Origin of the sequence: Curtobacterium phyllosphaerae (assembly GCF_049341865.1) — a bacterium.
GTDB classification, from domain to species: Bacteria; Actinomycetota; Actinomycetes; order Actinomycetales; family Microbacteriaceae; genus Curtobacterium; species Curtobacterium phyllosphaerae.
The window spans coordinates 222747-448633 of record NZ_JBMPIU010000002.1 but is presented as its reverse complement, the minus strand read 5'-3'; the positions used below and the strand labels follow the sequence as shown (position 1 = coordinate 448633).

Genomic DNA, 225887 nt, shown 5'->3' with positions numbered 1-225887 from the left:
CTCGTCGTCGAGCAGCCAGGTCGTCGAGGAGTAGTTCAGGTACGGCAGGCCGTCGTGGCTGAAGCTCACGCGCTGGCCGAACTCGTGGTCGCGGACGTCGTCGTCCCCGACGGGGTAGTGGACGACGCCGGTGCCTTCCCAGATCCCGATGAGCCAGGAGAGCGGCACGAGTTCCGCCGGGAGGTCCGTGGGGATGTCGATCATCGCAGGACCCCGATCAACGCTGGCCCTTGAACAGCTTGACGATCACGACGACCGAGATGAAGGCGATGGCGAGCGACGCGAGGCCGAGCAGCCCCACGTAGAAGAGCTCGAGCGGCAGCAGCGAATCCATGCGACGAGTCTACGCGGGACGCCCGACGGTGGCAGGCAGCGCGCGGACGCCCGGCGGGGAGCGCTCGGACGCCCGGTGGGGAGCGCTCGGACGCTCAGCGGACGACGAGCAGGACGACGGTCGTGACGAGCACCACGACGAAGGCCCCGCTCGACGCGACACTGATCCGCTCGACGAGCCCGTCCTTGGTCTGGGTGGCGAGCTGCAGCGCGAAGCTCACGAGCACGCAGGCCACGAAGACGAGCAGCAGCCAGGCGAACGGGCTCTGGTCCGCCAGGACGGTCACGAGCACGGCGCCGACCACGGCCAGCAGCCAGACCGGCAGCACGGACGACAGTCTCAGGCTCCGCTGCGTCCTCGGCTCGCTCATCCCCCCATCATCCACCACCACGACCGAGCGCCATCCACCACCACGACCGAGCGCGGGACGGGCATCGGTAGGATGGACGGAACGCCGACCCGTCTGGAGGTTCCGTGGCCCAGCTCCTGGTTCTCACCTCGGCCGCGCCCGGAGACGTCCTCCCTGCCCTCGGTCTGCTGAGCCACCGGGTCCGACACGTCCCCGCCGAGCCCGCGCAGCTGGTCAACGCCCCGTCGTCCGACCTCATCTTCGTGGACGCCCGGACGGACCTGGCGAGTGCGAAGGCGCTCTGCAAGATCCTGTCGACGACCGGGTCGACCACCCCAGTGGTCCTCGTCGTGACCGAGGGCGGCCTGACCGCGGTGAACAGCGAGTGGAACATCGACGACGTCGCGCTCGAGTCCGCCGGCCCCGCCGAGGTCGACGCCCGCATCCGGCTCGTCGCGGGCCGGACCCCGCACGCGCAGTCCGGGACGAAGATCCAGGCGTCCGGTGTCGTCATCGACGAGGCCAGCTACTCCGCCAAGGTCCGCGGTCGGCCGCTCGACCTGACCTTCAAGGAGTTCGAGCTCCTGCGCTTCTTCGCGACCCACCCGTCCCGCGTGTTCACGCGCGAGCAGCTCCTCAGCGAGGTCTGGGGCTACGATTACTTCGGGGGCACGCGCACCGTCGACGTCCACGTCCGTCGCCTGCGGGCGAAGCTCGGCGACCTCGAGTCACTCATCGGCACGGTGCGGAACGTCGGGTACCGCTTCAACGTCTACGACGACGAGGACCGGACGGCACCGGAGCGTGCCTGACCTGCCGGACGTCGTCACCCGGTTGGTCACGGCGAGCGCCGCCGCCGGCGAGGCACCACCGTTCTCCGACCAGACCCTGGTCGACCTCCGCGCCGGACGCGCGGTGGCCGTGGTGGCACCGGACGACGCCGGGGTCGCGGTGGTCCACGACGGCGAGCTCGAACTGGTCGTCGGTCTGGAGGCCCGCGGCCGCGGCATCGGGACCGCGCTCGTCCGGCGGGTGCTCGCGTCCGACGGCATGTCCGGCCCCGCCCCGACGCGCGCCTGGGCGCACGGCGACGCCCCGGCTGCCCGCGCCCTCGCGGAGGCCGTCGGCTGGTCGGCCACGAGGAGGCTGCTGCAGCTCCGGGCACCGATCCCCGAGGACGCACCGGAGGCGCGCCTCCCGGCCGACTCGACCTTCGTCCCGTTCGTGACCGGCGCCGGCGCGGCGACGACGACGGAGGCGGCGTGGCTCGCGCTGAACGCGATCGCGTTCGCGCACCACCCCGAGCAGGGCCGGATGTCCCTCGACGACCTCCGCGAGCGCGAGTCCGAGCAGTGGTTCGACCCGGCCGACGTGCTGCTGCTCGCGGACGGGTCCGGGTCCGTCGTCGGGTCGTGCTGGCTCAAGGTGGAACCCCCGCCACGAGGCACGATCGGCGAGTTCTACGCCGTCGCGGTGCACCCGTCGCGGCAGGGCCAGGGGGTCGGCGGGGTCCTCATGCGCGCCGGGTTCGCACGGCTCGCGGGCCGGGGGCTCGAGGCCGCGGCGCTCTACGTCGAGGGCGACAACACCGCGGCGCTCGCGCTGTACCGGCGCACCGGGTTCGTCGACCACGCGGTCGACGTCCAGTACGCCGCACCCTGAACCGCGACGGCACGGCCGCTCCCCGGCACTGCCGAGCCGTTCATCGTGGATGTCCACAGCGTCCACGTCCCGTCCACCGTTGGTTCCGGTGCGATGGCAGGATGGGGCCATGGATGCCGAACCGCAGCTCGACGGGGAATCCGTCGCCCCCGACCTGGACGACTTCGACGAGATCGTCGCGGTCGAGCACGAGTCGCTGCCGACGGACCGGTACTTCGACCGCGAGCTCAGCTGGTTGCGGTTCAACCAGCGCGTGCTCGAGCTCGGCGAGGACCGCAGCGTCCCCCTGCTCGAGCGAGCGAACTTCCTGGCGATCTTCGCGTCGAACCTCGACGAGTTCTTCATGGTCCGGATCGCCGGGCTCAAGCGCCGCATCGACACCGGCATCGCCGTCCCGACGAACGTGGGCCGCGCGCCGCTCGACATCCTCGCCGAGATCGCGAACAAGGCGCACGAGCTGCAGGACCGCCACGCCCTCGCGTTCCGTGACTCGCTGAAGCCCGACCTCGACGCCGCGGGCATCCACGTGGAGCACTGGTCCGACCTGGTCGAGGCGGACCGCATCCGGATGCGCGAGGTCTTCGCCGCGCAGATCTTCCCCGTGCTCATGCCGCTCGCGGTCGACCCGGCGCACCCGTTCCCGTACATCTCCGGACTGTCGCTGAACCTCGCCGTCCGGGTGCGGAACCCCAAGAGCGGCCGGCAGGAGTTCGCCCGACTCAAGGTGCCGCAGAACTTCCCACGCTTCGTGCAGCTCCCGGACGACGACTCCGGGCGGCTCCGGTTCATCCCGCTCGAAGACCTCATCGCGAACCACCTCGGCGACCTGTTCCCGGGCATGGAGGTCCTCGAGCACCACGTGTTCCGCGTGACCCGCAACGAGGACGTCGAGATCGAGGAGGACGAGGCCGAGAACCTGCTGCAGGCGCTCGAGCGCGAACTCCTCCGCCGGCGCTTCGGGCCGCCGATCCGCCTCGAGATCACCGAGGACATGGACCCGGTGACCCTCGAACTCCTGACGAGCGAGCTCGACGTCACGGAACAGGAGGTCTACCGGCTCCCGTCCCCACTCGACCTCGTCGGGCTGTTCGAGATCGCCAAGATCAACCGGCCCGAGCTCCACTACCCGAAGCACGTCCCGACGACCGCGGTGCAGCTCCGCCCGAACGAGCCGAACCTCAAGCCCGACCTGTTCCGGGCGATCGCGCGGGACGACGTCCTCGTGCACCACCCGTACGAGTCCTTCGCCACGAGCGTCCAGGCGTTCCTCGAACAGGCCGCCGCGGACCCGAACGTGCTCGCGATCAAGCAGACGCTCTACCGGACGTCCGGGGACAGCCCCATCGTCGAGGCCCTCATCGACGCCGCGGAGGCCGGCAAGCAGGTCCTCGCCCTCGTCGAGATCAAGGCCCGGTTCGACGAGCAGAACAACATCACCTGGGCCCGGAAGCTCGAGAAGGCCGGCGTGCACGTCGTTTACGGCCTCGTCGGCCTGAAGACCCACTGCAAGATCGCGCTCGTCATCCGGCAGGAAGGCAACGGCCTCAGGCACTACACGCACATCGGGACGGGCAACTACAACCCGAAGACGAGCCGCATCTACGAGGACATGGGCCTGTTCACCGCGGACGACCAGGTCGGCAAGGACGTCACCCGCCTGTTCAACGAGCTGTCCGGGTACGCCATCGAGAAGAAGTTCAAGCGGCTCCTCGTCGCTCCGCTGCACCTCCGGAAGGGCCTGCTCAAGCGGATCCAGGTCGAGACCGACAACGCCCTCGCCGGCAAGCCGTCCGGCATCCGGATCAAAGTCAACTCGATGGTCGACGAGCAGGTCATCGACGCGCTCTACCTCGCGAGCCAGGCCGGCGTCCCGATCGACATCTGGGTCCGCGGCATCTGCGCGCTGAAGCCCGCGATGGAGGGCTACAGCGAGACCATCCGCGTCCGGTCGATCGTCGGCCGCTACCTCGAGCACTCCCGGATCTTCTCGTTCCACAACGACGGCGACCCGCAGGTGTTCATCGGCAGCGCCGACATGATGCACCGGAACCTCGACCGTCGGGTGGAGGCCCTGGTCCGTCTGACGTCCCCGGCGCACCTCCTGGAACTCGACGGCCTGTTCGACCTCGCGATGGCGGAGACCACGAGTTCGTGGCACCTGGAGTCGGACGGCGAGTGGACACGGCACTCCGTGGGCGACGACGACGAACCGCTCGAGGACATGCAGAACAGCCTGATGCGCCAGATCTCCGCACGGAAGCGCACGCCCCGGTGAGCTCGCCGCAGGGTCCGGTCGTCGCAGCCGGCGCGATCTGCTGGCGTACCCGACGCGGTGTCGTGGAGGTGTTGCTCATCCACCGCGGGCGGGACAAGGACGTCTCGTTCCCGAAGGGCAAGGTGGATCCCGGCGAGTCCGTGCTGCAGACGGCCGTGCGCGAGATCGACGAGGAGACCGGCTACCGTGTCCACCTCGGGGCCCCGATCGGCACGGCGGAGTACGTCCTGCCGAGCGGTCGCGACAAGATCGTGCACTACTGGGTCGCCGAGGTGACCGGCAAGGAGCTCGACCGCGCTGGCGACTTCACCCCGAACACCGAGGTCGCCGCGATCGAGTGGGTGCCCGTGGCCGACGCCGCCCGGATGCTCACCTACGCCCGCGACGTCGAACTGCTCGAACAGTTCGCCGAACGGGTGTCCGCGGGACGGCACGACACGTTCGCGCTCATCGCGCTCCGGCATGCCAAGACCGTCCCCGGGTCGGACTGGAACGGCCCCGACGCCACCCGTCCGCTCCTGCCGGTCGGCCGCGCGCAGGCCAAGCGCGTCGCACCGTCGATCGCGGCCTACGGACCGCGGAAGATCGTGAGCAGCACCGCCGCGCGCTGCCTCGCGACCGTGGAACCGCTGTCCACGACCACCAAGGTGGGGGTGTCGAGCACGGCGGACATCAGCCAGGACGCCCACGAGCACGGGCGGAGCGACGTCAAGGCCGTCGTCCGCAAACGTCTGGCGAAGGGCCGGACCGCCGTGCTGTGCTCACATGGACCGGTACTGCCCGACATCATCGCGCGGATCGCCTCGGACACCACCGACGACCCGGGGCGCTTCGGACTGCGCCGCGCCGCGATGCTCGCCACCGGGGACTTCGCCGTGCTGCACATCGCCGGCGAGCAGCTGGTCGCGGTGGAGACCCACTCGTCGGGCGTCCACGAGTAGCGCACACCTCCCCCAGTAGTTACTCCCGTTCAGGCCCCGACCGAAGCAGGTCGGGGCCTGGTTCGTCTGCCGTTCACCTCCTGTTCACCCGGGAGCGCCGAACAGGCCATCTCGCGTGCTTACTGTCGCTCGCAGGTCGGCACACAGCGCCGCCCGAAACCGGCACCGCAGCAGCACCGCCGGTCCCCTGCACGAGACACCCCCCGAAGGGACCCCTGTGAACATCAAGCGAATCGGCTCGGTCGCGGCGATCGCGATCGCCGGCGCGATCGTCCTCTCCTCCTGCGCAGCGAACGAGGACGCCCCGGCGACGAGCTCGTCCGCCTCTGCGTCGTCGGGCACGGACTACTCGAGCCTCTCCGGCACCCTGAACGGTGTCGGATCGAGCGCTCAGGGCACCGCGGAGACGACCTGGATCTCCGGCTTCCAGCAGAAGGCCTCCGGCGTCACGGTGAACTACAACCCGCAGGGCTCCGGCGCGGGCCGCTCGAGCTTCATCTCCGGTGCCGCGGACTTCGCCGGCTCGGACGCAGCGCTGAAGGACACCGAGCTCGCGAGCGACTTCAAGGCGTGCAAGGCCGGCACCAAGGGCATCGACCTCCCCGTCTACATCTCCCCGATCGCCATCGCCTACAAGGTCGACGGCGTCAAGAGCCTCACCCTCGACGCCGACACGATCGCCGGCATCTTCAAGGGCACGATCACCAAGTGGAACGACTCGGCCATCGCCAAGCTCAACTCCGGTGTCGACCTGCCCTCGGCGAACATCACCGTCGTGCACCGCTCGGACGACTCCGGCACCACGCAGAACTTCACCGACTACCTCGCGCAGAACGCGCCGAGCGTCTGGACCGCCCCGTCGAGCCAGACCTTCCCGTACCAGGTCGGTGACGGTGCGCAGCTCACCTCCGGCGTCGCGAGCGCCATGGCGAGCGCCAGCAACTCGATCACCTACATCGACGACTCCGGCGCGGGCAGCCTCTCGAAGGCCAAGCTGATGGTCGGCGACACCGCCACCACCATCAGCGCGAAGGGTGCGGCCCAGGTCGTCGCCGACTCCGACGTCGCCACCGGTCGTGCGGACAACGACCTCGCGATCTCGATCAACCGCAAGGACACCGCCAAGGGCGCATGGCCGCTCGTGCTGGTCTCCTACGCGATCGCGTGCCAGACCTACCAGGACAGCGCCAAGGCCGACCTCGTCAAGGCGTACCTGACCTACGCCGCGAGCTCGGAGGGCCAGAGCGCCGCCGCGACGCAGGCGAAGTCCGCCGCGCTGACCGACGAGCTGTCCGCCAAGGTCACCAAGGCCATCGCCACCATCAAGTAACACCCGCGGCCCAGGTGCCCGGCCATCCCCGGCCGGGCACCTGGGCCGGACCCCGTTCGGTCGGGAGGGGCGGTGCCAGCCCGCACCGTCCCTCCCGGCCGAACCGCGCGGTACCCGCCGCATCCGACGTCCGCACCCGGCGTCCCCACCCGACGAGGAGTCCCGAAGGACATGACGACCGAAGCTCCTGCACCGCAGGCCCCCGAGGTCCCGGCCGTGACACCCGCACGGCTCAAGGCGCCCGTCCGGATCGGCGACCGGGTGTTCTCCACCGCCACGGTCCTCGCCGGCGGACTGATCCTCGTCGTCCTCGCACTCGTCGCTGCGTTCCTGATCTGGCAGAGCATCCCGGCGTTCTCGGCCAGGGCCGGCGACCTGCCGAACGACGCCACCGGGTTCTGGGACTACGTCGGCCCGCTCGTCTTCGGCACCGTCTGGGCGGCGATCCTCGCGCTCATCATGGCGACGCCGGTCGCGATCGGCATCGCCCTCTTCATCTCGCACTACGCGCCGCGGCGGATGGCTGCCGTCCTCGGGTACGTCATCGACCTGCTCGCGGCCGTCCCGAGCGTCGTGTTCGGACTCTGGGGCGTCGTCGTCCTGGCCCGCTTCGTGACGCCCTTCTACGCGTTCCTCAACGAGTACTTCGGCTGGTTCCCGCTCTTCTCCGGACAGGTGTCCGGGACCGGGCGCACGATCCTCACCGCGGCCATCGTCCTCGCGGTGATGACGATCCCGATCATGACCGCCGTGATGCGGGAGATCTTCCTGCAGGCACCGCGGCTCAACGAGGAGGCCGCACTGGCCCTCGGTGCGACGCGCTGGGAGATGATCCGACTGTCGGTGTTCCCGTTCGCCCGCTCCGGCATGGTGTCCGCGATCATGCTCGGGCTCGGCCGCGCCCTCGGCGAGACCCTCGCGGTCGCGATCGTCCTGTCGGTCTCGACGAACATCTCGTTCCGGGTCCTCACCTCGCTGAACCCGTCGACGATCGCCGCGAACATCGCACTCCAGTTCGCGGAGGCGTCCGGGGTCCGCCTCAACGCGCTCATCGCGTCCGGGCTGATCCTCTTCGTGATCACGCTCGCCATCAACATCTTCGCCCGCTTCATCGTGCGCAAGCGCGTGGGCTGACGGGAAGGCACCCGATGTCACTCGCTCTCCGTCCGAACGCCGGCGCCGGCAACGTCTACGCGTCCGGCAAGCTCCCGAAGCCGTTCCCGTGGCTGCTGCTCCTCGCGAGCTGGGTCCTCTTCGGGCTCGTGTTCCTGCTGCTGAACGCCGGCGGCTCCGTGAAGAACTTCAACATCGTCGCCGTGGTGTTCCTCGGCACGGTGCTGTTCGACGTGCTCATCGTCGTCATCTCGCGCATCGTCGAGGGCGGGCGCAAGGCGATCGACCGGCTCGTCACCTCGCTCGTCGCGACCGCGTTCATCCTCGCCGTCCTGCCGCTCATCTCGCTGCTCTGGACGGTCATCGCCAACGGCCTCGCCCGGCTCGACGGCCAGTTCTTCTCGTACTCGATGCGCAACGTGATCACCGACGGCGGCGGCGCACTGCACGCGATCGTCGGCACCGTCGAGATCACGCTCCTCGCGACGCTCATCAGCGTGCCGGTCGGGCTCCTGACGAGCGTCTACCTCGTCGAGTACGGCCGGGGCTGGCTCGCCCGCTCGATCACGTTCTTCGTCGACGTGATGACGGGCATCCCGTCCATCGTCGCCGGGCTCTTCGCCTACTCGCTCTTCTCGCTGCTCATCGGGCCGGGCACCCGGAACGGTCTCGTCGCGTCGATCGCCCTCGCCGTGCTGATGATCCCGATCGTCGTGCGCGCCACCGAGGAGGTCCTCAAGATCGTCCCGATGGATCTCCGCGAAGCGTCGTACGCCCTCGGCGTCCCGAAGTGGCTCACCATCGTGAAGATCGTGCTCCCCACGAGCCTCGCCGGGATCACGACGGGCGTCATGCTCGCGATCGCCCGTGTCATCGGCGAGACGGCACCGCTCCTCGTGACCGCCGGGTTCACGACGAGCATGAACTACGACGTCGTCAAGAACCCGATCATGACGCTCCCGGTGTTCGCCTACACGCAGTACTCGCAGCAGGGCGCCAACCCGGTGCCGTTCGTGGACCGGGCATGGACCGCCGCGCTCGTGCTGATCCTGATCGTGATGGCCCTGAACCTGCTGGCGCGACTGATCGCGCGCGTGTTCGCCCCCAAGCTCGGCCGCTGACACAGCGTCCCCACTCACCCCGAAGTTAGGATCCCCGCGTGTCCAAGCGCATCGAGGTCGACGGCCTCAACGTCTACTACTCCAAGTTCAAGGCGGTCGAGAACGTCTCCATGACGATCGAGCCCCGCACCGTGACGGCGTTCATCGGCCCGTCCGGCTGTGGCAAGTCGACGTTCCTCCGCACCCTCAACCGCATGCACGAGGTGATCCCGGGCGCATGGGTCGAGGGCGAGGTCAAGATCGACGGCGACGACCTCTACGCCCCGGGCGTCGACCCGGTCCTCGTCCGGCGCCAGGTCGGCATGGTGTTCCAGCGTGCGAACCCGTTCCCGACGATGTCGATCAAGGACAACGTGCTCGCCGGCGTCAAGCTCAACAACAAGCGGATCAGCCGCTCCGAGGCCGACGACATCACCGAGCGCTCGCTCCAGGGCGCCAACCTCTGGAACGAGGTCAAGGACCGCCTCGACAAGCCGGGGATGGGGCTCTCCGGTGGTCAGCAGCAGCGGCTCTGCATCGCCCGCGCCATCGCCGTGCAGCCCGACGTCCTGCTCATGGACGAGCCGTGCTCGGCGCTCGATCCGATCTCGACGCTGGCGATCGAGGACCTCATCGAGGAGCTGAAGAAGGACTACACGATCGTCATCGTGACGCACAACATGCAGCAGGCGTCGCGGGTGTCGGACAAGACGGCGTTCTTCAACATCGCCGGGACCGGGCAGCCGGGGAACCTCATCGAGTTCGGTGACACCGCGACCATCTTCTCGAACCCGACCGTGCAGGCGACCGAGGACTACGTCAGCGGCCGGTTCGGTTGATCCCCCGGGGCGCGGTCGCGACCGTGTGACGGACTGGAGGTGCGGTGCCGGCCGGCGCCGCACCTCCAGTCCGTGGGGCCGGTGCGTCCGCGGTCTGCCGATACGCGCATGTCCCGACAGTCCCCCGCCGTGCACGACGAAGGGCCCCTCCGGAGAGGGGCCCTTCGTTCGTCCTCCGCCTGGGTCGAGCGCTCGTCCTCCGCCTGGGTCGAGCGCTCGTCCTCCGCCGGGGTCGAGCGTTCGTCCTCCGCCTGGGTCGAGCGTTCGTCCTACGCCTGGGTCGAGACCGCCGCGATCGGTTCCGTCGTCGGCTGCTTCGAGCCGCCAGCGGGCTCGATCGTGATGCCGACGGTGTCGCCGGTCCGCTTCGTGCCCTCGAGCACCGCCGAGGTCGTCCCGTCGACGTGGTCGACGAGCCCGGCCGGGGTGATCGTCGACCCGATGTACCAGAGCTCGTACGTCTTGCCGGCCGGAGCAGCCTGCACACCCTTCAGGATGACCGCCGACTTCCCGAGCTTGTTCGACCACACCACGGTCGCCGTCCCACCCGTCGACACCGGGGTCGTCGAGCGCTCGAAGTCCGACGCCGCGGTGATCTTGCCGATCGCGGACGCCTGCGTCGAGGTACCGGGCGTCGTCGGCTGCACGAGCGCGTTCACGCCGAGCGTGCCACCGGTGATGATCGCCACGGCAGCCGCGGCCGACAGGATGACCCGCCCGGGGCGCTGGAACCACCGGGCGCGTGCGGTGGACGAGGCCGTGCCGGAGGTCGAGACAGCGACGTCCGCCACCGGGGCGATGTGCTCGACCGGCTTCGGGACGGACGGGGTCTCCGTCGCCGTGTCACTGTGTCGTGCCGTCTGTGCCGGCCGCTGCGGGGTCGTGGCGATCTTCGCCATCAGCGAGGCCTTGAGGTCCGCCGGCGGTTCGATCGTCTCGGCCGCGTAGGCCAGGAGCAGTGCTGTCTGACGGAGCGAGTCCGCCTCTGCGCGCATCTCGTCCGAGGTGGCGAGAGCGGCCTCGATGGCCTGACGCTCTTCGTCCGTCACGGCGTCGAGCGCGTAGGAACCCGTCATGAGGCCCAGGTCGTCGGGTCGGCTGGTCATGACGTCACCCCCATCTCGTCGCGAAGTCTGATCATCCCGTCACGGAGACGGGTCTTGACGGTGCCGATCGGGACACCGAGGAGGCTGGCCATCTCGCTGTGCGAGTAGCCGCCGTAGTACGCCATGGTCACGGCCTGCCGCTGGAACTCCGTCAGGCGGGCGAGAGCGCGGCTGACACGTTCGTGTTCGATGCGGATCTCGACCGATTCGGTGACGGAGTCGAAGTCCGTCTCGAAGTCGCGGATGCCGACCTTTGTGTCTCGGTCGCGCGACGCCTGAGCGGCACGGATCCGGTCGACCGCGCGGCGGTGGGCCATGGTGAGGATCCAGCTCGGAGCGGATCCGCGGGTGGTGTCGAAGCGGGTGGCGTTCTGCCAGACCTCGAGGAACACCTCCTGCGTGACCTCTTCGGACTGGGCGTGGTCCTTCAGCAGCCGGGTGATGAGTCCGAGGACCCGTCCGGAGAGCTGGTCGTACAGCGCACTGAAGGCCTGCTGGTCGCCGCCGGCGACCTTGGTGAGGAGCTCGTCGGCCGACACCACGGGCGAAGTCGCCTCATAGCCTTCGGTATCACGAGTCACGAGTGTCAGCATTGCAGGTTTTCCTCCTCCCCGTGCCTTCCGCCAGCAGTGCTGTGGAATCGTGCGAAGACCGAGACGTGGTTCGGATCGGCCGATCAGGGAGGAGCGTTCGTGCCACCGGACCCCGTGCGGCCCGCAGGGAATTGGCCCGAGGGCCCGGGTCGCACGGGGGGTCTTGCATCCGGTGTGCACGGCCGTCCCGCCGTCACACAGAGCATTCGGGGCGGTGTGCTGATCGGTTTGGGGGACTTCACCGGCGCACTCCGGCGGCTGTCCGGCGGCTCTCCGGCCGCCGTCGAGCGTCCGCCTGCTCACGGGCGGGCATCTGCTGACGGCCTGGAGGCGCGGGGCTGGGGACGCGCCCGGCCGGTGGTCGGGGAAGTGGCCGGGTGGGGGCGCTCGGCCGGCGAGGGCGCCCCGGGCGGACATGGCCGGAGGTGATCCCGAGAGCAGAGCGCGGCTCGGACCACGCCGGATCGCAACGAAGAGGAACCGGACCGCAGGAACGCCTCTCGGCGCGAGACCGCTCGAAGCGGCTGAATTTGGAGCCCGGGGTTACTGCGGCCCGGCTCTGACGACTCTACAGAGGTCCGACTCCGAGTCCGCGCCGTGTTCTCTCTCGGTGGACACGTCTGCGGTCCGGCCGTGCACGGGCAGCGGTGTCTCCCACAAGCACGCGGCGATCGATGTGTCCTCGCGACACGAGCGTGCGTCGGACACGTTGGACGAGGTCAGTCGAGGCTGTCCCGGCGCCAGAGTGCGGCCGCTGAACCGAGGTCCTGCGCCAGCTCCGTGAGTCGGAGCGCCCGCCGCGTCAGCTCGGTCGCACGTTCATCCGCCGTGGCGTCGGAGTCGTCCGCGACACTCGTGGCACCTGCGGCGGCGAGCCGACAGAACGCGGCGCCCCGGTCGAGCGCGACCGCGAAGTCCCCCGTGTAGAGCCCGCGGAGGATCTGGTCGGCGAGCGCGACGATCTCCGCGGGGCCGGTGGGTTGTTCCGCCCCGGCCACGGCCTGGTCGATGGTGGACACCGCGATCGTGCCGCGTTCGAAGAAGTACGCGGTCTCCTCCGGGTTCTGTCGGATGAGCGTCCGGACGAGGTACACACGCCAGAGCGCCCCGGGCAGTGTGTGCGGGCCGACCGTCGCCCAGAGCTCTGCGAGCGCGTCGATGCCGTGGGTGTCCGTGTAGGTGACGAGTCGGTCGACGACGGCGGGATCGGGGTCGGTGCGGACGCGGTGCACGAGGGCCGTGGCGGTCTCGTGCGCGACACGGTTGATCAGTGCGGGGTCGGTGCCGCCCTCCAGCGACTCGAACTCGGCGTCGGTGAACTGCACGGGGCGGTGGTGGTCGCGAGGCATCCCGGTCAGTGTAAGCCGCACCCCGGACAGCGGTCGCGGCGCCGGGTACGGTCGCTCTGCAGGAGAAGCTCCCGGTCCGAAACTCGCCACGAGCTCGTGGACCCCCGGAGAGCGAACAAGGAGAACCTCATGAACGCATTGCTGATCGTCCTGGCCGTGATCGCCGTCATCCTGCTGTTCGTCGGCGGGTTCGTCGCCAGCGTCAAGTTCCTGCTCTGGGTGGGCATCGTCCTGCTCGTGATCGCAGTGATCGCTTGGCTCCTGCGGACGCTCACCGGCCGCCGCAGCTGACCCCGGACCCGGATCCGGACGCTCGTCGGCCCTCGGGGCGGCGAGCGTTCGTCGTACCGAGGCGCGTCACGCGGCACGATATCCTCGGGTCGAGGGCCTCTAGCTCAGTTGGTAGAGCACCGGACTTTTAATCCGAGGGTCGTGGGTTCGAGCCCCACGGGGCCCACACTCCAGGTGCCGCCGGGGTCGACGGGGGTCAGCGCGCTGTCCGCGCGGCGAACGTCCGACGAACTCGGCCACCAATTTGCGGATGTATGGCGCATTCCGACGCCCGATGCCGTAGCGTGTCCCAGACCAGTCGATGCGCAGAACAGACGCGTACCGCAACACATCACATCAAGGAAACAACGCAGTCATGGCAACAGGCATCGTCAAGTGGTTCAACGCTGAGAAGGGCTTCGGCTTCATCGCGGCCGACGACGGCAGCGGAGATCTCTTCGCTCACTACTCCGCCATCCAGACGGGCGGCTACCGCTCGCTCGAGGAGAACCAGCGCGTCGAGTTCGACGTCGCGACCAGCCCGAAGGGGCTCCAGGCGGAGAACATCCGCATCGTCTGATCTTCAGATACACATCGGGCCCTCGAGGGTTCCGTTCCGGAGCGCGGGTCCCCACAGGGCCCGCGCTTCGTCGTCCCACCGGGACGGAACTCCCACGGAGGGTTCCGTTCCGGAGCGCGGGTCCCCACAGGGCCCGCGCTTCGTCGTCCCGCCGGGACGGACCTCCCACAGAAGGTTCCGTTCCGAGTAGCCTGAGCCGATGCTCGTCGCCGCTGCCCACCTCGATGTCCTCGAGGGTCAGGGCCCGGTCCAGATCGGCGAACTCCTGCTCGCGTTCGCGCTCTCCTCGCTCATCGGGCTGGAACGTCAGATCCGTGGCAAGAGTGCAGGGCTCCGCACCCAGGCGATCGTGGGGACGACCGCTGCGCTCATGCTCATCGTCAGCAAGTACGGGTTCTTCGACGTCATCCGAGACGGTGTCTCGTTCGACCCGTCCCGGGTCGCGGCGCAGATCGTGTCCGGTGTGGGCTTCCTCGGCGCCGGGCTCATCCTCACCCGCCAGGGTGCCGTCCGCGGGTTGACGACCGCCGCAGCGGTCTGGGAGACCGCCGCGATCGGCATGGCCGCCGGTGCCGGACTCTGGCTCCTCGCGCTCGTCGTGACGGCACTGCACTTCCTGATCACCTACGGCTACACCGCCGTCACCCGTCGGCTGCCCGGCGGTCACGACTCAGCAGTGCAGATGCGGATCACCTACCGCGACGGTGGCGGGCACCTCCGGTCGATCCTCGACTCGCTGACCTCGGGCGGCTGGCGCGTCTCCCGTGTCCGGACGGCGGACGAGCTCCGCCCTGATGAGTCGGCACCCGCCGACGGTGTGCGGCTCGCGACCGTCCTCGTCAGCATGAACGGCGGTGAGACCGTCCCTGCGCTGCTCGCCCGGGTCGGAGCCCTGGACGGTGTGACGGAGGTCGCACCCGTCGACGACGACGAGCTCGACTGACACGTCGACGGCTCCCGTCCGGCCGATTCGGGGTACGCACCCTCCACAGCGGAATCACCGCAGAAGCGGAGATCTCCTCGCTCACTACTCCGCCATCCAGGCGGACGGCTACCGCTCGCTCGAGGAGAACCAGCGCGTCGAGTTGGACGTCGCGACCAGCCCGAAGGGGCTCCCGGCGGAGAACATCCGCATCGTCTGATCTCCAGATACACATCGGGCCCTCGAGGATCCCGTTCCGGAGCGCGGGTCCCCACGGGGCCCGCGCTTCGTCGTCCCAACGGGACGGAAAGGGTCCATCTCGGCCGCCGCGATGGTCTACCGCGCGTCGGGGCTTGGGCGCTCCATGATCCTGCATCGAGCGACATTCCCCAGGCTCAGCGACGTCGCTTTTCGGGAGTGATGTCGCATCATGCTCCCGCACGGTGCGCACGCTCCCGCACGGCACGCGGGTGCACCGGGCTCGAACGCTGCTCGCCCGGGTCGGAGCGCTCGACCGTGTGTCGGAGGTCACCCCCGTCGACGACGACGAGCTCGACTGACACGTCGGCGGCTCCCGTCCGGCCGATTCGGGGTACGCACCTTCCACAGCGGAATCACTGCAGATCTTGTCCACAGCCCAGGCTCCTGTTCAGATGTTCGCCGGGTTCTGCTCGATAGTGTCGTTCTCGGATCCGCTCCTCGGGTCCTCCAGCTCCACCGCACGACACCATGATCGGGGTACACCGTGACCGAACCTCTCGCCGCACCTGCAGCCAGCTCCACCAGCGACGCGCTCCGGATGATTGACATCGCCACCGCGGTGTCGAGCGGGGTCGCGCCACACGGGCTCGGCGCGCGGGTCGCGACGATGACCGACGACATGCTGCTCGACGAGCTCCGCCGGAACGCTCGGGTCGCGACCCGCCAGATCCGTCCGGACTTCGCGGAGGTGCACACGCCGACCAAAGTCCTCGGCTACGTCCGTCGACTGCGCAAGACCTTCATCGCGCTCCGGGGCGACGACCCGGCCTGGGCCGAGGAGATCGGGAGTTACCCGAGCGAGTCCCTCGCGGTCGAGGCACTTCGCATGCGCCGCGCCTGATCGGTGGGACCTCTCCGACCGGAGGGACGTCCGTGATGGGTCGAGCGTCCCCGACCGTCGGACGTCCGTGGCCGTCGGACGTCCGTGGACGTCGAGCGTCCCCCCGGCCCCGGCTCAGGACCCGATGCGCCGGATCCCCCAGCTGCCGGTCCAGGACTCGTCCGGCTCCAGCCAACGGAGCCCCTCGCCCGAGTTCAGTGCGTCCGCCGGCGCCGTCATGGGCTCGACGGCGAGTGCGAGCCCGAGGCCGTCACCGCGCGGGAACACGCGTGACGTGAACACCTGCGCGTACGGGAACGACTCGTCCTGCCAGAGCTCGACGCCGTCGCCGTCCGGGGCGTGCACGGTGGTGCGCCGGATCCCCGCGGCGTCGGGAGTGATGTCCGTGTAGGCGGTGTCAAGATCGCTCTCACCCACGATGCGCCCGGCCCGCAGGTCGAACGGGGTTCCCTCGACCGGTTGCGAGCCGTTCGGGATCTTCTTCTCGTCGGTGGTGAACGACGTTGCGGCCTCGAGCCGGACGGAGAGCTCCTCGACCGCAGCGTCACCGGCGCGCAGGTACGGGTGGTTCCCGACGGCGAAGGGCGCACGGACGTCGGACCGGTTCACGATCTCGTGCGTGACGCGGATCCCGTCGTCGGTGAGCTCATGGTGCACTCGCGTCTCGAGCAGGAACGGCCATCCGTGCTGCGGGTACACGGTCGCCTCCTGCACGAGGGCCGACTCGGTCTGCGACACGACGTGGTAGGGGGCGTACCGGAGCAGCCCGTGTGTCGCGTTGCCGTACTTCGGCTCGGAGATGTCGAGCTGCTGGGGAGCGCCGTCGTGGTGCCACAGGCCACCCGCGACCCGGTTCGGCCAGGGCACGAGCACGATGCCGCACGCGCCCGCCGGCATCTCGTCGGCGCTGAACGACTCGGTCAGGGCGAACCCGTTGACGCTGAGCTGTCGGATGCCGGCGGCGACCTGCGTGATGACGGCCTCGACGACCCCGTCTGCTCCGGCGTGCCGGAGGTGGTACTGCCCGCCCGTGGGTGATGCGCTCATCCGTGCTGCTCCGTTCGTTGGTCTGTGCCGTCGGTGCCGTGCCCCGCATCGTCGGCGACGACGACCCGGAGGCCGGTCGCACGGAGCGGCAGGAGGTCTGCGGCGTCGGCAGCGGCCGTCACGAGGACGTCCACGGTGTCGAGTGCGCCGACGACACCGATGTGGGACCGACCGAGCTTCGCCCCGTCGGCGACCACCACGGTACGCCGAGCGGAGGCGGCGAGGAGCCGCTTCACCTCGGCCTCCGGCAGGTTGACGTTCGTGACGCCGTGCTCGACGGAGACGCCGGAGCAGCCGATGACCGCGATGTCCGCCGCGATCATGGGCAGCACCGTGCCGACGAACGGCGCGACGAGCGAGTGCTGCAACGGTCGGAGTGTGCCGCCGGTGACGACGACCGTGAACCGCGGGACGGCACGTTCCAGGAGGAGCGCGTTCGTCAACGAGTTCGTCACGACCGTCACGTCCGCGAGGTCGTCCCGGGCGACGAGCGCCGAGGCGACCGCAGCGGTGGTGGTGCCGACGTCGAGCACGACGCACTCGCCCGACCGGACGAGCGCCGCCGTCGCACGACCGATCGCCGCCTTGGCCTCAGCCTGCTCGACGGCGGTCTCCTCGAACGGTCGTTCCTCACGGAGGACGGTCCCGATCCGTACCGCACCGCCGTGCACGCGGCGGATCCGACCGGCGTGGTCGAGCGCGGCGAGGTCGCCGCGGACCGTGACCTCGCTCGTGCCGAGGGCGGCCGCGAGCGCCGTGGTCCGGACGAGTCCCGGGGCGGCGTCGAGGATCGACACGATGCGGTCCTGCCGGAGGGGCGCGGGCAGGACACCGCCCCGCAGGAACGACAGGGCGTCGGAATCGGGGGTGGAGGACATCGCTCCAGTTTCGTCTGCTTCCGTTCGCTTTCGCAATCCTTCGTGTCGGGAGTATGGTGCTCCGGTGAGCACGATCACCAAGCGCCCGACGAAGCTCGCCGACGGCCGCGACCTCATCTACTTCGACGACGCCGACACGGCGCTCCCGCCCGAGCGGCGGATCGACGAGCGCATCCTCGACCCCCGGCCGACGACGGCGCACATGCGGCAGGACGTCCTGACCGGGGAGTGGATCTCGATCGCGGCCGCGCGGCAGAACCGTGCGTTCCTGCCGCCGGCGGACCAGGACCCGCTCGCACCGCAGACGCCGGCGAACCCGTCGGAGATCCCGGACACCTACGACGTCGCAGTCTTCGAGAACAAGTCGCCGTCGTTCGGTCCGGATCTGCAGGCGGACGACGCCCCGCCGTCGCTCGACGCCCTGGCCGAGGTCGGCATCGGCCGGGAGTTCCGGTCGGTCGGCCGGTGCGAGGTCGTGTGCTTCTCCCCGGAGACGGCCGGGTCGTTCGCGTCGATCTCCGAGTCGCGGGCCCGCACCGTGGTCGAGGCCTGGGCGGACCGGACCGCCGCGCTCTCCGCGATGCCCGGCATCCACCAGGTGTTCCCGTTCGAGAACCGCGGCGAGGCGATCGGCGTCACCCTGCACCACCCCCACGGGCAGATCTACGCCTACCCGTACGTGACACCGCGGACGCAGCGGCTCCTCGCATCGATCGAGCGCTTCGGGCCGGACCTGTTCGCCGAGGTCCTCGAGTCCGAGCGGCAGTCCGATCGCGTCGTCCTGACCGGCGAGCACTTCACGGCGTTCGTGCCGTTCGCTGCGCACTGGCCGCTCGAGATCCACCTGCTCCCGCACCGGCACGTCGCGGACTTCGCCGGGCTGACCGAGCCGGAGAAGGACGAGCTCGCACACATGCACCTGCGGTTGACCCGCAGCATGGACCAGCTCTACGACACCCCCACCCCGTACATCGCCGCATGGCACCAGGCCCCGGTGCACGTCGGACGCGACACCATCCGACTCATGCTGCAGATCACCTCGCCGCGACGCGCGGCGACGAAGCTCAAGTTCCTCGCGGGCAGCGAGTCCGCGATGGGTGCCTGGATCGGTGACGTCGTCCCCGAACAACAGGCCGAGTTCATCCGGAAGGGGATCGAACGCGCATGACCACCTTCTCCGAGGTCTTCGGGTACGAGCCGACGGTCCGCTACTCCGCACCCGGCCGGGTCAACCTGATCGGCGAGCACACCGACTACAACGACGGCTTCGTGCTCCCCTTCGCCATCGACCGCCGCACCACCGCCGACATCGCCGTCCGGACGGACCGGCTGCTCCGGGTCGCGTCCGCGTTCGACCCGGACGGGGGCGTCCAGGAGATCTCACTCGACGCGCTCTCGGTCGACGCGATGCAGGGCTGGTCGGCGTACGTGTTCGGGATCGCCTGGGCACTGCAGGACCGCGGCGTCGACCTGTCGAACGCGTCCGGGCTCGACGTCTTCATCGATTCGGACGTCCCGGTCGGTGCCGGGCTGTCGTCGAGTGCGGCGATCGAGTGCGGCGCCGCGCTCGCGTTCGACGAGCTGTGGGAGCTCGGCCTCGACCGCGCCGAGCTGGCACGGGTCGGCCAGTGGTCCGAGAACAAGGCCGTCGGCGCTCCGACCGGGATCATGGACCAGTCGGCGTCCCTCCTCGGCGAGCAGGACTCCGCGGTGTTCCTGGACTGCCGCTCACTCGAGGCGACCGTCGTCGACCTCGGGCTCGAGGCGGCCGGGCTCGAGGTGCTCGTGATGGACACGAAGGTCGAGCACGCGCACGCCACCGGTGGCTACGCGGCGCGTCGGGCGTCCTGTGAGCGCGGTGCTGCAGCACTCGGCGTGACGGCCCTCCGCGACGTCGCGGTGTCCGACCTCCCCCGGGCCGAAGCGCTGCTCGACGACGAGACGTTCCGACGTGTCCGCCACATCGTCACCGAGGACCAGCGCGTCCTCGACACCGTCCGTACCCTGCGCGAGCACGGCCCGCGGGCGATCGGCGACCTGCTCCTCGCGTCGCACGCGTCGATGCGCGACGACTTCGAGATCTCCGTCCCGCAGCTCGACCTGGCCGTGGAGACCGCGATGCGCGAAGGTGCCGTCGGTGCACGGATGACCGGTGGCGGGTTCGGCGGTGCGGCGATCGCGCTCGTCGACACCGCCGACCGGGAGCGGATCGGTGCGGCGGTGACGGCGGCCTTCGCCGGGGCCGGCTACACAGCACCGACGGTGTTCGTCGTGCACGCGGCGCAGGGCGCGCGCCGCGACTGACGTGCGGTCCGGGGCGGAGCCGCCCGGCCCAGCCCGGCTCCGCTCCGCCCCGCTACTGCAGGCGCCGCTCCGCCGCCTCGACGACGTTCTTCATCAGCATCGCCCGGGTCATCGGGCCGACGCCGCCCGGCACCGGTGACAGGAACCCCGCCACGCTCGCCACCGCCGGGTCGACGTCGCCCCGGAGCTTCGCCGCGCCCGTCTCCGGGTCCACCACGCGCGTGATGCCGACATCGACGACGGCCGCACCCGGCGCGACCCAGTCCGGCCGCACGAGTCCCGCGACGCCGGCCGCCGCGACGACGATGTCGGCGCGCCGGGTCTCCGCCGCGACGTCCTCGGTCAGGGAGTGCGTGAGGGTGGCGGTCGCCTCGAGCCGGGTGAGGAGCAGCCCGAGGGGCCGCCCGACGGTCAGACCCTGACCGATGATCGTCACGTGTCTCCCACGGATCGGGACGTCGTAGGCGCTGAGCATCTCGACGATCCCGCGGGGCGTGCACGGCAGCGGCGCGTCGATCGTGCCGGCACCGCCCGGGACCGCGAGGACGAGCTCGCCGAGGTTCGTCGGGTGCAGGCCGTCGGCGTCCTTCGCGGGGTCCATCAGCTCGAGCATCGGGGTGGGGTCGATGCCGACCGGGAGCGGGAGCTGGACGATGAACGCGGTCACCGCGGGGTCGTCGTTCATCTGCAGGATCGCGGCGCGGATGTCCGCGGCGGACGCCGTGTCCGGGAGATCGATGCGCACCGACTCGATGCCGATCTCCGCGGAGTCGCGGTGCTTGCCCGCGACGTAGGACAGCGAACCGGGGTTCGCGCCGACGAGGATCGTCCCGAGCCCGGTCCGGACACCGTGCTCGTGGAGCCGCGTGACCCGACCGGCCAGCTCGGAGCGGACCCGAGCCGCGAGTGCGGTGCCGTCCATCCGGATCGCGGTGGAGTCGTCACCGAACCGGGTGCGCGGGAGGACGCCGGGCGCGCTGGCGGAACCGGCCGGCACGGCTGCTGCCGCACCGCCGGGGACGCCGTCGCTCACGCGTAGAGCGGGAACGCGTCGGTGAGCGCCTTGACCCGGGCGGCGAGTGCCTCGATGTCCGGGTTCGGCATGAGTGCGCTGGCGATGATGTCCGCGACCTCGGTGAACTCGGTGTCGCCGAACCCCCGGGTCGCGAGTGCCGGGGTGCCGATGCGGACGCCGGACGTCACCATCGGCGGACGCGGGTCGAACGGCACGGCGTTGCGGTTCACGGTGATGCCGACCTGGTGCAGGAGGTCCTCGGCCTGCTTGCCGTCGACCTCCGACTCGCGGAGGTCCACGAGCACGAGATGCACGTCCGTCCCGCCGGTCAGCACGTCGATGCCGGCCGCACGCGCGTCGGGCTCGGTCAGTCGTGACGCGAGGAGCTTGGCACCACGGATCGTCCGCTCCTGGCGGTCCTTGAACTCCGGCTCGGCCGCGAGCTTGAACGCGGTGGCCTTCGCCGCGATCACGTGCATGAGCGGGCCGCCCTGCTGCCCCGGGAACACCGCGGAGTTGAGCTTCTTGAAGAGCGACTCGTCGTTCGACAGGATCAGGCCGGAGCGCGGACCGGCGAGGGTCTTGTGCACCGTGGTGGACACGACGTGCGCGTGCGGGACCGGCGACGGGTGGAGCCCGGCGGCGACGAGACCGGCGAAGTGCGCCATGTCGACCCAGAGCTTCGCGCCGACCTCGTCCGCGATGGCGCGGAACTTCGCGAAGTCGAGCTGCCGCGGGTAGGCGCTCCACCCGGCGATGAGGACGGTCGGCTGGTGCTCGATCGCCTTGGCGCGGATGTCGTCGTAGTCGACCTCGAACGTCTCCGGGTCGACGCCGTAGGACACCGCGTTGTAGATGCGGCCGGAGAAGTTGAGCTTCATGCCGTGCGTCAGGTGCCCGCCGTGGGCCAGCTCGAGACCGAGGATGGTGTCGCCGGCCGTCGCGATGGCGTGCAGGACGGCGGCGTTCGCGGTCGCCCCGGAGTGCGGCTGGACGTTCGCGTAGTCGGCACCGAACAGCGCCTTGGCACGGTCGATGGCGAGCTGCTCGGCGATGTCGACGAACTCGCAGCCGCCGTAGTAGCGCTTGCCCGGGTAGCCCTCGGCGTACTTGTTCGTGAGCACCGACCCCTGCGACTCGAGGACGGCGCGCGGCACGAAGTTCTCCGACGCGATCATCTCGAGGAAGTCGCGCTGACGACCGAGCTCGAGCTCGAGCACACGTGCGATCTCGGGGTCGATCTCGGACAGGGGGGCGTTGAAGGTGGAGGGCAGACTGGACGTTGCCGTCGTGGGTGTGGACACGGGGACTCCTCGGGGTCGCTCGGATGCGTCGGTGTCGACGCGTCGGTTCTCTCGTCGTGGCCCAGGCGTACGGCCACGCACCGTGTCTGTGTGCCGCTCCCCGATGGTGACCCATCCGACGCCAGTCGCGACGCTGGAAATCGTAGCAAGCGGAGCGCATCGCGCGCGAGGTCGGTCCCCACGCGGGCAGGTCGGGTGAGAACGTGCGAACCTGGACCACATGACTCTCGTGGACCCGGACCTGCACGTCCGGGAGCGCACGCGCGCGGACGTCCCGTGGGTCACGGTGGTCTGGGACGACCCGGTGAACCTCATGTCCTACGTCACGTACGTGTTCCAGTCGTACTTCGGCTTCTCACGGACCCGCGCCGAGCGGCTGATGCGGATGGTGAACGACGACGGCCGGGCGGTCGTCGCGAGCGGCCATCGGGAGGAGATGGAGCGGCACGTCGAAGCGATGCACGGCTACGGCCTCCAGGCGACCGTCGACCGGAGCGGCGAGTGACGCGCGCGACCCGGACCGCCGGGTGATCCCGTTCGTGCGGCGCCGGGACGGCATCCACCTGACGCTGTCCCCCGGCGAGCGCAGCGTGCTCGCGAGCCTGACCGCGCAGTTGCTCGAGATCCTGGGCGGCGACGTGGCGGCGGACCCGGTGTCCGTCCGCCTGTTCCCCTCGGCGTACCCGGACGACGCAGAGGCCGCCGCGGAGTTCCGCCGGTTCACGATGGACGACCTCCTCGCCCGCAAGACCGAGAACGCCCGCGTCGTGCACGACTGGCTCACGGGTGCCGAGTCCGGAGCCCTCGACCGGGAGGCCGAACAGGCGTGGCTCCGCTGTCTCACCGACCTGCGACTGACCGTCGCAGAGCGACTCGGGATCCACGACGTGGACCCGTGGGACCAGGGGACCGACCTCGCCGAGGACCCGGCAGGGACCGGACTCCGGGACGTGTACGACTGGCTCGGGTCCGTCCAGGAACACCTCGTGATCACGATGAGCGATCACGGCTAGAAGGCAAACTTGCAAGGTCACCTTGCAAGGCGTACTGTCGATCGGGTGACGGAGACCCGCATCGACCGCGACCGCGACCGCGACCGAGAGCTCGACCGCGGCCTCGACCTCGACCTCGCCGAGGAGCTCATCGCGCTCCACGGTCGATTCCGTCGAGCACTCCTCGCTGCCAAGACCGACGAGATCACCCCCACCCAGTCGGCAGTCCTCGGGCGGCTCGTCCGCGACGGCACGCAGAGCACCGCCGACCTCGCCCGTGCCGAGGGCGTCCGACCGCAGTCCATGGGGCAGACGGTCGCCGGGCTCGTCGAACAGGGACTCGTCGTGCGCGAGTCCGACCCGGACGACGGCCGCCGTGCGGTCGTCCGCCTGACGGACGCCGGTCGTCGGACGCGCGAGGGTTCGCGCGCGACCAGGGCGAGGCTCATCGCGGAACGGTTGTCGGCCCTCCCGTCCGAGGACCGCGCCGTCCTGGAGCGCGCGCTCGCCGTCATCGACGACCTCGTCGGTCCCTGACCCCGGTCGGCCACCCCCACCATCGTTCCCCATCCCCGGAAGCCGCTGCTCACGTCCACGTCCACCAACCCCGTCCCGACCACCACAGCGTCCACCGCCGCCGCGTCCGAGGGGTCCGGGTTCGGCCCCAAGCTCCTCGTCCCGGTGCTCGTCGGGCCGCTCCTCAACCCGATCAACACGACGATGGTGTCGGTCGCGCTCGCCCCGATCTCGCGCGACCTCGGCATCGGGTCGGCGCAGGCGATCTGGCTCGTCGCCGCCCTCTACCTCGCGAGCGCGATCGCGCAGCCGACGATGGGCAAGCTCGCCGACCGGTTCGGGCCGAAGAAGGTGTTCATGGCCGGGCTCGTCGTCGTCGGGATCGCCGGGGTCGTGCCCGAGTTCCTGCCGGGGTTCGGCGGTGCGGTCTCGGCTCGGGTGCTCATCGGGATCGGGACGTCCTCCGCCTACCCGGCGGCGCTCACCACGCTCCGCCAGCACTCGGAACGGATCGGGAAGCCGACCCCGCCCCTCGTCCTCGGTGCGCTGTCGATCACCTCGCTCGTCTCGGCGGCGGCCGGTCCCCCGCTCGGCGGAGCGCTCATCACCGCGTTCGGATGGCACGCGATCTTCCTCGTCAACGTCCCGCTCGCCGTGTTCGGACTCGTCGTCGCGGGGATGTGGCTGCCATCGGACCGCGACCGTGCCGTGCACGACGCCGGCGTCCCCGTGCTCACCGCCCTCGACCCGGTCGGCATGCTGCTCATGACCGGCACCGTCTCGGCGCTGCTGGTGTTCCTGCTCGACCTGGCGGCCGGGTGGTGGTGGCTCCTCGGGGTGGCCGTCGCACTGCTCGTCGCCCTGGTCCGCTGGGAGCTGCGCGCCGCGAAGCCGTTCATCGACGTCCGGATGCTCGCCCGGAACGGCGCCCTGTCGCGGACGTACGTCCGGCTGTTCCTCATCTACCTGATCGCGTACACGATGACCTACGGGTTCTCGCAGTGGGTGCAGGACGTCGCCGGGTTCTCGAGCGGCGTCGCCGGCTCCCTCCAGCTGCCGGCGGCGATCCTGGCCGGGGTGGTGTCCTTCCTCGTCGCCCGGCGGACCCGCGTCCGCGCACCGCTCGTCATCGCGGCCGCCGTGCCGATCGTCGGCGGGCTGCTCCTCGTCGTGCTGCACGCGGACGCCCCGGTGTGGCTCATCGCACTCGTGCCGACGATGTTCGGGATCCCACAGGGCCTCGCGTCCGTGTCGAACCAGGCCGCGCTGTACGCACAGGTGCCGTCTGGGTCCATCGGCACCGCCGCGGGGCTCTCCCGCACGAGCGTCTACATCGGGGCGATCGCGGCGTCGTCATTGATCGGCGGGGTCTTCGGGGAACGCCCGACGACGCCGGACCTGCACCTGCTCGGGGCGGTGATCGTCGGTGTCGCGGTGCTGCTCACCGCGCTGACGGTGTCCGACCGCGCACTACGACGCCCGCGGGCCACCTGAGCCCGGTGGACCCCGCGCGGACCCCGCGTGGGAGGGTCGCACTGCCCGCGAAGCGTCAGGCGGGGAGCGTTGACTGGGGCCATGATCGCCAAGAGCAAGATCCACCGCGTCGAGAACGCGACCGTGCGGGACAGCGACGGCGCTTCCGTCGGCAAGGTGACCCAGGTGTTCCCGTCCGACGAGGACGGGACCGCGGCGTTCCTCGTCGTCGCGACGGGGTTGCTGAGCGGCCATGAGACCCTCGTCCCCGCCCACGACGCCACGTTCGACGGCATGGACGTCCACGTCGGGTTCACGAAGGACGACATCAAGGACGCGCCGACGCTCGGCACCGGCCGGACGCTGTCCCCGGCCGAGGCCGACGACGTCCGCGAGCACTACGGGCTGCCGACGTCCGGACCCGCCACCGGGGACATGGGCGACGCGGACGAGAACCTCGACCAGGCCGGGACCGGTCCGGCTGGTGCCGACGACACCGAGGGTGCCGGCACGACCCCGCCCGCCTAGCGGTCGGGGTGTCCGGGCCCACTCGGTAGGCTGGCGACCGTGACCCACGCGACCCACTGGACCCTGACGCTCGTCTGCCAGGACCGCCCCGGGATCGTGCACGCCATCTCCGGCGCCGTCGTCGCCGCGAACGGCAACATCACCGAGTCGCAGCAGTTCAGCTCCGCGGACACCGACACGTTCTTCATGCGACTCCAGGTGCTCGCCCCCGTGACACGCATCGAGTTCGAGGACGCCCTCGCCCCCGTCGTCGAGCGGTACGGCATGGCGGTGCACCTCGACGAGGTGGGCCGCCCGCTCCGGACGCTCGTGCTCGTGTCGAAGGCGGGGCACTGCCTCAACGACCTGCTGTACCGGCAGCGCGGCGGCCAGCTCCCGATCGAGGTCCCACTCGTCCTCTCGAACCACCGCGACCTCGCGGAGCTCGCGTCGTTCTACTCGGTGCCGTTCGAGACCCGTCCGGTCCGGTCCGACGCGGACAAGGTCGCGATGGAGAACCGCATCCTCGAGGCGGTGGAGGAGCACGACATCGAACTCGTCGTCCTCGCGCGCTACATGCAGATCCTCTCCCCCGACCTCTGCGCGGCGCTCGCCGGTCGCGCGGTCAACATCCACCACTCGTTCCTGCCCGGGTTCAAGGGCGCGAACCCGTACCGGCAGGCGCACGCGCGCGGCGTCAAGCTCATCGGTGCGACAGCGCACTTCGTGACGAGCGACCTCGACGAAGGGCCGATCATCGAACAGAACGTCGTCCGCGTCGACCACTCGCGGTCCCCCGAGCAACTCGTGTCGATCGGCCAGGACGAGGAGTCCCGCACCCTGACCCAGGCGGTCCGGTGGATCGCCGAGGACCGCGTGCTCCTCGACGGCGCCCGGACGATCATCTTCCGCTGAGGGCTCCCACCGCATGACGAACGCACCGCAGTCCCCCGTCGACTGGGACGACACCCCCGCTCCGGCCCCCGCCGCCGCACCGTCCCGCCGACGGGCCGACTTCTGGGGCGCCCTCCGCGTCGTGGTCATGGTGGTCGGGCTGCTGTCGCTCGCCGCGTGGGGGTACTACTCCTGGCGTCCGCCGACGCAGTACGTGTTCGCCGTGGGCGCACCGGTGTTCGCCGCCGTCGTGTGGTTCCTCTTCCGGTCGCCGAGGTCGCCGATCCGGACCGACACGGTCGGCAAGGTGATCGTCGAGACGGCGCTCGTCGTCGCCGCGGGTGCCGCGTGGGTGTCGATCGGGTACCCGCTCGTGGGGCTCGTGTTCGTGGTTGTCGCCGCGCTGACGGGCGTCGTCGCGTTCCGCCGGGAGACCCCGGCTTGACGGACCCGGGCGTCGGGAACCCGGTCGGGTCCGGCGCGGCGGTCGGGTCCGGTCCGGAGGGGCGGCGCACCCTCCTGACGAACGCGTGCGCCGTCGACGCGGCCGGTCTGGTCGACGACGCGTGGGTGCTGTTCGCCGGGGACACGATCCGGGCGACCGGCTCCGGAGCGGACGTCCCCCCGGCGGACGACGTCGTCGACCTCGGGGGCGCGACGATCACCCCGGGCTTCGTCGACCTGCACACGCACGGCGGTGGCGGCAGCTCGTTCGACGACGACGCGGCGTCGATGACGACCGCGCTGGCCGTCCACCGCACCCACGGCACCACCCGGTCGCTGCTGTCCCTGGTGGCGAACCCGATCCCGGCGCTCGTGTCCTCGCTGGACACCGTCCGCACACTCATGGCGTCGGACCCGCTCGTCCTCGGCGCGCACCTCGAGGGGCCGTTCCTGTCGCCGTCGAACAAGGGTGCACACAACCCCGCGTTCCTCGTCCCGCCGACCATCGCCGCCGTCGACGACCTGCTCGCGGCCGGAGAGGGTGTCCTCCGACAGATCACGATCGCGCCCGAGCTCCCCGGCGCCCTCGACGCCGTCGCCCATGTGGTCGGTGCGGGCGTCGTCGCCGCGGTCGGCCACACCGTCGCGGACTTCGACACCGCCCGACGCGCGTTCGACGCCGGGGCGACGATGCTGACGCACGCGTTCAACGCCATGCCGGGCATCCACCACCGCGATCCGGGCCCGATCATGGCAGCGGTCGCCGACGACCGGGTGACGCTCGAGCTCATCCTGGACGGCGTGCACGTCGCACCGATCGTCGCGCAGACCCTGCTCCGTGCGGCTCCCGGTCGGGTCGCACTCGTCACGGACGCGATGGCCGCTGCCGGCTCCCCGGACGGCTCCTACACGCTCGGATCGCTCGAGGTCACGGTCACGGACGGCATCGCGCACGTGGCCGGCACCGACACCATCGCGGGCTCGACCCTCACCCAGGACGTCGCGCTGCGGATCGCCGTGCAGCAGGCGGGTGCGTCGTTGCCCGACGCGGTGGCGGCCCTGACGAGCATCCCGGCGCGGGCGATCGGCGTCGGGGACCGGTTCGGTCGGCTCGCCCCGGGCTTCGCCGCCGACGTGGTCGTTCTCGGCCCGGACCTGTCCGTCCGCCGCGTCTGGGCAGCCGGCCGGCCGGTCTGACCCGGTCTGACCCCGTCCCCGACCCCGTCCGACCCCGTCCGACCCCGTCGAGAATGCACGATCTCGGAGTGGGCAGGGCCCCGCACCCCGCAATCGCGCATTCTCGACCAGGGAGTCGGTCAGCCGGCGACGAGGGACCGCACCCGCGACGCCGCCCCGAGCGCCACCGCGTCGGAGCCGAGCCGCGCCCGCTCCACCCGGATCGCGGCTCCGCTGACCGGCGGCTCCCGGTCCAGCCACCGCCGGATCCGGGGCTCGAGCAGATCCCACCCCCGGGTCACCCCGCCGCCGATCACGACGGTCGTCACGTCGAGGACCCCCGCCGTGACGAGGATCGCCCGGGCGAGCCCCCACCCGGCGGCGTCGAACACGGCGAGCGCGTCGCCGTCCCCGGCGGAGGCGGCAGCGGCGACCTCGTGCGCGTGCAGGACCCGCCCGGTGCGTTCGGCGTAGCGGGCGGCGATGCCCCGCGCGGCGGCGAGGGTCTCGAGGTGGCCGGTCTGCCCACACGTGCACCGCGCATCACCGAACCCGGGGACGTGTCCGATCTCGCCGGCCGCACCTCGAGGGCCGTCGAACAGGACGCCACCGAGCAGCAGCGCGCCGCCGACCCCGGTGCCGAGGGTCATCCCGAGCACGTCGGACTCCCCCACGACCGCCCCGGTGGACACCTCACCGCGGAGGAACGCGTTGACGTCGTTGTCGAGGGTCGCCGGGACGCCGAGTGCCGCCTCGATCGCGGCCGCGACGGCGAACCCCGCCCACCCGGTGAACGAGTCGCCGGTCACGAGCACGGTCCCCGTCCGCGCGTCGACCACGCCGGCCGCGCCGACGCCGACCCCGACGAGCACGCCGTCCACCCGCGCGAGCAGGGTGCGCACCGCTCCGACGGCACGCGCCACGATCGCGGCGCCACCCTCGTGCGACGGCGTCGGCACGTCGGTCCGGTCGAGCACCACGAGGTCCTCGGTCGCGACGAGCACCTTCGTGTTCGTCCCGCCGACGTCGATCCCCGCGAGCAGCCGACGACGACCGGCCTGGAGGCCGGGGCCGGCGACCTCGGTCCGGCTCACGACCGCGCTCCGTCGGCGGGTGCCGCGCCGTCCGCCTCGGCGTCCGTCCGGCCGGCGGCGAGCGCGACCTGTCGGTCGGTCCGGCGCTGCCGCTGGAGGACCGGGTCCGGCACCGGCACCGCGGCGAGCAGCCGACGCGTGTAGTCGGTCTCGGGGTGCAGGAGGGTGGTCGCGGTCGGACCCTGCTCCTCGATGCGGCCCTGGCGCATCACGACGACGCGTTCGGCGAACTGCTGCACGACGGCGAGGTCGTGTGAGACGAACAGACACGCGAAGCCGAGGTCGTCCTGGAGTTCGGCGATGACCTCGAGGACGGTCTCCTGCACGCTGACGTCGAGCGCACTGGTCGGCTCGTCGGCCACGAGGAGCCGGGGCTCGAGGACCAGCGCGCGGGCGAGGCTGACCCGCTGCCGCTGACCGCCGGAGAGCTCCCGCGGCGCCCGGCCGGCGAGGTTCCTCGGCAGGCGGACCGCGTCGAGCACCTCGGCGATCCGCTGCTCCCGTTCGGCGGTCCCGATGCCTCGGCGGTGCACCCGCAGCGGTTCCGCGATGCACTCGCCGACGTTCATCCGGGCATCGAGCGAGGCGACCGGGTCCTGCAGCACGACGCCGATGCCGGCCTGGAGCGTCCGGCGTGCGCGACCCCTGGTCCGTCGGAGGTCCTGGCCGAACAGGGACGCGGTGCCCGTGGTCGGCGCGATGAGCCCGAGCGCGACACGGGCCGCGGTCGACTTGCCGGAGCCGGACTCCCCGACGAGCCCGACGGTCTCGCCCGCGTGCACCGCGATGTCGACGTCGGCGAGGGCGTGCACGGCACGGCGCCCCCTGCCGAACGTGACCCCGACGCCACGGAGGTCGACCACCGGGGTCTCCCCGGGCCTCCCGTCCGACGCGTCCGCACCGACGCGGTCGGTGACCTGCGGGGCGGGCGGGACGGCTCCGGGTACTGCGACGTCGAGTCGCGGCACCGCGGCGAGCAGCCGCTGCGTGTACGCGTGCCGGGGGCGGAGGAGGACCTCCTCGACCGGGCCGGTCTCGACGATCTCGCCCTGCAGCATGACGGCGACCCGGTCGGCGAAGTCCGCGACGACGCCCATGTTGTGCGTCACGAGGAGCACGCCGGTCCCGGTGTCGACCGCCAGCCGACGGAGGAGTTCGAGGATCTCCGCCTGGACCGTGACGTCGAGTGCGGTCGTCGGCTCGTCGGCGATGAGCAGTCGCGGCTCGTTCGCGATCGCCATCGCGATGACCACTCGCTGCCGCTGCCCGCCGGACAGCTGGAACGGGAACGCCGACGCGCGCTGCGCCGGGTCGGGGATGCCGACACGGCGGAGGAGGTCGACGGCCTCGGCCGCTGCGGTCCGCGCCGACACCTGCCGGTGGTTCCGGATGACCTCGGCGATCTGCGCGCCGATCCTGGTCAACGGGTCGAGTGCCGTCGCGGGCTCCTGGAACACCATCGACACGGTCCGACCTCGGAGACCGGCGAGGGTCTGCTCGGACGCGGCGACGACGTCCGTGCCGTCGATCGAGGCACGACCGCTCGGGACCGCGTTCGGGGAGAGCAGCCCCATGGCCGCGAGGGCGATCGTCGACTTGCCGGACCCGGACTCCCCCACGAGGGCCAGGGTCTCCCCCGGGCGGACGTGGAGCGACACGCCGCGCACGGCCGGGACGTCCCCGGTCTCGGTGCGGAACGTGACGCCGAGGTCCTGCACGTCGAGGATCGGCGCGACCGACGTCGGGTCGGGCATGGTGCTGGAGGTCATGGCTGCTCCGGTCTCGTCCCGGCCGGTCATCCGCGGCCCCGCACGTCGAAGGCGTCGCGGAGGCCGTCACCGATGGCGTTGAAGGCGCACACGACGAGGATCACGGCGAGACCGGGCGGCAGGATGAGCCACCACCGCCCGGAGTACGCGGCGGTGAGGCCCGCCGAGAGCATCCCACCCCAGTCCGTCGCGGGCGGCTGCACCCCGAGCCCGAGGTACGACACGTACGCGACGAGGAGGATCGCGTCCGCGACCTGGAACGTCGCCGCGACGACGATCGTCGACACCGAGTTCGGCAGGACGTGGCGCATCACCGCGCGTGCGTGCGAGCCGCCGATCGCGCGGAGGGTCAGGACGTAGTCGCGGTTCTTGAGCGTCAGGGTCTCGGCTCGGATCAGCCTCGACGGCACGAGCCAGCTGACGAAGCCGAGGATGACGATGAGTCCCCAGACGTCCGGTGTCGAGATGGCCGAGATGACGAGCAGGATGAACAGCGCCGGGATCGCGATGCCGGCGTCCACCACGCGCATCATGACGGCGTCGACCCATCCGCCCGCGTAGCCGGCGATCGCGCCCCAGAGCGTGCCGATCACCGTCGCGAGGAGCCCGGCGGCGAGCCCGACGAGCAACGACACCGTGCCGCCGTACATGAGGCGGCCGAACTCGTCGTGCCCGACGGCGTCGGTGCCGAGCAGGTGGCCCGCACCCGGGGCCAGGTTCGCGCTCGCGAGGTCGGTGTGCGTCTGGTCCGTCGGGAACAGGAACGGACCGACGAAGCAGAACAGGACGAAGAGGACGACCACCACGAGTCCGACGACCGCGAGCCGGTTCCGGAGGAAGCGTCGGAGGGCGACGTTCCCGGGCGGTGCGCCGACCACGTCGACGACGGGCCCGTGGGCGTCGGGTGTCTCGGGCGCGATCTGGACGGCGCTCATGCCTGGCCTGCCTTGACTCGGGGGTCGACGATCGTCTGGACCACGTCGGCGAGGAGCGTGCCGACGACCGTCGCGATCGAGATGACGAGCACGCAGCCGAGCAGGACCGGGTAGTCCGACGACTGTGCGGCACTCCAGAACAGGAGCCCCATGCCCGGGTAGTTGAACAGCTGCTCGACGACCAGTGCGCCGCCGAACAGGACCGGCACGTAGTAGCCGAGCATCGCGACCACGGGGGTGAGCGAGTTCCGGAAGACGTGCCGGCGGAGGATCGCGCCTCGGCGCGCACCACCCGCGCGGGCCGTGCGGACGTAGTCCTCCTGGAGGTTCTCCAGGGTCGCGCTCCGCATGTACCGGCTGAACACGGCGATCATCGCGGCGGCGCCCGTGACGACCGGGAGGACGAGACCGGCGGGGTCGGCGAACACCTCGGCGAGCGTCGTGCCGGACGGCGCCTGCGAGGGGAACCAGGGCAGCACCTGGCTGAACACGATGATGATGACGAGCCCGAGGAAGAACACCGGGGTCGAGTAGGCGACGAACGCGAGGGTGGTGACGACGTAGTCGACCGGCTTGTTCCGGCGGACCGCCTGCCACATCCCGAGCGGGATCGCGATGACGAGCGCCACGATGGCGGACAGGATCGTCAGCACGAGGGTCTTCGGGAGCCGCTCGACGATGAGCTGCGTGACCGGTTCGTTGAGCGAGTAGCTCGTGCCGAGGTCGCCCCGGAACAGGGTCCCGAGGTAGTAGAAGTACTGGACCACCAGCGGCTTGTCGAGACCCTGCTCGCGGTTGAACGCCGCGAGCTGCTGGGCGGTGGCCTGCGCCCCGAGGATCCCGCGTGCGGGACCCCCGGGGAGCGAGTGCAGCAGGGCGAAGACGACGACCGTGACGATGAGGATCACGACGACGGCCTGCAGCACTCGCCTGCCGAGGTGGAGCGCAGTCGTCACTTGCTCCACTTCCACTGCGCGGGGTGGAAGTTCGCCAGGGAGTCCTGGTCGAACGTGCCGCCCGTGAGGCCGGTCTTGACGACCGAGATCTGGTAGTCCGGGCTCGGCAGCCAGATCACCGGCAGGTCCTTCGCCACCGCGGCGGAGTAGTCCTGCACGGCCGTCGAGTCGGTGCTCGTGGTGGTGGCGCTGATGAGCGCGTCGACGTCGGGGTTCGAGTAGTTGCCGAAGTTCGACCCGCCCTTCGTCTGGAACAGCGAGTCACCCGTCGGGTACGCCGCGAAGTACCAGCTGCCGGCGGTGCCGAAGAACGACAGCTGCCACTTGCAGATGTCCTGGTCCGCGGTGCACTGCGGAGTCTGCGACAACACCGAGTTGACCGGCGCGGTCTTGATCGAGAAGTCGATGCCGGTCTTGGCGAGCGACGACTGGATCGCGCTCATCATGTTGTCGGTCACGGTCGAGCCGGACTGCGACAGCACCTGCATCTGGAACTTCGTGCCCTGGTCGACCCCCTCGCCGCACTGGTCGCTCCCGGAGCCGGGGTCGGTGCAGACCATCGTGCCGCCCTGCTCGGTCCAGCCGTGGCCGGTCAGCAGGTCCTTGGCCTTCGACGTCGAGAACGGGTACGGGTTGTCCTTCTGCGTCTCGGAGACGAAGTCCGACGCCTGCGCCTGCGGCACCGGACCGTAGCCGGGGACGGCGGTGCCGTTGAAGACGACCTTGGACAGCGCGGTCTGGTCGATCGACATCTGAACGGCCTGGCGGGCGTACAGCTGCTTGTAGACGGCGCCCATGGTGGGGTTGTTGAAGTTGTACGGCATGTACGTGATGGACCAGCCGGACCACGGCTCGACCGCGTAGCCCTTCGACGTGAACGAGCTCTTCTGGTCGATGTCCGAGGCGCTGATGTAGCCGTAGTCGACCGATCCGGAGCGGAGCGCGTTGGTCTCGGCGTCCGCGGTGGTGAACGGGAGCAGGTTGACCGTCGCGATCGCGGGCTTCTCGTTGCCGTCGTACTTCTTGTTCGCGGTGAGGACGACCTTGCCGGCGGTCGAGAACGAGTCGATGCCGTACGGGCCGCTGATGGTCTTCCACAGCGGGTTCGACGCGTACCCGGAGATGTCCTTCGCCGCGGTGTTGAGGTACTTCCACACCTGCTTGGCGCCGGCGGTGGTCTCGTCCGCGTTGCCGACCGATCCGCTCGCCGAGGTCTTGTCCCAGGCGTGCTGGGGCAGCGGCGTGATGAGGCTCAGCTCGTTCGCGAGCATCCAGTCGTCGTTGTACGTCTTGTCGAACGTCAGCGTGAAGTGCGTGCTGTCGACGGCGGTGAAGGACGTCCAGTTGTCTGGCGCCTTGCCCTCGTTGTAACTCGCCCACTGCGCCTTGTTCGCCCTGATGAGGTTGAACCAGAACTCGACGTCGCGGGAGGTGATCGGCTTCCCGTCGCTCCACGTCCGGTCGCCGAGCGTGACGGTGACGCTCTTGCCGTCGGCGGCGAAGTCGGCCGCGGTCGCGATCGAGCCGGCCTTGTTCCAGGCGATCTTGCCGGTCGACCCGTCGTACGCCACGAGGGGCTCCCAGAGCGACGCTGCGATGGAGCCGTTGTTCGTGTTGAGGTGGGCGGCGGTGCCGATCGGGAGGATCCAGTTCGGGGTGAAGTTGGCGGGGAGCGCGTAGTTGATCTCGTCGGAGTTCGACGAGGACGACGCGTTCGACCCGCCGGCGCATCCGGCGAGCAGGGCGCTCGCGGCGAGGGCGACGCCGGCGACGAGCGCCGAACGGCGGAACTTCGGCATGGGTTCTCCTTGGGAAGGCGGGTGTGTGCCCACAGTCAATGTCCGTCGGGTCTGGAATAACAAACCCCCGCCCGTAAAAAGTATGTTTCTGCCGTTCTGTCGAAAGCGGCGGGACGATCGACCGCCTCTAGAGTCGTGGTGCCACCTCTCGACTGCAGTTAGTTTCCCCATGTCTGAATTAAGTGCCCGTGTCCTGGAGCTCATCGCCTCGGGGCAGGCGACGAGTCGTACCGAGATCGCGGTCGTCCTCGGCGCAGCGCCCTCGACCGTGTCCCTCACCGTCGGTCAGCTCATCGAGCGTGGCATCGTCGCGGAGGAGGGCACCACCGCCTCGACCGGCGGACGGCCCCGCAAGGCGCTCCGACTCGGCGGCGTCGACGAGTTCGCGGTCGCGGCGGACCTCGGAGGCGGCCACGCCCGGATCGGGATCGTGCTGCCGGGCGGCGGGGTCTCGGACGTGTCGAACGTGCCGTTCTCGATGGACGACGGGCCGGTCGCCGGGCTGTCGCGCCTCGCGGTCCTGCTCGAGGACCTCGTCGACCAGCGCGGCCGTGCGGGCTTCCGGGGCGTCGGCGTGAGCCTCCCCGGCCCGGTCGACGTCGAGGCCGGCGTGGTCGACCTGCCGAGCCGCATGCCCGGGTGGAACGGGTTCCCGGTCGCCGCGTGGCTCACGGACCGGTTCGGCGTGCCGGCGGCGATCGACAACGACGCGAACTGCATGGCGGTCGGCGAGCACGCGGTGCAGCCCGCCGATCGTCGGCAAGCGATCATGGTCAAGGCGGGGTCGGCGATCGGCGCCGGCATCATCGCGGACGGTCGGCTGTACCGCGGGGCGACCGGTGCGGCCGGCGACATCACGCACGTCCGCATCGACGCCGCCGGGGACACGCCGTGCTCGTGTGGGAACACCGGGTGCCTGGAGACCGTGGCCTCGGGCGCCGCACTCGTCCGGATCCTGCGGGACGCCGGCGTGACCGTGCCGGACGGGCCCGTGCCGGACGGGACCGTGCCGGACGGGACGGCGTCGGGTGGGACGGCGCCCGGTGGGACTGGCGAGGCCGACCGGGGTCGGCGCCTCGTCGAGACCACGCACGACGTCGTGCGGCTCGCGACGGACGCCCACCCGGAGGCGACCCGTGCCGTGCGTCGCGCCGGCAAGTACCTCGGCGAGGTCCTGTCGGCGAACGTCAACTTCTTCAACCCCGACGCGGTGTACCTCGGCGGCATCCTCTCGACCCTCGAGCCGTTCGTCGCGGCCGTGCGGAGTCAGCTCTACGAGGGCTGTCACCCGCTCGTCACGCAGTCCCTCGTCATCGAGCGGGCGACGCTCGGTGCCGACGCCGGACTCGTCGGCGCCGGCCAGTTCGCCCTGCAGCGTGCCCTCGCCGTCGCGCTCGACGCCGTCACCACCACCCAGTCCGCCCCCACCACCCGGAGGAACCGTGTCCACTGACACCGCGCCCACTGACACCAGCACCGACACCGGGAGCCACCGCCCGGTCATCGCGATCGCAGGGCTCGGCATCGAGTCGTCGACGTTCTCCCCCGCCCGGACGGAGGCGGCCGCGTTCCACCCGCTCCGCGGGGACGAGGTCATCGAGCGCTACCCGTTCACGCAGCCGGGGTCGGAACTCCGTGCGGCGGCGGACTGGCGTGGCGCCCTGGTCGGGAAGTCCCTGCCGGGCGGCATCGTCACCCGGGCCGCGTTCGAGGAGCTCACCGGCGAACTCCTCGAACGGCTCGCGGCGATCGTGGACGCCGGCCCGGTCGACGCGCTCTGGTACGACATCCACGGCGCGATGACGGTCGACGGCCTCGAGGACGCCGAGGCCGTCGTGCTGGCGCGCATCCGCGACGTCATCGGGCCGGACGTGCTCGTGTCGACGACGATGGACCTGCACGGCAACGTCTCGCGCGAGCTCGCCCACATGTCGGACCTCATCACGTGCTACCGGATGGCGCCGCACGAGGACGCCTGGGACACCAAGGAGCGCGGGGTGCGGAACCTGCTGGCGCTCCTGGCGGAGCAGCCGGGAGGCACGGGAGACCCCGACTCGTCGGTCCCGTCCCGCCGGCGGCCGGTCAAGGCGTGGATCCCCGTCCCCGTGCTGCTGCCCGGCGAGCAGACCTCGACGCGCATCGAGCCCGCGAAGCACGTCTACGCCGAGGTCCCGGAGGTCGAGGCCACCGACGGGGTCGTCGACGCCGCGATCTGGGTCGGGTACGCCTGGGCGGACGAGGCCCGGAACCGCGCCGTCGTCGTCGTCACCGGGTGGGACGAGTCCGCTGTCGCCGCGGGTGCGGAACGCCTCGCGCGGTCCTTCTGGGACGCCCGCGAGGACTTCGCGTTCGTCGCGCCGACGGGGTCCTTCGCCGAGTGCCTCGACGCCGCGCTGGCCTCGGACGCGCATCCGTTCTTCATCTCGGACTCCGGCGACAACCCGACCGCCGGTGGCGCCGGGGACATGACGTGGGGCCTCACCGAGCTCCTCGCCCGCCCGGAGTTCCAGACCGCGGACGGTCCGACGGTCATCTACGCCAGCGTCCCCGGTCCGGCCGCCGTGGCCAAGGCCGTCGCGGCGGGTGTCGGTGCGACCGTCACCGTGACCGCCGGCGCCGAGGTCGACGACCGCCACGCCGGACCGCTGACGATGACCGGGCGGGTGCACGCGATCCGGCACGGGGACCACGATGCCGTCACCGAGGTCGTCCTCCAGGTCGGCAGTGTCTTCGCGATCCTCACGGAGCTCCGGAAGCCGTACCACCACGAGCACGACTTCACCGACCTCGACCTCGACCCGCGCTCGGCGGACGTCGTCGTCGTGAAGATCGGGTACCTCGAGCCGGAGCTGTTCGCCATGTCCGAGGACTGGATGCTCGGGCTCACCCCCGGCGGCGTCGACCAGGACCTCGCGCGCCTCGGGCACCGGCGCATCCGGCGGCCGATGTTCCCGTTCGACCGGCAGTTCGACCGTGAGCCGGACCTGTCCGCACGGATCATCCCGGCGTCCGACCAGCCCCTCGGAGGAGTCGACGAATGAGCACGCCCGACACCACACCACCATCCGCACACGACTCCGATCCCGAGGAGGATGCCGTGGCGGGAGCGCGGTGTCTCGCGCTCGAGATCGCCGTCGTGTCCGCTGCCGGGGCGATCGTCGCGCGGGACGGCGGGGCCGACCGGGTCGAGCTCTGTACCGCACTCGAGCTCGGCGGCGTGACCCCGTCGCAGGGGCTCGTCGAGGCCGCGGTGGCGACGGGCATCCCCGTCCACGCACTCGTCCGCTCCCGGCCAGGCGACTTCGTGTACGACGACGACGAGCTCGCGACGATGCTCCGGGAGGTCCGGCTCATCGCCGCCGCCGGTGTCGCCGGTGTCGTGGTCGGCGCGCTCGACGCTGCGGGCCTGCTCGACGCGACGGTGATCGCCCGGTTCGCGGACGCCGCCCGGACGGTCGCGCCCGACGTCGAGGTGACAGTGCACCGGGCGATCGACCACACCCCGGACCCGATCGCGGCGGCGGGGTCGCTCCCCCGGCTCGGTGTCACCCGCGTCCTGACGTCGGGTGGTGCTCCGGGTGCGCCGCAGGGCATCGACACGCTCCGCGGCATGGTCGGTGCGGCCGGTCCGGTCCAGGTCCAGGCCGGCGGCGGGGTCTCCCCTCCGGACATCGACGCGCTGGCCGCGACCGGGATCGCCGCGGTGCACATGTCCGCGAAACGACGAGCGACGACGGCCCCAGCATCGAGCGGGGCCGTCCGCATGGGCGTCCTCCCGGCGGACCGGCACTTCGTCACCGACCCGGCCGTCGTCGGTGCGGCACGGCGCGCGGTGGACGCGGCGCGTCAGGCCGCGGACGCGGCGCGTCATGCGGTGGACGAGCGCGGAAGCACCAGCCAGGATTGACGGCATGAGCGTCATGGTCTCCCCGTTCGATGCCCGTTCCGACCGCACGAGCGTGAAGTTCACCGAGTTCCCGGCCGACGTCCTGCCGATGTTCGTCGCCGAGATCGACTGCACCCTCGCCGAACCGGTCCGGGACGCCCTCGTCCACGCGGTCCAGGCGAGCGACACCGGCTACCTCGGATCGACGCGGGAGCTGCCCGACGCGTTCGCCGACTTCGCCGAGCGGCGGTGGGGCTGGCAGCTCGAGCCCGACCTCGTCCGGACGACCACGGACGTCTCGGTGGCGATCGTCGAGGTGTTCCGTCAGGTGACCTCGCCCGGCGACGCCGTGGTCATCATGCCGCCGGTGTACGCGCCGTTCTGGGACCTCGTGCTCGAGGCCGGTTGCACCCCGCAGGAGGTCCCGCTGCTGCCGCCGTCCACCGAGGCGGACCTGTCGTCGACCACGGCGGACTGGGCCATCGACCTCGACGGGGTCCGCGCCGCGTTCGAGTCGGGCACCCGCACGGTCCTCCTCTGCAACCCGCACAACCCCCTCGGCCTCGTGCACTCCCGTGCGTCGCTCCAGGCCCTCGCCACGCTGGCCGACGAGTTCGACGCGGTCGTCGTGAGCGACGAGATCCACGGGCCCCTCGTGCACGCGGACGCCGTGTTCACCCCGTTCCTGTCGGCCTCGGACGCCGCCGCGCGGGTCGGGGTGACGGTCACCGCGGCGAGCAAGGGCTGGAACATCGCCGGCACCAAATGCGCACTCATGGTCGGTGGGACCGGACGCGCCGCCGGCTGGTTCGACGCGATGTCGCACGAGGTCGTCGCCCGCACGAGCATCCTCGGGTACATCGCGAGCGTCGCCGCCTTCCGCGAGGGCGAACCGTGGCTGGAGCGCCTCCTCGGGGAGCTCACGGCGAACCGCCGGACCATCGCGGAGCTCGTCCCGGAGGTGCTGCCCGGCGCGGTCCACCGTCAGCCGCAGGCCTCGTACCTGGCGTGGCTCGACCTCCGCGCACTGCCGTGGGGCGACGATCCAGCCGGTCCGATCCTCGACCGGGCACGGGTCGCGCTCGGCCACGGCCCGGACTTCGGCACGCAGGGCGTCGGACACGTCCGGCTCAACTTCGGGTGTTCCGACGAGACGCTGCGCGAGGCGTTCGACCGTCTCGGGACCGCACTCACCCCGCGCTGAGCCGCTCGCGTCGCAGTTCGCGCCACGCCCACCACGCGCCGGTCGCCCAGAGCGCCCACACCACGAGCACCGGCTGGAACACGAGCCGCACGGCGCGTGCCGTGTCGGTGCTCAGGCCGAACGCGCTGCGGTGGTCGACGAGCTGCGCGACGTTCCCGGGGAAGATCGCGACGAAGAAGAGTGCGACGACCCACCCGACGCCCGACCGCCACGGGCGTCGCCAGACGAGCACGAGCGCGAGACCGAGGACGAGTTCCGCGATCCCGGAGAGCACCACGACGGTGTCGACGGGCAGCGGCACCCAGGTCGGCACCTGCGCGCGGAACGACTCGCGGCCGACGGTCAGGTGCACCGTCCCGGTGAACAGCAGGACCGCGCCGAGCACGGCCTGGGCCACGACGCGGAGGACGGGGAACCGGGGCAGGGCGTTCGCGGGCTCCGCGGCGGGCATGGCATCTCGAGGCACCTGTGCACCGTACCCGGAGGACGGCTGAACGCTCGGACTGTCGAGTTGTGCACAACTGGATCGTGTGCAACTGTTGTCTCATGGCAGCCGCGAACCCCGTCGACGAGATGGTCTGCTTCTCGCTCTACGCAGCCTCCCGCGCGACAACACAGGCCTACCGGGCCCTGCTCGCGCCGTGGGGGCTGACGTACCCGCAGTACCTCGTGCTGGTGCTGCTGTGGTCCGACGGTCCGCTCACCGTCGGCACCCTGGGCGACCGGCTCGACCTCGACTCCGGCACGCTCTCGCCGCTCCTCAAGCGGATGGCGGACGCCGGCGTCGTCGTCCGGACGCGCAGCCGCGACGACGAACGTGTCGTCACCGTCGACCTCACCGACCGCGGACGCGCACTCCGCGAGGACCTCGCCCACGTGCCCGCGTGCATCGCCGGCGGGACCCAGCTCGGGTCGCTCGACCAGGCACGCGAGCTCATCGACACCCTGCACCGCCTCACGGCGGGGATGCAGGCGACCACCGCAGACGCACGGTAGCCGCGCCTCCCGTCCGGACCCCGGAGCCGGGAGGCACGAGCGCACCACCGTCATGCGACGCGCGGACCGCAGGTCCGCACCACGAAAGGAACCCCGGATGGACGTCCTCTACACCGCAGAAGCACTCTCGACCGGCGAGGGCCGGAACGGCCACGTCGCCACCAGCGACGGCACGCTCGACCTCGACATGGCGGTCCCGAAGGAGATGGGCGGCTCCGGCAACGGCGCGAACCCGGAGCTCCTGTTCGCCGCCGGGTACGCGGCGTGCTTCCACTCCGCACTGCAGGGCGTCGCCCGGTCGCAGAAGGTCAAGGTCACCGACTCGTCCGTCGGCGGCCGCGTCCAGATCGGCCCGAACGGCCAGGGCGGGTTCCAGCTCGCCGTACTGCTCGAGGTCGTCATCCCGGGCATGGAGCACGACCAGGCGCAGGCCCTCGCGGACGCGGCGCACCAGGTCTGCCCGTACTCGAACGCGACCCGCGGCAACATCGAGGTCACGGTGACGGTCTCCGAGGACTGACCCCTCCCCTTCCGCGGAGGGAACGCGGCTACTCGAACCGCTGCCAGTCCGGCTTGTTGTCGTAGGTCCAGCGGTAGTAGTCCCCGAGCGTGAGACGGCTCGCGGCGGCCTCGTCGACCACGACCGTGGCGTGTTCGTGCAGCTGCAGTGCCGACCCCGGGAGCATCGCGCTGAGCGGCCCCTCGACCGCGCCGGCGATCGCTGCCGCCTTGGCCTCGCCCTGCGCCACGAGGACCAGGCTGCCGGCCTCCAGGATCGTGCCGAGCCCCTGGGTCATGCAGTGCGTCGGGACCTGGTCGACCGAGTCGAAGAACCGTGCGTTGGCCTCCCGGGTGGCGGGTGCCAGGGTCTTGATCCGGGTGCGGGAGGCGAAGGACGACGTCGGCTCGTTGAAGCCGATGTGTCCGTTCGCGCCGATGCCGAGGATCTGGACGTCGATCCCGCCCGCGGCTCGGATGGCGGCGTCGTACTCCTTGGCCGCGAACTCGATGTCGGTGGCTCGCCCGTCCGGCACGCGGACGCGCGAAGGATCGAACCCGAGCGGCTCGACGACGTCGCGCTGGATGACGCTCGCGTAGCTCTCCGGATGGTCGAGCGGGATGCCGACGTACTCGTCGAGCGCGAACCCGCGCGCCGCCGCGAACGAGATCTCCCCCGCACGGACCCGGCGTCCGAGATCGGTGTAGATGCCCTGGGGACTCGATCCGGTGGCGAGACCGATCACGGCGCTCGGCTTCTCGGCGACGATCGAGGCGATCTTGGCGGCGGCGACGCGGCCGACCTCGGCAGGCGTGGGCAGGATGATGATCTCCATGGCGATCCCTACTCTAGGGCCGATCCGCCGGACTGGTCATGACCGGTCCGGCCGGTCTGCAACGCTGACGAGGGGCGCGGCGGCTCCCGCTGGTCGATACCGTGGACGCATGCCCACCCCCGACTTCGTCCTGTCCCTCCGCGAGAAGATCGGGCACGACCTGCTCTGGCTGTCCGGGGTGACGGCGGTCGTCACCCGGGGTGCCGGCGACGACCTCGAGCTGCTCGTCGTCCGTCGTGCCGACGACGCGGCCTGGACGCCCGTCACCGGCATCGTCGATCCCGGCGAGCAGCCGGCCGTCGCCGCCGAGCGCGAGGTCCTCGAGGAGGCCGGGGTCGTCGCCGTCGCGGAACGCCTCGCCTGGGTGCAGACGATCCCGCCGCTGCGGTACCCGAACGGCGACCAGGCCCAGTACATGGACCACGTGTTCCGTTGCCGGTGGGTCAGCGGTGACCCGCACCCGGCCGACGGCGAGAACACGGACGCCGAGTGGCGGAGCCTCGCGAGCCTCCCGGACATGTCCGAGAACATGCGGCGGCGCGTCGAGGCTGCGCTCAGCGACGACCCTGCGGCTCGCTTCGAGCGCTGAGCACCCACCCGTCCGCCGTCCGCTCGACGGCACCGGCGGCTGCGAACGCATCGAGCCACCCGCCCATCGGCCACTCCCCCCAGCGTGCGGCGAAGCGGGCGCCGTTGCGCAGGATGTCGTGCAGGTGCTGCCACGGCGGGGACGACGTCGGGTGGTGCTGGTGGTACGCGTCCGCTCCGCCGACCCACACGAGCGGCACGCCGAGCTCCCGGGCGGTGAACGCGAAGTCCGTGTCCTCGCCGCCGTAGCCCTCGTACGCGTCGTCGAACCCGCCGAGCCGCGTCCAGGTGTCGGCCGAGACGGCGAACGACAACGACCAGAAGAGCGGGTACTCGTCGCGTCCGCCGACGACCGTCGTGTCCGCCGGCGGTGCCGGACGCGCAGGGTGGGGCGCGGTCGCCGCTGCGAGCGACGCACCGTCGCCGAGCTCGAACCCGGCCTGGAGGTACGTCACCGGTCCCACGAGCAGGGCACCCGGGTGGGCGGTCACCGCGCGCGCGTACCGGGGCACGAGGTCCGGGCCCGGGACGCAGTCGGCATCGAGGAACACGAGCGTCCGCCCGCCGAGGTCGAGCGCCCGAGCAGCGCCGGCGTTGCGGCCGGCGGCGAGACGGAGACCGTCGGGGCCGGGGGGCGTCCGGACGACGGTCGCGGCCGGGAACTCCGGCGGCACGGTGTCGTCGAGCCAGACGACGACCCGACCGACCCCGGGAGCCCACCGGGTGAGCAGGCGCTGCTGTTCACGGACGTGGTCGATGCGCGCCGCCGAGCACAGGGTGACGACGACGGTCCCGGCCTCGGGTGCGACCGGTGTCACGACACGACCTCCATGACGGCGTCCGCGGCCCGACGCGCCGCACCGCGCGTGCCCCACCGCTCCCACGCCGGCTCGAGCGCGCGGGCCCGGTCGAGGAGCGCCGGCCAGGCGTCCTCCGCCGGCCACGCGTCGACGACCACCGCGAGGTCGTGCTGGCGGAGCGCCCGACCCGTCGCGACCTGCTCGCCGAACGGTCTCGGCTGCGGGACCACGACCGCGCGGGCACCGATCGCGGCGAGGTCGGCGACGCTGTTCTGGCCCGCGGCGGACACGACGACGTCGGCGTGCCGCAGGATCTCCCACGGGTCGTCGTGCCATGTCTCGGCCGACGACCCGAGGACGGTCCACCCGGTGCTGACGGCGCCGGCCCGGACGTGACCCGTCGGCGGCGGTGCGCCGACGGAGCCGAGCACCACGATCCTCCCGGCCGGGCCGCGGTCGTCGGCCGTGTCGGCGACCGCGCGTCCGTCGAACCGGGAGATGCCCCCCACGTACCGGACGCGGTCGTCGACGCGCGCGAGCGCGTCCGAGACGTGCAGCCCCGCTCGCCAGGGGGCGATGACGCGGTCCGCCGCGTCGTAGGCGAGCCGGTGCGGCAGATCGGAACGGTCGCCCGGCTGGGTCATCACGACCGTCGGGACGCCGAGCAGCCGGACGAGGAGCGTGACCTCGACCGAGACGTCCACCACGAACGCGGCGACGTCGTGCTCGGTCACGAGTGCGGCGATCGCGGTCAGGCGGCTGCGGTGTCCGGGGTGGTCGAGGGGCGCCCAGTGCAGCAGCCCGTGCACCGTCGGCGAGGCGTGCTCGGGACGCCGGACACTGCCGTCCGCCTGGGGGACCGGCTCGTCGTCACGGGCGAGCTGCACCCACGTGGTCCGGGGCGGCAGGGTCCGCGGGGCGGGGAGCGAGCTGGCGACGACCACGTCGGCGTCGAGGTGCTCGCGGACGGCGAGGAACCGGGTCAGGTGGCCGGCACCGTGGTGGTGCACGTACCAGCCGATGGTCGTCATGCCGGTGCCGGGACGGTCGTCGCGCCCATCCGCGTGGCGGGGTCGCGCACCAGGCGACGTCGGCGTCGGTGCTGGACGATGAGTCCGGCGTAGATCCGCTCGAGACGGGCGCTCCGCTGGTGCAGGGAGAACCGGTCGACCGCGTCCTGCCGGATGCTCACCCGCCGCCACGGCTCGGCCTGGACCCGATCGGCGAGTGCGCCGGCCACCGACGCCATCGTCGCCGCGTCGCCGATGGGGACGAGTGCGGCACCGTCCGACGCCCCGACGACCTCGGGCACGCCGCCGATGTCGAAGCTCACGACGGGGGTGCCGGTCGCGAGGGCCTCGGCGATGACGAGTCCGAACGGCTCCTCCCACACCGGGGTCACGAGCGCACAGGCACTCCGCCCGACGAGGTCCGCGAGCGCCCGCTGCCCGAGGACGCCGACGTACTCGGCGTCGGGCCCGAGGTGCGGTGCGACCTGGTCGGCGAAGTAGTCCGCGTCACCGATCCGACCGGCGACGACGATCCGTCGGCCGGCCAGGCGCGCGGCTTCGAGCGCGAGGTGCACGCCCTTCTCGGGGACGATCCGCCCGGTCCACACCAGGTCGGGTCCACCCGGCCCGAGCGCCCAGGCGTCGGTGTCGATGCCGTTCGGGACGACGGTGGAGTCGATGCCCTCGCGCTGCCACTCCGCGGCGGTGTGCGCACCGACCGACAGGAACGCACTCCGCGGCTCACCGGTGGAACGGTGCGCGTCGAGCATGGACGGGAGGGTCGGGGTGTGCAGCGTCGACACCATCGGCACGCCGAGGCGGTCGGCCCACCCGAGCGGGAGGCCGTGCAGGCAGTGGTTGTCGACGATGTCGAACCGGTCCGCGTGGTCCCGGATGTACGCGAGCGCCCGGTCGAGTGCCGGGAACGCCCGGTCGAGGTAGCCCGCCGGGTACGTCGTGTCGGTCGCCTCGGACGGGTCGTCCCACACGAGACCGGGGATCGTGAACTCGGCCGGACCGCCGTCGAGGAAGTCCGAGCCCTCCGTCGCGCAGAGGAGGACGTGGTGGCCGCGTGCGCGGAGCGTCCGGACCTGGTTCCAGACCGACGACTCGAGACCGCCGGCGTGCGGCTGGCTGATGGGGTAGCGGATCGGTGCGATGACGGCGATCCGGAGGGGTCGTGCGGTCATGCGCCGACCGTCGCGACCGGTGTCGTCGTCGCTGCCGTTGTCGTCGCGGCCGTTGCCGTCTCGTACACGGCCCGGTGCGCCCGGTCGATCGCGGTCCGCTGCTCCCGCCGCATCGCACGACGGCGGGCGATCCGGGCGACACGCTCCGGCGACCCGGGCCGCGCCGCGTCCACCTGCACGGTGTCGGCGAACGCTGCCGCGAGGGACTCAGCCGAGCCGCGGTCGAACGCGCGGAACGCCTCGGGGTGCTGCTCCCCCGCGTGGCCGACGTGCGGGCCGACGACCGGGACACCGAGGTCGAAGCAGAGCTCGACCCAGCCCGAGTGCGTGCCGTGCCGGTAGGGCAGCACCGCGACGTCGAGGTCGGCGATCGAGGCCGCGAGGTCGGCGTCGGACAGCCGCGGGACCTGGACGAGCTCGACGCCGGACCCGCCGACGACCACCGCGACGACGCGGTCCCTGGTCGCTTCGTCGCGGACCCGGTCGTTCACGTGGATGCGGCCGACGACGTCGAGGCCGCGGTCGCGGAGACGGCCCACTGCAGCGACGAGCGTCTCCGTCGCCGTCACCGCGTCGATGTTCGGGCGGAGGTCGCGGAGGTGCATCCCGACCACGAACGGTCCCGACGCTGCACCGATCGGGGCGTCGTCGTCGAGCGGGAACACGTTCGGGTGCGGGATCGTGACCGGACGACGACCCCAGCGGGACGCGACCGCTGCCGCCGCGCCGTCCGTCAGGGTGATGAGCGCGTCCGCGGCGGGGACGATGACGTCGAGCTGCGCGAGGTGCGGCGCCTGGTCGACGAGCTGCGGGTTCGTCAGGTCGTGCACGGTGTGGACGAAGGGCTTGTGGAGCGCACGCAGGGCGGCGACGACGGCTTCGACGTGCGCGATCGAGAACGACTCGACGCCGAAGTGCAGGTGGAACAGGTCGAACGACGACGCGTGTCCGTGGATCCAGGCGGCGTCGAACACGACCGGCGGCCACCACTGTCCGGGCGCGGCGCCCGCCGGTGGGAAGTCCGGCAGCCGGACGACGCCGTCACGCGCCGCACGGCTCTGCGCGTCGGCCCGCGGCGCGGACAGGTGCTGCACGTACGGGTGGCCGGACGGGACGGAGACGACCCGGAGCTGCGCGGGGGCGTCCGGGAGCGGGGTCACGTGCACAGGAGGCCTCCTCGGCGGGGTGTTGTGAGCCGGGGCGACTCGACGGGCTCTGGGGACGGGCGACGTCGGCTGGGAGCGGGGACGGCCCTGACGCGGCCACTCCGGACACTAGACCTCAGCACCGACATCGGTTCCGGGGACATCCGCGACCCGCATCGCCCACCGCGGCGGGAACGGCCACCTCCGGGCGGCCATGATGGAACCGTCGAGGAGAGGATCCATGCACACCAACGACGTCGCGACCCCGCGCACCCGGCACTACGGTCAGTTCTACGGCCTCGACCCGCTGCCTGCGACCGGCGAGCTGGCCCTGGTGGCGGGGAACTGCCAGGCCGAGTCGATCCGGATCGTGCTCGACGGTGCCGACCTGCCGACGGTCCGGGTGCCTGCCGTCCACGAGCTCACGGCGGCGGACCTGCCGCACCTCGACCGGCTGCTCGGGCGGGCGACCGTGCTCGTCACGCAACCGATCCGCGACGACTACCACGACCTCCCGCTCGGGTCGCGCCAGCTCACCGCGCGGATGCGGCACGGCGCGCGCACCGTGACCGTCCCGGTGATCCGGTTCGCCGGCCTGTACCCGGCGCACGCACTCGTGCGACTGCCGGACGCCCCCGGTCTCGAACCCCCCGTCGTGGCCTACCACGACCTGCGCACCCTGGCCGAGGCCGCCGACCTGCTCGCCGGCCGGCCGGTGCGACGCCGACGTCGGATCGACGTGCACCGGGTGCGCGCCGTCGGGGAACTCTCGCTCGGCGAACTCCGCCGCCGCGAGTCCGCCGCCGGCACGACCGGCGTGTCCGATCTGTTCGCGCGGCCGACGTTCGACCAGATGCGGACTATCAACCACCCGGGCAACCCGGTGTGGTCGGCGGTCGCGGCCCGCGTCCGGGAACGACTCGGGATCGACCCGAGCGTCCAGGACCCCGGCCGGCCGCTGCTGGACAGCGTCCACGCACCTCGCGAGGAGACGGTGGCGGAGGCGTGGGACCTCGACGGCACGCCGAACGACGACTGGATCGTCGAGGGTGTCCGCATCCCCGACGACGAGGTCCGCGACGCCCACCTCGGCTGGTACGCGGCACACCCCGAGGTGGTCGCGGCGGGGATGCGCCGCCACCGGGACACCCTCGACGCCCTGGGGCTGCAGTGATGCCGGGCACCCCGCCGGCCCTCGTCGTCATGCCGGACACGCACCACGGGGTCGCGGTCCTCGCCCGCCAGGTCGCCGCTGCCGTGACCCGGGTCGTCGGTGCGGACGTCTCCGTGCCGCTCGCCGCGCTCGAGGGACCGAACCCGCCCCCGCGAGCACACCTGCACTTCACCGACCGGCTCTGGGCCGGCTCCCCGGAGGAGGCCGCCGACCGCATCGAGGCCGTCGCGCGACGGACCGCCGTCACCGTGACCCTGCACGACCTGCCGCAGCCGTCCGACGGCGCGCGGAACCTCCCGCGCCGGGCGGACTGCTACGCGCGGGTCGTCGCGGCCGCGGACGGCGTCGTGGTGAACAGCCGGCACGAGGCTGCGCTCCTCGTCGAGCACACCGTGCCGGACCACGCTTCCGACGTCGGGGTGATCCCGCTGCCGGTGTCGCCAGCTCCCCGGACCGGACACCGACCCCGGCCGAGGGCGGACGTCGCGGTCCTCGGGTTCTTCTACCCGGGCAAGGGCCACGCCGAGGTCGTCGACGCCGTCGTGTCGCTCCGCGCAGCCGTGGCCGACGACCGGGACGGGCTCGGCGTCACGGTGCTCGGTCGACCGTCCGCCGGCCACGAGGACGAACTCGCCGCCCTCGTGACCGATGCCGCCCGACGCGGTGTCGCCGTCGAGGTCACGGGGTGGCTCGACGACGACGACCTCATCGCACGGGCCCGGCACGTCGGGGTCCCGGCGGCGACCCACCGGCACGTCTCGGCGTCCGGCTCGATCGCGACCTGGGTCGAGGCCGGCCGGCGCCCCCTCGTGCCCACGACGCGGTACTCGACCGAGATGGCGGCCCTGCGTCCCGGCACGCTGACCCTCGTCGAGGACGGCGACCTCGCTCCGGCGATCGCGCGCGCACTCGAGGACCCTGCGTCGACGTGGATCGCCGACGATGCCGTCACACGACCGGACCTCCGGGACACGGCGCTCGCGTACCTCGACTGGTTCACGGGACGGTCGGCATGACGCCGCCGTTCGGCCGCGCCGTCCCGGGGAACCGGTGGGACCTCCTCGACGGCCGGTGGGCCGCCACGCCGCCGACGGTGTCGGTGATCGTCCCGTACTACCGCCAGCAGGCCGAGCTCGACCGGACCCTCGCGGCCCTCGCCCGGCAGACCCACCCCTCCGAGCTGCTCGAGGTCGTGGTGGTCGACGACGGTTCCCCCGAGGCGCCGACGGTGCCGGAGGGCGTCGTCGTCGTCCGGCAGGACGACCTCGGTTTCCGGCTCGCGGCGGCCCGGAACCTCGGCGTCCGCTCCTCGCACGGCGACGTCCTGTGCTTCCTCGACGCCGACACGGCTCCCGAGCCGGACTACGTCGCGCGACTCACCCGGCTCCCGGCGCTCGTCCCGGAGGCGGTCACGGTGGGGTCCCGTCGGCACGCGGACTTCCGCGGCGTGCCGACGGATGATCCCGTCGAGGTCGCCGGCCCGGCCAGAGCGCTCGACGATCCGAGCTGGCTCCGGGACGCCTACGACCGGTCGGGGAACCTCCTGGACGCCGACGACCGGTCCTACCGGTACCTGATCGGCGCGGTGACGGCGTGCACCCGGTGGTTCCTCGACGAGGTCGGCGGGTACGACGAGGGGTTCCGGACCTACGGCGGCGAGGACTGGGAGTGGGCGCACCGGGCGTGGATCGGCGGTGCGGTGTTCGCGCACGTCCCGGACGCCGTCGCCTGGCACGACGGACCCGAGTGGGCCGGCCGCGCCGAGGACGACGCCGCACGGCGGGTCACCAAGAACGCGGAGACGCTGGTGCTCGCCGATGCGATCCCGGTCCGGGAGTCGCGCGGGCTCGCGATCCGGAGCCGGTCCGCCGACGTGCTCGTCCGGCTGCGCGACGCCGGTTCCGCGGCGCGGGCGTTCGTCTGCGTCGACACCGTCCTCGCCGCGCTACCGGAGGCTCGTGTCGCGGTGCCGGACGAGGTCGCCACGGTGTTCGACGCCGACCAGCGGGTGGTCCGCGACGCCGATGCGGTCGACGGACTCCCACCTCGGGTCATCGTGTCGCTCACCGCCCCGGTGCGCGTCGACGACGCCGAACCGCTGGTCCGCGCGGTCAGAGCGGTCGGGCTCGGCGATCTCGGCACCGTCCACTTCGAGGACCCGAGCGGCCGCCTGCTCGTGACCGTCGAGTCCCGGCGGGCGGTCCTCCGGCACCAGCGCTGGCCGGACGAGACACTGTTCCGCACCGACCGCCAGGTGGTCGCCTGGCGCGCACTCGACGACGAGCCGGGGCTCGCCGCGTACCTCGGCGGGTGGGGCTGACCCGCCGGACGGGAGGCGCGGTGCGTCCGCGTCCCGCGCCTCCCGTCCGGGCGGACCGCGACTCTCCGTCCGGACAGTGACTCAGGCGACCGACGCGACCGCCACCGGTGTGCCGAGCAGCCGCACATGGACGGCGTCGCCGGCCACCGGCCGGTACGCCACGTCATGCTGCACCGCGACGATCGTGTCGTCGTCGAGGCGGACGGTCGTGCGGCGGACCGAACCGAGGAAGCTCGAGGCGACCACCGTCGCGTCGAGACCGCCCTCCTCGGAGAACGCCAGGTCCTCGGGCCGGACGTAGGCGAGCACCGGACCGTCCGGCAGCGACGTGTCGAGGGCCGGGAGCCGGAACCCGTACGCGAACACGTCGCCGTCGCGCAGGTCGCCGTTCAGCCGGTTCGACTGCCCGACGAAGTCCGCGGTGAACGGGGTGGCCGGCCGCAGGTACAGCGATTCCGGCGACCCGATCTGCTCGATGCCGCCACCGTGCATCACCGCGACGCGGTCGGAGACGGCGAGCGCCTCCTCCTGGTCGTGGGTGACGAACACGGTCGTGATGCCGAGCTCGGTCTGGATGCGGCGGATCTCGTCGCGGAGGGTCACGCGCACCTTGGCGTCGAGCGCGGACAACGGCTCGTCGAGCAGGAGCACGCGCGGCCGGGTGACGAGCGCCCGGGCGAGGGCGACCCGCTGCTGCTGTCCGCCGGACAGCTGGTGCGGATACCGGTCGGCGAAGTCGCCGAGGTGCACCATGTCGAGCGCCTCGACCACGCGGGTCCCCCGTTCCGCAGCGGGGACCCGGCGCATCTCGAGCCCGAAGGCGACGTTCTGCCGGACCGACATGTGCGGGAACAGCGAGTACTGCTGGAACACCATCCCGATGTCGCGCTTGTCGACCGGGACGGAGCCGACGTCCTCGCCGTCGATCCGGATCGCACCGGCGTCGATCCGTTCGAGGCCCGCGAGCGCCCGGAGCGCCGTGGTCTTGCCGCAGCCGGAGGGGCCGAGGAGCGAGACGAACTCGCCCGCCTCGATCCGGAGCGAGAGGCCGTCGAGCGCGCGGTGCGTGCCGCCGTAGGACTTGACGACGCCGTCGAGTTCGACGACGGCACCGCCGGTGGCGAGGGACGACGGGGCGTGCGGGGCGACGACGGTCATGCGGATTCCTTCGATGGGACTCGGACGGGAGGCGCGGCGACCGCCGTCGGGGCGAGGGTGCGTGCGCGGGCGGTCGCCCTGGTGCGGGCGGCTCCGCCGGAGGGTCCGGCACCGCCGGTGCGGCCGGCAGCGCCCGGACCGCGGGCCGCGCGGCCCCGCCGGCCCGTCCCCACCGACCCGATGCGGCCGATGACGACGAGCAGCACGAACCCGAACACGAGTGCGGCGACCGAGAAGATCGCAGCGACGTAGGGGTCGGTCTGCTGGACGAGGACGAGGGCGGTCTGGAACGTGGTCCGCGACAGGAACGACGCGAGCGTGTACTCGCCGAGCACCACGGTGACGGTGAGGAAGCACGCGGACAGGATGCCGCGGCGGAGGTTCGGCAGCAGCACCCGCAGCACGACGGTCCCCCATCCGGCACCGAGCGACCGGGCCGCCTCGGTGAGGAGCACCACGTCCACGGCGGCGATGGCCGCGGCGATCGGCCGGAACGCGAACGGCAGGGCGATGATCCCGACGGCGAACGCCAGGGTCCAGGCACCGCTGCCGAACACCTGCGCGACGACGCCGTACACCGGGACGAACCCGACGACGAGCACCACGGTGGGGATCGTGATCGGCAGGATGCAGACGAACTCGACGACCCGGCGGAGTCGCGGGTACCGGAGCGCGGTGAGCAGCTGCGTCGGGAGGAGGACGAGCAGCACGATGGCCACCGTGATGAGCGCGATGAGGAGCGAGTTCCGGAGGCCCGTGAAGAGCGGCTCGTACGTGGCCTGGTCCACCGGGTCGGCGAGCGAGGCGTAGTGCACGAACGAGAGCGCCCCCGTGGTCCCGTCCCGGAACGAGAACTGCACGAGCGCGAGGACCGGGACGGCGAACACGATGCCGACGACCACCAGCACGACGGTGCTCGCGGTGCGGGAGGGTGTGGCACCGACGCGTTGCGACGCCCCGGCGCTCATCGCTGCCACCGCGATGCGCGACGCTGCAGGGCCGAGTAGGCGACCATCACGACGGCCATCACCACGACCATGCCGAGCGCGAGCACACCGGCGACGTTCTGCACGCCGACGACCGTCTCGCTGGTGAGCTGCTGCCGGATGGTCAGCGGCACGATGCCACCCTGCGCGATCAGTGCCGCGGCGGTCGCGAACGACGAGAACGCGTTCGCGAAGAGCAGCAGGAGCGACCCCCAGAACGCCGGCGCGAGCACGGGCATGGCGATGCGGCGCCAGTAGACCCCGCGGGACGCCCCGAGCGTCGCGGCGGCCTCGCCCCACTGGACCTTGAGCCCCTCGAGTGCCGGCATGAACGTCAGCACCATGAGCGGCACCTGGAAGTACAGGTACGGGATGACGAGCCCGGGCACCTGGTAGAGGATCGGCCCCCCGGCGTTGAGGTCCCAGCCGAGCGCGTCCCGGAGCCAGACGCTCACGAGGCCCTGGATGCCGATCGTCGCGATGAACGCGAACGCGAGCATGACCCCGCCGAACTGCGCGAGGACGCTCGACGCCGCGTCGATCATCGAGCGGACCAGGCCGTCGGGGCGCAGGGCGAGCAGGGCGACGCAGACCACCGCGCCGATCGCGGCGCCGAGCACCGCGGACACGGCGGACAGCCCGAACGAGCCGCCGAACGCGCTGAGGACCTCCGGGTTCCCGAAGGCCGCGAGGTTCGCGAGGGTGGGGGTGCCGGCGTCGGTGAAGAACCCGCTCGCGACGGCGATCACCGCGGGGATGCCGAGGAACAGCAGGACGTACACGGCGAACGGGGTCAGACCCACCCACGCGACGCCGCGGCGCCGGGGTCGTCCCCCGGCACCGCGGCCCGTGGCGGCGGTCAGGCCCCGCACGCCGCGACGGTCGGCGGCACCCCGGCGGGGCGGCGCGACGGTCACGGGTGCGGATGCCATCTCGGTCAGCCGACCGTCGAGGCCCACTTGCTGGAGAGGACCGTCGCGGCCTTGGCGGCCTGGTCCTCCGTCAGCTCGACGAAGTCGCTCGGTGCGGCGCCGACCTTCGCCAGGACGCTCTTGTCGACCGTGCCGGCCTTCTGCATCGCCGTGAGGGTCGCCGGGTAGGCGCCGGAGGCCAGGTAGAGGTTCTGCACGTCGGCGCTGTAGATCCACTCCTCCCAGAGGCGTGCGGCGGCCGGGTGCGGCGCGTCGACGTTGATCGCCTGGTTGTAGTAGCTGCCGAGCGCGGTGCCCTTCGGGACGACCGTCTTCCAGTTCTTGTTCCCGGCCGACCCGGCGGACGGGCCCCAGGCGAGGTTGTTGTAGGACCACTGGACGACGACGGGGGTCTCACCGGAGTTCACGGTCGCCTGCGTCGGGAGCACGTTCAGCATGTTGCCGGCGGACTTGAGCTTGCCGAAGTAGTCGATGCCGGGCTCGACGTCGTTCGCCGATCCACCGTTCTCGAGCGCGGCCAGGTAGACGGCGCTCGCGGCCTCGTTCGCCTGCGTCGGGTCGCCCTTGATCGCGACCTTGCCCTTGTACTCCGACCCGAGCAGGTCCTTGAGGTTCTTCGGCGCGGTCTTGATGACGGAGGAGTCGTACCCGATCGACATCAGGCCGGTGTAGTCGTAGTACCACTTGCCGCTGGAGTCCTTGAAGTCCGTGGGGATGTCCGACCAGTTCGCGACCTTGTACGGCGCGAGCAGGTCCTCGTTCTGCGAGCGGACCGCGGTGCCGAGGTCGAACACGTCGGGGGCGGTCGACTGCCCCTTCTGGGACTTGGCCGCGGAGACCTCGTCGGCGCTCGAGCCGTTCGGGTTCGCGGAGTTGATCGTGATCCCCGGGTACTTCGCCTCGAAGCCCGAGATGATCTTCCCGTAGTTCGCCCACGACGGCGGCAGGGTGATGACGTTGAGCTGGCCCTCGGCCTTCGCGGCCTTGACGAGGGCGTCCATCCCACCGGCCGACTCGGCGCTGGTGGCGGTCTTCCAGTCCGCCGAGCCGGTGGCCGAGGAGGTCGCGGCGTTGCTCGTGGTCGAGCAGCCGGCGAGGGCGGCGACGGCCGCGGCCGCCAGCGCGATGCCGGCGAGAGAGCGCTTGTGGAGCACGGGTGTTCCCTTTCCTGGGGGCGTTCGGCGGGGGTCACCGATCGCGGGGTCGTCGGCAATGGTGACGACGACGGGTGTCCCCCGCGTGCCGCGGACGTGAATGCCGGCCGAACTCCTGGTGCGTGCGACGTCCGCTCCGATCCGGGCCCACGGGACGGTACGGTTGCGTCGTGCGGCCCGCGTCCGGCGCGCCGCCCTCGGACTGGAAGCACGGATGCGGTTCACGACGACGGTCCTGCAGGCGCGGAAGACGGCGACCGGACTCCCGGTGCCGGAGTCCGTGCTCGACGAACTCGGCGCCGGTCGCCGACCCGCCGTGGTCGTGACGCTCGACGGCGGCTACACCTACCGGTCGACGGTCGGGGCGATGAACGGCCAGTCCCTCGTCCCGCTGTCGGCCGAGCACCGGTCGGCGTCCGGGATCGCGGCCGGCGACACCGTCGAGGTCACGCTCGAGCTCGACACGCTCCCGCGCGAGCTGCCGGTGCCCGACGACCTCGCGGCGGCGTTCACGGCCGCCGGGGTCCGTGCGGCGTTCGACACGCTGTCCCATTCCCGGAAGCGCGCGCTCGTCGACCCGGTCGAGCAGGCCAAGGCACCGGAGACCCGGCAGCGGCGCATCGACAAGGCCGTCGAGACCCTCCGCGCCGCGACCGCCTGACTGTCCGCGCGCCTGACAGGCCGAGCGCCTGACGGGGCCGCGCCTGACAGGCCGACCGCCTGACGGGCCGCGCCCGCCCGGCTGACGGAGGCCGCGCCTCCCGTCCGTCCGGTCAGGCGGGCTGCACCGACGCGTCCAACGCGCCCCAGGTGCGGGCGGCGAGCCCGTGCGAGATCGTCATGCCGACGCCGCTCGTCACGCTGACGACCGTCAGCCCGGGCGCCGGGTGCGCGACCAGGTACGGCTCGGGGGCCGTCGCGTAGACACCCATCCACCGCTGTCGGACCCGGAGCCCCGGGACCCCGAGCAGCTCGGCGACGGCGGCGAGCAGGACGTCGCTGACGCCCTCGTCGAGGAACGGGTCGAGGGTGAGGTCGACCGTGTGGCTGTCCCCGACGACGAGCGAGCCGTCCGGGCGCTGCGTCAGCATGACGTTCGCGTCGATGGCGACGAGGTCCGGTCGGTCGGCGGTGATCCTCGCCCGGAGCGCCGGGGACGCGGCCGTCTCGACGAACGCCGGGTAGCGGAGCATGCTCGTCCCGGTCAGCACGGCCGGCTCGATGCGGAGACCGTCGGGGGCCTCGACGAGCGCCATCTGCAGGCCGCATCGCCGCACGCCGTGCGACGCCGCGAGGTCGGGGAACAGCTGGTCGACGTCGTGGCCGACGCAGACGATCGTCCGTGCTGCCCGGACGTCGCCGCGGGACGTCCGGACGACGCCGTCCTCCCAGCCGAGGTACGCGGTGCCCCAGTGGATCGTCGCTCCCCGGGTCTCGAGCAGTGCGGCGAGTCCGGCCACGGCCTGCCGCGGGTCCACGCGGACGTCGTCGCGGAGGAACGCGCCGCCGGTGATCCGGTCATCGCCCGCCCCGCCGATGCGTGCTCGCGTGTCGCCAGCGGTGAGCATCCGGACCTGCCCGGGCTCGCGGCTCGCGGAGAGCTCCTCGAGCACCGACTGCTCCTCGTCGCTCCTGGCCACCGCGACGGCCCCGGAGGCGACGGCGGAGAACCCGCCGTCGTCGGCGTACCGGAGCCACCGCTCCCGGGACACCATCGCGAAGTCGAGCAGCTCCCCGGACTGCGCCGTGACGCACGCGTGGCCGAAGTTCCGGACGGACGCCCCGGTGGCACGGTGGTCGCGCTCGACGACGACGACGGTGAGGCCGCGGTCGAGGGCCTCGGCGGCGTGGGCGAGGCCGACGACGCCGGCACCGACCACGAGGACGTCTGCGGTGGTGTTCACCCGTCGATCCTCACCGGCCGGGAGCGGGGAGCACGGCCGGACCACGGGAGGTTCACCCGCGGTTCACGTCCGTGCCGATCCGTTCCCCGGTCGTTCAGACGGGGGTCCCCGACCGGCCCGTGCGCTGCCCTACCGTGGCGGGGTGATCGAGTTGACGGTGTTCGACATGGCAGGCACGACGATCGACGACGGCGGTGCCGTGTACGCGGCGCTCCGGTCGTCCGTGGAGTCGTCGGGGGCGCCGGTGTCCGACGAGGACCTGCAGACGTGGATGGGCACGGACAAGGAGACCGCGATCGCCGCGCTCCTGGCCGCCGGCGGGGTCGAGCCGACCGACGCACGGGTCGCCGCGACGTTCGCCGAGTTCCGTCGTGTGCTCGCCGAGGCCTACGTCACCGACCCGCCCCGGCCGATGCCCGGGGTGGAGGACGCGCTCCGGACCCTCCGCGACCGGGGCGTGTCGGTCGCGCTGACCACCGGGTTCGACGACGAGGTGGTGGAGCCGCTGCTCGAGTCCCTCGGGTGGCAGGTGGGCTGGTCCCCGGAGCACCTGGTCAACGCGGTGGTGACCACCTCGGACGTGGCCGCCGGTCGACCCGCACCGTACATGATCCACCGGGCGATGGAGCGGACCGGCGTGGTCGACGTGCGGCGGGTGCTCGCGGCGGGCGACACCGTCGTGGACGTCCGGGCAGCCCGGAACGCGGGCGTCGTCGCGGTCGGGGTGTGCACGGGGGCGCTCAGCCGGGTGGAGCTGGCGGCCGAACCGCACGACCACGTCCTCGACGGCGTGCGTGACGTCCCCGCCCTCCTGGAGTCCCTGGCCTGAGCGCCCGCGCACCCGCGTGCCGCTCGGCGAGCGTGCAGTTGCGCCCCGTCTCCGCCGGGACGACAGGTCGGAACTGCACGCTCAGGGCGTCCCGGCCTGTCCTACGCCCGGGCCACCCGCAGCGTCACGATCTCGAACGGGCGGAGGGTCAGGGAGCCGTCCCACTCCTGCCCCGGCAGCTCGCGTTCCAGGAGGTCGGTGCGGGTCACCCCGGCCACCGCGAACCCGAAGTCGACCCGCACGTCGGTCGCCCGTCCGCCCCGCGCCTCGTACAGGCGCACGACGACGTCGCCGGACCGGTCCTCGGCGAGCTTGACCGCCTCGACGAACACCGCCGGGTCGGACACCGTCACGATCGGCGCGACCGCGGTCGACCCCGCGACCGCCCGCACCGGCAGGTTCGCCCGGTAGCCCGAGTCCGCCGCCTCCAGCACCGTCGGCGCGATCCGGAGCACGGTGTGGAACACGTGTCGGCCCTGGTCGGCGTCCGGGTCCGGGAACTGCGGCCCGCGGACGAGCGACTCCCGGACGAGCGTCGTCGTGCCGCCGTCGGCCCGGGTCGAGCGGGTGATGTCGTGCCCGTACGTCGAGTCGTTCGCGATCGCGACCCCGAACCCGGCCTCGGCGACGTGCACCCACCGGTGCGCGGAGGTCTCGAACCGGGCGTGGTCCCACGAGGTGTTCTGGTGCGTCGCACGGTCGATGTGGCCGAACTGGATCTCGCTCGAGGCCGTGTTCGCGAGGACGTCGACCGGGAACCCGAGCTTCAGGAGCTTGCCGTGCTCGTGCCAGTCCACGTCGGTCTCGATGACGAGCTCCGACGATCCGGTCACCGCCGAGTACCGCGTCGTGATCGTCGAGTCGTGGAAGGACCGCTCGACCTCGAGCGACTGCCCGTCCGCGGAGACGCCGACGGACGACGCCTCGTCGAGCGGCGTCGCGTTCCGCCGGTACGCCTGGTCGATGTCCCACGCGTCCCACTGGTTCGGCTTGTCGCGGAACACGGTGTACAGCGCCCCGCGGGCGTCCGGTGCGATCGCGTCGCGACCGCTCGCCGCGTCGACGAACGACGACACGAGGCCGTCCGCGTCGATGGTCGCGCGCACCGCCCCGGTGTCGAACACCCACGTGTCGCCGGACCGGACGGGAGGCACGGCTTCCGCCGCCGGGACCAGGTCGCCACCCAGGGCGGTCACCCCGCCGGAGGGCACGGGGGCGGCGTTGAACCGCACCACACCGCCGGACCCGGCCGTGTCGCCGGACCCGCCCGTGTCGGCACCGGCGGCCGACGGGTCGGTGGTTCCCGTGCCTCCCGGCCGTGCGTCGGGACCGGCGAGCGCCGTCGTCGACGCGTCGATGAGCGTCTCGAGCCGCGATGCGACCTCGGCGTAGTTCTGCTCGGCGACCTCGTACACCCAGGCGATCGAGGACCCGGGCAGGATGTCGTGGAACTGCTGGAGGAGCACGGTGTGCCAGACGTCCTCGAGCTCGTCGTACGGGTACTCGACCCCGAGCCGGACCGCTGCCGTCGTCGCCCAGAGCTCGGCCTCGCGGAGCAGGTGCTCGCTCCGACGGTTGCCCTGCTTCGTGCGGATCTGCGACGTGTAGGTCCCGCGGTGGAACTCGAGGTACATCTCGCCCGACCACACCGCCGGCGTCGGGAGCTCCCGCTCGAGCGCCTCGAACACGTCGACCGGCGACCCGAGCTCGACCCGGGGCGCGCCCTCGAGCGACGCGTTCCGATGTGCCGCACCGAGCATCTCGCGGGTGGGTCCACCGCCGCCGTCGCCGAAGCCGAACAGCAGCATCGACGTGTTCGCGGTGCCCTTCTCCTTGTTGTTCCGCTCGCTCCGGGCCAGGTCGGCCGCCGAGACGTCGGAGTTGTACGTGTCGGCCGGCGGGAAGTGCGTCAGCACCTGCGAGCCGTCGATGCCCTCCCACAGGAACGACGTGTGCGGCATGACGTTCGTCTCGTTCCACGACGGCTTCTGTGTCAGGAACCACTTCGAGCCCGCGGCCTTGACGATCTGCGGCATCGCCCCGGTGTAGCCGAAGGAGTCCGGGAGCCAGACCTCCGGGGTCTCGTAGCCGAACTCCTCGAGGAAGAACCGCTTGCCGGCGACGAGCTGCCGGGCGAGCGCCTCCCCGCCCGGCAGGTTGGTGTCGGACTCCACCCACATGCCGCCGACCGGGATCCACCGGCCCTCGGCGACGCGTTCCCGGATGCGGGCGAAGACCTCCGGGTAGTGGTCCCGCATCCACGCGTACTGCTGCGCGGACGAACACGAGAACGTGAGGGTCGGGTCCTGGTCCATGAGCTCGAGCACGTTCGAGAACGTCCTCGCGCACTTGCGGATCGTCTCACGGACCGGCCAGAGCCACGCGGAGTCGATGTGGGCGTGGCCCGTGGCGATGATCCGCTGCGCGGACGCACTCGCGGGGGCGGCCAGCACGTCCGCGAGGGCGGCCCGGGCGGCGGCGGCGGTGCCGGGGACGTCGTCGGGTTCGAGCGCGTCCGCCGCCCGCTCGTACGCGCGGCGGATGTCGGCGACGCGGGTGCTGTCCGCCGGCAGCTCGAGTGCGAGCCCGCGGAGGGTCCACATGTCCCGCTGGAGCTCCCACACGGTGACGTCGCGCTCGGCGATCTCGAGCTGGCGGAGCGTGTAGATCGGGCGCTCGCCGGCGGTGTGCTTCGACCCGAGCTTCGTCGAGTCGTAGTTGTGGTGGCCGCCGACGTCCGGGTTCGCCGCCGCCTCGACGTAGACGTCGATCCGGCCCTGCTGCCCGATGCTCGACAGCGGCACGTACGCGTTGAGCGGCTCGAGGCCCTTGACCGTCGACCCGTCCGGCCGCCAGACGAGTCCCTCGGCCTGGAACCCGGCCTGCCGCTTCGAGAAGCCGAGGTCGACGAGCAGCTCGACGTCGGTGCCGTCATCGGTGCCGAAGTCCGCGGGGACCTCGCCGGTCACGTGGAACCAGGTGGTGCCCCAGGGCTTCCCGCCCCACCGACTGCCGATCGCGAACGGCTCGTACGACTGCCCGACCGCCTCGGCGAACGGCACGGGCTCGTCCGGCACCTGCCAGGCCTCGATCGTCACGGGGACGCTCCGGCGGTGGACGTACGGATCGATGCGGTCGTGGACGAGCCGGGCGATCCGGGCCTCGACGAGGCGATCGTCGTCGTGCATGGGTGGTTACCTCCGGTGGGGATGTTGGGAGAGATGGGCAGAGCTCCGCCGGGGAGGGGTGCCGCGACGGCGCGGAGGCTAGCCCTTGATGCCGCCGGCGAGGGCGTTCGCACCACCGAGGCCGCGCGACACGACCACGTAGAGCACGATCACCGGCACCGAGTACAGCAGCGAGAAGGCGGCGAGCTGGCCGTACGCGACCGACCCGTACTGGCCGAAGAAGTTGAAGATGCTGACCGCCGCGGGGAGCTTCTGCGGGGAGAGCAACAGGATGAACGGGACGAAGAAGTTCCCCCACGCCTGGATGAACACGAAGATGAACACGACCGCGATCCCGGGGCGCATGAGCGGTACGACGATGCTCCAGAGCGTCCGGAGCATCGAGGCGCCGTCCGTCCAGGCGGCCTCCTCGAGCTGGATCGGCACCGAGTCCATGAAGTTCTTCGCCATCCAGATCGCCATCGGCAGACTCGTCGCGGCGAGGAAGAAGATCACGCCCGCCGGGTTGTCGATGAGGTTCAGCGAGACGAACAAGCTGTAGACCGGCACCATCATCGCGGTGATCGGCAGCCCGGTCCCGAACAGGATCGCGTAGAGGAACGGCTTGTTCACGCGCATCTTGTACCGGGAGAGCGGGTACGCGGCGAGGATCGCGACGATCACCGTCACGATCGCGCACCCGCCGGACAGGACCAACGAGTTGAACAGCGGGACGAAGGCCAGGTCGGGTGTCAGCACCTTCTGGAAGTTCTCCAGGGTGAACTGCGACGGGATCTTGACGGACAGGGTGGCACTCGCGTCGAACGCGGCGAGCACGAGCCACACGAGCGGCACGGCGAAGCAGATCGCGATGACGACGAGGACGACGTTCGCGACCCAGCGCATGGTGCGGTGTCCGGGACTCGTCATGCCGAGGGCGCCCGCCCCCTCCTTCGCACGGCGGCGGGGCGTGCTGGCGGCGGTGGGCTGGTCGATGGTGATCGCCATGGTCAGTCGACCTCCGGCTTGAGGGCTCGGATGTAGATGATGGAGAACACCGCTCCGACGACGAGCAGGATCGTGGCGATCGCCGTCCCGAACCCGAGCTGGCTGAACTTGAACGCCTCCTGGTACGCCAGGATCGGCAGCGTCGACGAGTTCGTCCCCGGGCCACCGCCCGTCATCACGTAGATGAGCGTGAACACCGACAGCGTCTGCAGCGTCGTGAGCATGAGGTTCGTCGAGATCGATCGACGGATGACCGGCAGCGTGATGAAGATCAATCGTTGCCAGCCGGACGCGCCATCGACCTCGGCGGACTCGTTGATGTCGTCCGGCACCTCCTGGACGGCGGCGGAGTACACGAGCATCGAGAACGCGGTGCCGCGCCAGATGTTCGCGAGGACGATCGCGACCATCGGGAACGTGTAGAGCCAGTTCGCCCCGGTGATGCCGACGCCGGCGAGGAACGTGTTGAGCGTGCCCTTGTCGTTGAAGAACGCGTAGGCGGCGAACGCGGCGACGATCTCCGGCAGCACCCACGCCGCGACGACGAACGTGCCGACGATCGCCCTTATCACCCGGTTCGCCTGCCGCATGAGGAGCGCGAGACCCAGGCCGAGCACGTTCTGCCCGATCACGGCGGAGCCGATCAGGAGGATGAGGGTGAGGAGGACGGACTTCGGGAAGTCCTTGTCCTGGAACAGGTCGGTGTAGTTCTTCAGCCCGACGAACTGCTGGCTCTGTGCGGCGGCGCCGGTCAGCGCCGAGTTCGTGAACGACCCGTAGAACGAGGTCAGGATCGGCCCGATGAGGAAGATCACGAGCAGCACCATCGCGGGGACCAGCGGTGTCGCCCGCACGGTCGTCCGCAGGGCCTTGCCGCGGTTCCGGCCGCGCACGGGTGGATCGGTCTTCGGGGGTCGTGCCGCCGGGATCGGCGCTGCGAGTTGTGTGGTCATCGGGTACCGCCTCTGCGCTGAGGGAATCGGATGCGGTGCTGGTGTGGCGGCGTGCGCCGCCGTCGGACGGGAGGGGCGGTGCCCGCTGGCACCGATCCTCCCGTCCGTCAGGTGGTTGCTACTTGACGCTCACCGTGTGGTCCTTGCCGACCACGCCGATGACCGACTGGTCGTAGGTCGCGGCCGCCTGCTTCGGCGTCTGCTGCCCGGTCATCACCGACTCCATCGCGACCTGGATCGCGTTGGAGATCTGGCTGTAGTCGCTCGTCGCCGGTCGGAAGTTCGTGTGCTCCACGAGGCCGGAGAAGAACTTGAAGGTCGGGTTCGACGCGTCGTACGTCGGGTCCTCGGCCACGTCGCTACGGACCGCGATCTGGCTGTTCTGGATGTCGTACTTGAGCGACCCCTCCTTGTTCAACGCCATCGTGATGAAGTTGAACGCGGCCTGCGGGTTCCTGCTCTTGGCACCGACCGCGAGGGTCCATCCGCCGGACATGCTGTTGTACCCGGGCGCCTGGCCGTTCTGGGTCGGCATCGGGGCCTGTCCCATCACGGTCGACCAGTCCGACCACGGTGCGGTTCCGGTCTTCAGCCACGTGCCGGACTGCCACGAGCCGTCCAGGTCGATCGCGAGCTGGCCCTTCGGGAGCCAGGTGTCCGCGACGGTCGTGCCGACGTTCGGGTCGAGCTCCTGTTGCGGTGTCGGGCCGAGGCCACCCTGGTAGACGTCCTTGACGAACTGGAGCGAGTCGACGAACTGCTGGGAGCCGATCACCCACTTCTTGTCTTTGTACAGCGTGTCACCGGCGCCGTCCGCCCCGTAGAGCAGCATCTCGAAGCCCTGCATGGTCGAGGCCTCGCCCTGCGGCTTGCCCGAGTACATGTGGAACGGGATGACGCTCGGGTCCTTGTCCTTGATCGTCTTGGCGGCGTCGAGGACGTCCTGCCAGGTCTTCGGCTCCCACGGCACGGGGAGTCCGACCTTCTTGAAGATGTCCTTGTTGTACCAGAGGGCACGGGTGTCGGTGCCCATCGGGACGCCGTAGGTCTTGCCGTCGACGCCCTGGCCGGCCTTCTTGGCGTTGTCGTAGAACTTGCTCCAGTCCGACCACTTCGCCGTGTACTTGTCGAGGGGCAGGAGGTACCCGGCCTGGGCGTCGGCCTTGACGAGGAACGTGTCCTCGTACATGACGTCGGGGGCGGTCGCGGGCGCCTTGTTCATGAGCGCGAGCTTGGTGTAGTAGTCGTTCTCCTGCGCCTGGATGGGCACGAGGTCGACCGTGATGTTCGGGTACTTCTTCTCGAACTGCTTCTTGACGTCCTTCATGTGGGCGTCGAGCTGCTGGAAGCTGCCGAACTTCTGGTAGGCGATCTTGATCGTGTTGCTGGTGGCCGAGCCGGAGCTGCTGCACCCGGAGAGGGCGAGGGCGGCGACGGCAGCTGCGGCGGCGATGGTGATCAGGCGGGTGCGCTTCATGGTGCTCCTTTGCTCCACAGGACGCTCGGGCTCCCTTGCCCGGTGCCGGATTAGTCCACCGTATGTACTTAATGGTTGTCAAGTGGTTTCCGCGGCGTTTCGGTAACGAGTTGTGCGGCGGGTGGTTCGTGGGGTGATGGCGGGGCTGGTGTGCTGGCCGGCCTGGCCGGGGTGCCGGCGGGTCCGCGGGTGGGGTGCGGGCGGGGTGGGGGCGGGGTGGGGCGCGCCGGGGCTCTCGGTCCGTCGGGGGCGGTTCGGGGCGGGGCGGGCGTGCCATGGCTCTCGGTCGCTTCGGGGCCGCTTCATGCACCCGCATGGAGCGACATCCCCGCGGATGAGCGACAGCGCTTTCCGGGCGAGATGTCGCCCCATGCGCGCGCACCCGATGCGCCGGCATCGAGCGACATTCCCGGGCAGGAACGACAGCGCTTTCCGGGCGAGATGTCGCTCCATGCGCGCGCACCAACCCCGCACGCGCACCCACCCCCTGCACCCTGCACCCGCACCCGCACCCGCGCCCGCACCCGCATCGGATGCGTCGGCATCGAGCGACATTCCCGGGCAGGAACGACAGCGCTTTCCGGGCGGGATGTCGCTCCATGCATCCGCACACCGAGGCGCGAGCAGCGGTGCAGCGGGTGGCGAGCAGCGACCGGGGCGGCAGTTGCTGGCAGGGAGCGGTGTCAGCGCTCGGGGGCTGTCCGGAGACGGTGCCGGTCGAGCATGATCCCGCCGACCAGCACCGGGATGACCAGACTCGACGCCTGCCACAGCGCGCTGTCCGGGAACGTGGGCACGAGCAGGCCGATCAGTGCGAGGACGCCGATCGCAACCGCCACGACGGCGGAAGTCGTCATCCGCGCGAGCAGGTCGAAACGGAGGAGCGGCACGGCGCCGAGGTACCTGATGACGAACAGGCCCGGGAAGATGCTCGCCGTGACGACCCCGGGGGCGGCGACACCGAGCAGCACGAGGACCGTCACGAGAACGCATCCGACCACCACGCCGTTCGTGTGCAGCCGCCAGGAGGCACCGATCTCCTGGGCGTCGTAGGCCCGGCGTGCCGCGACTCCGTACACGACCGCCCCGGCGACGGTGAGGGCCGCCGCGGTGATCCCGGCGACACGCGGGGCCCCCGACGCGTCGAACTGCACCGACAGGACGCCGAGCGCGATCCCGGCGATCAGCATGAAGAGGGCCCGCGCCCACCACTCGTACGCTCGCACCGGGGTCCGGAGCACCCACGACGGCGGCACTGGTTCGTCCGCGTCGGTCATCCGCCCAGCATGCTCCTTCGTCCGTGTCGGCGGGCCGCTTCATGCATCCGTACGAAGCGACATCCCTGCGCACGAACGACAGCGCTTCCCGGGCGAGATGTCGCTCCATGCGGGCGCACCCGATGCGTGGGCATCGAGCGACATTTCCAGGCACGAACGACAGCGCTTTCCGGGCGAGATGTCGCTCCATGCGCACGCTTCGACCCCCACACGCGCCCCCACCCCCGGCCCCCGCCCCCCGCACCAGGCACCCGCGCCAGGCACCAGGGCGAGCACTCAGCGGCGGATGAGCAGGCTGGACGCCCTCGGGGACAGGGCAGCATCGAGCACGAGACACCCGGCGCCGACCGCGGCCACGTCCGACCCCATGTCGCTCTCCACCACGGCCACGGCGTGCTTCGCCACGAGCACCGCGGACCCGACGATCGCCTCGGTCGCAGCGGGCAGCGCGAACTCGGCGATGCGCGACCAGAACGGCCCCCCGAACACCACCCGGTCGACGTCGAGCAGGTTCACGATGACGACCACGGCTCGGCCCATCACGGCACCGGCCTCGGCCGAGATCGACCTCGCAAGCGGATCGCCGGCGGACGCGCGCGACGACATCACCGTGAACGCCCGGTCCACCGCCTCGATGTCCGCCGTGCCGGCCGTGCCGGTGTCGACGTCCGGCAGCGGCATCCCCGCCGCTCCCGCGAAGGCGACCAACCGGTCGGGCGCGACGGTCCCGCCGACCTCGCCACGACCCTCCCGGCTGTCCGCAGTCCCGGCGAGCGCGCCCTGGTCGACGATGATGTGGCCAGCGTCGCCCGCGTTCGCACCGACCCCGCGGATCGGTTCGTGGTCGACGACGAGCCCGACGCCGAACCCGGTGCCGTAGTACACGAACGCGAAGTTCCGGGGCGACGACTCCCCCGCGAGCCACATCTCGCCGACGGCCGCGGCGGTGACGTCCTTCTCGAGGAGCACCGGGAACCCGGTCGCGACGGCGAGCGCGTCGCGCAGGGGGACGTCCCGCCACCGCGGCAGGAACGGCGGATCGACGACGACGCCCGCCACGAGGTCGATCGGCCCCGGGGACGCGACGCCGACGCCGAGGACCGCCGCCGCATCCACCCCGGCGGAGCCCACCAGTTCGGCGACGGCCCGCGCCATGACCTCGACGACCTGCTCCGGGTTCGCCGCGGACGGCGTCGACGTGGTGGCGTCGGCGATCACCCGCCCGGCCAGGTCGAGCAGCACGTACGTGACGACGGCCGGGTCGACGTGCACCCCGACGGCGAACCGACTCGACGGGTCGAGCTGCAGGATCGTCCGCGGTTTGCCGCGTCCGGCGACGACGGTCCCGGACTCGACGATCATCCCGATCTCGAGCAGGTGCCGTGTGACGTTCGACACCGTCTGCGGACTGAGCCCCGTACGGTCGGCGAGCTCGACTCGGCTGAGACCGTCGTCGCTCCGCCGGACGGCGTCGAGCACGACGGTCCGGTTGAAGCCCCCGATCGCCGGGAGGTTGGCGCCACGACGATGTTCGACCACGGCTCCTCCGTTCGTGCTGCGCCCGACCCTATCGTCCCGGCTCGGCCCGTCGCGATGCGGATGCATGGATCACTGGTCCCGTACCGCTCGCACCGGTACCCTGACCGGCATGACGGACCTCCGCCTCGAACCACTCTCTGCCACGACGGCCCTCGCGGCGAACTCGCTCACGCTCAAGCCCGGGCAGGAGCAGTACGCCCAACCGGTGTCGCACGCGATGGCGGAGTCGACCGTCACGCCGTCGACGAGCTGGCCGCGCGTGGTCCTCGACGGCGACGAGGTCGTCGGGTTCATCGTCGGCAACTTCGACGCCGAGAACGACCAGGAGCAGTTCCGGAGCTGCATCTGGCGCCTCAACGTGTCCGCCACCGCGCAGGGTCGGGGTGTCGGCCGGTTCGCGGTGCACGCCCTGGCCGCCGAGGCCCGGACCCGCGGGTTCGACCGGCTCACCGTGGTGTTCGAGCCCGGCGACGACGGCCCCGAGCCGTTCTTCACGGCGATCGGGTTCCGGGTGGTGGGCGAGACCCCGTACGGCGAGCACGTCACCGCCCTCGCGCTCTGACCGACCCGCAGGACACGTCGTGGGGCAGGACGATCGCGCGCCCGAGGACTTCGGGGCGGCGGTCGCCGAGGTGGTGCGTGCGATCCCGTCCGGTCGGGTGATGACCTACGGGGGCGTCGCCGGCGTACTGGGGTCGCGAGCGTCGCGCCAGGTCGGCAAGGTGATGGCGCACGAGGGCTCCGGCCTGCCGTGGTGGCGCGTCGTCCGCGCCGGCGGCCTCCCGCCCGCGGACCACGAGGCTCGTGCGCTCGAGATGTACCGGGTCGAGGGAACCCCGATCGTGCAGGGCCGGACGGCCTGGAGGGTCGACCTCGGTCGTGCGGTCTGGTCACCTGATGCGGATGCCCGGTTCGGCGACGACGCCGACCCGTTCTGAGCGTGGCCGGATGACCCCGACCGCTACCAGCGCGGGCGGTCGAACCGCGCGCCGGCGGGGTTCGACGGGAAGCAGCAGAGCACCGACGGGACGACGCCGAGGAACGGCACGAGCACCAGGAGCAGCCAGTTCCGGTTGAACCCGGCGTCCTGGAGGCGCCGCGCGGACAGCCCCAGCGCGGGCAGCAGCATCCCGAGGAACCACACCAGGCGCAGGGCGACGGTGGCGAGCACGATCGGGCCGCGAGCGTCGCCGCCGAGTGCGGCGCTCCCGACGGACGTGGCGACGGTGAGGAGCCACAGACCGACCGAGACGCTTGCGAGGAACAGGACGCCGAACCAGTACTCGCTCTGGCTCGCACGCCCGCTGTAGTCCCGGTACTTCCGGAACAACCGGCCGACGGCCTGCCCGAACGTCGCGCCGTACAGCGGGTCGCGGAGCGTGGGGACGGCGGGACCGGCCCACTGGTCCTCGGTCCAGTGCGGTGGGCGCTGCTGCGGCGGCGCCGACTGGTGCTGCTGCGGCTGCGCGTACAACGGCTGCTGCGGCGTCGCGGACAGCGGCTGCCGGGGCGCCGCGTACAGCGGCTGCTGGGGTGCCGCCGAGTGCTGCGGCTGCTGGGGCGAGGCGTACCGGGGCTGCTGCGGCTGTGCGTACTGCGGCTGCGACTGGCCCCATTGCGGCGCGGCCGACGGGGCCGGCTGCCACGGGACACTGAACTCGGGTGCGCGGCGTTCGTTCTGGTTCGGGTTGGTCATCCGGTCGCTGCTCCTGCGCTCAGGTGAGCGCCCCCTGCGCTCAGCTCCCGTCAAGGTTCGCGCATCGGGCCCCGCCGCACAGCCCCACGTTCGGGTGGTGCGGTCCGCGCCGGGGCCGAGCGGGGCCTCCCGTCCGGCGCTGACCACGCTCTCGGGCGGCCGGGGCACCCGGTTCTTGACGTCGTGTGACGCGCTCCGGCCGCGCCGCCGAACCGGCGTCGTACGCTCCGATGCACCCGGTCTCCGCCGGAGCACCGCCCGGGCCTCCCACCCGGTCTCGACTCGCCACGAGGAGCACACCATGCCCGAACAGACGATCGCCGCGCAGGTCGCCGACTTCACCACCGGCTTCACCGCGCAGATCGGCCCGACGCTCAGCTCCGTCTTCGCCGGCGAGCAACGGGACCTCGTCGCGGACGGCGTCCCCGCCGGCGCGATCGCCGTCGGGAGCAGACTCCCGGACGCGTCACTCCGCACCCCGGAGGACGAGCGTGTCACGCTCGCCGAGGTCCTCGGTGGCATCCCGACCGTCGTGGTGCTGTACCGCGGCGCATGGTGCCCGTACTGCAACCTCACGCTCAAGCACTACCAGGAGACACTGCTGCCCGAACTCACCGCGGTCGGCGCGCAGCTCGTCGCGATCAGCCCGCAGACGCCCGAGGCCTCCGAGCAGTCGGTGGCGAACGGCGGCCTCGAGTACGCGGTCCTGACGGATCCGGCGAACGTCCTCGCGGCGGAGCTCGGGCTCGTCACAGCCCCCAGTGCCGCGGCCCAGGCGGCCCACACCGAGCTCGGGTTCGCCGTCGCCGACAGCAATGCGGACGGGACGGCAGCCATCCCGTTCCCGACGGTGCTCGTCGTCGACGCGGACGGTGTCGTCCGCTTCGTGGACGTGCACGTCGACTACACGACGAGGACCGAGGTGCCGACGATCCTCGACGCCGTGGAGCCGCTCGTCCGCTGAGCGCGGGGCCACGCTCGACGCGCCACTGAACGGGGACCGCCCCGGTCGGAGCGTCACCGGTCGAAGCGCGTGCCCTTCGGGTTCGCCGGCAGGAGTGCGAGGACGAACACGACGAGCGACCCGATGCCCGGGAGCACGTGGAGCAGCTGCCACCAGCCGGAGAGGTTCGCATCGTGCAGGCGCCGGGCACCGACCGCGAGGTTGCCGACGAGGGTGAACAGCCACCAGAGCACGATGAGCACCGACTCGAGCGCTCCTTCGCCCACCGATGCGTTCCCTCGGGTCAGCTCGCCGATCATGACGAGCACGAGCAGCAGCGCGAACCCGGTCAGCCACCACCACCAGAACTCCGAGCGGCTCGCTCGCCCGCTGAACACCACGTACTTCCGCACGTAGCGTCGCATCGCTTCGCCGATCGGGGCGTTGTACAACGGGCGGTCGAGCGGGACGCCACCGAGCGGCGGGAGTTCGGTGTCGGTGTTCGGTCGGGTCACGGTGTCCTCCAGGAGTTCTGCTCCAGCCAACCAGGTGCGGCCGGGAGTTCGTACCGCTGCGGCCGCACTCCACGACACGATCCGCGGCACTCCACGACGCGATCCGCTCCGCACCGCGTGTTGACGTCGTGCGGAGCGGATCAGGTCGTGCGGAGGACGGGCACGCCGCCCGGTCTCAGACCAACGAGTCCCGCCACGCCGCGTGCAGCTGCGCGAACCGGCCGGTCCCCGAGATGAGGTCCGCCGGCGTCCCGTCCTCGACGATCCGCCCGTGCTCCATGACGAGCACCCGGTGCGCGATCGCCACGGTGGAGAGGCGGTGCGCGATGATCACCGCCGTGCGGTCGGCGAGCAGGGTCTCGAGGCCCTCCTGCACCAGCCGCTCGGACGGGATGTCGAGCGACGCCGTCGCCTCGTCGAGGATGAGCACCCGCGGGTCCGCCAGGAACGCCCGCGCGAACGAGAGCAACTGCCGCTGCCCGGCCGAGACCCGACCGCCGCGCTTGTTGACGTCGGTGTCGTAGCCGTCCGGCAGCGCCATGATGAACTCGTGGGCACCGACCGCCCTGGACGCCCGCTCGATCTCCTCACGAGTCGCACCCGGCTTGCCGAGCGCGATGTTGTCCGACACCGACCCGGAGAACAGGTACGCCTCCTGCGTCACCATCACGATGGCGCGGCGCATGTCCTTCGTGTCGAGGTCGCGGAGGTCGACGCCGTCCAGCCGGACGGAACCGCGCGTCGGGTCGTAGAAGCGCGCCATCAGCTTGGCGAGCGTCGACTTGCCGGCACCCGTCGACCCCACGAGCGCGATCGTCTGCCCCGCGGGCACGTGCAGGTCGAACTCCGGCAGCACGACGGCGTTCCGGTTGTACGCGAACTCGACGTCGTCGAAGTCGACCTTGCCCGTCGCCTGCTGGATGTGGACCGGCTTGGCAGGGTCCGGCACGCTCGGCTCCTCCTCGAGCACCCCGGAGATCTTCTCCATCGCGGCCGAGGCGGACTGGTACCCGTTGTAGAACATCGCGAGTTCCTGCGCGGGGTCGAAGAACCGCTTGGCGTACAGCGCGACCGCGAGCAGCGCACCGATCTCGAGCGTCCCGTCGGCCGCACGGATGCCGCCGACGATGACGACCGCGGCGAGCGTCAGGTTGCCGATGAGCACGAGCGCGGGGTCGAAGGTCCCGAACAGGTTGAACACCTTCGTGTTGGCCTCGCGGTAGTCCTCGACGTACTGGCCGTACTCGTCGCGGTTGCGACGTTCCTTGCGGAACGCCTGCACGGCTCGGATACCCGTCATGGTCTCGACGAAGTGCACGATCACACGGGCACTCGCGACGCGGGTGGCGCGGAACCGCTGCTGCGAGTTCTTCTGGAACCAGCGCACCAGGACCCAGAGCGGGACGAGCGCGACGGCGAGCACGATGCCCGAGGTCGGGTCGAGCGAGACGAGCGCGATCGCCGTGAACACCATGTACAGCACACCCTGGATGAGCTGGTTCAGGCCGGAGTCCAGGAGCTCGCGGATCGAGTCGAGGTCGCTCGTCTGACGGGAGATGATCCGGCCGGACGTGTAGGTCTCGTGGAACTCGAGGCTGAGGCGCTGGGTGTGCAGGAACACGCGCTTGCGGAGGTCGAACAGGATCGCCTGGCTGATCCGCGCCGCGAGCACGGTGTACCAGGCCGTCAGGACCGCACCGGCGATGGCGACCGCGACGTAGCCGCCGACCGTCCAGAACGCGGCGGACCAGTCCTGGTCCCGGAGCACGTCGGGCAGGGCGTTGTCGATCCCGTACGCGATCAGCGCCGGACCCGCGACCTGGCCGCCGGTCGAGACGACGACGACGACCGCGATGAGCCACAACCGGGCCTTCAGTGGGCTCATCAGCGACCCGAGGAGCGCCACCGACCGCTTGCGCAGTCGACGGCTCTCGGCCTTGGTGAAGTCCTCGCGCTCCTCGCCCCGGACACCGTGCACGGTGATGGACGCGGTCGGCGGGTCCGCGACCTCCGCACCCGCATCGGTGCCGAGCGTGGCGGCGTCGGGTTGGGCCTCCTGTTCGAACTCGGTCTGGAACTCGTCAGCCGGCTCGCCGGGGACGGTGGGCCTGGCCGTGGTCTTCTCGCGATCGCTCACGCCAGTGCCTCCTCTCGGTCGTTCGCGTCGTCCTCGTCGAGCGACGAGATGACGTAGCGGTAGTGCTCGTTGGTGGCCATCAGGTCGTGGTGCGTCCCGACGGCGGTGATCCGACCGTTCTCCATGAGCGCCACCCGGTCGGCGAGCGTCACGGTCGACGGCCGGTGGGCGACGATGAGCGACGTCGTCTCGGCGAGGACGCGGCGGAGCCCGGCCTCGACCCGTGCCTCGGTGTCGACGTCGAGCGCCGACAGCGGGTCGTCGAGCACGAGCACGGCGGGCCGCGCCGCGATCGCCCTGGCGAGCGCCAGCCGCTGACGCTGACCGCCGGAGAGCGACAGGCCCTCCTCGCCGACGCGGGTGTCGGCACCGTCGGGCAGCTCGGCGACGAACTCTGCCTGGGCGATGTCGAGCGCCTCGCGCATCAGGTCGTCGGCCTCCTGTCCGGTGACGTCCGGCCGCCCGAGCAGCACGTTGTCGCGAACGCTCGCACTGAACAGCGTCGCGTCCTCGAACGCGACCCCCACCACGCGGCGGAGTTCCTCGCGCGTCATGTCGCGGACGTCGACGCCGTCGATGGTGATCGAGCCCCCGGTGACGTCGTACAGGCGCGGCACGAGGGACAGCAGCGTCGTCTTGCCGGAGCCGGTCAGGCCGACGAGCGCCATCGTCTCGCCGGGCTCGAGGTGCAGGTCCACTCCGTTGACGAGGTCGGGGTACTGCGCCCCGGCGTCCTGGTAGCGGAAGTGCGCCTGGTTGAACGAGAGCGCGCCGTGCGGCTCGCCGATGGTCCTCGGCGAAGCGGGGTCCTCGATCGTGTTCTCGGCGTCCATCACCTCGAAGTACCGGTCGACCGCGGTGCGGGTGTCGTAGGTCATCGAGAGGAGGAAGCCGATCGACTCGATCGGGAACCGCAGGACGGTGGCCGCCGCGAAGAACGCGAACAGCGCGCCGACGGTGATCTGCTGCTCGGACGCGAGCCAGATGCCGACGAGCAGGCACAGCGCGAACGCCACGTCCGGCACGAGCAACAGCCAGAGCCACAGCGACGCGATCGCCTTGGCCTTCTGGATCTCGGTCCCACGGAGCGCCTCGGCCTGCTCGGAGAACTCCTCGAGCTTGGTGCGACCGCGCCCGAAGGCCTTGAGCACGCGGATGCCGTGCACCGACTGCTCGACGCTCGTGGCGAGGTCGCCGACCTGATCCTGGCTGCGCCGGGCCACGATCGAGTACTTGCGCTCGAACAGGATCGAGCAGATCCAGATCGGGATCGAGGCGACGAGGAACAGCAGGCCGAGCTGCCACCCGAAGGTGAACAGCACGCCGAAGCCGACGATGATCGTGATGATGTTCACGATGAGCAGCACGACGCCGAACGCCAGCCAGCGGCGGATCAGGCTGAGGTCGCTCACCGACCGGGACAGCAGCTGCCCGGACTGCCAGCGGTCGTGGAACGCCACGGGCAGCTCCTGCAGCTTGGCGTAGAGGGCGTTCCGCATGCTCGCCTCGATCTTCGTCGAGGGACGCATCACGAGCTGTCGGCGGGACAGCACGAACCCGGCCTCGAGCACGCCGAGGGCGAGCACGACGAGCCCGGCAGGCCAGACCTGGCTGGCGTCGCCCGAGGACAGCGGTCCGTCGACGAGCCGCTGGAGCACCAGCGGGATGGCGAGCGCCACCAGCGAGGCACCCATCGCGACGAGCATGCCGCCGATGATGCGCCCCTGGTGGGGCTTCACGTAGGGGTGGATCCGCATGATGGCGCGGACGGTGGACGGGCGCGCCTGGGAAGGCGTCTTCGACATGGGAGAGTCCTCATGGTCGAGCCGGACGGGAGGCCCGGTGTGCGTGTTCGAAGGAGAGCATCCGTCCGGTGATGCGGAGCCGGTTGGCCGACTCCGTCCATCCGGAGGGAGGTCACGGGACACAGTGGTCCCGCGCGAGGTGCGGTACGGCGAGACGTCCGGGCTGATCGAGCCCTAGCGCGTCGGGTACGAGACGGACGGGACGAGCCCACGACCTGCCCGCGCGTCCACTGCCGCGATCCCAGTCGTCGAGTTCATCGTCACTCCAGTCGTCGTCGTCATCACCGTCGTCCGCTGCGGTGCCACACATCGCTGCGTGTCGACCGGCCTGGCGGAGCCTTACAGGATATTCAGAGCAGATCACAGCGCGCAACCAGGTGCGGCGTGTCGCGGAGATCGGGTCCGCTGCCCCGGGCCGCGCTCAGTGGAAGAAGTGCCGCTCGCCCGTCAGGTACATCGTCACGCCGGCGGCCTGTGCGGCCTCGACGACCTCGGCGTCCCGCATGCTGCCGCCCGGTTGCGCGACCGCGCGGACCCCGGCGTCGAGCAGCACCTGCAGCCCGTCGGCGAACGGGAAGAACGCGTCCGAGGCGGCGACCGACCCCGAGGCCCGCTCCCCCGCGCGCGTCACGGCGAGGTGGCACGAGTCGACCCGGTTGACCTGCCCCATGCCGACGCCGACGCTCGCGCCGTCGTTCGCGAGGAGGATCGCGTTCGACTTGACGGCCCGGCAGGCCTTCCACGCGAACGCGAGGTCGGCCAGGGTCGCCTCGTCCGCGGGCTCACCGGACACGAGAGTCCACGTGGACTGGTCGAACGACGTGAACCGGTCCGAGTCCTGCACGAGGAACCCGCCCGAGATCTGCTTGACCTCCCGCGGCGCCAGCGCGAAGTCCGTCGGCAGCGTCAGGAGCCGGATGTTCTTCTTGGCGGCGAGGATCTCGAGCGCCTCGGGGTCGAACGCGGGTGCGATCACGACCTCGGTGAAGATGTCCTTGACCGTCTCGGCCATCCCCCGCGTCACCGGACGGTTCGCCGCGATGACGCCCCCGAAGGCGGAGAGGGGGTCGCACGCGTGTGCCCGGGCGTGGGCGTCGGCGATCGGGTCGGCGGCGTCGTGCGTCGCGACCGCGATGCCGCAGGGGTTCGCGTGCTTGATGACCGCGACGGCCGGCTCGTCGAAGTCGTAGGCGGCACGGAGTGCGGCATCGGCGTCGACGTAGTTGTTGTAGGACATCTCCTTGCCGTGCAGCTGCGTCGCCTGCGCGATCCCGGTGCCACCGACGCTCGTGTAGAGCGCCGCGGCCTGGTGCGCGTTCTCGCCGTAGCGGAGGGTCGTGGTGCGGACACCGGCGAGCGTCACGGTGTCCTCGAACGCCCCCGGCGTCGCGCGGTCGATCGATGCCTCCGGTGCGGTGACGTCCGCCGCCCCGTCCTGGTCGGCCGCATCCGGATCGGCCTCACCGGCGACGTGTGTCGCGAAGTACGCCGCCACCGCCGTGTCGTAGGCCGCCGTGTGCGCGAACGCAGCGGAGGCGAGCCGCTGGCGGAGCGCCAGGTCCGTGCCTCCGCTCCGGATCGCCTCGACCACCTCGGCGTACGAGGCGGGCGCGACCACGATCGCGACGTTCGCGTGGTTCTTGGCGGACGCGCGGACCATCGCCGGTCCGCCGATGTCGACGTTCTCGACCACCGTCGGGGCGTCCGCACCGGAGGCGACGGTCTCGACGAACGGGTACAGGTTCACGACGACGAGCTCGAACGGCGCGATGCCGAGGTCCGCGAGCTGTTGCTCGTGCGACGCCAGCCGCAGGTCGGCGAGGAGTCCGGCGTGCACCACGGGGTGCAGCGTCTTGACGCGGCCGTCGAGCGACTCCGGGAACCCGGTGATGGTCGCGACCTCGGTGACCGGGATGCCCGCCGCCGCGATCGTCGATGCCGTCGAGCCGGTCGACACGATCTCGATCCCGGCGGCGTCGAGCGCGCCGGCGAGTTCGAGCAGTCCGGACTTGTCGCTCACCGAGATGAGGGCACGGCGCACGGGGACGACGTCCCGCTCGCGGTGGAGGCTGGGGTCGGCGGCGTGCACGCTCATGCGCGGGTGGCTTCCTTCAGGTCGACGGTTCCGTTGGCGATGTCGAGGACGGTCTGGATCAGCAGGCGCCGTTCGACGTGTTTGATGCGGTCGTGCAGGGTGGACTCGGAGTCGTGCGGTTCCACCGGGATCCGCTCCTGCACCAGGATCGGACCGCTGTCGACGCCGTCGTCGACGACGATGACGCTCGCGCCGGTCTCGGTGACACCGGCGGCGATCGCGTCGCGGACGGCGTGCGCCCCGGGGAACTCCGGCAGGTACGCGGGGTGGGTGTTGATGATGTGCGGGCCGAACTCGGCGACGACGTCGTGCGGGAGCAGGCGCATGAACCCGGAGAGCACGAGGAGGTCCGGTGTCCAGGGGCGGATCTGGTCGGCGAGCGCGGCTCCCCAGCTGGCCCGGCCGGCGAAGTTGCCGTACGAGACCTGGAACGTCGGGATGCTGAACTCCTCGCCGAGGGCGAGGCCCTCCGCGTCGCGGTCAGCGCCGATGGCGACGACCCGCGCGGGGTACTCGGCGTCCTGGGCGGCGCGGAGGAGGGCCCGGAGGTTCGATCCGGCACCGGAGATCAGGACCACCAATTCGAGCACGGAACCAGCCTACTGGCTCCGATCCGGTGCGGACCCGGGTGCCGCCGGTGCCGCCGGTGCGTCGAGAATGCAGGATCCCGCAGTGCCGGCCGAGGTGTACTGCGGGATCATGCATCCTCGACGGCGGCCGGGGCGGGCGGGGCGGGGCGGGGCGGGGACCGGTCAGGCGTCGGGCTTGGGGCGGCGCCACCACGGGAGTTCGTGCTCCGGGACCTCGTCGGTCTCCCACGATTCGGGCTCCGGGGTCGGGCTCGGGGTCGGGGTCGGGGTCGGGCTCGACCGCGTGGGACCCGTCGGTTGCGGGGAGCTCGTCGGCTCCCGGAAGCCCGTCGGCCGCCGCGGCGACACCCCCTCGGCCTGCTCGCGGTCGCCGAGCGCCGCCCCCGGCCACGCGGTCGGGACGTCGGCGGTCGCCTCGGGTCGCGACACGTCGGCGTTCGGCTGGTCGAGACGGCGCGGCCTCGGACGGGAGGCACGGCCCGACTCCGGCACCGACGACCGGTCCGGCGCATGCCCCCGTCCGGCACGGCGGTTGCGCAGGGCGGTGGAGAGCATCGTCGAGACGCGGTCCCGCGCGCCCGACGCGAGGTCGGCTGCACCCCCGACGATCCCGGCGGCGTCGTGCGCGATCCTGCCGCGAGCGGTCTCCGGCACTGCAGCGTGCGGCTCGGCGTGCGCGTCGTCGTGGGGCACGGCGCGTACGTCGTCGTGGGGCACGGCGTCCACGTCCTCGTGCGAGGACGCCGCGGCCCGAGCGCCGTCGAGGTCGTCCCCGGCGAACGACTGCGTCACGGCGTCGGCGTCCGAGTCGGCATCGCCGTCGGCAGTGTCCTCGCCCCCGCGCGTCCCACCACCCCCGCTCACGCCTGCACCTGCACCTGCACCTGCACCTGCACCTGCACCTGCCACGGTCGGCGCTGCGCTCGCGTCGTGCACGACGTGCCGCCGGTGCTCGTTCGTCTCGCCCGCCCCCGCGCGGCCGAGGGCGCCGATGAACCCGCCGTCGTCCTCGTGCGTCAGCGTGTCCATCCGCACCGGGGCCTCCGCGCGACGGTCCGCCGCACCGGCCTCGTCACTGTGCCACCGTTCGCGGGACGGCAACCACGAGTCACGCTCCGGCAGCCGCACGAGGTCACTGCCGACCGCGAGGGCGACGACCGCCGGCACGCCGACCTCGAGCGCCGCGAACAGGCCGACGAGCCAGGGGTCCGCGCCGACCGACGCGAGCCGGCCGGGTCCGAACGCACCGGCGGAGACCGCGGCCACGAACCACATCACGACCCCCGCGACGACACCCATGCCCGCACCCGCGATCGCCCGGCGTCCTGCGGTGTTCTCCCGGGCGAGCGCACGGACGAGCCGCGGACGGAGGAACGCCGCCACGAGGAACGCGCCCACGACCGGGACGAGGATCCAGAGCAGCCCGAACGAGTGCCCGCTCGCCGGCAGGGCTCCGAACAGCGGGATGCCGGGGATCGGACCGAGGGTGGTGGCGATCGGCGAGACGGTCGACCCGGTACCGATCGCGAAGCCGGGACCGATGATCCACGACGCCGCCCACGCGAGGACGTCCGGGAGGAACGCGAGCTGACCCACGGTGATCGCGAGGCCGCCGACGACGCCGGCATGCGACTGTTCGTAGAGCGTGATGACCTCGGCGTAGGAACCGAGGACGAGGAACCCGACGAGCATCCCCGCGACCGCGACGACGACGGCCGACACGGCGACACCACCACGGACCGAGACACCGATGACGCTCCGCCACAGCTCCGGGACCCGGTCGACGAGGTCGAGCACGCGGGCCGTCACCGGATCGGGGGCGGCCGAACGACGACGGCGGGCGATCTCGGCGGCGACGAGCAACGGCACGCCGTACCAGAGCGCCGGCAGGACGATGGACTGCCAGAGCGACGGCCGGGTGGCGATGCTGATCGACGACAGTGCGATGCCGACCGAGAGCAGTGCGACGACCGCGATGCCGGCGATGCTGCCCGTCACACGGTGCTCCGTCTCGGCGAGACGCCGACCGGCCCGCGCGCCGAGCCACGCCGTCACGACCGCGAACCCGAGCGCGGCGATGGTCACCACGATCGGGGCCGACGCCCCGGGGATCCCGGTCGCCGACGCGGTCGCGGCGTCGAGCACGAACGTGACGTCGACGCCGTGTCCGAGCAGCCAGATGCTCGCCGCGGCGCGCCAGAACACGACCCACGGGATCTGCAGGCCGTACTCGGTGCCCCACAGCAGCGTCAACGGGACGAGGGCGACGCCGATGCCGACGGCGACCGCGACGACCGCCTCGACGGCGGCGAACAGAGCGGTGGCTGGGCGGTTCATCGTGGCGAGGATACGGGAGCCGGGGTTCGTGACCGGGTCGCCCCTCCGCGAAACACCACCTTGGCAGCATCGCGCAGAGACATGACTCTGCGCGTCGCGGTCAAGGTGGCGTTTCGCGGTCGGGAGGAGAAGCGGACGGGAGGCACGGTGCCAGCTGGCACCGTGCCTCCCGTGCGTCGCTGCGCGTCTACAGCGCCGCGTAGGCCTCGCGCAGCAGTGCCGCCGTCTCGGACGGCGTCTTGCCGACGCGCACGCCAGCCGCCTCGAGCGCGGTCTTCTTGCCCTCGGCCGTGCCGGCCGAGCCGGACACGATCGCACCGGCGTGGCCCATGGTCTTGCCCTCGGGAGCGGTGAAGCCCGCGACGTAGCCGACGACCGGCTTCGTGACGTTGGCCTTGATGAAGTCGGCGGCACGCTCCTCGGCGTCGCCGCCGATCTCGCCGATCATCACGATCGCCTTGGTCTCGGGGTCGGCCTCGAAGGCGGCGAGCGCATCGATGTGCGTCGTGCCGATGACCGGGTCGCCGCCGATGCCGATCGCCGTCGAGAACCCGAGGTCGCGGAGCTCGAACATCATCTGGTAGGTCAGCGTGCCCGACTTCGACACGAGGCCGATCGGACCCTTGCCGGTGATCGTGGCCGGGGTGATCCCGACGAGCGACTCACCGGGCGTGATGATGCCGGGGCAGTTCGGGCCGATGATGCGCGTGGCACCACCGAGCTCCTTGGCGTGCGCCCAGAACTCCGCGGCGTCCTGCACCGGGATGCCCTCGGTGATCACGACGACGAGCGGGATCGAGGCGTCGATGGCCTCCATCACGGCGTCCTTCGCGAAGGCCGGCGGCACGAAAACGATGGAGACGTCGGCCCCGGTCTCGGTGATCGCCTCGGCCACCGTGCCGAACACCGGCAGGGTGGTCTCGCCGTGCGTGACGGTGGTGCCGGCCTTGCGGGCGTTGACCCCGCCGACGACCTGCGTGCCCGCCTTGAGCATGAGCGCGGTGTGCTTCGTGCCCTCGCCGCCGGTGATGCCCTGGACGATGACCTTCGAGTCCTTGTTGAGGAAGATCGACATTGGTTCGGTCCCTTTCCTACGCCGCGGCCGCAGCGAGCTCGGCGGCCTTCTCGGCCGCGTCGTCCATGGTCGCCACGACGGTGACGAGCGGGTGGTTCCTCTCGGCGAGGATGCGTCGACCCTCGTCGACGTTGTTGCCGTCGAGGCGGACGACGAGCGGCTTCGAGGCCGCGTCGCCGAGGATCTCGAGCGCGGCGACGATGCCGTTGGCGACGGCGTCGCAGGCGGTGATGCCCCCGAAGACGTTGACGAACACGCTCTTGACCTGCTCGTCGCCGAGGATGACGTCGAGGCCGTTCGCCATGACCTCGGCCGACGCGCCGCCGCCGATGTCGAGGAAGTTGGCGGGCTTGACCCCGCCGTGGCGCTCACCGGCGTACGCGACGACGTCGAGCGTGGACATGACGAGCCCCGCGCCGTTGCCGATGATGCCGACCTGGCCGTCGAGCTTGACGTAGTTGAGGCCGTGCTCCTTGGCCTTCGCCTCCAGCGGGTCCGCGCTGGCGGTGTCCTCGAGCTCGGCGTGGGCTGCGTGGCGGAACTCGGCGTTGTCGTCGAGCGTGACCTTGCCGTCGAGCGCCAGGATCTGGCCGTCCTCGGTGCGGACGAGCGGGTTGACCTCGACGAGGGTCGCGTCCTCGCCCTCGTAGACGTCGTAGAGCTTGACGAACGCGGCCGCGACCTGGTCGACGAGCTCCGGGGCGAACCCGGCCGCCGTGGCGAGTTCGTGGGCCTTCGCGTCGTCGATGCCGACCGTCGGGTCGACCTCGACCCGGGCGAGTGCCTCGGGGCGTTCGACGGCGAGCTCCTCGATCTCCATGCCGCCCTCGACGCTGACGAGCGACAGGTACGAGCGGTTGGCGCGGTCGAGCAGGACGGAGAAGTAGAACTCCTCGGCGATCTGGGCACCCTGGGCGACCATCACGCGGTGCACGACGTGGCCCTTGATGTCGAGCCCGAGGATCGCCTTTGCGGCCTCGAACGCCTCGTCCGGGGTCTTCGCGACCTTGACGCCACCGGCCTTGCCGCGGCCGCCGACCTTGACCTGGGCCTTCACCACGACGACCCCGCCGATCTTCTCGGCGGCCGCACGAGCGTCCTCCGGGGTGTCGGCGATGATCCCCTGCAGGACCGGGACGCCGTAGGACTCGAAGAGGTCCCTGGCCTGATACTCGAAAAGATCCACGCTGTTCTTCCTCACCGCGTCGTGTGTCGTGTCGCTGTCATCGGCAGTGCGCATGCGGTCGGCACGCAGCCCTGCCGCGGTCGGAGGTCTCGGCGAGAGGTCGCTCGATGTCGAGACAACGGCCGTCGAGCAGCCTAGCGCGCACGCCTGTCCCGAATCCGCCACGGCGTCCCCCGACCCTCGGGGTCCTCCCGGGAACGGACGGCCACCGTCCATGGGATGACGACCATCACGCAGCGGGCCGAGAGCGCCGCGAGGGACCACTTCGGGTGGGGACAGCTCCACGACGCGCAGCTCGCCGGGATCGAGTCGGTCGTGCGCGGCCGGGACACCGTCGTCGTGATGCCCACCGGGTACGGCAAGTCCGCGGTCTACCAGGTCGCGGCACTGCTGCTCGACGGCCCCACGGTCGTGGTCTCCCCACTGATCGCACTGCAGGAGGACCAGGTCGCCGGGCTCGCGGCACGGCAGGGCGGCCGGACGCGGAGCGGGACCGAGGCGCGCGCGGTCGCCCTCAACTCGTCGAGGTCGGCGTCCGACGCCGACGCGGCCTGGGACGCCCTGGAACGCGGAGCCGCGACCTACCTGTTCCTGGCACCGGAGCAGCTCGCGAAGGACGACGTGGTCGACCGTCTCGTCCGCCTCGGCGTCGCGCTCTTCGTCGTCGACGAGGCGCACTGCGTGTCCTCGTGGGGCCACGACTTCCGCCCGGACTACCTCGCACTCGGCGAGGTCGTCGACCGGCTCGGGCACCCGCCGGTCCTCGCGATGACCGCGACGGGCTCCGGTCCGGTGCGCCGCGACGTCGTCGACCGGCTCGGCATGCGCGAGCCACTCGTCCTCGCGTCCGGGTTCGACCGGCCGAACCTCCGGCTCGAGGTGGTCCGCCACGAGGACGACGACGCGAAACGGGACGCCGTCGCCGACCAGGTCGCGGCCCTCCCGGTGCCCGGTCTCGTCTACGTCGCGACCCGCAAGGACACGCTCGTGTACGCCGATGCGCTCGGCGACCGGGGTCGGCGGGCGCGGGCCTACCACGCCGGCCTCCGCGCCTCGGAGCGCGAGTCCGTGCACCGGGCGTTCCTCGACGGCGAGGTCGACGTCGTCGTCGCGACGAGCGCGTTCGGCATGGGCATCGACAAGCCCGACGTCCGGTTCGTGGTCCACGCCGACGTCCCCGAGTCGATCGACGCCTACTACCAGGAGATCGGCCGCGCCGGCCGGGACGGCGAACCGGCCGTGGCGACGCTGCACTACCGCCAGGAGGACCTCGGCCTGCGCCGGTTCTTCAGCGCCGGGCTCCCCGCCCGCTCGGACCTCCGAGCGGTCCACCGTGCGGTGCCCGTCGATCGTCCGATCCGCCGCTCCGACCTCGCACGGAGCATCGACCGGCCGGCCCGGTCGGTCGGCCGCGTCGTGAACGCCCTCATCGCGGCGGGTGCGCTCGAGGAGTCGTCGCGCGGGCTCCGTCGGAGCGACGCGGCCATGAGCGACCGGGCCGCCGCCGACGCGGCCGTGGCGTCGGCGGAGGACCGCGAGCGGGTGGACGGCTCGCGCATCGCGATGATGCAGGAGTTCGCCGAGACGTCGACCTGCCGCCGTCAGTTCCTCCTCGGGTACTTCGGCGACGAGCTGGCGGAGCCGTGCGGCAGCTGCGACACCTGCAGCGACGGATCGGCCGTGGAGGCCGTTCACGCGGCGGACGGGTCGAGCGACACCGCGTTCCCACCGGACACCGCCGTCGAGCACGCGGCGTGGGGGCACGGCACGGTGATGAGCACCGAGGAGGACCGCATCACGGTGTTCTTCGAGTCCATGGGCTACCGGACGTTGGCGCTCGCCGACGTCCGCGACCGCGAGCTGCTGCACCGGGTCTGAGCGGTCCGGGCCCGGCGCGTCCTGTCCCCCGGTGTCTGGACATCCGCACCGGACGAGGGGGTAGCCATGAAGCCATGACCAAGGACATCAACGTGCAGGCGCAGCAGCGACTCGGCGAGATCATCGAGGCCCGGGCATTCGACCGGTTCGGGGAGGTGTGGGCGGAGGACGTCATCGACCACGACCCGGCCCCGGACCAGGCCCCCGGCATCGAGGGCATCGTCGCCTTCTGGAAGCAGTTCACCTCGGCGTTCCCGGACCTGGCGCTCGAGCCCCAGATCCTCACCGCCGACGACGACTCCGTCTCCGCCGTCTTCCGGATCACCGGCACGCACACCGGCGACTTCCAGGGGCACGGTCCGACGGGCAACACCTTCGAGGTCCGCGGCATCCAGGTCGCGAAGTTCCGCGACGGCAAGATCGCCGAGCGCTGGGGATCGACCGACGAGAAGGGCCTCGCCGAGCAGCTGAAGCTGACCGGCGGCGAAGCCCATTTCGTCACGGCGTGAGGACCCGACGATGAGCGACGTGTACCCGGACCCCGACGAGTCCCTCGAGACGGTGACGAACGACGCCGTCGCCGGCGAGACCGTCCTGCCGCAGGCGGGCGACGGCACCGACGACGGGCCCACGGGCGGAGCACCCCGCGAGGGCACGCCCGACGACTGGGAGCACGACGGAGAATACGAGAGCATCGACCTCGGGACGGACGAGAACACCCCGCTGTGAGCGGGCGCGGGGACGCGTGACGCGTCCCGACCAGGATCGGACGGGAGGCACGGTGTCGGACACGCACCGTGCCTCCCGTCCGTCACGCGGTGACGTCCGGCGGTTCGCGGCCGACGCGTCACTCGTGCTCGGGGGCGGCCGAGCCATCCTGCTCCAGATCGCGGACCCGGTCGTCGGGGCCGGGGTCGCACGCCACAGCGACTTCGCACGCCGGCCGCAGCAGCGGCTCGTGCACACGCTGATGTACGTCTACGCGGTGGTGCTCGGGACGCCTGCGGACGCGGCGATCGCGGCGCGGTTCGTCGAGCACGCGCACCGTCCGGTCGCCGGCGCCGACGACCCGGACCGACAGCGGTGGGTCGCGGCGACGCTGTACGACTCGGCGATCCGGATGCACGAGCTCCTCCGCGGACCGGTCCCGCCACCGCTCGCCGCGGCGGTCCTACGGGCGTACGAGCCGCTCGGTGGTGCGCTCCGCGTCCCGGTGGGGTCATGGCCCTCGTCGCCGAGCGCGTTCCGGGCGTACTGGTCGGGTGCGCTCGACCGGCTCGACGTCACCGACGACGCCCGTGCCGTGGTCCGCGACCTCCTGCACCCGCGGTCCGCCCCGGCATGGATCCGGGCCGCGATGCCGCTCGTGCGGATCGTGACCGTCGGCACGCTGCCGACGTCGGTCCGGGAGCGGTTCGGGTTCCCCTGGGGCGTCCGGGAGCAGCGTCGGTTCGACCGGATGGTCGGCGTCGTCCGGGTCGTCGTCGCGATCGTCCCCGCGCCGGTCCGCCGTCTGCCGTCCCGGTTCCTGCTCCGCGCACTCCGCCGCGCAGCGTCCCGCCACGACTGACACGTCCCTGGGCGCGAGGCGCGAGCCCCGGCGGACCGGGTGGTTGGTTGGGGACGTGAGCCCCTCCCCCTCCCTCTCCGCTGACGACGGCCCGGACCTGCCCGAGTTCGACACCCCACCACCGGCGCCGATGCCGCTCGCCCGACAGTGGCTCGCCGCCGCCACCGACCACGACGTGGCCGAGCCGCTGTCGATGACGCTCGCCACGGCCACGCCCGCGGGGGTCGTCAGCGCCCGGACGGTCGACGTGAAGTCGTTCGACGACGACGGCCTGCTCTTCGGGACGTCGACGACGTCGCCCAAGGGCCGCGCGATCACCGCGAACCCGAACGGCGCGCTGCAGGTGTACTGGCGCGAGACGATGCAGCAGCTCCGCTTCGAGGGGCGCGTGGTGCAGCTCGCCGACCACGAGTCCGACGAGCTGTTCGCCGCCCGCTCCCCGAAGTCGCGCGCGGCCACCGCTGCGGCCGACCAGTCCGCCCCGTTCACCGACGGGCCGGAGGCGACGATCGCCGACCTCATCACCGCCGCGAACGCACTGCTCGATGAGCACGGCGACGACGTCCCGCGCCCGGCAGGGTGGACCGCGTACCGCCTCGTCCCCGACATGGTCGAGTTCTGGCACGGCAGTCGCGACCGCATGTACCGCCGGATCCGCTACCTCCGCGTCGAGGGCGGCTGGCAGGTCGACCGCCTCCAGCCCTAGGCTCCGCCCATGGGGGAGTTCACGATCCGCCCCGCGATCCTCGACGACGCCGCGGCCATCGCCCGCGTCCATGCGACGTCGTGGCGGGAGACCTACGGTCGGTTCGTCGAGGACCCGGACGCGAGTCCGTGGTTCGACGTCGACCGGCGCATCGCGATGTGGCAGGAGAACCTGGAGGGGGACACGCACGCGACGAGTGTCGCCGTGCACGACGGGGCGATCGTCGGGTTCGCAGCCGTCGAGTCGACGTCGGGCCCGGATGCGGTCCGTGCCGAGGAGCTGACGATGCTCTACCTGCTCGCCGGGTCGCACGGGTCCGGAGCGGGCCAGGCCCTGCTCGACGCGGCGCTCGCCGACCGCCCCGCGTCGCTGTGGGTCGCCGAGGACAACCCGCGCGCGCAGGCGTTCTACCGACGCAACGGGTTCCGTCCGGACGGCACCACCGGCACGTTCGGACCGATCCCGACGACGGTGCGGATGGTGCGCTGACCAGCGCTGTCACGCGCCGATCTGGACGCGCGGCTACAGCTTCTCGATGGGGGCGATCTTGATGAGGAGCTTCTTGCGGCCCGCGGTGTCGAAGAGGATCTCGGCGATCCGCTTCGCGCCGAGGCCCGTGACGCTCGTCACGCGGCCCTCGCCGAAGTCGACGTGCGAGATGCGGTCGCCCGCCTCGAGCTCCATGTCGCCGTTGTCGCGGACCTGCCCGGTGACCCGGTTCGCCCACTCGGTCTTCGGTCGGGTCTTCGACGCCGCGGTCGCCCGGTCGTAGGACCCGCCACCGAAGCCGCCCGCCGCGCGAGGTCCGCGCCAGCCGGCGCCACCGCCCTCACCGACACCGCCCTCGCGCCGGGCGTTGAGCGCGCGGGGCTGCGTGCCGCCGCGACTGTTCGCCATCCCCGGGGACTGCTTCCAGTCGATGAGCCCCTCGGGGATCTCCTGGAGGAACCGCGACGGCATCGCCACGTTGACGTCGCCGAACTGCGCGCGGGTCATCGCGAGCGACAGGAACAGGTGCTTCCGTGCCCGGGTGATGCCGACGTAGAAGAGCCGGCGCTCCTCGGCGGGACCGCCCGGCTCCCCGGCGGACATCCGGTGCGGCAGGAGGTCTTCCTCGACCCCGGTCAGGAACACCGCCTCGTACTCCAGGCCCTTCGCCGTGTGCAGGGTCATCAGGGACACGGTGCCCGAAGAGTCGTCGAGCTCGTCGGCCGCCGCCACGAGGGAGACCTCGGTCAGGAAGTCCGACAGGGTGCCGTCGGGGTTGTTCTTCTGGAACTCCCGGGTGACCGCCACGAGCTCGTCGACGTTGTCGGCCCGGGCCGCGTCCTGGGCGTCCGGCGAGGCGCGCAGCACCTCGAGCAGGTGCGATCCCTCGAGCAGCTGCGTGAGCGTGTCGACCACGGGCTGCGTCGCCGCACGGGTCGCGACGTCGTCGAGCAGCGCGGCGAACTCGGTGATCGCCGTCCGCACCTTCGGCCCGAAGCCGAGCTCGTCGGCGTGGCGCAGTGCGTCGCGGAGTGTGGTGTCGTGCTGGTCGGCGAACCGCTGCAGGGCCGTCTCCGTGACGGCGCCGATCCCTCGTTTCGGCGTGTTGAGGATGCGCCGGAGCGAGAGCGGGTCAGCCGGGTTCGCGACCGTGATCAGGTACGCCATGGCGTCCTTGATCTCGGCACGCTCGTAGAACTTGGTCCCGCCGAGCACCCGGTACGGGATCGCCGAGCGGATGAAGATCTCCTCGAGCGCCCGGGTCTGCGAGTTCGTCCGGTAGAACACCGCCATGTCGCGGTAGTTCATCGACTCCTCGTCGTGGAGCCGCTGGACCTCGTCCGCGACGAACTGCGCCTCGTCGTGGCCGGTGTACCCGGTGAACCCGGTGATCTTGTCGCCGGCCCCGACGTCGGTGAACAGGTTCTTCGCCTGGCGGTCGAAGTTGTTCGCGATGACGGCGTTCGCGGCGTCGAGGATGGTCTGCGTCGAGCGGTAGTTCTGCTCGAGGAGGATCACCTTGCTCCGCGGGTAGTCCCGCTCGAACTCGACGATGTTGCGGATGTCGGCGCCGCGGAACGCGTAGATCGACTGGTCGGAGTCGCCGACGACGGTGAGCGACGCAGGCGCGATCGACCCGTCCGGCTCGCGCATCCGGGCCACGTGCTGCCCCGTGTCCTCGAGGCGGTCAACCTGCTCCGGTGCGACCGGACGGGTCAGCTCGCGGATGAGCGAGTACTGCGCGTGGTTCGTGTCCTGGTACTCGTCGACCAGGACATGGCGGAACCGGCGCTGGTAGAGCGCGGCGACCTCGGGGAACGCCCGGAACAGGAACACCGTCTGGCCGATGAGGTCGTCGAAGTCGAACGCGTTCGCTCGTCGGAGGTCCTGCGAGTACCGCCGGAACACCTCGAGGAACATGACCTCTTGCGGGTCGCCCGAGTTCATGTCGCGCGCGTAGGACTCGACGTCCTGCAGCTCGTTCTTGGCCTTGGAGATCTTGTTCGCGACCGCCCCGACCGTGAGCCCGAGCGAGTCCGCCTCGAGCTCCTTGAGGATCCGCTTGAGCAGCGCCCGGGAGTCCGCCGAGTCGTAGATCGTGAACGACGACGTGAACCCGAAGCGCTCGGACTCGCGACGGAGGATCCGGACGCACGCGGAGTGGAACGTGGAGATCCACATGCCCTCGGCAGCTCCGCCGACCAGGGCCTCGACGCGCTCGCGCATCTCTGCGGCGGCCTTGTTCGTGAAGGTGATCGCGAGGATCTGGCTCGGCCAGGCCTCCCGGTTCGCGAGCAGCAGGGCGATCCGCCGGGTCAGCACGCTCGTCTTGCCGGATCCGGCTCCGGCCACGATGAGCAGCGATTCGCCGCGGTACTCGACGGCCTCTCGCTGCTGGGGGTTCAGGCCCGCGGTGAACGGGTCGTCGGCGGCAGCACCCGGTGCGCCCTGGCCGTGTGCACGGTCGGGCGCCGAGTCGAATCCATCGAGCACGATCGTCATGTCCGAGACAGTTTAGGCGCGACCACCGACGCCCGAGAGCCCGGCCCGCGCGGCGATCGCGAGGTCCGGGTGGTCGGCGAACACCCCGTCGACTCCCGTGCGCATCACCGACCCGAACCACCGCTCCCAGTCGCCGTGCGCCGCGACCTCGCCGCCGCGCCGGAGCGGTCCGGGCAGGAACCGGTTCTCCGGTCGGAGGGTCCACGTGTACACGAGGAGCCCCACCGCGTGCGCCCGTTCGACGATGTCGCTCCGCAGCGGTCCGACGGTGTCCGGCGCGACCGAGTCGACGCCGGCCATGACGGTCCGCACCGCGAGGCTGATCCCGTCGAAGGACGACGCGAGCGCCGCCAGGGACGCCTCCGTCCGTTCGGCCGCGTAGGTCGGAGCGGCTCCGCCGTGCACCGCGACCTCGTCGGCGGCCGCCCCGCGCGCCTCCATCAGGTACACGGACCGCCCGCCCGTCCCACGGGCCACCAGGTCCCGGAGCACCTGCTTCTCGAAGGACTCGAACGTCAGGCGCGGGTCGCCCCGCCAGCCGTGCTCGCCGAGGACGCCGTCGACGAGGTCGTCGAGCGGGAACCCGGCGCGGTCGAAGTACGTCGCGTGCTTGATCTCGGCGACGAGTCCGACCGGCCGCGGCGCCGCGTCGAGCACGCCCAACAGGTCCCCGAGCCGCATGATCGGCTGCTCGCCGTCGTGCGCCGCGCTGCCCGGTCGGAGTCCCGGCAGCCGTTCGCGGACCCGGAGCGTCGCGAGTTCGGACCAGGTGAAGTCCTCGGTGAACCACCCGGTGAGCGTCTGCGCCTCGATGGTCTTCGTGGTCCGCAGGTGCGCGAACTCGGGATGCGCGGCGACGTCGGTCGTCCCGGAGATCTCGTTCTCGTGCCGGAGCACCAGGACGCCGTCCCGGGTCGGCACGATGTCCGGCTCGATGGCGTCCGCACCGAGCGCGACCGCGAGCTCGTACGCAGCGCGCGAATGCTCCGGCCGGAGGCCGCTCGCCCCGCGGTGCGCGATCACGGACGGGAGGCCCGGCGCACCACCGACACGATCGTCTCGCGGGTGGACTGTCGCGTCCGGCAGATCGGCCATCCCAGCACTGTACGACGGTCAGCGCTCCGCTCGGTGACAGCCGCATGACTGCCGGACGACGAGCGCACCCTCGAAGAGCTCGTGTCCCGCGGCACGGAGCTTGCCGGCGAGCACCCGTTCGACCGCGCTCTCCGCCATCCGCTCGATCGGCTGCCGGAACGAGGTCAGTCCGGGCCAGGCGTACTCGCCCTCCCAGGAGCCGTCGAACGCGACGAGGGCGACGTCGTCCGGCACGTCGACGTCGTGCTCGTGCAGGGACCGGAGCACGCCGACCGCGGTCCGGTCCGAGGCGACGAAGTACGCGGGGGCGCGGTCGGGGTCGGCTGCGATGCGGTCGCCGGCATCGTGGCCACCGGGACGCGTGATGGCGGTCTGGACGTGCGGGCCGGCTGCGACCCCCGCTGCGGCACAGGCTTCGAGCCAGCCGATGTACCGCGGCTCGACCGGGTCCAGTTCACCGATGAACCCGACGCGGCGGTGTCCGTGCTCGAGGAGGTGCGTGGTGGCCACGAACGCACCCTCCCGGAGGTCCGCGCTGAGGCTCTGCCCGCCGTTCGTCGGCACCACGGCGTTGAGCTCGATCCAGGGCAGCCCGACGCGGTCGAGAGCCGCGCGGTCGAGTTGCGCGTCGCCCTGGAGCACGAGGACGCCGTCCACCTGGCGTGCCGCGAACTCGCGGAACCGTCCGATCACGACGTCGGGCAGCATCGACGACGCCGTCGTGTAGAGCGCGTAGCCGCGTTCTCGTGCGGCCCCCTCGATCACACTCGCGTACTCGCTGAAGAACGGGTTCGCGAAGATCGGGTCGGACCCGTCCGGGACGACGAGCACGAGCGTGCGCGCCGACCCGGACCGGAGTGCCCTGGCCGCCTGGTTCGGGCTGTACCCGAGTTCCTCGACGGCATCCCGGACGCGCTGCGCCGTCGCGGCGGCGACCGGGGCGCCGCCGTTCAGGGTGTAGCTGACGACGGCGTCACTGACCCCGGCTCGACGGGCGACGTCGCGACGGGTCGCCTTGCGTGGCGGCGTGGACATCGACTGCGTCACGGGTGGTCCTTCCTCGGCTGCCTCCACCCTACGGCGGCGGCCGCCGGGGCCGGCCCCGTGCCGGCCGCGGGGGGCCGGGGGTCGGGACACGGGCCTCCGCTCCGGCTCAGGCGTCCGCGTGCGCCGACGCCAGGGTCGCTCCGACCGGCACCGGCGCATCGCCGAAGTCGGGGATCGGCAACCGTGCACCGTCCTGCAGTGCCGACTCGTGCGCGACGAGGCCGGGCAGCGTGTAGCGCGCCGCCTGCCATGCGTTCACCGGGGGCAGCGTGCCGCCCTCGACCGCCCGGACGAAGTCGTCGACGAGGAACTGGTGGCTGCCTTCGTGGCCGTTCGGCGCGACCGCGAACGTGTCGGGGAGCCGGCCGGACTCGGCGTCGTGGACCGGGGCGTGCCCGGAGACGAACGCGCTCCGGAGCGACGGAGCGACGTTCGCGAGGGACGGGTCGTCCTCGCTGAGCGTCGGGCGGGTCGCGATCTGGTCGGAGACGTCCTCGGCGCCGTGCTTGTCCTGCCACAGCGAGGTCGTCGCGAGCTGCTCGAAGCTGCCTTCGGTCCCGAACCAGCGGAACCGCGACTCGCGGAGCGGCGACGGGTACCCGACCCGACGGAACTCGTTGATGCGCATCGATCCACCGCCGGCGAGGGCGAACAGCGCGGTGGCGTTCGAGAAGTCGTTGCCGAACATGCTGACCTCGGTGTCGAAGACGCCGTCGGCGCGGTCGTCGTGCACCCCGATGCAGCTGACGCTCGTGGCGTACGTGGGGATGGCGCCGAGGACGCCGCCGATCGCGTGCGTCGGGTACCACATGGGCGGGTAGCTCGCCGTGGCCTTCCAGCCGTCGCCGCCGCTGTACCGGTAGGCGTCGTAGAACCCGAGGTCCATGTCGTGCAGGTAGTCGCCCTCGGCGTAGACCACTCGACCGAACGCGCCGTCGGCGAGCTTCTGCCGGGCAAACACGGTGGCGGGGTTGTACTGGCTCGTCTCGCCCATCATGTAGGTGAGACCGGTCTCGCGCACCGCGTCGATGATCGCGCCGATCTGGTCCTGCGCGACGGCCATCGGCACCGCGGAGTAGACGTGCTTGCCGGCTCGCAGGGCCTTCAGCACGAGCGGACCGTGCGTCCACCGCTGCGTGAAGATCGCGACTGCGTCGATCGTCGGGTCGTCGAGCATGGCGTCGAAGTCCGGCCGCGTCCCGGCGAGGCCGAGGTCCGTGACGAGCTGCTCGGCGCGGTCCGGGATCGTGTCGGTGGCGTACACCGCGTCGATGCCGGGGTGCAGATCGAACAGGGACGCGAAGTGGGCGGAGAACTGGCCGGCGCCGACCATTCCGAGGGTGAAGCTCATGTCGAGGGTCCTTCTGTACGACGTTGCGGAGGCCGGACCACGCGGATCCGGTCGGAGGATGTCGGCCAGTGTGCCATCCGTGTTTACTCGCGTCAACCTCGCGGATGTCCTGCTTCGTGGGCGCTTGCGGTCCCCGGTTTACTCGGGTAATGTCCCGCCGCAACGAGCATCGCAGCTCGTCCGACACCCACCGGAGGTCCGACGATGAAGTCACCCACCAGCACGATGTCCAGCAGCCGCTCGGTCGGCCGCACGCACCCGGCCAGACGACTCGTCGCCCTGGCCGTCACCGCCGTCGCCGTCGCCGCGACCCTCTCGTCCTGCAGCGCCTCCGGATCCGCCGCCGGCACGACGACGCTCGAGTTCCAGACCGCGCAGTCGGCGGACTCCCCGCTGCTCGCCGCCCTCACGACCGCGACCAAGCGCTTCGAGCAGGCCAACCCGACGATCAAGGTCGACCTGAAGACCGGTGGCAACGACTACGAGTCCCAGATCAAGGTCCGGCTCGCGGCCCACAACCCGCCGGACATCTGGGCGACGCACGGATGGTCGCTCGACCGCTACAGCTCGTTCCTCGCGCCACTGCAGGACGAGTCGTGGGCCAAGCACTTCAACAAGGTCCTCGACCCCGCGATGAAGAACGCGAAGGGCCAGTTCTTCGCCTTGCCGGTCGACACCGCGGTCTCGGGGCTGATCGTCAACGAGACGGTCCTCGAGAAGGCCGGCGTCGCACCCGACTCGATCACCGACTGGGACTCGTTCGTCTCGGCCGCGGGCAAGGTGGCCGCCGCCGGGGACGTCCCGCTGACCCTCGCCGGCTCGAAGGACGGATCCGCGGGCAACGTGGTCGACTGGATCGCACCGGGCGCCTTCGACTCGAGCCAGCTCACCGCGTTCTCCAAGGGGTCGTTCCCGAAGCCCGCGTACCAGAAGATCCTCGACATGCTCGAGCAGTTCCGGACGAAGGGCTGGATCAACCCGGACTACTCCTCGGCGACCGGTGACGACATGGCCCGCGCGCTCGCGGAGAACCGGGCCGCGTTCGCGCTCAGCAGCAACTCGCTCGTCACACAGGCCCAGCAGTACGCCCCGGACGCCAAGCTCCAGTTCGTCCCGGTGCCGGCGATGAACGGGTCGAAGTCCTACCTGATCGGTGGCGAGAACACCGCGTTCGGCGCGGCGAAGGACGGCGCGCACCTGAGCGACGCCAAGAAGTACCTCGCGTTCCTCGCCACCCCTGCCGTCGACGAGAAGCTCGCCGAGTCGACCGGCAGCCTGCCCGGGCTGACGAACGTCAAGGCCGACCTCGGCTCGCTCGCCCCGAGCTACGAGCGCTGGGTGACGCCCGGGAACGTCCCGCTGCGCCCCTACTTCGACCGGGTGTACCTGCCGAACGGCATGTGGAACACCGTCGTCACCACCGCGGACAGCGTCGTCGCCGGGCAGTCCTCGCCGGCCGCCAGCACCAGCAAGGTCGCCGACGACTTCTCCACCCTCTACAAGAAGTCCAACTGACACCGCGCCGGCCGGTCCGTTCGGACGGACCGGCCGGCGCCCGGGAGGCTCCCATGACCGCAGCACCGACCGCAGCACCCACCCGCCCGGCACGGCCCGGACCGGCGACGCCACCACGAGTCCGCCGCACCGGACGGTTCGCCGGCGCCGGCGTCAACCTGCTCTACGTGCCAGCGCTCGCGCTGTTCGCCGTGTTCACCATCTACCCGCTGATCAGCGGCGTCCGGCTCTCGTTCACCGACTGGGACGGCTACACGCCGGACTTCTCCTGGATCGGATGGGCCAACTACGCGCGGTTGTTCACGGACGACACGTTCCGGTCCGTCCTCGTCACGACGTTCGTCTACGGCATCGGCAGCACAGCGATCCAACAGGTCCTCGGCCTCGGCCTCGCGCTGGCCCTCGACAGCAGGTTGCGCGGTCGGAACGTCGCCAAGGCGATCATCTACCTGCCGGTGCTCGTGTCGCCGATCGTGATGGGCACGTTCTACTACCTGCTCTTCCAGTACGACAACGGCACGCTGAACGACATCGTCGTCGCCCTCGGCGGACACCGGCACGCTTGGCTGAGCAGCGCGGCGAGCGGCGTCACGGCGATCGTCGTCGTCAACTCGATCCAGTTCGTCGGGACGTCGATGATCATCTACCTGGCCGGTCTCCAGTCGATCTCACCGGAGTACACCGAGGCCGCGATGCTCGACGGCGCCAACGCCTGGCAACGGTTCTGGTCGGTCACCCTGCCGCTCCTCCAGCCGGCCTTCGCGACGAGCATCATCCTCAACCTGATCGGCGGCCTCAAGCTGTTCGACGTCATCCAGGTGCTCACCGGCGGCGGCCCGGGCACGGCGACGAGCTCGGTCTCGACCCTCATCGGGACGACCTACTTCGCCAACCAGGCGGCCGGCTACTCCTCCGCGATGGGCGTTGCGCTCTTCGTCATCATCGCGATCCTCACCGTCGTGGCGAACGCCGCGCTGAACCGCCGACGTCTGGACCAGTCATGAGCAGCGACACCGTCACCGACACCACCACCGCACCGCGCGGCCGCGCCGGTCGGACCGAACCCACCAGCCAGGCCGGCCGTCCGGCGCGCGGGACGGACGCGACCCCGCCGCGGAGGACCGCCGGGACACCTCCGCGGTCGACGGCCTGGCTGCCGAACTCGCTCGTCAGCGTCTTCGTGCTCGTCGTCGTCGTGCTGCAGCTCGTCCCGTTCTACGTCGCGCTCACGACCTCGCTCAAGGCCAAGACCGACCTCAGCCCCCAGCTGGCCTTCCCGGTCGCGAACCTGACCCTGGACAACTTCGTCCAGGCGGTGTCCCAGGGCGGCATCTTCCGCGCGATGCTCAACAGCGTGCTCGTGGCCGGCGTCTCGACGCTCCTGGTCTGCTTGCTCGGGGCCCTCGCGGCGTACCCGCTGGCCCGTCGTCGTACGCGCTTCAACAAGGCGGTGCTGAGCCTCAACGTCGGCCTGATGATGGTGCCCGCGCTGAGCATCCTGGTCCCGCTGTACTCGCTGCTGTCCACGATGCACGCCCTCAACACCTACTGGGGTGTCATCCTCGTGATGGTCACCACGGGGCTGCCGCTGGCGATCTTCCTGTACAGCTCGTTCATGCAGACCCTGCCGGTGTCGGTCGAGGAGGCCGCACGCATCGACGGCGCGAACCTCTTCCAGACGCTCTTCTACGTCGTCATCCCGATGCTGAAGCCCGTCACCGCGACCGTCGGCATCATCACCGGGGTCGGCGTCTGGAACGAGTACGCCCTCTCCGGCTACATCCTGACGACCCCGGAGACCAGGACGATCGCCCCGGCCATCGCGTCGTTCTTCTCGATCCAGTCGAGCAACCTGCCGACCGCGGCGGCGGCGGCGCTGATCGCCGTGATCCCGATCGTCGTCGCGTACCTCTTCCTGCAGAAGTACTTCGTGCGGGGACTCGTCGGCGCGGAGAAGGGCTGACGCCGCCGCGGGAACCGCGTCCCGACGGGGGCGGTCCGCGACGATCGTGACCGCGTCCATCCGCGTTCAGCATCACCCGGGCCGTCTTCCGGCGGATGAGCAGCGACGCGACCTACGCTGACGGGGAGCGTGCTGACCGGGCACTCTGCACCCCAGCGCACCCGCAGTCCGCTCAACGCGAATCCTCAGCCTTCGAGCCATCTCGAACCTTAGTCTGAGAAAGCACGGATGTTCGTACCCGTCAGGCCGATCCGGCACACGCCGGCACCGCCCCGAGCAGCAGAGGAATCCTGAGGACCCCATGGCCTTCAAGCCCGGTTTCGACCAGTCTCCCGCCTTCAACAACGCGGGTCGCAACGCCTTCAACGGCTCGCTGAACGGCGCGCCGTACGGTCAGCAGCCCGCTGCCGGCCAGCAGTACGGCGCGCCCTACGGCCAGCAGGCGCCGAACGGTCGAGCGCCGTACGGTTCGCAGCCGATCTCGCCGGACCACCTCGAGAACATGTACGACCGCCCTGCGGCCGGCCCGGTCGAGACCGAGCGCATGACCTACGAAGACACGATCGTCAAGACGCTCATCGCGTTCGGCGTGCTCGTGGTCGGCGCCGTCATCGCGTGGAACATCCCGGCGCTCGCGCTCGTCGGCGGCATCGTCGGGTTCGTGCTGGCGCTCGTCAACACCTTCAAGAAGAAGCCCTCGCCGACGCTGGTGCTGCTCTACGCCGGCATGGAAGGCCTGTTCGTCGGCGGCATCTCCGCGATCTTCAACCGCATGCCGCAGCTCGAGGGCATCGTCGGCCAGGCGGTCTTCGGGACGCTCGGCGTCTTCGCGGTGACCCTCATCCTGTTCTGCTTCGGCAAGGTCCGTGCGTCGGCTCGAGCGACCAAGATCTTCATCGTGGCGCTGATCGGCTACGCGGCGTTCTCGCTCGTCAACCTGGTCCTCATGTGGACCGGCGTCACGCAGAGCGCCTACGGCCTCCGCAGCGTCGAGATCTTCGGCATCCCGCTCGGGGTGATCCTCGGCATCCTCGTCGTGATCATGGCGGCGTACTCGCTGGTGCTCGACTTCGACCGGATCAAGACCGGCGTGCAGCGCGGCGCTCCCCGCATCTACGCGTGGACGGCGGCGTTCGGGCTCATCGTGACGCTCGTCTGGCTGTACCTCGAGGTCTTGCGCCTCCTCGCGATCCTCCGCGGGAACAACTGACCCGTCTCGCGGAACACCAACAAGGCCGCATCTCGCAGAGGTATTTTCCTGCGCGATGCGGCCCTGTTGGTGTTCAGCGGGAGGCGCGGGGGCTACTCCCACTCGATCGTGCCCGGCGGCTTGCTCGTGACGTCGAGCACGACGCGGTTCACGTCGGCGACCTCGTTCGTGATGCGGTTCGAGATCTTCGCGAGGACGTCGTAGGGCAGACGCGTCCAGTCCGCCGTCATCGCGTCCTCGGAGCTCACCGGCCGGAGCACGATGGGGTGACCGTAGGTGCGGCCGTCGCCCTGGACACCGACGGAACGGACGTCGGCGAGGAGCACCACCGGGCACTGCCAGATCTCCTGGTCGAGCCCCGCGGCGGTGAGCTCCTGCCGCACGATCGCGTCCGCCGAACGGAGGAGGTCGAGCCGGTCCTTCGTGACCTCGCCGACGATCCGGATGCCGAGCCCCGGGCCGGGGAACGGCTGACGGCCGACGATGCCCTCGGGGAGTCCGAGTTCGCGACCGACGGCACGGACCTCGTCCTTGAAGAGCGCCCGGAGCGGTTCGACGAGCTCGAACGTCATGTCGTCGGGAAGGCCCCCGACGTTGTGGTGGCTCTTGATGTTCGCGGTGCCGGACCCGCCACCGGACTCGACGACGTCCGGGTAGAGCGTGCCCTGCACGAGGAACTTCACCGCGGCGTCGGAGGAGGACGCCTGCGCCTCGAGCACCAGGGCCTCGGCGGCGGCCTCGAACGAGCGGATGAACTCCCGGCCGATGATCTTGCGCTTCTGCTCGGGGTCGCTGACGCCGGCGAGGGCGTCGAGGAACTGCGACTCAGCGTCGATCGTCACGAGCCGGACACCGGTGGAGGCGACGAAGTCCTCCTCCACCTGACGACGCTCGTCCGCGCGGAGGAGTCCGTGGTCGACGAAGATGCAGGTCAGTTGGTCGCCGACGGCTTTCTGCACGATGGCGGCGGCGACGGCGGAGTCGACCCCGCCCGAGAGCCCGCAGATGACCCGGGCGTCGCCGACCTGCGCCTGGATCCGGGCGACCTGCTCGGTGATGACACTGTCCGAGTTCCAGTCGCCGGGCAGGCCCGCCGCATCGTGCAGGAAGGCCTCGATGACCCGCTGCCCCTCGGCGGAGTGCTTGACCTCCGGGTGCCACTGGACGCCGTACAGCTTCCGCTCGTCCGACGCGAACGCCGCGACGGGGGTGGACGAGCTCGTCGCGAGGACGTCGAAGCCGGCGGGCGCGGTCCGCACCGAATCGCCGTGGCTCATCCAGGCGACCTGGGCGGCCGGCTGCCCACCGAGGAGCGTGCCGCCGTCGCCGACGACCTCGACGTCGGTCGCGCCGTACTCCCGGAGGCCGGTGTTCGCGACCTCGCCGCCGAGGGTCTTCGCCATCACCTGGAAGCCGTAGCAGATGCCGAGGACCGGGACGCCGAGGTCCAGGATGCCGTCACCGAGATCGGGTGAGCCGGGCTCGTACACGCTGGACGGGCCTCCGGACAGGACGATCGCCGCCGGGTTCTTGTCCTGGATCTCCGCCGCGGTGATCGTGTGCGGCACGATCTCGCTGTACACGTTCGCCTCCCGCACGCGACGGGCGATGAGCTGGGCGTACTGGGCGCCGAAGTCGACGACGAGGACGGGACGCTGGTCGGTCTCGCTCACCGAGCGGCCTCCTTCTCGCGCTGCTGCGCAGCGGTCAGGTCACGATGGGTGTCGAGTGCGATCGCCGCCATGCGGTGCTCGACGAAGAACGACAGGAACGGGATGACGCCGCCGAGCGCGATCCAGAGGAACCGGAGCGGTCTCCACCGCATGATGCTCCACAGACGGAAGTCCGTGAACAGGTACAGGACGTAGAGCCAGCCGTGCGCGATCAGGATGCCGATCGAGAGGTTGAACGTGCCGGGTTCCTTGCCCGCCGTGCCTTCCGGGACGAAGAACCCGCTGCCGCCGAGCTGCATCTCGGTGTGCAGCGGCGTGTACTTGAGGATCATCTCGACCACGAGGAGCAACAGCATCACACCGGTGATGTACGCCGAGGCGCGGTACCAGGCGACGGCACCGGGGATCTTCGGGATGTCGCGGGTTCGGACGGTCAGAGCCATGTCGGCAATGCTACCGGTGCCCGGATGCTGCCCCGGCGAGCGGCCTGGTGTCCTGAGTGGACTGCTCGGAGCGGTCCGTGAGCACGATCGCCGGGATCGGGCGCGACGATCCGCCGGTCCCACCACCGCCGTCGCCACCGCGGTCGGGACCCGGTCCTCCGCCGCCACCGCCGCCGTCGGACCCCGGATCGGACTCGGCGGTCTCGTCCTGCTCCCGCTCCCAGGCGTCGCGGACGAACCGGTACCAGAGGAACACCGCGAACCCGGCGAACACGACCCACTCGACCGCGTAGAACAGGTTCAGCCAGTCGAACTGGACGTCGCGCGTCGGGGCCCGGTCGGCGATCGTGCCGAGGTGGGCCTGCGCGGCGGTGGGCGCCGTCGCGACGACGTAGCCGCCGTAGATCCGACCGTCGAAGCCGTTCCACGTGTTGACGAGCGACGCGACCGCGACCGCACTGTGCGTGCCGTTCGTGAAGTCGTCCTGGTCCGGGGACTCGGACGGGTAGTACCGGCCCTCGACCGTGACGGTCTCACCCGTCACGGCGCGGTTCCCACCGGCCACGGCTGCGGCCCGGGTGTCCGCGTACCCGATGACGACCGGCAGGCTCGCTCCGCTCCCGGCGTCGACGAAGTTGCCCACCGTCTGGAACCGACCGCCCCCGCTCCGCCCGGTCAGCACCACGGTGTCACCCGCGGCGAACCGTCCCTCCACCCGGACCTCCTGGCCGGCGAGGTCCTCGGGCATCGCCGACTGCGGGCTCGCGACGGCGTCGAGGGACCGGCGGGTCTCGGTCGTGGCCGGACCCGCCTTGCCGTTCTCGATGCTCCGCTGCAGCTGCCACTTGCCGAGCCCGGCGAAGGTCCCTGCGAGCACGAGCGCCAGCACGAGCAGGGCGACCCACCGCGGTCGGCGTGCAACAGCCCACATGTCAGTACTCCGGGTCTCGCTGTCGGTTCGCGCGAGCGTCGGACTGCTGCCCGGCCTGCTCCGCGTGGATGTCGATCGGCGACGTCGGTTCGCGGTCCGCGGCCGGGCGCACTGCGCGCGGCACGGTCTCGAGTTCCGAGGTCTCCGGGGACCCATTCTCACGCTCGTCGCTGCCAGCCGCCTCCACGAGGGCGATCTCCTCGGCGAACCGTCGGTCCCGCTCGGCCTTCCGGGCGGCCGCGGCGGCGTCGGCGGCGTTCCGCGCCCGCGTCCGGATCCGGGTCGGCCGGAGCACCGCTCGGCCGATCCGGTCGGAGTTCGCGGCGAGGACCGGTCCGAGCACGGCCATCACGAGCACGTACAGCCCGGCGAACGCGGTGATCCGCTCCTCGAGCCCCGCCGCCGCCGCCAGGGTCGCGAGGATGAGCGCGAACTCGCCGCGGTTCACGAGGATCACGGCGGTGTTGATCCCGGCCTGGGCGCCGAAGCCGTTCATCCGCGCGACGAGCTGTCCCGCGACGGCGTTCAGCACCACGGTCATCCCGATCGCCCCGAGGACGGGCCACAGCACCTCGCCGAAGGTGGCGACGTTCAGCGCCAGGCCGAAGTTGACGAAGAAGAACGCCCCGAAGACGTCGCGCATCGGGAGTGCGAGCTGCTCGATCCGATCGCGGTAGCGAGTGGCGCCGCAGAGCAGCCCGATGACGAACGCCCCGATCGCGTCGGTCACCCCGAGGACGTCTCCGAGGCCGCCGAACAGGACGGCGAGCCCGAAGAACAGGACCGTGAACAGCTCGTCGTCGCGGGTGTTGAAGGCGCGGGAGACGACCTTGCCGCCCCACCGCGCGAGCGAGAACATCACGATGAGGAACCCGAACGCGAGCGCCAACTTGCCGATCACGCCCCAGACGTTGGTGTCGCCACTCAGCACGACGGACACGATCGCGAGGTAGATCGCGATGAAGACGTCCTCGATCACCGTCACACCGAGGATCATCGGCGTCTCGTCGTTCGCGAGCCGCCGCAGTTCGATGAGCAGCTTCGTGACGATGGCACTCGACGACGTCGCCGTCATCCCCGCGACGACGAGGGCCTCGCGCGTGCCCCACCCGAGCGAGAACCCGAACGCGAACCCCACGCCCATGTTGATCGCGACGTAGGTCCCACCGGAGATCAGCAACTTGCCGGCGTTGCCGTAGAACTCCTCCTGGTCGAACTCGAGACCGAGGTTGAACAACAGCAGGATCAGCCCGAACGTCGCGATGAGCTCGATCGTGTGGGACTCGATGTTGAGCCCGATCCAGCTGGAGTGCGGGCTCGCGATGAGCCCGACGACCATGTAGATCGGGATGGCCGGCAGGCCGATCAGCTTGCCGAGCCTGCCGAGGACGTAGGCGATGAGGAACAGGCCGCCGATGGTCAGCAGCTCACCACCCAGGTGCATCGCCTAGCCCCTGGGCGGGGCCTCGGCGACCGCCGCCGCCAGCGCGCCACTGCGGTAGTAGGTGAACGCCTTCGCGACCTTCTCGGGGGAGCCCGCGACGACGAGCGTGTCGCCCGGGAACACCACGAAGTCGCCGGAGGGAGCGGGGTTGGCCGAGTCGCCGCGGACCACGGCGACGACGGTCAGCCCGATGATCCCGGACCCACCGAGGTCGCCGAGCGGCTTGCCGGCGATGGCGTCGTCGTAGTCGACCGAGAACCAGTCGATCGACAGACCGGGGATCTCGTCGAGCTTCGACAGGCCTTCGGTGATCCGCGTCCCGCCGAGGAGCTCGGCGAGGGTGTGCGCTTCGTCCTCGGAGAGGCGGAGCGACACCTTCTCCGACTTGTCGGCACCGTCCGAGACGTCCGCGAAGGAGATGAGGTCGGAGTGCCCCGACCGGTGCGTGATGACCCCGCACTTGCCACCGTCGTCGGTGTAGAAGCTGTGCAGTACGCCGACGCCGGGGAGTTTGACGCGATGAACGTCGACCATGGTGATTGGCTCCCTTTGTTGTCCATCATGCTAACGCCGGGGCGCACGCACGCATTCCGGCGGCGGTGCGCTGCCGGCGGGCCGTCTCGGTGGGGGGAGGGGCGTGGCGGCGCCGCCCCGCGCCTCCCGCCCGTGCTGGTCACCGCGGTTCGGTGGTCTTCTCGCCGATCGTCTGCTCGTCCTCGGCCGAGCCGCCGGAGGCGGTCGGTCCGGTCGCGGCCGACGCGCCGACCACGACGTCGTCCTCGTCGAACCCGAACGCGATGTCCGGGGCCTCGAGCCGGACCCGGTCGGCGGACGCGTCGTCCGGCTGGAGCTGCGACGCGCGCTCGGCGGCGACCCGGGTCAGGTAGTTCGAGACCTCGTGCTCGGCCTGCTCGGTGCTCCACCCCAGGACGTCGCCCATCAGGCGGGCGGCGACGGGTGCCGCGGACTCCCCGCGGTCCCAGGCCTCGATCGAGATCCGGGTGCGGCGGGCGAGGACGTCCTCCAGGTGCAGCGCGCTCTCGTGCGACGCGGCGTAGACGACCTCCGCGCCGATGTAGTCGTCCGCACCGGGCAGCGGCTCTGCGAGGGACGGGTCGTCGACGATGAGCTGGAGGAGCTCGTCGATCATCGTGCCGTACCGGTTCAGCAGGTGCTCGACGCGGACCTTGTGGAGCCCGGACCGCTTCGCGATCGACGCGCGACGGTTCCATGCGGCCTGGTAGCCCTCGGCACCGAGCAGGGCGATGTCCTCGGTCGTCGAGGCCGGGACCCGACCGTCGAGCGCGGCCGCAGCCTCGTCGATCGCGTCCTTCGCCATCACGCGGTAGGTCGTCCACTTGCCGCCCGCGACGACGACGAGTCCCGGCACGGTGTGCGCGACGACGTGTTCGCGGGACAGCTTGGACGTCTGGTCGGACTCGCCGGCCAGCAGGGGTCGGAGTCCGGCGTAGACGCCTTCGACGTCCTCGCGGGTGAGCGGCACGGCGAGCACCCGGTTGACGTGTTCGAGGATGTAGTCGATGTCCGCCGCGGTCGCCGCCGGGTGCGCCTTGTCGAGGTCCCAGTCGGTGTCCGTCGTGCCGACCAGCCAGTGCCGGCCCCACGGGATGACGAAGAGGACGCTCTTCTCGGTGCGGAGGATCATCCCCATCGTCGACTGGAACCGGTCGCGCGGGATGACGAGGTGCACGCCCTTCGACGCCCGGACCTTGAACTGGCCGCGCTCCCCCACCATCGCCTGCGTGTCGTCGGTCCAGACGCCGGTCGCGTTGACGACCTGCTTGGCCCGGATGTCGAACCGTTCCCCGGTCTGGATGTCGTGCGCGTGCGCCCCGACGACCCGCTCGCCGACCTTGACGAAGCCCTCGATGCGGACCCGGCTCGCGGCCGAGGCGCCGTACGACGACGCGGTCCGGACGAGCGAGGACACGTACCGGGCGTCGTCGACCTGGGCGTCGTAGTACGTCATGCCCCCGACGAGCGCGTCCTTCCGGAGGCTCGGGATCGCCCGCAGCAGCTGGCGCTTCGACAGGTGCCGGTGGTGCGGGACCCCGGGCGGACGTCCACCGGACCAGCTGAACGCGTCGTACATCGCCATGCCGATCCCGATGTAGAACCGCTCCCACACGCGGTGGTTCAGCGGGTACAGGAACTTGACCGGCTTCACGAGGTGCGGGGCGATCCGCTGCAGGAGCAGCCCCCGCTCGATGAGCGCCTCGCGGACGAGCGCGAAGTTCAGCTGCTCGAGGTACCGGATGCCGCCGTGCACGAGCTTCGACGACCGGCTCGACGTCCCGGAACCCCAGTCGCGGGCCTCGACGATGCCGACGTGGAGTCCCCGGGTGACTGCGTCGAGGGCGCTGCCCGCCCCGACGATGCCGCCGCCGACGACCAGGACGTCGAACTCCTCGGTCTTCAGCGCCGTGATGGCCGCGTCGCGTTCGGCCGGGCCGAGCCTCCGAGAGACCGCCACGCTCCGGGCCCCGCGTCCGTCCGCCGCCGTGCTCGCCTTCGCCATGTCCGCCTCCGCATCGAGTCGTGCGCTGCGCAGCGCCTGCTGCGGCGCCGACCGACCACGACGGCCGACGATGGAGGACCGACGGTGGTCAGTGCGCGTGGTACGGCGCTACGACCACTTCTACTCGCTGGAACTCCTTGACGTCGGAGTACCCGGTGGTCGCCATCGAGCGGCGGAGCGCGCCGACCAGGTTCGCCCGACCGTCACTCGTCGGGGTCGGCCCGTTCAGCACGTTCTCGAGCGGGGCGATGGTGCCGACGTCGACCCGGCGGCCGCGCGGCAGCTCCGGGTGGTGCGCCTCGGAACCCCAGTGGAACCCGCCGCCGGGGGCGTCCGTCGCCCGGGCGAGCGCGGTGCCGAGCATGACCGCGTCGGCGCCGGTCGCGATCGCCTTGACGATGTCGCCCGAGGTGTCGAGACCGCCGTCGGCGATGACGTGCACGTACCGGCCGCCGGACTCGTCCATGTAGTCACGACGCGCGCCGGCGATGTCCGCGACCGCGGTGGCCATCGGGGCGTGGATGCCGAGCGCGGCGCGTGTGGTGGACGCCGCTCCCCCGCCGAACCCGACGAGCACCCCGGCGGCACCCGTGCGCATCAGGTGCAGGGCCGCCGTGTAGGTCGACGCGCCGCCGACGATCACCGGGACGTCGAGCTCGTAGATGAACTTCTTGAGGTTGAGCGGCTCCTCGGTCTGGGAGACGTGCTCGGCGGACACCGTCGTGCCGCGGATGACGAAGAGGTCGACACCGGCGTCGACGACGGTCGCCGAGAACTCCTGGGTGCGCTGCGGGCTCAGGGCACCGGCGACCGGGACCCCGGCGGCACGGATCTCCGCGAGACGCGCCGTGATGAGCTCGGGCTTGATCGGCTCGGCGTAGATCTCCTGCATGCGTGCCGTGACGGTGCCGTCGGTGAGCGCACGGATCTCGGTGAGGTACGGCTCCGGGTCCTCGTACCGCGTCCACAGGCCTTCGAGGTCGAGCACGCCGAGCATGCCGAGCTCGCCCATCCGGATCGCGGTCGCCGGGGAGACGACCGAGTCCATCGGCGCGGCGATGATCGGCGACTCGAACGTGAACGCGTCGATCGACCACTGCACGGAGACGTCGCGCGGGTCCCGGGTGCGGCGCGACGGGACCACCGCGATGTCGTCGAAGGCGTACGCCCGTCGTCCGCGCTTGCCAGTTCCGATCTCGACTTCGCTCACCCGGCAAGCCTACCGGGATGCCCCTACCGACGCCGCCGGACGAGCCGCAGCGTCAGCCCGAGCAGGACGGCGAGGACGACCAGCACGACGACGAGCGCCGCGAACACCTTGATCACCAGCGCCGCACCGACGAACAGCAGCCCGAAGACGATCCACACCCCGCTGTCGAGGAAGCGTTCCGAGGTGCGCGGGCCGGCCATGCTGTGACGGTAGCAGCGCTGGTCGGGCTGGCCGTCCCTCCCGGTCGGTCCCTGCCGCCCGTCCCGCCGGCCGCCGGCCGCCTGACGAGTGAGCAGCAATCGTCGGCACGGACCACCCCGGGCGACGATTGCTGCTCACTCACCACGTCCAGCGCGGTCGCGGGAGCACTACTTCGCGGCGTCGACGTCCTTCGCGAGCGTGCCGAGGTACAGCTCGATGACCTTCGGGTCGTCGGCGAGCTCGCGCCCGGTCCCGGTGTAGGCGTTCCGCCCCTGGTCGAGCACGTACCCGCGGTCGCAGATCTGCAGGCAGCGACGCGCGTTCTGCTCGACCATGACGATCGTCACGCCCGCCTTGTTGATCCGTCGGGTCCGGATGAAGGTCTCGTCCTGCCGCACCGGCGACAGCCCCGCACTCGGCTCGTCGAGGAGCAGCACCTTCGGGTCCATCATGAGCGCACGCGCCATCGCGACGGACTGCCGCTCGCCACCGGACAGTGACCCGGCACGCTGTCCGCGCCGCTCGCCGAGGACCGGGAACAGGTCGTAGATGACCTCGAGCCGCTCGGCGAACTTCTTCGGGCGCAGGTACATCCCCATCTGCAGGTTCTCCTGGATGGACAGCGACGGGAACACGTTGTTCGTCTGCGGGACGAAGCCGACGCCGGCCTGCACGAGCTTGTTCGCCTTGAGGTTCGTGATGTCCTCGCCGTCGAGCGTCACCGAGCCGCTCCGGATGTTCACCTGGCCGAACAGGGCCTTGAGGAGCGTCGACTTGCCGGCACCGTTCGGGCCGATGATGCCGATGAGCTCGCCCTTGTGGACGTCGAGGTCGCAGCCGTTCAGGATGTTGACGCCGGGCAGGTACCCGGCGACGACGTTGTCGGCCCGCATGACGAGCTCGCGGTCCGTGGTCGCGCCTCCGGCCGGACTGGAGGCGGTGCCCGCGCCCGGTGCGCCGGCCCTGGTCGGTCCGTTGGTCCCGTCGCTCATCGCGCGTCCCCTTCTGTGTCGGGGCTCGTGCCGTGTGCGGCGGCGTCCTCGGCGGCCACCTCCTGCTCGAGCTGCTCCATGGTGTCGTCCGACAGCAGCGCGTCGTCGCCGAGGTCGGTGTCGTGGTGGGCGCCGAGGTACGCGTCGATGACGGCCTGGTCGTCCATCACGGTCTGCGCCGGTCCCTCGGCCACGACGCGGCCTTCGGCCATCACGACGACCCAGTCCGAGATGTGCCGGACCATGTGCATGTCGTGCTCGACGAACAGCACCGTCATGCCCTCGTCACGGAGGGACTGGATGTGCCCGAGGAGCGACTGGGTCAGCGCCGGGTTCACACCGGCCATCGGCTCGTCGAGCATGATCATCGTCGGGTCGGACATGAGCGCGCGCGCCATCTCGAGGAGCTTCCGCTGGCCTCCGGAGAGCGACCCGGCGTAGTCGTCCTTCTTCTCGAGGAGCTTGAACCGTCCGAGGAGGTCCTCGGCCTTGCGGGTGATCTCCGCCTCGCGCTTGCTCCACAGCGGCTTGATGAGCGCGGTGAAGAAGTTCTCGCCCGGCTGGTCGGTCGCACCGAGCAGCATGTTCTGCATCACCGTGAGCCGGGACAGCGCCTTGGTGAGCTGGAACGTGCGGACCATGCCGGCACGGGCGACCTTCGCGGCGCCGACGGCGCCGAGGTCGCGACCGTTGAAGGACCACCGGGCGTCGCCGGCTCCGGCGCGGGAGAACCGACCGGGCGCGCTCGACGGCCGGTCGAACCCGGTGAGCAGGTTGAAGAACGTCGTCTTGCCGGCGCCGTTCGGGCCGATCAGCGCCGTGATGGTGCCGCGCTGGACCTCGAGGTGGCCGACGTCGACCGCGGTCATGCCGCCGAACTTCCGGGTGATGTTGTCGACCGTCAGGATCGAGTCTGGCTTCGCGGAGCCCGGCGTGTGGTCGACGGTGGTGAGTGCGCCCGTGGGCGTGGCGGCGGCGCCGTGCGCAGTGCCGGTGGGGGTGGCGGCCGCGCCGTGCGCGGTGCCGGTGGTGTCAGACACTGAAGGTCAGCTCCTTCTTGTTCCCGAGGATGCCCTGTGGTCGGAACACGATGAGCAGCATGAGCGCGACCCCGACGAGGACGTACGAGAACTGCTCCGCCTGCTGCCCGTTCATGATCGAGGACGGGATGAAGTCGCCCGCGAGCGTCCGGATGAACAACCGCATCACGAAGAACAGGATCGCACCGAGCACCGGGCCGAACACGGTCGCGGCACCGCCGAGGATGAGCGCCGTCCAGATGAAGAAGGTCATCGACCTGCCCATCGCGTCCGGCTGCACGGACGACGGCAGGACGTAGATGACGCCGGCGACCGCACCGAGCGCGCCACCGAGGACGAGCGCCTGCATCTTGTACGAGTAGACGTTCTTGCCGAGGCTGCGCACGGCGTCCTCGTCCTCGCGGATCGCCTTGAGGACGCGCCCCCACGGACTCCGCATGAGCGCCCAGAGCATCAGGCTGAAGAGCGCGACGAGCGCCCAGCCGACGATCCGGATCCACCAGCCGCTGACGCCGTTGTTCGAGTACTCGAACCAGAGCACCTGCGTCGTGCCGTCCGGCAGGAACGAGAGGTTGTTGAACGGGTCGCGGTAGCTGTTCCCGACGAGGCCGTTCGAGCCGCCCGTGACGTCGGTGAGCAGACTCGACCGTCCGACCATCCGGATGATCTCCGCGCCGGAGATCGTCACGATCGCCAGGTAGTCCCCTCGCAACCGGAGCGTCGGGATGCCGAGGATGATCGCGAACACGATGGCGGTCAGCAGTGCGATGAGCACCGCCATGCCGAGCGGCAGTCCGTTCTGGATCGAGATCGCGAAGCCGTAGGCGCCGAGCAACAGGAACGCGGCCTGGCCCATGTTCACGAGCCCGGTGAGGCCGAAGTGGATGTTGAGGCCGATCGCCGCGATGGCGAACGCCGCGGTCGTCGGGGCGAGTGCCTCCGCCGAGAGCGAGTAGAGCAGGTTGACGAGGTAGTCCATGGTCCGTTCCCTTAACCGATCCGCTCGGCCCGACCGAAGATGCCCTGCGGCCTGACGAGCAGGACGAGGATCAGGATGACGAGTGCGGTGGCGTACTTGAAGTCACCGGGCAGCACGAGGTTCGTGAGTTCGACGACGACGCCGATGATGAGCGACCCGACGAGCGCACCGTAGGCCGTGCCGAGACCGCCGAGCGTCACCGAGGCGAACATGAGCAGCAGCAGCTGGAGGCCGGTCTGCCAGTTCACGCCGTTCAGGACGAGCCCGAGCATCACGCCGGACAGGCCTGCGAGTCCGGCGGACAGCGTCCAGACGAACCGGATGACCCGGTCGACGTCGATCCCCGACGCGGCGGCGAGCGACGGGTTGTCCGACACGGCACGGGTCGCGCGGCCGAGGCGGGTCCGCACGAGGAACAGGCCGGTCCCGACGAGCACGAGCACCGCGATGCCCATGGCGACGTACGACTGCACCGTCAGCGTGATGCCGGCGAAGTCGACCGTCCGCGGGTTCCCCTGCTGGATGCGGACCGTCGAGGCGCCGAAGAAGTACTGGAACGCGTACTGCAGGGCGATCGAGAGGCCGATCGTGACGATCATGAGCTGCGTCAGGCTGATCCGGCGCCGGCGGAGTGGTCTCCAGATCGCGGCGTCCTGCAGGTAGCCGGTCGCCGCGCACAGGACCACGACGATGACCCCGGCGATCCAGATGTTCATCCCGAGGACGTTCGCGAACACGTACGCGAGGAGTCCGCCGAGCGTGACCTGCTCGCCGTGCGAGAAGCTCGACAGGCCGGTCGTGCCGTAGATCAGCGAGAGGCCGACCGACGCGAGGGCGATGAGGAGCCCGAGCCGGATGCCGGAGACGAGCTGCTGCCAGGACCGGTCCCAGGTGACGGTCGAGGTGCCGCCGGTGTCGCTGACCGCACCCTCGGTGTCGGACAGCTGGAAGATCGCCCCGGCGTTCGAGCCGACGTTCGCCTGGACCGGACGGGCGTTGTCCTTGGCGTCGGTCAGGTACTGCCCCTTCGGCAACGACGACTGCTGCAGGCTGAGGACGTACCTGCCGGACGTCGTGACGCTGACGAACCACCGGCCGTCCGCGTTCGTCGTCGCGGTCTGGGCGAAGGACCCCGGGCCGGTCACCTTGATGTCGGCGCCCTGGACGGGCTTCTTGGTGGAGCTGAGGATGGTGCCCTGGATGCAGCCGTTCGTCGCGCTGACGGTGCAGGCCGTGGCGGACGCCGGTCCGTTCGTGTCCGTGGTCTGCGGCGCCGACGGTGTCGCGGCGGCGCTCGTGGACGTCGCCTGTGCGGCGGGCGCCATCGCCCACTCGACGGCGAAGGTCGCGGCGAGCGCCAGGAGCGCGGCGACGATGAAGATCAGTCGACCGCGGCCGATCCGGCCGTGGCGGGTCCGGCGTCGCACCGGTCCTGTCGACGTCGTGGAACCCACAGAGCCTCCCTCTCGGATCGTCGGACGTCGACGATTCCGTGCGCGGCCCACCATCGGGTTGGTGTGGTCCGCACGTGCGGGCCGACTTTACGGAGCGTATGTGTCACGGGTGTTTCCACCAGGTTCCCTCCGTGCTTCGTGCACAAACCGTGATGTTCCACAGATCCGGGGCCGAACGGACATCGAACGTCCAGCGAGCGCGGAACCACGGGCCGGACGGGAGGCGCGGGTCGGCGCCGCTCCGCGCCTCCCGTCCGCCTGTGGACCGGAATGGCCGCATGCCCTCGGCGCGTTATCATGGTCCATCCGGTTCCCGACGGCGCGCCCGGACGACCACTTCACTCGCCCAGAAGGGGACCCTCCATGGACCAGCCGGATCCGTTCGGATTCATCGGACTCACCTACGACGACGTCATGCTCCTGCCGGGTCACACCGACGTCATCCCGAGTGAAGCCTCGACCGCTTCCCGGCTGACCAAGCGCATCGCCGTCAACGTCCCCCTGTTGTCCGCGGCGATGGACACCGTCACCGAGTCCCGGATGGCCATCGCGATGGCGCGGCAGGGCGGCATCGGCATCCTGCACCGGAACCTCTCGATCGCGGACCAGGCGGCGTACGTCGACAAGGTCAAGCGGAGCGAGTCCGGCATGATCACGAACCCCGTCACGACGACGCCGGACGCCACAGTGGCCGACGTCGACGCACTGTGCGGGCAGTTCCGCGTCTCCGGCCTGCCGGTGGTCGAGCAGGACGGCACACTCGTCGGCATCATCACGAACCGGGACATGCGCTTCGTCGCACCGTTCGAGATGCAGACCACGCTCGTGCGGGACGTCATGACGACGCTGCCGCTCATCACCGCGCTCGAGGGCATCGACCCGGAGGACGCCGTCGCGATCTTCGCGCAGCACAAGATCGAGAAGCTGCCGCTCGTGGACGCCGACGGCAAGCTCCGCGGGCTCATCACGGTCAAGGACTTCGACAAGAGCGAGAAGTACCCGGACGCCACGAAGGACTCCGAGGGCCGGCTCCGTGTCGGTGCCGCGATCGGGTTCTTCGGCGACGCGTGGGAGCGGGCGTGCGCGCTGCGTGACGCCGGCGTGGACGTCCTCGTCGTCGACACGGCGAACGGCGAGAGCGAAGGCGTGCTCGACATGGTCCGCCGACTGAAGGCCGATCCCTCGTTCGACGGTGTCGACGTCATCGGCGGGAACGTCGCGACCCGCTCCGGTGCCCAGGCCCTCATCGACGCCGGTGTCGACGCGGTCAAGGTCGGTGTCGGTCCCGGGTCGATCTGCACGACGCGTGTCGTCGCCGGTGTCGGGGTGCCGCAGGTGACCGCGGTGTACGAAGCGTCCCTGGCGGCGCGTGAAGCCGGCGTGCCGGTCATCGCCGACGGCGGCCTGCAGTACTCGGGCGACATCGCGAAGGCACTCGTCGCCGGGGCGGACACCGTCATGCTCGGGTCGCTGCTCGCCGGGTGCGACGAGTCCCCCGGCGACCTGGTGTTCGTCGGCGGCAAGCAGTTCAAGGCCTACCGCGGCATGGGCTCGCTCGGTGCACTGCAGACCCGTGGCAAGAAGACGTCGTACTCCAAGGACCGGTACTTCCAGGCCGACGTCCCGACGGACGACAAGCTCATCCCCGAGGGCATCGAGGGCCAGGTCCCGTACCGCGGAGCGCTGTCGAACGTCGTCTACCAGCTGGTCGGCGGACTGCGGCAGTCGATGTTCTACGTCGGCGGCCGGACCGTCCCGGAGCTCAAGGCCCGGGGCAAGTTCGTGCGGATCACGGCGGCGGGGCTGAAGGAGTCGCACCCGCACGACATCCAGATGGTCGTCGAGGCTCCGAACTACCAGCGGTAGTCCCCTCCCCCGCCCGCCCGTTCCGCGGAACACCGCTCTCTCGCCGAGACACCGCCTTCGCCAGCGGTGTCGTGGCGGGAGAGCGGTGTTTTGCGGTGCACCGACGTTCTCCACAGCCCCACCCACGTGGTCCGGGAGTCCGCCATCGTTGACCGATGCGCCATCAGGACGTCACACTGCACCGCTCGGACCCCGACATGCCGTTGCGAACGGGAGCGCAGTTCGTCGTGCTCAGTCGCGGGGTCCGCGTCGAGACGGAGCAGTGGGACGCGCTCGACCGGCTCGAACAGCGTCGGCTGAGGGTCACCGCTCGGTACCAGACGCTCCGATCGAGGCCAGCCGTCTCGCACGGGTCGGCGGCAGCGATGTGGGGCCTGCCCAGCTTCGATCGCGACGACGGACGGCTCCACGTGGTGGACAGCACCCGCGCTCGGACCCACTCCGGTCCGGGTGTCGTCCGGCACGCCGCGGTCGTCCACCGACGAGAGGTGGAGTACTTCGACGGTGTGTTCGTCACGAACGCACTCCGCACCGTGGTCGACGTCATCCGATCGTCGTCGTTCACCCACGCCGTGCTCGTCCTCGACCATGCACTCCGAGCCGGGCTGGTCACTGTCGACTCCGTGCGAGCAGCGCTTGCCGACGCGTCGAGTTCCCGCGGCACGGTGCGGGCTGCACATGCGCTCGACTTCGCCGACGGAGCCTCGGAGTCGCCCGGCGAGTCGTGGAGTCGTGTCCGTATCCGGGAACTCCGTCTCCCACCCCCGGAACTACAGCGGGAGTTCGTGACACCCTCGGGGCGGTTCCGGGTCGACTTCTGGTGGCCGGCAGTCGGTGTCGTCGGCGAGTTCGACGGGCGGGTGAAGTACCGTTCCGGCGATCCGGAGGCGCTCTGGCACGAGAAGCAGCGCGAGGACGCCCTCCGCCGGTTGCCGACGATGCGGAACGTCGCGCGATGGACCATGTCGGACCTGGCAGTTCCGGCGCGCCTCGCCGCGATCCTGCACGGGGCGGGCGTCATGCGCACACCAAAACACCGCCCTTCCGACGAGACACCGCCGTGAAGGACGGTGTCTCGCGCGGAGAGCGGTGTTTTGCGGCCGGGGCGGGACCTACTTCGTCGAGCCCTGGATCGCGCTCTGGTAGACGGGCTTGTTGTTCTCGTCGTACTTGTAGATGCCGATGTAGGCGCTCGACGGGTCGTTGTCCGAGTTGAACGGTCCGATGCCGGACTTGCCCGTGTACTCGATCTTCTTGCCGTCGTCGACGAGCTTCTTGCAGTCGGCGAAGGTGGAGCACTTCGTGCCACCGTCCGCACCGGAGACCTTGGCCATGTTGGCCTGGATCGTCGGAGCGTCGGTGCCCTTGCCGGCCTCGGCCGCGAGCGCGGTCAGGACCATCGCATCGTAGGACTCGGCTGCGTACGAGTAGTCAGCGAGGTCCTTGCCCTCGTTCGTCTTGTACCAGTCGTTCAGCTGCGACTTGAACTCGTCCTTCGGCGACGCGCCGGGGATCGTGCCCTGGCCGCCCTTCAGCGTGTTCGGGTCGAAGTCCTTGGAGTAGTCGGCCGTGTTGCCGTCGGACATGTACGTCTTCGCCATGTCCCAGCCCTGCGAGACGAGCTCCGGGACGATCGACTTGGTCTCGTCGAACGCCAGGATGACGATCGCGTCGGGCTTGGCGGCGATCGCCGCGGTCACCTCGGAGGAGAACGTCGTCTGGCCGGGCGGGAACTCCTGGCCCTTGCCCTTGCCGCCGTACACGACCGAGCCGCCGGCCGAGTCGACCGCCTTCTCGATGGTGTTGCGGAGACCGGTGCCGTACGCGTCGTTGAAGACCAGGAACGCGACCTTGGCGTTGCCGTCACCGGTGACGAGCTGGCCGAGCGCCGAGCCCTGCACCGTGTCCGGCGGAGCGGTACGGTAGTAGTACGACGAGTAGCCGGAGAGGTCGGTGGCGGTGTTGGCCGGCGAGATCTCGATGGTGCAGTTCGCGGTGAGCTGGTCGACGACGTTGAGCGTCACGGACGACGACTCGGCGCCGAGGACGACGGGCACCTTCGCGTTGATGAGCTTCGACGCCGCGGAGGAGGACACGGTCATGTCCGTGCTGTCACCCGAGTCGGTCGCGGTCGAGATCTTGACGTCCTTGCCGATCACGCCGCCGGCCGCGTTGATGTCGCTGACGGCGAGGCCGGCGCCGGCGATCGCGGGCGGGCCGAGGTAGGCGAGGCTGCCGGTGAGGGGCAGCATGGTGCCGTACTCGAGCGCGTCCTGGCTGGGGCTCGACGGAGCCTTGCAGCTCGACGCCGGGTCCTTCTTGCCGGAGGCGGAGGACGCCTTGTCAGAAGCGCCGCCGCTGCCGCTTCCGCTGGTGGAGCAACCGGCGAGCAGGATTGCAGCTGCCCCCGCGATCGCGAGCGCCTTGACGGCGCTGCTGGAACGAATCATCCGTGGAACCCTTTCTCTGAGCGGATCCGCCGTCGCCTCGGGTGTCGAGCGACTGTGTATCCACTGGGATGCGAGTAAACGTAGGGTCCGTTTGTTTCCGGCGCATGGCGAATGGATGTGGGCAGCGTTTCGTTGTCGAACCGTGACCGAATCTGAACGAACGGCGCGGATCCTCGCCGCCACGTTCAGCTGACGGTCAGGCGGGGCGGGCGGGCCGGGACTTGAGCGCAGGAGTCAGGAGCGGACGTTAGGCGCGGGTCGGAGCCCTCGGACCGCCGCGGTCCGGCGCGTGGCCACGAACGTGTCCACTGTGAGCAGCACGAGCGCGAGCCAGACGATGCCGAATCCGAACCACCGCGCACTCGACATCGCCTCGTGCTGGAGCCAGACGCCGACGACGAGCTGCATCACGGGCGTGAGGTACTGCGTGAGCCCGAGCGTCGACAGCGTCAGCCGCCGCGCGGACGACGCGAAGAGCAGCAGCGGCACGGCGGTGGCGGGACCTGCCCCGATCATGATCAGCGCGTGCACCCACCCCTCGGACGCGAACGTGACCCCGCCGCCGACACCCGTCACGCCGATGACCACGAGGGCGCCGACGGCCGCGGGCGTCAACCAGACGGTCTCGATCGTCAGGCCGCTCACCGCGTCGACGACCCCGCCGACCCGCTTCTTGACGAGTCCGTACAACCCGAACGAGACCGCCAGGCTCAGTGAGATCCACGGGACCTGCCCGTAGCCGACCGCGATCACGACGACGGCGACGACGCTGATGCCGACGGCGATCCACTGGGCGGGTCGGAGTCGTTCCCGGAGGATGAACACGCCGAGTGCGATCGTCACCAGCGGGTTGATGAAGTACCCGAGCGCGGCCTCGATCGTGTGCCCGGACGTGGTCGCCGCGACGTACACGGTCCAGTTCACGACGATGAGCCCGGCTGCGAGGGCCATCACCGCCATCACACGCCGCTGCCGGAACAGTGCGGCCGTCCGACCCCAGGACCGGAGGGCGGCGAGCAACACGGCGCAGAACACGAGGGCGAAGACGATCCGCCACGCGACGATCTCGAACGGGCCGGCCGGCGCCATCGCCACGAAGAGCAGCGGGAGCACACCCCAGAGTCCGTAGGCGGCGATCGCCTGCACGACGCCGACGCTCGCCTCGCTGCGTGGTGCACGAGCGTCACCGGAGGGTGCACGACCGTCGCCGGAGGCTGCACGACCGTCGCCGGAGGCTGCACGAGCGTCCCTGCTGGATCCCCGTCCGGGCCGCTCGTCGTCCACGTGACGATCCTAGGGACCGCCGCCGACGCGCTGAACCGCAGCCGTGCCTCCCGGCCGTTCCGCGTGTCCCGCAGGACGCCGCCGCGACCGGATCGCGGACCGCGACATCGCGGTGCGGCGCGGTGCGGCCGACCTGGTGTCCGACGGCAGGAGGGGCCGGGACGACGAAGGCCCGCAGGCAGCGCCTGCGGGCCTCCGGGTGGAGCTGGGTCTCAGCGGACGACGACCGCGAGGACGTCGCGCGCAGACAGGACGAGGTAGTCCTCGCCGCCGTACTTGACCTCGGTTCCGCCGTACTTGGAGTAGATCACCTTGTCGCCGACGGCGACGTCGAGCGGAACGCGGTTGCCGTTGTCGTCGATCCGACCGGGACCGACGGCGACGACCTCGCCCTCCTGGGGCTTCTCCTTCGCCGTGTCCGGGATGACGAGGCCCGAAGCAGTCGTCTGCTCCGCCTCGACCTGCTGGATGACGATGCGATCTTCGAGCGGCTTGATGCTGACTGCCACGGCTGACCTTCTCTTTCTCGGTGCTGATGAAAACCGGGTTGGCACTACCCGCAGGCGAGTGCCAGAAGTCCACTGTAGGGGCTTGCTGGCACTCGGTCAATCCGAGTGCCAGCGCTTTCCCGGGTGGGAGGATCGACGCATGGAAGCCGCCGACCTCGCGCAGTTGCTCACCCCCGCGGGCATGGCACTCCTCGACCGCACGCCGGGGGTCTCCGACGGCGGCGAGGTCGTCCGCGTCGTCTCCCGGCTGCGTGCGGAGGGTCACGATCCGGGACTCGTCGGAGCCGTCCTGACGCAGGCTCGACTACGGCAGCGGGCCGTCGGCAAGTTCGGCGACTTCGCGGCCCGCATGCTGTTCACCGAGGCGGGACTGGAGCAGGCCACACGGCTGCAGGTCGCGGCGCAGCACGCCGGACGGTTCGCCCGCGCGGGCCTCCACCGGGTCGCCGACCTCGGGTGCGGGATCGGCGGGGACGCCCTGGCGTTCGCGGCCCTCGACCTCGACGTCGTGGCCGTCGACCGCGACGAGGTCACGGCCGCGATCGCCACACACAACCTCGCGCCGTGGTCGAACGCGACGGTCGAACTCGGAGACGCCGGCGCCTTCGACCTGTCCCGCGTGGACGCCGTCTGGATGGACCCGGCGCGCCGGACCGCGGGGCACTCCGCGACGAGACGCCTCGCCGACCCGGATGACTGGTCGCCGTCGCTCGACACCGTGTTCGCCGCCGCGACGACGACCCCGACGGGCGTCAAGCTCGGCCCCGGCGTCGACCGGGACCTCATCCCGGACACCGCCGAGGCGCAGTGGACGAGCGTCGACCGCGAGGTCGTCGAGCTCGCGCTGTGGTTCGGCCCCCTCGCCCGGCCGGGTGTCCGACGTGCCGCGACCGTGATCGGGGCGCACGGGATCGCCGAGCTGACGAGCGACGCCGACGCGGACGACGTCGAGGTCGGACCGCTCGGCGAGTACCTCCACGAGCCGGACGGCGCGGTGATCCGGGCGCGGCTCATCGGTGACCTCGCGAGGTCGATCGGCGGTCGGATGCTCTCCGACGACATCGCGTACGTCACCGGGGACCGCGCCGTCACGACCCCGTTCGCGCAGACGTTCCGCGTGCGCGACACCCTCCCTCTCGACGCCAAGCGCATCGGCGCACGGCTCGCCGCCGACGGCGTGGGGCGCGTCGAGATCAAGAAGCGCGGCGTCGACGTGGACCCGGCCGAGTTCCGCAGGCGGTTGCGTCTCCGCGGCGGGACCGGGTCCGCCACGCTGGTGCTGACCAGACTGGAGGGACGACACACGGCGATCCTCTGTGATCGCCTCGACGAGGTTGCCGGCTGAGCAGCACGACGAAGCCCCCGGTGTGGGCCGGGGGCTCGGTCGAGGACGCGGTGTCGGAGGTCCGGACGATGTCGTCCGCGGGGCCTCGTCAGCGGACGAGCGCTGTGACGGCGCCCAGTGCGCCGTCGTACCCCGAGTACCCGCTGTGCGACGCCGTGCCGATGAGGATGCCGATGAAGACGAACCACACGATGATGAACACCGTGAACACGTAGCCGAGGATGAGACCGGCGAGTGCGAGGCCGCGACCCTGCTCGCCCGTCTTCGTGATCTGACTGAGCGCGATGTGGCCGAACACGATCGCGGCCGGAGCGATGACGAACGGCGCGATGATCGCGAGGATCGACATGACGTTCCAGCGTGGCGCCGCCTGCACGTACCCGTAGCCCGGCTGGCCGTACTGCGGCTGGCCGCCGTACTGCGGCTGCCCGCCGTACTGCGGCTGCCCGCCGTACTGCTGCTGCCCGCCGTACTGCTGCTGGCCGCCGTACTGCTGCTGCCCGCCGTACTGCTGCTGGCCGCCGTACTGCGGCTGCCCGCCGTACTGCTGCTGCCCGCCGTACTGCTGCTGCCCGTACTGCTGCTCACCGCCGTACTGCGGCTGCCCGCCGTGGGGCTGCCCGCCGTACTGCGACTGCTGCTCGCCGTACTGCGGCTGACCGTGCTGCTCGTGCTGCTGCCCCGCAGCCGGCCGGCCGCCCTGCTGCTCGTTCTGGTCGGACATCGTGCTCCCTCCGGCGCGCGCCCTCCCTGGGCACCCTTGGATCCTCCCACAGACCCCCCGCAGGCGGCTGGCCCACGAGCGAGGGCATCAGACCTGGACGGTCGTCACCGGGAGGGTCGAGTCCGCTGCGATGCCGAGGTCGCTCGGAGCATGCCCGGCCGCGACGAGCTGCGCCCCGATCGCCGCGATCATCGCGCCGTTGTCGGTGCAGAGGTCGAGGGGCGGGATCCGGAGCGCGATGCCGGCCTCGGCGCAGCGGGTCGTCGCGACCGCGCGGAGGCGGGCGTTCGCGACGACGCCCCCGCCGAGGAGGAGCCGGTCGACCCGGGTGTCCCGACAGGCGTTGATCGCCTTCGTGACGAGCACGTCGACGACGGCCTCCCGGAAGCTCGCGGCGACGTCGGCGGTCGGCACGTCCTCGCCGGCGTCCTGGCGACGCTCGACCCAGCGCGCGACGGCGGTCTTCAGCCCGGAGAACGAGAAGTCGTAGCGGTGCGCGGCCATGTCCTTCGGGAGCGTCAGTCCGCGGGGGAACCGGATGGCCGTCGGGTCGCCGGTCGCGGCCGCCCGGTCGATCTGCGGCCCGCCCGGGTACGGCAGCCCGAGGAGGCGCGCCACCTTGTCGAACGCCTCCCCCGCGGCGTCGTCGATCGTCTCGCCGAGGAGTTCGACGTCGTCGACGAGGTCCCGCACGAGCAGCAGCGACGTGTGCCCGCCGGAGACGAGCAGCGCGATCGTCGGCAGTTCGATGTCACTCCCGTCGGCGCGGAGCACGTCCGCCCCGACGTGTCCGACGAGGTGGTTCACCCCGTAGAGCGGTTTGCCCGTCGCCACGGCGAGCGCCTTCGCGGCACCGACCCCGACCATGAGTGCGCCGGCGAGTCCCGGCCCGGCGGTCACCGCGACGGCGTCCAGGTCGTCGAGCGTCACGCCGGCCTGCTCGAGGGCGGCGGTCAGCGTCGGGGTCATCGCCTCGAGGTGTGCGCGCGCGGCGACCTCGGGCACGACGCCGCCGTACCGGGCGTGCTCCGCCATGCTCGAGGCGATGACGTTCGCGAGCAGGGTCCGCCCGCGGACGATCCCGACGCCCGTCTCGTCGCAGCTCGTCTCGATCCCGAGGACCAGGGGTGCAGCGACGCTCATGCCAGGTCTCCGTCCGCCGGACCGACGGCCTCGGAACCGACCGCGCCCGTCCCTCCCGGCCGGCTCGCTGCAGGCGCCACAGGCGATGCGGACTGCCGCCGCATGACGAGCGCGTCCACGTCGTCCGGCTGGTAGTACCGGGGCCTCGTCGCGATGTGCTCGAACCCGAACGCGCGGTACATGGACTGCGCGACGGGGTTGTCCTCGCGGACCTCGAGGAACACGTCGGTGACGCCGCGCCGACGGGCCTCGTCGAGGAGCTCGGTGAAGAGCGCCCGACCGAGACCGGTGCCCCGGGCCGCCTCGGCGACGGCGATGGTCTGGACGTCGCCGTCCGAGCCGCCCTCCAGCGACATGAACCCCGCGTACCCGACGACCGCGCCGCCGTCCTCGGCGACGATGTAGTAGCTCGGGCGGGACCGCAGCTCAGCCGCCATCTGCTGCTCGCTCCAGGCGTCGCGCGGGAACGAGGCGTGCTCGAGCGCCATGATCGCGTCGAGGTCGGCGGGGGTCGCGCGCCGGATCGTGGCCGTCATGCGCGCACCCGTTTCGGGGTGCCGGGCATCGTGACGTCCGGGTCGCGGAGGTACAGGGGTTCGTCCGCGGCGAACGGACCACCGCTGGCGAGCAGTTCCGCGGCGAGGAGGCCCAGGCGTCCGGCGGGGACCGTCGCAGCGGTGACCCGACGGTGGCCGGCGGCGTCGCCGAGCGCGGCGTCCAGGTCGGCGGGCTTGGCGAGGCCCGGTCCGACTGTGCGGACGGGGAAGGCGGACAAACGGGAGGAACGGCTGGCGTCCGATGCGTCCCCTGCGGCCGCGTAGGCGCTCCAGTACACCTCGCGGCGACGGGCGTCCGTGACGACGACGACTGGCCCAGGACCGTCCGTGGCGAGGGTCTCCGCGGCGACGGCGTCGTGGCTGACGAGGGGCAGGACCGGGATGCCCCGGGCGGCGGCGAACGTCCGGGCGGCGACGATCCCGACACGGAGGCCGGTGAACGGGCCGGGTCCCATGCCCGCGACCACCCCGGTCAGATCCTCGGGACGGATGCCGGCCTCGGCGAGGACCTCTGCGAGTAACGGGCCGATCACCTCGGCGTGGCGGCGGGAGTCGTCGGTGCCGCGCTCGGCGAGCACCGTCCTGGCGTCGGGGTCCACGACGGCGACCGCGGTCCCGGCGGACGTGTCGATGGTCAGGAGCACCGGTCCATCGTAGGCCGCCCGTGCGATCCGGCGACGCGGGCCCCGGTCAGAACCGGGGTGCACGCCGTCCGTCGAGCGTCGCAGATCGATTCGCCACCACTTCGGGGAGCCGCGACAGTGATGCCGACCACGCGCGCAGCTCCGAGGAGACGTAGCCGGCGAGCTCGCACGCGTAGCGGTGATCGACCATGAGGTCCCTGGCGTGGATCGGTTCGTGGTGCGCAGCCCTGTTCCGGAGCATCCGGAGCCGTTCGAGCCGGCCTTTCAGATCACTGCGGCGGCCGATGAAATTCGGGAAGGCGTTCTCGAGCGCTGGGACCCAGAGCGACGCGTGGTACCGGTTCGCGAGCAGCCCCTCCCAGAACGACGCCGGCAGTTCCGCCACGACGTGTCCGGCCGACCAGCCGCCAGCTCCCATCCGACGATCGAGATGGCGGAGGGACTCCTGGACTCGGGCTGCCTCATTGACCCGGAGTTGCGCGACCGCCCACCAGTCATCGCGACCGAAGCACGCGACGAGTCGGTCATGCATGGCGTTCCGGACGACGACTTCGAGCACGGCGTAGCAGCCGAGGAACGCCGTGCTCACCTCCACGTTCCATGCGTACAGCCGGAGGGCTCGAGCCGCGTCACCTCGAGATGCCGCGAGGTACGGAGCCACTCGCTCGACACTCAGCGCGGCCAGGATCGTGGCGTCCTCACTCTGCTCCTGCGAACGCACACGCGCCCCCTCTCGCCCGCGGATGTGGTCTGCTACCGTTGATCCTGTAAGCCCCGGACGGGACGCTCTGAGCGTCGGCGCGCCGGGGCGATCACGTTAGCGGACGGCGCAGGACCGACGGCGGAGCCGGCGAGCGCCTGTGGACAACTCCGCGCCTCCGAGTCGCGTAGACCTGTCACAACCGCGGGTCGACCGGCTCCGACTCCATCGCGAGCACCCCGAACACCGGCTGGTGCACCCGCCAGAGGGGCTCTCCGGCGACGAACCGCTCGAGCGCCTCGAGTCCGAGCGCGTACTCCCGCAGCGCCATCGACCGCTTGTGCCCGAGGTTCCGGTCCCGCAGTCGCTCGAGGTTGTGCGGCTCCGTGTACTCCGGACCGTAGATGATCCGCAGGTACTCACGGCCGCGCACCTTGATGCCCGGCTGCGACAGCCCCTTCGGACCGCGGTGCAGGTTCGCGAACGGCTTCACGACCATGCCCTCGCCGCCCTCCGCGGTGAGCGCCTCCCACCACGCCACGCCGGCCTCGACGCTGTCCTGGTCGGCGAGGTCGACGACGACCGACCGCGTGGGGCGTACCAGCTCCGGGTCGGCGTCCACGAGCCGGTCCGCGATCCCGAGGTGCCACCCGTGGTCGGTCGACGCGAAGGTCCGGCCCGCGGCGGCGAGGACCTGGAACGGTGCGAACTGCACGCCGTCGAGACCATCGGCCGGGGCGGCGTAGCGGCGGTAGGACTCGACGTACGCGGTGGCGTCCGTGGCCCGGGCACGGGTGCGCCCGAGCAGGTCGCCGACGTCGATGCCGTTCGCCACCGCGCGTTCCAGCACCTCGACCGCGTGCGGGAGTGCGCCGGTCGCGGCAGCACCGATCGCGGCGTACTGCCCGCGGATCATCCCCTCGGCCTTGATCGACCACGGCAGGACCTCGCCGTCGAGCAGGAGCCAGTCGGTGTCGAGCTCGTCCCACAGCCCGGCACGCTCCACGGCGGCGTCGAGGCGTCGGAGGAACTCCGTCTGCAACGGCTCGTCGAAGAACGCCCGCCCGGTCCTGGTGTACGCCACCCCGCTCCAGCCCTCCGACGCCCCGAACCGCCCGGGGTCGCGGCTGAGGAGCACCGTCGCGCGCGACCCCATGTGCTTCTCCTCGCCGACCACGCGGTCGACACCCGCCTCCCGGTAGGTCGCGAAGGCCTCGCGCGGGTGTTCCAGCAACCCCTCGAGTGACGACGATCCGGTCGGGCTCATGGTCGGTGGCAGGTACACGAGCTGCGCTGGGTCGACCGCGAACCGGCTCATCACCTCGAGCGCCCCCGCCGCGTTCTCCCCGCGGATCCCGATCCGACCGTGCAGGCGGGTCTCGACGATCTGCTTGCCGAGGACGTCACCGATCTCGAGCATGCCCGCGGGACGCGGCGACGCCGCGGGTCGGACGGGAGGCACGGTGCCGGTCGCGGACGAGCCGTCCGCTCCGGAGATGGTCGCGCCCGACTGCTCGTCCGGCCACTGGCCCGCTGCGACCCGCTCGGCGCGCAGCGGCTCGAGGGGGTTCGCCGGCTCGTACCAGACACGCTCCGCGGGGACCTGCACCACCTCGCGCTCCGGGTACCGCAGCGCCGACAGCTTCCCGCCGAACACGCACCCGGTGTCGAGGCACATCGTCCCGTTGATCCACTCCGCGTCGACGGTGGGGGTGTGCCCGTAGAGGACCGTCGCCGCACCGCGGTAGGAGTCCGCCCACGGCAGACGCACCGGCAGCCCGTACTCGTCGCTCTCGCCGGTGGTCTCCCCGTAGAGCGCGAACGACCGGACCCGCCCGGACGCCCGCCCCTGGTACGCCTCGATCATGCCGGCGTGCGCGACGACCAAGCGGCCGTCGTCGAGGACGAGGTGCCCGACGAGCTCCTGGCAGAACGCCTGCACCTCGTCGCGGAACCCCTGCGGCTCGGCCGCGAGCTGCGCGAGGGTCTCCGCGAGGCCGTGCGAGGTCTGCACCTTCCGACCCTGGAGCGCGCGCACGAGCTTGTCCTCGTGGTTCCCGGGGACGGCGAGCGCGTGCCCCGCCCGGACCATGCCCATCACGAGCCGCAGGACGCCTGGCGTGTCCGGGCCGCGATCGACGAGGTCGCCGAGGAACACCGCGCGCCGCCCTGGGTGCGCGGCGTCGACCGCCCGGCCCTCGGGGTCGCGGGTGATCGTGTACCCGAGCTCGCCGAGCAGCGTCTCGAGCTCGGACCGGCAGCCGTGCACGTCCCCGATGACGTCGAACGGACCGTGCTCGTGCCGGGCGTCGTTGAGCAACCGGTCGCGGACGATGCGGGCGCGGGTGACGTCGTCGACCCCGCGGAGCACGTGCACGCGCCGGAACCCCTCCTTGCCGAGGCCCCGGATCGAGCGGCGGAGCTGGTCGTGCTGCCGTTTCACGACCCTCGCACCGAAGTCCCGGTCCGCCCTGGCGGCGTTCCGCGCGACACAGACGGACTCAGGGACGTCGAGCACGATCGCCACCGGCAGGACGTCATGGGCGCGCGCGAGCTCCACCCAGCTCCGTCGGGCCTCCGGCTGGACGTTCGTGGCGTCGATCACGGTGAGGAGCCCCGCGCGGAGCCGCTGTGCCACGACGTACCGCAGGGTGTCGAACGCCGCGGGGGTCGCGGCCTGGTCGTTCTCGTCGTTGCTGACGAGCCCGCGGAAGAAGTCGCTCGACAGCGTCTCGAAGCGCCCGAAGTGCGTGGCGGCGAACGTCGACTTGCCCGAGCCGCTCGTGCCGACGAGGAGCACGAGCGCCATGTCCGGGACGTGCAGTTCGATCGGCTCCGCGGAGGTCGTGGTGGCGTCGCTCACGCGGCTGTCTCCGTCCGGGTCGTCGTCGACGCGCGCCGGAACAGCGCCATCTGGGTCGGCGGTCCGACCTCGGGGTCCTCGTCGCCGACGGGTCGGTACTCGACGTGGTACCCGTTCGCTGCGGCGACCCGGTCGGCCCAGGCTCGGAACTCGGCCCGGGTCCACTCGAACCGGTGGTCGGTGTGCCGGAAGTGCCCGGCGTCGAGCGTCTCGAACCGGACGTTGTGGTCGGCGTTCGGGGTGGTGACGACGACGGCACCCGGTCGGGCGGCACCGAACACCGAGGCCTCGAGCGCCGGGAGCCGGGACTCGTCGACGTGCTCGATCACCTCCATGAGCACGGCGGCGTCGAGCCCGGCGAGGCGGTCGTCCACGTAGGTGACGGAGGACTGCACGAGCCGGATCCTCGCCCGCTCGGCGTCGCTCGCCTCGTCGAGGTGCAGGCGTCGCTCGGCCCGGGCGAGCTCGCGGGGTGCGACGTCCGTCCCGATGATCGTCGTGAAGGTGCGGTCGGCCATGAGCGGCACGAGGAGCGCACCTTCACCGCAGCCGATGTCGGCGACGGTGTGGGCGCCGACGTCGCGGAGCGCGGTGAGCACGGCGTCGGCGCGGCGGCGGTACAGCGGGACGTGGGCGTCCGTGACCATCTCGGGGACCGCGGCCTCGACGGCGGGGGCGAGCCGACCCTCCAGTTCGGGGTCTGCGGCGGTGTCCGCGTCACCGGCTCCGGTGTCGAGGCCCAGCAGCCGGTCGGTGGCGTCCGCCACCATGCCCCGCTGGTGCGCGAGGTACCGCTCGGTGATGAGGTCCCGCAGCGGGTGGTCCGCGAGCCAGCCCGCACCGGCGCGCAGGAGCTTGCCGACCTCGTCGTCGCTCACCCAGTAGTGCTTGGCGTCGTCGAGGACCGGGAGGAGCACGTACAGCTGCCGGAGCGCCTGCCCGAGGCGGACGGACCCGGTCAGGGTGAGCCCGACCGTGGACGCGGGACCCCAGTCCGGACGGGTCGCGTCGAGGAACGGACGGTCCTCGACCACCGTCCAACCGAGGGGCGCGAAGAGTCGTGTGGCCAGTCCCTCGCCGTCGTCCTGCAGCGCGCTCGGCACGCTCGTGAGCCCGATCTCGAGGTCCATCGGTGCCGCCGCGCGTTCCGGACGGGACTCGCTCCGACCACCCATCGCCGAGCGGAACACCTGCCCGATCGCGACCGCGAGCATGGAGGAGGACGCGTACGGGCGGTCGTTGACGTACTGCGAGAGCGCCTGGACGTCCCCGCCGAAGCGTCGGCTGCGTGCGAGCCCGACCGGGTCCACCTCGAGCAGCAGGGCGGCGGTGCACTCGTCCGACGTGGCGGACGGGTAGAACACGTGCGCCTCCCCGACGGTCAGCGAGAATCGCTGCGCACGCGCCGGGTGCTTGTGCAGGAGATGACTGAGGTCGAGGGCGTCGACGTCGTCGGCCCCTCGGGTCGTGATGGTGACGAGCACTCTGGTGGTTCCCCCTGGTCGGACGTCCCACGATCGTAGGGCAGCGCGTCAGATCGCGATGCCCTCCCATCGGGGGCCGATGCCGGTCACGACGACCCGACGCGGCTCGTCCGGGACGTCGTCCGGGTCGAGGTCGTCATCGTCGGGGTCGGGGACGTCCGCACCCGTGGCCCGCGTGATCTCGACGTCGAGCACGTTCGCCGAGACGCCGTCGACCATGCCCCGCCCCCACTCGACGACCACGATCGCGCCGTCCCAGTCGAGGTCGAGGTCGTCGAGCTCCAGCGGGTCGGACAACCGGTAGGCGTCGACGTGCACGAGATCCGGCCCGGCGGTCGTCGGGTGCGTCCGCGCGAGCACGAACGTCGGACTCGACACCTGTCCCCGCGCTCCGAGCGCCGCCCCGAGGCCACGGGTCATCGTCGTCTTGCCGGCGCCGAGCGGCCCGGTCAGCACCACGAGGTCACCCGCGCGGAGCACTGCGGCGAGCCGGGCGCCGAGCGCGTCCATCGCCGCGGTCGACGGGACCTCGAGGTCGAGGAGCAGGCTCACCGGCGGTCGTCTCCGAGCCGGTCGTCCCAGCGCCGGTCGTCCCAGCGCCGGTCGTCCCGACGCCGGTCCTCCGGTCGGGCGCCGACGAACACACGCGGGACGCGACCGCCGATGCGGCAGACGATCTCCTCGCCGATCGTGTCGAGCGCGGACCCCCACTCGAGCACGGTCATCTCACCGTGCGCGCCGGTGCCGAACAGCACGACGGTGTCGCCGACCCGGACGTCGTCGTCGCCGACGTCCACCAGGAACTGGTCCATCGCGACCCGACCGATGATCGGGTACCGGACGCCGTTGATCGTGACCTCGAGCCGACCCTGTCCGAGACGGGGCAGCCCGTCGGCGTACCCGAACGGCACGAGCGCGAGGGTCGTCTCCGCATCGGTCCGGTAGGTGTAGTCGTACGAGACGCCGGTCCCGGCGGGCACGCGCTTGGTCTTCGCCACCGACGCCTCGACCGTCATCACCGGCCGGAGCCCGAGGTCGGCGGCACTGACGTCGTCGGCGCCCGGGATGCCGAACAGGTTCGCGCCCATCCGGACCATGTCGTACCGGAACTCCGGTCGTTCGAGACCGGCGAGGCTCGCGGCGACGTGCCGCATCCGGATCTCGAGCCCCGCGTCCTCGGCGGCGTCGACCGCGGCGTCGAACATCCGCACCGCGGCGGTGTCGTCGTCGTCGGAGGCCTCCGCGAGGTGCGTGTACGCGGCGACGACCTCGATCGACCCGGCCCGGACGGCGCTGATCGCGGCCCGGACGAGCGCCGGCCAGTCGTCGACCGTCGCACCGTCGCGATGCAGTCCGGTGTCGACACCGAGGTGCACCCGGGCCGGACGCTGGCTCACGGCGTCGACGATCCGGGCGAGCTCGTCGACGTTCGAGACCCCGAGGTCGATCCCGGAGTCGACTGCGTCGCGGGGGTCGAGTCCGGCGTCGTGCTGCCAGGCGAAGACCCGGACGTCCTCGCCGATGCCGATCGACCGCAGTCGGAGTGCCGCCTCGACGGTCAGGACGCCGATCCACCGGATGCCGGCGTCGACGGCGGTGCGGGCGATCTCCTCGATGCCGTGGCCGTACGCGTCGGCCTTCATGATCGCCATGACCTCGACGGGGTGCATCCAGTCGCGGACCCGGTCGATGTTCGCACGGTAGGCGTCGAGGTCGACGACGGCCTCGCGGAGCGGCGCGCTCACACCGTCCTCCGCTCGAGCAGCCGACCGAGTCGGGCAACCACCTCGTAGTTGATGGTGCCGATCGCGGCGGCCCACTCCTCGACCGCCGGGACACCGGTCGCCGGGTCGCCCCAGAGCACGACCTCGTCACCAGTCCGCACGTCGGCGTCCCCGATGTCGACGTGCATCGCGTTCATCGCCACGCGGCCGACGACCGGGAACCGCCGTCCGCCGATCGACACCGACACGCGGTTGCCGAGTGCCCGGTCGAACCCGTCGGCGTACCCGAGGCCGATGATCGCGAGGGTGGTGTCATGGGCCGCCCGGTACGTGTAGCCGTAGCTGACGCCCTCACCCGCGCGGACGTGGACGGTCCGGAGCACCGACGCCGTGACGGTCATCGCCGGTCGGAGCCCCAGGTCGGCGGAGGTCCGGTCGGGGAACGGACTCAGTCCGTAGAGTGCGATCCCGACCCGGGCGAGGTCACGTCGGGCGTCCGGGACGGCGAGGCCCGCAGCGCTGGCGGCGAGGTGCACCACGTCCGGGACGACGCCCCGTCCGGCGAGACCGTCGAGCGCGCGCTGGAGGACGGCGTCCTGCTCGAGGTCGTCGTCCAGCGAGGCGTTCGACAGGTGCGACATGACGCCCTCGACCCGGGTCCGTTCCCCGCGACGCGGCAACGACGCGGCGACGTCGAAGAGCTCCGGCCACTCGGACTCCACGGCGCCGTTGCGGCTGAGTCCGGTGTCGATGACGAGGTGGACCGCCTGGACCTCGGCGGCCACGGCGGCGTTCAGCTGGTCGACACTCGACACGGCCGGGGTGATGTTCTCCGCCGCAGCGCGCTCGAAGTCCTCGTCCGGGGCGTGCAGCCACGCGAGGATGCGGACGTCGATGCCGCCGTGGCGCAGGGCGAGCGCCTCGTCGATGTCCGCGACGCCGAGCCACTCCGCGCCGGCGTCGACGAAGGCACGAGCGGCCTCGAGCGCGCCGTGGCCGTAGGCGTCCGCCTTGACGACCGCGATGACGCCGGACGGTGCCACCTGTTCGGTGACGGTCGCGTAGTTGGCGATGAGAGCCTCCCGGTCGACCGTGATCCCGGTGAACGCACTCATGCGGAGTCCCCGTTGGCGATGAGCGGCAGTGCCGCCACCCGGCGGTCGACCGTGATCCCGGTGAACGCGACGTTCCTGTGGTCGCTCATGCGTGTCGGCCCGCGTCCTGCGCGGTGTCGCGCGATCCGGTCGGGCGGCTCGGGTGCAGCCGCGCGCGTCGGCGCGGCTCCGGCGGGTGGCTGGTCACGAAACCCCTTCGGTCCCCTCGATCACGACGAACGCCGTCGCGATCGGTCCATCGTGCGACAACGACAGGTGCACCGACGACACGCCACGCGCATCGGCCACGGCCTGCGCCCCGGAGTGCAACGTCAGCGACGGCTTCCGCTGGTCGTCCGCGACGACCTCGAGTTCCTGCCAGCTGAGCCCGGCACTCGACCCGAAGGCCTTGATGAGCGCCTCCTTCGCCGCGAACCGCGCCGCGAGCGACGCGACCGGCCGGAGCTCACCGTCCCGCAGGAGCTCCTCGGGCGTGAACAGCCGGGTCCTGAGCGCTGGCGTCCGCTCCAACACGCCCGCGAACCGCTCCAGGTCCACCACGTCGACTCCGATGCCGATGATCACGGATGCTCGCTACTCGACGGTGACCGACTTGGCGAGGTTCCGCGGCTGGTCGACGTCGAGGCCCTTCGCCGCGGCGAGCTCCATGCCGAACATGTGCAGCGGTGCGACCGCGAGGAGCGGCTCGAAGAGCGGTGCGGCGACCGGGATCCGGAGGACCTCGTCGGCGTACGGGAGCACCGCGGCGTCGCCCTCCTCGGCGATCGCGATGACCCGGGCGCCACGCGCGCGGATCTCCTGGATGTTCGACACGACCTTCGGGTGCAGCGACCGGGCGTCGCGCGGGCTCGGCACGATGACGAAGACGATCTGGCCGGGCTCGATGAGCGCGATCGGCCCGTGCTTCAGCTCGCCGGCCGCGAACCCCTCGGCGTGGATGTAGGCGAGCTCCTTGAGCTTCAGCGCACCCTCGAGCGCGATCGGGTACCCGACATGCCGGCCGAGGAAGAGCACCGAGCGGGTGTCCGCCATCCACTTCGCGAGTTCGCTCACCCGACCGGCGTCCGCGATGACCTGGGAGAGCTTGTCCGGCAGCGCTTCGAGTTCCTCGACCTGCTCGGCGATCTGCTCGCCCGCCATCGTCCCGCGGATCGTCGCGAGGTGGAGCCCCAGCAGGTAGAGCGCGACGCCCTGCGCGAGGAACGCCTTGGTCGACGCGACCGCGACCTCCGGGCCGGCGTGCGTGTAGATGACCGCGTCGGACTCCCGCGGGATCGTCGCGCCCTGCGTGTTGCAGATGGAGAGGACCTGCGCGCCCTGCTCCCGGGCGTACTTGACCGCCATGAGCGTGTCCATGGTCTCGCCGGACTGGCTGATCGACACCACGAGCGTGCGGGCGTCGAGCACCGGGTCGCGGTACCGGAACTCGTGCGCGAGTTCGACCTCGACCGGGATCCGTGCCCACTGCTCGATCGCGTACTTGCCGAGGATGCCCGCGTAGGCCGCCGTACCGCAGGCGATGACGATGACCCGGTCGATGGTGGCGAGCCGCTCCTGGATGGGCTCGAGGTCGGTGAGGGTCACGGCGCCGTCGTGGACCCGGCCGAGGATGGTGTTCCGGACGGCCTCGGGCTCCTCGCTGATCTCCTTCGCCATGAAGCTCGACCAGCCGCCCTTGTCGGCGGCCGAGGCATCCCAGGACACCTCGAACTCGGAGGCCTCGGCCGGGGCGCCGTCGAAGTCGATGACGGTCACGGAGTCCGGACGGATCGTGACGATCTGGTCCTGGCCGATCGCGAGCGCGCGCTGCGTGTGGGACACGAAGGCCGCGACGTCCGAGCCCATGAAGTTCTCGCCGTCGCCGAGGCCGACCACGAGCGGGGAGTTCCGGCGCGCACCGACGACGACGCCGGGCTGGTCGGCGTGGACGGCCAGCAGCGTGAAGGCGCCCTCGAGCCGGGCGACCGTGCGCCGCATCGCCTCGGTGACGTCATGCACCTCGCGGTACTCCCGCGCGACGAGGTGCGCGGCGACCTCGCTGTCGGTCTCGCTCGTGAACGCGACGCCCTCGGCGAGGAGCTCGTCCTTGAGCGGTGCGAAGTTCTCGATGATGCCGTTGTGGATGAGCGCGAGACGGCCGTCGTCCGCGAGGTGCGGGTGCGCGTTGCCGTCGGTCGGGCCGCCGTGGGTCGCCCAGCGCGTGTGGCCGATGCCCGTGCCGCCGTCGGGGAGCGGGTCCTGCTCGAGGTCCTCGGCGAGCACCCGGAGCTTGCCGGCACGCTTCCGGGAGCCGAGCCGACCGTCGGCGTCGATGACGGCCACCCCGGCGGAGTCGTACCCGCGGTACTCGAGTCGCCGGAGTCCCCCGAGGAGGACCTCCACACTGCTGTTGTTCCCGACGTAACCCACGATCCCGCACATGCCGACGATCCTATGGTGCCGACGGCCGGGAACCTGCCCGGAAGTACGGCCGGGGACGCGCTCCGGGGTTAGCGTCGAGTCATGACCCTCGCTGACATCCCGATCACCACGCTCAAGGGCGGCTCGACGACCTTCGGCGAGTACGCCGACAAGGTCGTCCTCGTCGTCAACGTCGCCTCGCGCTGCGGACTCGCACCGCAGTACGAGCAGCTCGAGGAACTGCAGAAGACCTACGGCGACCGTGGGTTCACGGTCCTCGGGTTCCCGAGCAACCAGTTCCTGCAGGAGCTCGGCTCGGCGGAGGCGATCGAGGAGTACTGCTCGACCACGTGGGGTGTCACGTTCCCGATGTCCGAGAAGGTCAAGGTGAACGGTCGGAGCGCCCACCCGCTCTACCAGGAGCTGAAGAAGACCCCGGACGCCTCGGGCAAGGCCGGCCGTGTCGCGTGGAACTTCGAGAAGTTCCTCGTCACCCCCTCGGGCGAGGTGCACCGCTTCCGGCCGCAGACCAAGCCGGACGCACCCGAGATCATCGAAGCCATCGAGGCGGCGCTCCCCGCCTGACGCCCCCGCCTGACGCTCGGGCCGCTCGCCGCCCCCGCCAGCCGTGAGTGAGCAGGAATCGTCGCCGGCCGCGGCCCGACCCGACGATTGCTGCTCACTCGCCACGTCGGGTCGCTCCCCGCGTCGGGTCACTCGCCACGTCGGGTCGCTCGCCGTGTCGGACGGGAGCATCCGACTCCGGTTACGCTCGTCCGCATGCCCCACGCGCACGCGGAGACAGCTCGGCACCCCACCCCGTTCGTCGAGATCGACCGCGGGGCATGGGCGGGCCTGGCACCCTCGCAGCACCTCGCGCTGACCGAGACGGAGATCGTGCAGCTCCGGGGCCTCGGCGACCGGCTCGACATGCAGGAGGTCCAGGACGTCTATCTGCCGCTCTCGCGCCTGCTCAACCTGTACGCCGCCGGCGCGCGTGACCTGCACGCGCAGACGAGTCGGTTCCTCGGCGAGCGGTCCGAGCCGACCCCGTTCGTGATCGGTGTCGCAGGCTCGGTCGCTGTCGGCAAGTCGACCGTCGCACGACTGCTCCGGGAGCTCACGAAGCGGTGGGAGGACACCCCGCGCGTGGAGCTGATCACGACCGACGGGTTCCTGTACCCGAACGCCGAGCTCGAGCGCCGCGGCATCATGGACCGGAAGGGGTTCCCGGAGTCCTACGACCGTCGCGCGCTCCTCCGGTTCGTCAGTCAGGTCAAGAGTGGTGCGGCCGAGGTGCGTGCGCCGTACTACTCGCACCTCCGCTACGACATCGTCCCCGACGCGGAGATCGTCGTCCGCCGGCCCGACGTGCTCATCGTCGAGGGGCTGAACGTCCTCGCTCCCCCCGTGCACGGACGGCTCGCACTCTCCGACCTCTTCGACTTCACGATCTACGTGGACGCCAAGACCCGCGACATCGAATCGTGGTACGTCGACCGGTTCCTCGCCCTGCAGGCGGAGGCGTTCGCGAGCCCGGACTCCTTCTTCCACCGGTTCGCGAGCTTGTCCCGCGAGGACGCCGTCCGCACCGCGACGGACGTCTGGCGCGCGATCAACGAACCGAACCTCGTCGAGAACGTGCTCCCGACCCGCTCCCGCGCGACGCTCGTGCTGAAGAAGGGCGCGGACCACGCGGTGAACGGCGTCCTCCTCCGCAAGATCTGACCTGACCCCGTCCCCGCAGAACAGAAGGTCGGCCGCATGTCGCAGGGAGATACCTCTGCGAGAAGCGGCCAACCTGGTGTTCCGCGGGCGGCGGGAGCGGCTACAGCGCCAGACGCTCCCGGACGACCCCGGCCAGCTCATCGGCGACCCGCTCGGCCGTCGATTGGTCGGCTGCCTCGACCATGACCCGGACGACCGGCTCCGTGCCCGACGGGCGGAGCAGCACACGGCCGGTGTCGCCGAGGGACGCGGTTGCGGCGGCGACCGCATCCTGGACGCCCCGGTCCGCGAGCCCGTGCCGATCGACACCCTTGACGTTGACGAGCACCTGCGGGAAGACGGTCATGCACGACGCGAGCTCCGCGAGGGACTTGCCCGTCTGCGCCATCTCGGCGACCAGGTGCAACCCCGTGAGGATGCCGTCGCCGGTCGTCGCGAACTCGTTGAAGATGATGTGTCCGGACTGCTCGCCGCCCAGGGAGTAATCGCCTTCGACCATCTTCTCGAGCACGTAGCGGTCGCCGACTCCGGCCTCGATCATCGTGATGCCGTTCTCGGCCATCGCACGCTTCAGCCCGAGGTTCGACATCACGGTCGCGACGAGCGTGTCGTCCTTGAGGTGCCCCCGTGCCTTGAGGGACAGCGCGAGGATCGCCATGATCTGGTCGCCGTCGACCGCGTTGCCGGCCGCGTCCACCGCCAGGCAGCGGTCGGCGTCGCCATCGTGCGCGATGCCGATGTCGGCACCGGCTTCGAGGACGGCGCGCGCGAGGTTGTCGATGTGGGTGGAACCGACACCGTCGTTGATGTTGACGCCGTCGGGGTCCGCACCGATGAGCGTGATCGTGGCTCCGGCGTTGACGAAGACCTCCGGGGAGACCCCTGCGGCGGCGCCGTTCGCACAGTCGAGCACGACATGGATGCCGTCGAGTCGCGCCGGGAGCGTGCCGAGCAGGTGCACGACGTACCGGTCCTCGGCGTCGGCGAACCGGATGATCCGCCCGACGTCCCCGCCGGTGGGCGTCGGGATCTCGGCCGTGCCGATCGCCGCCTCGATGCGGTCCTCGACCTCGTCGGGGAGCTTCCGGCCACCCGCGGCGAAGAACTTGATGCCGTTGTCCGGCGCCGGGTTGTGCGACGCGGAGACCATCACGCCGAAGTCGGCGTCGATGTCCGCCACGAGGAACGCGGCGGCCGGTGTCGGGATGACCCCGGCGTCGAGGACATCGACCCCGGCGCTCGCCAGTCCGGCCGCGACGGCCGCACCGAGGAACTCCCCCGAGACGCGAGGATCGCGCGCCAGGACCGCGCGCGGGCGCGGTCGACCGGACGCGCGTCGCGCGTCCGCATGGTGTCCGTGCGTGAGCACGGCCGCGCTCGCCTGGGCAAGACCCAGTGCGAGCGCGGCCGTCAACTCGCCGTTGGCGAGGCCACGAACGCCGTCGGTACCGAACAGGCGCGGCATTGCAGTTCCCGCCGAGGCGCGATCAGCGCTTCGAGAACTGCGACGCCTTGCGGGCCTTCTTGAGACCGGCCTTCTTGCGCTCGATGACGCGGGCGTCGCGCGTGAGGAAGCCGGCCTTCTTGAGGGCGGCACGGTTGTTCTCACGGTCGATCTCGTTGAGGGTGCGCGCGATGGCGAGACGGACGGCACCAGCCTGACCGGAGGGGCCACCACCGGTGACGCGCACCGTGACGTCGTAGGAGCCGAGGAGCTCGAGCACCTTGAACGGGTCGTTGATGAGCTGCTGGTGCAGCTTGTTCGGGAAGTACTCCTCGAGCGTGCGGCCGTTCACCACGAAGGTGCCGGAACCGGGGACGAGGCGCACCCGGGCGATGGCCTCCTTGCGGCGGCCGACGGCCCCGCCGGAGACGTTGAGGATCTGACGGGGAGCCGACTCCGTGGACGCCGGGGCGCTCTCGGTGGTGAAGCTCTCCGGGGTCTGGTCGATGCTGTCAGCGATCTGTGCCATGAGTTCTGTCTCTCCTGAGAAGTCTGCGGACCGGCGCTACTGCGCGACCTGGTCGAGGATGTAGGTCGTGGGCTGCTGCGCCGCGTGGGGGTGCTCGGAGCCGGCGTAGACCTTGAGCTTCTTGAGCTGTGCGCGACCGAGGGAGTTCTTCGGGAGCATGCCGCGGATCGCCTTCTCGACGGCACGGGTCGGGTGCTTCTCGAGCATCTCCGGGTAGGTGGTCGCCGTGAGGCCGCCCGGGTAGCCCGAGTGCCGGTAGTAGACCTTCTCCGCGAGCTTGGAGCCGGTCAGGGCTGCCTTCTCGGCGTTGATGATGATGACGAAGTCGCCCATGTCCATGTGCGGGGCGAACGTCGGCTTGTGCTTGCCGCGCAGGAGCGCCGCGGCGTGCGAGGCGAGACGGCCGAGGACGACGTCAGTGGCGTCGATGACGAGCCAGTTGTGCTGGACGTCAGCCGGCTTCGGTGAGAACGTGCGAGTCACAGGTGTGCTGCTTTCGTGTCGAGGTGAGTTGTCCGTGAATCCCACTCCGGTGGGTGTTCCGCGCCGGTCAGATGCCGGCGGAACACTCCGATGGAGGGCTCATCTTCGGGTCGTGCACACTGGTGGCGCAGACCAAGGGGCAACGATACGCGACGGCGGCGCGGCGGTCAAACCTGGTTGCGTTCACAACGACGGACGGGAGGGACGGTGCGCGTCCGTCGCGCACCGTCCCTCCAGTCTGTCGGCTGGCTGGCGTCAGCCGTGCCAGAGGTGCGCGATGATCCAGGCGATCAGCGCGGCGATGATCTCCGCGGCGCTCTGCCCGGGGTGACCCGGCTGCCCGGGCTGACCCGGATGGCCCGGCTGCCCGGGGTTGCCTGGGTTGCCCGACTGCCCGCCGTTGTCGACGCCCGGCAGGTCGATGCCGACGAGGATCGGGTCGTGGTCACTCGCTCGGTACTGGTCCGGCGAGTACAGGTCCGACACGTTGTCGTTGTACCGGCTGTACTCCAGGCCGACGGACTCGACCGAGTTGATGTTCCAGATGTCCACCCCCGTGACCGTCGCGAGCGCGGCCTTCGAGGCGAACACGTGGTCGAGTGAACCGCTGAGCCCGTCGAACACGTAGCTGTGCTCGGTCGGGTCCGCCGTCGGGCCGAGGTCGGTGTACCCGGCCTGGTCGAGCGCGACGACCGGGTCCTCTTGGCTGTAGGCGTTGAAGTCACCGAGCATGAACACCTTGTCGGTGCCGTACTGCCGCTGCATCGCGGTGGAGAACGTGACGAGCGCCTTCGCCTGGTTCACCCGCGACAGGTTCGAGGCACCCTGCCCGTCACCCTGGTCGGCGTCGGCACCGGTCCCGCTGCCCTTGGACTTGAAGTGGTTCGCGATGACGAGGAACGTCGTGTCCTTGCCGCCCACCTTCCTCTTGCCGGACTTGCCGACCGGCACGAGCGGGCGGAAGGCGTCCGCGACGGGCTGCCGCGCGTTCGTGAACGCCGGGGCGTCGGTGAGGATCGTCGACTCGCCCTGGGGCGCGACGCGGTCCTTCTTGTAGATGAGCGCGAGGCGGATGACGTCCTCGCTCGCGGGGACCTTCGCCGGCGACGGCACGAACGCCCACACGGTCTTGCCGGCGGCGGCGTTCAGTGCGGCGACGAGGGTCGAGAGAGCGGCGTCGCGGTCCTGGCCGAAGCGCGCCGAGTTCTCGATCTCCTCGAGGGAGACGACGTCGGCGCCGAGTCCGTTGATCGCGGTGACGATCTTCTGCTGCTGGCGGGCGAGGTCGTCGGCGTTCGCGGCACCGCGGGCGTCGCAGCCGTCGCGGACCGTGAGCGGGTTGCCCTCGCGGTCGTCGTAGTACGTGCACCCGGTGAGCTGGTCGCCGGTGGTCGGGAAGTAGTTGAGGACGTTGAACCCGGCGAGCCGGATGTCCCCGCCGACGTTCGCCGGGGCTGCCGGGCGGACGTTCCCGAAGGCCGCGGGCAGGTCCGTCGTCGCCGTGGCGCCGGTGACGGGCGTCGTCGGCTCGAACTTCCAGGCGGAGTTCCGGAAGTCGAGGACGACGGGCTTGGTGAACGCCACTGGAGCACCGACCGTGACGGGTCCGGCGTTCGTCAGCCACGGCACCGGGATGCTCGAACCGGCCGGCGTCAGGTAGTTCGTGCTCGCGCCGTCGTCGAGGGTGATCGCACGCGCGGCGTTGTCGGCGGCGACGGCTGCGGCGGCGGGGGTCCCCGGGCGGGCGACCTCGGTCGGCTGCAGGAGCGGGGTGGTGCCGCTCGCGAGGGCGACCTCGCCGTACTGGTTCGTCGTGTACACGTCGGTCACGGTGTACTTGCCGGCGGGCTGCACGAGCATGCTCTCGAACGACTCCCGGGCGGCGTCCGTGCGCGGGAAGGCGACCTCGGCGGGCTTCGGGGCGACGACGCCCGCCGAGGGGAGCTGCTCGAGGCCGGTGGTGCTCGTCACGTTCAGCTCGGTGAGGCCGAAGAACTCCGAGACCGTTCCGATGAGCCGGACGGACTGGCCGACCGCGACACTGGCGACCGTCGTCGGCGAGTAGACGAAGACGCCGTCCGAGGCGGTGTGCGTCGCGGGGTCGATCGCGCCGCCCGTGCCGGCGGTCTGCACGAAGTAGCCCTGGTAGCCGCCGGTCGGGTACACCGCGGTGACGACACCCGTCGTCCGCACGGTCTTGTCGACGTAGGGCGACGTGTCCGTCGTGCCCTGGAGTTCGGCGATCGTGACGTCCGTGGCCGGGGCGGGGGTCGTGCCGCCGTCCCCGGGATCGCTCGGATCCGTCGGCTCCGTCGGGTCCGTCGGGGCGGCGGTCTCGCCCGCCGCGTTCGTGGGGGTGATCGTGCTCGTCAGCGCGAAGTCCGCCGCGTTCACGTCGGTGTCGGTCGTGCCCGTCCGGGTCAGTGCGTCCGGCACGGAGTTCGCGGTGCCGGCTTTGGCGACCACACCCTCGAACGTGTTGGACGTGCCGTAGCCGAGCAGGTCGACGACGCCGTCACTGCCGGTCGGGATCGCGCCGACGGGCAGCGTCAACGGCGCGGCCTGGTCGGAGAGGACGAGCGTGCCCGTGGAGCCGCTCGGGTTCACCGTGGTGACGGCGTCCGGCGTCGGGAGGGCCGCGCCGTTCGTGCCGTTCGAGGACAGCTGCACGAGGAACGTGCCGTGCGCCGGGATCGACCCCGCCAGCGTGCCGACGGATGCGGCACCCGTGCCGGTCGCGGAACGGTACTGGAGCGACCACCCGGCGAGGTCGACCGCCGCGGAGGTCGGGTTGCCGAGCTCGACGAACTTGTTCGTGAACGGCGCGTTCGCACTGCCGCCCTTGAGGTAGGCCTCCTCGATGACGACACCCGTGCCGGAGGGGTTCGCGGAGGCGGTCGAGACGGCGACGAGCGGGGCGACGAGGACGACGGCAGCGGCGGCGATGCCGAGCACGGTCCCGGAGATGGAGCGAGGCATGGGTTCCTTCGAGCGACGAGAAGATCCCTCGAAGCCTAGGGAGCTGGACGAACCCACAGGTTTCGACAAGATGAACGCTGCCCCTCGAACAGGGGCAGACCGGTTGTACTTCCATCATCGACCTCCGTCAATCCGTCACCATCCGGGAGATGGCGATCGGTCAGCCGACTACGCGGTCCCACCGGCGACCTCGGCGAGCGCCGCCCCGTCGAGACGGCATGTCCGCCACGCGTCGAGGAACGACGCGCCCATCGACTCGTAGAACCCGACCGCGCCGGCGTTCGTGTCGAGCACGCTCCACTCGAGCCGCGACCACCCGTTGGCGGTGCACTCCGCTGCGAGTCGACGGATCAGCGCACGGCCGTGCCCGGCCCCCCGGTACTCGGGCCGGACGTACAGGTCCTCGAGGTGCACGCCATGACCACCGGTCCACGTCGAGTAGGTCAGGAACCAGACGGCCATGCCGGCGAGCCGACCGGGCTCCTCGGCGTCGACGACGAACGCGAACGCCTGCGGATGGGCCCCGAACAGCACGGAGTGGAGGCGCGGGGCCGAGTTCTCGACGGCGTCCGGCTCCCCCTGGTGCGCCGCCAGGTCGTGGATGAGGGCGAGGATCTCGGGGACGTCGGACGGTTCGGCGGCGCGGATGGTCACGCTGTCGAGCCTACGGGGAGGCGGACCCCCGACTACTCCGCGTCCCGCCGCGCGCGCGTCTGGAGGGCCCGGTCGGCGAGCGCGTCGTCCGGCGGGTACCCCACCTCCACCAGGGTCAGACCCTTCGCCGGGGCCACCTTGAACGCACTCGTGCGCTCCTCGGCCACACGGAGCGCCTCGAGGTCCGACGGGACGAGCTTGCCCTCGCCCACGGCGATCGCCCCGCCGACCATCGCGCGCACCATGCTGTGGCAGAACGCGTCGGCCTGGAGCGACGCGACGAGGACGCCGTCCGGCTCCCGGTGCCACCGGAACTCCTGCAGCGTGCGGATCGTCGTCGCGCCCTCGCGGGGCTTGCAGAACGCGGCGAAGTCGTGGAGGCCGAGCAGCGTCAAGGCCCCGAGCTCCATCGCGGTGACGTCGAGGTGCGCCGGGTACCACAGCGTGTGCCCGCGACGGAGCGGGTCGCGCGGCGCATCGAGGTCGGCGATCCGGTACTCGTAGCGGCGCCAGACCGGCGAGAACCGGGCGTCGAACCCCGGCGGTGCGATCGACACCCGCGTCACGACGACGTCGCTGTCCAACCCGGCGATGCCGTTCAGTCGGCGGAGCAGTCCGTCCGTCGGCGCCCGGCGAGGTCGGTCGGCCGGGCCGCGGTGCGGTCGCGCCAACGACTCGAACTGCGCGCGGGTGAGGTCGACGTGCGCGACCTGACCGGCGGCGTGCACGCCCGCGTCGGTGCGGCCGGCCACGGTGAGGCGGGGGCCGGGCGCGTCCTCGGCGGCGGTCCGCCGGAACACGGTCGCGAGCGCCTCCTCGAGCTCGCCCTGCACGGTGCGGAGCGTCGGCTGCCGCGCCCATCCGGCGAACCCGGCGCCGTCGTACGCGATGTCGAGGCGCAACCGGACCAGTTCCGGAGCGGGTTCGGGCTCGGCCATCTCGCGCACGGCACCGAGCCTACCGACCCGGCCCGCGCCTCCCGTCCGTCTGCTGACACCGGGCCGAGCCCGTGTCAGCGGCACGTCAGTGCCACGTGAGCGGTGCCCGGCACCATCGTCATCGACGCCGAGGATCCCCGGGACCACCGGGACGGCGTCCACGAAAGGACACCATGAACGACGCACCCCTCGCGGTGGAGGCCACCGGCCTCGTCAAGACGTTCGGGCAGAACCGAGCGGTGGACGGCGTCGACCTGCGGGTCGAGGCCGGCACCGTGTACGGCGTGCTCGGCCCGAACGGCGCGGGCAAGACCACCACGATCTCCATGCTCGCGACCCTCCTCAAGCCGGATGCCGGCGAGGCGCGGATCTTCGGCCACGACGTCCGCACCGACCCGCAGGCCGTCCGCCGCCTGATCGGCGTGACGGGGCAGTACGCCTCGGTCGACGAGACGCTCAGCGCGACCGAGAACCTCGTGATCTTCTCCCGTCTGCTCGGGCTCAGCCGGGCGGCGTCCCGCGCGAAGTCCGCCGAGCTCCTCGAACGGTTCGGGCTGACCGAGGCCGCGACGCGCCCGCTCAAGGCCTTCTCCGGCGGGATGCGCCGTCGGCTCGACCTGGCGGCGAGCCTCATCGCGCAGCCGCCGCTGATCTTCCTCGACGAGCCCACCACCGGCCTCGATCCGCGGACGCGTGCGCAGATGTGGGACACCATCCGAGAACTCGTCGCGACCGGCTCCACGGTGCTGCTCACGACGCAGTACCTCGACGAGGCGGACCAGCTCGCCGACCGGATCGCCGTCATCGACCGCGGCCGGGTCGTCGCGGAGGGCACCGGCGACGAGCTGAAGTCGTCGATCGGCGTCTCCAGCCTCCAGCTCCGGATCACGGACCCCGACGGCATGTCCGACGCGGTCGACGCGGTCCGGCGCGTGCTCGGCGTCGACCCCGTCGTCTCCCCGGAGGGCGGCCGGATCACCGCACCGATGGGGGACCCCGACCGCGTGACCGACCTCCTCGTCGCGTTCCGAGCGGCCGGCATCGCCCTCGCCGAGATGAGCGTGCAGAAGCCGACGCTCGACGAGGTGTTCCTCACCATCACCGGCAAGCCCGCCACCGCGGACGACGCCCCCGCCGACAGCCTCCTCGAAGGAGCCCTCGCATGACCACCCTCACCGCACCCCGGACCACCACGGTGGTCCCGCGTCCCGGCGTCGGCCGCACCGGCATCGGCGCGACGGTCCGACAGTCGCTCACCATGGCGTACCGCGGCCTCATCAAGGTCCGTCGCACACCGGAGCAACTCTTCGACGTCACGCTGATGCCGATCATCTTCACCGTGATGTTCACGTACATCTTCGGTGGGGCGATCGCCGGCGGCGTCACCGCGTACCTGCCGATCATCATCCCGGGCATCCTCGTCCAGACGAACATCACCTCGTCGATCGTCACCGGCGTCCAGCTCCGCGAGGACATGGACAAGGGCGTCTTCGACCGGTTCAAATCCCTGCCGATCGCGCGGATCGCTCCCCTCGCCGGGGCGCTGCTCGCCGACACGGTGCGCTACGCGATCGCGACGACGATCACGTTCATCGTGGGGTTCTGCATGGGACTCCGTCCCGAGGGCGGCGTCTGGTCGATGGTCGCGGCGGGCGCGCTCGTCGTCGTGGTGGCGTGGGCGATCAGCTGGATCTTCGCCTTCTTCGGCGTCGTCGCCCGGACGGCGTCGAGCGTGTCCGGCATCTCGAACATGGTGCTGTTCCCGCTGACGTTCCTCTCGAACGCGTTCGTCCCGGCGGACACGCTGCCGTCCTGGCTCCGGTGGTTCTCCGAGGTCAACCCGATCTCGCACCTCATCACGGCGGTCCGCGAACTCGTCAACGAGGGCCACGTCGGTGGTGACCTGGTGATCTCGCTCATCGGTGCGGCGGTCATCGTCGCGGTGTTCGCACCGCTCACGGTCCGCGCGTACATGCGGAAGGCCTGACGGCCGGCCCCGGCGGACCAGCGGACGGGAGGCGCGGTGCCAGCTGGCACCGCGCCTCCCGTCCGTCCGGGGGTCACCACGCGTCGGCCCGGCGCGGCTCGGGCCGTCAGCGCGGGATGCGGATGGCCGTCAGCGTCGCGACGGTGGCGGCGACGAGCTCGTCGCGCCCCACCCCCGCGAGCGCGGACTCCGCGTCCGCGAGCAGGCGATCCGGCGAACCACTCCCGCCGGGACGGCTCCCGTCGGACTCGTGCTCGCCGCCTGCCAGCAGGGCCACCAGGCGCGACCGGATGCGGTCGTGCCGGAGCACCGCGAAGTCCTGCCGCGACCCGAACCGGATCGCCGTCGCCCAGAGCCGCGCGGTCGTCGTGCGGTCGAGCGCTCCCGTTCGCGCACCCCACAGCGCGACCCCGAGCACGCCCGTCGCGACCACCGGGAGGTCGAGGAACCACGGACGGAGCCGCAGCATCACGATCGCGGACACCCGGAGTGCACGAGCGGTGCGCCGGGCGTCATCGGTGTCGAGCCCCACGAGCGGGACTGCGCCGGCGTCCGGGGTGGGATCGTCGGCGGCCCGGACCTCGTCGTCCATCGCGAGCAGCGCGCCACGGAGCAGGACGAGCCACTGCCACGACTCGCGGCCGCGCCCGAGGATCGAGTCCCGGGCGCGGCGGTAGTCGGCGAGTGCGGCGCCGAGGTCGTGGTCGGCCCGGGACGCCTCGGCCGTGATCGCGACCGACAGCACACCCATCTGTGCGCGGTCCCCGTCGAACCGTCCGGGGGCCGACCCGTCGACCGTGAGGTCGGCCGCGCATGCCCGTGCCGCGTCGGCCTCGCCGAGGGCCGCCTGCGCGAGGCCGACGAGCCAGCGCAGCTCGCGCATGTCGTCCTCGGCAGCGAACGGCTCCAGGTGCCGACGAGCCTTGTCGGCCCACCGGAGGGCCTCGGCCGGCTGCCCGCTCTGTCCGAGCAGCTGCGTCATCCCCACCGCCGCGGCGCCGGCGGTCCACGGATCGGCGAGCTGTTCGGCGAGGTCGGCACCGCGTCGCGCGAAGTCGAGTGCGGTGTCGGTGTCGCCGTCGTTCTCGGCGAGCGGAGCGCTCATCATCAGGGAGAGCCCGGCGACCCGGGGATCCGGGTGCGTCCGGAACCGGGCGAGGAGCGTCGGGAGCTCGTGCGGCGTCCCGAGCGCGACGAGGAACTGCATCATCGCGTCGAGCAGTGCGTCGTCCGCGGGGCCGTCGCGCCGGATCTTCCGGAGCGCACTGATCGCGACGGCCGTCGTCCGGAGACCGCCGAACGCGCTCGTGGCACCGGCGAGGACGAGGCTCATGATGGTCGCCGTCCGGACGTCCCGGGTCGGCGGTGCTGCGGCGAGCACCCGCACGATGTCCGGCGCGACCGAGGTCACCTCGCTGTGCGCGCCCCGGACCGACCAGTACGACCCGAGCGCGGCGAACACCGACGCCACCGCGGAGCGGGCCTCTGCGCGGATCGCCCAGCGCAGCATCGCGATCAGCGTCTCCGACTCGCGCCGGAGCTCGGCGAACCGCACGAGCTGTGTCGACGGGCCGCGGTGCGCCGGCTCGCCGAGGAGGAGGTTCCGCGGTGCCGAGAACGCAGATGCCCACCGCAGCATCGCGGCCCGGACGTCGTCGGTGTGCCCGCGTTCGGCGAGGCGGGCGGCACCGAACTCGCGCACGGTCTCGAGCAGGCGGTAGCGCGGCGGTGCGCCGTCCAGCTCGTCGAGCTGCACCAGGGACTGTTCGACGAGTTCCGCGAGGTCGTCGAACACGTCGTCGGCCGCCGGACCGTTGATCGTCGCTGCCACGGCCTCCGCGGTGTCGAGGTCGAAGCCGTCCGGGAACAGCGCGAGCCGGGTGAGGAGGTCCTGGGCGCCGGGCCCGAGCAGGCGCCAGCTCCACTCGATCACCGCCAGGAGCGTCCGGTGCCGTTCCGGCGCACTCCGGTCACCGCCCCGGAGCAGCGCGAACCGGTCGTCGAGCCGGCGGGCGATCTCGTCGAGTCCCATCCCCCGGATCCGTGCGGCGGCGAGCTCGATCGCGAGCGGCGAGCCGTCGAGCCTGGCGCAGATGCTCCGGACGGTGTCGACCGGCAGCGCTGCGCCGGGCCGCGCGGCACGCGCCCGCTCGGTGAACAGCCGGACGGCGGCACCGTCGTGGTCGACCGGCAGTGGTGCGAGCGGAGCGACGGCCTCGCCGGCGACGGCGAGCGGCGCACGGGAGGTCGCGAGGATCTGCAACGTCGGGATCTCCGCGAGCAGGTCGGCGGCGACCTCGGCGACGTCGGCGACGATGTGCTCGCAGTTGTCGAGCACGAGCAGCGTCCGCCGTTCGCCGAGCGCGTCGAGGACCCGGCCGCGGAGGTCGGCGACCACCGTCGGCCGGAGGGTGCGGGTCGCCCGGGTGTCGATCCCGAGGAGCGCGCCGAGCGCCGGGAGCACGTCGCCACCGTCGGACAGCGGCGCGAGCTCGACGACGACCACGGCCGTGTCCTCCGGGACGTCGGCAGCGACCTGCTGCGCGAGCCGGGTCTTGCCGAGGCCGCCCGCGCCGAGGATCGTCACGAGACGCTGTCCGCCGAGGAGCGCGCGGACCGCATCGACGTCGGCATCGCGGCCGATGAGCGGCGTCGCGGCGGTCCGGATCCCGACTCGTCGGGCTCGCGCACCGTCGGCGCCGCTCCGACGGAGCATGGCCGCGTTGTGCCGGACGAGCTCGGCGGACGGGTCGGCACCGAGCTCGTCGGCGAGCCGCTCCCGGTGGGCCGCGAACACCGCGAGTGCCTCCGTGGTCCGGCCCCCCGCGTCGAGGGCTCGCATCAGGCCGGACACGACCTGCTCGTCGAGCGGCCGGACCGTCGCCTCCTGTGTCCAGAGTGCCGCCGCGCCGTCCGGGTCGTCGCGGACGAGGAGCGCGTCCGCCCGCACGCGTCGGAGGGCGCTCCGCGCAGCATCGGCGCGCTCGAGGATCGCCTCGGCGAGGGCGCCGTCGACGTCGGCGCCCGGCTCGGCACGCCACAGAGCCAGCGCCTCGTCGGTGATCGCGGCGGCGGCCAGGGCGTCTCCGTCCGTGAGCCGCTTCCGGGCACGGTCCACGGCGGCCTCGGCGCGCTGCAGGTCGACGTCGTCCGCGGCGAGCGCGAGACGGTACCCGACGTCGGTCGACACGACGAGCCCCTCGGCGCAGGTCCGCCGGAGTCGGGAGACGAGCGTCTGGAGCGCTGCTCGGGCTCCGCGCGGCGGCTCGTCACCCCACAGGTCGTCGATGAGCGACTCGGTCGTGAGCGTCGCCCCGCGCGCGAGGGCGAGGGCAGCGAGGAACCCGCGAGGGAGCGCACCGGCGACGGGCACCAGTGCGCCGTCTCGGTCCTCGACCTGCACCGCGCCGAGCAGCGCGAGCCGGAGTCCGACCTGCGTCGATGTCGCGATCGCGTCCGTCACGGCACGAGTCTACGAGTGCTGCGATCGAGCGCCGTCGAGCGGATCGCACGAGCGCCGTCGAGTGTCTGGGCGCGCCGTTGTGGAACCGTGACCGGTCCTCGGCACGCTCGTCACTGTGCGGACCCACAGCGACGGATAGCATCCGGGCATGGGGATCGACAGGCCGACCGACCGCCGGCGGCTCGTCACCGGCCTCATCCGGGGGCTCGCCGCGGGCACGCTCGTCGCGATGACGCTCGGCGGCTGCGCGGTCCTCGGCATCGCCCGGCCGGCACCGACGGGTCCGCACAGCAGCGCACCCGCACCGTCGCCGACCGCGGCCGTCGACAGGGTGCGGTTCACCGACGCGCCGAACCGGTCGGGCATGCCGGACTGCGCCGCGGTCCTGCCGTCGGGCCTGTCCGCCCGTCTCGTCCCGTCGATCGCCCCGGACGACCCGGTGACGGAGCAGCGGCACATCGACCCCGCGACGATGGCGAGCGTCGCCGCGGGTGGCCTGGTCTGCAACGTCGACAACGGTGTCGCGGCGATGGACAGCGTGTACCCGGGCCAGCACGGCGACCCCGTGCGCAACGGCATCGTCGCCACCGTGCTGCCGGACGCGAACGACGCGCTCGACGCCTTCCTGTCCTCCGACACGTGGACGGGCTCCCCGGTGTCGTGCTCGGCGTCCGACGCCGCGCGGGTCTCTTGCAGCGCGGACGTGCACGCGGGGTCGGCGTGGCTGCACATCGCCCTCGACCGGGTCCAGGACGCCGACGACGCCACACCGGGGGGCCTGCAGGACCGGTTCCGGGCACTCGTCACGCACGCCACCGCCACGGTGCAGGACTCGGCCCTCGGCACGGTGACCGTGGCGCACGAGCAAGGGTCCCCGGGCCCGAGCGTGTGCGTCACGACGCGGGTGGACGCCGTCACGGACACACCGCTCCGCGACCGGTGGAACGCGACCGACTGGCAGGACGACATCTCCTGGGTGTCGCTCGAACGCGCCGGTGGCGAGTGGTGCGACTTCCACCGGGCCGACGAGCAGGACTCCACCGCGGTCGCGGCGCGGTACGGCACCCTGCCGCAGGGCTCGTGGGTGGTGCGTGCCCGCATCGACGCCGGGCTCGTCGATGCCGACGACCGGATCGACCTCGACGGACTCGGGGCGCACGACGCCGCGTTCCGGACCTGCGACGACACGCTCTGCACGGTCGACGTCGTCCACGACGGCGACTGGACGCGGTACCTGCTCGAGAAGTCGGTCGCACCGGACACCAGCGCCGCGGTCGAGGCCTGGGCGCGCTCCTCGTTCGGACAGTGACGTCGGTCCCGGGCTCTGCCGGGGCAGGTCGGCCGCGAGCTACGTCGTCGCCCGGCGCTCCGACTCGACGATGCCCCACAGCGCCACCGTCGACGCCGACGTCAGCGTGACGTCCGACGGCCGGTTGCCGTCCATCCCGTCCGAGGCGCCCCCGCCGTCCATCGCCGACTCCACCACACGGATCGCGGCGACGGCCTCGTCGTCCAGCTCCGCGGACCCGTCCCCCTGCACGACACGCGCGACGGCCCGGATGGCGGCCGCGAGCCGGTCCGCGAAGGCCGCGCCGATCCTCCCGAGCTGCCCGGACGCCGGTCCGGACCGACCGACGATCTCGGTGAGGTCCGTCGTGTACCACGCGGCACGTTCCAGGGCCCGGAAGCGCGCTGCGTCGGCGAGCAGCCGACGGCGGTTCCGTCCCCGGATCGCACGGGGGTTCCCACGCCGGCTCTCCTCCGCCGCGCTCAACCGTTCACGGACCTCCGCCATCTCGCGGTCGAGCCGGTGCTGCCGCTGCACCCAGACGTCGGTGTCCGTCTCGGCATCCCCGGCGAGGGCGTCCGCGAGAGCGTCGAGGTGCTGCGCGAGCACCACGTTCGTCTCGTTGATGCGGCGCTCGGCGTTCCAGAAGTGCAGTGGCGGGAAGGCGACGAAGTTCACCAGGAGACCGACGACGACCCCGACGCCCATCTGCAGGACGTACCCGAAGGAGTAGCCCTCGGCGTGGGACCCGCCGACGAGGAGCACCAGCACCGCTGCCGTCGGTGCCCAGCTGCCGCCCTCGCCGAGGATCCGGAACCCGCCGATGAGGACACCGATCCCGACCGCGATGCCCACGGCGACGAACCCGGGGTCGCCGAGCCACATCGTGACGCCGGCGATGCCGACACCGATCGCGATCCCGACGAGCGTCTGCACCCCGCTGCGGACGCTCGACAGCAGGGTGGACTGCATCGCCACGACGGCGCCGAGCGGTGCGTAGTACGGGTAGTCGGCGGCGACCCCCGGCATGTACCGGGCGAGGACGAACGCGACCACTGCGGCGACCGCGGCCTTCACGGCGAGCACGACCCGTGGCTGGGTGCCGGATGTCCGGCTCCACCGCCAGACCTGTCGTCCGGCGGTCGTCACCTGTCCGAGTTGCACGCTGCTCCTGGTCGTTCGTGGTGGTCCTCGGCCCACGGGGTCCGGGGCCGGCTGCTCGCCGTGGCCGGCTGCTCGCCGTGGCCGGCTGCTCGCCCTGGCGGGCTGCCGGCCGTGGCCAGCTCCGGTCGATCGTTCGCACGTCGGTCGCGACGTCCGTCCGACCGAACAGCGAAGGCCCCCGCAGCGAACTGCGAGGGCCTCCGGAGGTGCTGCTCGGCGTTACTTGTCGTCGCCCTTGGCTGCGGCGTCGTCCTCGACCTCGGTCGCGGCCTCGGTCGGCTCCTCCGCCGCGATCGGGGCGGAGGCCTCGGTCGTGTCGTTCTCGGCGGACTCCGCTGCGGCCTCGTCGGAGGTGGTCTCGTCCGAGACGGCCTCGTCCGCCGACTCCGCCACGGGGGCGGCTGCCGGCGCGGCCGAACGGCTCTTCACCGGGGCAGGCGAGCTCGACACGGGCTCGAGCACGAGCTCGATCGACGCGAGGGGCGCGTTGTCGCCCTTGCGGAACCCGAGCTTCGTGATGCGGGTGTAGCCGCCCTGACGCTCCTCCATCTGGGGTGCGATCTCGGTGAACAGCGTGTGGACGACCGACTTGTCGCGCAGGATGGCGATCGCACGACGGCGAGCGTGCAGGTCGCCACGCTTGCCGAAGGTCACCAGACGCTCGGCGTAGGGACGGAGACGCTTGGCCTTCGTCTCGGTCGTGGTGATGCGGCCGTGCGTGAACAGCGCGTTCGCGAGGTTGCTCAGGAGCAGGCGCTCGTGGGCGGGCCCGCCTCCGAGGCGGGGGCCCTTGGTGGGCTTGGGCATGTCAGTTCTCCAGTGTCAGGGAAAGTGGTCACGACGCCGCGTCCGCAGCATCGCCGCGGGGTCAGTTGTTGGACTCGTCCTCGTCGTACCCGCTGTAGAAGTGGGCGCCGTCGAATCCGGGGACGGTGTCCTTGAGGGACAGGCCGAGCTCGGTGAGCTTGTCCTTGACCTCGTCCACCGACTTCTGACCGAAGTTGCGGATGTTCATGAGCTGCGTCTCCGACAGGGCGACGAGCTCCGACACCGTGTTGATGCCTTCGCGCTTGAGGCAGTTGTAGCTGCGGACGGACAGGTCGAGGTCCTCGATCGGCGTCTGCAGCTCGTTGGAGAGCACGGCGTCGACCGGCGCGGGGCCGATCTCGATGCCCTCGGCGGCGGTGTTCAGCTCGCGAGCGAGCCCGAAGAGCTCCACGAGCGTCCGACCGGCCGACGCGATGGCGTCGCGCGGCGTGATCGCCGGCTTCGCCTCGACGTCGACGACCAGGCGGTCGAAGTCGGTGCGCTCACCGGCACGCGTGGCCTCCACGCGGTAGGTGACCTTGAGGACCGGCGAGTAGATCGAGTCGATCGGGATCTGCCCGGCCTCGGAGAACTCCGAGCGGTTCTGCGTCGCCGAGACGTAGCCGCGGCCACGCTCGATCGTCAGCTCGAGCTCGAACTTCGCGGTCTCGTTCAGCGTCGCGATGACGAGTTCCGGGTTGTGGATCTCGACACCGGCCGGGGCCGAGATGTCCGCCGCCGTGACCTGACCGGCACCCTGCTTGCGCAGGTACGCCGTGATCGGCTCGTCGTGCTCGCTCGAGACGACGAGGTTCTTGATGTTCAGGATGATCTCGGTGACGTCTTCCTTGACACCCGGCACGGTGCTGAACTCGTGCAGCACGCCGTCGATGCGGATGCTGGTGACGGCGGCACCGGGGATCGAGGACAGCAGCGTGCGGCGCAGCGAGTTGCCGAGCGTGTACCCGAAGCCGGGCTCGAGCGGCTCGATGATGAAGCGCGAGCGGTGCTCGGAGATCGGCTCCTCGGTCAGGGTGGGGCGCTGTGCAATGAGCACTGTTGATTCCTTTCGGCGAAGTGTCCGCTATATGACACTTGGCGGTACGGCGGGGTGTGACGCCCGCCGGGTCTGTTGAGTTGTGATCACGCGCACCGACGTGCGCGATCGAACGACCAGGAATGGCCGCGACCCGCTGGCACCCCCGTGAGGGAGTGGCCGCGGGTCACGGCCTGATGCTCCTGCTTAGACGCGACGACGCTTGGGCGGACGGCACCCGTTGTGCGCCTGCGGGGTGACGTCGTTGATCGAACCGACCTCGAGGCCGGCGGCCTGGAGCGAGCGGATCGCCGTCTCGCGACCCGATCCCGGCCCCTTGACGAAGACGTCGACCTTCTTGACGCCGTGCTCCTGCGCCTGACGCGCGGCGGACTCGGCGGCGAGCTGCGCCGCGAACGGCGTGGACTTGCGCGAGCCCTTGAAGCCGACGGCACCCGAGGACGCCCAACTGAGGACGGCACCCGACGGATCGGTGATGCTGACGATCGTGTTGTTGAACGTCGACTTGATGTGGGCCTGGCCCACGGCGATGTTCTTCTTTTCCTTGCGCCGCGGCTTGCGCGCAGCAGTCTTGGGGGTAGCCATGATGATGTCCTATCGCGCCTTCTTCTTGCCTGCCACGGTGCGCTTCGGGCCCTTGCGGGTACGAGCGTTGGTCTTGGTGCGCTGACCGCGCACCGGGAGACCACGACGGTGGCGGATGCCCTCGTAGCTGCCGATCTCGACCTTGCGACGGATGTCGGCCGCGACCTCGCGGCGGAGGTCACCCTCGACCTTGAAGTTGCCTTCGATGAAGTCGCGGAGGGCGACGAGCTGGTCGTCGCTGAGGTCCTTGACGCGGATGTCGCCCGAGATGCCCGTCTCGGCGAGCGCCTGGAGGGAACGGGTACGACCGACGCCGTAGATGTACGTGAGTGCGATCTCCACGCGCTTCTCGCGCGGGATGTCGACGCCTGCTAGACGTGCCATGTCTGGCTGCTCCTAGTGGTTTGTGGAGGTGTGGTGCAGCACCGGTGCCCGGGCCTCCACCCGGGGTGTCCCCCACCCGGACGAGCCGGACGGGTTCTGGTGCTGCGTCGATCTTGAGTTGTGGACGTGCAGTCGGGACCGGGGCCCCGATCGAGTCAGCCCTGGCGCTGCTTGTGGCGCGGGTTGCTCTTGCAGATCACCATGACGCGGCCCTTGCGGCGGATCACCTTGCAGTGCTCGCAGATGGGCTTGACGCTGGGGTTGACCTTCATGTTGTTTCCTCGATCTCGCTGGCTTCGTGCCCGGCGGGATTGCCGGGCCGTTCCTTTCCAGCTCGGATCACTTGTAGCGGTAGACGATCCGGCCGCGGGTCAGGTCGTAGGGGCTCAGCTCCACGATCACGCGGTCCTCCGGGAGGATGCGGATGTAGTGCTGACGCATCTTCCCCGAGATGTGCGCGAGGACCTTGTGCCCATTGGTCAGCTCAACGCGGAACATCGCGTTGGGCAGAGCTTCGAGCACCGAGCCTTCGATCTCGATGACGCCGTCTTTCTTGGCCATAGCCTCACTGTCGCTTGCTCGACCGCCGTGACGGCGGTCCTTGATTGACTGTCGCTTGCAGTGGTTCCGAACCGGTCATGCGGGTTCGGCGGCACACCCCGCGGGGCATGACACACCAAAGAGCGATCTTATGCGAAGACACGCCGATTTCCAAGTCCGAGGCGTCGCACCGGACCCGGAACGGCTGCAGCGGAGGCGCCTGAGTGCCGGCACCACGGTTCTTCAGGAGTTCCCCGGCGATTTCCCGGAGCGTGGCGGGGCTGACATCGTAACGTTCACCCGACGGTTCGTCCCCGACGCGCCGTCACCGCGTGCGCCGCGCCCGACCAGCGCGCACGCACCGGTCGCTGCGCCACCGCATTCGGCAGCGCAGCAGCGCACCGCACCACCTGCGCGATCAGCGCCCACCGAACGGAGTCCAGCGTGTCCGACGCACCTCAGCGCCGCCGCAGCGGCCGCCCCGGCATCGCACGCCACGGACGGCTCCCCCGCCGTCGCGCATGGGCCACCGCGCTCATCGGCATCGGGACCGCCGCTGCCGTCGTCGTCGTCAGCGGACTCGGCGTCAGCGCCGTCGCCCTGCAGTCGATCACCGGCTCGGTCAACACCGTGAAGCTGAGCACCGACGACCAATCCACGGCGAACAAGACGGACATCACGGCGATGAAGGGCGGTGCGAACATCCTGCTGGCCGGGAGCGACACCCGGATCGGCCAGTTCGACTCGAACGAGGACGTCGAGGGTGCCCGGAACGACGTCACGATCCTCGTGCACATCTCGGCCGACCACACCCAGCTCACCGCGGTGAGCTTCCCGCGCGACCTCGTCGTCCCGATCCCCGCGTGCCAGAACCCGAGCACGGGGACCACCTACCCGGCGTCGTCCGCGGACATGCTGAACAACTCCCTCGGCCACGGCGGGCTCTCCTGCGTCGTCGACACCGTCGAGAACCTCACCGGCCTGTCGATCCCCTACGCGGGGATGATCACGTTCGACGGGGTCATCGAGATGTCGAACGCGCTCGGCGGTGTCGACGTCTGCGTCGCCAACACCATCAACGACGAGTACACCGGCCTCCACCTCACGGCGGGGAACCACACGCTGCAGGGGTCGGACGCGCTCGCGTTCCTCCGCACCCGCCACGGCGTCGGCGACGGCAGCGACCTCGCCAGGATCAGCTCCCAGCAGGTGTTCCTGTCCGCCCTGCTCCGTCAGGTCACCGCGAACGGCACGCTGTCGAACCCCCTGACGCTGTACAAGCTCGCCCGTGCCGCGCTCTCAAACATGACGCTGTCGGACGGTCTCGCGACGACGAAGACCCTCGTCGGCCTCGCCTCGACCCTCCGCGGGATGAACACCTCGGACATGTTGTTCGTCCAGTACCCGGTGATCGACGACCCGTACAACCCCGCCCGGGTGCTCGTCTCCCAGGACGCCGCGCACACCTTGAACCTGGCCCTGCAGAACGACACGAAGACGTCGTTGAGCGACTCCAGCACGGGGCGCGCGTCGAAGACCGAGGGCGGGACGAGCACCGGCACCGGTGGCGGTGGCGGGACGGCGTCCACCCCGCCGAGCGGGGGGACCTCCTCGTCCTCCGCGACACCGACCGCGACCGCGACCCCGCTGCCCTCGTCCATCAGCGGCCAGTCCGCCGCCGAACAGACCTGCTCCGTCGGGAACTGACCGCCGGTCGCCGGACGCACTGTCGCGTCACCGCAGGTCGGCAGGGAGGCCCGACCCGCGAGCCCGATGAACGTTCCCTCGACGGGGTGCCCGGTCTGGTGTGGGTGCGCGGACGGTGCAGGCACCAGACCGGTGCGGGCGCCAGACCGGTGCAGGCACCAGACCGGTGCAGGTCCCTGTCGGTGCGGGCGCCCGACCAGTGCGCGTGCCCGACCAGTGCGGGTGCCCTGCCGGGGCGGGAGAACGCGACCGCACGCCGGACCTGGGCGCCCGTCCGCAACCGCAGCCGTGCCTCCAGACCGTGGGCGGACCATGCCGGCCGGAACACGTCGGGCGGACCACGTCAGGCGGACCGCGTCAGGCGGACCGCATCAGGCGATCGGGACCGGACGCACGCCGAGCGGCACCAGCCCGGACGCGCCGCCGTCCGACGCCGTGAGCACCCAGATCCCGCCGGCGTGCACCGCGACACTGTGCTCCCAGTGCGCCGCGTCCGAGCCGTCGAGTGTCCGGATGGTCCAGCCGTCGGGGTCGGTCGAGCTGGCGATCGTCCCGGCGGTCACCATCGGCTCGATCGCCACCACGAGCCCGGGTCGGACCGCCGGCCCACCGCCCCGCACCCGGTAGTTGAACACCGGCGGGTCCTCGTGCATGGTCCGTCCGATGCCGTGCCCCGTGAAGTCCTCGATGATGCCCCAGGGACCGGTCGCGTCGATCGCGTCCTCGATGGCCGCGCCGATCTCGTTGACGCGGTCGACGGTCGCGAGCGCGGCGATCCCGTGCCACATCGACCGCTCCGTCACGTCGGCGAGGGCGGTTCGCGCAGCGGCACGCTCTGCGTCGTCGTCACCCGGCACCACGACCGTGAACGCGCTGTCGCCGTTCCAGCCATCGACCTCGGCTCCGGCGTCCACCGACACGACGTCGCCGGCCCGGATGACGCGATCGCCGGGGATCCCGTGCACGATCTCGTCGTTCACGGACACGCACAGCGTGTGCTCGTACCCGGGGACGAGCTGGAAGTTCGGGATGCCGCCGCCGTCCCGGATCACGCGCTCGGCGATCGCGTCGAGTGCAGCGGTCGTCACGCCCGGCCGGATCGCTTGCCGGACGGCGTCCAGGGCGGCCTCGGTCAGGAGCCCGGGCCGGATCATGGCCCGGAGCTGCTCCGGCGTCTTGTAGATCGACGGCTTGGTGAAGCGCATGACGGTCAGGAGACCGTGGAGCCGTTCGCGACGAGGCCACGACCGGCGAGTGCGTCGGCGATGCGGTCGCCGACCTCGTCCACGCCGCCGAGCCCGTCGACGTCGACGACGAGGCCGCGATCCGCGTACGCCGCGACGATCGGCGCGGTCTCCGTCGCGTAGATCTCCTGCCGGCGCCGGACCACGCTCTCGGTGTCGTCGCTCCGCCCCTGGTCCGCGGCGCGCTTCAGCAGCCGACCGACGAGCTCATCGGGGTCGGCCACGAGCTGCACCACCGCGTCGATGGTCACGCCCTGGTCAGCCATGAGGGCATCGAGGTACGACACCTGTGCCGTCGTCCGGGGGTAGCCGTCGAGGAGGAATCCGTCGACCGCGTCCGGCTGCCCGAGCCGATCGGCGATGAGCTCGTTCGTCAGGGAGTCGGGAACGTACTTGCCTTCGTCCAGGATGGCCTTCACCTGCACCCCGAGGGGCGTGGCGTCCTTGACGTTCTGCCGGAAGATGTCGCCGGTCGAGATCGCAGGGATGCCGAACGTCTCGGCGATGCGACCTGCCTGCGTGCCCTTCCCGGCGCCGGGCGGACCGACGATGACGAGCCGTGCGGTCATCGGAGGAGCCCCTCGTAGTGACGCTGCTGGAGCTGCGAGTCGATCTGCTTGACCGTCTCGAGGCCGACACCGACGATGATCAGGATGCTCGCACCACCGAACGGGAAGTTCTGGTTCGCCCCGAACAACGCCAACGCCGCGAGGGGGATGAGCGCGATGATGCCGAGGTACAGCGAACCGGGCAGCGTCACGCGGGTCAGCACGTAGTCCAGGTACTCCGCCGTCGGACGACCGGCGCGGATGCCGGGGATGAAGCCGCCGTACTTCTTCATGTTGTCCGCGACCTCCTCTGGGTTGAAGGTGATGGCCACGTAGAAGTACGTGAACCCCACGATCAGGAGGAAGTACAGGACCATGTAGAACCAGTTGTCCCCCGACGTCAGGTTGTTCTGGATCCAGGTCACCCAGGCGGCGGGCTCGGTGCCGTCGGCCTTCTGGTTGAACTGCGCCACCAGAGCGGGCAGGTAGAGCAGCGACGACGCGAAGATGACGGGCACGACACCGGCCATGTTCACCTTGATCGGGATGTAGGTGTTGTTCCCGCCGTACGTGCGCCGACCCACCATGCGCTTGGCGTACTGCACCGGGATCCGCCGCTGCGACTGTTCGACGAACACGACGGCCATCATGATGAGCAGCCCGATCGCGATGACCAGCAGGAACAGCTCGAAGGACTGCGACTCCTCGATCGCCCAGAGCGCGGAGGGGAACTGCGCTGCGATGGACGTGAAGATGAGGAGGGACATGCCGTTGCCGATGCCGCGCTCGGTGACGAGCTCGCCCATCCACATGATGAGGCCCGTGCCGGCGGTCAGGGTGACGACCATGAGCAGGATGGCGTACCAGCTGTCGTTCGAGATGATCGACGAGCAGGAGGTCGAGGCCGAGCTGCCGAAGAGGGCGCCCGAACGTGCGACGGTGATCAGGGTGGTGGACTGCAGGACACCGAGCGCGATCGTGAGGTAGCGCGTGTACTGCGTCAGCTTCGCCTGACCCGACTGCCCCTCCTTGTAGAGCGCGTCGAAGTGCGGGATGACCACGCGCAGCAACTGCACGATGATCGACGACGTGATGTACGGCATGATGCCGAGAGCGAAGACCGAGAGCTTCAGCAGCGCGCCACCCGAGAACAGGTTGACGAGTTCGTAGAGTCCCTGCGAGCTCGACGCGCTCGCGAGGCAGCTCTGCACGCTCGAGTAGTCCACGAACGGTGCCGGGATGTACGACCCGAGGCGGAACAGCGCGATGATCGCGAGGGTGAAGCCGATCTTCTTGCGAAGGTCGGGGGTGCGCATGATGCGCGCGACCGCTCTGAACACGAGATCTCCGTACGTGGTTGATGCGGGGCCGAGTGGAGCGCCCCCGTCTACGATCCTGCCGGAACAGGATCGAGTCAAGGAAACCGAACCGGCGGCCCGTGCTGAGCACGGGCCGCCGACGGGTGGTGTTACTTGGTGACGGTGCCGCCCGCCGCCACGATCTTCTCCTCGGCGGACGCCGAGACCTTGTCGACCGTGACCGTGAGCGCCACGGTGATGTCGCCCTGACCGAGAACCTTGACCTTCTCGTTCTTCCGGACCGCACCCTTGGCGACGAGGTCGATGCTCGTGACCTCACCACCCTGCGGGTAGAGCTCGGCGAGCTTCTCCAGGTTCACGACCTGGTACTCGACCCGGAACGGGTTCTTGAACCCACGGAGCTTCGGGGTGCGCATGTGCAGCGGCATCTGCCCACCCTCGAACCCGATCTTGACCTGGTACCGGGCCTTCGTGCCCTTGGTACCACGGCCGGCTGTCTTGCCCTTCGAGCCCTCACCGCGGCCGACGCGCATCCGGTCCTTCTTGGAACCGGCTGCGGGACGGAGGTGGTGGACCTTCAGGACCTGGACGCGGGCCTCCGGGGTCTCCTTCGGCGAGGTGGCCTTGCCGGCCTTGGGGGTTGCGTCGGTCATGAGTCAATCTCCTCGACCTTGACGAGGTGCGCCACCGTCGCGACGTACCCGCGGTTCTGGGAGTTGTCCTCGCGCAGGACCGTCCGGCCGATGCGCTTGAGACCCAGGCTGCGGAGCGTTTCGCGCTGGTACTGCTTCTCGCTGATAACGGACTTGATCTGGGTCACCTTCAGCATGCGGGCCATCAGGCACCTGCCTTCTCGGTCGCTGCCGTGCGAGCAGCCGCCTCGGCGCGCAGCAGACGCTCCGGGACGACCCGGTCGACGGGGAGACCACGACGCGCGGCGACCGCACGGGGCTCCTCGAGCTGCTGCAGCGCGGTGACGGTCGCGTGCACGATGTTGATGGTGTTCGACGAGCCGAGCGACTTGCTCAGGACGTCGTGGATGCCGGCGCACTCGAGCACGGCGCGGACCGGACCACCGGCGATGACACCGGTACCGGCAGCGGCCGGGCGGAGCAGGACGACACCAGCGGCCGCCTCACCCTGCGTCGGGTGCGGGATCGTGTTGCCGACCCGGGGGACGCGGAAGAAGTTCTTCTTGGCCTCTTCGACGCCCTTCGAGATCGCGGTCGGGACCTCGCGGGCCTTGCCGTAGCCGACACCGACGAGGCCGTTGCCGTCGCCGACGACGACGAGCGCGGTGAAGCTGAAGCGACGACCACCCTTGACGACCTTGGAGACACGGTTGATCGTCACGACGCGCTCGAGGAACTGGCTCTCGCCACCCCGGCTGTTGCGGTCGCCACGGCCACCCTGCTGGTTGCGGTCACGACCGCCACCACGGCGGCCCTGCTCGCGACCGGACTCCCGGTTCGCCGAGGCGGAACCCGCTGCGGTCTCGACCGGCTTCTCGACGACTGCCTCGGCGGTCGCCGGAGCCTTGGTCGCCTCGGTGGTCTCAGCGGCCGTCGCCGCCTCGGTGGGCTCAGCGGCCTTGGTCTCTTCTGCGTTGTTCGCGGTGTCGCTCACAGGTTCAGCCCTCCTTCACGGGCGCCTTCGGCGATCGCGGCAACGCGACCGGCGTACTTGCTGCCGCCTCGGTCGAACACGACCGCTTCGACTCCGGCGGACTTCGCACGCTCGGCGATGAGCTCGCCGACCTTGCGGGCCTTGGCCGTCTTGTCGCCGTCGTTGGTACGGAGGTCCGCTTCCATCGTCGACGCGCTGGCGAGGGTGTGACCCTTCGTGTCGTCGATGACCTGGACGAACACGTGACGTGCCGAACGGTTCACGACGAGACGCGGGCGTGCCTCGGTTCCGGTGATCTTCTTGCGGAGACGGGTGTGACGACGCGCCTTGGCGGCCGACTTGCTCGCTCCTCGAGTTCCGAGAGCCATGATTACTTACCTGACTTTCCGGCCTTGCGGCGGACGACCTCGCCGGCGTAGCGGACACCCTTGCCCTTGTAGGGCTCCGGCTTCCGCAGCTTGCGGATGTTGGCGGCGACCTCACCGACGGCCTGCTTGTCGATGCCGGTCACGGTGAGCTTGTTGTTGCCCTCCACGGAGAAGCTGATGCCCGCGGGCGGCTCGACCGTGATCGGGTGGGAGTAGCCGAGGGCGAACTCGACGCTCGTGCCCTTCGTCTGGACGCGGTACCCGGTACCGACGACCTCGAGGCCCTTGGAGTAGCCCTGGGTGACGCCGATGATCTGGTTCGCGATGAGGGTGCGGGTCAGGCCGTGGAGCGACCGCGACGTGCGCTCGTCGTCCGGGCGCGTGACGAGGACCTGGTTGTCCTCGATCGCGGCCTGGATCGGGCTGGCGACGACGAGCGCGAGCTCGCCCTTCGGGCCCTTGACGGAGACGTTCGCGCCGTCGACCGTCACGGTGACGCCGGCGGGGATGTCAATGGGGAGACGTCCGATACGTGACATGGTCGATCACCACACGTAGGCGAGGACTTCTCCGCCTACGCCCTTCTGCTCGGCCTCGCGGTCCGTGAGGAGCCCGGAGGAGGTCGACAGGATCGCCACGCCGAGGCCACCGAGGACCTGGGGGATCTCCGTCGACTTTGCGTACACCCGGAGACCGGGCTTGGAGACGCGCTTGATGCCGGCGATCGAGCGCTCGCGCTCGGGACCGTACTTCAGGTCGATCGTGAGGGTCTGACCGACGCGTGCGTCAGCGACCTTCCACTCGCTGATGTAGCCCTCGCGCTTGAGGATCTCAGCGATGTGGGTCTTCAGCTTGGAGCTGGGGAGCGAGACGGCGTCGTGGTGCGCCGAGTTCGCGTTCCGCAATCTGGTCAGCATGTCTGCGACCGGATCGGTCATCGTCATGATGGTCGTCCATTCTCGTCTGGTTTCGACACCCGTTCCACGAGTGCCGACCTGGGCGATCGGGGTGGTGTCGTGCCCGCGTCAGCGGTGTCGTGACACCCGGACGGCACCGGGGATGCCCGGTGCCGGGATGGATCGAGGCTCGCGCCCCGACCCAGAGGTCGGGCGGCCGACCGAGGGAACCCTCGGTCGTGCCGCCCGAACGATCTTAGACCGTCTGCTCGGCGGAGCGGAACGGGAAGCCGAGCTGCTTGAGCAGCGCACGGCCTTCGTCGTCTGTCTTCGCCGTGGTGACGACCGTGATGTCGAAGCCACGGACGCGGTCGATGCGGTCCTGGTCGATCTCGTGGAACACGCTCTGCTCCGTGAGACCGAAGGTGTAGTTGCCGTTGCCGTCGAACTGGCGGTCGCTGAGGCCGCGGAAGTCACGGATACGCGGGAGCGCGAGCGTGATCAGGCGGTCCAGGAACTCCCAGGCGCGGTCGCCGCGGAGCGTCACGTGCGCGCCGATCGGCTGGCCCTCACGCAGCTTGAACTGTGCGATCGACTTGCGGGCCTTCGTGACCTGCGGCTTCTGACCGGTGATCGCCGTGAGGTCCTTGATGGCCCCGTCGATGATCTTGGAGTCACGTGCCGCGTCGCCGACACCCGTGTTGACGACGACCTTGACCAGGCCGGGGACCTGGTGGACGTTCGTGTACGAGAACTGCTCGGTCAGCGCGGCGACGATGTCGCCCTGGTACTTCTGCTTCAGGCGCGGTTGAACTTTCTCAACCGTCGCGGCAGACGTGGTGTCGCTCATCACAGATCCTCACCAGACTTCTTGGCGTAACGGACGCGGACGGTCTTGGTGACGCCGCCCTTCTCGACCGTCTCGGTGCGGAAGCCGACGCGGGTCGGCTTCTTGGTCTTCGGGTCGACGATCGCCACGTTGGACACGTGGATCGGCGCCTCGTGCGTCTCGATGCCACCCGTCTTCGAGCCGCGCTGCGTCTGACCGACGCGGACGTGCTTCTTGACGAAGTTCACACCCTCGACCACGACGCGGTTCTGCTCGGGGAGCACCTCGATGACCTTGCCCTGCTTGCCGCGGTCTCCCCCGCGGGCCTGGGTCGGTCCCGAGATGACCTGGACGAGGTCACCCTTCTTGATGTTCGCCATGACTAAATGACCTCCGGCGCCAGCGAGATGATCTTCATGAACTTCTTGTCGCGGAGCTCACGACCGACCGGCCCGAAGATTCGGGTGCCGCGGGGGTCGCCGTCCGCCTTGAGGATCACGGCTGCGTTCTCGTCGAACTTGATGTAGGAGCCGTCCGGACGACGGGTCTCCTTCTTGGTGCGAACGATGACCGCCTTGACGACGTCACCCTTCTTGACGTTGCCGCCGGGGATCGCGTCCTTGACGGTGGCGACGATGACGTCACCCAGACCGGCGTAGCGACGACCCGAGCCACCGAGCACGCGGATGGCCAGGATCTCCTTGGCTCCGGTGTTGTCGGCGACCTTGAGGCGGGATTCCTGCTGAATCACTGCTGTCTCCTATTTCCGCAAGCGGGCCGAGGCCTACTTGGCCTTCTCGAGGATCTCGACCAGGCGCCAGCGCTTGGAGGCGCTGAGGGGACGGGTCTCGCTGATGACGACGAGGTCGCCGATGCCGGCGGTGCCGAGCTCGTCGTGCGCCTTCACCTTGGAGGTGCGACGGATGACCTTGCCGTACAGGGGGTGCTTCACGCGGTCCTCGACCTCGACGACGATGGTCTTGTCCATCTTGTCGCTCGTGACGTAGCCACGACGGGTCTTGCGGTAGCCGCGAGTGACGGCCGCGGAGTCGACCTCAGTCTTCTTCTCGGTAGCCATTAGTTCTCCTCGGCAGTGGTCTCGGTCGACGCGTCCGACTTGTCGGCCTTCTTCGTCGACTTCTTCGCGGCCTTCGGGGCCTCGACGGGGGCGGGGGTGGCACGGATGCCGAGCTCGCGCTCACGCAGGACCGTGTAGATGCGAGCGATGTCGCGCTTGACGGCACGGAGACGCCCGTGGCTCTCGAGCTGGCCGGTGGCCGCCTGGAAGCGGAGGTTGAACAGCTCTTCCTTGGCCTTCTTGAGCTCGTCAGCGAGACGCTCGTCCTCGAAGGTGTCGAGCTCCGTCGGACGGAGCTCCTTGGAACCGATCGCCATTATGCGTCGCCCTCCTCGCGCTTGATGATGCGTGCCTTGAGGGGCAGCTTGTGGATTGCTCGGGTGAGCGCCTCGCGAGCGATGTCGTCGCTCACGCCGGAGAGCTCGAAGAGCACGCGACCCGGCTTGACGTTGGCAACCCACCACTCGGGGGAACCCTTACCGGAACCCATGCGGGTCTCGGCGGGCTTCTTGGTGAGCGGACGGTCCGGGTAGATGTTGATCCACACCTTGCCGCCACGCTTGATGTGACGCGTCATCGCGATACGAGCGGACTCGATCTGACGGTTTGTCACGTACGCCGGCGTGAGGGCCTGGATTCCGTAGTCACCGAACGACACCTTGGTGCCACCGGTCGCCTGACCGGAACGCTTCGGGTGGTGCTGCTTGCGGTGCTTGACTCGACGGGGGATAAGCATGGTTACGCCTCAACTCCTGCGCCGGCGGGCGCTTCCTGCGGAGCCTGCTGCTCGCGACGGTCGGCGCCACGGTCGCCACGAGGGCCACCGTCACGACGGTCGCGGCCGCCACGGCCGCCGTCACGACGCTCCGGACGGGACGAACGCTGGTTCGCCTGCTCGCGAGCGAGCTCCTTGTTGGTGATGTCGCCCTTGTAGATCCACACCTTCACGCCGATGCGACCGAACGTCGTCCGGGCCTCGTAGAAGCCGTAGTCGATGTTGGCGCGGAGCGTGTGCAGGGGCACGCGGCCCTCGCGGTAGAACTCCGAGCGGCTCATCTCGGCGCCGCCGAGACGGCCCGACACCTGGATGCGGACACCCTTGGCACCGGCGCGCTGGGCACCCTGGAGGCCCTTGCGCATCGCCCGACGGAACGCAACACGCGCGCTCAGCTGCTCGGCGATGCCCTGGGCGACCAGCTGTGCCTCGGTCTCGGGGTTCTTGACCTCGAGGATGTTCAGCTGGATCTGCTTGCCCGTGAGCTTCTCGAGGTCGCTGCGGATGCGCTCGGCCTCGGCGCCACGGCGCCCGATGACGATGCCGGGACGCGCCGTGTGGATGTCCACGCGGACGCGGTCACGGGTGCGCTCGAGCTCGATGCGGGCGACGCCGGCACGGTCCAGGGACTTGGTCAGCATCTGACGGATCCGGACGTCCTCGGCGACGTAGTCGCTGTAGCGCTGGCCCTTCTTCGTGCTGTCCGTGAACCAGTGCGAGACGTGGTCGGTGGTGATACCGAGACGGAAGCCGTACGGGTTGACCTTCTGGCCCATTACTTGCTCGCCTTCTTGCTCGTAGCGGCCGCCTCGACCTCATCCGGCGTCGCGAGGACGACCGTGATGTGGCTGGTGCGCTTGTTGATGCGGAAGGCCCGGCCCTGGGCACGCGGCTGGAACCGCTTCAGGGTGGTGCCCTCGTCGACGAAGACGCTGCTCACGTAGAGGTCGCGCTCGTCGAGGAAGCTGTTGCTGCTGTCTGCCTTGACCCGGGCGTTCGCGATCGCGGACGCAACGAGCTTGTAGACCGGCTCCGAAGCGCCCTGGGGGGCGAACTTCAGGATGGCCAGGGCCTCGTGAGCCTGCTTGCCCTTGATCAGGGCGATGACGCGACGGGCCTTCTGAGGCGTGACGCGGATGTGTCGCACGCGGGCGATCGACTCCACCATTTCTCTCCTCCTCCTGTCGCCTTAGCGGCGACGGCCCTTCTTGTCGTCCTTCACGTGGCCGCGGAAGGTGCGGGTCGGGGCGAACTCGCCCAGCTTGTGACCGACCATCGACTCGGTGACGAACACCGGGATGTGCTTGCGACCGTCGTGCACGGCGATCGTGTGCCCGAGCATGTTCGGGACGATCATCGAGCGACGCGACCACGTACGGATCACGTTCTTGGTGTTGGCCTCGTTCTGGGCAACGACCTTGCGAAGCAGGTGGTCGTCGACGAAGGGGCCCTTCTTCAGACTGCGTGGCATCTTCTACAACTCCTACTTGCGCTTCTTGCCGACGGTGCGACGACGGACGATCAGCTTGTCGCTGGGCTTGTTCGGCTTGCGGGTACGACCCTCGGCCTGGCCCCAGGGGCTCACGGGGTGACGACCACCGGAGGTCTTGCCCTCACCACCACCGTGCGGGTGGTCGATCGGGTTCATCGCGACACCACGGACGGTCGGGCGGACGCCCTTCCAGCGCATGCGCCCGGCCTTGCCCCAGTTGATGTTCGACTGCTCGGCGTTGCCGACCTCGCCGATCGTGGCGCGGCAGCGGGCGTCGACGTTGCGGACCTCGCCCGACGGCAGACGGAGCTGCGCGTACGGGCCGTCCTTGGCGACGAGACGCACCGAGGCGCCTGCGGAACGGGCCATCTTCGCGCCGCCACCGGGGCGGAGCTCGATGGCGTGGATGACCGTACCGACCGGGATGTTCCGGAGCGGCAGGTTGTTGCCGGGCTTGATGTCCGCGCCGGCACCGGACTCGACGACGTCGCCCTGCTTGAGGCGGTTCGGCGCGAGGATGTAGCGCTTCGTGCCGTCCACGAAGTGCAGGAGCGCGATGCGCGCCGTGCGGTTCGGGTCGTACTCGATGTGCGCGACCTTGGCGTCGACGCCGTCCTTGTCGTTGCGACGGAAGTCGATGAGGCGGTACTGGCGCTTGTGGCCACCACCGATGTGACGGGTCGTGATGCGTCCCGAGCTGTTGCGGCCACCGGTCTTCGGGAGCGGACGCAGCAGCGACTTCTCCGGGGTGGAACGCGTGATCTCGGCGAAGTCGGAGACCGACGAGCCGCGACGACCAGGGGTCGTCGGCTTGTAGTTGCGAATAGCCATGATTTATCCCTTACGGTCCTCAGCCGACAGCCGTGAAGATGTCGATCGAACCGGACTTGAGCGTGACGATGGCGCGCTTGGTGTCCTTGCGCTTGCCGGTCCCGAAACGCGTGCGGCGGGTCTTGCCCGGGCGGTTCAGCGTGTTGATGCCGGCGACCTTGACGTCGAAGATCTTCTCGATCGCGAACTTGATCTCGGTCTTGTTCGCCCGGGGGTCCACGATGAACGTGTACTTGCCCTGGTCGATGAGCGAGTAGCTCTTCTCCGAGACGACCGGCGCGATGATGATGTCGCGGGGGTCCTTGTTGTTGCCGCTCATGCGGTGATCTCCTTCGCGGACTTCGACGCCACGAACGCGTCGAGGGCGCTCTTGCTGAACACGATGTCGTCGGAGACGAGGACGTCGTAGGCGTTCAGCTGGCCGTACGTGAGCGCGTGGACGTTCGGCAGGTTGCGGACGCTCTTGAGTGCGACCTCGTCGTTGGCCTCGAGCACGACGAGCACGTGCTTCACCGGGGCGATCTTGGCGAGGAGCGCGAGGACCGTCTTGGTCGAGGGGACCTCGGCCTCGATGAACGACTCGACCGCGTGGATGCGGCCGCCGCGTGCGCGGTCGGACAGGGCACCGAGGGTCGCCTTGGCGATCATCTTCTTGGGGGTGCGCTGCGAGTAGTCGCGCGGGGTCGGTCCGTGGACGATGCCACCGCCGGTCATCTGGGGCGCGCGGATCGAGCCCTGACGAGCGCGACCGGTCCCCTTCTGCTTGAACGGCTTGCGGCCGGCGCCGGAGACCTCGCCGCGGCGCTTCACCTTGTGCGTGCCCTGACGCGCGGCGGCGAGCTGGGCGACGACGACCTGGTGGATCAGCGGGACGTTGGTCTCGACGTCGAAGATCTCGGCGGGGAGCTCGAAGGTGCCCGACTTCGCGCCGGACGCGTCGAGCACGTCGATCGTGGTTGCGGTCGTGGTGGCCATGCTCACTTACCCTTCACGGCGGTGCGGACGAAGACGATGCGGCCGCGAGCGCCGGGAACCGCGCCCTTGACGAGCAGCAGGCCCTTCTCGGCGTCGACGGCGTGCACCGTGAGGTTGAGGACGGTGACCCGCTCCCCACCCATGCGACCGGCCATGCGCATGCCCTTGAAGACGCGCGACGGGGTCGAGGAAGCGCCGATCGAGCCGGGCTTGCGGTGGTTGCGGTGCGCACCGTGGGATGCGGAGACGCCCTTGAAGTTGTGGCGCTTCATGACACCGGCGAAGCCCTTGCCCTTGCTGGTGCCGACGACGTCGACCTTCTGACCGGACTCGAACGTGTCGACGGTCAGCTCCTGGCCGAGTGCGTACTCGGCGGAGTCGGCGGTGCGGATCTCCGTGAGGTGGCGACGCGGGGTGACCCCGGCGGCCTCGAAGTGGCCGGTGGCCGGCTTGTTGACCTTACGCGGGTCGATCTGGCCGGCGGCGATCTGGATCGCTTCGTAGCCGTCCTTCTCGACGGTGCGCAGCTGGGTCACGACGTTCGGCGAGATCTCGACGACGGTGACCGGGATGAGCTTGTTGTTCTCGTCCCACACCTGGGTCATGCCGAGCTTCTTGCCGAGCAGGCCCTTGACGGTCTTGGTTGCAGTTGCCATCAGTGGTCGCCCCCTACAGCTTGATCTCGATGTTGACGTCGGCCGGCAGGTCGAGACGCATGAGCGAGTCCACGGCCTTGGGCGTCGGGTCGACGATGTCGATGACCCGCTTGTGCGTGCGCTTCTCGAAGTGCTCGCGCGAGTCCTTGTACTTGTGGGGAGAACGGATCACGACGACCACGTTCTTCTCGGTGGGGAGCGGCACCGGGCCGACCACGGTCGCACCGGCACGGGTCACCGTGTCGACGATCTTCCGGGCCGACGTGTCGATGACCTCGTGGTCGTACGACTTGAGCCGGATGCGGATCTTCTGTCCCGCCATGTTCTCTACTCTCTCTCTGCGCCGCGCACCGCTCGGACCGCCTGACGCCGCCGGGATGTGCTCGCGCACTCTCGGCCGTTTTCGGGGAATCACCGGCACCATCCGTGATGGGTGACCGCTGTTCTGCTGTGAACTGCCCGGTTGCGGTCCGTGTGGATCGCGGCCGGACGCCGTGTTCGACTCCGGGCACACGGGTGTCCCCGCGTTCCTGATGGAGTCGATTTCGTGTTCTTGCTGTCTGCGGCCCAAGCGCAACCGTCCTGAGAACGTGGCCTGTGCACTGCCATGACAGTGACCCGGCGAGCGCATGCGCCCGCGGAATTTGGAACCGGACAAGTCTCGCATAGCCGACGCCCACGTGCAACCCGGGCGTGTCGCGCACGGATCGCCGCACTTCCGCGGATCGCGAGCCTGTCGACGGTCGGTGGTGAGCCGGCCTGGAGGCCCGTCGCGCGCCTCCAGGCCGGCTCCCGTCGTCCAGGTGCGCACGAACCCGCCTCGACGGGCACCGAACCCGCGCGGACCGGTGCTCCCGGCACCGGCCGGTCGTCACCGGAGCATCAGCGGAGCGTCACCGACGTCGATCCGAGGTCGTGTCCGTCGGCATCCTGGGCCACGCGGATCCGCGCACCGCTCAACCCCTGCGTCGCGATGGTCCGCTGCCAGGTCCCTCGACCGACGACCGCGGTGACCGGCGCACCGTCGTCGTCGCGGAGCGGAGCGCCGTCGGCATGGGTGAACCGGACGGTCGCGCCGGGCTCGCCGGTCCCGACGAGCACGGCGCGCGTGGCGTCCTGCGACGACACCCGCGCCGTGGGCGGGATCGGCACGGTGACGCTGATGCGGGTGCGACCGACCTCGGTGTCGCCGTCCCGCGTGACGACCTGCACGGTGTACAGCCGGGTGCCGTCTGCAGGCACCGGGATCGCGGCGTGCCAACGGCCGTCGTCGACCACCGCCACGACCGGCTGCCCGGACCCGTCGGCGATCGCGGCACCGGACTCGTCCTCGAGCGCGATCACGGTCCCGCTCGGAGCCCGGCCCGCGACCCGGACCGTGCCCTCCGGGACGTCGACCTGACTCGTGACGTCGGTGGCCGGAGCCTCCACCCGGTAGGACTCGTCCACGCCGCCGTTCAGGGCCCCGTCGAAGTGCTGCTCGGCCGCCACGTGGTGCACCCCGTAGGCCAGGTCGTCGAGGGTGTACCACCATCGGCCGTCGGCGCCGGCCTTCGCGCTCCCGACACGCTCACCGTCGACCCGCAGGACGATCCTGGCCTCCGGCACGCCCTCACCCGCGAGGGCGATGGTCCGCGCGGACCCGTCGACCGTGGCACGCATGACGGGCGGGGTGAGGATCCGGACCTCGACGCGGACGTCGATCGGAGTCCAGTCGCCCGACTGTGCGACCTGCAGGACGTGCACGCCCGCCTGGACGCGGACGGCCGACCGCCACGTGCCGTCCGCGCCGACGATCGCCGAGGCCGGCTCGACGAGGTCGCCACCGACGAACACCGCCCGTCCCGGGCTGCCGGTCCCGGCGAGCACGACGCGGCCGATCCCGTGCTGCACGGCGACCACCCGCGCCGTGAGGGCAGGCGCAGCGTGTTCCGTCGTCGTCGGCGCCGGGGTGGCCGATGCGGGGGCAGTCGGTGCCGCGGACACGGATGCTGCGGACGCGGGGGTCGCTGCAGCACCGGCGATGAGGCTCGAGGCGAGTGTCGTGCCGACCAGGACGGCCGTGCGGACACGGATGGTGCGGATGGTGCGGATGGTGCGGATGGTGCGGATGGTGCGGATGGTCATGGTGCTCCCGTTCCGGCACGCGTCGATGCATGCCGGAAGTCATCATCACACCGTCATGTGACATCCATGTTTCAGTTGCAGCGGTGTTGCCGAGAACGAAGTCAGACGGCCTCCGCGGGAGCGGGCCGGAACCACGGCGGGAAGATCGCGACCCGCGGGACGTGGCCACCGGCGTCCGCGAGCAGAGCGCGGACGTCGTCGCGCATCCGGTCGTTCGGCACCCCGATGACCGCCACCGAGGTGAACGGCACGCTCGGACCGGCGAGCAGCTCGGCGTGCAGCATCTCCGGGTCCTTGACCGCAGCTCGGCGGAGCAGGGCCGTGGCAGCGTCCGGGCCGACGGCGAACCGCGCCGTCGGGTCGTCCGCGGTGGTGTCGCTGAGGATCACCGAGTCGCCGAACGCAGGAGTCGGGACGACGAGCATCACGAAGTCAGTGCCGCGGGCCCGACGCGCGGACTCCGACCAGCGGGGCTCTGTCGCACCGGATCGCACCTGGTCCCACGCGGCAGCGTCGGCACTCAGCTCGAACGGGACGTGCTCGGCGACCGAGGAGCCGTCCGGCGTCGCTGTCGCGGACCGCGCCGCGCGGGTGTCCGGTGCGCTGACGTCGATGTCCGGCGTCGCGGAGGTGGACGCGAGGATCGCGTTGTCGGCCACGATGCCGCCGAGGTTGTCGAGGTGCGTCCAGTGGTGCGCTCGGAGCGCAGAGAACACGCGCACCGGGAGTTCCGGGGCGGCGGCCGAGGCACCGCGCTTGGCGGCCGCGGACGGCTTCTCCGAGCGCAGTGAACTCGAGACGCGGGTCCGGCGCGGGGCCGGGGTCTTCGGCGCGTCGGCCGACTCGGGACGCTGCCGGGGGGAGCAGATGTCGCAGAGCTCGGTCGGGAATCCGTGGATGCACTCGGTCACGCGGGGCCCTCGTCCTTCCGTGCCGGGTTCGGGATCGAACGGCACGGGTACCAAACCTACGTCACGAAACCGTGCACCCGGGCCACGGGCGTCAATCTGTGGACAGATCGCGGTACAGCAGCGCGCGCACCTCGGACTCCGCGGACCCGGTCCGCGCGGGATCGATCGTCTCGCCGTGCGCGTACGCATCGAGGAGCCGCGGGTCGATGTAGCTCTGCCTGGCGACCGTCGGCGTGTTCCCGAGGACCCCGGCCGCGACCTGCACGGCGTGTGTCACCGCCTTGGCGCGTGCCCGCTCGCCCCGCTGCGGACCAGCGCGCGCCAGGTCCACCGCGGCCGCCACGGTGCCGTGCAGGGTGCGGAAGTCCTTCGCGGTGAACGCGTCGCCCGCACGCTCCTTGACGTAGTCGTTGATCTCGTCGGCGCCCAGCGGCTGCCAGGCCTCCCCGGCGGCCGGCCGGTACGAGAGCAACCGTGCGGTGGGGCCTCGACGCTTCATGCCGACGAGCACCCGGGCGAGGTCGTGGTCGGAGATGCTCGACGACCACTCCTGGTGGCTCTTCCCCGGGAACGCGAGCTCGATCTCGTCGCCGGAGACGTGCACGTGTGCGCAGAGGAGCGTCGACAGACCGTGACTGCCGTGCTGTTCGGCATACCGCTCCGACCCGACGCGCAGCGAGCCCTGGTCGAGCATCCGGAACGCGGCGGCGAGCGCGCGCTGGCGGTCGGGTTCCGGTCGTCGGAGATCGATGGTCACGCCACGGCGCGCCACCGGGAGGGACTCCGCGAGTGCCAGAGCCCGGTCGTACTTGATCCGGTCCATCCGTTCCCGCCACGACGGGTGGTAGATGTACTGTCGCCGACCGGCCGCGTCGGTGCCGGTCGCGAGGACGTGTCCGTTCTCGTAGGGCGAGATCCAGACGTCGTTCCAGGCCGGCGGCACGGCGAGCTCCTCGAGGCGCCGCCGGACGTCGGGGTCGGTGACGGTCGCTCCGTCCGGGTCGCGGTAGGAGAACCCCGTCCCGGATCGGACGCGGTGGTACCCACGGCCGGACGTTCTGGAGCGGCGGAGTCTGGTCACCGATCGAGTCAACTCCACCGCGCGTCCGCGTGGGTGGGAGACACCCTGCCGCAGACCGGGCGGGCGGTCCCGCCCAGACGACGAAAGGGGCCGGACCCGAAGGCCCGACCCCTTGTCGCGTGGTGCGGAGTGTTACTTGACGATCTTCTCGACCGTGCCGGCGCCCACCGTACGACCACCTTCACGGATGGCGAAACGGAGGCCCTCTTCCATCGCGATCGGCTGGATCAGCTCGACCGAGATCGACGTGGTGTCGCCGGGCATGACCATCTCGGTGCCCTCGGGCAGCGTGATGACGCCGGTGACGTCCGTCGTGCGGAAGTAGAACTGCGGGCGGTAGTTCCCGTAGAACGGGTTGTGACGGCCGCCCTCGTCCTTGGACAGGATGTAGACGTTCGCGGTGAACTCGGTGTGCGGGGTGACCGAACCGGGCTTGACGATGACCTGGCCGCGCTGGACGTCCTCGCGCTTGGTGCCGCGGAGGAGCAGACCGGTGTTGTCACCGGCCTGCGCGGAGTCGAGCAGCTTGCGGAACATCTCGATGCCCGTGACCGTGGTCTTGACGGTCGGGACGATGCCGACGATCTCGACTTCCTCGTTCACGTTGAGCTGACCGCGCTCGACACGACCGGTGACGACGGTTCCACGACCGGTGATCGTGAAGACGTCCTCGACGGGCATGAGGAACGGCTGGTCGGTCGCACGGACCGGCTCCGGGACGCTCTCGTCGACGGCGGCCATGAGGTCGGCGACCGACTGGCCCCACTTCTCGTCGCCCTCGAGCGCCTTGAGCGCCGAGACCTGCACGACGGGCGCGTTGTCGCCGTCGAACTCCTGGCTCGAGAGGAGCTCGCGGACCTCGAGCTCGACGAGCTCCATGATCTCCTCGTCGTCCACCATGTCGGCCTTGTTCAGCGCGACGACGATGTACGGGACGCCGACCTGGCGGGCGAGCAGGACGTGCTCACGCGTCTGGGGCATCGGGCCGTCGGTGGCGGCGACCACGAGGATCGCGCCGTCCATCTGGGCCGCACCGGTGATCATGTTCTTCACGTAGTCGGCGTGACCAGGGGCGTCGACGTGCGCGTAGTGGCGCTTGTCGGTCTGGTACTCGACGTGCGAGATGTTGATCGTGATGCCACGCGCCTTCTCTTCCGGCGCGTTGTCGATCTGGTCGAACGCCGAGGCGGTGTTGAGGTCCGGGAACTTGTCGTGCAGGACCTTGGTGATCGCCGCCGTCAGCGTGGTCTTGCCGTGGTCGACGTGACCGATGGTTCCGATGTTGACGTGCGGCTTGGTCCGCTCGAACTTGGCCTTGGCCACTGTGGGTCCTCCTCAGGACTCGGATGCGGTCCGCCGGTCGTGCCGGGGTCCGCGAGTTGGTGTGTTCTTACTTTACTTGGTGGCGAGGGGGCCGTCGCCGGCCGCCCTCGCCTGTGGAGAGCAACGCTCCGGGCGCTACTCGCCCTTGCTCTTCTGCACGATCTCGTCGGCCACGGCGCGGGGCACCTCGGCGTAGGAGTCGAACGTCATCGAGTAGACGGCACGACCAGAGGTCTTCGACCGGAGGTCGCCGACGTAGCCGAACATCTCGGACAGCGGCACGTTCGCACGGACCACCTTGACGCCGGAGGCGTCCTCCATCGAGGAGATCTGCCCACGACGGGAGTTCAGGTCGCCGATCACGTCGCCCATGTACTCCTCGGGCGTCCGCACCTCGACGGCCATCAGCGGCTCGAGGAGCACGGGGTCCGCGCGACGGGCAGCTTCCTTGTAGGCCATCGAGCCGGCGATCTTGAACGCCATCTCGGAGGAGTCGACGTCGTGCGCGGCACCGTCGAGCAGCGAGGCGCGGACGCCCACCGTCGGGAACCCGGCCAGGATGCCGACCTGCATGGCGTCCTGGATGCCCGCGTCGACCGAGGGGATGTACTCGCGCGGGATCCGGCCACCCGTGACCTTGTTCTCGAACTCGTAGACCTTCTCTGCGGTGACCTCCATCGGGTGGAGCGCGATCTGCACCTTGGCGAACTGGCCCGACCCACCGGTCTGCTTCTTGTGGGTGTAGTCGTACCGCTCGACCGGCTTGCGCAGCGTCTCGCGGTAGGCGACCTGCGGCTTGCCGACGTTCGCCTCGACGTGGAACTCGCGCTTCATGCGGTCGACCAGGATGTCGAGGTGGAGCTCGCCCATCCCCTTGATCACGGTCTGGCCCGTCTCGACGTTGAGCTCGACGCGGAACGTCGGGTCCTCTTCGGCGAGCTTCTGGATGGCCAGCGAGAGCTTCTCCTGGTCCTGCTTGGTCTTCGGCTCGATGGCGACCTCGATGACCGGCTCCGGGAACGTCATGGACTCGAGGACGATCTGGTCCTGCGGGTCGCACAGCGTGTCACCGGTGGTCGTGTCCTTGAGACCGATCACGGCGTAGATGTGCCCGGCGGTGACGTTGTCGACCGGGTTCTCCTTGTTGGAGTGCATCTGGAAGATCTTGCCGATGCGCTCCTTCTTGCCCTTGGTCGAGTTGACGACCTGGGCACCGGACTCGATCGAGCCGGAGTAGACGCGCACGTAGGTGAGGCGACCGAAGAACGGGTGCACCGCGACCTTGAACGCCAGCGCCGAGAACGGCTCCGTCGCCTCGGGCTTGCGGATGATGATCTTCTCTTCGTCCTTGACGTCGTGGCCCTCCATGGGAGGGACGTCGAGCGGGGACGGGAGGTAGTCGATCACGGCGTCGAGCATCGGCTGGACACCACGGTTCTTGAACGCGGAGCCGCACAGCACCGGGTACAACGTGCTGTTGACGGTCAGGGCACGGATCGCGTGCTTGATCTCGGCCACCGAGAAGTCGGTGTCACCGTCGAGGAACCGCTCGAGCAGTGCGTCGTCGGCCTCGGCCACGCGCTCGATGAGCTTCAGGCGGTACTCGTCGGCCTTGTCCTTGAGGTCGGCCGGGATCTCCTCGATCTCGTACTTCGCGCCCATCTCGACGTCACCCTTGGCGTCACCGCGCCAGGTGAGCGCGCGCATCTCGACCAGGTCGACGACGCCCTCGAACGAGGACTCCGCGCCGATCGGGAGCTGGAGCACGAGCGGCTCCGCGCCGAGACGGTTCACGATGGTGTCGACCGTGAAGTAGAAGTCCGCGCCGAGCTTGTCCATCTTGTTGACGAAGCAGATGCGCGGGACGTCGTACTTGTCGGCCTGGCGCCAGACGGTCTCGGACTGGGGCTCGACGCCCTCTTTCCCGTCGAACACCGCGACGGCACCGTCGAGGACGCGGAGCGAGCGCTCCACCTCGACCGTGAAGTCGACGTGCCCGGGGGTGTCGATGATGTTGATCTGGTTCTTGTTCCAGAAGCACGTGGTCGCGGCGGACGTGATCGTGATGCCGCGTTCCTGCTCCTGCGCCATCCAGTCCATCGTCGCTGCGCCGTCGTGCACCTCACCGATCTTGTGGGTGATCCCCGTGTAGAACAGGATGCGCTCGGTGGTGGTGGTCTTGCCGGCATCGATGTGGGCCATGATGCCGATGTTGCGGACCTTGTTCAGGTCGGTGAGCACGTCCTGTGCCACAGGGTTCCTCCGAGAGAGTTGTGGGAGTTGAGCGTTCCGTCCGGGACGCCGCGTGTGATGTCGCCAGCGCCCCGGACGGAGCGGTTGCTGTTGCCAGCGGTGCTCCGTCTACCAGCGGTAGTGGGCGAAGGCCTTGTTCGACTCGGCCATCTTGTGGGTGTCCTCACGGCGCTTGACCGCGGCACCGAGACCGTTGGACGCGTCGAGGATCTCGTTCATGAGACGCTCGGTCATCGTCTTCTCGCGGCGGGCCTTGGCGTACGAGGTGAGCCACCGGAGCGCGAGGGTGTTCGCACGGTGCGGCTTGACCTCGACGGGCACCTGGTAGGTCGAACCACCGACGCGGCGCGACCGGACCTCGAGGGTCGGGCGCACGTTGTCGAGGGCCTTCTTGAGCGTGACGACCGCGTCCTGCTGGTTCTTGGCGGTCACGCCTTCGAGAGCACCGTAGACGATGCGCTCGGCGAGGCCCTTCTTGCCGTCGAGCAGGATCTTGTTGACGAGCTGGCTGACGATCGGCGCACCGTAGACCGGGTCGGCGACGACGGGGCGCTTGGGGGCTGGTCCCTTACGAGGCATGGTCTCAACCCTTCTTCGCGCCGTACAGGCTGCGGGCCTGCTTGCGGTTCTTGACGGCCTGGGTGTCGAGCGCACCACGGACGATCTTGTAACGGACACCGGGGAGGTCCTTCACACGACCACCGCGGACGAGCACCATCGAGTGCTCCTGGAGGTTGTGGCCTTCACCGGGGATGTAGGCGGTGACCTCGGTGCCGTTGCTCAGCTTGACGCGAGCGACCTTGCGCAGTGCCGAGTTCGGCTTCTTGGGGGTGGTGGTGTACACGCGGGTGCACACGCCACGCTGCTGGGGGTTCGACTTGAGGGCGGGCGCCTTGGTCTTGACGACCTTCGGCGTGCGACCCTTGCGAACGAGTTGCTGGATGGTAGGCAACTGCTGCTCCTGGTTCTGCTCGATTCCCTGGCCGACGGGTCCGCCGGCTCCTCGTCCCACGGCGCACGGAGTTCGACGCGGTTCGCGTGTCGATCCCGGACAGCCGATGCACCTGGCCGACGATTCCAATCATCGGGACCCGGTCGGTGACCGCTCTCGCGCATCACCCGGACGGATGGTCCACCGGCCGATTCGACCGGGTGGATTTCTGGGCGCGTCGTAAGACGCACACCCGAGCAAGCCTACCGGGGGCACTGGTGTTAATCAACTGACCGCGGGCCCGCCCGCACCGCGCGGGCGGGTGCCGTGAACGCCGTCGGCGAACGCGACGCGCTGGAGCGGACGACGGACGGGAGGCGCGGCACCGACCCGACCCGAGCCTCCAGTCCGACAGCGGTGCAGGCCCGCCGCGAGCCGCGCTCCAGGACCGGCTCCTCAGGAGTCGGCGGTGCCGCCACCGGCGGCGACCACCGCCGGTGCGAAGGTCGCGCCGGCGTCGGTGAACCCGGTGATCAGGCCATCCGCGGAGAACGAGACGGGTCCGGCCCGCCCGGTCCCGGACCCGGCCGCGCTCGTGAAGTCGGCCGTGAAGGTCGCGGACCCCGGGGTGGTCGTCCGGACCGCCCAGCCGCGACCCGACCAGTCGCCGATCGAGGCCACGGGGCGGGTGTCGAGCGTCCAGCGCTCGTTCGTGTAGACCGCGTCCGGCGAGTCCCCGTACGCCGAGAAGCTGCAGCCCGACGGTGCGAGGTCAGTCTGTGCGACGCACCCGTCCACCCAGCCGTCGACCGCCTCCGTCGCGGCCTGTCGGCCGGCGGCGGTGAGCGTCGTCCGGACCTCGACGGCGTCGGACCTGGCCGACGTGAAGCCCGCGACGCTCGCGTGCTCGGAGGTCGCGGTGAACCACCTGCTCGCCCCGATCCCGACGTCGTACGCGCCGGGGAGCGCCAGGACCCGCGCGACGCCCCCGCTCGTCGGCACCCGGACGCCGTCGATCTCGACGGGCGTCCCCTGCGGGCCGTCGACGCGGACCTCGATGGAGCCGAGCGTCAGGTCCGCGATGCGCCACGTCGAGAAGAACACGTCCGCCGAACCGGTCCGCTGCAGGTGGAACGTCTGCGGCACGGCGCGCCCGGCCTGTGTGAGCAGCGCGGTGACGTCCGCCGAGCCGGTGGCCGGGTCGGTGCTCGTGGCCAGGATCCGCCATGACGAGATCCGGTCCGCGGCCGCGGCGTACGCGGCGTCGGTGAGGAGCGGCTGGCCGGCGGTCGGGGTGTGCGCGAGCACGAGCGCCCGCTCCGCGTGGCCGGCTCGGAGCTGCTCGAGGAACGCCTCGACCTGCCGGGCCGGAGCGTGCTCGCGCGCACCGGAGGCGTAGCCGATCGAGCCGAGCACGACGACCAGCACGAGGACGAGTGCCCCGCCGACGACGCCGAGGAGCATCGCGCGGGTGGGCCGGCGGCGCGCACGCCGCCCGGTCGTCCCGGCGAGCGGCACCCCGCCGACCGCGGCGACGCTCGGCGTCATCCGCCAGCCGGCATCGTCGGCAGGGCTGGATCCAGCCGGGTGGCGGTCCCGTTCGAGGTCGTCGTTCATGCTCCCCGTCCTGCTCCCCCGGTCTCCGTCGTGTGGTCGTTCAGCGTGCCCTCCGCAGCATCGGTGCTCGCCGCACCGGTGTCCGCCGCATCGGTGTCCGCCGCATCACTGTCCGCCGCGTGAGGCCCCGGCGCGGCGGTGCTCGTGTCGGCCGACGGCGATCGCGCCGACCACGACGACCAGGGCGATCACCACGGTCCCGACGACGAACGGCCCGAGGGCGTACGCGGCCGGGAACACGACGAGCTGCGCGACGTCTCCACGGACGAGCGTGTACCCGAGCGAACCGACCCCGAGCATCACGAGGTACGCGGTCGCAGCGCCGACGAGCCCGCTGCCGACCGGCGAACCACGCTGCGCGCCGAACGCCGTGGCGCAGAACACGACGATCGCGACCGCGGTCACCATCGCCGGACCGAGGTAGGGGGTGGCGTCGGACTGGCTGATGACCTCGGTGGCCGACATGAGGCTCTCGATCCCGGTGACGGCGATCACGAGCGCGACGAACAGCACTGTCGTCATCGTCGCCAACAGCCATCGGGACATGGGTCGATCCTAGCCGTGGCGGTGCCCCGGTGGAGCGCTCAGACCGGCGTGCGCGCCGCGGGCTGCGTCCGGTCCGCGGGCTGCGTGCCGCGGGCGAGCTGCGCGTCGGGTCGGGCGCCGAGCTGCGCGGCGAGGTTCGCGGCGAGCCGACGCTCGGCACCGTCCCGGGCTGCGGTGGCGAGGGCGACGGCGATCGCCGCCGTCACCACCGGGACGCTGTCGGACATCGCGCCGGACGGCCCGCGACCGGAGTGGAGGGTCGGCTCGGCCTCCACGGGCTGCGTCGCGGACCCGCGGAGCGCCGGGCCGATGACGGGGAGCACCAGGGTCGTCGCGGGGAGCTCCACGGCGGCCTCGGTGGACGCGTGTCCGGTCTCGCCCGCGGCGCGTCCCGTGACGTGCGCGCCGTCCGCGGCGAGCCCGGCGCGCCGCCGAGCAGCCCACATGCGGACGAGGACGACCGCGGCGATGACCGCCCAGATGCCGTTCACGAGGGTCGACGGGAGCGCGTGGTGTGCGGCCACGTTGACGGTGATCGCGAGTGCTCCGACGAGGTTGACGGTCTGGTACACGACGCCGTTCGGGAGTCGGCCCGCGGAGAACAGCAGGTACCCGACGAGGATGGTCACCGCCCCGAACCACCCGAGCGACTCGATCACCACACCCATGCTGCTGCACCTTCCAGGACGACGAACGGCGCCCGGGATCGACCGGGCGCTCGGTGTTCGTGGGAGACGTCGCGCGCGAGCACGCCGACGGACGATCGTAGGCACGGCCGAGCGTCGGACGGAAGCGGCCACGGCGTGCCGCGACCCCCGTCTTCAAGGGTCGTCGCGGTCGGGTGCGTCAGCCGTTCGTGGCGGCCGTGCCGGCCGAGGGCTGCGCGGTCGCGGCCGTGTCGAGCACGTAGATGTAGCCGGCGAGCGTCCACACCGCGTCCGCGTCGGCCGAGGTTGTCGATCCGGACTCATCGCCCGAGGACTTCGGGGCCGAGTTGATGGAGTTCACCAGGAACAGGCGCGTGCCGGTCTGCACGGCCTTCGTGAACGCGAGCGCGTCGGAGTAGGACCCCTCGACCGAGACGCTGACCGGGATGACGGTGAAGTTCGAGCTCGTGATGGCCTCGTTCGTCACGGTGGCGGGACCGGTCGGCGTGGGGGACGGGGTGGCGGTCGCCGAGGTCGAGGGCGAGGCCGAGGGCGACGCGGAGGCCGTCGGGGTCGTGTCGGTGCCGGCCGCTGCCTGGCCCGGAGCGGTGTAGGCCGCAGGGTCGGAGAACGTGACCGCGGTGACGGTCACGCCGGCGCCGTCCGCCGCGCTGCCGAGGGCCTTGACGAACGACGGGGTGTCCGGGGTGGACGGGATCGACGCCGAGAGCGTCGCCAGTTCCGACCGCATGCCGTCCAGCTTGGTGAACTGCTTCTCGAGCCGCTTGAGCTCGGTGCGGTTGGTGGCGTTCGTCGACTCGATCGTGGCGCGCTGGGTGTCGTTCGCGGCCGCGGACGCCAGCTGGGGTTGGACGCCGAGGAAGAAGCCCCCGGCGAGCACCACGACAGCGGCGACGATCGCGACGACGAACGACAGCTTGTTCCGGTTCATCACTTGTCCTCCGCGTACTTGTCGTCGTACGCCTTCTCGTTGATGTGCAGCGTGATCGACGCGCGGTAGCCCGTGGCGCCGTCGCCGGTCTGCTTGGTGATCGTCGTGATGGTGGAGTCCACGTAGCCCCGGAGCTTCGACAGACGCTCGGTCCAGTCCGGCACCGACGGGAGGGAGGCGCTGACGACCTTGATGTCGACTGTCGCGACCCGCTCACCCTGCAGCGGCACCTTGGCCTGCTCGAACGTCGCCATCGGCACGGCGGAGTCGATCGTGAGTCCGCCGATCGCGACGTCACTCGGCAGGTACCCCTGCACCTCGGTCAGGTACTTCTGCCAGTCGATCTCAGTGGACCCTCCGACCTGCTGCCCGGCTTCGATGAGCGTCGACTGGCGCTCGACGTCGCGGACCTCGGAGTACTTCTGCTGCTGCAGGAGCAGCGAGTTCGTCTCGTCCTGCGCCGCCTTCAGGTCGCTCCCCGAACGGACCGAGTTGACCGTCGCCCCGCCGATCAGCAGCACGGTCACCACGGCGACCACCACGACGCCGAGCCATGCGCGCCGCGCGGTCGCCCGAGCGCGGCGGTCCACGTGGACCTCCTTGGGGAGGAGGTCCACCCGTGGATCCCGACCGACCGCGGTCGTCGAGGCCGCCGTGCGCTTCGGAGGACGACCTCCGGACGGACCGAACTCGCCGGGTCCGTCCTGGGGCGGCTGGGGTGGGACGTCCGCCCCCCCGGAGTCGCCGCGCCGCCGGAGCCGGTTCTTCTTCGTGCCCTGGGCGGCGGGGGGCCGCTGCTTCTGCTCCTTGCGGACGTCCGCTGACGTACGGCTCATGCTGCCCTGCTTCCCACCGCGAGCCCGTAGGCGACGGCGATCGAGGCGCCACGGATGGCGATGTCCTGCTGACTGATCGACTTCGCGACCGAGGCGCCGGCGAAGGCGTTCCCGATCACGACGGGGAGACGCGTGAACTCGGAGAGCGCGTCCCCGAGCCCTGGCATCGACGACCCGCCGCCGGAGAGCACGACCTGTGCGACCGGCTCGTTCGGGTGGGTGTTCACGAAGTAGTTGATGGTGTTCCGGAGGCTCGAGAGGAGTTCGTTCACGGACTCGTACGTGATGGCGATCGCGCGGTTGTCATCGAGGGTCTTCGCGTTGGAGCCGATGCCGAGGTGGCGCTTGACGGCCTCGGCCTGCTCGGACGGGATCTCGAGGCGGGCGCTGAGCGTCTTCGTGATGTCGTCGCCGCCCGTCGGGATGATGCGGACGAACTGCGGGACGCCGTTCGTGGCGATGACGACGCAGGTGGTGTCGGCACCGAGCTCGACCAACGCGACCGTGCCGGGGAGCTTGGGGCGGGTCACGAGCACGCGGCTCAGCGCGAACGGGATGAGGTCGACACCGGCGGGGTTCAACCCCGCGAGCTGGACCGCTTTCACGTTCTGCAGGACGGCGTCCTTGACGGCGGCGATGAGCAGACCGTTCACGACCGGACCGTTCTCGGCCATGCCCTCGGACGTCGGGTAGAAGTCGAGGATGGCGTCGACCACGGGCACCGGGAGCATGTCCTGCACCTGGAAGGGCAGGCTCTCGCGGATCTGCGTGAGCGGAGCCCGCGGGACGGTGAGGTCGCGGGAGAGCACGCGCTGGTTGCCCATGCCGAGGACGACGTCCCGCGACCGGAACTTGCCGAGCGACCAGAGCTGCTTGAGCGCCCCGGCAACGGTGTTCGGTTCGAGCACCTCGCCACGGCTCACCGACCCCGCGGGGGTGGGGACCTCGGCGAACCGGAGGACGGTCGGACGACCCTTGTCCGCGTCTGCGACCTCGACCGCCCGGATCGATGTCCCGGCGATGTCGAGTCCGACGATGCTCTTGCCCATGTCAGTCGCTTTCGTGGTGGTCGTGGCTGTCAGGCCAGTCCGATGGTGCCGAGGTAGGAGGTCCAGACGGGCCCCCCGACGAGGATGCCGACCCATGCGCCGGCGAGCATCCAGGGGCCGAAGGGGATCCCGGACTTCCTGCCGACCTTGCGCGCGATCATGAGGACGAGCGAAAAAGTACCGCCGAGGAGGAAGGCAGCGAAAGCACCCACTGCGAGGGGTCCCCATCCGAGGTACGCGAGCACGAGACCGAGGATCCCGGCGAGCTTGACGTCGCCGAGCCCCATGCCGCCCGGGACGGCGACGGCGAGGACGAGGTACGCGACCCCGAGGACGGCGGCGCCGATGAGGCCGCGGACGAAGGGCATCCAGTCGCCGCCCAGTGCCGAGACGCCGGCGAGGAGGACCGCGAGGACCACGTACGACGGGTACGTGATGGCGTTCGGCAGCGTGTGGGTGTCGAGGTCGATGAGGGCCAGGGCGACGCTGATCGCCATGAGGTAGAGGAACGCGACCAGGAGCACGAGGCGGGCGGCGAGACCGAGGTCGGCGGCGCCTCCGCTCTGGTCATCGGCCGCCACGCCGGACGTGACCAGGCCGGTCGCGTCCGCACCGGACGCGACCGGCCAGAACCGGAGCGCCACGACGACGAAGAGGAGGCCCGTGGCGAGTTCCACGAGCGGGTACCTGGCCGAGATGGGCTCGCGACAGTCGCGGCACCGGCCGCGGAGCACCAGCCAGGACAGGACGGGCACGTTGTCGAACCCACGGATCTGCACACCGCACCTCGGGCAGGCGCTCGGGGGCGCGACGACGCTCACACCGGCGGGGACGCGGTACACGACGACGTTCAGGAACGATCCGATGAGGAGGCCGAGCACCCCGCCCATGACGGTGAAGGAGGTACCGAGCTGTGCGATCGCGGTCACAGGCACACACCACCGCTCATCACGCAGCTGCCGTCGGCGTTGTACGCGGCCGGGACCTCGACCTGCGTGGTCACGCCGTAGGTCGTGGAGACGGGCTGCAGGAACTTGGGGGGCGCGGTCGTCAGCAGCCGGTTGTCGTAGACGTAGTTCTTGCTGAAACCGCTGCTGAGGGTCGCGCCACCGGTCGCCACGATGCCGCGCCAGTTCTGGGCGATCGAGCCCTTGACGGTGAGGGTGCCGAGGACGGGGCCGTACTGGTAGTTCTGGACCCAGAAGGTACCCGCGTTGCTCGCGATCGCCGCGTTGATCGTGAAGGCCGCTCCGGCCGATCGCTTGAGGAGCGTGTCGCCGTTGTAGCAGGTGCCGTTGCCCGCCGACGCGCAGGACATCGGGTTCCAGATCTCCACGGCGTTCTGCCCGACGAGACCGAGGATGTCCGTGTTCGCGTTGTTGTACACGACGCTGCCCGTCAGCCAGACCGTGCCGGACGCCGCGATCGTCATCGAGCCCGAGAAGGTGCCGCGCACGAAGACGTCGCCGGCGTTGCAGTCGTAGACGGTCGACGCCGGGTTGCTCCCCGTCCACTCGTTCGCGATCGGGTAGTTGAGACCGTTGTTGAACGACTGGTTCGTCGCGACGACGCTCCCGGACGAGGAGACCTTCGTCGTGCAGTAGGTGCTCGACACCGAGGCCGGCGGGAACTTGCCGACGTCCCAGAAGTTGACGTTCTTGGGCGAGTTCGAGGTCGGGACGTCCTGGACGTAGAGGAGGTTCGACGGCAGGGTCGGGATCGTCGCACCCGCGGCACTCTGCAAGGCACTCACCGAGCCGCAGAGCGCATCGGACGCCGCGGTGTCGTCCGCTGCCTTCTGGTCGCCGTTGTTCTTGAGCTGGTACTGCGTCACCTTGGTCCACGGCGAGTTCACCGTCATCGTCCCGTTCGCGTTGAGCACGATCGAGGTCGGACCCGTGTAGAGACATCCCGGCCGGGGGACGGACGTCGGGAGGTCGGTCCTGGCCTCCTGGGACATCTGCGCGTTCAGCGCCGGGAGACCGAGGTACCCGACCGAGCGGGGATTGCCGCCGTTGTACCGCGCCGCGGAGCTGCACCCGTTGTAGGAGGTGTTGACGGTCCCGTCGTAGTCCTCGACCGACGCGTTGAAGGTGGTGCCGCAGGCGGTGAACCGGTCGTTCGTCCGGACCGGGCCGTTCAGGGTGTCGGATCCGGCGAACTGCACCGGTGCGCAGGTCGTGCCCTTGCGCTGCCACTGGTAGTCCGAGGTGCAGTTCGTCCCGGTGATGGCCGGCTGCGCGGACTCGTAGTTCGTGAAGTACAGGTAGTTGATGAAGCCGTCGCCCTTGAGGTTCGCGACGAGCGAGCGGGTCACGCCAGCGGCCTTGCCGGTCACGCGGATGCGCAGGACGCCCTTCGCGGAGAAGTTCGAGTTGTCGACCTCGTACCGGAAGAACTCGTCGGTGCTCCCGGGGACCGATGCCCAGACCTGCGAGGCGAGCGTGTTGAACGCGACGTTGTTGTTCGTGCCCTGGAACACTGAACCGCTCGCCGAGCTGAACTTCGAGCTCGTCGTCCCCCAGACCTGGTAGCCGTTGTCGTTCGAGAGCTTCGACTGGTAGTCGGCGAGACCAGCGTAGGCCGCGGCAGCCGCGTTCTGGAAGTTGCGGTCCGTCGTCGACTTGGTCGCACCGCTCGTGGAGAGCGCCAGCATCGAGGCGACGAGGAGCATGAGGACGGTGCCGAAGACGATGACGGTGGCGAGGGCCATCCCCCGCTCGTCGTCGCGGTGCCGCATCAGTGTCATGAGTCTCGTCATCATGGCGTCGGGCTCGGACTGCTCGTCGATGTGCTGTACCCGATGTTGAACAGGTACAAGGTGTTCTGCACGTGGGTGTTGCCCGGGGCGCCGGGAGTGGCCGAGCCGAGCTCGAGGTTGACCATCAACGCGCGGATGGAGCCGAGGCTCGAACCCGGGGCCGCGATCGCGTTCCCGTTGGCGTCGAGGTACGAGAAGAGGGTCGTGGTGTCGCTCGTCGGGGAGGCGACCGGACCGCCGAGGGTGGTCGTGCGCGTCGGGCTCGTCGCACCGGGGTCCGGGAACGTGTAGTACCCGTTGGTGACGCTCGACGGGTCCCATTGGTACTGCATCAGCAGCTTGCTCGTCGGGTCGACCTTGAACTCGACGAGGACCGGCTTGTCCGTGGACACGCCGGTCGTCAGGTTCACGTAGGCGTAGAACCGGACGTCGGTCGGCGTCGCGAGCTGGAACGATGGCAGGTACGTGCCGTCCGACTTCGGGAGCAGGGTGGCCGCGTGCACGTAGCGCGTGAACGTGCTCATGACGTTCTGCGACTGCCGGGTGTTGCCGTCGGACGTCGTCCCGGTGCGTCCGGCCTTGATCGACGCCAGGAAGAACCCGCCGACCGTGACGACGATGATGAGCGAGACGCTGATCGCCACGATGAGCTCGGCCAGCGAGATGCCGTCCTCCCGGCGATGGAGGGTCCGCGCGATGCGGGTGATCATCACATCCCCCTCGGGTCGAACGTCACGGTGTTGTTCCAGGTGATGATGATGAGCGCCCCCTGGTTGACCGTGCCGTTCGTGAGCATCTGCACGTTCGACTTGTTCTGCGCGACCACGTTGTAGGAGTTGCCCGGTCCGGTCGCCCCCGCGCTCGTGCCGGCGTAGAGCGTCCACGTGCCGAAGGGCAGCGCGATCGTGGCCGTCGTGCCGGCGGCCTTCGGGAACGTGAGGGTCATCGGGACGTTGCAGCCGGGGTCGCCGGTCGCCGGGGTCGCCGACACCGCGGTGATCCAGCGGTTGCCGGTCGGCGAACTGCTGAGTCCCTTGATCGTGGCGGCGCCCATCGGCACGCTGACCTGCTGGGTGTACTGCGCACCGATCGGAGCCGGCACCTGGGCCGACGACTGCCCGACCTGACCGGCGGCGTTCGGGGTCGACCAGGTCGAGGGGTTCGGGTTGACGCATGTCGTCGACCCGCCCGCCGGCGAGTTGGCGTACGACCCGGCGTAGATGCCGTTGTAGCCGCCCTGGAACGGGAACGCCGAGATCGGGACCGGGGTGTCCGAGGTGATGGTCTGGGTCGCCGTCCACGGCGCGATCTGGTCGAGACCGCCGGTGGAGCTCGACAGCGTCGTCAGCATGTTCGTCGGGAGCAGGGCACCCGTGTTCTTCGGCAGGTTCGATGCGTACTTGACGTTCGTGTAGTTCGTGGCGAGGTCGTAGGTGAACGGCACCGGCGAGCTGCCGCCGGCCTTGACCGAGATGGGGGACTTGGAACTCGGCTGCTGCTGGTCGGAGTCGATGCCGCCGGTCTCGGTGACGGAGATCGTGTACGTGCCGGGCTGGACGTTCGTGACGTACGCGCACCCCTGGGTGTCGGTGACCGGCGGCGTGGAGGACGGGGCAGCACCACCCCCGCCGGCGATCGCGCTGACACTCACCGCGACGCCCGGGTTCGGGGCGCCGGTGGAGTCGGTGACGGAGATGAGGAGGGTGCCGTCACTCGGGTCGGTCACGGCGTCGGACGGCGCGATGCCCGAGGTCATGGTGATGGACTGCAGCCCGGCCCCGTTGGCCGAGCGCCACGTGACCGTCTCGACGACGCTCTTGTAGGCGAGCGCGGCCTGGCTCGTGGTGGCGCCGCAGTTCCCCGAGCTGCCGTCGGTCTGGACCCAGGTCACGGCGCGGTTGATCGTGTACGTGGTCCCACCGATGCTCTTCTGCGGCGGGGTCGTGGTCGTCGAGATCACCTGGAAGATCCCGTTCGTCGACGCTGCGGCGATCTGTCGCAACTGGTCGATGTCCTGCGTCGCGAGGGCGGTGGCGGTCGTTCGACCACGGGAGTTCTGGGTCAGCTGGAGGGAGTTGACGATGCCGTACGCGATCCCGATGCTCATCACCGCGAACACCAGCATCGCGACCATGACCTCGATCACGGTGAAGCCGGCCTCTGCATCGCGGCGGTCCTGCGGGCGGAGAACGGCGTTCAGTCGTCGGATCATGGTCACCTCCTGGTCGGTCCTGGGTGCGGCTCGGGTTCGGCTGCGGTGCGGCTGCCATGCGGCTGGGGTGCGGAGGGCGGGCGACGGGTGGGCGAGGTCGTCCAGGCGTCGCCCGCTGGCGGAACCGAGTCCGGATCCGCCGACGGGCGGGGTGTTCCGAGGAACACCCCGCCCGAGCGGTCAATGCGGATTACGGGCAGATGGAGGGCTTGGTGGCGGTGACACCGCTCGCCTGCGTCGCGTAGTAGGTCGTGCCACCGGTGCTGACGCCGGAGATGCAGAACGTCGTGTCGGAGACCTTGGTGTAGGTCATCGTCGTGGTGTTGCTGCCGATGGTGGCGCCGGCTCCGGCCCAGTCCGGCGTGCCGGAGGGGATGCTGCCCGCGAAGGTCGTGGTCCCGGGGAGCGTGCCACTGCCGTTGGTCTGGATGCTGACCACGGCGGTCTTGACGTTGCTGATGTCGCTCTGCGTCGCCGAGTTCTTCGCGTTGTTCTGCACGCCCAGGTAGACCGGGATGGCGATCGCGGCGAGGATGCCGATGATGATGACGACGACGAGGAGCTCGATCAGGGTGAAGCCCTTCTCGTTCTGTTCGGTCAGGTTCTGGCGGCGAGCATTGAGCTTGCCCATGAGACGGAAGTACATGAGGTGTCCATTCCTTCGGGAAATGTGTTGTGGGTTTTGGGGCTGGTGCTCTGCCGCCGGTGACCAGCGTATTCGGCGCGAATTCTGGGCATAATCCCGAGAACGGGGGTCAAGTGGGTATCGAAATGCCCCCAGTAACGGGGGCATCGGGGCGCCCTGATCCCCCTGTGCGGGGGACGTCCTGACGGGACGACCGTGGCCCATCCGATCGGTCGCATCGGATGGGCCACGGGCGCAGACTCAGTGGATGAGGCTCGTGATCTTGAAGATGGGCAGGTAGAGCGCGACGATCATGCCACCGACGACGACACCCAGGAATGCGATCAACAGCGGTTCGATGAGCGAGGTGAGGGCCTCCGTCGTCGATTCGACCTCTGCATCGTAGAAGATCGCGATCTTCTCGAGCATGACCTCGAGTGAACCAGCGTCTTCGCCGACCGCGACCATTTGCGAGACCATTGTCGGGAACACCGATTCGTTCGCGAGCGGCTGTGCGATCGATTCCCCTTTCCGTACTGCTTCGGCGACTCGTTCGAGCGCTTTCTGCACGACGAAGTTGTTCGACACTTCTCCGACGATCTTCAACGCCTGGAGAATGGGGACACCAGCGCCGATCATGTTCGAGAAGTTGCGGGAGAAACGTGCGATCACGATCTTCTTGTTCAGCGCGCCGAAGACCGGGATCCGCAGCATGACCGGATCGAGGACCGCCCGGACCCGGTCCGAGTTCTTTTTCGCCCGGAACCAGACCCACCCACCGATGATCGCGACGGCGAGGATCGGCCCGACCCACACCATCGCGTGCGACGCGTAGACGAGCAACATGGTCGGGAGCGGGAGCTTGCCGCCGAGGCTGGAGAACATGTCCTGGAAGATCGGGACGATGAACACCAGCATGACGACGACTGCGAGGAGCGACATCACGAGCACGACGACCGGATAGGTCATCGCCGACTTGATGGTCGATCGGAGCTTGTGCTCCTTCTCGAAGTTCGTCGCGATCGAGTCCATCGCCTGGTCGAGGAAACCGCCCGTCTCGCCGGCGCGGATCATGTTGATCATGATGGGCGGGAAGTCCACGGGGAACTTCGCGACGGCATCGGAGAACGACACCCCGCGTTCGACCTCGTCGCGCACCTTGCCGAGGATCCCCTTGAGCTTCTTCGACTCGGTCTGGTCGGCGAGGATCGACAGTGCCCGGAGGAGCGACAGCCCCGACGACAGCATGGTCGACGCCTGGCGCGACATGATCGCGAGGTCCTTGAGCCCGACGCCCTTCTCGAACCCGGGGATCTTGATCTCGGCCTGGAGTCCGGTGCCCGCCTTCGACTCGTTCAACGAGATCGGCGAGACGCCCATGGTGCGGAGCCTGGCGACGGCGGCACCCTCGGACGCCGCGTCGAGCTTGCCCTTGACGAGCTTGCCGGCGGTGTCGCGCCCGCGGTAGTCGAATGCGAGTGACATCAGAAGTCCCCTCCGGAGTACTTGTCGCCGAAGTCGATCCCGCTCGCGGCGATGGCGTCGGCCGAGGCGTCCGACGGGCTCTCGACACGCTGGACGAGCCGGTCGAAGCCCTCCTTGTCGTGCACCTTCTCCATGGCGGCCTTGCGGGTGATGGTCCCGACGTTGACCAGGTCGGCGAGGTCCTGGTCCATCGTGTGCATGCCGAGGTCCTTGCCGGCCTGCATCGCGGAGGTGATCTGGTACGTCTTGCCTTCACGGATCAGGTTGCCGATGGCGGGGGTGGTGCGCATGATCTCCGTGGAGACCACCCGCCCGGAGCCGGACGCCTTGGGCACGAGCGTCTGGCAGACGACGCCCTGGAGCGTCGTCGCGAGCTGCGTACGGATCTGACCCTGCTGGTGCGGGGGGAACACGTCGATGACACGGTCGATGGTGCCGGGGGCGTCCTGCGTGTGGAGCGTCGCGAACACCAGGTGACCGGTCTCCGCCGCGGTCAGCGCCACCGAGATCGTCTCGAGGTCGCGGAGCTCGCCGATGAGGATGACGTCGGGGTCCTGGCGGAGGACGTGCTTCAGGGCGTTCGCGAAGGAGTGGGTGTCCGCGCCGACCTCGCGCTGGTTGATGATGGCGCGCTTGTGCTCGTGCATGAACTCGATCGGGTCCTCGACCGTGACGATGTGGTCGGCACGGGTCTCGTTGACCAGGTCGATGAGCGCGGCGAGAGTCGTCGACTTGCCGGAACCCGTCGGCCCGGTGACGAGGACGAGTCCACGCGGGAGCTTGGCGAAGTCCCCGACGTGGGCCGGGATGCCGAGGTCCTTCAGGGTCTTGATCTTCGTCGGGATGAGCCGGAAGGCGGCGCCCCAGTTGCCGCGCTGCTGGTAGAAGTTCACACGGAAGCGGGACTCGGTCGACAGCGAATAGGCGAAGTCGAGCTCCTGCTTCTCCTCGAACTGCGCCAGCTGGTCGGGACTTGCCATCGAGGTCAACGCGGCGATGACCTTGGCGCGCGACCACGGGCCTCCCGGCACCGCGGGTCGGAGCGATCCGTCGACGCGGACGGAGGGCGCGGCGTTCGCCGTGACGTGGAGGTCGGACGCACCCTGGCGGACGACCTCGGACAGGGCGGTGATCAGGTCGGGGTCGCCGACCTCGCGGGCGTGGCGCGAGTACTCGATGACGACGTCGTCGCTGATCGAGACGGACGACGACATCGGCGGTGCGGACGGCGGGGTCGGGGCCGCCACGAACGCGGTCGGCGCCTCGGCGTACCCGTACTCGACGGTCGGCGCGGCGGCGTACCCGTACGCCGGGGTCGGAACGGACGGAGCCGTCTCGGCGTACCCGTACCCGTACCCGTTCCCGTCCGTCGGCACTGCCGTCGCCCATGACGGCGCGGGGGCCGGCGCGTCGAGGACCGGCGACACCGGTGCGGGCACCGCGGTCGCGATGGGCGCGTCCCAGGTCGACTCATCGGCCAGGTCGAACACCCGCGCGGCGGGTTCTGGTACGGCCATCGGCGCGACCGAGGTCTGCGGCTCGTACGGCAGCGGGTCACCGGCCGCGAGGCGCGCGGCACGACGACCGCCGACCTCGTTGCCCGGTTGCCCCGGGTGCCAGCCGGCGGTGCTGCCGTCGGCCGACGTGATGTCGTACACCGAGTCGCTCATGCGGGTCCCTGTTCTCTGAGGAGAGCTGCGAGTGGAGTGGTGGAGTCCTACGCGACGACGCGGAGGATCTCCTCGACGCTGGTGAGGCCGAGCTTGACCTTCTCCCAGCCGTCCTGTCGGAGGGTGAGCATGCCCTGGTCCTGGGCCACGCGGCTGATCTCGGCGCTGGAGGCCCGCGAGACCGCGAGCCGCTCGATCTCCTCGGTCACGGTCATGACCTCGTGGAGGGCGATGCGACCCCGGTACCCGGTGTTCGAGCAGACGGCGCACCCGACGGGCGCGAAGATCTCCGGCACGTCGGGGTTCCAGTCGCTGACGAACCGCAGGTCGCGGAGGTGCTCGAAGGTGTGCTCCGCCGGTGCCTTGCAGCGGTCGCAGAGCCGGCGGGCGAGGCGCTGGGCCACGACGGAGTCGAGCGCGGACCCGACGAGGAACGGCTCGATGTCCATCTCCGTCAGGCGGACGACCGCCGAGGGCGCGTCGTTCGTGTGCAGCGTGGAGAGCACGAGGTGGCCGGTGAGCGATGCCTCGATCGCGATCTGCGCCGTCTCGTGGTCGCGGATCTCACCGAGCAGGACGACGTCGGGGTCGGAGCGGAGGATGCTCCGGAGCGCCGATGCGAACGTCAGGCCGGCCTTCGGGTTGACCTGCACCTGGTTGATCCCGGGCATCCGGTACTCGACCGGGTCCTCGACCGTGATGACGTTGATCTCGGGCTTCGCGACGGCGTTCAGCGTCGTGTAGAGCGTCGTCGACTTGCCGGAGCCCGTCGGCCCGGTGACGAGGATCATGCCGTACGGCTTGGAGTACGACGCCTGGTACGCCTCGAAGTTCCGGTCCAGCAGGTTGAGGTCCTTCAGGGTCATCGACGTGTTCGTGTTGTCGAGGATGCGCATGACGACCTTCTCGCCCCACACCGTGGGGAGGGTCGCGACGCGCAGGTCGATCTGCCGGCCGCCGTGCCGGACGGACATGCGGCCGTCCTGGGGCTTCCGGCGCTCCGCGATGTCGATGTCGCTCATGATCTTGAGGCGCGAGATGACGCCGTTCTGGATGTTCTTCGGCGCCGGGGTCATCTCGTGGAGCACCCCGTCGATGCGGTAGCGCACCCGGACCTCGTGCTCGCCCGGCTCGATGTGGATGTCCGAGGCGTGGTCCTGGATGGCCTGGGAGACGAGCAGGTTGACGAAACGGACGATCGGGACGTCGTCGAGGGCGCCGTCCGCGAGGTCGGCCTGTGTCTCCGTGGCGGAGGCTTCTTCCTCGAGGGAGGAGGTCAGGTCGTTCAGCTCGTCGTCCGCGCGGAGGTAGCGGTCGAGGGCGGCGGCGAGGTCGCGCTCGTCCACCTGGAGCGGCTTGATGACGCGGCCGGACGAGGCGCGGGCGTCGTCGAGCGCCAGGACGTTCGCCGGGTTGACCATGGCGAGGACGAGGGCATCGCCTTCGAACCCGACGCCGAGCACACCGTGCCGGCGACAGAGCGCGGCGGGGAGCATGGACACCGCCGTGCCGTCCACCGGGTAGTCCGTCAGCGGGACCGTCTTGGAGTTGTTCGACGCCGCGCGCGCGGTGATGAACTGGGCTTCGCTGACGACGCCCTGGTCGACGAGGGAACGGATGTTCTTCTCGTCCACCATCTCGTCGCCGGTGAGCGTGTCCAGGTGCTCGATGGGCAGAGCACCATTGAGGATGAGGATCTCGGAGAGGGTTGCCATGGTGCTCCCTCACCTCCTTGGTGTCGCACGTATGGGAGCCGTGATGCCGTTCGGGTACCGATGCCGATGCATACGCCGACGACGGTCCTCGGCGTGTCCCCACGCTAATTCGTGCGCATGCTCCTGATGCAGTCCCAGAAAGAGGGGTTCGCGGGCACGGTCGAGGAGGAGGCGCTCTCCTGCTCCGAGGCGTCGCTCAGTACTGCAGCGTGTGTGTGACCGCGACCGTTCCGCGCACGAACCCGAGTCGCTCGTACAGCCCGAGGGCGCCCGTCGGGTTGTCGGCGTCGACGTCGAGCACCGCGGCGGTGAGCCCGTCCGCCCGGATCCCCCCGAGTGCACTCGCGAGCACCGCCGGCGCGAGACCACGACCCCGGTGCGCGCGGACGACCCCGACGTAGTCGACGTACCCGTAGCTGCCGCCACGGGCCGCGAACGAGTCCGGGTCGACCTCGGTGATGGCGAACGCCACGACGGCTCCGGACGCATCGACCACCACGCGGGAGAGGTCCGGCCGGAAGCTCGGGGCGGACCTGGCACGCGCCCAGTCCGCGGCGAGCGTCGGCTGCGACCCCCAGTGGTCCCGGAACGAGTCGTTCTTCGCCAGACGGGTCGGTTCGAGGTCGTCGGGGGCGTACGCGCGGACGAGGTAGCCGTCGGGGACACCAGGGACGTCCACCGGATCGGCGAGGTCGCGTTCGAGCTCGAACCAGAAGCGCGTCGGCTCCATGCCGAACCGCAGCGCCAACGCGAGCGCGGGGGCACCGGCCCGGTCGGTGAGCTCGATCTGCGCCGGGAGGTCGACGTCGATCGCGGCGAGCTGCTGCCGCGAGCGACCGAGCTGCCAGGCGAGGAGCCGACGTCCGATCCCCCGCGAGCGGTACTGCGGATCGACGGCACCCGGGAGCCACACACGGACGAGGGTCTCGTGCGAGGGATGGACCATGACGAAGGCGTAGGCGATGACATGTCCAGCAGCATCGTGCCCGACGATGGTGTCCGCGCGCGGATCGAGCCCCGTCGTGGAGAACTCGTTGTCGATGTCCTCTTGTGCAGGATGGAAGTCCGGCGTGTCGGCGGCACAGGCGGCGAGCAGCACACGGTGCATCGCCGGGATGTCCTCGCGCGTCGCCGGCCGGAACACGACGCCGTCGATCGGGGACGGGGTGGCCAGGTGCGCGGGCGCCACGACCCGGTCCGCGAGCGACGTCATGCCATCAGTCTGGCAGCCGATCCGCGCGGGCCGCCGACGGTGTGTGCCCGCGTGTCCGTCCGGTGCTCTCGACGAGTCGTCGCACCGTGGACCAAGATGGACCATGGACATCACGAGCGTGACCGTCGGGCTGCCCGTCACCGACCTCGAGTCCGCCTGCCTCTGGTACGGCGCGGTGTTCGAACGTGCCGAGCCCGACCTCGAGCCCGCCGACGGCGTCGCCGAGTACGAGATCGGCGGGATCTGGATCCAGCTCGTCGTCGACGAGCACGCCGATGAGAACGAGGTGGCCGTGCGGTTCGGCGTGGACGACGTCGCTGCACAACACGCCCGCATCGGCGCACTCGGGATCGACGTCGGTCCGGTCGAGCGCATCCCCGGCGCCGTCGACTGGTTCGACTTCCGCGACCCGGACGGCAACCTGCTCAGCCTCTACTCGCTCATCGACGAGACGGCTGATCGCTGACCCCTGACCCCTGAGCCCCGAGCGCGGACCGCAGAGCGCGGACGGACGCAGCAGGGCCCCGCACCGATCGGTGCGGGGCCCTGCTGTCTCACTCGATCACGCTGTCGATCAGTTGTAGGTACCCGGCGTGAAGTCGTCCGACGAGAAGCTGTCGAAGTCGACGAAGCTCAGGTCGGCGTCCGAGAACGACGAGTCGTCCGCGAAGATGCGGTTCGGGTACCGCTCCGCCTTCGCCTCCTCCGTCGCCTGGACGTCCACGTTGCGGTACCGGCTGAGACCCGTCCCGGCAGGGATGAGCTTGCCGATGATGACGTTCTCCTTGAGGCCGACGAGCGAGTCGCGCTTGCCCTCCATGGCCGCCTGCGTGAGGACGCGGGTGGTCTCCTGGAAGGACGCGGCGGACAGCCACGACTCGGTCGCGAGGGACGCCTTCGTGATGCCCATGACCTCCTGGCGGGCAGAAGCGGTCTTCTTGCCCTCCTGGAGTGCCGCGCGGTTGATCTCGTTGTACCGCGAACGGTCGACGAGCTCGCCCGGGAGCAGATCGGTGTCGGCGTGGTCGACGACGGTGACCTTGCGGAGCATCTGGCGGACGATGACCTCGATGTGCTTGTCGTGGATCGGCACACCCTGCGAGCGGTAGACGTCCTGGACGCCGCCCACCAGGTGCTTCTGCACCTCGCGGACACCCTTGACGCGGAGGACCTCCTTCGGGTCGACCGTGCCGGCGATGAACTGCTGGCCGAGGTCGACGTGCTGTCCGTCCTCCACGAGCAGGGTCGCGCGCTTGAGCACCGGGTAGATGAACGGCTCGTCACCGTTGTCCGGCGTCAGGATCACGCGGCGCTGCTTGTCGGTGTCCTCGATCACGACGCGGCCTGCGGCCTCGGCGATCGGCGACGCACCCTTCGGGGTCCGGGCCTCGAAGAGCTCCGTCACGCGGGGCAGACCCTGCGTGATGTCGTCCGCCGACGCCGAACCACCCGTGTGGAAGGTGCGCATCGTCAGCTGGGTACCGGGCTCACCGATCGACTGGGCCGCGATGATGCCGACGGCCTCGCCGATGTCCACCAGGTTGCCGGTGGCGAGCGAACGTCCGTAGCACTTCGCGCAGACACCGACGCTCGACTCGCAGGTCAGGACCGAGCGCACCTTGATGCTCTCGACGCCCTTCGCGACCAACGCGTCGATGAGGACGTCACCGACGTCGTCACCGGCCTCGGCGAAGACCTCGCCGCCGTCGCTCACGACCTGGGTCGCGAGCGTCCGCGAGTAGACCGTGTTCTCGACGGTGTCGTCGCGGGTGAGCTTGCCGTCCGCGTCGACGAACGCGATCGGCAGCTCGAGGCCACGGGTCGTCCCGCAGTCGTCCTCGCGGATGATGACGTCCTGCGAGACGTCGACGAGACGACGGGTGAGGTACCCGGAGTCCGCCGTGCGGAGTGCGGTGTCCGCCAGACCCTTCCGGGCGCCGTGCGTCGCGATGAAGTACTCCGCGACCGTCAGGCCCTCCCGGTAGGAGTTGATGATCGGACGGGCGATGATCTCGCCCTTCGGGTTGTTCACCAGACCACGCATGCCGGCGATGTTCCGGACCTGGAGCCAGTTGCCACGAGCACCGGAGGACACCATGCGGTTGATGGTGTTGTCCTTCGGGAAGTTCGCGCGCATCTCCTTCGCGACCTCGTTCGTGGCCTCGGTCCAGATCTTGATCAGGTCGGCGCGACGCTCGGAGTCGGTGATGAGGCCCTTGTCGAACTCGCCCTGGACCTTGGCCGCCTGGATCTCGTACCCGGCGATGATCTCCGCCTTGCGGGGCGGGGTGACGACGTCGGACAGCGCCACCGTGACACCCGAGCGGGTGCCCCAGTAGAAGCCGGCGTCCTTGATCCGGTCGAGCGCTGCCGCGACCTCGACCTTGGGGTAGCGCTCGGCGAGGTCGTTGACGATCGCCGACAGCGTGCCCTTGTCCGCGACCTTCTGGACGTACGGGTAGTCCGCCGGGAGGGTCTCGTTGAAGAGCGCCCGACCGAGCGTGGTGTCGAGGATGAACGGCGTCCCCTGCACGAAGCCCTCGGGGGCCTCTCCCTCGGCGAAGTACAGGTCCGACATGCGGATCTTGACCTTCGCGTTCAGGTGCAGCGAGTTCTGGTCCTTCGCGAGGATCGCCTCGGCCACCGACGAGAACGCGCGGCCCTCGCCGATCGCCCCGTCGGTCACGGTCGTCAGGTGGTGCAGACCGATGATCATGTCCTGTGCGGGCAGGGTCACCGGGCGGCCGTCGGACGGCTTCAGGATGTTGTTCGACGCCAGCATGAGGATGCGGGCCTCGGCCTGGGCCTCGACCGACAGCGGCAGGTGGACGGCCATCTGGTCACCGTCGAAGTCCGCGTTGAACGCGGCGCAGACGAGCGGGTGCAGCTGGATCGCCTTGCCCTCGACGAGCTGGGGCTCGAAGGCCTGGATGCCGAGACGGTGCAGCGTGGGCGCGCGGTTGAGGAGCACCGGACGCTCGCGGATGATCTCCTCGAGCACGTCCCAGACCTGCGGACGCGAACGCTCGACCATGCGCTTGGCGCTCTTGATGTTCTGCGCGTGCGACAGGTCGATGAGGCGCTTGATCACGAACGGCTTGAACAGCTCGAGCGCCATCTGCTTGGGCAGACCGCACTGGTGGAGCTTGAGCTGCGGGCCGACGATGATGACCGAACGGCCCGAGTAGTCGACGCGCTTGCCGAGCAGGTTCTGACGGAACCGACCCTGCTTGCCCTTCAGCATGTCGCTGAGGGACTTGAGGGCACGGTTGCCGGTCCCCGTGACGGGACGACCACGACGACCGTTGTCGAACAGGGCGTCGACGGCCTCCTGGAGCATGCGCTTCTCGTTGTTCACGATGATCTCGGGGGCACCGAGGTCGAGCAGGCGGCGGAGACGGTTGTTGCGGTTGATCACACGACGGTAGAGGTCGTTGAGGTCGGAGGTCGCGAAGCGGCCACCGTCCAGCTGGACCATCGGGCGGAGCTCCGGCGGGATCACCGGCACCACGTCGAGGACCATCGCCGCCGGCGAGTTGCCGGTGATGAGGAAGGAGTTCACGACGCGGAGACGCTTGATCGCGCGGATCTTCTTCTGGCCCTTGCCCTCGGCGATCTGCAGGTGCAGCGCCTCGGCCTCGGCGGTCAGGTCGAACGACTCCAGGCGCAGCTTGATCGCCTCGGCGCCCATGTAGGCGTCGAAGTAGATCCCGAAGCGGTCCTGGAGCTCGTGGAACACGGCGTCCTCGGGCTTGAGGTCGCCGACCTTGAGGTTGCGGAAGTCCTCCCACACGCGCTCGAGGCGGGTGATGTCCTCGTCGAAGGACTTGCGGACCTGCGACATCTCCTTCTCGGCGCCGTCCTTGGTCCGGCGCTTCTGGTCGGACTTGGCACCTTCGGCCTCGAGTGCGGCGAGGTCGTCCTCGAGCTTCTTGAGGCGGTCGGCGACGATCGAGTCACGCTGGCCCTCGAGGGTCTTGATCTCGAGGCGCAGCTCGTTCTCGAGGCCCGGCATGTCGGCGTGACGGCCGTCCTCGTCGATGTCGATGATCATGTACGCCGCGAAGTAGATGACCTTCTCGAGGTCCTTCGGCGCCATGTCGAGCAGGTAGCCGAGTCGCGACGGCACGCCCTTGAAGTACCAGATGTGCGTGACCGGCGCGGCGAGCTCGATGTGGCCCATGCGCTCACGGCGCACCGACGACTTCGTGACCTCGACGCCACAGCGCTCGCAGACGATGCCCTTGAACCGGACACGCTTGTACTTGCCGCAGGCGCACTCCCAGTCGCGTGACGGACCGAAGATCTGCTCACCGAACAGACCGTCCTTCTCCGGCTTCAGGGTGCGGTAGTTGATGGTCTCCGGCTTCTTGACCTCGCCGTACGACCACTGGCGGATGTCCTCGGCAGTCGCGAGACCGATCCGCAGTTCGTCAAAGGAAGTTGCTTCGAGCAATGTTCTTCTCTCGTTGGTGTTTCAGACGATTGACGGGCGGGATCAGATGTCGTCGATGGACGACGACTCGAACCGCGAGGAGATGTTGATGCCGAGTTCCTCGGCGGCACGGAAGACCTCGTCGTCCGTGTCGCGCAGGCTCACCGTGCTGCCGTCGGCCGAGAGCACCTCGACGTTCAGGCAGAGCGACTGCATCTCCTTCATGAGGACCTTGAAGCTCTCGGGGATGCCGGGCTCCTGGATGTTCTCACCCTTGACGATCGCCTCGTAGACCTTCACGCGGCCGAGGATGTCGTCGGACTTGATGGTCAGGAGTTCCTGGAGCGCGTACGCGGCCCCGTAGGCCTCGAGGGCCCACACCTCCATCTCACCGAAGCGCTGCCCGCCGAACTGCGCCTTCCCACCCAGCGGCTGCTGCGTGATCATCGAGTACGGGCCGGTCGAGCGGGCGTGGATCTTGTCGTCGACCAGGTGGTGCAGCTTGAGGATGTACATGTAGCCGACCGAGACGGGCTCCGGGAACGGCTCGCCGGAGCGGCCGTCGAAGAGCTGCGCCTTGCCGGAGGAGCCGATCAGACGCTCCCCGTCGCGGTTCGGCAGCGTGGAGTCGAGGAGTCCTTCGATCTCGATCTCGTACGCGCCGTCGAACACCGGGGTCGCGACCTTGGTCCCCGGGGCGGCGCTGTGTGCGGCCTCGGGCAGGTTGGCCGCCCACTCCTGGATGCCGTCGACGTTCCAGCCCTGCTTCGCGAGCCACCCGAGGTGGATCTCGAGGACCTGGCCGAAGTTCATGCGGCCGGGGACGCCGAGCGGGTTGAGGACGATGTCGACCGGGGTGCCGTCCGCGAGGAACGGCATGTCCTCCACCGGGAGGATCGTCGAGATGACGCCCTTGTTCCCGTGGCGGCCGGCGAGCTTGTCGCCCGCGGTGATCTTGCGCTTCTGGGCGATGTAGACGACCACGCGCTGGTTGACACCGGAGCCGAGCTCGTCGTCGCCGTCCTGCGCGTCGAAGACCTTGACACCGATGATCGTGCCTTCTTCACCGTGGGGCACCTTGAGCGACGTGTCGCGGACCTCGCGGGACTTCTCGTTGAAGATCGCACGGAGGAGGCGCTCCTCGGCGGAGAGCTCGGTCTCGCCCTTCGGCGTGACCTTGCCGACGAGGATGTCGCCGGGTCGGACCTCGGCACCGATCCGGATGATGCCACGCTCGTCGAGGTCGGCCAGGAGGTCCGGGCTGACGTTCGGCAGGTCGCGGGTGATCTCCTCTTTCCCGAGCTTGGTGTCGCGGGCGTCGACCTCGTACTCCTCGATGTGGATCGAGGAGAGGACGTCGTCCTTCACGAGGTTCTGCGACAGGATCATCGCGTCCTCGTAGTTGTAGCCCTCCCACGGCATGAACGCGACGAGCAGGTTCTTGCCGAGCGCGAGCTCGCCGTTCTCGGTCGCGGGGCCGTCGGCGATGACCTCGCCGGCCTCGATGCGCTCACCGGCGCTGACGATGACCCGGTTGTTGTAGCTCGTGCCCTGGTTCGAGCGGTCGAACTTGCGGAGGTAGTAGGACTCCGTGCCGCCCTCGTCGAGCTGGATCGTGACGGCGTCCGCGGAGACCTCGGAGACCACACCGGCCTTGTTCGCGATGACGACGTCACCGGCGTCGATCGCGGTGTAGCCCTCCATGCCGGTGCCGACGAGCGGCGATTCGGAACGGAGGAGCGGCACGGCCTGGCGCTGCATGTTCGCACCCATGAGGGCGCGGTTCGCGTCGTCGTGCTCGAGGAACGGGATGAGCGAGGTCGCGACCGACACCATCTGGCGCGGCGAGACGTCCATGTAGTCGACCTCGTCCTTGCCGACGAGCTCGACCTCCCCGCCCTTCTTGCGGACGAGCACCTTGTCGTCGACGAACTTGAAGTCGCCGGACAGCGGGGCGTTCGCCTGCGCGACCACGTACTCGTCTTCTTCCGAAGCGGTCAGGTAGTCGATGGTCGTGGTGACCTGGCCGTTCGTGACCCGGCGGTACGGGGTCTCGATGAAGCCGAAGGAGTTGATCCGCGCGAACGACGCGAGCGAACCGATCAGACCGATGTTCGGGCCTTCCGGGGTCTCGATCGGGCACATGCGGCCGTAGTGCGACGGGTGGACATCACGGACCTCGACGCCGGCGCGCTCACGCGAGAGTCCGCCCGGGCCGAGCGCCGAGAGACGACGCTTGTGGGTCAGACCCGCGAGCGGGTTGTTCTGGTCCATGAACTGCGACAGCTGGCTGGTCCCGAAGAACTCCTTGATCGCGGCGACGACGGGGCGCACGTTGATCAGGGTCTGCGGGGTGATCGCCTCGATGTCCTGCGTGGTCATGCGCTCGCGGACGACGCGCTCCATGCGGGACAGCCCGGTGCGGACCTGGTTCTGGATGAGCTCGCCCACCGCGCGGATGCGACGGTTGCCGAAGTGGTCGATGTCGTCCACGTCGAGGCGCAGCGAGACGGGCTCGCCGTCGCGCGTGCCGTTCATCGTCTTCTGCTCGGCGTGGAGCGAGACGAGGTACTTGATCGTCGCGACGATGTCGTCGACCGTCAGCACCGAGTCCGACAGGGGGGCGTCGATGCCGAGCTTGCGGTTGATCTTGTAGCGACCCACCTTGGCGAGGTCGTAGCGCTTCGGGTTGAAGTAGAAGTTGTCGAGGAGCGCGCGCGCGGCCTCGGCGGCGACCTGCTCACCCGGACGCAGCTTGCGGTAGATGTCCTTGAGCGCTTCTTCCTTCGTCAGGATCGCGTCCTTCTCGAGGGTCGCCTCGATCGACGCGAAGCCCTGGAACTGCTCGAGGATCTCTTCGCTCGTCAGACCGAGGGCCTTGAGGAACACGGTGACGCTCTGCTTGCGCTTGCGGTCGATGCGGACGCCGACCTGGTCGCGCTTGTCGATCTCGAACTCGAGCCACGCGCCACGCGAGGGGATCACGCGCGCGGAGTAGATGTCCTTGTCGGACGTCTTCTCCTGCTGGCGCTCGAAGTACACGCCGGGCGAACGGACGAGCTGCGAGACGACGACGCGCTCCGTGCCGTTGATGATGAACGTGCCGCGCTCGGTCATGAGCGGGAAGTCGCCCATGAACACGGTCTGGGTCTTGATCTCACCCGTCATGTGGTTCATGAACTCGGCGTTCACGTAGAGCGGCGCCGCGTAGGTCTTGCCCCGCTCCTTGCACTCGTCGATCGAGTACTTCGGGTCCTCGAGCTCCGGGGCGGTGAACGACAGCTGCATCGTCTCGCCGAGGTCCTCGATCGGGGAGATCTCCTCGAAGATCTCGTCGAGGCCGGAGTGGAGGGCGACGTCGGTGCGACCCTGGGACTGTGCCTCGGCGAGGCGGTCCTTCCAGGTGTCGTTCCCGACGAGCCAGTCGAAGCTCTCCGTCTGGAGGGCGAGCAGATCGGGAACCGTGAGGGTGTCCGTGATCTTGGCGAACGAGAGCCGCGATGCGTTGCGGCCGTTCTTCGGTGTGTTGGTGGATGCGTTGGGCGCAGCAGCCAAGGAAGTAACCTCCGGATGGCCCCGTCGGGCCGATACTGACAAGCAGCATGTAGGTGGATGGACTGATCGCTCGCCGATCCCGGTTCCTCTCGCACGTGACACACCCGTCGTGGGGTGCGTACCGTGTGGACCACCGCATGGGATGATCAGGTGAGAGGGACCCCCGGTCGTTCCGTTCCCGCCGCAATATTCGGGAGTCGTTCGGAAGGCCCAGGGATGCTGGTGAGGCTGTCGACCGCAATATGACGACACCGATGCCAGGGAGCGCGAACCTCCATCATAAGTCGCGCGATTCGGGGATGTCCAGTCCGATCTTGACCGGGATCGCCGACCCCGTGTATAAGTCCCCCGCGGACGTCCGGGCTGGCCGATCCTGCGGCGTGCGCGTCGACCGACGGGTTGGATGGACCGATGTCCGACGACCTGCACGTCAAGACCTTCGCGGATCCGGCCGAGGCCCGAGCCGAGGCCGCGGGGCTGCTGTGGATGGCGGGCGCCGAGACCTTGGGTGGGGTCGAGACGGTCAGGCTCCACCCGGATGCCGAGACGGCGCCGGACCGGCTCGCGATGGACCGCGTCCACGAAGGCAGGCCGACGAGACGCGCCGCCGAGCGGTTCGGCCGCGCCCTCGCCCACACGCATGCGGCCGGCGCACGCTGGTGGGGCTGCCCTCCGGACGGCTGGGCCGACGCCGACCCGCTGCGGATGGGACGGTCACGGACCCCGTTCGTCGCCCACGCCGACGCACCCGGCACCTGGGGGGCCTTCTACGCCGAGTACCGCATCCTCGACTTCGTCCGACGGATCGCCGACTCCGGCGGCCTCGACGCACAGCAGGTCCGGGTGTTCGAGCGCGTCGCCGAGCGGGTGCGCACCGGCACGTTCGAGGAGCGGCAGCCCGCGCTCGTCGGCTCGGGACCGGCACGGCTGCACGGCGACCTGTGGAGCGGCAACGTCCTCTGGCCCGTCGACCAGGACGCGCCGACCGGCGCCGTGCTCATCGACCCGATCGCGCACGGCGGGCACGCGGAGACCGACCTCGCTCTGCTCGCGTTGTTCGGACTCCCGTACCTCGACACCGTCGTCGACGCGTACGACGCCGAGTCACCCCTCGCCGCCGGGTGGCAGGAGCGGGTCGGCCTCCATCAGCTCGCCCCGCTCCTGCTCCACACGCTGCTCTTCGGCGGTTCCTACACCGACGCCGCCGTCCGGACGGCATCGCGGTACGTCTGACGCGGACCACGACGGTCGGCCCGCCGCGGTCCGCACCCCACGGGTTCGTGCGTCAGATGTGCACGCCGGACATGTCCGGGTACCGGTCACCGGCGGCCGGCTCGAGGCCGTCGAGCGTCGCGATCTGCTCCGGTGTCAGGACGATGTCGTCCGCGGCGACGTTCTCCTCGAGCCGGTTCACCCGCTTCGTACCCGGGATGGGCGCGAGGTCGTCGCCCTTCGAGAGCACCCACGCGAGTGCGATCTGGGCCGGCGTCGCGTTCGCCTCGCGGCCGATGCGCTCGACCTCGTCCACGATCGCGATGTTCTTCTGCAGGTTCTCGCCCTGGAACCGCGGGTTTCCCCGCCGGAAGTCGTCCGCGTCGAGGCTGTCGAGGTCGCGGATCGCTCCGGTGAGGAACCCGCGTCCGAGTGGGGAGTAGGGCACGAACCCGATGCCGAGCTCGCGGAGGACCGGGATGACGTCCTCCTCCGGGTCGCGGGTCCAGAGGGAGTACTCGGTCTGGACCGCGGTGACGGGGTGGACGGCGTGGGCGGCTCGGATCCGGTCCGGCGCCGCCTCGGACAGACCGTAGTGCAGGATCTTGCCCTCGGCGACCAGGTCCGCGAACGCACCGACGGTCTCCTCGATCGGCGTGTCCGGGTCCATCCGGTGCTGGTAGTAGAGGTCGATCCGGTCGGTCCCGAGGCGCCGCAACGAGCCCTCGACGGCGAGTCGGATGTTCTCCGGGCTGCCGTCGAGGCCGCGCGACCCGTCGCCGCGGTGCTTGATCGTGCCGCCCTTCGTCGCGATGACGACGTCGTCGCGGTGCGGGGCGAGGGCGGCCCCGACGAGTTCCTCGTTGATGAACGGCCCGTACATCTCCGCGGTGTCGAAGAACGTGACGCCGAGCTCGACGGCACGGGAGATCGTGGCGGTCGAGGCGGCGTCGTCCGTTCCGACGCCGGAGTAGAACGCGCTCATCCCCATGCAGCCGAGGCCGATGCGGGAGACGTCGAGGGTGCCGAGTGTGGCGTGTCGCATGTGCAGTGCTCCTTCGTGGTGGACGACGCGGACGTTACGCCCGGTCGTCCCCGACGTCCTCGGCTCGCGTCCGGGCCCCGCTCAGCGGAGGACGAGGGCGATCGCCTGCGCCCGCGACGTGACCTGGAGCTTCGCGAAGATCTGGTTCACGTACGACTTGACGGTCGGGACCGAGAGGAACAGCGCCGCGGCGATCTCCGGGTTCGAGCTGCCGTCCGCGATGAGCGCGAGGACGTCGGCCTCCCGCGGTGTCAGCGCCGGGAACCGCTCGCGGAGGGCAGCGTCGTCGCCGGCCACGCCCCGGGTGCCCGGAGCGAGGGCGGCGTCGTCGCCGGCCACGCCCCGGGTGCCCGGAGCCGGTGGTGCCGGGAGCCCCGCGACGAGGAGCGCCCCCACCGCAGCATCGAACGTCGACTGCCCGGACGCCACTGCCCGGATGGCCGCCGCGATCTCCACCCGCCCGGCGTCCTTCGTGAGGTACCCCCGCGCGCCGGCCCGGAGCGCGGCGACGATCGACCGGTCGTCGGCGAACGTCGTCAGCACGAGCACGCCGACGCCCGGGTGGTCCCGCACGATCGCCGCGGTCGCCTCGGCGCCGTCCATCCGCGGCATCCGGAGGTCCATCAGCACGACGTCCGGGACCAGGGTGTCGACGAGCGCCACGGCCGCGACCCCGTCCTCGGCCTCGCCGACGACCTCGATGTCCGGCAGCAGGGACAACACCGTCACGAGACCGTCCCGCACGATCGCCTGGTCGTCGACCACGACGACCCGGACGACGCTCACGGTGCCACCACCCCCGCGGCGGGGACCCGCATCGCCACGACGAAGTCGTCCCCGGCTGCGCCGACGTCCACCGAGGAGGCGTCCCTGAGGTCCGCGAACCGCTCCCGGATGCCGACGAGCCCGTGGCCGGTGACCGCGACGGGGTTCGACACCGTGACGACGACCGTCCCGTCGGCCTCGGCGATCTCGAGGTCGACGGGAGCGCCCGGGGCGTGCCTCCGGGCGTTGCTGAGCGCTTCCCGGGTCGCGGCGACGAGGGTCGCCCGGTGTCGGGCGTCGACCGCGGCGAGCGCGACGTCGCCGTGCACCGTGACCGCGCCGCCGAACGACCGGTGCGCCTCGACGAGGGCTGCGAGGGTGCCGGACCCGGGCGACTGCGGGACGGCGGCGGGGTGCGCGACCGGCACCGCGCCTCCCGGCCGGGAGGTGTCCTGCCGGACCTCCGGGACCGGACCGACCGCGTCCTCGGGGACCGGACCGACCGCGTCCTCGGGGACCGGACCGACCGCGTCCTCCACCCCGGGGTCCCGGAGGGTGGCGACGGCCCGACGCGCCTCGGCGAGCCCGTCCGCGGCGAGCCGCCGCGCGTCACCCGCGCGACGGGCTGCGTCGGCAGTCCGTCCGGCCTCGAGCAGCGCCTCGACCGCGTCGAGCTGGAGCACCAGGCCACCGAGGCTGTGCGCGAGCACGTCGTGGACGTCGCGTGCCGCGCGGGCCCGGTCGGCGAGCAGCGCATTCCGTTCCTGCTCCCGCTCCGCCGCGAGCCGCTCCGCCGCGATCTCGTCCCGCTGGCGCGCGGCGGTGCGGTTCTGTCGTCGCGAGTACCCGCCGAGGAGCGCGAGTGCGATGCCGCCGAGCGTCGCGAACAGGAACCCGACCGACGCCGCGGTCACGGCGGCGATCACCAGGTCGATGCCGGCGGCGAGCCCGGCGGCGGCCAGGCCGACCCACGCGCGGAGGTGCTCGTCGCCCTCGAGGGCGACCACGGCGGCGATCACCGGGGCGATGAGGAGGCCCGACGTCGCCCCCGTCGTCGCGGCGCCGAGCACGAGCATCGCGACGAGGCAGGCGAGTCGCACGGCCCGGTCCCGGACGAACGACGAGGTGAGCCACAGTCCGACGGCCGCGCCGCCGAGCACGACCACCAGGACCGGCCGGTCTGGCGCCTGCGTGACGAGCGCGACGGCGACGACCCCGACGCCGAACAGGTTCAGCCCGCGACCGAGCGGCGTCCGGCCCTGCCCCGTGACGGGGTCGGGAGCGGACGCTGCGCGGGTGTCCGAGGTCACCGGACCATCATGCCCCGGCACGGGCCGGCGACGGGATGCGGCGGTCGAGGACCAGCGCACGAGCGGCGCGGTTCACGGCGATCATCAGCAGGATCATGCCGGTGGAGGAGAGCAGGTGCGCCCCGAGGTGGGCGCCGAGGACGTCCATGCCGATCCGGACCGCGATGAGCGCGATCCAGAGCACTGCGCCGAGTGCACCGGTCCTCGTCTGGACCGTGTGGCCCTTGGCGTTCGGCGTCGACGCGACCCGGAAGTGCGCGATCGACCCCATCACGAGACCGATGCTGACGGAGACGACGACCTCGGCGGCGATGAACGCGACGTCGGCGCTCGTGATCCGCCCGGTGCCGGACTGCGCCGTCATGACGAGCCCGATGAGGCCGAGGACGGCGGGGGTCCGCCAGATGCGGCCCGTGTCGAGGTACTGCCACGTGGTCTGGCGGTAAATCAGGAACCCGACGAGCGCGATCCCGATGACGATGTCGGCGATGTTCTGGGCGGTCATGCCGGTTCCTTCCGTTCTGGTCCGCGGCCCGGTCGGCGAGCGGTGACACCAGCCTCCCGATCCGGCCCGGTCCGGCCCACCACCCCAGGGTGGGGACCCGGGTGGGGATCGTGCGGTGGAGGTCCGGCCCATGCCCCGGGTGGAGGATTGTGGACATGGACGACGGAATCCGCATCGGTGCCGGCATCGCGACGATCGAACCGGACAAGCACCGCCCGGGGTCGTTCACGCTCGTCGTCGACGGCACGCCGCAGTCGCACGTCGACCTCGAGGACCCGACGAACCTCGCGTTCGAGTACGTCCGGCGGATCGGGCACGCCATCGACCTGTTGCCCGAGGGGCCGATCACCGCCCTCCACCTCGGGGCCGGTGCGCTGACCCTGCCCCGGTACGTCGCGGCGACCCGACCCGGATCCCGGCAACAGGTGCTCGAGCTCGAGCGGGACCTCATCGACCTCGTCCGCGAGGAGCTCCCGTTCCCGAAGGGCGCCTCGATCCGGGTGCGGTACGGCGACGCCCGAGCGACCCTCGGCAAGCTGCCGAGCGGGCTCGCGGGCACGGTGGACCTCGCCGTGGTCGACGTCTTCGGCGGCTCCCGGATCCCGGCGCACGTCACGAGCGTCGAGTTCTACCGCGCCGTCGCGGCCTTGCTCGCCCCCACCGGGATGATCGCCGTGAACGTCGCGGACGGCGCCGGGCTCGCGTTCGCACGGGGGCAGGTCGCGACGCTGCAGGCGGTGCTCCCGTCCGTCGCAGCCGTCGCCGACACCGGGATGCTCAAGGGGCGCCGGTTCGGCAACGTCGTGCTGCTCGCGTCGCCGACCGACCTGCCGATCGGCGACATGCCGCGCCGCTACGGGTCGGATCCGCTGCCGAGCAAGGTCGTGCACGGGGCGGAGCTCCGCGCGTTCACCGCGGGGGCGCCGATCGTGACGGACGCGACGGCGGTGGCGTCGCCGGAACCGAACCGGTCCGTGTTCGGCTGACCGGGCCCACCGGTCCGGACGGGAGGCACGGCTCCCGTCCGTCCCGTGCCTCGCGCCTGTCGTCCGGTCGATTCGCGGGATCCCCTGCCAGGATGTCGCCAGACGCGCGACGGCACCAGGCCGGCGTGCACCGAGACGGAACGGGCGGGACCGCCATGAGCAACGACGATCGCGACGCACCGCGCTGGGGTGAGCGCACCCCGGACGCGGACCAGCAGCGCGCCGGGTCCCCCTCGGACCGGTCCGAGCAGCCGCGGTACGGGGAGCGGTCGACGCAGCACGACGGGCAGCCGGTCCAGCAGTACGGCGAGCAGCACGGACAGCAGCCCGCCGGTGCGGAGTACGGGCAGCAGCAGCAGTACGGACAGCAGCAGTACGGACAGGCTCCGTACGGACAGGCACCGTACGGGCAGCAGCCGCAGTACGGCGGCACCGGGCAGCACGGCGGCACCGGGCAGTACGGCGGCACCGCGCAGGCCTGGAACGGCGACCAGTCGGCGACCCGGAAGCCATCCGCTCGGCTCGGGGTGATCGCACTCGTCGTCGGGATCGTCGCCCTCGCGCTCGGTGTCGTCAGCGGCATCGTGTTCGGGTCGGCGATCATCGACGTCCCGGGCTTCCGCGAGGCCGCGGAGGGCAAGACGACCGACCCCAGCGCGATCGAGCGTTCCATGGACGCCTCGAGCACCGGGCCGCTCGTCGTCGCACTGCTGCTCGCCGGGATCGGCACGCTGTTCGGGATCTGGGCGATCGTGCAGGGGATCATCGCCGCGGTGAAGGCGCGTGGACGCGCCGCGGGGATCGTCGCGATCGTCCTGGCCGTGCTCGGGCCGATCGCGTTCAGCGTGCTCTACATCGTCGTCGCGTTCTCGACCGTCGGGCTCCCGGGTCGCTGACCGGGCTGCCGAGCTCGGGCGGGTCGCCGAGCTCGGGCGGGCTGCCGAGCTCGGGGCATCGACATCGGGCGGTGCGCAGGCCGACCGTCCGGCTCGGTCCACCCTGCCGAAACGCGCGCGGCATCACCCCGCTCACGGCGCACCCGGCTACCCTCTGATCTGATGTTCACCCCTCCGTCGGACCCCAGCCGCCCCTCCGACCAGACGACGGCCGGACGGTCTCCTGTGCCGACGGGTCCCGGATCGCCTGCCGCTCCGGGAGCGCATGCCGGGCCCGGCGCCCCTGCCGGCTCCGACGGGGCGCGGTTCGCGCCGATCAGCCTGCGGCCCGCGGTCGACGTCGCCGTCGTCCAGGAGCGCCTCCGCGAGCTCGGCCAGACACGGAGCACGGCGGCACTCGCCGAACGCGCCGAGCTGCTGCGACTGCTCGGCCGTCTCGACGAGGCACTGGTGATCGCCGAGGAGACCTTCCGTCTCGCGCTGTTCACCGGCGACCGCGCGGACGGCGTCGCGGCCCGTGTCCGTCGCGCCCACGTGCTGCACGACCTCGGTCGCCATGAGCGTGCCGCGTCGGAGGCCGCGACGGCCCGCGGGACCGCGTCCACCGAGGACTGGCACGAGCTCGAGGGCGCCGCCGCCGAGCTCGAAGGGTGGTCGCTGTTCGAACTCGGCCGCTACGAGGAGGCTCGCACGGCCCTGAGCGCCGCGCACGACGCGTTCCGTGCCGCCGGCGCCCCGGCCGAGCGGACCGCTGCGCTCAAGTCCGCGATCGAGGAGTCGATGCGCGCGTTCATGACGACGCAGCGCACGACCACCACCGACCCGCAGGACGCCGTCCGGCAGGCGGCCGCCCGGACCGAGTCGGATCGGTGAGCGACCTCGACCGCGTCCGGATCTGGGCGGAGTCGCTCATCCGGCTCCACCTCGACGAAGGCACGTGGTCGTTCGGCTTCGACAACGCCAAGACCCGCGCCGGCCAGTGCGACTTCTCGCGCAAGCGGATCACCGTGAGCCGGCACCTCGCCACGCGGTTCGAGGACGAGGACGTCCACCAGGTGCTCCTGCACGAGGTCGCGCACGCACTCGCCGGCGCACGTGCCGGGCACGGGCCGACCTGGCGTCGTGCGGCCACCGGCCTCGGCTACGTCGGGTCGCGGCTGCACGACGGGCCGATCGCGTCCGAGCTCGCCTCGTGGGTCGGGACCTGCCCCGCGGGGCACGAGCACTTCCGGTACCGGACGCCGACGCGACCCATGGCGTGCGCCCGGTGCTCCCGCCGGTACGACCCGAGCAACACGATCGTGTGGCAGCGTCGGGAGCAGGTGCGGGCGACGGCGTGAGACGGCCCGCCCGGACGCCGACGGGTACCCCCCGACGGCGTGACCCCGCAGACCAGTTACCCTGAGCGGATGCACACCGGCCAGGACATCCGCACCGACTCCGGTGCGTCCTGGTTCTTCGACGCCGGCCGGATCGCGCTCGACTTCGCCCACACGGGCGGGTTCGCGGACGACCCGGACGGCCGCCGTCCCCGCGCGCACCTCGGCGAGCTGCTGATGACCCCGGCGGACCTCGACGAGTGGCTGTCCGGACACACCGAGCCGATCCACGTCGGGGCGACGGACCGCGAGCTCCTCGACGCGCGGTCGCTGCGCGGGGCGATCGGCCGGCTCGCGGTCGCGGCGGCCCCGACGCCGCAGGTCTCCCCGGCCGAGCGCACCGCGGTCGCCGCCGGACTCCGCGCCGGTGTCGGACGGACGCAGCCGGCGCGCGACGACATCGACACCGTGAACCTGTTCGCCGCACTCCCGGACGTCCCGCCCACCCTCGCCGGAGGCCGCCGACGCGCAGGCGCGAACCGGGTCCGGCTCGCGCAGGCCCTGTCGAGCGTCGCCCGGGACGCGGTCGCCCTGTTCACCGAGGTCGGCTTCGACGACGCTGACGCCGACCAGAGCCCGACCCGTCTCAGCCGCTGCTCGGCGCCGGACTGCGGCCTGGTGTTCTACGACTCGTCGCGCGGTGGGACCCGGCGCTGGTGCGCGATGCAGCGTTGCGGGAACCGCGCCAAGGTGCGGGCGCACCGAGCCCGGCTCGCGGCCGGCTGACCACCGTCCGGCGTCACGATCGTCGTCCCGGCGAACCGGACCGCCTGCTCCGTGCCGTCGGACACTGTGGCACGCTGAGTCCATGACCGACCGCGCCGGTGCCGTCCGCGCCGGACCCGGCGCCGCTCCGGGACGCCGAGCACGCGGCCTGACACTGCTCGGACCGGCCTTCGTCGCCGCGATCGCGTACGTCGACCCCGGGAACGTCGCCGCGAACCTCACCGCCGGGGTCCGTTACGGGTACCTGCTCCTCTGGGTGCTCGTCGCTGCCAACGCGAGCGCGGTCGTCGTCCAGTACCTGTCGGCGAAGCTCGGGATCGTCACCGGCAGGTCGTTGCCGGAACTCCTCGGCCTGCGCCTCCGGCGATCGGTCCGGCTCGCGTTCTGGAGCCAGGCCGAGGTGGTCGCCGCGGCCACCGACGTCGCCGAGGTCATCGGTGGCGCGCTCGCCCTCCACCTGCTGTTCGGGCTGCCCCTGCTCGCCGGGGGCGTCGTCACCGGGGCCGTCTCGATGCTCGTGCTCATCGTGCAGTCCCGACGGGGTGCGCGATCGTTCGAGGTCGTCGTCACCGGGATGCTCGCGATCCTCACCGTGGGGTTCTGTGCGGGGCTGCTGTTCACCGACCCGTCGCCGAGTGCGATGCTCGCCGGGCTCGTCCCGCGGTTCGAGGGCTCCGGCTCCGTCGTGCTCGCCGCGTCGATGCTCGGGGCGACGGTCATGCCGCACGCGGTCTACCTGCACTCGGCGCTGAGCCGCGACCGGCACGGCGACACGCCACCCGGCCCGGATCGTCGACGCGTGCTGCGCGCCACGCGGTGGGACGTCGGGCTGGCCCTCGTCGTCGCCGGTGGTGTGAACATCTGCATGCTCGTGCTCGCCGCCGCGACGCTCCAGGGGGTCGGGTCCACCGACACGATCGTCGGGGCGCAGCACGCCATCGCGGCGAACCTCGGCCCGGTCGTCGGCGTGTTGTTCTCGGTGGGGCTCCTCGCGTCAGGACTGGCGTCGACGTCGGTCGGCTGCATGGCCGGCGCCGAGATCATGCGCGGACTGCTGCACGTCCGGTTCCCGCTCGCCGCACGCCGGCTCGTGACGCTCGTGCCGGCGTTGGTCCTGCTCGCAGCTGGACTCGACCCGACGATGCTCCTGGTCGGGAGCCAGGTCGTGCTGTCGTTCGGGATCGCGTTCGCCGTGGTCCCGCTGGTCGTCTACACGTCCCGTCGGAGCGTGATGGGCGATGACGCGAACGCCGTGCCGACACGCATCGTCGCCACGGCGGTCGCACTCGTCATCGTCGCGCTGAACGTGGTCCTGGTCGTCCAGACGTTCGCGGGGTGAGGACCCCGGGCCGTCCCACCAGGCCGCGCCCCGCGCGTGCGGTCACCCGGTGACCTCGACGCCCTTCCAGAACGCGACGTAGCCGCTGTAGTCCTTGCCGACGCGGTCGAACGAGCTCGGGATCGGCTCCGGGTACGACCACGCCGCGTCGACGAACTCCTGGTCGCCGGCCTGGACCGTGAAGTACTGGGTGTCACCCTTCCACGGGCAGTGGTACGGGGTGTCGGTCTTCGACAGCAGGTCCGCGTTCACGCTCGCCGGCGGGAAGTACCAGTTGCCCTCGATCTGGATGAGGTCCTCTTCCGGGGCCTCGGCGATGACGGTTCCGTTCGCGACGGCTTGCATGGTTCCTCCAGGTGCTCTGCGGCCCGCTCGACGGGGCCGTCGTCCGGTCGAACGCTACGCGCGGTGGGTCTGTTCCCGCGGTGCACGTCGGACCCGGAGCACGCGCAGCTCGCCGGGCACCGCGGCGAGCGCCGCGACCACCTGGTCGTGGCGTCCGACCGCGTCGAGCATCGTCGCGCTCACCGACGCCGTCACGAGGTGCCGGACGGCTCGCCGCAGTCCCGCGTGCGCGGCGTGCGCGGCCGCGGCCTCGGGCGACGTGGCGTCGATCCCCCGCTCGGCGAGCGCGTCGACGACGGCGCCGGCGGCGAGCAGGTCCTCGACCGCGAAGTCGGGTGCACTCGCCTGGTCGGCAACCGACTCCCCCGCCCCCTCGAGCGTCGGGTCGACGGCGCCGCCGCCGACCGCGCCCTCGTCGATCCCCGCGGCCACGATCGCGACGACGCAGCGGTCACCCCGCTCGGCCTGGAGGCGCAGCACCCGGTCCGCGACGAGGGCCGCGTCCGCCAGACCCGCGAGCACGACCTCCGGCCCGTCGGGCAGGAGCCCGGCGGCGACGCGCGCGTCCGCGGTCGGGAGGACGTCGACCCAGACCAGGAGGTGGGCGTCCCGGGCGATCCGTGCTGCGCCGGCGGCACCCCATCCGAACCGCACCTGGTACTTCGTCTGCCCTCGCGCACGCACCCCGACACCCTAGCCGCGGCCGGATACGATTCGAGGATGGACATCGCCCCGATCCCCACCCTGAACGGCGACCGCGTGACCCTCGAGCCCCTGGGCCAGGAGCACGCGCAGGACCTCCGGGCAGCGGTGGCGGACGGCGACCTCTGGCGCACCTGGTACACGAACGTCCCCCGTCCCGCCGAGGTCGAGGGCGAGATCGACCGGGTCCTCGCCGAGCACGCAGCGGGGACCATGGTGCCGTTCGCCGTCCGCGACCGGTCCACCGGGCGGGTGGTCGGGATGACGACCTTCATGAACATCGACACAGTCCACGACCGGGTCGAGATCGGCACGACGTTCCTCGCTGCGTCCGCCCAGCGCACCGGCATCAACACCGAGGCGAAGCTCCTGCTCCTGACGCACGCGTTCGAGGAGTGGGAGTGCATCGCGGTGGAGTTCCGGACGCACTGGCACAACCAGTCCTCGCGGGCGGCGATCGCTGCGCTCGGCGCGAAGCAGGACGGCGTCCTCCGGAACCACCGCACGGGTCCGGACGGCTCACGGCGCGACACCGTGGTGTTCTCGATCATCGACAGCGAGTGGCCCACGGTGCGGCTCGCGCTCCGGGAGCGGCTGGCGGCGTCGGACCGGAAGGCGGGCAGCCGCGCCGAGGGGCGGCACTCCGGTCGGCACGCCTGACCGCGGACAGCCGAACCGCGCCTCCCATCCGCGGCCCCAGGCGCGACGCGTAGCGTCGCCGCCATGCACGTCGGACTCCGCATCGTCCTCGACGCCCCCGTCGACGTCGTCCGCGACGCCCTCCGCAGCCCCCGGGTGATGATCGCCGTGACCGAGCCGATGCTCGTGTACTCCTCGCTCGCGCCGGACGGCTTCCCGCGGCGCTGGACGGACGGCGACCCGCACCCCGTCCGCGCCGACGCCTTCGGGCTGATCCCGAGCGGCGCCACCCACGTCGACATCTCCACGCGCACGCTCGACGGGATCCCGGTGCAGCAGGACGGCGGCGGTGGCACCTCCGGGCTCTTCGCGCGGATGGACATGCGGCACCGGATGGCCGCGACGGCCCTCCCCGACGGACGGACCCTCCTCCGCGACCGGCTGACCTACCGGATGCGACCGGCCGCCCTCGGGGTCGCGCTGTGGCCGGGACTCTGGGTCGTGTGGCAGTGGCGTGCGTTCCGGATGCGCGCACTCGCCCCGAGCTGGCGGATCGACGCCTGACGGTCAGGTCGCCTGACGGACGCGCCGACGCCTGCCGGACACGACAGCGATCGCCGCGGCGCGCAGCCGAGCCGTGCGTCCCGGACCGGGTCCTCGCGTGTCGCACCGTGTCCTCGCGTGTCGCCCCACGTCCTCGCGTGTCGCACCGGGCGGGCGTAGCCTCCTCCGTGTGAGCGAGACGACCGCGACCGCCGACCCCGCGCCTGCCGCCGAGCGGATCGCGACGACCCTCGCGACCGTCGACTGGCGCCGCACGACGTTCGACCTGTACCGGCGGGTCCGGAGCACGTCGGATCCCGAGGCCGCCCATGCGCTGTGGCGGGAGTCCCGGGACGCGATGTTCGCCGACCACCCGGCGAGTCCGCTCCTCCCCGCGGACGCCGCGGACTTCGTCTCGCTGCCCGTGCCGACCTACGACCCCCGGTGGCGGTTCGAGGTCCCGATCGAGGACGCCGACCCGGCGCACCTCGACGTCCCGACCGGCACCGACGGGGTCGTCTCGTTCGACCGGGTCGGCATCGTGCGGGTCCCGGCGGTCGGCAGCCTCGACGTGTGGGCGCACAACGGCTACGGCGGCGGCGTGTTCGTGCCGGTCAAGGACGCCAGCGCCGGGAAGGCCCGGGGCACGTACGGCGGCGGACGGTACCTGCTCGACACCATCAAGGGCGCCGACCTCGGGGGGACCGACGGGCGGCTCGTGATCGACTTCAACTTCGCCTACAACCCCTCGTGCGCGTACGACCCGGCGTGGGCGTGCCCGCTCGCCCCGCCCGGGAACACCGTGGACACCGCGATCCCGGTCGGCGAGCAGTACGACTTCCAGGTCCGGAGGACATCGTGAGCAGCACCGGTCAGCTCGTCGCCATCGACGCGGGCGGACGCATCCCGCCGTACGAGCAGGTCCGGTCGCAGATCGCGGCGCAGATCACCGCCGGGTACCTGGTCGACGGTGTCCGCCTGCCGAGTGTCCGCGGGCTCGCGACGGACCTGGGGCTGGCACCGGGGACGATCGCGCGGGCCTACACCCTCCTCGAGGAGGCCGGTCTCGTCTCCACGGCACGGGGTGGCGGCACACGGGTGGTCCGTCCTGCGGAGGTGCCGGCGCACGTCGTCGACGCCGCACGTGCCTTCCATGCCGAGGCGCATGCCGCCGGCCTGTCCCTGGACCAGGCGGTCACGGCGCTCCGGGACACCTGGCCGACCTGAGGGCCTCCCCCGCGGGCAGGGTCCGCCGGGCCGGGTCGGCCGAGTCCGCCGTCGAGGATGCGCAGACCCGTCGAGAATGCGCAGACCCGGGGTGCAGCGGCCGCCGGACTCCAGGTTCGTGCATGCTCGGCCGACAGGGGCCGGGGCCAGGGCCGGGCCGGGGCCGACGCTCAGCAGTGCTCGAAGTGGTAGGCGGAACTGGTCGGCGGCTGCAGGTCCCGGTCGCGGAGGATCGTCATCGCCGGCCGCTCCGACGACGCGCAGACCTCGGACCACGGCTGCCGGAGCTCGTCCGTGTACTCGATGTCGATGACGTGCCGGCCGTAGACCTTCGTGTAGGCGCCGCACTCGTCGTACTGCATGCACTCCTCGGCGACCGCGAAGTCGAACCCGATCGACCTGCCACGAGCGCCGAGCTGGGGCGTGTTCTTCTGCCCGACCGCCATCCCGAGCCGGTGCGCGTCGTCGACGAACACCGAGGCCATCGCCACCGCGTCCGCACGATCGAGCAGCCCGTGCGAACGCGTCCACGAGTCGAGGTTGTCGAACTCCACGGCCTGGAACCCCCGCTCTGAGCAGCGCTCCAGCGTCGGCCGGAGCACCCGGGCGATCGCCGTCCGCTTGGCCGCGGTCGAGATGTCGAGCAGGGTCTCGTCGGGCCACCCGGGGTCGACGAACCGTGCGCCCGATGCCCGGTGCAGGAGGAGGTCGTCGTGCCCCGTCCACGCCGAGGACCCGGGCTGCGTCTGGAACCCGTTGACGTAGCAGATGTCGTACACGCCGCGGGCGGGCTCGGCCGTGCTGTCCCGGGTCACGACGGTGACGCCCGCGGCGGGTGGGTACGCGCCGCCGAGCTGGTAGTCCGGCACCCCCGTCGTCGGCGGTGCGAGCCACGCCGGGTCCTCGACCTGCGCGGACGAACACCCCGTGAGCGCGGTGCCGACGAGGCCTCCGACGAGCACGGCGAGGAGGGTCGTCACGGGTCCTCGGGAGCGGCGCACGCCCGCCATCCTCGCACCTCCGGCAGCCGGTGCGGTGGTCCGCGTCCGCCCACGGCGAGCGGCGCGCGGTGGCGCCCACGGGCCTCCAGGCCGTAGTATGGAACCACTCGAGGTGATCTCGTCACCTCGTGCGTCGTACGGACGCCCCGAAACTCTCCCGATCCACGTGCCATGAACCGGCACCGGATCGATGCGTATCAGCATGCCTGCTCCGAACAGGCCGTGCCAGGCTCTCTGCGGCGACATCGTCCGCGCACCCGCGCCGACGATCCCGCTCCGCGCAGGCCACAGATCTGCGCGCACTCGAAAGGCCACTCGTGACCTCGACCATCTCCGCCGCGCCCTCGCACGGCATCTCCTCCGACTCCGACACCTCCGGCGTCAGCTTCGCCGACCTCGGCGTCCCCGCACCCATGGCCCGCGTCCTCGCCGAGCAGGGCAAGACCTCGGCGTTCCCGATCCAGGTCGACACGCTCCCCGACACGCTCCGGGGCAAGGACGTCCTCGGCCGCGGCCGCACCGGCTCCGGCAAGACCCTCGCGTTCGCGATCCCCCTCGTCGCGCGGCTCGCCGCCGACGGCAACAAGCGGCGTGGCGGACACCCTCGTGCCCTCGTCCTCGCGCCGACCCGTGAGCTCGCGACGCAGATCGACGCGGTCCTCGCGCCGCTCGCCGCCGCCATGGGCCTCACCACGACCGTCATCTTCGGTGGCGTCTCGCAGGGCCGCCAGGTCGACGCCGTCTCGCGCGGCGTGGACATCGTCGTCGCGTGCCCCGGCCGCCTCGACGACCTCATGAAGCAGGGCCACGTCAAGCTCGACGCCATCCAGGCGACGGTCCTCGACGAGGCCGACCACATGGCCGACCTCGGATTCCTCCCGGTCGTCACGCGCATCATGCGGGCGACGCCGGAGCAGGGCCAGCGCCTGCTGTTCTCCGCCACGCTCGACAACGGCGTGGACAAGGTCGTCAAGCAGTTCCTGCACACCCCCGTGATGCACTCGGTCGACGACGCCTCGAGCCACGTCGACCAGATGACGCACCACATCTACGAGGTGTCCGGCGCCGACGACAAGAAGGACCTCGTCCAGAAGCTGGCGTCCGGCAACGGCCGCCGCATCATGTTCATGCGCACGAAGCACCACGCCAAGCGCCTCGCGAAGTCCCTCTCCGCGGCCGGCATCCCCGCCGTCGACCTGCAGGGCAACCTGTCGCAGCCGCAGCGCGACCGGAACCTCGCCCGGTTCACCTCGGGTGACGCGCTCGTCCTCGTCGCGACCGACGTCGCCGCCCGCGGTGTCCACGTCGACGGCGTCGAGCTCGTCGTGCACGTCGACCCGCCGACCGAGCACAAGGCGTACCTGCACCGCTCGGGCCGCACCGCGCGTGCCGGTTCGGCCGGTGACGTCGTCACGGTCGTGCTCCCCGAGCAGCGCCGCGACGTCGCGCAGATGCTCAAGAAGGCGTCGATCGGCGCCCGCCCGCGGCAGGTCACCGCGAACTCCGCGCCGGTGAACACGCTCGTCGGTGAGATCGCCCCGGTCCGCCACGTCGCCGAGGCGGCACCGCAGCAGCAGAACCAGCCGCGGCAGCGCGCCGAGGGTGAATCCTCCGGCCGACGTCGTGGCGGCCGCGGTGCCCGCGGTGCTGCCGGAGCCTCCGCCGCGCCGGTCCGCGAGGGCCAGCGCGACGGTGTGCGCGCCGGCGGCCGCGGTGGCGACGCCGCCGGACACCGTTCGGGAGGCGCGGCACAGGGCGGCAACGCCCGTCGCGGTTCCGAGGGCGGTCGCGGTGGCGCCGGCGGCGGCCGCCGTGCGCAGGCTCCGACCACGCGCGGCGGCTCGGCACGCATCTACTCGTCCGAGACCGGGCAGCCGGCGCAGCCCTGGAAGGACTCGGACGACCGTCCCCGTCGTTCCGGCGGCGGCGCGGGCGGCTCGCGTCGCGCCTCCCGTCCCGCCGGGCGCTGACCCCGGGCGGCTCCGGCCGTCGGCACGACGAAGGGCCCCGCACACCCGTGCGGGGCCCTTCGTCGTGCGTCGGGGGCCAGCGTCGTGCGTCGGCGTCGTGCGTCGGGGGCTAGCCGAGACCGGCCTCGACGCTCCCGTCGATCGCGATCGGCCCGCCGAGGACGACCGTGCCCGCGGGCCGCAGCGCCCCCAGCTCCGCCCGCACCGGATCGGGCACGACGTCGTTCCGGACGAGGAGCACGGGTCCGCCGAAGTGCCCGGCGACCGGGGCACCGGCGAGGGCGTCCGGGAACGTGACGCCCGTCGCGAGGAACGCCGCCGGGACCGTCGACGTCCCGAACGCCTGCTGTGCGATGACCGCCGAGGTCTCGAACCGGTCGGCGCCGAACCAGCGGTCGATCCGTTCGTCCGCGCCGAGGATCGTGCGCACCTGCGCGACGACGGAGTCGTTCACCGCGGTGGTGCCGCCGAGGACCACGACCCTCGTCGGCTCGAGGCGCTGGAGTGCCGTCACCACCTGGTCGGGGACGACGTCCGGTCGGACGAGCAGCATCGCACCCGCCTGCGCGCCGCCCGCGCTGTCGGCGGCGGCACCCGCGGCCACGGCAGCACCGGCGAGCGCGTCCGGGAAGTTCGTGCCGGTCGCGAGGTACACCGTGCCGCCGACCGGGAACGCCGCCGATGCCAGGGCCGACGTGTCGAACCGGTCGGTGCCGGCGATGCGGGTGACGCTCGTCGGCGCGGTCCCCGTGGCGGGCGAGCGGAGCTGACCGAGCACGCTGTCCGACACGGCGTTCGGCCCGCCGAGCACGACGATCCGCTTCGGGTTCAGCTGCGCGAGCTCCGCGATCGTCGGGGCGGGCAGCGTCCCCGGGTCGGTGAGCAGCACCGGGGCGTCCTGGAACCCGGCAGCCGCGGCACCGCTCAGGGCATCGGGGTAGTTCGCACGGGTGGCGACGTACGCGAGCGGGATCGAGCCGGGTGTGGTCGCGTCGCCCGTGGGGATCGACACGGCCGGGGTGAACGCGCTGCCGGCGATCGAGGCGGCCGTGGCGTAGGCGTCCGCGCCGGCGAGGCGTCCCACGGCGCTGCCGTTCCGGGCGGTGAGCGCCTGGAGCTGCGCGAGGGTGCCGTTGAAGACGTCCTGGTCCCCGGGGAACGGCGACTCCGTCTGCGACCACTGCCAGAACGCCCACGGACCGAGCCCGGTCGGTGCGACCGGGGTGTTCGTCGTGGTCGTCGGGTAGTACGCGACGAACAACCGGTCGTGCGGGAACGCCGTGCTGTTGCCCGTGCAGGTGTTCCAGAAGTCCTGGTTCGTGTAGATGAGCGGTTGCACGCCCTCCGCGGCGACGATCGTGGCGACGTAGCCCTGGATCCACGACACCATGTCGGCCTGCGACAGGCCCCAGCAGCGGGTCCCGCCCTCCTTGGTCGGGTTCGTCGTCACCTCCATGTCGAGGACCGGGGGCAGCGACTTGCCGTCGTTCTGCCACGCGGGTGCGTTCGCGAGGAAGAACGACGCCTGGGTCGGGCCCGACGAGTAGAACGGCCGCGAGTAGTGGTAGTTGCCGACGAGCAGTCCGGCCGACTTGGCGTCGGACGTCTGCTGGACGCGGTGGTCGGCGACGCTGCCGGTCGGGTTTCCGCTGGCGGCGGTGCCCGGCGTGCCGTCCGTGGCCTTGACGAACACGAACCGTGCCCCGTTCGCGTACGCGGTGCCGAACGCGGGCGTGCGCCCCTGGAACGTGCTGACGTCGAACCCGGGGACGCCGGCCGGGGCGGAGACGGCGGCTGCGGCGGACAGTGCGGCGGCCTTCGTCATCGAGGAGCCCATCACGCTGTCCGCGGCGGCGTCCTGGTCGGCGACGCTCGGCGTCGACGGGGTCGTGGTGTGCGCGCTGCCCGGCGACGCGTACGCGGTGGCGGGTGCGACGATCCCGACGGCGATCGCCACGGTCGCGGCAACGCCCAGGACGGCGCGGTGGACGGTGTTCATGATGCATCTCCCCTGTGCTCGGAGCATCGGCGCGCGCCGCCGTCCCCCCGCGCCGATCATAGGGCGCGACCTGGGTGGGCTTGCCCGAACATCTGCTGAGAGTGGGTCGAGCCGCGCCGGTACCCTCGGGTCCAGTCCGGGTCGTCGACTCGGTCCGGACGGACACGTTCGCTGAGCAGAGGAGTTGCGTATGAGTGCATCGGATGACACCAAGAACACCGGCGAGAAGCTCGTCGGCAAGGCCAAGGAAGCCGTCGGCAACCTCACCGGCAACGACCGCCTCAAGGCCGAGGGCCAGACCGACCAGGCCAAGGCGTCGGCCAAGCAGGGCGTCTCGGACGTCAAGGACGCGGCCAAGGGCGTCGGCGACAGCTTCAAGAACTGATCACGATCGGTTCCGGGACTCGGTCCCGACACCGCGAAGCCCCCGTGCACCGTCTGGTGCCGGGGGCTTCGTCGTGCGTCGGGTGCGGGATGCGTCACATGAGGGCCCCGACGGACGCGAGCCCGGCACGCATGAGACTGCCCCGGCCGCCCTCCATCTCGTCCGCGACGGCCTCGCTGGCCGCCTCCATCGGGCTCATCCAGGTCAACTCGAGCGCGTCCTGCCGAGGCTCGCACGTCCCGGTCACCGGCACGACGTAGGCCAGGGAGATCGCGTGCTGCCGCTCGTCGGTGAACACCGATGCTCCCGGGAGCGGGAAGTACTCCGCGACGGTGAACGGGGTCGGGCTCGCCGGGAGCTGCGGGAACGCCATCGGACCGAGGTCCTTCTCGAGGTGCCGGAACAACGCGTTCCGGATGGACTCGCCGAACATCACGCGTCCGGACACGAGCGTGCGGGCGATCGACCCGCTCGGAGCGACCCGGAGCAGCACGCCGACCTCGGTCACCACCCCGAGACCGTCGGTGCGGACGGGGATCGCCTCGACGTACGCGATCGGGAGTCGCCGGCGGATGGAGGCGAGCTCCTCGTCGGACAACCAGCCGGAGTCGGGGTCGGGGGTACGGGTCGAGGCCATGGACCGTTCTTACCAGTCGCCCTGGACGTTGCCGGTGTGCGCCGCACCCGCCCGCACGGGGTCGGGGCGTCGACTACCGTTGTCGGATGCCCGTCATCGACCCCGCGCTCGTCCGGTGGTCCCGCCCGGAGGACGCCCGCGGCGACACCCCGCTGCTCGTGCTCCTGCATGGTGTCGGCTCGGACGAGCATGACCTGATGGGACTGGCACCGGGGCTCCCGCCGAGCTGGGCGCTCGCCTCGCCCCGGGCGCCCCTGCCCCACGGCCCGGGACACGCGTGGTACCCGCTCTCCACGCCGGGCGCGCCCGATCCGACGGCTGTGGACGACGCCGTGGAGGCGGTGCTCACCTGGCTGGACACCGTCGCGCCCGCGCACGGCCGCGTCGCGCTCCTCGGGTTCTCCCAGGGCGGATCGATGGCCGTCCAGGCGCTGCGTGCACGGCCGACCGCGTTCGAGGCGGTGGTGAGCCTGTCCGGGTTCGTCGTGCCGGGTGCCGACCACCGCGACGACGCCGTCGCCGCCGCTCGTCCGCGACTGTTCATCGGGCACGGTGACCGTGACCCGGTGATCCCGCCCGCCGCCACCGCGAGGACCTCGGCCTGGGCCGCGGCGCACACCGCGGTCACCGACCGTACCTACGCCGGACTCGGTCACGGGGTGGCGACCGAGGAGCTGGCGGACGTGCACCGGTTCCTCGGGGCCTGAGCCGCGCCTCCCGTCCGGAATGCCGGAACGACGGAACGACGGAACGCCGGAACGCCGCCCGATCCGGAGATCGAACGGCGTTCCGGACGGCCGTGCGGCCGTGCGGCCCGGCCGGACTAGTCGGCCAGGATCTGCAGCAGCTCGCGTCGGAGCTGGTCGAGCTTCTCGGTGGCCGCAGCGCGCTGGGGGTCCGTGGCCGTCGAGCGGTACATGTGCAGCACCCCGAAGAGCTTCTGCAGGCTCTCCACGAAGCCCTGCTGGGCGTCTGTCGCACCCGGCGAGGAGTTCCACGCCGTCGCGATGTCGTCGGCGCGGGCCTCGACCTCGGCTCGACCGGCGTCGGTGAGGTCGTAGGTCGAGCGACCGTCGTCACCGGAGGCGACGATGAGCCCTTCGTCGACGAGTTGCTGGAGCGTGGGGTAGACCGAGCCGGGGCTCGGCCGCCACGCGCCACCGGTGCGCTCGGCGATGGACTTGATGAGCGCGTAGCCGTTGGCCGGCCCGTCGCCGAGGAGGCTCAGGATCGCGAGGCGGACGTCGCCGCGACGTGCGCGGCGGCCTTCCCGCCCGAAGCCGAACCCCGGCGCGAAGCCCGGGCCGAACCCGCCAGGGCCGAAGCCCGGGCCGCCGAAGCCGCGACCGCCGAAGCCGCCGCGACCACCGGGGCCGCCGTGGCCGCGGCCGCCGCGACCGGTGTGCTCGTCGTGCGAGTCAGCGTCCGGGGCACCGAAGCCGTGGTGTTCGCGACCGCCGCCGAAGCGCGGGCCGCGCGGGGTGATGCGGCCACGCCGGCCGCGTTCGTCGTCATACATGGGATGCATGATGATCTCCGTTTCGTTGTCAGGATCGATGGGCTGCGGCAGGGACGTGTGTGGTGTGCCGGAGCATCGCGACGCTCACTGGCGTATCGCGATGGGTCAACGATAGATCGCTACAGATCGGTTGTCAACGTCCGTCGGGAATTCGTTTGTGCAGGGTGCCGCCGACCTGTACACATGACCGAGGGGGCTCGGCCAGCACAGGGACGGCCGAGGGATCACATGGGCAAACTCGTGTACGGCACGAACGTCGTCGAGATCGGGTTCGACGACCGGACGTTGGCGCACCTCAGCGTCGTCATCGTCGCGAAGCTCCGCAGGCGCGAGAGCCTGTTGTTCTCGTGGCGCGACGACTCGTCCGTGGGTGACGGACGGAGCAGCATCTGGCTGGACCCGTCGATACCGCTCTTCTTCAAGTACTTCGGGTCGCGACCGCCGAAGATCAACCGGGCGTGGATCCTCGCACTCACGGCGGCGGCGAACTCGAACCAGGGCCTGCACCTCGTCCCCGAACCCGCCGACGCGGACACCGTGCCGAGCGACGAGGCCTGACGGGTCTACCGAACGGTCCGTCTAGCGCCTCCGTCCCCACCGCGTCAAGGGGGTTCTCGCGGAGGCCGACGATCCGTATCGTCGTCGACGTGGGGGGTGCACAGACTGCCCCTGCACGTGCCGCGGCGACATGGGAACCGCCGGAGGCAGCGGCGCGGAGTGCGTGGTTCAGGGCACTCCGCGTCGCATCTCCGCGCCGCACCGGCCGCTGTCGGTGGCGACGGGCATAGTGGGACGCCCATGACGGATGTGCTCGAACGCTTCTCGCCGGCCACTGCGGCATGGTTCCGCGGCGCGTTCACCGCGCCCACGCCGGCGCAGTCCGGAGCGTGGGACGCCATCTCCACCGGCCGCCACGCCCTCGTCATCGCCCCGACCGGTTCCGGCAAGACCCTCGCCTCGTTCCTCTGGTCGATCGACAAGCTCATCGGGACGACGGAGCACCCGCCGGCCGGACAGCGGACCCGCGTCCTGTACATCTCGCCGCTCAAGGCACTCGGGGTCGACGTCGAGCGGAACCTCCGGAGCCCCCTCGTCGGGATCACCCAGACCGCCCGGCGGATGGGCCTCGAGCCGCCGGACGTCACCGTCGGCGTCCGGAGCGGCGACACCCCGACCTCGGACCGCCGGCAGCTCCAGCGCACCCCACCGGACATCCTCATCACGACACCGGAGTCGCTCTACCTGATGCTGACGTCGTCGGCCCGGGAGACCCTCGCGAACGTCGACACCGTGATCATCGACGAGGTCCACGCCGTCGCCTCCTCGAAGCGCGGTGCGCACCTCGCGCTGTCGCTCGAACGGCTCGACGACCTGCTCGGCCGTCCCGTGCAGCGCATCGGGCTCTCCGCCACGGTGCGTCCGGCGGAGGAGGTCGCGCGGTTCCTCGGCGGTCGCGCCCCCGTCGACGTCATCGCCCCACCCGCCCAGAAGACCTTCGACCTGCGGGTCGTGGTGCCCGTGGACGACATGTCCGAGCTCGGCGCACCGGCAGCGGGCGACGACCCCGGCGCGAGCCCGACGAACGGCTCCATCTGGCCCCACGTCGAGGAGTCCGTCGTCGACCTGGTCGAGGCGCACCGGTCGACGATCGTGTTCGCGAACTCCCGCCGACTCGCAGAACGGCTGACGGCGCGGCTCAACGAGATCCACGAGGAACGCGCCGGCATCGCGGCCGAGTCCGAGACCGCCCTCATCGCCGTCGGGGCCCCCACCACCGACCTCGACGAGTCCTCGACCGAGTCGGACGACGGTCGCGGGACGAACCGACGACCGCCCGCGCAGGTCATCGGCGCGTCCGGTCAGACCGGGGGCGGCGGCGGCCCGGACGTCGCGAACGTGCTCGCGCGGGCACACCACGGCTCGGTCTCGAAGGACCAACGGGCGATCATCGAGGACGACCTCAAGTCCGGACGGCTCCGCTGCGTCGTCGCCACGAGTTCGCTCGAACTCGGGATCGACATGGGCGAGGTCGACCTCGTCATCCAGGTCGAGGCGCCGCCGTCCGTCGCCAGCGGCCTGCAGCGCGTCGGTCGCGCCGGCCACCAGGTCGGGGAGATCTCCCGCGGCGTGCTCTTCCCGAAGCACCGCGCGGACCTCCTGCACTCGGCGGTCGTCGTCGCGCGCATGGTCGACGGCTCGATCGAGGCCATCTCGGTCCCCGCGAACCCACTCGACGTCCTCGCGCAGCAGACGGTCGCCGCGGTGGCGCTCGACGTCCTCGACGCCGACCACTGGTTCGAGGTCGTCCGGCGGAGCGCACCGTTCGCGTGCCTCCCCCGATCGGCGTTCGACGCCACCCTCGACCTGGTCGCCGGTCGGTACCCGAGCGACGAGTTCGCCGAGCTCCGTCCGCGGCTCGTCTGGGACCGTGTGCACAACACGCTGACCGGTCGACCGGGTGCACAGCGGTTGGCCGTCACGAGCGGCGGCACGATCCCGGACCGCGGCCTGTTCGGTGTGTTCATGGTCGGCGAGAAGGCCTCCCGCGTCGGCGAACTCGACGAGGAGATGGTCTACGAGTCCCGCGTCGGCGACGTCTTCGCGCTCGGCGCGACGAGCTGGCGGATCGAGGACATCACCCACGACCGGGTGCTCGTCAGCCCGGCGTTCGGACAGCCGGGGCGCGTGCCGTTCTGGAAGGGCGACGGCATCGGCCGGCCGGCGGAGCTCGGGCGCGCGATGGGCGCCTACGTCCGTGAGCTCGACACGGCGGCACCCGCCGACGCCGAGACCCGTGTCTCGGACAGTGGCCTCGACGAGCGCGCGGTCCGCAACCTGCTGCAGTTCATCCGGGAGCAGCGCGAGGCCACGGGGCACGTGCCGACCGACTCGACACTCGTCGTCGAGCGGTTCCGCGACGAGCTCGGCGACTGGCGGATGATCCTGCACTCCCCGTTCGGCATGCAGGTGCACGCGCCCTGGGCGCTCGCGGTCGGCGCTCGGCTCGCGGAGCGGTACGGGATCGACGGCGGCGCGATGGCGAGCGACGACGGCATCGTGGTGCGGATCCCGGAGACCGACGCGGAACCACCGGGCTCCGAGCTCTTCGTCTTCGAGCGCGACGACCTCGATGCCCTGGTCACGGAGCAGGTCGGCAACTCGGCGCTCTTCGCGGCGCGGTTCCGGGAGTGCGCCGCACGGGCACTCCTCCTGCCCCGTCGTGACCCCGGTCGCCGGTCGCCGCTCTGGCAGCAGCGCCAGCGCGCGTCGCAGCTCCTCGACGTCGCGCGGAAGTACCCGACGTTCCCGATCATCCTGGAGACCGTCCGCGAGGTCCTGCAGGACGTCTACGACGTGCCCGCGCTCCTCGGCATCGCCGACGAGATCGCCCGCCGCGAGATCCGGATCGTCGAGGCCCAGACCGAGCAGGCGTCCCCGTTCGCCAGGTCCCTGCTGTTCGGGTACGTCGCTGCGTTCATGTACGAGGGCGACACCCCGCTCGCGGAACGTCGTGCCGCGGCACTGTCCCTCGACGCGACACTGCTCGGCGAGCTGCTCGGCCGAGCGGAGCTCCGGGAGCTGCTCGACCCGCAGGTGATCACGGACGTCGAGAACGACCTGCAGCGCCTCTCGCCGGACCGTCGTGCACGCGACCTCGAAGGCCTCGTCGACGTCCTCCGGCTCGTCGGGCCGCTCGACCTCGACGAAGCCGTGGCGCGCAGTTGGCTCGCCCCGGCGGACGGCGCCGCGGCCGCCGCTCCCGGGGACGGCGCCGCGGCCGCCGGTCCGGCGGACGGCGCTCGGGCCTCCCGTCCGCCGGCCGGTCCGGCAGCCGAACTGGAGGCGGTGCTCACCGCGCTCGAGCGCGACCGGCGCGTCCTCGGGTTCACCTTCGGCGGCACGAAGCGGTGGGCCGTGATCGAGGACGCATCGCGACTCCGCGACGCCCTCGGCGTCGCCCTACCGATCGGTGTGCCGACCGCGTTCGTGGAACCCGTCGCCGATCCCCTCGGCGACCTCGTCGGGCGGTTCGCACGGTCGCACGGTCCGTTCTCGGCGAACGACGCCGCCAACCGACTCGGTCTCGGGGTCGCGGTCGTCCAGGACACCCTGCGACGGCTCGTCGCCGACCGCCGTGTCGTCGAGGGCGAGTTCCGGCCGGACCGGCAGGGCGCCGAGTGGTGCGACTCCGAGGTCCTGCGGCGCATCCGGACGAAGTCGCTCGCTGCGCTCCGGCACGAGGTCGAGCCCGTCGCCCCCGCGACCCTCGCCCGGTTCCTGCCGGCCTGGCAGCACGTGCACACGCTCGGCGCGCGCGGCGGTCTGCGCGGCGTCGACGGCGTCCTGCAGGTCATCGAACAGCTCGCGGGCGTCGCGGTCCCGGCGACGGCCTGGGAGTCGCTCGTCCTGCCGTCCCGGGTCACGGACTACTCCCCCGCGATGCTCGACGAGCTGACCGCCACCGGCGAGGTCCTCTGGTCCGGCAGCGGGACGCTCCCCGGGAACGACGGCTGGGTGTGCCTGCACCTGGCGGACACGGCGCCGACGACGCTCGCGGAGCCGGCCGGCACCGAGACCACGGAGCTCCAGCGCGACGTCCTCGCCTCGCTCGCCGGCGGTGGCGCGTACTTCTTCCGGCAGCTCGCCCAGGCCGTCGGGAGCACCGACGACCAGGCGCTGACCACGGCGCTGTGGGACCTCGTCTGGGCCGGACAGATCACGAACGACACGTTCGCGCCGCTGCGGGCGACGATCGGGGGCCGGGCCAGGACGAGCGCACCGCGCACCAGGGCCTTCCGCGGTCGGCGCCGTCCGAGCCTGCCGACGCAGTCCGGGCCACCGACGGTCGGTGGGCGCTGGTCGCTGCTGCCCCTTGCCGAGCCGGACCCGACCGTGCGCGCCGCGGCGATGGCCGAGCAGCTGCTCGAGCGGCACGGGGTCGTCACGCGCGGTGCGGTCCAGGTCGAAGGCGTCCGAGGCGGGTTCGCAGGGGTCTACCGGGTGCTCGCTCGGTTCGAGGAGAGCGGGCGCGCCCGACGCGGCTACTTCGTCGAGGGGCTCGGGGCGGCGCAGTTCGCCACCGGCCCGACGGTCGACCGGCTCCGGTCGTTCTCGCGCGACGTGGACGGTGACGGCGCGGACAGCGACCCGAACCGCACGCGGACGGCGATCACGCTCGCGGCGACGGATCCGGCGAACCCGTTCGGCGCGGCCTTGCCGTGGCCGGGCGGGGCCGAGCCGACCGAGGGTACGACCACCACCCGCGGTCATCGTCCCGGACGCAAGGCCGGGGCGCTCGTGACGATCGTCGACGGTGTGCTCGCGGTCTACGTCGAGCGCGGCGGGAAGAGCGTGCTGACGTTCACGGACGACGAGCCCGCACTCACGGCGGCCACGCTGAGCATCGCCGCGACCGTGCGCTCCGGACTCGGGCGGCTCGCGATCGAGCGGGTGGACGGCACGTTCGTGCTCGAGACGCCGCTCGGCGACCTGCTCCGGGACGCCGGGTTCACCGCCACACCGCAGGGGCTGCGCCTCCGTGTGTAGTGCTGTGCGCGAGGCGGGGAGGTGACTGGTGCCACGAACGGACAAGCAGAGCGTGACACCGTCCGCCGAGGGCAGGCGGAGGTGACCGGTGCCACGAACGGACGAGCAGAGCGTGACACCGTCCTCCGAGGGCAGGCGGAGGTGACCGGTGCCCGAAGGTGACACCGTCTACCGGGCTGCTGCGCGCCTCCAGGCCGCACTCGGTGGAAGAGTCCTGACCCGCAGCGACTTCCGGGTGCCCGCGTTCGCGACGCTCGACCTGGTCGGCCGCACGGTCGACGAGGTCGTCCCCCGGGGCAAGCACATCCTGCACCGGATCGGCGACGTGACGGTGCACTCCCACCTCAAGATGGAGGGTCGCTGGGACGTGTACGCCCCCGGCGACCGGTGGCGCCGGCCGGCCCACCAGGCGCGGTGCATCCTCGACGCGGAGGGGGTGTCGACGGTCGGGTTCGCGCTCGGGATCCTCGAGGT

The 225887-nt window shown here is 70.9% G+C and carries 216 protein-coding genes, 1 tRNA gene, 1 pseudogene and 1 riboswitch (2 of these 219 cut by a window edge); of the genes and pseudogenes, 76 read left to right on the top strand and 142 right to left on the bottom strand.

Features of this window, described 5'->3' with window-relative positions; all coding sequences use genetic code 11:
- Window positions 1-204 carry the beginning of a heme-binding beta-barrel domain-containing protein gene (locus ACO0E0_RS05300; protein ID WP_422870349.1) on the bottom strand. Its footprint begins 396 nt before the window's first position, so the window shows 204 of its 600 coding nt (coding positions 1-204); it begins with the start codon at window positions 202-204; its stop codon lies beyond the left edge, outside the window.
- A gap of 224 nt (window positions 205-428) precedes the next feature.
- On the bottom strand, window positions 429-704 hold the full coding sequence (locus ACO0E0_RS05295; protein ID WP_422870348.1) for a hypothetical protein: 276 nt from the start codon (window positions 702-704) through the stop codon (window positions 429-431).
- Between the two features lie 104 nt (window positions 705-808).
- On the opposite strand from ACO0E0_RS05295, the gene ACO0E0_RS05290 reads away from it, so the two are divergent.
- The 8 genes from ACO0E0_RS05290 to pstB all read left to right on the top strand — a co-directional run bounded on the left by ACO0E0_RS05290 (window position 809) and on the right by pstB (window position 9943).
- Entirely contained in the window at window positions 809-1495 is a 687-nt protein-coding gene (locus ACO0E0_RS05290) for a response regulator transcription factor (protein ID WP_422870347.1), read from the top strand.
- Window positions 1488-2345 carry a mycothiol synthase gene (gene mshD, locus ACO0E0_RS05285; protein WP_422870346.1) on the top strand — a complete coding sequence of 286 codons (858 nt, stop codon included), beginning with the start codon at window positions 1488-1490 and terminating at the stop codon, window positions 2343-2345. Before ACO0E0_RS05290 ends, mshD begins: the two co-directional genes overlap by 8 nt.
- A 109-nt stretch (window positions 2346-2454) precedes the next feature.
- Complete coding sequence (locus ACO0E0_RS05280; RefSeq protein WP_422870345.1) at window positions 2455-4620, top strand: RNA degradosome polyphosphate kinase; 2166 nt, start codon at window positions 2455-2457, stop codon at window positions 4618-4620.
- Window positions 4617-5561 (top strand): NUDIX hydrolase, encoded by a 945-nt coding sequence (locus ACO0E0_RS05275; protein ID WP_422870344.1) that lies wholly within the window; start codon window positions 4617-4619, stop codon window positions 5559-5561. Before ACO0E0_RS05280 ends, ACO0E0_RS05275 begins: the two co-directional genes overlap by 4 nt.
- Before the next feature lie 217 nt (window positions 5562-5778).
- Window positions 5779-6891, top strand: a complete 1113-nt coding sequence (locus tag ACO0E0_RS05270) for a phosphate ABC transporter substrate-binding protein PstS (protein ID WP_422870343.1) — start codon at window positions 5779-5781, stop codon at window positions 6889-6891.
- Window positions 6892-7062: 171 nt separating this feature from the next.
- A complete protein-coding gene (gene pstC / locus ACO0E0_RS05265) occupies window positions 7063-8025 on the top strand; it encodes a phosphate ABC transporter permease subunit PstC (RefSeq protein WP_422870342.1) in 963 nt (320 codons plus the stop codon).
- Window positions 8026-8039: 14 nt separating this feature from the next.
- Window positions 8040-9125, top strand: coding sequence for a phosphate ABC transporter permease PstA (gene pstA, locus ACO0E0_RS05260; RefSeq protein WP_422870341.1), 1086 nt, complete (start codon window positions 8040-8042; stop codon window positions 9123-9125).
- A 38-nt stretch (window positions 9126-9163) separates the two neighbouring features.
- Complete coding sequence (pstB, locus tag ACO0E0_RS05255) at window positions 9164-9943, top strand: phosphate ABC transporter ATP-binding protein PstB (protein ID WP_422870340.1); 780 nt, start codon at window positions 9164-9166, stop codon at window positions 9941-9943.
- Between the two features lie 269 nt (window positions 9944-10212).
- Here the strand turns inward: pstB and ACO0E0_RS05250 are convergent, their stop codons facing one another.
- The 3 genes from ACO0E0_RS05250 to ACO0E0_RS05240 form a co-directional block, all read right to left on the bottom strand.
- Window positions 10213-11049, bottom strand: a complete 837-nt coding sequence (locus tag ACO0E0_RS05250; protein WP_422870339.1) for an anti-sigma factor — start codon at window positions 11047-11049, stop codon at window positions 10213-10215.
- Window positions 11046-11642 carry a sigma-70 family RNA polymerase sigma factor gene (locus ACO0E0_RS05245; protein ID WP_422870338.1) on the bottom strand — a complete coding sequence of 199 codons (597 nt, stop codon included), beginning with the start codon at window positions 11640-11642 and terminating at the stop codon, window positions 11046-11048. The genes ACO0E0_RS05250 and ACO0E0_RS05245 overlap by 4 nt, the downstream gene beginning before the upstream one ends.
- 719 nt (window positions 11643-12361) lie before the next feature.
- Entirely contained in the window at window positions 12362-12991 is a 630-nt protein-coding gene (locus tag ACO0E0_RS05240; RefSeq protein ID WP_422870337.1) for a DNA-directed RNA polymerase subunit beta, read from the bottom strand.
- 129 nt (window positions 12992-13120) lie between these two features.
- Here ACO0E0_RS05240 and ACO0E0_RS05235 point away from each other — a divergent pair, with 129 nt between their 5' ends.
- The 6 genes and pseudogenes from ACO0E0_RS05235 (at window position 13121) to ACO0E0_RS05210 (ending at window position 15865) form a co-directional block, all read left to right on the top strand.
- On the top strand, window positions 13121-13282 hold the full coding sequence (locus ACO0E0_RS05235; RefSeq protein WP_422870336.1) for a hypothetical protein: 162 nt from the start codon (window positions 13121-13123) through the stop codon (window positions 13280-13282).
- Window positions 13283-13375: 93 nt separating this feature from the next.
- A tRNA-Lys gene (locus ACO0E0_RS05230) sits at window positions 13376-13448 on the top strand.
- A 189-nt stretch (window positions 13449-13637) separates the two neighbouring features.
- Window positions 13638-13841, top strand: a complete 204-nt coding sequence (locus ACO0E0_RS05225) for a cold-shock protein (protein WP_055950585.1) — start codon at window positions 13638-13640, stop codon at window positions 13839-13841.
- A 199-nt stretch (window positions 13842-14040) separates the two neighbouring features.
- A complete protein-coding gene (locus ACO0E0_RS05220; RefSeq protein WP_422870335.1) occupies window positions 14041-14784 on the top strand; it encodes an MgtC/SapB family protein in 744 nt (247 codons plus the stop codon).
- Window positions 14785-14854: 70 nt separating this feature from the next.
- A pseudogene (locus ACO0E0_RS05215) lies at window positions 14855-14983 on the top strand (cold-shock protein); the annotation flags it as partial.
- 525 nt (window positions 14984-15508) lie between these two features.
- Window positions 15509-15865: a hypothetical protein gene (locus ACO0E0_RS05210; protein WP_422870334.1), complete on the top strand. Its 357-nt coding sequence runs from the start codon at window positions 15509-15511 to the stop codon at window positions 15863-15865.
- Window positions 15866-15979: 114 nt separating this feature from the next.
- On the opposite strand, the gene ACO0E0_RS05205 is transcribed toward ACO0E0_RS05210, so the two are convergent.
- Together ACO0E0_RS05205 and ACO0E0_RS05200 are read right to left on the bottom strand one after the other, a co-directional pair.
- Complete coding sequence (locus tag ACO0E0_RS05205) at window positions 15980-16912, bottom strand: aldose 1-epimerase family protein (RefSeq protein ID WP_422870333.1); 933 nt, start codon at window positions 16910-16912, stop codon at window positions 15980-15982.
- Complete coding sequence (locus ACO0E0_RS05200; RefSeq protein ID WP_422870332.1) at window positions 16909-17790, bottom strand: DeoR/GlpR family DNA-binding transcription regulator; 882 nt, start codon at window positions 17788-17790, stop codon at window positions 16909-16911. Before ACO0E0_RS05200 ends, ACO0E0_RS05205 begins: the two co-directional genes overlap by 4 nt.
- 64 nt (window positions 17791-17854) lie before the next feature.
- On the opposite strand from ACO0E0_RS05200, the gene galT reads away from it, so the two are divergent.
- A complete protein-coding gene (galT, locus tag ACO0E0_RS05195) occupies window positions 17855-18958 on the top strand; it encodes a galactose-1-phosphate uridylyltransferase (protein WP_422870331.1) in 1104 nt (367 codons plus the stop codon).
- Window positions 18955-20094, top strand: coding sequence for a galactokinase (gene galK, locus ACO0E0_RS05190; RefSeq protein WP_422870330.1), 1140 nt, complete (start codon window positions 18955-18957; stop codon window positions 20092-20094). Before galT ends, galK begins: the two co-directional genes overlap by 4 nt.
- Window positions 20095-20146: 52 nt before the next feature.
- Here the strand turns inward: galK and ACO0E0_RS05185 are convergent, their stop codons facing one another.
- Both ACO0E0_RS05185 and glyA read right to left on the bottom strand, forming a co-directional pair.
- Window positions 20147-21016 carry a tetrahydrofolate dehydrogenase/cyclohydrolase catalytic domain-containing protein gene (locus ACO0E0_RS05185; RefSeq protein WP_422870454.1) on the bottom strand — a complete coding sequence of 290 codons (870 nt, stop codon included), beginning with the start codon at window positions 21014-21016 and terminating at the stop codon, window positions 20147-20149.
- 107 nt (window positions 21017-21123) lie between these two features.
- The gene (gene glyA, locus ACO0E0_RS05180) at window positions 21124-22413 is read right to left on the bottom strand and encodes a serine hydroxymethyltransferase (protein ID WP_422870329.1); all 1290 of its coding nucleotides are present in this window, start codon (window positions 22411-22413) and stop codon (window positions 21124-21126) included.
- A 52-nt stretch (window positions 22414-22465) separates the two neighbouring features.
- A riboswitch (ZMP/ZTP riboswitch) is annotated at window positions 22466-22552 on the bottom strand.
- Window positions 22553-22633: 81 nt separating this feature from the next.
- Here glyA and clpS point away from each other — a divergent pair.
- The 8 genes from clpS (at window position 22634) to nagA (ending at window position 28436) form a co-directional block, all read left to right on the top strand.
- Window positions 22634-22918 carry an ATP-dependent Clp protease adapter ClpS gene (clpS, locus tag ACO0E0_RS05175; RefSeq protein WP_422870328.1) on the top strand — a complete coding sequence of 95 codons (285 nt, stop codon included), beginning with the start codon at window positions 22634-22636 and terminating at the stop codon, window positions 22916-22918.
- Window positions 22919-22940: 22 nt separating this feature from the next.
- On the top strand, window positions 22941-23426 hold the full coding sequence (locus ACO0E0_RS05170) for a DUF2017 domain-containing protein (protein ID WP_422870327.1): 486 nt from the start codon (window positions 22941-22943) through the stop codon (window positions 23424-23426).
- Window positions 23427-23471: 45 nt separating this feature from the next.
- Window positions 23472-23942, top strand: coding sequence for a MarR family winged helix-turn-helix transcriptional regulator (locus ACO0E0_RS05165; protein ID WP_422870326.1), 471 nt, complete (start codon window positions 23472-23474; stop codon window positions 23940-23942).
- 144 nt (window positions 23943-24086) lie between these two features.
- On the top strand, window positions 24087-25415 hold the full coding sequence (locus tag ACO0E0_RS05160; protein WP_422870325.1) for an MFS transporter: 1329 nt from the start codon (window positions 24087-24089) through the stop codon (window positions 25413-25415).
- Window positions 25416-25496: 81 nt separating this feature from the next.
- On the top strand, window positions 25497-25922 hold the full coding sequence (locus ACO0E0_RS05155) for a PRC-barrel domain-containing protein (RefSeq protein ID WP_422870324.1): 426 nt from the start codon (window positions 25497-25499) through the stop codon (window positions 25920-25922).
- A gap of 39 nt (window positions 25923-25961) precedes the next feature.
- Window positions 25962-26816, top strand: a complete 855-nt coding sequence (purU, locus tag ACO0E0_RS05150; protein WP_422870323.1) for a formyltetrahydrofolate deformylase — start codon at window positions 25962-25964, stop codon at window positions 26814-26816.
- Window positions 26817-26829: 13 nt separating this feature from the next.
- On the top strand, window positions 26830-27240 hold the full coding sequence (locus tag ACO0E0_RS05145; protein WP_422870322.1) for a YrdB family protein: 411 nt from the start codon (window positions 26830-26832) through the stop codon (window positions 27238-27240).
- Between the two features lie 74 nt (window positions 27241-27314).
- The gene (gene nagA / locus ACO0E0_RS05140) at window positions 27315-28436 is read left to right on the top strand and encodes an N-acetylglucosamine-6-phosphate deacetylase (protein ID WP_422870453.1); all 1122 of its coding nucleotides are present in this window, start codon (window positions 27315-27317) and stop codon (window positions 28434-28436) included.
- Window positions 28437-28555: 119 nt separating this feature from the next.
- Here the strand turns inward: nagA and ACO0E0_RS05135 are convergent, their stop codons facing one another.
- From ACO0E0_RS05135 to ACO0E0_RS05115, 5 genes are read right to left on the bottom strand one after another with little or no spacing between them, the layout of a single operon-like run.
- A complete protein-coding gene (locus ACO0E0_RS05135; RefSeq protein WP_422870321.1) occupies window positions 28556-29509 on the bottom strand; it encodes an ROK family protein in 954 nt (317 codons plus the stop codon).
- A complete protein-coding gene (locus tag ACO0E0_RS05130; RefSeq protein WP_422870320.1) occupies window positions 29506-31278 on the bottom strand; it encodes a dipeptide ABC transporter ATP-binding protein in 1773 nt (590 codons plus the stop codon). Before ACO0E0_RS05130 ends, ACO0E0_RS05135 begins: the two co-directional genes overlap by 4 nt.
- A gap of 26 nt (window positions 31279-31304) precedes the next feature.
- Window positions 31305-32213: an ABC transporter permease gene (locus ACO0E0_RS05125; protein WP_422870319.1), complete on the bottom strand. Its 909-nt coding sequence runs from the start codon at window positions 32211-32213 to the stop codon at window positions 31305-31307.
- Complete coding sequence (locus ACO0E0_RS05120) at window positions 32210-33169, bottom strand: ABC transporter permease (RefSeq protein WP_422870318.1); 960 nt, start codon at window positions 33167-33169, stop codon at window positions 32210-32212. The genes ACO0E0_RS05125 and ACO0E0_RS05120 overlap by 4 nt, the downstream gene beginning before the upstream one ends.
- A complete protein-coding gene (locus tag ACO0E0_RS05115) occupies window positions 33166-34968 on the bottom strand; it encodes a peptide ABC transporter substrate-binding protein (RefSeq protein WP_422870317.1) in 1803 nt (600 codons plus the stop codon). The genes ACO0E0_RS05120 and ACO0E0_RS05115 overlap by 4 nt, the downstream gene beginning before the upstream one ends.
- Window positions 34969-35137: 169 nt before the next feature.
- On the opposite strand from ACO0E0_RS05115, the gene ACO0E0_RS05110 reads away from it, so the two are divergent.
- The 4 genes from ACO0E0_RS05110 to ACO0E0_RS05095 are packed head-to-tail and all read left to right on the top strand — an operon-like array spanning window position 35138 to window position 40058.
- Entirely contained in the window at window positions 35138-36421 is a 1284-nt protein-coding gene (locus ACO0E0_RS05110; protein ID WP_422870316.1) for an ROK family transcriptional regulator, read from the top strand.
- The gene (locus tag ACO0E0_RS05105) at window positions 36411-38009 is read left to right on the top strand and encodes a M81 family metallopeptidase (protein WP_422870315.1); all 1599 of its coding nucleotides are present in this window, start codon (window positions 36411-36413) and stop codon (window positions 38007-38009) included. Before ACO0E0_RS05110 ends, ACO0E0_RS05105 begins: the two co-directional genes overlap by 11 nt.
- Window positions 38006-38875, top strand: a complete 870-nt coding sequence (locus tag ACO0E0_RS05100) for a copper homeostasis protein CutC (protein ID WP_422870314.1) — start codon at window positions 38006-38008, stop codon at window positions 38873-38875. Before ACO0E0_RS05105 ends, ACO0E0_RS05100 begins: the two co-directional genes overlap by 4 nt.
- Before the next feature lie 4 nt (window positions 38876-38879).
- On the top strand, window positions 38880-40058 hold the full coding sequence (locus tag ACO0E0_RS05095; RefSeq protein WP_422870313.1) for a MalY/PatB family protein: 1179 nt from the start codon (window positions 38880-38882) through the stop codon (window positions 40056-40058).
- On the opposite strand, the gene ACO0E0_RS05090 is transcribed toward ACO0E0_RS05095, so the two are convergent.
- Window positions 40045-40509 (bottom strand): DoxX family protein, encoded by a 465-nt coding sequence (locus tag ACO0E0_RS05090; protein ID WP_422870452.1) that lies wholly within the window; start codon window positions 40507-40509, stop codon window positions 40045-40047. The genes ACO0E0_RS05095 and ACO0E0_RS05090 overlap by 14 nt on opposite strands.
- Before the next feature lie 95 nt (window positions 40510-40604).
- Between ACO0E0_RS05090 and ACO0E0_RS05085 the strand changes: the two genes are divergently transcribed.
- Both ACO0E0_RS05085 and ACO0E0_RS05080 read left to right on the top strand, forming a co-directional pair.
- Window positions 40605-41054, top strand: a complete 450-nt coding sequence (locus ACO0E0_RS05085; RefSeq protein WP_422870312.1) for a MarR family winged helix-turn-helix transcriptional regulator — start codon at window positions 40605-40607, stop codon at window positions 41052-41054.
- Between the two features lie 97 nt (window positions 41055-41151).
- Window positions 41152-41574 (top strand): organic hydroperoxide resistance protein, encoded by a 423-nt coding sequence (locus ACO0E0_RS05080; RefSeq protein ID WP_422870311.1) that lies wholly within the window; start codon window positions 41152-41154, stop codon window positions 41572-41574.
- A gap of 28 nt (window positions 41575-41602) precedes the next feature.
- On the opposite strand, the gene nagB is transcribed toward ACO0E0_RS05080, so the two are convergent.
- A complete protein-coding gene (gene nagB / locus ACO0E0_RS05075) occupies window positions 41603-42388 on the bottom strand; it encodes a glucosamine-6-phosphate deaminase (RefSeq protein ID WP_422870310.1) in 786 nt (261 codons plus the stop codon).
- 109 nt (window positions 42389-42497) lie between these two features.
- On the opposite strand from nagB, the gene ACO0E0_RS05070 reads away from it, so the two are divergent.
- Window positions 42498-42977, top strand: a complete 480-nt coding sequence (locus ACO0E0_RS05070) for an NUDIX hydrolase (protein WP_422870309.1) — start codon at window positions 42498-42500, stop codon at window positions 42975-42977.
- Here ACO0E0_RS05070 and ACO0E0_RS05065 read toward each other — a convergent pair.
- The 4 genes from ACO0E0_RS05065 to ACO0E0_RS05050 are packed head-to-tail and all read right to left on the bottom strand — an operon-like array spanning window position 42943 to window position 47142.
- Window positions 42943-43794: a glycosyltransferase family 2 protein gene (locus ACO0E0_RS05065; RefSeq protein WP_422870308.1), complete on the bottom strand. Its 852-nt coding sequence runs from the start codon at window positions 43792-43794 to the stop codon at window positions 42943-42945. The genes ACO0E0_RS05070 and ACO0E0_RS05065 overlap by 35 nt on opposite strands.
- Entirely contained in the window at window positions 43791-44807 is a 1017-nt protein-coding gene (locus tag ACO0E0_RS05060; protein ID WP_422870307.1) for a glycosyltransferase, read from the bottom strand. Before ACO0E0_RS05060 ends, ACO0E0_RS05065 begins: the two co-directional genes overlap by 4 nt.
- Window positions 44804-45976 carry a glycosyltransferase gene (locus ACO0E0_RS05055; protein WP_422870306.1) on the bottom strand — a complete coding sequence of 391 codons (1173 nt, stop codon included), beginning with the start codon at window positions 45974-45976 and terminating at the stop codon, window positions 44804-44806. Before ACO0E0_RS05055 ends, ACO0E0_RS05060 begins: the two co-directional genes overlap by 4 nt.
- Window positions 45973-47142: a glycosyltransferase family protein gene (locus ACO0E0_RS05050; protein ID WP_422870305.1), complete on the bottom strand. Its 1170-nt coding sequence runs from the start codon at window positions 47140-47142 to the stop codon at window positions 45973-45975. The genes ACO0E0_RS05055 and ACO0E0_RS05050 overlap by 4 nt, the downstream gene beginning before the upstream one ends.
- Before the next feature lie 220 nt (window positions 47143-47362).
- Between ACO0E0_RS05050 and ACO0E0_RS05045 the strand changes: the two genes are divergently transcribed.
- Genes ACO0E0_RS05045 through ACO0E0_RS05035 form a run of 3 tightly spaced genes read left to right on the top strand, consistent with a single transcriptional unit; the run spans window position 47363 to window position 50615 of the window.
- Complete coding sequence (locus tag ACO0E0_RS05045) at window positions 47363-48295, top strand: WcbI family polysaccharide biosynthesis putative acetyltransferase (protein WP_422870304.1); 933 nt, start codon at window positions 47363-47365, stop codon at window positions 48293-48295.
- Window positions 48295-49311 carry a hypothetical protein gene (locus ACO0E0_RS05040; RefSeq protein ID WP_422870303.1) on the top strand — a complete coding sequence of 339 codons (1017 nt, stop codon included), beginning with the start codon at window positions 48295-48297 and terminating at the stop codon, window positions 49309-49311. Before ACO0E0_RS05045 ends, ACO0E0_RS05040 begins: the two co-directional genes overlap by 1 nt.
- A complete protein-coding gene (locus tag ACO0E0_RS05035; RefSeq protein ID WP_422870302.1) occupies window positions 49308-50615 on the top strand; it encodes a glycosyltransferase in 1308 nt (435 codons plus the stop codon). Before ACO0E0_RS05040 ends, ACO0E0_RS05035 begins: the two co-directional genes overlap by 4 nt.
- An 81-nt stretch (window positions 50616-50696) precedes the next feature.
- On the opposite strand, the gene ACO0E0_RS05030 is transcribed toward ACO0E0_RS05035, so the two are convergent.
- The 4 genes from ACO0E0_RS05030 to ACO0E0_RS05015 are packed head-to-tail and all read right to left on the bottom strand — an operon-like array spanning window position 50697 to window position 54845.
- Window positions 50697-51773 carry an ABC transporter ATP-binding protein gene (locus ACO0E0_RS05030; RefSeq protein ID WP_422870301.1) on the bottom strand — a complete coding sequence of 359 codons (1077 nt, stop codon included), beginning with the start codon at window positions 51771-51773 and terminating at the stop codon, window positions 50697-50699.
- On the bottom strand, window positions 51770-52741 hold the full coding sequence (locus ACO0E0_RS05025; RefSeq protein ID WP_422870300.1) for an ABC transporter permease: 972 nt from the start codon (window positions 52739-52741) through the stop codon (window positions 51770-51772). Before ACO0E0_RS05025 ends, ACO0E0_RS05030 begins: the two co-directional genes overlap by 4 nt.
- Window positions 52738-53691 (bottom strand): ABC transporter permease, encoded by a 954-nt coding sequence (locus ACO0E0_RS05020; protein WP_422870299.1) that lies wholly within the window; start codon window positions 53689-53691, stop codon window positions 52738-52740. The genes ACO0E0_RS05025 and ACO0E0_RS05020 overlap by 4 nt, the downstream gene beginning before the upstream one ends.
- 5 nt (window positions 53692-53696) lie before the next feature.
- Entirely contained in the window at window positions 53697-54845 is a 1149-nt protein-coding gene (locus ACO0E0_RS05015) for an ABC transporter substrate-binding protein (RefSeq protein ID WP_422870298.1), read from the bottom strand.
- Window positions 54846-54945: 100 nt separating this feature from the next.
- On the opposite strand from ACO0E0_RS05015, the gene ACO0E0_RS05010 reads away from it, so the two are divergent.
- A complete protein-coding gene (locus ACO0E0_RS05010) occupies window positions 54946-55506 on the top strand; it encodes a YdeI/OmpD-associated family protein (RefSeq protein ID WP_422870297.1) in 561 nt (186 codons plus the stop codon).
- A gap of 112 nt (window positions 55507-55618) precedes the next feature.
- Here ACO0E0_RS05010 and ACO0E0_RS05005 read toward each other — a convergent pair whose 3' ends face one another.
- Window positions 55619-56749 carry a TIGR03364 family FAD-dependent oxidoreductase gene (locus ACO0E0_RS05005; RefSeq protein ID WP_422870296.1) on the bottom strand — a complete coding sequence of 377 codons (1131 nt, stop codon included), beginning with the start codon at window positions 56747-56749 and terminating at the stop codon, window positions 55619-55621.
- A 142-nt stretch (window positions 56750-56891) separates the two neighbouring features.
- On the opposite strand from ACO0E0_RS05005, the gene ACO0E0_RS05000 reads away from it, so the two are divergent.
- Complete coding sequence (locus ACO0E0_RS05000) at window positions 56892-57578, top strand: phosphonatase-like hydrolase (protein ID WP_422870295.1); 687 nt, start codon at window positions 56892-56894, stop codon at window positions 57576-57578.
- Between the two features lie 101 nt (window positions 57579-57679).
- Here the strand turns inward: ACO0E0_RS05000 and ACO0E0_RS04995 are convergent, their stop codons facing one another.
- The 6 genes from ACO0E0_RS04995 to ACO0E0_RS04970 all read right to left on the bottom strand — a co-directional run bounded on the left by ACO0E0_RS04995 (window position 57680) and on the right by ACO0E0_RS04970 (window position 66999).
- Window positions 57680-60766, bottom strand: a complete 3087-nt coding sequence (locus tag ACO0E0_RS04995; protein WP_422870294.1) for an alpha-mannosidase — start codon at window positions 60764-60766, stop codon at window positions 57680-57682.
- Between the two features lie 78 nt (window positions 60767-60844).
- Window positions 60845-61675 (bottom strand): carbohydrate ABC transporter permease, encoded by an 831-nt coding sequence (locus ACO0E0_RS04990; RefSeq protein WP_422870451.1) that lies wholly within the window; start codon window positions 61673-61675, stop codon window positions 60845-60847.
- A gap of 80 nt (window positions 61676-61755) precedes the next feature.
- The gene (locus ACO0E0_RS04985) at window positions 61756-62706 is read right to left on the bottom strand and encodes a carbohydrate ABC transporter permease (RefSeq protein ID WP_422870293.1); all 951 of its coding nucleotides are present in this window, start codon (window positions 62704-62706) and stop codon (window positions 61756-61758) included.
- Between the two features lie 118 nt (window positions 62707-62824).
- Complete coding sequence (locus tag ACO0E0_RS04980; protein ID WP_422870292.1) at window positions 62825-64183, bottom strand: extracellular solute-binding protein; 1359 nt, start codon at window positions 64181-64183, stop codon at window positions 62825-62827.
- A gap of 683 nt (window positions 64184-64866) precedes the next feature.
- Window positions 64867-65460, bottom strand: coding sequence for a hypothetical protein (locus ACO0E0_RS04975; protein ID WP_422870291.1), 594 nt, complete (start codon window positions 65458-65460; stop codon window positions 64867-64869).
- 276 nt (window positions 65461-65736) lie between these two features.
- A complete protein-coding gene (locus ACO0E0_RS04970) occupies window positions 65737-66999 on the bottom strand; it encodes an ROK family transcriptional regulator (protein ID WP_422870290.1) in 1263 nt (420 codons plus the stop codon).
- Window positions 67000-67108: 109 nt separating this feature from the next.
- Between ACO0E0_RS04970 and ACO0E0_RS04965 the strand changes: the two genes are divergently transcribed.
- Both ACO0E0_RS04965 and ACO0E0_RS04960 read left to right on the top strand, forming a co-directional pair.
- Window positions 67109-67561 carry a GNAT family N-acetyltransferase gene (locus ACO0E0_RS04965; RefSeq protein WP_422870289.1) on the top strand — a complete coding sequence of 151 codons (453 nt, stop codon included), beginning with the start codon at window positions 67109-67111 and terminating at the stop codon, window positions 67559-67561.
- Between the two features lie 19 nt (window positions 67562-67580).
- Entirely contained in the window at window positions 67581-67937 is a 357-nt protein-coding gene (locus tag ACO0E0_RS04960; protein ID WP_422870288.1) for an MGMT family protein, read from the top strand.
- 23 nt (window positions 67938-67960) lie between these two features.
- Here ACO0E0_RS04960 and ACO0E0_RS04955 read toward each other — a convergent pair whose 3' ends face one another.
- Window positions 67961-68695 carry a DUF805 domain-containing protein gene (locus ACO0E0_RS04955; RefSeq protein ID WP_422870287.1) on the bottom strand — a complete coding sequence of 245 codons (735 nt, stop codon included), beginning with the start codon at window positions 68693-68695 and terminating at the stop codon, window positions 67961-67963.
- A gap of 301 nt (window positions 68696-68996) precedes the next feature.
- On the opposite strand from ACO0E0_RS04955, the gene ACO0E0_RS04950 reads away from it, so the two are divergent.
- Window positions 68997-69659, top strand: a complete 663-nt coding sequence (locus tag ACO0E0_RS04950) for a peroxiredoxin-like family protein (RefSeq protein ID WP_422870286.1) — start codon at window positions 68997-68999, stop codon at window positions 69657-69659.
- A 53-nt stretch (window positions 69660-69712) separates the two neighbouring features.
- On the opposite strand, the gene ACO0E0_RS04945 is transcribed toward ACO0E0_RS04950, so the two are convergent.
- The 8 genes from ACO0E0_RS04945 to sucC form a co-directional block, all read right to left on the bottom strand.
- Window positions 69713-70153 carry a DUF805 domain-containing protein gene (locus ACO0E0_RS04945; protein ID WP_422870285.1) on the bottom strand — a complete coding sequence of 147 codons (441 nt, stop codon included), beginning with the start codon at window positions 70151-70153 and terminating at the stop codon, window positions 69713-69715.
- A 175-nt stretch (window positions 70154-70328) separates the two neighbouring features.
- Complete coding sequence (locus ACO0E0_RS04940) at window positions 70329-72137, bottom strand: ABC transporter ATP-binding protein (RefSeq protein WP_422870450.1); 1809 nt, start codon at window positions 72135-72137, stop codon at window positions 70329-70331.
- A gap of 149 nt (window positions 72138-72286) precedes the next feature.
- Window positions 72287-74095, bottom strand: coding sequence for an ABC transporter ATP-binding protein (locus tag ACO0E0_RS04935; RefSeq protein ID WP_422870284.1), 1809 nt, complete (start codon window positions 74093-74095; stop codon window positions 72287-72289).
- 421 nt (window positions 74096-74516) lie between these two features.
- Window positions 74517-76190 carry a bifunctional phosphoribosylaminoimidazolecarboxamide formyltransferase/IMP cyclohydrolase gene (gene purH / locus ACO0E0_RS04930; RefSeq protein ID WP_422870283.1) on the bottom strand — a complete coding sequence of 558 codons (1674 nt, stop codon included), beginning with the start codon at window positions 76188-76190 and terminating at the stop codon, window positions 74517-74519.
- A complete protein-coding gene (gene purN / locus ACO0E0_RS04925) occupies window positions 76187-76780 on the bottom strand; it encodes a phosphoribosylglycinamide formyltransferase (protein WP_422870282.1) in 594 nt (197 codons plus the stop codon). The genes purH and purN overlap by 4 nt, the downstream gene beginning before the upstream one ends.
- Before the next feature lie 162 nt (window positions 76781-76942).
- Window positions 76943-79117 (bottom strand): cell division protein PerM, encoded by a 2175-nt coding sequence (locus ACO0E0_RS04920; RefSeq protein WP_422870281.1) that lies wholly within the window; start codon window positions 79115-79117, stop codon window positions 76943-76945.
- A 187-nt stretch (window positions 79118-79304) separates the two neighbouring features.
- Complete coding sequence (sucD, locus tag ACO0E0_RS04915; RefSeq protein WP_422870280.1) at window positions 79305-80192, bottom strand: succinate--CoA ligase subunit alpha; 888 nt, start codon at window positions 80190-80192, stop codon at window positions 79305-79307.
- A 16-nt stretch (window positions 80193-80208) separates the two neighbouring features.
- The gene (gene sucC / locus ACO0E0_RS04910; RefSeq protein WP_422870279.1) at window positions 80209-81378 is read right to left on the bottom strand and encodes an ADP-forming succinate--CoA ligase subunit beta; all 1170 of its coding nucleotides are present in this window, start codon (window positions 81376-81378) and stop codon (window positions 80209-80211) included.
- A gap of 219 nt (window positions 81379-81597) precedes the next feature.
- On the opposite strand from sucC, the gene ACO0E0_RS04905 reads away from it, so the two are divergent.
- From ACO0E0_RS04905 to ACO0E0_RS04880, 6 genes are all read left to right on the top strand, one after another.
- Entirely contained in the window at window positions 81598-83256 is a 1659-nt protein-coding gene (locus tag ACO0E0_RS04905) for a RecQ family ATP-dependent DNA helicase (protein ID WP_422870278.1), read from the top strand.
- Window positions 83257-83330: 74 nt separating this feature from the next.
- Window positions 83331-83765: an ester cyclase gene (locus ACO0E0_RS04900; protein ID WP_422870277.1), complete on the top strand. Its 435-nt coding sequence runs from the start codon at window positions 83331-83333 to the stop codon at window positions 83763-83765.
- Between the two features lie 10 nt (window positions 83766-83775).
- A complete protein-coding gene (locus tag ACO0E0_RS04895; RefSeq protein WP_422870276.1) occupies window positions 83776-83985 on the top strand; it encodes a hypothetical protein in 210 nt (69 codons plus the stop codon).
- 52 nt (window positions 83986-84037) lie between these two features.
- Window positions 84038-84826, top strand: coding sequence for an oxygenase MpaB family protein (locus ACO0E0_RS04890; RefSeq protein WP_422870275.1), 789 nt, complete (start codon window positions 84038-84040; stop codon window positions 84824-84826).
- Between the two features lie 55 nt (window positions 84827-84881).
- The gene (locus tag ACO0E0_RS04885; protein WP_422870274.1) at window positions 84882-85532 is read left to right on the top strand and encodes a pyridoxal 5'-phosphate synthase; all 651 of its coding nucleotides are present in this window, start codon (window positions 84882-84884) and stop codon (window positions 85530-85532) included.
- A gap of 9 nt (window positions 85533-85541) precedes the next feature.
- Window positions 85542-86021, top strand: coding sequence for a GNAT family N-acetyltransferase (locus ACO0E0_RS04880; protein ID WP_422870273.1), 480 nt, complete (start codon window positions 85542-85544; stop codon window positions 86019-86021).
- 33 nt (window positions 86022-86054) lie between these two features.
- Here the strand turns inward: ACO0E0_RS04880 and ACO0E0_RS04875 are convergent, their stop codons facing one another.
- From ACO0E0_RS04875 to ACO0E0_RS04860, 4 genes are all read right to left on the bottom strand, one after another.
- Entirely contained in the window at window positions 86055-88523 is a 2469-nt protein-coding gene (locus tag ACO0E0_RS04875; RefSeq protein ID WP_422870272.1) for an ATP-dependent helicase, read from the bottom strand.
- A gap of 12 nt (window positions 88524-88535) precedes the next feature.
- Window positions 88536-89618 (bottom strand): glycerophosphodiester phosphodiesterase family protein, encoded by a 1083-nt coding sequence (locus tag ACO0E0_RS04870; protein WP_422870271.1) that lies wholly within the window; start codon window positions 89616-89618, stop codon window positions 88536-88538.
- Between the two features lie 18 nt (window positions 89619-89636).
- Window positions 89637-90665: a LacI family DNA-binding transcriptional regulator gene (locus tag ACO0E0_RS04865; RefSeq protein ID WP_422870270.1), complete on the bottom strand. Its 1029-nt coding sequence runs from the start codon at window positions 90663-90665 to the stop codon at window positions 89637-89639.
- Between the two features lie 106 nt (window positions 90666-90771).
- Window positions 90772-92016, bottom strand: coding sequence for a Gfo/Idh/MocA family protein (locus tag ACO0E0_RS04860; protein ID WP_422870269.1), 1245 nt, complete (start codon window positions 92014-92016; stop codon window positions 90772-90774).
- Window positions 92017-92220: 204 nt separating this feature from the next.
- Between ACO0E0_RS04860 and ACO0E0_RS04855 the strand changes: the two genes are divergently transcribed.
- The 4 genes from ACO0E0_RS04855 (at window position 92221) to ACO0E0_RS04840 (ending at window position 96704) form a co-directional block, all read left to right on the top strand.
- Window positions 92221-93531: an ABC transporter substrate-binding protein gene (locus tag ACO0E0_RS04855; RefSeq protein WP_422870268.1), complete on the top strand. Its 1311-nt coding sequence runs from the start codon at window positions 92221-92223 to the stop codon at window positions 93529-93531.
- A 53-nt stretch (window positions 93532-93584) separates the two neighbouring features.
- The gene (locus tag ACO0E0_RS04850; protein ID WP_422870267.1) at window positions 93585-94535 is read left to right on the top strand and encodes a carbohydrate ABC transporter permease; all 951 of its coding nucleotides are present in this window, start codon (window positions 93585-93587) and stop codon (window positions 94533-94535) included.
- Window positions 94532-95494: a carbohydrate ABC transporter permease gene (locus ACO0E0_RS04845; protein ID WP_422870266.1), complete on the top strand. Its 963-nt coding sequence runs from the start codon at window positions 94532-94534 to the stop codon at window positions 95492-95494. Before ACO0E0_RS04850 ends, ACO0E0_RS04845 begins: the two co-directional genes overlap by 4 nt.
- A gap of 301 nt (window positions 95495-95795) precedes the next feature.
- A complete protein-coding gene (locus ACO0E0_RS04840; RefSeq protein WP_422870265.1) occupies window positions 95796-96704 on the top strand; it encodes a Bax inhibitor-1/YccA family protein in 909 nt (302 codons plus the stop codon).
- A gap of 92 nt (window positions 96705-96796) precedes the next feature.
- On the opposite strand, the gene guaA is transcribed toward ACO0E0_RS04840, so the two are convergent.
- The 12 genes from guaA to ACO0E0_RS04780 all read right to left on the bottom strand — a co-directional run bounded on the left by guaA (window position 96797) and on the right by ACO0E0_RS04780 (window position 109583).
- A complete protein-coding gene (gene guaA, locus ACO0E0_RS04835) occupies window positions 96797-98377 on the bottom strand; it encodes a glutamine-hydrolyzing GMP synthase (protein WP_422870264.1) in 1581 nt (526 codons plus the stop codon).
- The gene (locus tag ACO0E0_RS04830) at window positions 98374-98820 is read right to left on the bottom strand and encodes a DUF3817 domain-containing protein (protein WP_422870263.1); all 447 of its coding nucleotides are present in this window, start codon (window positions 98818-98820) and stop codon (window positions 98374-98376) included. The genes guaA and ACO0E0_RS04830 overlap by 4 nt, the downstream gene beginning before the upstream one ends.
- Window positions 98821-98830: 10 nt before the next feature.
- Complete coding sequence (locus ACO0E0_RS04825; protein ID WP_422870262.1) at window positions 98831-99751, bottom strand: SURF1 family cytochrome oxidase biogenesis protein; 921 nt, start codon at window positions 99749-99751, stop codon at window positions 98831-98833.
- Between the two features lies 1 nt (window position 99752).
- A complete protein-coding gene (locus tag ACO0E0_RS04820; RefSeq protein ID WP_422870261.1) occupies window positions 99753-101195 on the bottom strand; it encodes a cation:proton antiporter in 1443 nt (480 codons plus the stop codon).
- A gap of 3 nt (window positions 101196-101198) precedes the next feature.
- Window positions 101199-101729, bottom strand: coding sequence for a cation:proton antiporter regulatory subunit (locus ACO0E0_RS04815; RefSeq protein WP_422870260.1), 531 nt, complete (start codon window positions 101727-101729; stop codon window positions 101199-101201).
- 139 nt (window positions 101730-101868) lie between these two features.
- Window positions 101869-103734: a glycerol-3-phosphate dehydrogenase/oxidase gene (locus ACO0E0_RS04810; protein ID WP_422870259.1), complete on the bottom strand. Its 1866-nt coding sequence runs from the start codon at window positions 103732-103734 to the stop codon at window positions 101869-101871.
- Window positions 103735-103822: 88 nt separating this feature from the next.
- Window positions 103823-104944 carry a GuaB3 family IMP dehydrogenase-related protein gene (locus ACO0E0_RS04805; protein ID WP_422870258.1) on the bottom strand — a complete coding sequence of 374 codons (1122 nt, stop codon included), beginning with the start codon at window positions 104942-104944 and terminating at the stop codon, window positions 103823-103825.
- Between the two features lie 23 nt (window positions 104945-104967).
- On the bottom strand, window positions 104968-105144 hold the full coding sequence (locus tag ACO0E0_RS04800; RefSeq protein ID WP_422870257.1) for a hypothetical protein: 177 nt from the start codon (window positions 105142-105144) through the stop codon (window positions 104968-104970).
- Between the two features lie 168 nt (window positions 105145-105312).
- Window positions 105313-106137, bottom strand: coding sequence for an ABC transporter ATP-binding protein (locus tag ACO0E0_RS04795; protein ID WP_422870256.1), 825 nt, complete (start codon window positions 106135-106137; stop codon window positions 105313-105315).
- Window positions 106134-107177, bottom strand: a complete 1044-nt coding sequence (locus tag ACO0E0_RS04790; protein WP_422870255.1) for an ABC transporter ATP-binding protein — start codon at window positions 107175-107177, stop codon at window positions 106134-106136. Before ACO0E0_RS04790 ends, ACO0E0_RS04795 begins: the two co-directional genes overlap by 4 nt.
- Complete coding sequence (locus ACO0E0_RS04785; RefSeq protein WP_422870254.1) at window positions 107170-108156, bottom strand: branched-chain amino acid ABC transporter permease; 987 nt, start codon at window positions 108154-108156, stop codon at window positions 107170-107172. Before ACO0E0_RS04785 ends, ACO0E0_RS04790 begins: the two co-directional genes overlap by 8 nt.
- Window positions 108157-108167: 11 nt before the next feature.
- Window positions 108168-109583: a branched-chain amino acid ABC transporter permease gene (locus ACO0E0_RS04780; protein ID WP_422870253.1), complete on the bottom strand. Its 1416-nt coding sequence runs from the start codon at window positions 109581-109583 to the stop codon at window positions 108168-108170.
- Window positions 109584-109973: 390 nt separating this feature from the next.
- On the opposite strand from ACO0E0_RS04780, the gene guaB reads away from it, so the two are divergent.
- Window positions 109974-111476: an IMP dehydrogenase gene (gene guaB / locus ACO0E0_RS04775; RefSeq protein WP_422870252.1), complete on the top strand. Its 1503-nt coding sequence runs from the start codon at window positions 109974-109976 to the stop codon at window positions 111474-111476.
- Between the two features lie 197 nt (window positions 111477-111673).
- Window positions 111674-112540, top strand: coding sequence for a hypothetical protein (locus ACO0E0_RS04770; RefSeq protein WP_422870251.1), 867 nt, complete (start codon window positions 111674-111676; stop codon window positions 112538-112540).
- A gap of 48 nt (window positions 112541-112588) precedes the next feature.
- Here ACO0E0_RS04770 and ACO0E0_RS04765 read toward each other — a convergent pair whose 3' ends face one another.
- The 3 genes from ACO0E0_RS04765 to groES form a co-directional block, all read right to left on the bottom strand.
- Window positions 112589-113926: an ABC transporter substrate-binding protein gene (locus tag ACO0E0_RS04765; protein WP_422870250.1), complete on the bottom strand. Its 1338-nt coding sequence runs from the start codon at window positions 113924-113926 to the stop codon at window positions 112589-112591.
- 234 nt (window positions 113927-114160) lie between these two features.
- A complete protein-coding gene (rarD, locus tag ACO0E0_RS04760; protein ID WP_422870249.1) occupies window positions 114161-115072 on the bottom strand; it encodes an EamA family transporter RarD in 912 nt (303 codons plus the stop codon).
- A 350-nt stretch (window positions 115073-115422) separates the two neighbouring features.
- Window positions 115423-115719 (bottom strand): co-chaperone GroES, encoded by a 297-nt coding sequence (groES, locus tag ACO0E0_RS04755; RefSeq protein WP_422870248.1) that lies wholly within the window; start codon window positions 115717-115719, stop codon window positions 115423-115425.
- A gap of 139 nt (window positions 115720-115858) precedes the next feature.
- Here groES and ACO0E0_RS04750 point away from each other — a divergent pair, with 139 nt between their 5' ends.
- Window positions 115859-117064 carry a class I SAM-dependent methyltransferase gene (locus tag ACO0E0_RS04750; protein WP_422870247.1) on the top strand — a complete coding sequence of 402 codons (1206 nt, stop codon included), beginning with the start codon at window positions 115859-115861 and terminating at the stop codon, window positions 117062-117064.
- Between the two features lie 88 nt (window positions 117065-117152).
- Here ACO0E0_RS04750 and ACO0E0_RS04745 read toward each other — a convergent pair whose 3' ends face one another.
- The 12 genes from ACO0E0_RS04745 to glmS form a co-directional block, all read right to left on the bottom strand.
- Window positions 117153-117788, bottom strand: a complete 636-nt coding sequence (locus tag ACO0E0_RS04745) for a DUF4190 domain-containing protein (RefSeq protein ID WP_422870246.1) — start codon at window positions 117786-117788, stop codon at window positions 117153-117155.
- Window positions 117789-117875: 87 nt separating this feature from the next.
- The gene (gene tsaD, locus ACO0E0_RS04740; protein WP_422870245.1) at window positions 117876-118931 is read right to left on the bottom strand and encodes a tRNA (adenosine(37)-N6)-threonylcarbamoyltransferase complex transferase subunit TsaD; all 1056 of its coding nucleotides are present in this window, start codon (window positions 118929-118931) and stop codon (window positions 117876-117878) included.
- Complete coding sequence (gene rimI / locus ACO0E0_RS04735; RefSeq protein ID WP_422870244.1) at window positions 118928-119467, bottom strand: ribosomal protein S18-alanine N-acetyltransferase; 540 nt, start codon at window positions 119465-119467, stop codon at window positions 118928-118930. Before rimI ends, tsaD begins: the two co-directional genes overlap by 4 nt.
- Complete coding sequence (gene tsaB, locus ACO0E0_RS04730) at window positions 119464-120132, bottom strand: tRNA (adenosine(37)-N6)-threonylcarbamoyltransferase complex dimerization subunit type 1 TsaB (protein WP_422870243.1); 669 nt, start codon at window positions 120130-120132, stop codon at window positions 119464-119466. The genes rimI and tsaB overlap by 4 nt, the downstream gene beginning before the upstream one ends.
- Before the next feature lie 46 nt (window positions 120133-120178).
- The gene (locus ACO0E0_RS04725; RefSeq protein WP_422870242.1) at window positions 120179-120727 is read right to left on the bottom strand and encodes a hypothetical protein; all 549 of its coding nucleotides are present in this window, start codon (window positions 120725-120727) and stop codon (window positions 120179-120181) included.
- Window positions 120728-121028: 301 nt separating this feature from the next.
- Window positions 121029-123641: a polynucleotide kinase-phosphatase gene (locus ACO0E0_RS04720; RefSeq protein WP_422870449.1), complete on the bottom strand. Its 2613-nt coding sequence runs from the start codon at window positions 123639-123641 to the stop codon at window positions 121029-121031.
- Between the two features lie 50 nt (window positions 123642-123691).
- Window positions 123692-125179 carry a 3' terminal RNA ribose 2'-O-methyltransferase Hen1 gene (locus ACO0E0_RS04715; RefSeq protein ID WP_422870241.1) on the bottom strand — a complete coding sequence of 496 codons (1488 nt, stop codon included), beginning with the start codon at window positions 125177-125179 and terminating at the stop codon, window positions 123692-123694.
- A gap of 48 nt (window positions 125180-125227) precedes the next feature.
- Window positions 125228-125731 carry a tRNA (adenosine(37)-N6)-threonylcarbamoyltransferase complex ATPase subunit type 1 TsaE gene (gene tsaE, locus ACO0E0_RS04710; protein ID WP_422870240.1) on the bottom strand — a complete coding sequence of 168 codons (504 nt, stop codon included), beginning with the start codon at window positions 125729-125731 and terminating at the stop codon, window positions 125228-125230.
- Window positions 125728-126924, bottom strand: coding sequence for an alanine racemase (alr, locus tag ACO0E0_RS04705; RefSeq protein ID WP_422870239.1), 1197 nt, complete (start codon window positions 126922-126924; stop codon window positions 125728-125730). The genes tsaE and alr (ACO0E0_RS04705) overlap by 4 nt, the downstream gene beginning before the upstream one ends.
- Entirely contained in the window at window positions 126921-128018 is a 1098-nt protein-coding gene (alr, locus tag ACO0E0_RS04700; RefSeq protein WP_422870238.1) for an alanine racemase, read from the bottom strand. The genes alr (ACO0E0_RS04705) and alr (ACO0E0_RS04700) overlap by 4 nt, the downstream gene beginning before the upstream one ends.
- Before the next feature lie 183 nt (window positions 128019-128201).
- Window positions 128202-128582, bottom strand: coding sequence for a holo-ACP synthase (locus tag ACO0E0_RS04695; protein ID WP_422870237.1), 381 nt, complete (start codon window positions 128580-128582; stop codon window positions 128202-128204).
- Window positions 128583-128591: 9 nt separating this feature from the next.
- A complete protein-coding gene (gene glmS / locus ACO0E0_RS04690; protein WP_422870236.1) occupies window positions 128592-130439 on the bottom strand; it encodes a glutamine--fructose-6-phosphate transaminase (isomerizing) in 1848 nt (615 codons plus the stop codon).
- 81 nt (window positions 130440-130520) lie between these two features.
- On the opposite strand from glmS, the gene ACO0E0_RS04685 reads away from it, so the two are divergent.
- Together ACO0E0_RS04685 and coaA are read left to right on the top strand one after the other, a co-directional pair.
- Complete coding sequence (locus tag ACO0E0_RS04685) at window positions 130521-131003, top strand: glutathione peroxidase (protein WP_422870235.1); 483 nt, start codon at window positions 130521-130523, stop codon at window positions 131001-131003.
- Window positions 131004-131198: 195 nt separating this feature from the next.
- Entirely contained in the window at window positions 131199-132146 is a 948-nt protein-coding gene (gene coaA, locus ACO0E0_RS04680; RefSeq protein WP_422870234.1) for a type I pantothenate kinase, read from the top strand.
- 100 nt (window positions 132147-132246) lie between these two features.
- Here coaA and glmM read toward each other — a convergent pair whose 3' ends face one another.
- The 6 genes from glmM to truA form a co-directional block, all read right to left on the bottom strand.
- Window positions 132247-133611: a phosphoglucosamine mutase gene (gene glmM, locus ACO0E0_RS04675; protein ID WP_422870233.1), complete on the bottom strand. Its 1365-nt coding sequence runs from the start codon at window positions 133609-133611 to the stop codon at window positions 132247-132249.
- Between the two features lie 22 nt (window positions 133612-133633).
- Window positions 133634-134119 carry a 30S ribosomal protein S9 gene (rpsI, locus tag ACO0E0_RS04670; RefSeq protein WP_422870232.1) on the bottom strand — a complete coding sequence of 162 codons (486 nt, stop codon included), beginning with the start codon at window positions 134117-134119 and terminating at the stop codon, window positions 133634-133636.
- Window positions 134120-134155: 36 nt separating this feature from the next.
- Window positions 134156-134602: a 50S ribosomal protein L13 gene (gene rplM, locus ACO0E0_RS04665; protein ID WP_422870231.1), complete on the bottom strand. Its 447-nt coding sequence runs from the start codon at window positions 134600-134602 to the stop codon at window positions 134156-134158.
- 255 nt (window positions 134603-134857) lie between these two features.
- The gene (locus ACO0E0_RS04660) at window positions 134858-137581 is read right to left on the bottom strand and encodes an ExeM/NucH family extracellular endonuclease (protein WP_422870230.1); all 2724 of its coding nucleotides are present in this window, start codon (window positions 137579-137581) and stop codon (window positions 134858-134860) included.
- 168 nt (window positions 137582-137749) lie between these two features.
- Window positions 137750-138235 carry a GNAT family N-acetyltransferase gene (locus ACO0E0_RS04655; RefSeq protein WP_422870229.1) on the bottom strand — a complete coding sequence of 162 codons (486 nt, stop codon included), beginning with the start codon at window positions 138233-138235 and terminating at the stop codon, window positions 137750-137752.
- A gap of 32 nt (window positions 138236-138267) precedes the next feature.
- Window positions 138268-139173, bottom strand: coding sequence for a tRNA pseudouridine(38-40) synthase TruA (gene truA, locus ACO0E0_RS04650; RefSeq protein ID WP_422870448.1), 906 nt, complete (start codon window positions 139171-139173; stop codon window positions 138268-138270).
- 173 nt (window positions 139174-139346) lie between these two features.
- Between truA and ACO0E0_RS04645 the strand changes: the two genes are divergently transcribed.
- Together ACO0E0_RS04645 and ACO0E0_RS04640 are read left to right on the top strand one after the other, a co-directional pair.
- A complete protein-coding gene (locus tag ACO0E0_RS04645) occupies window positions 139347-140339 on the top strand; it encodes an ATP-binding cassette domain-containing protein (protein ID WP_422870228.1) in 993 nt (330 codons plus the stop codon).
- Window positions 140336-141160, top strand: coding sequence for an ABC transporter permease (locus ACO0E0_RS04640; RefSeq protein ID WP_422870227.1), 825 nt, complete (start codon window positions 140336-140338; stop codon window positions 141158-141160). The genes ACO0E0_RS04645 and ACO0E0_RS04640 overlap by 4 nt, the downstream gene beginning before the upstream one ends.
- A gap of 106 nt (window positions 141161-141266) precedes the next feature.
- Here ACO0E0_RS04640 and ACO0E0_RS04635 read toward each other — a convergent pair whose 3' ends face one another.
- Entirely contained in the window at window positions 141267-144623 is a 3357-nt protein-coding gene (locus tag ACO0E0_RS04635; RefSeq protein ID WP_422870226.1) for an ATP-binding protein, read from the bottom strand.
- Between the two features lie 148 nt (window positions 144624-144771).
- On the opposite strand from ACO0E0_RS04635, the gene ACO0E0_RS04630 reads away from it, so the two are divergent.
- Window positions 144772-145932 carry a hypothetical protein gene (locus ACO0E0_RS04630; RefSeq protein WP_422870225.1) on the top strand — a complete coding sequence of 387 codons (1161 nt, stop codon included), beginning with the start codon at window positions 144772-144774 and terminating at the stop codon, window positions 145930-145932.
- Window positions 145933-145971: 39 nt separating this feature from the next.
- On the opposite strand, the gene ACO0E0_RS04625 is transcribed toward ACO0E0_RS04630, so the two are convergent.
- The 7 genes from ACO0E0_RS04625 to infA all read right to left on the bottom strand — a co-directional run bounded on the left by ACO0E0_RS04625 (window position 145972) and on the right by infA (window position 150469).
- The gene (locus tag ACO0E0_RS04625; RefSeq protein ID WP_422870224.1) at window positions 145972-147075 is read right to left on the bottom strand and encodes an FUSC family protein; all 1104 of its coding nucleotides are present in this window, start codon (window positions 147073-147075) and stop codon (window positions 145972-145974) included.
- A gap of 219 nt (window positions 147076-147294) precedes the next feature.
- Window positions 147295-147882, bottom strand: coding sequence for a 50S ribosomal protein L17 (rplQ, locus tag ACO0E0_RS04620; protein ID WP_422870223.1), 588 nt, complete (start codon window positions 147880-147882; stop codon window positions 147295-147297).
- A gap of 61 nt (window positions 147883-147943) precedes the next feature.
- A complete protein-coding gene (locus tag ACO0E0_RS04615; protein ID WP_422870222.1) occupies window positions 147944-148939 on the bottom strand; it encodes a DNA-directed RNA polymerase subunit alpha in 996 nt (331 codons plus the stop codon).
- Window positions 148940-149125: 186 nt separating this feature from the next.
- A complete protein-coding gene (rpsK, locus tag ACO0E0_RS04610; protein WP_055950867.1) occupies window positions 149126-149524 on the bottom strand; it encodes a 30S ribosomal protein S11 in 399 nt (132 codons plus the stop codon).
- A gap of 9 nt (window positions 149525-149533) precedes the next feature.
- Window positions 149534-149908, bottom strand: coding sequence for a 30S ribosomal protein S13 (gene rpsM, locus ACO0E0_RS04605; protein WP_422870221.1), 375 nt, complete (start codon window positions 149906-149908; stop codon window positions 149534-149536).
- A 155-nt stretch (window positions 149909-150063) separates the two neighbouring features.
- Entirely contained in the window at window positions 150064-150180 is a 117-nt protein-coding gene (gene rpmJ / locus ACO0E0_RS04600; protein ID WP_066517823.1) for a 50S ribosomal protein L36, read from the bottom strand.
- 67 nt (window positions 150181-150247) lie between these two features.
- Window positions 150248-150469, bottom strand: coding sequence for a translation initiation factor IF-1 (gene infA / locus ACO0E0_RS04595; protein WP_017885509.1), 222 nt, complete (start codon window positions 150467-150469; stop codon window positions 150248-150250).
- A gap of 423 nt (window positions 150470-150892) precedes the next feature.
- Between infA and ACO0E0_RS04590 the strand changes: the two genes are divergently transcribed.
- Entirely contained in the window at window positions 150893-152155 is a 1263-nt protein-coding gene (locus ACO0E0_RS04590; RefSeq protein ID WP_422870220.1) for an LCP family protein, read from the top strand.
- 371 nt (window positions 152156-152526) lie between these two features.
- On the opposite strand, the gene map is transcribed toward ACO0E0_RS04590, so the two are convergent.
- From map to ACO0E0_RS04365, 45 genes are all read right to left on the bottom strand, one after another.
- Window positions 152527-153360: a type I methionyl aminopeptidase gene (gene map, locus ACO0E0_RS04585; RefSeq protein ID WP_422870219.1), complete on the bottom strand. Its 834-nt coding sequence runs from the start codon at window positions 153358-153360 to the stop codon at window positions 152527-152529.
- Between the two features lie 5 nt (window positions 153361-153365).
- Entirely contained in the window at window positions 153366-153968 is a 603-nt protein-coding gene (locus ACO0E0_RS04580) for an adenylate kinase (protein ID WP_422870218.1), read from the bottom strand.
- Window positions 153965-155287, bottom strand: coding sequence for a preprotein translocase subunit SecY (gene secY / locus ACO0E0_RS04575; protein WP_422870217.1), 1323 nt, complete (start codon window positions 155285-155287; stop codon window positions 153965-153967). Before secY ends, ACO0E0_RS04580 begins: the two co-directional genes overlap by 4 nt.
- Before the next feature lie 128 nt (window positions 155288-155415).
- The gene (gene rplO / locus ACO0E0_RS04570; RefSeq protein ID WP_422870216.1) at window positions 155416-155919 is read right to left on the bottom strand and encodes a 50S ribosomal protein L15; all 504 of its coding nucleotides are present in this window, start codon (window positions 155917-155919) and stop codon (window positions 155416-155418) included.
- Entirely contained in the window at window positions 155916-156104 is a 189-nt protein-coding gene (gene rpmD / locus ACO0E0_RS04565) for a 50S ribosomal protein L30 (RefSeq protein ID WP_422870215.1), read from the bottom strand. The genes rplO and rpmD overlap by 4 nt, the downstream gene beginning before the upstream one ends.
- Window positions 156104-156892, bottom strand: a complete 789-nt coding sequence (gene rpsE, locus ACO0E0_RS04560; RefSeq protein ID WP_422870214.1) for a 30S ribosomal protein S5 — start codon at window positions 156890-156892, stop codon at window positions 156104-156106. Before rpsE ends, rpmD begins: the two co-directional genes overlap by 1 nt.
- A complete protein-coding gene (gene rplR, locus ACO0E0_RS04555; protein ID WP_422870213.1) occupies window positions 156889-157260 on the bottom strand; it encodes a 50S ribosomal protein L18 in 372 nt (123 codons plus the stop codon). Before rplR ends, rpsE begins: the two co-directional genes overlap by 4 nt.
- A 2-nt stretch (window positions 157261-157262) precedes the next feature.
- A complete protein-coding gene (gene rplF / locus ACO0E0_RS04550) occupies window positions 157263-157799 on the bottom strand; it encodes a 50S ribosomal protein L6 (RefSeq protein WP_422870212.1) in 537 nt (178 codons plus the stop codon).
- Window positions 157800-157805: 6 nt separating this feature from the next.
- Window positions 157806-158204, bottom strand: a complete 399-nt coding sequence (rpsH, locus tag ACO0E0_RS04545) for a 30S ribosomal protein S8 (protein ID WP_422870211.1) — start codon at window positions 158202-158204, stop codon at window positions 157806-157808.
- Between the two features lie 208 nt (window positions 158205-158412).
- On the bottom strand, window positions 158413-159006 hold the full coding sequence (gene rplE, locus ACO0E0_RS04540) for a 50S ribosomal protein L5 (RefSeq protein ID WP_422870210.1): 594 nt from the start codon (window positions 159004-159006) through the stop codon (window positions 158413-158415).
- Entirely contained in the window at window positions 159006-159365 is a 360-nt protein-coding gene (rplX, locus tag ACO0E0_RS04535) for a 50S ribosomal protein L24 (protein ID WP_422870209.1), read from the bottom strand. The genes rplE and rplX overlap by 1 nt, the downstream gene beginning before the upstream one ends.
- Before the next feature lie 2 nt (window positions 159366-159367).
- Entirely contained in the window at window positions 159368-159736 is a 369-nt protein-coding gene (rplN, locus tag ACO0E0_RS04530; RefSeq protein WP_055950891.1) for a 50S ribosomal protein L14, read from the bottom strand.
- 33 nt (window positions 159737-159769) lie between these two features.
- Window positions 159770-160063, bottom strand: coding sequence for a 30S ribosomal protein S17 (gene rpsQ / locus ACO0E0_RS04525; RefSeq protein WP_422870208.1), 294 nt, complete (start codon window positions 160061-160063; stop codon window positions 159770-159772).
- Entirely contained in the window at window positions 160063-160380 is a 318-nt protein-coding gene (gene rpmC / locus ACO0E0_RS04520; RefSeq protein WP_422870207.1) for a 50S ribosomal protein L29, read from the bottom strand. Before rpmC ends, rpsQ begins: the two co-directional genes overlap by 1 nt.
- Window positions 160380-160799: a 50S ribosomal protein L16 gene (gene rplP / locus ACO0E0_RS04515; protein WP_422870206.1), complete on the bottom strand. Its 420-nt coding sequence runs from the start codon at window positions 160797-160799 to the stop codon at window positions 160380-160382. Before rplP ends, rpmC begins: the two co-directional genes overlap by 1 nt.
- A 2-nt stretch (window positions 160800-160801) precedes the next feature.
- A complete protein-coding gene (rpsC, locus tag ACO0E0_RS04510) occupies window positions 160802-161614 on the bottom strand; it encodes a 30S ribosomal protein S3 (RefSeq protein ID WP_422870205.1) in 813 nt (270 codons plus the stop codon).
- Window positions 161614-162006, bottom strand: coding sequence for a 50S ribosomal protein L22 (gene rplV, locus ACO0E0_RS04505; RefSeq protein ID WP_422870204.1), 393 nt, complete (start codon window positions 162004-162006; stop codon window positions 161614-161616). Before rplV ends, rpsC begins: the two co-directional genes overlap by 1 nt.
- 21 nt (window positions 162007-162027) lie before the next feature.
- Window positions 162028-162309, bottom strand: coding sequence for a 30S ribosomal protein S19 (gene rpsS / locus ACO0E0_RS04500; protein ID WP_055950903.1), 282 nt, complete (start codon window positions 162307-162309; stop codon window positions 162028-162030).
- A gap of 12 nt (window positions 162310-162321) precedes the next feature.
- Complete coding sequence (gene rplB, locus ACO0E0_RS04495) at window positions 162322-163161, bottom strand: 50S ribosomal protein L2 (protein ID WP_422870203.1); 840 nt, start codon at window positions 163159-163161, stop codon at window positions 162322-162324.
- A gap of 19 nt (window positions 163162-163180) precedes the next feature.
- Window positions 163181-163480, bottom strand: a complete 300-nt coding sequence (gene rplW / locus ACO0E0_RS04490) for a 50S ribosomal protein L23 (RefSeq protein ID WP_422870202.1) — start codon at window positions 163478-163480, stop codon at window positions 163181-163183.
- Window positions 163477-164136, bottom strand: coding sequence for a 50S ribosomal protein L4 (gene rplD / locus ACO0E0_RS04485; protein ID WP_422870201.1), 660 nt, complete (start codon window positions 164134-164136; stop codon window positions 163477-163479). Before rplD ends, rplW begins: the two co-directional genes overlap by 4 nt.
- A gap of 2 nt (window positions 164137-164138) precedes the next feature.
- A complete protein-coding gene (rplC, locus tag ACO0E0_RS04480) occupies window positions 164139-164792 on the bottom strand; it encodes a 50S ribosomal protein L3 (RefSeq protein WP_422870200.1) in 654 nt (217 codons plus the stop codon).
- Window positions 164793-164805: 13 nt separating this feature from the next.
- Window positions 164806-165114 carry a 30S ribosomal protein S10 gene (rpsJ, locus tag ACO0E0_RS04475; RefSeq protein WP_055950912.1) on the bottom strand — a complete coding sequence of 103 codons (309 nt, stop codon included), beginning with the start codon at window positions 165112-165114 and terminating at the stop codon, window positions 164806-164808.
- Between the two features lie 560 nt (window positions 165115-165674).
- Window positions 165675-166919 carry a hypothetical protein gene (locus ACO0E0_RS04470; RefSeq protein ID WP_422870199.1) on the bottom strand — a complete coding sequence of 415 codons (1245 nt, stop codon included), beginning with the start codon at window positions 166917-166919 and terminating at the stop codon, window positions 165675-165677.
- A gap of 101 nt (window positions 166920-167020) precedes the next feature.
- A complete protein-coding gene (locus tag ACO0E0_RS04465) occupies window positions 167021-167830 on the bottom strand; it encodes a DarT ssDNA thymidine ADP-ribosyltransferase family protein (protein WP_422870198.1) in 810 nt (269 codons plus the stop codon).
- A gap of 91 nt (window positions 167831-167921) precedes the next feature.
- A complete protein-coding gene (locus ACO0E0_RS04460) occupies window positions 167922-168911 on the bottom strand; it encodes a DNA topoisomerase IB (protein ID WP_422870197.1) in 990 nt (329 codons plus the stop codon).
- 132 nt (window positions 168912-169043) lie between these two features.
- Window positions 169044-170234 carry an elongation factor Tu gene (gene tuf, locus ACO0E0_RS04455; protein ID WP_422870196.1) on the bottom strand — a complete coding sequence of 397 codons (1191 nt, stop codon included), beginning with the start codon at window positions 170232-170234 and terminating at the stop codon, window positions 169044-169046.
- Between the two features lie 135 nt (window positions 170235-170369).
- Complete coding sequence (fusA, locus tag ACO0E0_RS04450) at window positions 170370-172487, bottom strand: elongation factor G (protein ID WP_422870195.1); 2118 nt, start codon at window positions 172485-172487, stop codon at window positions 170370-170372.
- Window positions 172488-172595: 108 nt separating this feature from the next.
- Window positions 172596-173066: a 30S ribosomal protein S7 gene (gene rpsG / locus ACO0E0_RS04445; protein WP_055950927.1), complete on the bottom strand. Its 471-nt coding sequence runs from the start codon at window positions 173064-173066 to the stop codon at window positions 172596-172598.
- A gap of 4 nt (window positions 173067-173070) precedes the next feature.
- Window positions 173071-173439: a 30S ribosomal protein S12 gene (rpsL, locus tag ACO0E0_RS04440; RefSeq protein WP_055950929.1), complete on the bottom strand. Its 369-nt coding sequence runs from the start codon at window positions 173437-173439 to the stop codon at window positions 173071-173073.
- Between the two features lie 435 nt (window positions 173440-173874).
- Window positions 173875-175035 (bottom strand): hypothetical protein, encoded by a 1161-nt coding sequence (locus ACO0E0_RS04435; RefSeq protein WP_422870194.1) that lies wholly within the window; start codon window positions 175033-175035, stop codon window positions 173875-173877.
- Between the two features lie 105 nt (window positions 175036-175140).
- Window positions 175141-175581 (bottom strand): DUF6121 family protein, encoded by a 441-nt coding sequence (locus ACO0E0_RS04430; protein WP_422870193.1) that lies wholly within the window; start codon window positions 175579-175581, stop codon window positions 175141-175143.
- Window positions 175582-175619: 38 nt separating this feature from the next.
- Window positions 175620-176249: a CBU_0592 family membrane protein gene (locus tag ACO0E0_RS04425; RefSeq protein ID WP_422870192.1), complete on the bottom strand. Its 630-nt coding sequence runs from the start codon at window positions 176247-176249 to the stop codon at window positions 175620-175622.
- Between the two features lie 178 nt (window positions 176250-176427).
- Complete coding sequence (locus tag ACO0E0_RS04420; protein WP_422870191.1) at window positions 176428-177180, bottom strand: hypothetical protein; 753 nt, start codon at window positions 177178-177180, stop codon at window positions 176428-176430.
- Entirely contained in the window at window positions 177180-178016 is an 837-nt protein-coding gene (locus tag ACO0E0_RS04415) for a hypothetical protein (protein ID WP_422870190.1), read from the bottom strand. Before ACO0E0_RS04415 ends, ACO0E0_RS04420 begins: the two co-directional genes overlap by 1 nt.
- Window positions 178013-179065 (bottom strand): type IV pilus assembly protein PilM, encoded by a 1053-nt coding sequence (gene pilM, locus ACO0E0_RS04410; RefSeq protein WP_422870189.1) that lies wholly within the window; start codon window positions 179063-179065, stop codon window positions 178013-178015. The genes ACO0E0_RS04415 and pilM overlap by 4 nt, the downstream gene beginning before the upstream one ends.
- A 29-nt stretch (window positions 179066-179094) precedes the next feature.
- The gene (locus ACO0E0_RS04405; protein WP_422870447.1) at window positions 179095-179955 is read right to left on the bottom strand and encodes a prepilin peptidase; all 861 of its coding nucleotides are present in this window, start codon (window positions 179953-179955) and stop codon (window positions 179095-179097) included.
- Window positions 179956-179990: 35 nt separating this feature from the next.
- The gene (locus ACO0E0_RS04400) at window positions 179991-181829 is read right to left on the bottom strand and encodes a hypothetical protein (protein ID WP_422870188.1); all 1839 of its coding nucleotides are present in this window, start codon (window positions 181827-181829) and stop codon (window positions 179991-179993) included.
- Window positions 181826-182536 (bottom strand): hypothetical protein, encoded by a 711-nt coding sequence (locus ACO0E0_RS04395; protein WP_422870187.1) that lies wholly within the window; start codon window positions 182534-182536, stop codon window positions 181826-181828. Before ACO0E0_RS04395 ends, ACO0E0_RS04400 begins: the two co-directional genes overlap by 4 nt.
- Entirely contained in the window at window positions 182536-184038 is a 1503-nt protein-coding gene (locus tag ACO0E0_RS04390; protein ID WP_422870186.1) for a prepilin-type N-terminal cleavage/methylation domain-containing protein, read from the bottom strand. Before ACO0E0_RS04390 ends, ACO0E0_RS04395 begins: the two co-directional genes overlap by 1 nt.
- A 190-nt stretch (window positions 184039-184228) precedes the next feature.
- On the bottom strand, window positions 184229-184684 hold the full coding sequence (locus ACO0E0_RS04385; protein ID WP_422870185.1) for a type II secretion system protein: 456 nt from the start codon (window positions 184682-184684) through the stop codon (window positions 184229-184231).
- Between the two features lie 240 nt (window positions 184685-184924).
- Entirely contained in the window at window positions 184925-186148 is a 1224-nt protein-coding gene (locus ACO0E0_RS04380) for a type II secretion system F family protein (protein ID WP_422870184.1), read from the bottom strand.
- Entirely contained in the window at window positions 186148-187818 is a 1671-nt protein-coding gene (locus ACO0E0_RS04375; RefSeq protein ID WP_422870183.1) for a PilT/PilU family type 4a pilus ATPase, read from the bottom strand. Before ACO0E0_RS04375 ends, ACO0E0_RS04380 begins: the two co-directional genes overlap by 1 nt.
- A 47-nt stretch (window positions 187819-187865) precedes the next feature.
- Window positions 187866-189533, bottom strand: coding sequence for a GspE/PulE family protein (locus tag ACO0E0_RS04370; RefSeq protein WP_422870182.1), 1668 nt, complete (start codon window positions 189531-189533; stop codon window positions 187866-187868).
- 196 nt (window positions 189534-189729) lie between these two features.
- Window positions 189730-190746 (bottom strand): GNAT family N-acetyltransferase, encoded by a 1017-nt coding sequence (locus ACO0E0_RS04365; protein ID WP_422870181.1) that lies wholly within the window; start codon window positions 190744-190746, stop codon window positions 189730-189732.
- A 103-nt stretch (window positions 190747-190849) separates the two neighbouring features.
- Here ACO0E0_RS04365 and ACO0E0_RS04360 point away from each other — a divergent pair, with 103 nt between their 5' ends.
- Window positions 190850-191212, top strand: coding sequence for a VOC family protein (locus tag ACO0E0_RS04360; RefSeq protein ID WP_422870180.1), 363 nt, complete (start codon window positions 190850-190852; stop codon window positions 191210-191212).
- A gap of 108 nt (window positions 191213-191320) precedes the next feature.
- Here ACO0E0_RS04360 and rpoC read toward each other — a convergent pair whose 3' ends face one another.
- A complete protein-coding gene (gene rpoC, locus ACO0E0_RS04355; protein ID WP_422870179.1) occupies window positions 191321-195202 on the bottom strand; it encodes a DNA-directed RNA polymerase subunit beta' in 3882 nt (1293 codons plus the stop codon).
- Between the two features lie 42 nt (window positions 195203-195244).
- Complete coding sequence (rpoB, locus tag ACO0E0_RS04350) at window positions 195245-198736, bottom strand: DNA-directed RNA polymerase subunit beta (protein WP_422870178.1); 3492 nt, start codon at window positions 198734-198736, stop codon at window positions 195245-195247.
- A 411-nt stretch (window positions 198737-199147) separates the two neighbouring features.
- On the opposite strand from rpoB, the gene ACO0E0_RS04345 reads away from it, so the two are divergent.
- Complete coding sequence (locus ACO0E0_RS04345; RefSeq protein ID WP_422870177.1) at window positions 199148-199969, top strand: fructosamine kinase family protein; 822 nt, start codon at window positions 199148-199150, stop codon at window positions 199967-199969.
- 52 nt (window positions 199970-200021) lie between these two features.
- Here the strand turns inward: ACO0E0_RS04345 and ACO0E0_RS04340 are convergent, their stop codons facing one another.
- The 4 genes from ACO0E0_RS04340 to ACO0E0_RS04325 form a co-directional block, all read right to left on the bottom strand.
- The gene (locus ACO0E0_RS04340; protein ID WP_422870176.1) at window positions 200022-200993 is read right to left on the bottom strand and encodes an aldo/keto reductase; all 972 of its coding nucleotides are present in this window, start codon (window positions 200991-200993) and stop codon (window positions 200022-200024) included.
- Window positions 200994-201074: 81 nt separating this feature from the next.
- A complete protein-coding gene (locus tag ACO0E0_RS04335; RefSeq protein WP_422870175.1) occupies window positions 201075-201779 on the bottom strand; it encodes a response regulator transcription factor in 705 nt (234 codons plus the stop codon).
- Window positions 201776-203068, bottom strand: a complete 1293-nt coding sequence (locus ACO0E0_RS04330) for a sensor histidine kinase (protein ID WP_422870174.1) — start codon at window positions 203066-203068, stop codon at window positions 201776-201778. The genes ACO0E0_RS04335 and ACO0E0_RS04330 overlap by 4 nt, the downstream gene beginning before the upstream one ends.
- A 7-nt stretch (window positions 203069-203075) precedes the next feature.
- The gene (locus ACO0E0_RS04325) at window positions 203076-203573 is read right to left on the bottom strand and encodes a hypothetical protein (RefSeq protein WP_422870173.1); all 498 of its coding nucleotides are present in this window, start codon (window positions 203571-203573) and stop codon (window positions 203076-203078) included.
- 155 nt (window positions 203574-203728) lie between these two features.
- Here ACO0E0_RS04325 and ACO0E0_RS04320 point away from each other — a divergent pair, with 155 nt between their 5' ends.
- The 6 genes from ACO0E0_RS04320 to ACO0E0_RS04295 all read left to right on the top strand — a co-directional run bounded on the left by ACO0E0_RS04320 (window position 203729) and on the right by ACO0E0_RS04295 (window position 208899).
- On the top strand, window positions 203729-204559 hold the full coding sequence (locus ACO0E0_RS04320) for a spermidine synthase (protein WP_422870172.1): 831 nt from the start codon (window positions 203729-203731) through the stop codon (window positions 204557-204559).
- Between the two features lie 155 nt (window positions 204560-204714).
- Window positions 204715-205455, top strand: a complete 741-nt coding sequence (locus ACO0E0_RS04315) for a DUF4064 domain-containing protein (protein WP_422870171.1) — start codon at window positions 204715-204717, stop codon at window positions 205453-205455.
- A gap of 162 nt (window positions 205456-205617) precedes the next feature.
- Window positions 205618-206328, top strand: coding sequence for a hypothetical protein (locus ACO0E0_RS04310; protein WP_422870170.1), 711 nt, complete (start codon window positions 205618-205620; stop codon window positions 206326-206328).
- Window positions 206325-206795 (top strand): SprT-like domain-containing protein, encoded by a 471-nt coding sequence (locus ACO0E0_RS04305; RefSeq protein ID WP_422870169.1) that lies wholly within the window; start codon window positions 206325-206327, stop codon window positions 206793-206795. Before ACO0E0_RS04310 ends, ACO0E0_RS04305 begins: the two co-directional genes overlap by 4 nt.
- Window positions 206796-206864: 69 nt before the next feature.
- On the top strand, window positions 206865-207560 hold the full coding sequence (locus ACO0E0_RS04300) for a CGNR zinc finger domain-containing protein (RefSeq protein WP_422870168.1): 696 nt from the start codon (window positions 206865-206867) through the stop codon (window positions 207558-207560).
- 82 nt (window positions 207561-207642) lie between these two features.
- The gene (locus ACO0E0_RS04295) at window positions 207643-208899 is read left to right on the top strand and encodes an Nramp family divalent metal transporter (protein WP_422870167.1); all 1257 of its coding nucleotides are present in this window, start codon (window positions 207643-207645) and stop codon (window positions 208897-208899) included.
- A 42-nt stretch (window positions 208900-208941) separates the two neighbouring features.
- Here the strand turns inward: ACO0E0_RS04295 and ACO0E0_RS04290 are convergent, their stop codons facing one another.
- Complete coding sequence (locus ACO0E0_RS04290) at window positions 208942-209244, bottom strand: DUF427 domain-containing protein (protein WP_422870166.1); 303 nt, start codon at window positions 209242-209244, stop codon at window positions 208942-208944.
- Window positions 209245-209298: 54 nt separating this feature from the next.
- Window positions 209299-209928 (bottom strand): hypothetical protein, encoded by a 630-nt coding sequence (locus ACO0E0_RS04285; RefSeq protein ID WP_422870165.1) that lies wholly within the window; start codon window positions 209926-209928, stop codon window positions 209299-209301.
- 36 nt (window positions 209929-209964) lie between these two features.
- Between ACO0E0_RS04285 and ACO0E0_RS04280 the strand changes: the two genes are divergently transcribed.
- The 4 genes from ACO0E0_RS04280 to ACO0E0_RS04265 all read left to right on the top strand — a co-directional run bounded on the left by ACO0E0_RS04280 (window position 209965) and on the right by ACO0E0_RS04265 (window position 212355).
- Window positions 209965-210606 carry a GNAT family N-acetyltransferase gene (locus tag ACO0E0_RS04280; protein WP_422870164.1) on the top strand — a complete coding sequence of 214 codons (642 nt, stop codon included), beginning with the start codon at window positions 209965-209967 and terminating at the stop codon, window positions 210604-210606.
- A 63-nt stretch (window positions 210607-210669) separates the two neighbouring features.
- Window positions 210670-211149, top strand: coding sequence for a hypothetical protein (locus tag ACO0E0_RS04275; RefSeq protein WP_422870163.1), 480 nt, complete (start codon window positions 210670-210672; stop codon window positions 211147-211149).
- A gap of 169 nt (window positions 211150-211318) precedes the next feature.
- Window positions 211319-211990, top strand: coding sequence for a DUF1684 domain-containing protein (locus tag ACO0E0_RS04270; protein WP_422870162.1), 672 nt, complete (start codon window positions 211319-211321; stop codon window positions 211988-211990).
- Window positions 211987-212355 (top strand): GntR family transcriptional regulator, encoded by a 369-nt coding sequence (locus ACO0E0_RS04265; protein WP_422870161.1) that lies wholly within the window; start codon window positions 211987-211989, stop codon window positions 212353-212355. Before ACO0E0_RS04270 ends, ACO0E0_RS04265 begins: the two co-directional genes overlap by 4 nt.
- A gap of 170 nt (window positions 212356-212525) precedes the next feature.
- On the opposite strand, the gene ACO0E0_RS04260 is transcribed toward ACO0E0_RS04265, so the two are convergent.
- The gene (locus ACO0E0_RS04260; RefSeq protein ID WP_422870160.1) at window positions 212526-213365 is read right to left on the bottom strand and encodes an endo alpha-1,4 polygalactosaminidase; all 840 of its coding nucleotides are present in this window, start codon (window positions 213363-213365) and stop codon (window positions 212526-212528) included.
- A 404-nt stretch (window positions 213366-213769) separates the two neighbouring features.
- On the opposite strand from ACO0E0_RS04260, the gene ACO0E0_RS04255 reads away from it, so the two are divergent.
- Complete coding sequence (locus ACO0E0_RS04255) at window positions 213770-215326, top strand: DEAD/DEAH box helicase (RefSeq protein ID WP_422870446.1); 1557 nt, start codon at window positions 213770-213772, stop codon at window positions 215324-215326.
- Window positions 215327-215435: 109 nt separating this feature from the next.
- On the opposite strand, the gene ACO0E0_RS04250 is transcribed toward ACO0E0_RS04255, so the two are convergent.
- Window positions 215436-217325: a cell wall-binding repeat-containing protein gene (locus ACO0E0_RS04250; RefSeq protein ID WP_422870159.1), complete on the bottom strand. Its 1890-nt coding sequence runs from the start codon at window positions 217323-217325 to the stop codon at window positions 215436-215438.
- A gap of 190 nt (window positions 217326-217515) precedes the next feature.
- Here ACO0E0_RS04250 and ACO0E0_RS04245 point away from each other — a divergent pair, with 190 nt between their 5' ends.
- Window positions 217516-217710, top strand: coding sequence for a CsbD family protein (locus ACO0E0_RS04245; RefSeq protein ID WP_422870158.1), 195 nt, complete (start codon window positions 217516-217518; stop codon window positions 217708-217710).
- 94 nt (window positions 217711-217804) lie between these two features.
- Here ACO0E0_RS04245 and ACO0E0_RS04240 read toward each other — a convergent pair whose 3' ends face one another.
- Complete coding sequence (locus ACO0E0_RS04240; RefSeq protein ID WP_422870157.1) at window positions 217805-218347, bottom strand: NUDIX hydrolase family protein; 543 nt, start codon at window positions 218345-218347, stop codon at window positions 217805-217807.
- 86 nt (window positions 218348-218433) lie between these two features.
- On the opposite strand from ACO0E0_RS04240, the gene ACO0E0_RS04235 reads away from it, so the two are divergent.
- On the top strand, window positions 218434-219054 hold the full coding sequence (locus ACO0E0_RS04235) for an alpha/beta hydrolase (protein WP_422870156.1): 621 nt from the start codon (window positions 218434-218436) through the stop codon (window positions 219052-219054).
- Between the two features lie 116 nt (window positions 219055-219170).
- On the opposite strand, the gene ACO0E0_RS04230 is transcribed toward ACO0E0_RS04235, so the two are convergent.
- Window positions 219171-219875 carry a PadR family transcriptional regulator gene (locus ACO0E0_RS04230; protein WP_422870155.1) on the bottom strand — a complete coding sequence of 235 codons (705 nt, stop codon included), beginning with the start codon at window positions 219873-219875 and terminating at the stop codon, window positions 219171-219173.
- Between the two features lie 219 nt (window positions 219876-220094).
- Here ACO0E0_RS04230 and ACO0E0_RS04225 point away from each other — a divergent pair, with 219 nt between their 5' ends.
- The 3 genes from ACO0E0_RS04225 to ACO0E0_RS04215 all read left to right on the top strand — a co-directional run.
- Entirely contained in the window at window positions 220095-220424 is a 330-nt protein-coding gene (locus ACO0E0_RS04225) for a DUF7882 family protein (RefSeq protein WP_422870154.1), read from the top strand.
- 240 nt (window positions 220425-220664) lie between these two features.
- The gene (locus ACO0E0_RS04220; RefSeq protein WP_422870153.1) at window positions 220665-225413 is read left to right on the top strand and encodes an Lhr family ATP-dependent helicase; all 4749 of its coding nucleotides are present in this window, start codon (window positions 220665-220667) and stop codon (window positions 225411-225413) included.
- Window positions 225414-225561: 148 nt separating this feature from the next.
- Window positions 225562-225887, top strand: partial view of a DNA-formamidopyrimidine glycosylase family protein gene (locus ACO0E0_RS04215; protein ID WP_422870152.1) — the 5' end (the start) only. 454 nt of this gene lie beyond the right edge of the window; only the first 326 of its 780 coding nucleotides appear in the window; it begins with the start codon at window positions 225562-225564; its stop codon lies beyond the right edge, outside the window.

Bases quoted from the DNA above. Each gene is read 5' to 3' on its own strand.
- ACO0E0_RS04470 (WP_422870199.1), bottom strand. From the start codon at position 166,919: ATGACCATCCGCACCATCCGCACCATCCGCACCATCCGCACCATCCGC.
- ACO0E0_RS04995 (WP_422870294.1), bottom strand. From the start codon at position 60,766: ATGCACGACGACGATCGCCTCGTCGAGGCCCGGATCGCCCGGCTCGTC.
- ACO0E0_RS04380 (WP_422870184.1), bottom strand. From the start codon at position 186,148: ATGTCACTCGCATTCGACTACCGCGGGCGCGACACCGCCGGCAAGCTC.
- rplD (WP_422870201.1), bottom strand. From the start codon at position 164,136: ATGGCCACCACGACCGCAACCACGATCGACGTGCTCGACGCGTCCGGC.
- ACO0E0_RS04840 (WP_422870265.1), top strand. From the start codon at position 95,796: ATGGCCTTCAAGCCCGGTTTCGACCAGTCTCCCGCCTTCAACAACGCG.
- ACO0E0_RS05250 (WP_422870339.1), bottom strand. From the start codon at position 11,049: ATGACCAGCCGACCCGACGACCTGGGCCTCATGACGGGTTCCTACGCG.
- rimI (WP_422870244.1), bottom strand. From the start codon at position 119,467: ATGACGGCCACGATCCGGCGCGCGACCCCCGCCGACCTCGACGCGATC.
- pilM (WP_422870189.1), bottom strand. From the start codon at position 179,065: ATGGGCAAGAGCATCGTCGGACTCGACATCGCCGGGACATCGATCCGG.
- rpsC (WP_422870205.1), bottom strand. From the start codon at position 161,614: ATGGGCCAGAAGGTCAACCCGTACGGCTTCCGTCTCGGTATCACCACC.
- sucD (WP_422870280.1), bottom strand. From the start codon at position 80,192: ATGTCGATCTTCCTCAACAAGGACTCGAAGGTCATCGTCCAGGGCATC.
- ACO0E0_RS04990 (WP_422870451.1), bottom strand. From the start codon at position 61,675: ATGACGAGTCCCGGACACCGCACCATGCGCTGGGTCGCGAACGTCGTC.
- rpsH (WP_422870211.1), bottom strand. From the start codon at position 158,204: ATGACGATGACCGATCCGGTCGCAGACATGCTGACCAGATTGCGGAAC.
- ACO0E0_RS04315 (WP_422870171.1), top strand. From the start codon at position 204,715: ATGAGCAACGACGATCGCGACGCACCGCGCTGGGGTGAGCGCACCCCG.
- rplE (WP_422870210.1), bottom strand. From the start codon at position 159,006: ATGAGCGACACCACGTCTGCCGCGACGGTTGAGAAAGTTCAACCGCGC.
- ACO0E0_RS04415 (WP_422870190.1), bottom strand. From the start codon at position 178,016: ATGAGCCGTACGTCAGCGGACGTCCGCAAGGAGCAGAAGCAGCGGCCC.
- rplV (WP_422870204.1), bottom strand. From the start codon at position 162,006: ATGGTGGAGTCGATCGCCCGCGTGCGACACATCCGCGTCACGCCTCAG.
- ACO0E0_RS05225 (WP_055950585.1), top strand. From the start codon at position 13,638: ATGGCAACAGGCATCGTCAAGTGGTTCAACGCTGAGAAGGGCTTCGGC.
- ACO0E0_RS04855 (WP_422870268.1), top strand. From the start codon at position 92,221: ATGAAGTCACCCACCAGCACGATGTCCAGCAGCCGCTCGGTCGGCCGC.
- guaB (WP_422870252.1), top strand. From the start codon at position 109,974: ATGGACCAGCCGGATCCGTTCGGATTCATCGGACTCACCTACGACGAC.
- ACO0E0_RS04395 (WP_422870187.1), bottom strand. From the start codon at position 182,536: ATGATCACCCGCATCGCGCGGACCCTCCATCGCCGGGAGGACGGCATC.
- ACO0E0_RS04645 (WP_422870228.1), top strand. From the start codon at position 139,347: ATGAACGACGCACCCCTCGCGGTGGAGGCCACCGGCCTCGTCAAGACG.
- ACO0E0_RS04850 (WP_422870267.1), top strand. From the start codon at position 93,585: ATGACCGCAGCACCGACCGCAGCACCCACCCGCCCGGCACGGCCCGGA.
- ACO0E0_RS04640 (WP_422870227.1), top strand. From the start codon at position 140,336: ATGACCACCCTCACCGCACCCCGGACCACCACGGTGGTCCCGCGTCCC.
- ACO0E0_RS04750 (WP_422870247.1), top strand. From the start codon at position 115,859: ATGGAAGCCGCCGACCTCGCGCAGTTGCTCACCCCCGCGGGCATGGCA.
- ACO0E0_RS04300 (WP_422870168.1), top strand. From the start codon at position 206,865: ATGCACACCGGCCAGGACATCCGCACCGACTCCGGTGCGTCCTGGTTC.
- ACO0E0_RS04225 (WP_422870154.1), top strand. From the start codon at position 220,095: ATGGGCAAACTCGTGTACGGCACGAACGTCGTCGAGATCGGGTTCGAC.
- pstA (WP_422870341.1), top strand. From the start codon at position 8,040: ATGTCACTCGCTCTCCGTCCGAACGCCGGCGCCGGCAACGTCTACGCG.
- ACO0E0_RS05035 (WP_422870302.1), top strand. From the start codon at position 49,308: ATGACGCCGCCGTTCGGCCGCGCCGTCCCGGGGAACCGGTGGGACCTC.
- ACO0E0_RS04580 (WP_422870218.1), bottom strand. From the start codon at position 153,968: ATGACCGCACGGCTCGTCATCGTCGGTCCGCCCGGCGCCGGGAAGGGC.
- glmS (WP_422870236.1), bottom strand. From the start codon at position 130,439: ATGTGCGGGATCGTGGGTTACGTCGGGAACAACAGCAGTGTGGAGGTC.
- ACO0E0_RS04720 (WP_422870449.1), bottom strand. From the start codon at position 123,641: ATGGCGCTCGTGCTCCTCGTCGGCACGAGCGGCTCGGGCAAGTCGACG.
- rpsM (WP_422870221.1), bottom strand. From the start codon at position 149,908: ATGGCACGTCTAGCAGGCGTCGACATCCCGCGCGAGAAGCGCGTGGAG.
- ACO0E0_RS04435 (WP_422870194.1), bottom strand. From the start codon at position 175,035: ATGAACGACGACCTCGAACGGGACCGCCACCCGGCTGGATCCAGCCCT.
- rpsK (WP_055950867.1), bottom strand. From the start codon at position 149,524: ATGGCTACCCCCAAGACTGCTGCGCGCAAGCCGCGGCGCAAGGAAAAG.
- ACO0E0_RS04280 (WP_422870164.1), top strand. From the start codon at position 209,965: ATGGACATCGCCCCGATCCCCACCCTGAACGGCGACCGCGTGACCCTC.
- ACO0E0_RS04815 (WP_422870260.1), bottom strand. From the start codon at position 101,729: ATGGTCGACGTTCATCGCGTCAAACTCCCCGGCGTCGGCGTACTGCAC.
- ACO0E0_RS04685 (WP_422870235.1), top strand. From the start codon at position 130,521: ATGACCCTCGCTGACATCCCGATCACCACGCTCAAGGGCGGCTCGACG.
- alr (WP_422870238.1), bottom strand. From the start codon at position 128,018: ATGAGTGCGTTCACCGGGATCACGGTCGACCGGGAGGCTCTCATCGCC.
- rplP (WP_422870206.1), bottom strand. From the start codon at position 160,799: ATGCTTATCCCCCGTCGAGTCAAGCACCGCAAGCAGCACCACCCGAAG.
- ACO0E0_RS04895 (WP_422870276.1), top strand. From the start codon at position 83,776: ATGAGCGACGTGTACCCGGACCCCGACGAGTCCCTCGAGACGGTGACG.
- ACO0E0_RS04425 (WP_422870192.1), bottom strand. From the start codon at position 176,249: ATGGGTGTGGTGATCGAGTCGCTCGGGTGGTTCGGGGCGGTGACCATC.
- ACO0E0_RS04920 (WP_422870281.1), bottom strand. From the start codon at position 79,117: ATGAACCGCCCAGCCACCGCTCTGTTCGCCGCCGTCGAGGCGGTCGTC.
- ACO0E0_RS05115 (WP_422870317.1), bottom strand. From the start codon at position 34,968: ATGCCGAAGTTCCGCCGTTCGGCGCTCGTCGCCGGCGTCGCCCTCGCC.
- clpS (WP_422870328.1), top strand. From the start codon at position 22,634: ATGACTCTCGTGGACCCGGACCTGCACGTCCGGGAGCGCACGCGCGCG.
- ACO0E0_RS04235 (WP_422870156.1), top strand. From the start codon at position 218,434: ATGCCCGTCATCGACCCCGCGCTCGTCCGGTGGTCCCGCCCGGAGGAC.
- ACO0E0_RS05130 (WP_422870320.1), bottom strand. From the start codon at position 31,278: ATGACCTCCAGCACCATGCCCGACCCGACGTCGGTCGCGCCGATCCTC.
- purH (WP_422870283.1), bottom strand. From the start codon at position 76,190: ATGAGCGTGCACGCCGCCGACCCCAGCCTCCACCGCGAGCGGGACGTC.
- ACO0E0_RS05045 (WP_422870304.1), top strand. From the start codon at position 47,363: ATGCACACCAACGACGTCGCGACCCCGCGCACCCGGCACTACGGTCAG.
- ACO0E0_RS04405 (WP_422870447.1), bottom strand. From the start codon at position 179,955: ATGGGCGGGGTGCTCGGCCTCCTCATCGGATCGTTCCTGAACGTCGTC.
- ACO0E0_RS05245 (WP_422870338.1), bottom strand. From the start codon at position 11,642: ATGCTGACACTCGTGACTCGTGATACCGAAGGCTATGAGGCGACTTCG.
- ACO0E0_RS05235 (WP_422870336.1), top strand. From the start codon at position 13,121: ATGAACGCATTGCTGATCGTCCTGGCCGTGATCGCCGTCATCCTGCTG.
- ACO0E0_RS04950 (WP_422870286.1), top strand. From the start codon at position 68,997: ATGCCCGAACAGACGATCGCCGCGCAGGTCGCCGACTTCACCACCGGC.
- ACO0E0_RS05070 (WP_422870309.1), top strand. From the start codon at position 42,498: ATGCCCACCCCCGACTTCGTCCTGTCCCTCCGCGAGAAGATCGGGCAC.
- ACO0E0_RS05025 (WP_422870300.1), bottom strand. From the start codon at position 52,741: ATGAGCGCCGGGGCGTCGCAACGCGTCGGTGCCACACCCTCCCGCACC.
- ACO0E0_RS05295 (WP_422870348.1), bottom strand. From the start codon at position 704: ATGAGCGAGCCGAGGACGCAGCGGAGCCTGAGACTGTCGTCCGTGCTG.
- rpmJ (WP_066517823.1), bottom strand. From the start codon at position 150,180: ATGAAGGTCAACCCCAGCGTCAAGCCCATCTGCGAGCACTGCAAGGTG.
- ACO0E0_RS04820 (WP_422870261.1), bottom strand. From the start codon at position 101,195: ATGCACCTGGGTGGTGAGCTGCTGACCATCGGCGGCCTGTTCCTCATC.
- rpsG (WP_055950927.1), bottom strand. From the start codon at position 173,066: ATGCCTCGTAAGGGACCAGCCCCCAAGCGCCCCGTCGTCGCCGACCCG.
- ACO0E0_RS04975 (WP_422870291.1), bottom strand. From the start codon at position 65,460: ATGACCGACGCGGACGAACCAGTGCCGCCGTCGTGGGTGCTCCGGACC.
- rpmD (WP_422870215.1), bottom strand. From the start codon at position 156,104: ATGGCCCGCATGCTGAAGGTGACCCAGATCAAGTCCGTTATCAGCGAG.
- ACO0E0_RS04660 (WP_422870230.1), bottom strand. From the start codon at position 137,581: ATGCCTCGCTCCATCTCCGGGACCGTGCTCGGCATCGCCGCCGCTGCC.
- ACO0E0_RS04255 (WP_422870446.1), top strand. From the start codon at position 213,770: ATGGCCCGCGTCCTCGCCGAGCAGGGCAAGACCTCGGCGTTCCCGATC.
- ACO0E0_RS04980 (WP_422870292.1), bottom strand. From the start codon at position 64,183: ATGAAGCGCACCCGCCTGATCACCATCGCCGCCGCAGCTGCCGTCGCC.
- ACO0E0_RS04810 (WP_422870259.1), bottom strand. From the start codon at position 103,734: ATGGCGAAGGCGAGCACGGCGGCGGACGGACGCGGGGCCCGGAGCGTG.
- ACO0E0_RS05145 (WP_422870322.1), top strand. From the start codon at position 26,830: ATGACGAACGCACCGCAGTCCCCCGTCGACTGGGACGACACCCCCGCT.
- rplO (WP_422870216.1), bottom strand. From the start codon at position 155,919: ATGACCGACGCAACCCCCAAGGCCGGCAAGGCCACCTCGCCGAAGGAG.
- ACO0E0_RS04765 (WP_422870250.1), bottom strand. From the start codon at position 113,926: ATGATTCGTTCCAGCAGCGCCGTCAAGGCGCTCGCGATCGCGGGGGCA.
- rplB (WP_422870203.1), bottom strand. From the start codon at position 163,161: ATGGCTATTCGCAACTACAAGCCGACGACCCCTGGTCGTCGCGGCTCG.
- pstC (WP_422870342.1), top strand. From the start codon at position 7,063: ATGACGACCGAAGCTCCTGCACCGCAGGCCCCCGAGGTCCCGGCCGTG.
- ACO0E0_RS04745 (WP_422870246.1), bottom strand. From the start codon at position 117,788: ATGTCCGACCAGAACGAGCAGCAGGGCGGCCGGCCGGCTGCGGGGCAG.
- rpsS (WP_055950903.1), bottom strand. From the start codon at position 162,309: ATGCCACGCAGTCTGAAGAAGGGCCCCTTCGTCGACGACCACCTGCTT.
- ACO0E0_RS05090 (WP_422870452.1), bottom strand. From the start codon at position 40,509: ATGCCCGCCGCGGAGCCCGCGAACGCCCTGCCCCGGTTCCCCGTCCTC.
- ACO0E0_RS04220 (WP_422870153.1), top strand. From the start codon at position 220,665: ATGACGGATGTGCTCGAACGCTTCTCGCCGGCCACTGCGGCATGGTTC.
- ACO0E0_RS04870 (WP_422870271.1), bottom strand. From the start codon at position 89,618: ATGGCCGATCTGCCGGACGCGACAGTCCACCCGCGAGACGATCGTGTC.
- ACO0E0_RS04770 (WP_422870251.1), top strand. From the start codon at position 111,674: ATGCCGTTGCGAACGGGAGCGCAGTTCGTCGTGCTCAGTCGCGGGGTC.
- ACO0E0_RS04250 (WP_422870159.1), bottom strand. From the start codon at position 217,325: ATGAACACCGTCCACCGCGCCGTCCTGGGCGTTGCCGCGACCGTGGCG.
- ACO0E0_RS04360 (WP_422870180.1), top strand. From the start codon at position 190,850: ATGGACATCACGAGCGTGACCGTCGGGCTGCCCGTCACCGACCTCGAG.
- ACO0E0_RS04430 (WP_422870193.1), bottom strand. From the start codon at position 175,581: ATGTCCCGATGGCTGTTGGCGACGATGACGACAGTGCTGTTCGTCGCG.
- map (WP_422870219.1), bottom strand. From the start codon at position 153,360: ATGCGCTTCACCAAGCCGTCGATCTACAAGACGCCGGAGCAGCTCCGG.
- ACO0E0_RS05205 (WP_422870333.1), bottom strand. From the start codon at position 16,912: ATGAGCGCATCACCCACGGGCGGGCAGTACCACCTCCGGCACGCCGGA.
- ACO0E0_RS05080 (WP_422870311.1), top strand. From the start codon at position 41,152: ATGGACGTCCTCTACACCGCAGAAGCACTCTCGACCGGCGAGGGCCGG.
- rplX (WP_422870209.1), bottom strand. From the start codon at position 159,365: ATGGCGAACATCAAGAAGGGTGACCTCGTCCAGGTCATCTCGGGACCG.
- ACO0E0_RS04385 (WP_422870185.1), bottom strand. From the start codon at position 184,684: ATGTACTTCCGTCTCATGGGCAAGCTCAATGCTCGCCGCCAGAACCTG.
- rplC (WP_422870200.1), bottom strand. From the start codon at position 164,792: ATGGCAACTGCAACCAAGACCGTCAAGGGCCTGCTCGGCAAGAAGCTC.
- ACO0E0_RS04325 (WP_422870173.1), bottom strand. From the start codon at position 203,573: ATGACCGCCCAGAACATCGCCGACATCGTCATCGGGATCGCGCTCGTC.
- ACO0E0_RS04845 (WP_422870266.1), top strand. From the start codon at position 94,532: ATGAGCAGCGACACCGTCACCGACACCACCACCGCACCGCGCGGCCGC.
- ACO0E0_RS04400 (WP_422870188.1), bottom strand. From the start codon at position 181,829: ATGATGACGAGACTCATGACACTGATGCGGCACCGCGACGACGAGCGG.
- rpmC (WP_422870207.1), bottom strand. From the start codon at position 160,380: ATGGCGATCGGTTCCAAGGAGCTCCGTCCGACGGAGCTCGACACCTTC.
- ACO0E0_RS05040 (WP_422870303.1), top strand. From the start codon at position 48,295: ATGCCGGGCACCCCGCCGGCCCTCGTCGTCATGCCGGACACGCACCAC.
- galK (WP_422870330.1), top strand. From the start codon at position 18,955: ATGACCACCTTCTCCGAGGTCTTCGGGTACGAGCCGACGGTCCGCTAC.
- ACO0E0_RS05220 (WP_422870335.1), top strand. From the start codon at position 14,041: ATGCTCGTCGCCGCTGCCCACCTCGATGTCCTCGAGGGTCAGGGCCCG.
- ACO0E0_RS04905 (WP_422870278.1), top strand. From the start codon at position 81,598: ATGACGACCATCACGCAGCGGGCCGAGAGCGCCGCGAGGGACCACTTC.
- rplW (WP_422870202.1), bottom strand. From the start codon at position 163,480: ATGAGCGGCAACAACAAGGACCCCCGCGACATCATCATCGCGCCGGTC.
- coaA (WP_422870234.1), top strand. From the start codon at position 131,199: ATGCCCCACGCGCACGCGGAGACAGCTCGGCACCCCACCCCGTTCGTC.
- ACO0E0_RS04365 (WP_422870181.1), bottom strand. From the start codon at position 190,746: ATGACGTCGCTCGCGGACCGGGTCGTGGCGCCCGCGCACCTGGCCACC.
- ACO0E0_RS05085 (WP_422870312.1), top strand. From the start codon at position 40,605: ATGGCAGCCGCGAACCCCGTCGACGAGATGGTCTGCTTCTCGCTCTAC.
- rplF (WP_422870212.1), bottom strand. From the start codon at position 157,799: ATGTCACGTATCGGACGTCTCCCCATTGACATCCCCGCCGGCGTCACC.
- ACO0E0_RS04900 (WP_422870277.1), top strand. From the start codon at position 83,331: ATGACCAAGGACATCAACGTGCAGGCGCAGCAGCGACTCGGCGAGATC.
- ACO0E0_RS04310 (WP_422870170.1), top strand. From the start codon at position 205,618: ATGTTCACCCCTCCGTCGGACCCCAGCCGCCCCTCCGACCAGACGACG.
- glmM (WP_422870233.1), bottom strand. From the start codon at position 133,611: ATGCCGCGCCTGTTCGGTACCGACGGCGTTCGTGGCCTCGCCAACGGC.
- ACO0E0_RS05125 (WP_422870319.1), bottom strand. From the start codon at position 32,213: ATGAGCGCCGTCCAGATCGCGCCCGAGACACCCGACGCCCACGGGCCC.
- tsaD (WP_422870245.1), bottom strand. From the start codon at position 118,931: ATGAGCGTCGCTGCACCCCTGGTCCTCGGGATCGAGACGAGCTGCGAC.
- ACO0E0_RS05030 (WP_422870301.1), bottom strand. From the start codon at position 51,773: ATGACCGTCGTCGCCCCGCACGCCCCGTCGTCCCTCGCCACCGGCGGT.
- ACO0E0_RS05060 (WP_422870307.1), bottom strand. From the start codon at position 44,807: ATGACGACCATCGGCTGGTACGTGCACCACCACGGTGCCGGCCACCTG.
- ACO0E0_RS04290 (WP_422870166.1), bottom strand. From the start codon at position 209,244: ATGCAAGCCGTCGCGAACGGAACCGTCATCGCCGAGGCCCCGGAAGAG.
- rpsQ (WP_422870208.1), bottom strand. From the start codon at position 160,063: ATGGCTACCGAGAAGAAGACTGAGGTCGACTCCGCGGCCGTCACTCGC.
- ACO0E0_RS04965 (WP_422870289.1), top strand. From the start codon at position 67,109: ATGACGGACCTCCGCCTCGAACCACTCTCTGCCACGACGGCCCTCGCG.
- ACO0E0_RS05110 (WP_422870316.1), top strand. From the start codon at position 35,138: ATGTCTGAATTAAGTGCCCGTGTCCTGGAGCTCATCGCCTCGGGGCAG.
- ACO0E0_RS04860 (WP_422870269.1), bottom strand. From the start codon at position 92,016: ATGAGCTTCACCCTCGGAATGGTCGGCGCCGGCCAGTTCTCCGCCCAC.
- ACO0E0_RS04420 (WP_422870191.1), bottom strand. From the start codon at position 177,180: ATGAACCGGAACAAGCTGTCGTTCGTCGTCGCGATCGTCGCCGCTGTC.
- ACO0E0_RS05185 (WP_422870454.1), bottom strand. From the start codon at position 21,016: ATGGACGGCACCGCACTCGCGGCTCGGGTCCGCTCCGAGCTGGCCGGT.
- ACO0E0_RS05095 (WP_422870313.1), top strand. From the start codon at position 38,880: ATGAGCGTCATGGTCTCCCCGTTCGATGCCCGTTCCGACCGCACGAGC.
- rplR (WP_422870213.1), bottom strand. From the start codon at position 157,260: ATGGCTCTCGGAACTCGAGGAGCGAGCAAGTCGGCCGCCAAGGCGCGT.
- rpsJ (WP_055950912.1), bottom strand. From the start codon at position 165,114: ATGGCGGGACAGAAGATCCGCATCCGGCTCAAGTCGTACGACCACGAG.
- ACO0E0_RS04375 (WP_422870183.1), bottom strand. From the start codon at position 187,818: ATGAGCGACTCGGTGTACGACATCACGTCGGCCGACGGCAGCACCGCC.
- nagB (WP_422870310.1), bottom strand. From the start codon at position 42,388: ATGGAGATCATCATCCTGCCCACGCCTGCCGAGGTCGGCCGCGTCGCC.
- ACO0E0_RS04295 (WP_422870167.1), top strand. From the start codon at position 207,643: ATGACCGACCGCGCCGGTGCCGTCCGCGCCGGACCCGGCGCCGCTCCG.
- infA (WP_017885509.1), bottom strand. From the start codon at position 150,469: ATGGCCAAGAAAGACGGCGTCATCGAGATCGAAGGCTCGGTGCTCGAA.
- ACO0E0_RS04830 (WP_422870263.1), bottom strand. From the start codon at position 98,820: ATGGCTCTGACCGTCCGAACCCGCGACATCCCGAAGATCCCCGGTGCC.
- ACO0E0_RS05010 (WP_422870297.1), top strand. From the start codon at position 54,946: ATGCCGGCCGAACTCCTGGTGCGTGCGACGTCCGCTCCGATCCGGGCC.
- ACO0E0_RS04935 (WP_422870284.1), bottom strand. From the start codon at position 74,095: ATGTCGAAGACGCCTTCCCAGGCGCGCCCGTCCACCGTCCGCGCCATC.
- ACO0E0_RS05155 (WP_422870324.1), top strand. From the start codon at position 25,497: ATGATCGCCAAGAGCAAGATCCACCGCGTCGAGAACGCGACCGTGCGG.
- ACO0E0_RS04825 (WP_422870262.1), bottom strand. From the start codon at position 99,751: ATGTGGGCTGTTGCACGCCGACCGCGGTGGGTCGCCCTGCTCGTGCTG.
- ACO0E0_RS04390 (WP_422870186.1), bottom strand. From the start codon at position 184,038: ATGATCCGACGACTGAACGCCGTTCTCCGCCCGCAGGACCGCCGCGAT.
- rplQ (WP_422870223.1), bottom strand. From the start codon at position 147,882: ATGCCCAAGCCCACCAAGGGCCCCCGCCTCGGAGGCGGGCCCGCCCAC.
- ACO0E0_RS04800 (WP_422870257.1), bottom strand. From the start codon at position 105,144: ATGGCCGGCCCGCGCACCTCGGAACGCTTCCTCGACAGCGGGGTGTGG.
- ACO0E0_RS04955 (WP_422870287.1), bottom strand. From the start codon at position 68,695: ATGACCAACCCGAACCAGAACGAACGCCGCGCACCCGAGTTCAGTGTC.
- ACO0E0_RS04795 (WP_422870256.1), bottom strand. From the start codon at position 106,137: ATGAGCGACGGGACCAACGGACCGACCAGGGCCGGCGCACCGGGCGCG.
- ACO0E0_RS04985 (WP_422870293.1), bottom strand. From the start codon at position 62,706: ATGACCACACAACTCGCAGCGCCGATCCCGGCGGCACGACCCCCGAAG.
- ACO0E0_RS05280 (WP_422870345.1), top strand. From the start codon at position 2,455: ATGGATGCCGAACCGCAGCTCGACGGGGAATCCGTCGCCCCCGACCTG.
- ACO0E0_RS04785 (WP_422870254.1), bottom strand. From the start codon at position 108,156: ATGGACTACCTCGTCAACCTGCTCTACTCGCTCTCGGCGGAGGCACTC.
- ACO0E0_RS04275 (WP_422870163.1), top strand. From the start codon at position 210,670: ATGCACGTCGGACTCCGCATCGTCCTCGACGCCCCCGTCGACGTCGTC.
- ACO0E0_RS04345 (WP_422870177.1), top strand. From the start codon at position 199,148: ATGTCCGACGACCTGCACGTCAAGACCTTCGCGGATCCGGCCGAGGCC.
- ACO0E0_RS04320 (WP_422870172.1), top strand. From the start codon at position 203,729: ATGGACGACGGAATCCGCATCGGTGCCGGCATCGCGACGATCGAACCG.
- ACO0E0_RS04875 (WP_422870272.1), bottom strand. From the start codon at position 88,523: ATGACGATCGTGCTCGATGGATTCGACTCGGCGCCCGACCGTGCACAC.
- ACO0E0_RS04370 (WP_422870182.1), bottom strand. From the start codon at position 189,533: ATGGCAACCCTCTCCGAGATCCTCATCCTCAATGGTGCTCTGCCCATC.
- ACO0E0_RS04340 (WP_422870176.1), bottom strand. From the start codon at position 200,993: ATGCGACACGCCACACTCGGCACCCTCGACGTCTCCCGCATCGGCCTC.
- rpsI (WP_422870232.1), bottom strand. From the start codon at position 134,119: ATGGCACAGATCGCTGACAGCATCGACCAGACCCCGGAGAGCTTCACC.
- ACO0E0_RS05200 (WP_422870332.1), bottom strand. From the start codon at position 17,790: ATGTCCTCCACCCCCGATTCCGACGCCCTGTCGTTCCTGCGGGGCGGT.
- ACO0E0_RS04880 (WP_422870273.1), top strand. From the start codon at position 85,542: ATGGGGGAGTTCACGATCCGCCCCGCGATCCTCGACGACGCCGCGGCC.
- ACO0E0_RS04260 (WP_422870160.1), bottom strand. From the start codon at position 213,365: ATGGCGGGCGTGCGCCGCTCCCGAGGACCCGTGACGACCCTCCTCGCC.
- ACO0E0_RS04230 (WP_422870155.1), bottom strand. From the start codon at position 219,875: ATGCATCCCATGTATGACGACGAACGCGGCCGGCGTGGCCGCATCACC.
- ACO0E0_RS04630 (WP_422870225.1), top strand. From the start codon at position 144,772: ATGGGGATCGACAGGCCGACCGACCGCCGGCGGCTCGTCACCGGCCTC.
- ACO0E0_RS05100 (WP_422870314.1), top strand. From the start codon at position 38,006: ATGAGCACGCCCGACACCACACCACCATCCGCACACGACTCCGATCCC.
- ACO0E0_RS05055 (WP_422870306.1), bottom strand. From the start codon at position 45,976: ATGACCGCACGACCCCTCCGGATCGCCGTCATCGCACCGATCCGCTAC.
- ACO0E0_RS04245 (WP_422870158.1), top strand. From the start codon at position 217,516: ATGAGTGCATCGGATGACACCAAGAACACCGGCGAGAAGCTCGTCGGC.
- truA (WP_422870448.1), bottom strand. From the start codon at position 139,173: ATGGCCGAGCCCGAACCCGCTCCGGAACTGGTCCGGTTGCGCCTCGAC.
- ACO0E0_RS05020 (WP_422870299.1), bottom strand. From the start codon at position 53,691: ATGGCATCCGCACCCGTGACCGTCGCGCCGCCCCGCCGGGGTGCCGCC.
- ACO0E0_RS04240 (WP_422870157.1), bottom strand. From the start codon at position 218,347: ATGGCCTCGACCCGTACCCCCGACCCCGACTCCGGCTGGTTGTCCGAC.
- ACO0E0_RS05240 (WP_422870337.1), bottom strand. From the start codon at position 12,991: ATGCCTCGCGACCACCACCGCCCCGTGCAGTTCACCGACGCCGAGTTC.